Source organism: Nocardioides houyundeii (assembly GCF_002865585.1).
Taxonomy (GTDB): Bacteria; Actinomycetota; Actinomycetes; order Propionibacteriales; family Nocardioidaceae; genus Nocardioides; species Nocardioides houyundeii.
Genome location: NZ_CP025581.1, coordinates 3,108,217 through 3,332,968 on the forward strand (window position 1 = coordinate 3,108,217; position 224,752 = coordinate 3,332,968).

General features: G+C 71.8%; 227 protein-coding genes, 4 tRNA genes and 3 pseudogenes (2 of these 234 running past the window's edge). 87 read left to right on the top strand and 147 right to left on the bottom strand.

Features of this window, described 5'->3' with window-relative positions; all coding sequences use genetic code 11:
* Nucleotides 1-39, bottom strand: partial view of a MarR family winged helix-turn-helix transcriptional regulator gene (locus C0R66_RS14895; protein WP_101525369.1) — the 5' portion only. The gene continues 456 nt to the left of window position 1, outside the view; the window shows 39 of its 495 coding nt (coding positions 1-39); its start codon is at nt 37-39; its stop codon lies off the left edge, out of view.
* On the bottom strand, nt 36-1,589 hold the full coding sequence (locus C0R66_RS14900) for an MDR family MFS transporter (protein WP_101525370.1): 1,554 nt from the start codon (nt 1,587-1,589) through the stop codon (nt 36-38). The genes C0R66_RS14895 and C0R66_RS14900 overlap by 4 nt, the downstream gene beginning before the upstream one ends.
* A gap of 227 nt (nt 1,590-1,816) precedes the next feature.
* Here C0R66_RS14900 and C0R66_RS14905 point away from each other — a divergent pair, with 227 nt between their 5' ends.
* Nucleotides 1,817-2,455: a response regulator gene (locus C0R66_RS14905; RefSeq protein ID WP_101525371.1), complete on the top strand. Its 639-nt coding sequence runs from the start codon at nt 1,817-1,819 to the stop codon at nt 2,453-2,455.
* Here the strand turns inward: C0R66_RS14905 and C0R66_RS14910 are convergent.
* The 10 genes from C0R66_RS14910 to C0R66_RS14955 all read right to left on the bottom strand — a co-directional run bounded on the left by C0R66_RS14910 (nt 2,452) and on the right by C0R66_RS14955 (nt 13,527).
* The gene (locus C0R66_RS14910; RefSeq protein WP_240311564.1) at nt 2,452-4,812 is read right to left on the bottom strand and encodes a methyl-accepting chemotaxis protein; all 2,361 of its coding nucleotides are present in this window, start codon (nt 4,810-4,812) and stop codon (nt 2,452-2,454) included. The two genes, C0R66_RS14905 and C0R66_RS14910, sit on opposite strands and share 4 nt — an antisense overlap.
* 92 nt (nt 4,813-4,904) lie before the next feature.
* Complete coding sequence (locus C0R66_RS19085; protein ID WP_199286701.1) at nt 4,905-7,244, bottom strand: methyl-accepting chemotaxis protein; 2,340 nt, start codon at nt 7,242-7,244, stop codon at nt 4,905-4,907.
* Nucleotides 7,241-7,711 (bottom strand): chemotaxis protein CheW, encoded by a 471-nt coding sequence (locus C0R66_RS14920; protein ID WP_101525372.1) that lies wholly within the window; start codon nt 7,709-7,711, stop codon nt 7,241-7,243. The genes C0R66_RS19085 and C0R66_RS14920 overlap by 4 nt, the downstream gene beginning before the upstream one ends.
* Nucleotides 7,711-9,891: a chemotaxis protein CheW gene (locus C0R66_RS14925; protein ID WP_241901465.1), complete on the bottom strand. Its 2,181-nt coding sequence runs from the start codon at nt 9,889-9,891 to the stop codon at nt 7,711-7,713. The genes C0R66_RS14920 and C0R66_RS14925 overlap by 1 nt, the downstream gene beginning before the upstream one ends.
* Before the next feature lie 130 nt (nt 9,892-10,021).
* Nucleotides 10,022-10,258 (bottom strand): carbon storage regulator CsrA, encoded by a 237-nt coding sequence (gene csrA, locus C0R66_RS14930; RefSeq protein ID WP_101525373.1) that lies wholly within the window; start codon nt 10,256-10,258, stop codon nt 10,022-10,024.
* A 40-nt stretch (nt 10,259-10,298) separates the two neighbouring features.
* The gene (gene fliW, locus C0R66_RS14935) at nt 10,299-10,760 is read right to left on the bottom strand and encodes a flagellar assembly protein FliW (protein WP_241901466.1); all 462 of its coding nucleotides are present in this window, start codon (nt 10,758-10,760) and stop codon (nt 10,299-10,301) included.
* 11 nt (nt 10,761-10,771) lie between these two features.
* Nucleotides 10,772-11,179 (bottom strand): hypothetical protein, encoded by a 408-nt coding sequence (locus C0R66_RS14940; protein WP_101525374.1) that lies wholly within the window; start codon nt 11,177-11,179, stop codon nt 10,772-10,774.
* The gene (locus C0R66_RS14945; protein WP_158648063.1) at nt 11,176-11,643 is read right to left on the bottom strand and encodes a flagellin N-terminal helical domain-containing protein; all 468 of its coding nucleotides are present in this window, start codon (nt 11,641-11,643) and stop codon (nt 11,176-11,178) included. Before C0R66_RS14945 ends, C0R66_RS14940 begins: the two co-directional genes overlap by 4 nt.
* Nucleotides 11,644-11,654: 11 nt before the next feature.
* Nucleotides 11,655-13,034 (bottom strand): flagellar hook-associated protein FlgK, encoded by a 1,380-nt coding sequence (flgK, locus tag C0R66_RS14950; RefSeq protein WP_101525376.1) that lies wholly within the window; start codon nt 13,032-13,034, stop codon nt 11,655-11,657.
* A gap of 16 nt (nt 13,035-13,050) precedes the next feature.
* Nucleotides 13,051-13,527: a flagellar protein FlgN gene (locus C0R66_RS14955; protein ID WP_101525377.1), complete on the bottom strand. Its 477-nt coding sequence runs from the start codon at nt 13,525-13,527 to the stop codon at nt 13,051-13,053.
* Nucleotides 13,528-13,821: 294 nt separating this feature from the next.
* Here C0R66_RS14955 and C0R66_RS14960 point away from each other — a divergent pair, with 294 nt between their 5' ends.
* The 5 genes from C0R66_RS14960 to C0R66_RS14980 all read left to right on the top strand — a co-directional run bounded on the left by C0R66_RS14960 (nt 13,822) and on the right by C0R66_RS14980 (nt 17,673).
* Nucleotides 13,822-14,613 (top strand): sigma-70 family RNA polymerase sigma factor, encoded by a 792-nt coding sequence (locus tag C0R66_RS14960; protein WP_101525378.1) that lies wholly within the window; start codon nt 13,822-13,824, stop codon nt 14,611-14,613.
* Nucleotides 14,614-14,760: 147 nt separating this feature from the next.
* The gene (locus C0R66_RS14965; RefSeq protein WP_101525379.1) at nt 14,761-15,558 is read left to right on the top strand and encodes a flagellin N-terminal helical domain-containing protein; all 798 of its coding nucleotides are present in this window, start codon (nt 14,761-14,763) and stop codon (nt 15,556-15,558) included.
* 98 nt (nt 15,559-15,656) lie between these two features.
* A complete protein-coding gene (gene fliD / locus C0R66_RS14970; protein WP_101525380.1) occupies nt 15,657-16,973 on the top strand; it encodes a flagellar filament capping protein FliD in 1,317 nt (438 codons plus the stop codon).
* An 11-nt stretch (nt 16,974-16,984) separates the two neighbouring features.
* On the top strand, nt 16,985-17,365 hold the full coding sequence (gene fliS, locus C0R66_RS14975; RefSeq protein WP_101526285.1) for a flagellar export chaperone FliS: 381 nt from the start codon (nt 16,985-16,987) through the stop codon (nt 17,363-17,365).
* The gene (locus C0R66_RS14980; protein ID WP_101525381.1) at nt 17,365-17,673 is read left to right on the top strand and encodes a hypothetical protein; all 309 of its coding nucleotides are present in this window, start codon (nt 17,365-17,367) and stop codon (nt 17,671-17,673) included. The genes fliS and C0R66_RS14980 overlap by 1 nt, the downstream gene beginning before the upstream one ends.
* Before the next feature lie 27 nt (nt 17,674-17,700).
* Here C0R66_RS14980 and C0R66_RS14985 read toward each other — a convergent pair whose 3' ends face one another.
* Nucleotides 17,701-18,762: a protein-glutamate methylesterase/protein-glutamine glutaminase gene (locus C0R66_RS14985; RefSeq protein WP_241901468.1), complete on the bottom strand. Its 1,062-nt coding sequence runs from the start codon at nt 18,760-18,762 to the stop codon at nt 17,701-17,703.
* Nucleotides 18,763-18,854: 92 nt separating this feature from the next.
* Here C0R66_RS14985 and C0R66_RS14990 point away from each other — a divergent pair, with 92 nt between their 5' ends.
* The 30 genes from C0R66_RS14990 (at nt 18,855) to C0R66_RS15135 (ending at nt 41,663) form a co-directional block, all read left to right on the top strand.
* Nucleotides 18,855-19,736, top strand: coding sequence for a CheR family methyltransferase (locus C0R66_RS14990; RefSeq protein ID WP_101525383.1), 882 nt, complete (start codon nt 18,855-18,857; stop codon nt 19,734-19,736).
* 1 nt (nt 19,737) lies between these two features.
* Nucleotides 19,738-20,121, top strand: a complete 384-nt coding sequence (locus tag C0R66_RS14995; RefSeq protein ID WP_101525384.1) for a response regulator — start codon at nt 19,738-19,740, stop codon at nt 20,119-20,121.
* 8 nt (nt 20,122-20,129) lie between these two features.
* Nucleotides 20,130-20,624 carry a chemotaxis protein CheX gene (locus tag C0R66_RS15000; RefSeq protein WP_158648064.1) on the top strand — a complete coding sequence of 165 codons (495 nt, stop codon included), beginning with the start codon at nt 20,130-20,132 and terminating at the stop codon, nt 20,622-20,624.
* Nucleotides 20,621-20,992, top strand: a complete 372-nt coding sequence (locus C0R66_RS15005) for a response regulator (protein ID WP_101525386.1) — start codon at nt 20,621-20,623, stop codon at nt 20,990-20,992. Before C0R66_RS15000 ends, C0R66_RS15005 begins: the two co-directional genes overlap by 4 nt.
* Complete coding sequence (locus C0R66_RS15010) at nt 20,989-21,474, top strand: hypothetical protein (RefSeq protein WP_101525387.1); 486 nt, start codon at nt 20,989-20,991, stop codon at nt 21,472-21,474. Before C0R66_RS15005 ends, C0R66_RS15010 begins: the two co-directional genes overlap by 4 nt.
* 206 nt (nt 21,475-21,680) lie before the next feature.
* Nucleotides 21,681-22,046, top strand: a complete 366-nt coding sequence (locus C0R66_RS15015) for a flagellar basal body rod protein FlgB (RefSeq protein WP_101525388.1) — start codon at nt 21,681-21,683, stop codon at nt 22,044-22,046.
* Nucleotides 22,046-22,438 (top strand): flagellar basal body rod protein FlgC, encoded by a 393-nt coding sequence (locus tag C0R66_RS15020; RefSeq protein WP_101526286.1) that lies wholly within the window; start codon nt 22,046-22,048, stop codon nt 22,436-22,438. The genes C0R66_RS15015 and C0R66_RS15020 overlap by 1 nt, the downstream gene beginning before the upstream one ends.
* A complete protein-coding gene (gene fliE / locus C0R66_RS15025; protein ID WP_101525389.1) occupies nt 22,438-22,764 on the top strand; it encodes a flagellar hook-basal body complex protein FliE in 327 nt (108 codons plus the stop codon). The genes C0R66_RS15020 and fliE overlap by 1 nt, the downstream gene beginning before the upstream one ends.
* Nucleotides 22,764-24,350 carry a flagellar basal-body MS-ring/collar protein FliF gene (gene fliF, locus C0R66_RS15030; protein ID WP_101525390.1) on the top strand — a complete coding sequence of 529 codons (1,587 nt, stop codon included), beginning with the start codon at nt 22,764-22,766 and terminating at the stop codon, nt 24,348-24,350. The genes fliE and fliF overlap by 1 nt, the downstream gene beginning before the upstream one ends.
* Nucleotides 24,347-25,363 (top strand): flagellar motor switch protein FliG, encoded by a 1,017-nt coding sequence (fliG, locus tag C0R66_RS15035; protein WP_101525391.1) that lies wholly within the window; start codon nt 24,347-24,349, stop codon nt 25,361-25,363. Before fliF ends, fliG begins: the two co-directional genes overlap by 4 nt.
* Nucleotides 25,347-26,048, top strand: a complete 702-nt coding sequence (locus C0R66_RS15040; protein WP_158648065.1) for a FliH/SctL family protein — start codon at nt 25,347-25,349, stop codon at nt 26,046-26,048. The genes fliG and C0R66_RS15040 overlap by 17 nt, the downstream gene beginning before the upstream one ends.
* Nucleotides 26,045-27,349, top strand: coding sequence for a FliI/YscN family ATPase (locus C0R66_RS15045; RefSeq protein ID WP_101525393.1), 1,305 nt, complete (start codon nt 26,045-26,047; stop codon nt 27,347-27,349). The genes C0R66_RS15040 and C0R66_RS15045 overlap by 4 nt, the downstream gene beginning before the upstream one ends.
* The gene (locus tag C0R66_RS15050) at nt 27,346-27,822 is read left to right on the top strand and encodes a flagellar FliJ family protein (RefSeq protein ID WP_101525394.1); all 477 of its coding nucleotides are present in this window, start codon (nt 27,346-27,348) and stop codon (nt 27,820-27,822) included. Before C0R66_RS15045 ends, C0R66_RS15050 begins: the two co-directional genes overlap by 4 nt.
* Complete coding sequence (locus tag C0R66_RS15055; protein WP_101525395.1) at nt 27,819-28,847, top strand: transglycosylase SLT domain-containing protein; 1,029 nt, start codon at nt 27,819-27,821, stop codon at nt 28,845-28,847. The genes C0R66_RS15050 and C0R66_RS15055 overlap by 4 nt, the downstream gene beginning before the upstream one ends.
* Nucleotides 28,844-29,986 (top strand): flagellar hook-length control protein FliK, encoded by a 1,143-nt coding sequence (locus tag C0R66_RS15060; RefSeq protein WP_101525396.1) that lies wholly within the window; start codon nt 28,844-28,846, stop codon nt 29,984-29,986. The genes C0R66_RS15055 and C0R66_RS15060 overlap by 4 nt, the downstream gene beginning before the upstream one ends.
* 10 nt (nt 29,987-29,996) lie before the next feature.
* Nucleotides 29,997-30,488, top strand: coding sequence for a flagellar hook assembly protein FlgD (locus tag C0R66_RS15065; RefSeq protein ID WP_101525397.1), 492 nt, complete (start codon nt 29,997-29,999; stop codon nt 30,486-30,488).
* A gap of 10 nt (nt 30,489-30,498) precedes the next feature.
* Nucleotides 30,499-31,353, top strand: coding sequence for a flagellar hook-basal body complex protein (locus C0R66_RS15070; RefSeq protein ID WP_101525398.1), 855 nt, complete (start codon nt 30,499-30,501; stop codon nt 31,351-31,353).
* Between the two features lie 150 nt (nt 31,354-31,503).
* Nucleotides 31,504-31,815 (top strand): flagellar FlbD family protein, encoded by a 312-nt coding sequence (locus C0R66_RS15075; protein ID WP_101525399.1) that lies wholly within the window; start codon nt 31,504-31,506, stop codon nt 31,813-31,815.
* Complete coding sequence (locus C0R66_RS15080) at nt 31,815-32,579, top strand: flagellar motor protein (RefSeq protein ID WP_101525400.1); 765 nt, start codon at nt 31,815-31,817, stop codon at nt 32,577-32,579. The genes C0R66_RS15075 and C0R66_RS15080 overlap by 1 nt, the downstream gene beginning before the upstream one ends.
* 1 nt (nt 32,580) lies before the next feature.
* Entirely contained in the window at nt 32,581-33,465 is an 885-nt protein-coding gene (locus C0R66_RS15085; RefSeq protein WP_101525401.1) for an OmpA/MotB family protein, read from the top strand.
* Nucleotides 33,462-33,920, top strand: a complete 459-nt coding sequence (locus C0R66_RS15090) for a flagellar basal body-associated FliL family protein (protein ID WP_101525402.1) — start codon at nt 33,462-33,464, stop codon at nt 33,918-33,920. The genes C0R66_RS15085 and C0R66_RS15090 overlap by 4 nt, the downstream gene beginning before the upstream one ends.
* A 62-nt stretch (nt 33,921-33,982) precedes the next feature.
* Nucleotides 33,983-34,948, top strand: coding sequence for a flagellar motor switch protein FliM (locus tag C0R66_RS15095; RefSeq protein ID WP_101525403.1), 966 nt, complete (start codon nt 33,983-33,985; stop codon nt 34,946-34,948).
* Nucleotides 34,945-35,766: a flagellar motor switch protein FliN gene (fliN, locus tag C0R66_RS15100; RefSeq protein WP_101525404.1), complete on the top strand. Its 822-nt coding sequence runs from the start codon at nt 34,945-34,947 to the stop codon at nt 35,764-35,766. The genes C0R66_RS15095 and fliN overlap by 4 nt, the downstream gene beginning before the upstream one ends.
* Nucleotides 35,767-35,770: 4 nt before the next feature.
* Nucleotides 35,771-36,223 (top strand): flagellar biosynthetic protein FliO, encoded by a 453-nt coding sequence (locus tag C0R66_RS15105; RefSeq protein ID WP_101525405.1) that lies wholly within the window; start codon nt 35,771-35,773, stop codon nt 36,221-36,223.
* Nucleotides 36,220-37,086, top strand: coding sequence for a flagellar type III secretion system pore protein FliP (gene fliP, locus C0R66_RS15110; protein ID WP_101525406.1), 867 nt, complete (start codon nt 36,220-36,222; stop codon nt 37,084-37,086). Before C0R66_RS15105 ends, fliP begins: the two co-directional genes overlap by 4 nt.
* Nucleotides 37,083-37,352 carry a flagellar biosynthetic protein FliQ gene (locus C0R66_RS15115; RefSeq protein ID WP_101525407.1) on the top strand — a complete coding sequence of 90 codons (270 nt, stop codon included), beginning with the start codon at nt 37,083-37,085 and terminating at the stop codon, nt 37,350-37,352. Before fliP ends, C0R66_RS15115 begins: the two co-directional genes overlap by 4 nt.
* Nucleotides 37,353-37,368: 16 nt before the next feature.
* Complete coding sequence (locus C0R66_RS15120) at nt 37,369-38,133, top strand: flagellar biosynthetic protein FliR (RefSeq protein WP_101525408.1); 765 nt, start codon at nt 37,369-37,371, stop codon at nt 38,131-38,133.
* A gap of 7 nt (nt 38,134-38,140) precedes the next feature.
* Nucleotides 38,141-39,289, top strand: a complete 1,149-nt coding sequence (locus tag C0R66_RS15125) for an EscU/YscU/HrcU family type III secretion system export apparatus switch protein (RefSeq protein WP_101525409.1) — start codon at nt 38,141-38,143, stop codon at nt 39,287-39,289.
* Between the two features lie 77 nt (nt 39,290-39,366).
* Nucleotides 39,367-41,421, top strand: a complete 2,055-nt coding sequence (gene flhA, locus C0R66_RS15130) for a flagellar biosynthesis protein FlhA (RefSeq protein WP_101525410.1) — start codon at nt 39,367-39,369, stop codon at nt 41,419-41,421.
* Nucleotides 41,418-41,663: a hypothetical protein gene (locus tag C0R66_RS15135; RefSeq protein WP_158648066.1), complete on the top strand. Its 246-nt coding sequence runs from the start codon at nt 41,418-41,420 to the stop codon at nt 41,661-41,663. The genes flhA and C0R66_RS15135 overlap by 4 nt, the downstream gene beginning before the upstream one ends.
* Nucleotides 41,664-41,942: 279 nt before the next feature.
* Here the strand turns inward: C0R66_RS15135 and pdxH are convergent, their stop codons facing one another.
* Nucleotides 41,943-42,608, bottom strand: a complete 666-nt coding sequence (gene pdxH, locus C0R66_RS15140) for a pyridoxamine 5'-phosphate oxidase (protein WP_101525412.1) — start codon at nt 42,606-42,608, stop codon at nt 41,943-41,945.
* Between the two features lie 127 nt (nt 42,609-42,735).
* Here pdxH and C0R66_RS15145 point away from each other — a divergent pair, with 127 nt between their 5' ends.
* From C0R66_RS15145 to C0R66_RS15160, 4 genes are all read left to right on the top strand, one after another.
* Nucleotides 42,736-43,839: a citrate synthase 2 gene (locus C0R66_RS15145; RefSeq protein WP_101525413.1), complete on the top strand. Its 1,104-nt coding sequence runs from the start codon at nt 42,736-42,738 to the stop codon at nt 43,837-43,839.
* A complete protein-coding gene (locus tag C0R66_RS15150) occupies nt 43,827-44,423 on the top strand; it encodes a class I SAM-dependent methyltransferase (protein ID WP_199286702.1) in 597 nt (198 codons plus the stop codon). Before C0R66_RS15145 ends, C0R66_RS15150 begins: the two co-directional genes overlap by 13 nt.
* A 72-nt stretch (nt 44,424-44,495) precedes the next feature.
* Nucleotides 44,496-44,933, top strand: coding sequence for a DUF5709 domain-containing protein (locus tag C0R66_RS15155; protein WP_101525414.1), 438 nt, complete (start codon nt 44,496-44,498; stop codon nt 44,931-44,933).
* Between the two features lie 46 nt (nt 44,934-44,979).
* Nucleotides 44,980-45,552: a DUF1707 SHOCT-like domain-containing protein gene (locus C0R66_RS15160; protein ID WP_101525415.1), complete on the top strand. Its 573-nt coding sequence runs from the start codon at nt 44,980-44,982 to the stop codon at nt 45,550-45,552.
* On the opposite strand, the gene C0R66_RS15165 is transcribed toward C0R66_RS15160, so the two are convergent.
* From C0R66_RS15165 to C0R66_RS15185, 5 genes are all read right to left on the bottom strand, one after another.
* On the bottom strand, nt 45,503-46,135 hold the full coding sequence (locus C0R66_RS15165) for a VldE C-terminal domain-containing protein (RefSeq protein WP_101525416.1): 633 nt from the start codon (nt 46,133-46,135) through the stop codon (nt 45,503-45,505). The two genes, C0R66_RS15160 and C0R66_RS15165, sit on opposite strands and share 50 nt — an antisense overlap.
* An 87-nt stretch (nt 46,136-46,222) precedes the next feature.
* Nucleotides 46,223-47,215, bottom strand: coding sequence for an ABC transporter substrate-binding protein (locus C0R66_RS15170; protein WP_101525417.1), 993 nt, complete (start codon nt 47,213-47,215; stop codon nt 46,223-46,225).
* Nucleotides 47,216-47,313: 98 nt separating this feature from the next.
* On the bottom strand, nt 47,314-48,048 hold the full coding sequence (locus tag C0R66_RS15175) for an ABC transporter ATP-binding protein (protein WP_101525418.1): 735 nt from the start codon (nt 48,046-48,048) through the stop codon (nt 47,314-47,316).
* Nucleotides 48,045-48,947, bottom strand: coding sequence for an ABC transporter permease (locus C0R66_RS15180; protein ID WP_241901470.1), 903 nt, complete (start codon nt 48,945-48,947; stop codon nt 48,045-48,047). Before C0R66_RS15180 ends, C0R66_RS15175 begins: the two co-directional genes overlap by 4 nt.
* A 68-nt stretch (nt 48,948-49,015) precedes the next feature.
* The gene (locus C0R66_RS15185; protein ID WP_241901471.1) at nt 49,016-49,531 is read right to left on the bottom strand and encodes a GNAT family N-acetyltransferase; all 516 of its coding nucleotides are present in this window, start codon (nt 49,529-49,531) and stop codon (nt 49,016-49,018) included.
* A 109-nt stretch (nt 49,532-49,640) separates the two neighbouring features.
* On the opposite strand from C0R66_RS15185, the gene serC reads away from it, so the two are divergent.
* Nucleotides 49,641-50,771, top strand: coding sequence for a phosphoserine transaminase (gene serC / locus C0R66_RS15190; protein WP_101525420.1), 1,131 nt, complete (start codon nt 49,641-49,643; stop codon nt 50,769-50,771).
* 16 nt (nt 50,772-50,787) lie between these two features.
* Here serC and C0R66_RS15195 read toward each other — a convergent pair whose 3' ends face one another.
* From C0R66_RS15195 to C0R66_RS19625, 6 genes are all read right to left on the bottom strand, one after another.
* A complete protein-coding gene (locus C0R66_RS15195; RefSeq protein ID WP_101525421.1) occupies nt 50,788-51,288 on the bottom strand; it encodes an O-acetyl-ADP-ribose deacetylase in 501 nt (166 codons plus the stop codon).
* Between the two features lie 7 nt (nt 51,289-51,295).
* Entirely contained in the window at nt 51,296-52,303 is a 1,008-nt protein-coding gene (locus C0R66_RS15200) for a DNA topoisomerase IB (RefSeq protein ID WP_101526289.1), read from the bottom strand.
* Nucleotides 52,304-53,123: 820 nt separating this feature from the next.
* Entirely contained in the window at nt 53,124-54,620 is a 1,497-nt protein-coding gene (locus C0R66_RS15210) for a class I SAM-dependent methyltransferase (protein ID WP_241901472.1), read from the bottom strand.
* Nucleotides 54,621-54,727: 107 nt separating this feature from the next.
* Nucleotides 54,728-57,547, bottom strand: coding sequence for an FAD-binding and (Fe-S)-binding domain-containing protein (locus C0R66_RS15215; protein WP_101525423.1), 2,820 nt, complete (start codon nt 57,545-57,547; stop codon nt 54,728-54,730).
* Between the two features lie 84 nt (nt 57,548-57,631).
* Entirely contained in the window at nt 57,632-58,894 is a 1,263-nt protein-coding gene (locus C0R66_RS15220; protein WP_101525424.1) for a hydroxyacid-oxoacid transhydrogenase, read from the bottom strand.
* A 23-nt stretch (nt 58,895-58,917) separates the two neighbouring features.
* Nucleotides 58,918-59,250, bottom strand: a complete 333-nt coding sequence (locus C0R66_RS19625) for an NUDIX domain-containing protein (RefSeq protein ID WP_241901473.1) — start codon at nt 59,248-59,250, stop codon at nt 58,918-58,920.
* Here C0R66_RS19625 and C0R66_RS19630 point away from each other — a divergent pair.
* Complete coding sequence (locus C0R66_RS19630) at nt 59,242-59,550, top strand: hypothetical protein (RefSeq protein ID WP_241901474.1); 309 nt, start codon at nt 59,242-59,244, stop codon at nt 59,548-59,550. The genes C0R66_RS19625 and C0R66_RS19630 overlap by 9 nt on opposite strands.
* Here the strand turns inward: C0R66_RS19630 and C0R66_RS19635 are convergent.
* Nucleotides 59,514-59,864: pseudogene (locus C0R66_RS19635) on the bottom strand (NUDIX hydrolase); the annotation flags it as partial. The gene C0R66_RS19630 and the pseudogene C0R66_RS19635 sit on opposite strands and share 37 nt — an antisense overlap.
* Before the next feature lie 55 nt (nt 59,865-59,919).
* Here C0R66_RS19635 and C0R66_RS15230 point away from each other — a divergent pair.
* Entirely contained in the window at nt 59,920-60,978 is a 1,059-nt protein-coding gene (locus C0R66_RS15230) for an acyltransferase family protein (RefSeq protein ID WP_101525425.1), read from the top strand.
* On the opposite strand, the gene C0R66_RS15235 is transcribed toward C0R66_RS15230, so the two are convergent.
* Both C0R66_RS15235 and C0R66_RS15240 read right to left on the bottom strand, forming a co-directional pair.
* Nucleotides 60,896-61,735 carry a lysophospholipid acyltransferase family protein gene (locus C0R66_RS15235; protein ID WP_101525426.1) on the bottom strand — a complete coding sequence of 280 codons (840 nt, stop codon included), beginning with the start codon at nt 61,733-61,735 and terminating at the stop codon, nt 60,896-60,898. The genes C0R66_RS15230 and C0R66_RS15235 overlap by 83 nt on opposite strands.
* 40 nt (nt 61,736-61,775) lie before the next feature.
* A complete protein-coding gene (locus C0R66_RS15240; protein ID WP_199286703.1) occupies nt 61,776-63,023 on the bottom strand; it encodes a geranylgeranyl reductase family protein in 1,248 nt (415 codons plus the stop codon).
* Nucleotides 63,024-63,149: 126 nt separating this feature from the next.
* On the opposite strand from C0R66_RS15240, the gene ggt reads away from it, so the two are divergent.
* A complete protein-coding gene (gene ggt / locus C0R66_RS15245) occupies nt 63,150-65,012 on the top strand; it encodes a gamma-glutamyltransferase (protein WP_101525427.1) in 1,863 nt (620 codons plus the stop codon).
* A 12-nt stretch (nt 65,013-65,024) separates the two neighbouring features.
* On the opposite strand, the gene C0R66_RS15250 is transcribed toward ggt, so the two are convergent.
* The 6 genes from C0R66_RS15250 to rplJ form a co-directional block, all read right to left on the bottom strand.
* Entirely contained in the window at nt 65,025-65,900 is an 876-nt protein-coding gene (locus tag C0R66_RS15250) for a DUF429 domain-containing protein (protein ID WP_158648067.1), read from the bottom strand.
* Nucleotides 65,901-66,004: 104 nt separating this feature from the next.
* Nucleotides 66,005-69,883, bottom strand: coding sequence for a DNA-directed RNA polymerase subunit beta' (locus tag C0R66_RS15255; RefSeq protein ID WP_101525429.1), 3,879 nt, complete (start codon nt 69,881-69,883; stop codon nt 66,005-66,007).
* Between the two features lie 88 nt (nt 69,884-69,971).
* Nucleotides 69,972-71,018, bottom strand: a complete 1,047-nt coding sequence (locus C0R66_RS20335) for a DNA-directed RNA polymerase subunit beta (protein ID WP_422385597.1) — start codon at nt 71,016-71,018, stop codon at nt 69,972-69,974.
* A gap of 50 nt (nt 71,019-71,068) precedes the next feature.
* A complete protein-coding gene (rpoB, locus tag C0R66_RS15260; RefSeq protein WP_422385598.1) occupies nt 71,069-73,513 on the bottom strand; it encodes a DNA-directed RNA polymerase subunit beta in 2,445 nt (814 codons plus the stop codon).
* A 302-nt stretch (nt 73,514-73,815) separates the two neighbouring features.
* Nucleotides 73,816-74,205 (bottom strand): 50S ribosomal protein L7/L12, encoded by a 390-nt coding sequence (gene rplL, locus C0R66_RS15265; RefSeq protein WP_101525430.1) that lies wholly within the window; start codon nt 74,203-74,205, stop codon nt 73,816-73,818.
* Nucleotides 74,206-74,286: 81 nt separating this feature from the next.
* The gene (gene rplJ, locus C0R66_RS15270) at nt 74,287-74,931 is read right to left on the bottom strand and encodes a 50S ribosomal protein L10 (RefSeq protein WP_101525431.1); all 645 of its coding nucleotides are present in this window, start codon (nt 74,929-74,931) and stop codon (nt 74,287-74,289) included.
* A gap of 301 nt (nt 74,932-75,232) precedes the next feature.
* Between rplJ and C0R66_RS15275 the strand changes: the two genes are divergently transcribed.
* Nucleotides 75,233-76,228, top strand: coding sequence for a DnaB-like helicase C-terminal domain-containing protein (locus tag C0R66_RS15275; RefSeq protein WP_101525432.1), 996 nt, complete (start codon nt 75,233-75,235; stop codon nt 76,226-76,228).
* A gap of 66 nt (nt 76,229-76,294) precedes the next feature.
* On the opposite strand, the gene rplA is transcribed toward C0R66_RS15275, so the two are convergent.
* The 5 genes from rplA to C0R66_RS15300 form a co-directional block, all read right to left on the bottom strand.
* Complete coding sequence (gene rplA / locus C0R66_RS15280; RefSeq protein WP_101525433.1) at nt 76,295-77,014, bottom strand: 50S ribosomal protein L1; 720 nt, start codon at nt 77,012-77,014, stop codon at nt 76,295-76,297.
* An 88-nt stretch (nt 77,015-77,102) separates the two neighbouring features.
* Nucleotides 77,103-77,531 carry a 50S ribosomal protein L11 gene (gene rplK, locus C0R66_RS15285; protein ID WP_101525434.1) on the bottom strand — a complete coding sequence of 143 codons (429 nt, stop codon included), beginning with the start codon at nt 77,529-77,531 and terminating at the stop codon, nt 77,103-77,105.
* A 110-nt stretch (nt 77,532-77,641) separates the two neighbouring features.
* On the bottom strand, nt 77,642-78,475 hold the full coding sequence (gene nusG / locus C0R66_RS15290; RefSeq protein WP_101525435.1) for a transcription termination/antitermination protein NusG: 834 nt from the start codon (nt 78,473-78,475) through the stop codon (nt 77,642-77,644).
* 50 nt (nt 78,476-78,525) lie between these two features.
* Nucleotides 78,526-78,777: a preprotein translocase subunit SecE gene (gene secE, locus C0R66_RS15295; protein WP_104105598.1), complete on the bottom strand. Its 252-nt coding sequence runs from the start codon at nt 78,775-78,777 to the stop codon at nt 78,526-78,528.
* A 74-nt stretch (nt 78,778-78,851) separates the two neighbouring features.
* Nucleotides 78,852-78,924 (bottom strand) — tRNA-Trp (locus C0R66_RS15300).
* 136 nt (nt 78,925-79,060) lie between these two features.
* Between C0R66_RS15300 and C0R66_RS15305 the strand changes: the two genes are divergently transcribed.
* Together C0R66_RS15305 and C0R66_RS15310 are read left to right on the top strand one after the other, a co-directional pair.
* Nucleotides 79,061-80,296, top strand: a complete 1,236-nt coding sequence (locus tag C0R66_RS15305) for a pyridoxal phosphate-dependent aminotransferase (RefSeq protein WP_101525437.1) — start codon at nt 79,061-79,063, stop codon at nt 80,294-80,296.
* The gene (locus C0R66_RS15310; protein ID WP_101526291.1) at nt 80,293-81,363 is read left to right on the top strand and encodes an adenosine deaminase; all 1,071 of its coding nucleotides are present in this window, start codon (nt 80,293-80,295) and stop codon (nt 81,361-81,363) included. The genes C0R66_RS15305 and C0R66_RS15310 overlap by 4 nt, the downstream gene beginning before the upstream one ends.
* Here C0R66_RS15310 and C0R66_RS15315 read toward each other — a convergent pair.
* From C0R66_RS15315 to C0R66_RS15365, 11 genes are all read right to left on the bottom strand, one after another.
* Nucleotides 81,360-82,427 carry a UDP-N-acetylmuramate dehydrogenase gene (locus C0R66_RS15315; RefSeq protein ID WP_101525438.1) on the bottom strand — a complete coding sequence of 356 codons (1,068 nt, stop codon included), beginning with the start codon at nt 82,425-82,427 and terminating at the stop codon, nt 81,360-81,362. The two genes, C0R66_RS15310 and C0R66_RS15315, sit on opposite strands and share 4 nt — an antisense overlap.
* Nucleotides 82,424-82,843 (bottom strand): MaoC/PaaZ C-terminal domain-containing protein, encoded by a 420-nt coding sequence (locus tag C0R66_RS15320; RefSeq protein WP_101525439.1) that lies wholly within the window; start codon nt 82,841-82,843, stop codon nt 82,424-82,426. The genes C0R66_RS15315 and C0R66_RS15320 overlap by 4 nt, the downstream gene beginning before the upstream one ends.
* On the bottom strand, nt 82,840-83,259 hold the full coding sequence (locus tag C0R66_RS15325; RefSeq protein WP_101525440.1) for an FAS1-like dehydratase domain-containing protein: 420 nt from the start codon (nt 83,257-83,259) through the stop codon (nt 82,840-82,842). Before C0R66_RS15325 ends, C0R66_RS15320 begins: the two co-directional genes overlap by 4 nt.
* A gap of 93 nt (nt 83,260-83,352) precedes the next feature.
* A complete protein-coding gene (rpmG, locus tag C0R66_RS15330; RefSeq protein WP_056682466.1) occupies nt 83,353-83,523 on the bottom strand; it encodes a 50S ribosomal protein L33 in 171 nt (56 codons plus the stop codon).
* Between the two features lie 98 nt (nt 83,524-83,621).
* Nucleotides 83,622-83,695, bottom strand: a tRNA-Met gene (locus C0R66_RS15335).
* Nucleotides 83,696-83,737: 42 nt separating this feature from the next.
* Nucleotides 83,738-83,810: transfer RNA gene (locus C0R66_RS15340), tRNA-Thr, on the bottom strand.
* Nucleotides 83,811-83,884: 74 nt separating this feature from the next.
* Nucleotides 83,885-85,285 carry an amidase gene (locus C0R66_RS15345; RefSeq protein WP_101525441.1) on the bottom strand — a complete coding sequence of 467 codons (1,401 nt, stop codon included), beginning with the start codon at nt 85,283-85,285 and terminating at the stop codon, nt 83,885-83,887.
* 45 nt (nt 85,286-85,330) lie between these two features.
* Nucleotides 85,331-86,026 (bottom strand): LrgB family protein, encoded by a 696-nt coding sequence (locus tag C0R66_RS15350; RefSeq protein ID WP_101525442.1) that lies wholly within the window; start codon nt 86,024-86,026, stop codon nt 85,331-85,333.
* On the bottom strand, nt 86,023-86,412 hold the full coding sequence (locus tag C0R66_RS15355; RefSeq protein ID WP_101526292.1) for a CidA/LrgA family protein: 390 nt from the start codon (nt 86,410-86,412) through the stop codon (nt 86,023-86,025). The genes C0R66_RS15350 and C0R66_RS15355 overlap by 4 nt, the downstream gene beginning before the upstream one ends.
* Entirely contained in the window at nt 86,412-86,972 is a 561-nt protein-coding gene (locus C0R66_RS15360; protein ID WP_101525443.1) for a DNA-3-methyladenine glycosylase I, read from the bottom strand. Before C0R66_RS15360 ends, C0R66_RS15355 begins: the two co-directional genes overlap by 1 nt.
* 50 nt (nt 86,973-87,022) lie before the next feature.
* Nucleotides 87,023-88,018 carry a pirin family protein gene (locus tag C0R66_RS15365; protein ID WP_240311584.1) on the bottom strand — a complete coding sequence of 332 codons (996 nt, stop codon included), beginning with the start codon at nt 88,016-88,018 and terminating at the stop codon, nt 87,023-87,025.
* Between the two features lie 127 nt (nt 88,019-88,145).
* Between C0R66_RS15365 and nemA the strand changes: the two genes are divergently transcribed.
* Complete coding sequence (gene nemA / locus C0R66_RS15370) at nt 88,146-89,246, top strand: N-ethylmaleimide reductase (RefSeq protein ID WP_101525445.1); 1,101 nt, start codon at nt 88,146-88,148, stop codon at nt 89,244-89,246.
* Here nemA and C0R66_RS15375 read toward each other — a convergent pair.
* Nucleotides 89,231-90,457: a multidrug effflux MFS transporter gene (locus C0R66_RS15375; RefSeq protein WP_199286704.1), complete on the bottom strand. Its 1,227-nt coding sequence runs from the start codon at nt 90,455-90,457 to the stop codon at nt 89,231-89,233. The genes nemA and C0R66_RS15375 overlap by 16 nt on opposite strands.
* On the bottom strand, nt 90,454-91,458 hold the full coding sequence (locus tag C0R66_RS15380) for a 5'-3' exonuclease (RefSeq protein WP_101525446.1): 1,005 nt from the start codon (nt 91,456-91,458) through the stop codon (nt 90,454-90,456). Before C0R66_RS15380 ends, C0R66_RS15375 begins: the two co-directional genes overlap by 4 nt.
* A 30-nt stretch (nt 91,459-91,488) precedes the next feature.
* On the opposite strand from C0R66_RS15380, the gene C0R66_RS15385 reads away from it, so the two are divergent.
* On the top strand, nt 91,489-92,115 hold the full coding sequence (locus tag C0R66_RS15385) for a methyltransferase (protein ID WP_101526294.1): 627 nt from the start codon (nt 91,489-91,491) through the stop codon (nt 92,113-92,115).
* On the opposite strand, the gene C0R66_RS15390 is transcribed toward C0R66_RS15385, so the two are convergent.
* Nucleotides 92,102-93,301 carry a homogentisate 1,2-dioxygenase gene (locus tag C0R66_RS15390; protein ID WP_101525447.1) on the bottom strand — a complete coding sequence of 400 codons (1,200 nt, stop codon included), beginning with the start codon at nt 93,299-93,301 and terminating at the stop codon, nt 92,102-92,104. The genes C0R66_RS15385 and C0R66_RS15390 overlap by 14 nt on opposite strands.
* A 71-nt stretch (nt 93,302-93,372) precedes the next feature.
* Between C0R66_RS15390 and C0R66_RS19640 the strand changes: the two genes are divergently transcribed.
* From C0R66_RS19640 to C0R66_RS15410, 4 genes are read left to right on the top strand one after another with little or no spacing between them, the layout of a single operon-like run.
* Nucleotides 93,373-93,810 carry a hypothetical protein gene (locus tag C0R66_RS19640; RefSeq protein ID WP_158648068.1) on the top strand — a complete coding sequence of 146 codons (438 nt, stop codon included), beginning with the start codon at nt 93,373-93,375 and terminating at the stop codon, nt 93,808-93,810.
* The gene (locus C0R66_RS19645; RefSeq protein WP_101525449.1) at nt 93,726-94,235 is read left to right on the top strand and encodes a hypothetical protein; all 510 of its coding nucleotides are present in this window, start codon (nt 93,726-93,728) and stop codon (nt 94,233-94,235) included. The genes C0R66_RS19640 and C0R66_RS19645 overlap by 85 nt, the downstream gene beginning before the upstream one ends.
* The gene (fahA, locus tag C0R66_RS15405) at nt 94,232-95,485 is read left to right on the top strand and encodes a fumarylacetoacetase (protein ID WP_101525450.1); all 1,254 of its coding nucleotides are present in this window, start codon (nt 94,232-94,234) and stop codon (nt 95,483-95,485) included. The genes C0R66_RS19645 and fahA overlap by 4 nt, the downstream gene beginning before the upstream one ends.
* Before the next feature lie 40 nt (nt 95,486-95,525).
* On the top strand, nt 95,526-97,373 hold the full coding sequence (locus C0R66_RS15410) for a class I SAM-dependent methyltransferase (protein ID WP_101525451.1): 1,848 nt from the start codon (nt 95,526-95,528) through the stop codon (nt 97,371-97,373).
* A 24-nt stretch (nt 97,374-97,397) separates the two neighbouring features.
* Here C0R66_RS15410 and C0R66_RS15415 read toward each other — a convergent pair whose 3' ends face one another.
* From C0R66_RS15415 to C0R66_RS15435, 5 genes are all read right to left on the bottom strand, one after another.
* A complete protein-coding gene (locus C0R66_RS15415; protein ID WP_101525452.1) occupies nt 97,398-98,003 on the bottom strand; it encodes a response regulator transcription factor in 606 nt (201 codons plus the stop codon).
* Entirely contained in the window at nt 98,000-99,208 is a 1,209-nt protein-coding gene (locus tag C0R66_RS15420; RefSeq protein WP_158648069.1) for a sensor histidine kinase, read from the bottom strand. Before C0R66_RS15420 ends, C0R66_RS15415 begins: the two co-directional genes overlap by 4 nt.
* Nucleotides 99,209-99,237: 29 nt before the next feature.
* Nucleotides 99,238-100,038 (bottom strand): ABC transporter permease, encoded by an 801-nt coding sequence (locus C0R66_RS15425; RefSeq protein WP_101525454.1) that lies wholly within the window; start codon nt 100,036-100,038, stop codon nt 99,238-99,240.
* The gene (locus tag C0R66_RS15430; RefSeq protein ID WP_101525455.1) at nt 100,035-101,021 is read right to left on the bottom strand and encodes an ABC transporter ATP-binding protein; all 987 of its coding nucleotides are present in this window, start codon (nt 101,019-101,021) and stop codon (nt 100,035-100,037) included. The genes C0R66_RS15425 and C0R66_RS15430 overlap by 4 nt, the downstream gene beginning before the upstream one ends.
* A gap of 77 nt (nt 101,022-101,098) precedes the next feature.
* Entirely contained in the window at nt 101,099-102,439 is a 1,341-nt protein-coding gene (locus tag C0R66_RS15435) for an MFS transporter (protein ID WP_240311585.1), read from the bottom strand.
* Nucleotides 102,440-102,502: 63 nt separating this feature from the next.
* On the opposite strand from C0R66_RS15435, the gene lhgO reads away from it, so the two are divergent.
* Complete coding sequence (gene lhgO / locus C0R66_RS15440; protein ID WP_101525456.1) at nt 102,503-103,741, top strand: L-2-hydroxyglutarate oxidase; 1,239 nt, start codon at nt 102,503-102,505, stop codon at nt 103,739-103,741.
* Nucleotides 103,742-103,814: 73 nt separating this feature from the next.
* Here the strand turns inward: lhgO and C0R66_RS15445 are convergent.
* A tRNA-Tyr gene (locus C0R66_RS15445) sits at nt 103,815-103,897 on the bottom strand.
* 114 nt (nt 103,898-104,011) lie between these two features.
* On the opposite strand from C0R66_RS15445, the gene C0R66_RS15450 reads away from it, so the two are divergent.
* Nucleotides 104,012-104,503, top strand: coding sequence for a YajQ family cyclic di-GMP-binding protein (locus C0R66_RS15450; protein WP_101525457.1), 492 nt, complete (start codon nt 104,012-104,014; stop codon nt 104,501-104,503).
* 85 nt (nt 104,504-104,588) lie between these two features.
* Here C0R66_RS15450 and C0R66_RS15455 read toward each other — a convergent pair whose 3' ends face one another.
* Genes C0R66_RS15455 through C0R66_RS15470 form a run of 4 tightly spaced genes read right to left on the bottom strand, consistent with a single transcriptional unit; the run spans nt 104,589 to nt 108,290 of the window.
* Nucleotides 104,589-105,563 carry a sulfate/molybdate ABC transporter ATP-binding protein gene (locus C0R66_RS15455; protein WP_101525458.1) on the bottom strand — a complete coding sequence of 325 codons (975 nt, stop codon included), beginning with the start codon at nt 105,561-105,563 and terminating at the stop codon, nt 104,589-104,591.
* 43 nt (nt 105,564-105,606) lie between these two features.
* Nucleotides 105,607-106,401, bottom strand: coding sequence for a sulfate ABC transporter permease (locus tag C0R66_RS15460; protein WP_101525459.1), 795 nt, complete (start codon nt 106,399-106,401; stop codon nt 105,607-105,609).
* Nucleotides 106,394-107,239, bottom strand: a complete 846-nt coding sequence (gene cysT, locus C0R66_RS15465) for a sulfate ABC transporter permease subunit CysT (RefSeq protein WP_101525460.1) — start codon at nt 107,237-107,239, stop codon at nt 106,394-106,396. Before cysT ends, C0R66_RS15460 begins: the two co-directional genes overlap by 8 nt.
* Nucleotides 107,240-107,249: 10 nt before the next feature.
* Nucleotides 107,250-108,290: a sulfate ABC transporter substrate-binding protein gene (locus C0R66_RS15470; protein ID WP_101525461.1), complete on the bottom strand. Its 1,041-nt coding sequence runs from the start codon at nt 108,288-108,290 to the stop codon at nt 107,250-107,252.
* A gap of 255 nt (nt 108,291-108,545) precedes the next feature.
* On the opposite strand from C0R66_RS15470, the gene C0R66_RS15475 reads away from it, so the two are divergent.
* Nucleotides 108,546-110,480, top strand: a complete 1,935-nt coding sequence (locus C0R66_RS15475; RefSeq protein ID WP_241901475.1) for a 2-oxoacid:acceptor oxidoreductase subunit alpha — start codon at nt 108,546-108,548, stop codon at nt 110,478-110,480.
* The gene (locus C0R66_RS15480; RefSeq protein WP_101525463.1) at nt 110,477-111,607 is read left to right on the top strand and encodes a 2-oxoacid:ferredoxin oxidoreductase subunit beta; all 1,131 of its coding nucleotides are present in this window, start codon (nt 110,477-110,479) and stop codon (nt 111,605-111,607) included. The genes C0R66_RS15475 and C0R66_RS15480 overlap by 4 nt, the downstream gene beginning before the upstream one ends.
* 7 nt (nt 111,608-111,614) lie before the next feature.
* On the opposite strand, the gene C0R66_RS15485 is transcribed toward C0R66_RS15480, so the two are convergent.
* On the bottom strand, nt 111,615-112,001 hold the full coding sequence (locus C0R66_RS15485; protein ID WP_101525464.1) for a hypothetical protein: 387 nt from the start codon (nt 111,999-112,001) through the stop codon (nt 111,615-111,617).
* Between the two features lie 116 nt (nt 112,002-112,117).
* Between C0R66_RS15485 and rarD the strand changes: the two genes are divergently transcribed.
* On the top strand, nt 112,118-113,026 hold the full coding sequence (gene rarD, locus C0R66_RS15490) for an EamA family transporter RarD (RefSeq protein WP_199286706.1): 909 nt from the start codon (nt 112,118-112,120) through the stop codon (nt 113,024-113,026).
* A gap of 18 nt (nt 113,027-113,044) precedes the next feature.
* Here rarD and C0R66_RS15495 read toward each other — a convergent pair whose 3' ends face one another.
* The 16 genes from C0R66_RS15495 to C0R66_RS15570 all read right to left on the bottom strand — a co-directional run bounded on the left by C0R66_RS15495 (nt 113,045) and on the right by C0R66_RS15570 (nt 130,774).
* On the bottom strand, nt 113,045-114,052 hold the full coding sequence (locus tag C0R66_RS15495; protein WP_199286707.1) for a polyprenyl synthetase family protein: 1,008 nt from the start codon (nt 114,050-114,052) through the stop codon (nt 113,045-113,047).
* Entirely contained in the window at nt 114,049-115,674 is a 1,626-nt protein-coding gene (gene nuoN, locus C0R66_RS15500; protein WP_101525466.1) for an NADH-quinone oxidoreductase subunit NuoN, read from the bottom strand. Before nuoN ends, C0R66_RS15495 begins: the two co-directional genes overlap by 4 nt.
* A complete protein-coding gene (locus C0R66_RS15505; protein ID WP_101525467.1) occupies nt 115,671-117,215 on the bottom strand; it encodes an NADH-quinone oxidoreductase subunit M in 1,545 nt (514 codons plus the stop codon). Before C0R66_RS15505 ends, nuoN begins: the two co-directional genes overlap by 4 nt.
* The gene (nuoL, locus tag C0R66_RS15510; protein WP_101525468.1) at nt 117,212-119,167 is read right to left on the bottom strand and encodes an NADH-quinone oxidoreductase subunit L; all 1,956 of its coding nucleotides are present in this window, start codon (nt 119,165-119,167) and stop codon (nt 117,212-117,214) included. Before nuoL ends, C0R66_RS15505 begins: the two co-directional genes overlap by 4 nt.
* Before the next feature lie 13 nt (nt 119,168-119,180).
* The gene (gene nuoK, locus C0R66_RS15515; protein ID WP_101525469.1) at nt 119,181-119,480 is read right to left on the bottom strand and encodes an NADH-quinone oxidoreductase subunit NuoK; all 300 of its coding nucleotides are present in this window, start codon (nt 119,478-119,480) and stop codon (nt 119,181-119,183) included.
* Nucleotides 119,477-120,295 (bottom strand): NADH-quinone oxidoreductase subunit J, encoded by an 819-nt coding sequence (locus C0R66_RS15520; RefSeq protein ID WP_101525470.1) that lies wholly within the window; start codon nt 120,293-120,295, stop codon nt 119,477-119,479. Before C0R66_RS15520 ends, nuoK begins: the two co-directional genes overlap by 4 nt.
* Nucleotides 120,292-120,867, bottom strand: a complete 576-nt coding sequence (gene nuoI / locus C0R66_RS15525; RefSeq protein ID WP_101525471.1) for an NADH-quinone oxidoreductase subunit NuoI — start codon at nt 120,865-120,867, stop codon at nt 120,292-120,294. The genes C0R66_RS15520 and nuoI overlap by 4 nt, the downstream gene beginning before the upstream one ends.
* Complete coding sequence (gene nuoH / locus C0R66_RS15530) at nt 120,867-122,261, bottom strand: NADH-quinone oxidoreductase subunit NuoH (protein ID WP_101525472.1); 1,395 nt, start codon at nt 122,259-122,261, stop codon at nt 120,867-120,869. The genes nuoI and nuoH overlap by 1 nt, the downstream gene beginning before the upstream one ends.
* On the bottom strand, nt 122,258-124,774 hold the full coding sequence (locus tag C0R66_RS15535) for an NADH-quinone oxidoreductase subunit G (protein WP_101525473.1): 2,517 nt from the start codon (nt 124,772-124,774) through the stop codon (nt 122,258-122,260). The genes nuoH and C0R66_RS15535 overlap by 4 nt, the downstream gene beginning before the upstream one ends.
* Nucleotides 124,771-126,081 (bottom strand): NADH-quinone oxidoreductase subunit NuoF, encoded by a 1,311-nt coding sequence (nuoF, locus tag C0R66_RS15540; RefSeq protein WP_479684918.1) that lies wholly within the window; start codon nt 126,079-126,081, stop codon nt 124,771-124,773. Before nuoF ends, C0R66_RS15535 begins: the two co-directional genes overlap by 4 nt.
* Complete coding sequence (nuoE, locus tag C0R66_RS15545; RefSeq protein ID WP_101525474.1) at nt 126,078-126,791, bottom strand: NADH-quinone oxidoreductase subunit NuoE; 714 nt, start codon at nt 126,789-126,791, stop codon at nt 126,078-126,080. The genes nuoF and nuoE overlap by 4 nt, the downstream gene beginning before the upstream one ends.
* The gene (locus C0R66_RS15550; RefSeq protein WP_101525475.1) at nt 126,788-128,152 is read right to left on the bottom strand and encodes an NADH-quinone oxidoreductase subunit D; all 1,365 of its coding nucleotides are present in this window, start codon (nt 128,150-128,152) and stop codon (nt 126,788-126,790) included. The genes nuoE and C0R66_RS15550 overlap by 4 nt, the downstream gene beginning before the upstream one ends.
* A complete protein-coding gene (locus tag C0R66_RS15555; protein ID WP_101525476.1) occupies nt 128,152-128,970 on the bottom strand; it encodes an NADH-quinone oxidoreductase subunit C in 819 nt (272 codons plus the stop codon). Before C0R66_RS15555 ends, C0R66_RS15550 begins: the two co-directional genes overlap by 1 nt.
* On the bottom strand, nt 128,967-129,521 hold the full coding sequence (locus C0R66_RS15560; protein ID WP_101525477.1) for a NuoB/complex I 20 kDa subunit family protein: 555 nt from the start codon (nt 129,519-129,521) through the stop codon (nt 128,967-128,969). The genes C0R66_RS15555 and C0R66_RS15560 overlap by 4 nt, the downstream gene beginning before the upstream one ends.
* A 4-nt stretch (nt 129,522-129,525) precedes the next feature.
* Nucleotides 129,526-129,909, bottom strand: a complete 384-nt coding sequence (locus C0R66_RS15565; RefSeq protein ID WP_476703559.1) for an NADH-quinone oxidoreductase subunit A — start codon at nt 129,907-129,909, stop codon at nt 129,526-129,528.
* A gap of 175 nt (nt 129,910-130,084) precedes the next feature.
* Entirely contained in the window at nt 130,085-130,774 is a 690-nt protein-coding gene (locus C0R66_RS15570) for a demethylmenaquinone methyltransferase (protein ID WP_101525479.1), read from the bottom strand.
* A 124-nt stretch (nt 130,775-130,898) separates the two neighbouring features.
* Between C0R66_RS15570 and C0R66_RS15575 the strand changes: the two genes are divergently transcribed.
* On the top strand, nt 130,899-132,230 hold the full coding sequence (locus C0R66_RS15575) for an isochorismate synthase (protein ID WP_101525480.1): 1,332 nt from the start codon (nt 130,899-130,901) through the stop codon (nt 132,228-132,230).
* An 18-nt stretch (nt 132,231-132,248) separates the two neighbouring features.
* On the opposite strand, the gene C0R66_RS15580 is transcribed toward C0R66_RS15575, so the two are convergent.
* Entirely contained in the window at nt 132,249-132,887 is a 639-nt protein-coding gene (locus C0R66_RS15580; protein ID WP_101525481.1) for an MBL fold metallo-hydrolase, read from the bottom strand.
* A gap of 136 nt (nt 132,888-133,023) precedes the next feature.
* On the opposite strand from C0R66_RS15580, the gene C0R66_RS15585 reads away from it, so the two are divergent.
* Nucleotides 133,024-134,241 (top strand): glycoside hydrolase family 16 protein, encoded by a 1,218-nt coding sequence (locus C0R66_RS15585; RefSeq protein ID WP_101525482.1) that lies wholly within the window; start codon nt 133,024-133,026, stop codon nt 134,239-134,241.
* A 79-nt stretch (nt 134,242-134,320) separates the two neighbouring features.
* Here C0R66_RS15585 and menD read toward each other — a convergent pair whose 3' ends face one another.
* From menD to C0R66_RS15605, 4 genes are read right to left on the bottom strand one after another with little or no spacing between them, the layout of a single operon-like run.
* Nucleotides 134,321-135,943 carry a 2-succinyl-5-enolpyruvyl-6-hydroxy-3-cyclohexene-1-carboxylic-acid synthase gene (gene menD, locus C0R66_RS15590; protein WP_101525483.1) on the bottom strand — a complete coding sequence of 541 codons (1,623 nt, stop codon included), beginning with the start codon at nt 135,941-135,943 and terminating at the stop codon, nt 134,321-134,323.
* Nucleotides 135,940-136,926, bottom strand: a complete 987-nt coding sequence (locus tag C0R66_RS15595; RefSeq protein ID WP_277869131.1) for an o-succinylbenzoate synthase — start codon at nt 136,924-136,926, stop codon at nt 135,940-135,942. Before C0R66_RS15595 ends, menD begins: the two co-directional genes overlap by 4 nt.
* A complete protein-coding gene (locus C0R66_RS15600; protein WP_241901476.1) occupies nt 136,923-137,945 on the bottom strand; it encodes an AMP-binding protein in 1,023 nt (340 codons plus the stop codon). Before C0R66_RS15600 ends, C0R66_RS15595 begins: the two co-directional genes overlap by 4 nt.
* A 22-nt stretch (nt 137,946-137,967) precedes the next feature.
* Complete coding sequence (locus C0R66_RS15605) at nt 137,968-139,515, bottom strand: M28 family metallopeptidase (protein ID WP_199286708.1); 1,548 nt, start codon at nt 139,513-139,515, stop codon at nt 137,968-137,970.
* A gap of 234 nt (nt 139,516-139,749) precedes the next feature.
* Between C0R66_RS15605 and C0R66_RS15610 the strand changes: the two genes are divergently transcribed.
* Nucleotides 139,750-141,144, top strand: coding sequence for an HNH endonuclease signature motif containing protein (locus C0R66_RS15610; protein WP_101525484.1), 1,395 nt, complete (start codon nt 139,750-139,752; stop codon nt 141,142-141,144).
* Between the two features lie 107 nt (nt 141,145-141,251).
* Nucleotides 141,252-142,367, top strand: a pseudogene (locus C0R66_RS15615) (MFS transporter); the annotation flags it as partial.
* A 180-nt stretch (nt 142,368-142,547) separates the two neighbouring features.
* Here the strand turns inward: C0R66_RS15615 and C0R66_RS15620 are convergent.
* Nucleotides 142,548-143,261 carry an AAA family ATPase gene (locus C0R66_RS15620; protein ID WP_101526301.1) on the bottom strand — a complete coding sequence of 238 codons (714 nt, stop codon included), beginning with the start codon at nt 143,259-143,261 and terminating at the stop codon, nt 142,548-142,550.
* 97 nt (nt 143,262-143,358) lie between these two features.
* On the opposite strand from C0R66_RS15620, the gene C0R66_RS15625 reads away from it, so the two are divergent.
* Entirely contained in the window at nt 143,359-144,189 is an 831-nt protein-coding gene (locus C0R66_RS15625) for an acyl-CoA thioesterase domain-containing protein (RefSeq protein ID WP_101525485.1), read from the top strand.
* Entirely contained in the window at nt 144,186-145,070 is an 885-nt protein-coding gene (locus C0R66_RS15630; RefSeq protein WP_101525486.1) for a 1,4-dihydroxy-2-naphthoate polyprenyltransferase, read from the top strand. The genes C0R66_RS15625 and C0R66_RS15630 overlap by 4 nt, the downstream gene beginning before the upstream one ends.
* A gap of 13 nt (nt 145,071-145,083) precedes the next feature.
* On the opposite strand, the gene C0R66_RS15635 is transcribed toward C0R66_RS15630, so the two are convergent.
* Genes C0R66_RS15635 through C0R66_RS15645 form a run of 3 tightly spaced genes read right to left on the bottom strand, consistent with a single transcriptional unit; the run spans nt 145,084 to nt 147,014 of the window.
* Nucleotides 145,084-145,383: an antibiotic biosynthesis monooxygenase family protein gene (locus C0R66_RS15635; protein ID WP_101525487.1), complete on the bottom strand. Its 300-nt coding sequence runs from the start codon at nt 145,381-145,383 to the stop codon at nt 145,084-145,086.
* 41 nt (nt 145,384-145,424) lie between these two features.
* Nucleotides 145,425-146,696, bottom strand: a complete 1,272-nt coding sequence (locus tag C0R66_RS15640) for a GNAT family N-acetyltransferase (RefSeq protein ID WP_158648071.1) — start codon at nt 146,694-146,696, stop codon at nt 145,425-145,427.
* 57 nt (nt 146,697-146,753) lie between these two features.
* On the bottom strand, nt 146,754-147,014 hold the full coding sequence (locus tag C0R66_RS15645) for a DUF4229 domain-containing protein (RefSeq protein WP_101525489.1): 261 nt from the start codon (nt 147,012-147,014) through the stop codon (nt 146,754-146,756).
* Between the two features lie 62 nt (nt 147,015-147,076).
* Between C0R66_RS15645 and C0R66_RS15650 the strand changes: the two genes are divergently transcribed.
* A complete protein-coding gene (locus tag C0R66_RS15650; RefSeq protein WP_101525490.1) occupies nt 147,077-147,280 on the top strand; it encodes a hypothetical protein in 204 nt (67 codons plus the stop codon).
* Here C0R66_RS15650 and ccsB read toward each other — a convergent pair.
* The 6 genes from ccsB to hemL are packed head-to-tail and all read right to left on the bottom strand — an operon-like array spanning nt 147,253 to nt 153,162.
* Complete coding sequence (gene ccsB / locus C0R66_RS15655; protein WP_101525491.1) at nt 147,253-148,233, bottom strand: c-type cytochrome biogenesis protein CcsB; 981 nt, start codon at nt 148,231-148,233, stop codon at nt 147,253-147,255. The genes C0R66_RS15650 and ccsB overlap by 28 nt on opposite strands.
* Complete coding sequence (gene resB / locus C0R66_RS15660) at nt 148,230-149,813, bottom strand: cytochrome c biogenesis protein ResB (protein WP_101526302.1); 1,584 nt, start codon at nt 149,811-149,813, stop codon at nt 148,230-148,232. The genes ccsB and resB overlap by 4 nt, the downstream gene beginning before the upstream one ends.
* The gene (locus tag C0R66_RS15665) at nt 149,813-150,574 is read right to left on the bottom strand and encodes a cytochrome c biogenesis CcdA family protein (RefSeq protein ID WP_101525492.1); all 762 of its coding nucleotides are present in this window, start codon (nt 150,572-150,574) and stop codon (nt 149,813-149,815) included. The genes resB and C0R66_RS15665 overlap by 1 nt, the downstream gene beginning before the upstream one ends.
* A complete protein-coding gene (locus C0R66_RS15670) occupies nt 150,567-151,154 on the bottom strand; it encodes a TlpA disulfide reductase family protein (RefSeq protein ID WP_241901477.1) in 588 nt (195 codons plus the stop codon). The genes C0R66_RS15665 and C0R66_RS15670 overlap by 8 nt, the downstream gene beginning before the upstream one ends.
* A gap of 2 nt (nt 151,155-151,156) precedes the next feature.
* A complete protein-coding gene (locus C0R66_RS15675) occupies nt 151,157-151,843 on the bottom strand; it encodes a histidine phosphatase family protein (RefSeq protein ID WP_101525493.1) in 687 nt (228 codons plus the stop codon).
* The gene (hemL, locus tag C0R66_RS15680; RefSeq protein WP_101525494.1) at nt 151,843-153,162 is read right to left on the bottom strand and encodes a glutamate-1-semialdehyde 2,1-aminomutase; all 1,320 of its coding nucleotides are present in this window, start codon (nt 153,160-153,162) and stop codon (nt 151,843-151,845) included. Before hemL ends, C0R66_RS15675 begins: the two co-directional genes overlap by 1 nt.
* Before the next feature lie 105 nt (nt 153,163-153,267).
* Here hemL and C0R66_RS15685 point away from each other — a divergent pair, with 105 nt between their 5' ends.
* Together C0R66_RS15685 and C0R66_RS15690 are read left to right on the top strand one after the other, a co-directional pair.
* A complete protein-coding gene (locus C0R66_RS15685; RefSeq protein ID WP_101525495.1) occupies nt 153,268-153,942 on the top strand; it encodes a lytic murein transglycosylase in 675 nt (224 codons plus the stop codon).
* 23 nt (nt 153,943-153,965) lie between these two features.
* Entirely contained in the window at nt 153,966-154,790 is an 825-nt protein-coding gene (locus tag C0R66_RS15690) for a hypothetical protein (RefSeq protein ID WP_101525496.1), read from the top strand.
* A 5-nt stretch (nt 154,791-154,795) separates the two neighbouring features.
* Here C0R66_RS15690 and hemB read toward each other — a convergent pair whose 3' ends face one another.
* From hemB to C0R66_RS15725, 7 genes are all read right to left on the bottom strand, one after another.
* A complete protein-coding gene (gene hemB / locus C0R66_RS15695; RefSeq protein ID WP_422385599.1) occupies nt 154,796-155,818 on the bottom strand; it encodes a porphobilinogen synthase in 1,023 nt (340 codons plus the stop codon).
* Nucleotides 155,818-157,482 (bottom strand): bifunctional uroporphyrinogen-III C-methyltransferase/uroporphyrinogen-III synthase, encoded by a 1,665-nt coding sequence (locus C0R66_RS15700; RefSeq protein ID WP_101525497.1) that lies wholly within the window; start codon nt 157,480-157,482, stop codon nt 155,818-155,820. Before C0R66_RS15700 ends, hemB begins: the two co-directional genes overlap by 1 nt.
* Complete coding sequence (gene hemC / locus C0R66_RS15705) at nt 157,479-158,438, bottom strand: hydroxymethylbilane synthase (protein ID WP_101525498.1); 960 nt, start codon at nt 158,436-158,438, stop codon at nt 157,479-157,481. The genes C0R66_RS15700 and hemC overlap by 4 nt, the downstream gene beginning before the upstream one ends.
* Nucleotides 158,435-159,769, bottom strand: coding sequence for a glutamyl-tRNA reductase (locus C0R66_RS15710; RefSeq protein WP_101525499.1), 1,335 nt, complete (start codon nt 159,767-159,769; stop codon nt 158,435-158,437). The genes hemC and C0R66_RS15710 overlap by 4 nt, the downstream gene beginning before the upstream one ends.
* Nucleotides 159,766-160,509, bottom strand: a complete 744-nt coding sequence (locus tag C0R66_RS15715; protein WP_101525500.1) for a redox-sensing transcriptional repressor Rex — start codon at nt 160,507-160,509, stop codon at nt 159,766-159,768. The genes C0R66_RS15710 and C0R66_RS15715 overlap by 4 nt, the downstream gene beginning before the upstream one ends.
* A gap of 162 nt (nt 160,510-160,671) precedes the next feature.
* Entirely contained in the window at nt 160,672-160,923 is a 252-nt protein-coding gene (locus tag C0R66_RS15720; protein WP_114424472.1) for a glutaredoxin family protein, read from the bottom strand.
* Between the two features lie 2 nt (nt 160,924-160,925).
* Entirely contained in the window at nt 160,926-162,539 is a 1,614-nt protein-coding gene (locus C0R66_RS15725; RefSeq protein ID WP_101525502.1) for a class I adenylate-forming enzyme family protein, read from the bottom strand.
* A 53-nt stretch (nt 162,540-162,592) separates the two neighbouring features.
* Between C0R66_RS15725 and C0R66_RS15730 the strand changes: the two genes are divergently transcribed.
* The 3 genes from C0R66_RS15730 to C0R66_RS15740 all read left to right on the top strand — a co-directional run bounded on the left by C0R66_RS15730 (nt 162,593) and on the right by C0R66_RS15740 (nt 165,933).
* Nucleotides 162,593-163,489, top strand: coding sequence for an HAD family hydrolase (locus tag C0R66_RS15730; protein WP_199286709.1), 897 nt, complete (start codon nt 162,593-162,595; stop codon nt 163,487-163,489).
* Between the two features lie 85 nt (nt 163,490-163,574).
* Entirely contained in the window at nt 163,575-164,375 is an 801-nt protein-coding gene (locus tag C0R66_RS15735; protein WP_101525504.1) for a sigma-70 family RNA polymerase sigma factor, read from the top strand.
* 106 nt (nt 164,376-164,481) lie between these two features.
* A complete protein-coding gene (locus C0R66_RS15740; RefSeq protein ID WP_101525505.1) occupies nt 164,482-165,933 on the top strand; it encodes a DUF5667 domain-containing protein in 1,452 nt (483 codons plus the stop codon).
* Nucleotides 165,934-165,984: 51 nt separating this feature from the next.
* Here C0R66_RS15740 and C0R66_RS15745 read toward each other — a convergent pair whose 3' ends face one another.
* The 5 genes from C0R66_RS15745 to C0R66_RS15765 form a co-directional block, all read right to left on the bottom strand.
* A complete protein-coding gene (locus C0R66_RS15745) occupies nt 165,985-167,163 on the bottom strand; it encodes a 1-acyl-sn-glycerol-3-phosphate acyltransferase (protein WP_101525506.1) in 1,179 nt (392 codons plus the stop codon).
* Nucleotides 167,160-168,149: an NAD-dependent epimerase/dehydratase family protein gene (locus C0R66_RS15750; RefSeq protein ID WP_101525507.1), complete on the bottom strand. Its 990-nt coding sequence runs from the start codon at nt 168,147-168,149 to the stop codon at nt 167,160-167,162. Before C0R66_RS15750 ends, C0R66_RS15745 begins: the two co-directional genes overlap by 4 nt.
* Nucleotides 168,150-168,160: 11 nt before the next feature.
* Nucleotides 168,161-168,262 carry a 30S ribosomal protein bS22 gene (locus C0R66_RS15755; RefSeq protein WP_008356322.1) on the bottom strand — a complete coding sequence of 34 codons (102 nt, stop codon included), beginning with the start codon at nt 168,260-168,262 and terminating at the stop codon, nt 168,161-168,163.
* A gap of 132 nt (nt 168,263-168,394) precedes the next feature.
* Nucleotides 168,395-168,595, bottom strand: coding sequence for a helix-turn-helix domain-containing protein (locus C0R66_RS15760; protein ID WP_101525508.1), 201 nt, complete (start codon nt 168,593-168,595; stop codon nt 168,395-168,397).
* A gap of 182 nt (nt 168,596-168,777) precedes the next feature.
* The gene (locus C0R66_RS15765) at nt 168,778-169,965 is read right to left on the bottom strand and encodes an acetoin utilization protein AcuC (RefSeq protein ID WP_101525509.1); all 1,188 of its coding nucleotides are present in this window, start codon (nt 169,963-169,965) and stop codon (nt 168,778-168,780) included.
* Nucleotides 169,966-170,032: 67 nt separating this feature from the next.
* Here C0R66_RS15765 and C0R66_RS20195 point away from each other — a divergent pair, with 67 nt between their 5' ends.
* Both C0R66_RS20195 and C0R66_RS20200 read left to right on the top strand, forming a co-directional pair.
* Nucleotides 170,033-170,338 (top strand): YflT domain-containing protein, encoded by a 306-nt coding sequence (locus C0R66_RS20195; protein ID WP_338418198.1) that lies wholly within the window; start codon nt 170,033-170,035, stop codon nt 170,336-170,338.
* On the top strand, nt 170,335-170,547 hold the full coding sequence (locus C0R66_RS20200; protein ID WP_338418199.1) for a hypothetical protein: 213 nt from the start codon (nt 170,335-170,337) through the stop codon (nt 170,545-170,547). The genes C0R66_RS20195 and C0R66_RS20200 overlap by 4 nt, the downstream gene beginning before the upstream one ends.
* Before the next feature lie 21 nt (nt 170,548-170,568).
* On the opposite strand, the gene proC is transcribed toward C0R66_RS20200, so the two are convergent.
* Genes proC through C0R66_RS15800 form a run of 6 tightly spaced genes read right to left on the bottom strand, consistent with a single transcriptional unit; the run spans nt 170,569 to nt 175,591 of the window.
* Nucleotides 170,569-171,387, bottom strand: a complete 819-nt coding sequence (gene proC, locus C0R66_RS15775) for a pyrroline-5-carboxylate reductase (RefSeq protein WP_101526305.1) — start codon at nt 171,385-171,387, stop codon at nt 170,569-170,571.
* A gap of 28 nt (nt 171,388-171,415) precedes the next feature.
* A complete protein-coding gene (locus C0R66_RS15780; protein ID WP_240311840.1) occupies nt 171,416-172,351 on the bottom strand; it encodes a proline dehydrogenase family protein in 936 nt (311 codons plus the stop codon).
* Nucleotides 172,352-172,361: 10 nt separating this feature from the next.
* The gene (locus C0R66_RS15785; protein WP_101525510.1) at nt 172,362-173,099 is read right to left on the bottom strand and encodes an ABC transporter permease; all 738 of its coding nucleotides are present in this window, start codon (nt 173,097-173,099) and stop codon (nt 172,362-172,364) included.
* Nucleotides 173,096-173,803: an ABC transporter ATP-binding protein gene (locus tag C0R66_RS15790; protein ID WP_101525511.1), complete on the bottom strand. Its 708-nt coding sequence runs from the start codon at nt 173,801-173,803 to the stop codon at nt 173,096-173,098. Before C0R66_RS15790 ends, C0R66_RS15785 begins: the two co-directional genes overlap by 4 nt.
* Nucleotides 173,804-173,818: 15 nt before the next feature.
* Nucleotides 173,819-174,628, bottom strand: a complete 810-nt coding sequence (locus C0R66_RS15795) for a sugar phosphate isomerase/epimerase family protein (RefSeq protein WP_101526307.1) — start codon at nt 174,626-174,628, stop codon at nt 173,819-173,821.
* A gap of 27 nt (nt 174,629-174,655) precedes the next feature.
* The gene (locus C0R66_RS15800; protein ID WP_101526308.1) at nt 174,656-175,591 is read right to left on the bottom strand and encodes a Ppx/GppA family phosphatase; all 936 of its coding nucleotides are present in this window, start codon (nt 175,589-175,591) and stop codon (nt 174,656-174,658) included.
* A 57-nt stretch (nt 175,592-175,648) separates the two neighbouring features.
* On the opposite strand from C0R66_RS15800, the gene C0R66_RS15805 reads away from it, so the two are divergent.
* From C0R66_RS15805 to C0R66_RS15815, 3 genes are all read left to right on the top strand, one after another.
* Nucleotides 175,649-176,434, top strand: a complete 786-nt coding sequence (locus C0R66_RS15805; protein WP_101525512.1) for a DUF3109 family protein — start codon at nt 175,649-175,651, stop codon at nt 176,432-176,434.
* Between the two features lie 93 nt (nt 176,435-176,527).
* A complete protein-coding gene (locus C0R66_RS15810; RefSeq protein WP_101525513.1) occupies nt 176,528-177,163 on the top strand; it encodes a VOC family protein in 636 nt (211 codons plus the stop codon).
* A gap of 20 nt (nt 177,164-177,183) precedes the next feature.
* On the top strand, nt 177,184-177,870 hold the full coding sequence (locus tag C0R66_RS15815) for a class I SAM-dependent methyltransferase (RefSeq protein WP_199286974.1): 687 nt from the start codon (nt 177,184-177,186) through the stop codon (nt 177,868-177,870).
* Nucleotides 177,871-177,965: 95 nt separating this feature from the next.
* On the opposite strand, the gene C0R66_RS15820 is transcribed toward C0R66_RS15815, so the two are convergent.
* A complete protein-coding gene (locus C0R66_RS15820; RefSeq protein ID WP_240311839.1) occupies nt 177,966-179,027 on the bottom strand; it encodes a LacI family DNA-binding transcriptional regulator in 1,062 nt (353 codons plus the stop codon).
* Nucleotides 179,028-179,184: 157 nt separating this feature from the next.
* On the opposite strand from C0R66_RS15820, the gene radA reads away from it, so the two are divergent.
* Nucleotides 179,185-180,603 (top strand): DNA repair protein RadA, encoded by a 1,419-nt coding sequence (radA, locus tag C0R66_RS15825; RefSeq protein WP_101525514.1) that lies wholly within the window; start codon nt 179,185-179,187, stop codon nt 180,601-180,603.
* A 59-nt stretch (nt 180,604-180,662) separates the two neighbouring features.
* Complete coding sequence (disA, locus tag C0R66_RS15830) at nt 180,663-181,748, top strand: DNA integrity scanning diadenylate cyclase DisA (RefSeq protein WP_101525515.1); 1,086 nt, start codon at nt 180,663-180,665, stop codon at nt 181,746-181,748.
* Between the two features lie 20 nt (nt 181,749-181,768).
* Here the strand turns inward: disA and C0R66_RS15835 are convergent, their stop codons facing one another.
* A complete protein-coding gene (locus C0R66_RS15835; RefSeq protein WP_101525516.1) occupies nt 181,769-182,638 on the bottom strand; it encodes a hypothetical protein in 870 nt (289 codons plus the stop codon).
* A gap of 70 nt (nt 182,639-182,708) precedes the next feature.
* Here C0R66_RS15835 and C0R66_RS15840 point away from each other — a divergent pair, with 70 nt between their 5' ends.
* Nucleotides 182,709-183,575 carry an A/G-specific adenine glycosylase gene (locus tag C0R66_RS15840; protein ID WP_199286710.1) on the top strand — a complete coding sequence of 289 codons (867 nt, stop codon included), beginning with the start codon at nt 182,709-182,711 and terminating at the stop codon, nt 183,573-183,575.
* A 106-nt stretch (nt 183,576-183,681) separates the two neighbouring features.
* Here C0R66_RS15840 and C0R66_RS15845 read toward each other — a convergent pair whose 3' ends face one another.
* The 10 genes from C0R66_RS15845 to C0R66_RS15890 all read right to left on the bottom strand — a co-directional run bounded on the left by C0R66_RS15845 (nt 183,682) and on the right by C0R66_RS15890 (nt 194,696).
* Nucleotides 183,682-186,255, bottom strand: coding sequence for an ATP-dependent Clp protease ATP-binding subunit (locus C0R66_RS15845; protein WP_101525518.1), 2,574 nt, complete (start codon nt 186,253-186,255; stop codon nt 183,682-183,684).
* Between the two features lie 205 nt (nt 186,256-186,460).
* On the bottom strand, nt 186,461-187,180 hold the full coding sequence (locus C0R66_RS15850; RefSeq protein ID WP_158648073.1) for a hypothetical protein: 720 nt from the start codon (nt 187,178-187,180) through the stop codon (nt 186,461-186,463).
* Between the two features lie 249 nt (nt 187,181-187,429).
* Complete coding sequence (locus tag C0R66_RS15855; protein ID WP_101525520.1) at nt 187,430-187,762, bottom strand: histone-like nucleoid-structuring protein Lsr2; 333 nt, start codon at nt 187,760-187,762, stop codon at nt 187,430-187,432.
* Between the two features lie 133 nt (nt 187,763-187,895).
* Complete coding sequence (locus C0R66_RS15860; protein ID WP_101525521.1) at nt 187,896-188,675, bottom strand: type III pantothenate kinase; 780 nt, start codon at nt 188,673-188,675, stop codon at nt 187,896-187,898.
* Entirely contained in the window at nt 188,672-189,589 is a 918-nt protein-coding gene (gene nadC / locus C0R66_RS15865) for a carboxylating nicotinate-nucleotide diphosphorylase (RefSeq protein ID WP_101525522.1), read from the bottom strand. The genes C0R66_RS15860 and nadC overlap by 4 nt, the downstream gene beginning before the upstream one ends.
* The gene (locus C0R66_RS15870; protein ID WP_101525523.1) at nt 189,586-191,316 is read right to left on the bottom strand and encodes an L-aspartate oxidase; all 1,731 of its coding nucleotides are present in this window, start codon (nt 191,314-191,316) and stop codon (nt 189,586-189,588) included. The genes nadC and C0R66_RS15870 overlap by 4 nt, the downstream gene beginning before the upstream one ends.
* A 2-nt stretch (nt 191,317-191,318) precedes the next feature.
* The gene (gene panD / locus C0R66_RS15875) at nt 191,319-191,735 is read right to left on the bottom strand and encodes an aspartate 1-decarboxylase (RefSeq protein WP_101525524.1); all 417 of its coding nucleotides are present in this window, start codon (nt 191,733-191,735) and stop codon (nt 191,319-191,321) included.
* The gene (panC, locus tag C0R66_RS15880) at nt 191,735-192,658 is read right to left on the bottom strand and encodes a pantoate--beta-alanine ligase (protein ID WP_101525525.1); all 924 of its coding nucleotides are present in this window, start codon (nt 192,656-192,658) and stop codon (nt 191,735-191,737) included. The genes panD and panC overlap by 1 nt, the downstream gene beginning before the upstream one ends.
* Entirely contained in the window at nt 192,655-193,581 is a 927-nt protein-coding gene (locus C0R66_RS15885; protein ID WP_101525526.1) for a Rossmann-like and DUF2520 domain-containing protein, read from the bottom strand. Before C0R66_RS15885 ends, panC begins: the two co-directional genes overlap by 4 nt.
* Before the next feature lie 179 nt (nt 193,582-193,760).
* Entirely contained in the window at nt 193,761-194,696 is a 936-nt protein-coding gene (locus tag C0R66_RS15890; protein ID WP_101525527.1) for a glycosyltransferase, read from the bottom strand.
* A gap of 374 nt (nt 194,697-195,070) precedes the next feature.
* Here C0R66_RS15890 and C0R66_RS18755 point away from each other — a divergent pair, with 374 nt between their 5' ends.
* From C0R66_RS18755 to C0R66_RS15905, 3 genes are all read left to right on the top strand, one after another.
* Complete coding sequence (locus C0R66_RS18755) at nt 195,071-195,319, top strand: hypothetical protein (RefSeq protein ID WP_158648074.1); 249 nt, start codon at nt 195,071-195,073, stop codon at nt 195,317-195,319.
* A 528-nt stretch (nt 195,320-195,847) separates the two neighbouring features.
* Nucleotides 195,848-197,038, top strand: a complete 1,191-nt coding sequence (locus tag C0R66_RS15900) for a glycosyltransferase family 2 protein (RefSeq protein WP_241901478.1) — start codon at nt 195,848-195,850, stop codon at nt 197,036-197,038.
* Nucleotides 197,035-198,000, top strand: a complete 966-nt coding sequence (locus tag C0R66_RS15905) for a phosphatase PAP2 family protein (RefSeq protein ID WP_101525529.1) — start codon at nt 197,035-197,037, stop codon at nt 197,998-198,000. Before C0R66_RS15900 ends, C0R66_RS15905 begins: the two co-directional genes overlap by 4 nt.
* A gap of 6 nt (nt 198,001-198,006) precedes the next feature.
* Here the strand turns inward: C0R66_RS15905 and C0R66_RS15910 are convergent, their stop codons facing one another.
* From C0R66_RS15910 to C0R66_RS15920, 3 genes are all read right to left on the bottom strand, one after another.
* Nucleotides 198,007-198,945: an ABC transporter substrate-binding protein gene (locus tag C0R66_RS15910; protein WP_101525530.1), complete on the bottom strand. Its 939-nt coding sequence runs from the start codon at nt 198,943-198,945 to the stop codon at nt 198,007-198,009.
* A gap of 64 nt (nt 198,946-199,009) precedes the next feature.
* A complete protein-coding gene (locus tag C0R66_RS15915) occupies nt 199,010-199,714 on the bottom strand; it encodes an ABC transporter permease (protein ID WP_101525531.1) in 705 nt (234 codons plus the stop codon).
* Nucleotides 199,711-200,412: an ABC transporter permease gene (locus C0R66_RS15920; RefSeq protein ID WP_101525532.1), complete on the bottom strand. Its 702-nt coding sequence runs from the start codon at nt 200,410-200,412 to the stop codon at nt 199,711-199,713. The genes C0R66_RS15915 and C0R66_RS15920 overlap by 4 nt, the downstream gene beginning before the upstream one ends.
* Before the next feature lie 3 nt (nt 200,413-200,415).
* Here C0R66_RS15920 and C0R66_RS15925 point away from each other — a divergent pair, with 3 nt between their 5' ends.
* Nucleotides 200,416-201,435 carry an ABC transporter ATP-binding protein gene (locus C0R66_RS15925; RefSeq protein ID WP_422385600.1) on the top strand — a complete coding sequence of 340 codons (1,020 nt, stop codon included), beginning with the start codon at nt 200,416-200,418 and terminating at the stop codon, nt 201,433-201,435.
* Nucleotides 201,436-201,463: 28 nt separating this feature from the next.
* On the opposite strand, the gene C0R66_RS15930 is transcribed toward C0R66_RS15925, so the two are convergent.
* From C0R66_RS15930 to dacB, 12 genes and pseudogenes are all read right to left on the bottom strand, one after another.
* Complete coding sequence (locus C0R66_RS15930; RefSeq protein ID WP_199286711.1) at nt 201,464-202,546, bottom strand: GNAT family N-acetyltransferase; 1,083 nt, start codon at nt 202,544-202,546, stop codon at nt 201,464-201,466.
* A gap of 112 nt (nt 202,547-202,658) precedes the next feature.
* A complete protein-coding gene (locus tag C0R66_RS15935) occupies nt 202,659-203,258 on the bottom strand; it encodes a hypothetical protein (RefSeq protein ID WP_101525534.1) in 600 nt (199 codons plus the stop codon).
* 10 nt (nt 203,259-203,268) lie between these two features.
* Nucleotides 203,269-203,778 carry a DUF3180 domain-containing protein gene (locus C0R66_RS15940; protein WP_101525535.1) on the bottom strand — a complete coding sequence of 170 codons (510 nt, stop codon included), beginning with the start codon at nt 203,776-203,778 and terminating at the stop codon, nt 203,269-203,271.
* A 9-nt stretch (nt 203,779-203,787) separates the two neighbouring features.
* Complete coding sequence (gene folK / locus C0R66_RS15945; protein WP_101525536.1) at nt 203,788-204,357, bottom strand: 2-amino-4-hydroxy-6-hydroxymethyldihydropteridine diphosphokinase; 570 nt, start codon at nt 204,355-204,357, stop codon at nt 203,788-203,790.
* Nucleotides 204,354-204,725, bottom strand: a complete 372-nt coding sequence (gene folB, locus C0R66_RS15950; RefSeq protein ID WP_101525537.1) for a dihydroneopterin aldolase — start codon at nt 204,723-204,725, stop codon at nt 204,354-204,356. The genes folK and folB overlap by 4 nt, the downstream gene beginning before the upstream one ends.
* A complete protein-coding gene (gene folP, locus C0R66_RS15955) occupies nt 204,722-205,561 on the bottom strand; it encodes a dihydropteroate synthase (RefSeq protein ID WP_476703557.1) in 840 nt (279 codons plus the stop codon). Before folP ends, folB begins: the two co-directional genes overlap by 4 nt.
* On the bottom strand, nt 205,558-206,175 hold the full coding sequence (gene folE / locus C0R66_RS15960) for a GTP cyclohydrolase I FolE (protein WP_101525538.1): 618 nt from the start codon (nt 206,173-206,175) through the stop codon (nt 205,558-205,560). The genes folP and folE overlap by 4 nt, the downstream gene beginning before the upstream one ends.
* Nucleotides 206,172-208,201 (bottom strand): annotated as a pseudogene (gene ftsH / locus C0R66_RS15965) (ATP-dependent zinc metalloprotease FtsH). The gene folE and the pseudogene ftsH overlap by 4 nt, the downstream one beginning before the upstream one ends.
* A 104-nt stretch (nt 208,202-208,305) precedes the next feature.
* On the bottom strand, nt 208,306-208,857 hold the full coding sequence (hpt, locus tag C0R66_RS15970; protein ID WP_101525539.1) for a hypoxanthine phosphoribosyltransferase: 552 nt from the start codon (nt 208,855-208,857) through the stop codon (nt 208,306-208,308).
* Nucleotides 208,858-208,887: 30 nt separating this feature from the next.
* Complete coding sequence (gene tilS, locus C0R66_RS15975; protein ID WP_101525540.1) at nt 208,888-209,862, bottom strand: tRNA lysidine(34) synthetase TilS; 975 nt, start codon at nt 209,860-209,862, stop codon at nt 208,888-208,890.
* A gap of 6 nt (nt 209,863-209,868) precedes the next feature.
* Complete coding sequence (locus C0R66_RS15980; protein WP_241901479.1) at nt 209,869-210,927, bottom strand: zinc-dependent metalloprotease; 1,059 nt, start codon at nt 210,925-210,927, stop codon at nt 209,869-209,871.
* Between the two features lie 9 nt (nt 210,928-210,936).
* Nucleotides 210,937-212,394, bottom strand: a complete 1,458-nt coding sequence (gene dacB / locus C0R66_RS15985) for a D-alanyl-D-alanine carboxypeptidase/D-alanyl-D-alanine endopeptidase (protein WP_158648075.1) — start codon at nt 212,392-212,394, stop codon at nt 210,937-210,939.
* A 132-nt stretch (nt 212,395-212,526) separates the two neighbouring features.
* On the opposite strand from dacB, the gene C0R66_RS15990 reads away from it, so the two are divergent.
* Nucleotides 212,527-213,063 carry an inorganic diphosphatase gene (locus C0R66_RS15990; RefSeq protein WP_101526313.1) on the top strand — a complete coding sequence of 179 codons (537 nt, stop codon included), beginning with the start codon at nt 212,527-212,529 and terminating at the stop codon, nt 213,061-213,063.
* Between the two features lie 435 nt (nt 213,064-213,498).
* Entirely contained in the window at nt 213,499-213,987 is a 489-nt protein-coding gene (locus C0R66_RS15995; RefSeq protein WP_158648076.1) for a DUF2199 domain-containing protein, read from the top strand.
* Nucleotides 213,988-214,297: 310 nt separating this feature from the next.
* On the opposite strand, the gene C0R66_RS16000 is transcribed toward C0R66_RS15995, so the two are convergent.
* Together C0R66_RS16000 and C0R66_RS19650 are read right to left on the bottom strand one after the other, a co-directional pair.
* A complete protein-coding gene (locus C0R66_RS16000) occupies nt 214,298-214,489 on the bottom strand; it encodes a hypothetical protein (RefSeq protein WP_101525543.1) in 192 nt (63 codons plus the stop codon).
* 99 nt (nt 214,490-214,588) lie between these two features.
* Nucleotides 214,589-215,128, bottom strand: coding sequence for a DUF6174 domain-containing protein (locus C0R66_RS19650; RefSeq protein WP_338418200.1), 540 nt, complete (start codon nt 215,126-215,128; stop codon nt 214,589-214,591).
* A gap of 86 nt (nt 215,129-215,214) precedes the next feature.
* Here C0R66_RS19650 and C0R66_RS16010 point away from each other — a divergent pair, with 86 nt between their 5' ends.
* Nucleotides 215,215-215,451 (top strand): hypothetical protein, encoded by a 237-nt coding sequence (locus C0R66_RS16010; RefSeq protein ID WP_101526314.1) that lies wholly within the window; start codon nt 215,215-215,217, stop codon nt 215,449-215,451.
* A gap of 99 nt (nt 215,452-215,550) precedes the next feature.
* Here C0R66_RS16010 and C0R66_RS16015 read toward each other — a convergent pair whose 3' ends face one another.
* Nucleotides 215,551-216,843 (bottom strand): HNH endonuclease signature motif containing protein, encoded by a 1,293-nt coding sequence (locus C0R66_RS16015; RefSeq protein ID WP_101525545.1) that lies wholly within the window; start codon nt 216,841-216,843, stop codon nt 215,551-215,553.
* 138 nt (nt 216,844-216,981) lie between these two features.
* On the opposite strand from C0R66_RS16015, the gene C0R66_RS16020 reads away from it, so the two are divergent.
* The gene (locus C0R66_RS16020; protein ID WP_101525546.1) at nt 216,982-218,163 is read left to right on the top strand and encodes a winged helix DNA-binding domain-containing protein; all 1,182 of its coding nucleotides are present in this window, start codon (nt 216,982-216,984) and stop codon (nt 218,161-218,163) included.
* 9 nt (nt 218,164-218,172) lie between these two features.
* Here C0R66_RS16020 and C0R66_RS16025 read toward each other — a convergent pair whose 3' ends face one another.
* On the bottom strand, nt 218,173-220,185 hold the full coding sequence (locus C0R66_RS16025; RefSeq protein WP_101525547.1) for an acyl-CoA dehydrogenase family protein: 2,013 nt from the start codon (nt 220,183-220,185) through the stop codon (nt 218,173-218,175).
* A gap of 245 nt (nt 220,186-220,430) precedes the next feature.
* Between C0R66_RS16025 and C0R66_RS16030 the strand changes: the two genes are divergently transcribed.
* Complete coding sequence (locus tag C0R66_RS16030) at nt 220,431-221,315, top strand: sulfotransferase domain-containing protein (RefSeq protein ID WP_101525548.1); 885 nt, start codon at nt 220,431-220,433, stop codon at nt 221,313-221,315.
* 17 nt (nt 221,316-221,332) lie between these two features.
* Here C0R66_RS16030 and C0R66_RS16035 read toward each other — a convergent pair whose 3' ends face one another.
* The 3 genes from C0R66_RS16035 to C0R66_RS16045 form a co-directional block, all read right to left on the bottom strand.
* Complete coding sequence (locus tag C0R66_RS16035; protein ID WP_101525549.1) at nt 221,333-222,820, bottom strand: C40 family peptidase; 1,488 nt, start codon at nt 222,818-222,820, stop codon at nt 221,333-221,335.
* A 215-nt stretch (nt 222,821-223,035) separates the two neighbouring features.
* Nucleotides 223,036-224,109 carry a phosphatase PAP2 family protein gene (locus C0R66_RS16040; RefSeq protein ID WP_241901480.1) on the bottom strand — a complete coding sequence of 358 codons (1,074 nt, stop codon included), beginning with the start codon at nt 224,107-224,109 and terminating at the stop codon, nt 223,036-223,038.
* 24 nt (nt 224,110-224,133) lie between these two features.
* On the bottom strand, nt 224,134-224,752 hold the 3' portion of the coding sequence (locus tag C0R66_RS16045) for an ABC transporter ATP-binding protein (RefSeq protein WP_101525550.1). The gene runs 389 nt beyond the window's last position; only the last 619 of its 1,008 coding nucleotides appear in the window; its start codon lies beyond the right edge, outside the window; the stop codon is at nt 224,134-224,136.

Genomic DNA, 224,752 nt, shown 5'->3' on the forward strand with positions numbered 1-224,752 from the left:
AGTGACCCGGCCGGGGACCCGGCCCACCTCAGAGCTCATCGGTCCTGGAACTCCTTGGTGATGGTGAGCTCGGCCTTGACCTCCGGGGCGAGCTCGTCGTCACGCATGACCGTCTCACGCAGCGGCACCTCCTTGATGAAGAGCACGCAGGCCAGGGCCACCACCGCGAACGGCACCGCGACCAGGAACAGGTGAGCGGAGGCATCACCGTAGGCGCTCTCGAACACCGCGCGGACCGGGCCGGGCAGGGTGTCCAGGTCCGGAACGGAGTGGCTGGTCGCCTCGCCGCCCGCGACCCCGAGGTCCCGCAGGCCGGTGGAGACGTTGGCGGCCACCTGGTGGGCCAGCACCGCGCCCAGCGCGGAGACACCGGCGGAGCCACCGATGGAGCGGAAGAAGGCCACCAGGGAGGAGGCGGCACCCATGTCGGCGTGCGCGGTGTTGTTCTGCACCGCCAGCACGAGGTTCTGCATGGTGGCACCCAGGCCGACGCCCAGCACGCACATGAACAGGCCGACCACGGCGAGGTTGGTGGTCTCGTCGATCGTGGAGAGCAGCGCCAGTCCGGCGACGACGAACACCATGCCGCTGACCAGGAACTTCTTCCACCGGCCGGTGTCGCTGATGATCCGCCCCGAGACGATGCTGGAGACCAGGAGACCGCCGACCATGGCGATGGACATCAGACCGGCGTGGGTCGGGGACATGCCCCGGGCGAGCTGGAAGTACTGGCTGAGGTAGACCGTGGAGCCGAACATGGCCACACCGATCAGCACCGAGGCGGCCGTGGCCAGCGAGGTGGTGCGGTCGCGGAAGAGGCGCATCGGGATGATGGGCTCGCGGGCGACGGCGATCTCGACCCAGATGGCGACCGCGATGACCGCGAGGCCACCCACGATCAGGCCGTAGCTGGTCGCGGACGTCCAGGCGAACTGGTTCCCCGCCAGCGACACCCACACCAGCAGCAGCGAGACGCCGGCCATGATCAGGGTGGCACCGAGGTAGTCGATGTGGGTCTCGCGCCTGATGACGGGCAGGCGCAGCGTCTTCTGCAGCACGACGAAGGCCAGGACCGCGATCGGCAGACCGACGAAGAAGCACCAGCGCCAGCCCAGGGTGTCCACCAGCACGCCGCCGATGAGGGGGCCGCTGACGGTGGAGACGGCGAAGACGGAGCCGATGTAGCCGGCGTACCGACCTCGCTCACGCGGGCTCACCATTCCGGCGATGACGACCTGCACCAGCGCGGTCAGGCCGCCGACGCCGAGGCCCTGGAAGGCGCGGGCGCCGATCAGCACCTCCATCGAAGGAGCGAAGCCGGCGACCAGGGAGCCCGCGGAGAAGATCACCAGGGCCGTCTGGACGAGCACCTTCTGGCTGAACAGGTCGGCGAGCTTGCCCCAGATGGGGGTGGTGGCGGTCATCGTCAGCAAGGTGGCGACGACGACCCAGGTGTACCCGGTCTGACTGCCCTCGAGGTCGGCGACGATGCTCGGCAGAGCATTGGAGACCACGGTGCTGGACAGCATGGCGACGAACATCGCCAGCAGGAGACCGCTGAGGGCCTCGAGCACCTGGCGGTGCGTCATCGCGGGGGGTTGAACAACGGCCGCGGAGGCTGTTGGGGACTCGGTCACGTGCACTCGCTTCGGTACGTGGATGGACAGGAACAGTGGGTAGAAGGTTGCCGAGAGCAACTATATTCCCCGGCCGTGACGAACTTGCCCGGAACACGTTGTTCACATTGCGTCGAATCTCTGACCAACAACTCCGAGTGCCGGACCTGCGGCGCGATCTCCGGTAGGAATGGCCCTCCATGCTCCCCATCACCGTCTACCTCCTCGACGACCACGACATCATCAGGAGCGGCCTCCGTGCGCTCCTCGAGCGCGAGGACGACCTGTCCGTCGTCGGCGAGGCCGGCACCGTGGCCGAGGGGCTCCCGGAGATCCTCCGACTCAGGCCCGACGTCGCCGTGCTCGACACCGGCCTGCCGGACGGGTCGGGGGTCGACGTGGCCCGAGCCCTGTCCACCCAGGCTCCCGACGTGCGCGCCCTGATGCTCGGCGACCGGCACGACGACGCCATGGTCGAGGAGGCGTTCTCCGCCGGCGTCGGGGGCTTCGTGCTCAAGAAGATCCGGGGTCGGACCCTGGTCGAGGGAATCCGGTCGGTCGCGGCCGGCAACTCCCTGGTGGACCCCGACATCGCCAACAAGATGATGGACCGGCTGCGCCGGGCCTCGCAGACCCCGCTGGACGGGATGGACAGCCTCAGCGTCCAGGAGCAGCGGGTCCTCGCCCTGATCGGCGAGGGTCTGACGAACCGTCAGATCGGCGAGCAGGTGTACCTGTCGGAGAAGACGGTCAAGAACATCGTGACCTCGATCCTCGCCAAGCTCGGCGTGCAGCGGCGCACCCAGGCCGCAGTGCTCGCCTCCCGCCTGCGCCCCTAGAACTTGAAGCGGGTCACCCGCGCCTTGAGCTGGCTCGCCATCTCGGCGAGGTCGGTGGCGGACTGCAGCGTGTTGCTGGCACCGTGCCTGGTCTCCTCGGCCGCGGTCGCGACCTGCGTCACGTCGGCGGCGATCCCGGTGGCACCGGCCGCGGCGTCGGTCACGCTGCGGGCGATCTCGTTGGTGGTGGCGGTCTGCTGCTCCACCGCCGAGGCGATCGTGGTCTGGATGTCGTTGATCCGGCCGATCACGTCGGTGATCTCCCGGATCGCGGTCACCGCACCCTGGGTGTCGGACTGGATCGCGTCGATCTTCTGACCGATGTCCTCGGTGGCCCGCGCCGTCTCCTTGGCCAGCTCCTTGACCTCGTTGGCCACCACCGCGAACCCCTTGCCCGCATCCCCGGCCCGAGCCGCCTCGATGGTGGCGTTGAGCGCCAGCAGGTTGGTCTGCTGCGCGATCGAGGTGATCACCTTGATCACCTTGCCGATCTCCGCGCTCGACTCCCCCAGGCTGGCCACCGTGCCCTGCGCCGAGCTCGCCACCGCCACGGCACTGGTCGCCACGGTGGCAGCCTCCGTCGCGTTCTTGGCGATCTCCCGGATGCTCGCGGTCATCTCCTCCACCGCCGTGGCCACCGTCTGGATGCTCGAGGAGACCTGGGTGGAGGACCCCGACGCGCTCGCCGCACGCTCGGAAGTCAGCGTCGCGCCCTCGCCCATCCCCTGGGACAGGATGCTCAGCTGGTCCGCCGCCACCGCCAGGGAGTCCGCGGTGCCGCCGATGTCGGTCATCGAGCCCCGCAACGTGCCGAGCACGTCGGCCAGGCCGGAGGCGAGCTGACCGATGGCGTCCTCACCGGAGACCGTGATGTCGCGGGTCAGGTCGCCCTCGCCGATCGCCCGTACGACGTCGAGCACCAGCTCCACCTTGGCGGCCAGGTCAGCGGCGGCGGCCCGGTCGCTCTCGTCCCTCTCGATCCGGGCCACCGCCTGGGAGACCATGTCGGCGATGTTGCGCAGGGTCTCCAGCCGCTGGGTGCTCAGCTCCATGGGCTGCTCGGCGAAGAAGTCCAGCGTGGCGATCACCTCGCCGCCCACCTTGACCGGGAAGCCCACCACCGACGGCACCGACACGTCCCCGAGAGACTGGCGAACCGGCGCGGGGATGTCGGCGGCCAAGGCCTGGTGCACGTCCCCTTGGGCCCAGATCTGCCCGGGCACCCCGTTCCCCCGGGCGAAGGAGAGCCCGGAGACCACCTGGACCACCCCTTCACGCAGCGGCCCTGCGCTGGCCGCGAAGCGCAGCCGCGAGACCTCGGGGTCCACCCGCCAGGCCGTCGCGGCGGCCCAGCCGAACTCCTCCCGCACCGCGTGCAGGGTCGACTCGATCGCCTGGCCGACCGACGTGGCCGCGCCCAGTGCCGCCAGCACGTGGTTCATGGCCGCCGAGTCCGCCATCGCCCGGGCGCGCTCCTCCTCCACCCGCAGCTTCTCGGTGATGAGCTCGAAGGTGACCATCATCCCGATGTAGTCGCCGTCGGTGCCGTGGATGGCGGAGAACAGGATGTCCAGGGTCTCGGGACCGATCTGGCGCTGTGCCCGGACGGGCAGGTTCTCCGGCACCAGCTGGTCGACCTGGACCCGTCCGTGCTCGGTGTCGGTCTCCTCGAGGCCCTCGGCCATGACGTCGACGCTGAGCCCTTCGAACTGCTCGGCGGTGATGGGCATGTAGGGCTCGATGCGGCGCAGCGTCTCGAACGCCGCTGGGTTCATGTAGTTGATGACCCGCTTGCGGTCCGCGAACATCATCGCGTTGGGCGAGCTCTCCATCATCGAGTTCACCCGGTGCAGCCGGCGCTCGGCGCGCACCCGGTCGCTGACGTAGACCCAGGCCACCATCACCCCGACGAACTCGCCTTCGCGGTAGACGGCGCTGATGGTCATGTCCGCCCACTGGTCGCCGACCATGAGCTGGCCCACGAAGGGCAGCTCCTCGGCGTGGTTCTCCCAGTAGTAGTCCACCCGCTCGACGTCACCGAGGAAGGCGAACAGCGGCTTCACGTCGGAGCCGATCAGGTCGTCGACCTTGTAGGGCAGGAAGTCCTCCACCAGGCGCAGCTCCTCGACGCACACCGCGTTGGCATAGCGGATCCGGCGGTTGACGTCGGTGAGGAACACCCGTGCCGGCATCGCGTCCAGCACCTCGCGCTGCTCGGCGGTGGTGCCCTCGAACTCCGCCTGCGCAGGTGCGGGCGCCACGAGGGAGACCTGCTGGGAGACCAGGCTGTCGGGGCCGCCCGCGCCCTCCCTCGCGTCCCGGCCGTTGAGTGCCGGGGGGGTGCTGAGATCGGTCATGATTTCCTCCGCAGGGGTGGGTGGGACCGGCCGACGGCGTGGTCGGCGTCGAGCGACGGCTCGAGGGACAGCGGGACCTCAGGCATGAGCCGTCAGACCCGGAAGCGGTTGACGAGAGCCCGCAGCTGACCGGCGATGCGGGCCAGGTCGGTGGCGGACTGCATGGTGTTGGCGGACCCGTGCCGAGTGTCCTCGGCGGCACTGGCCACCTCGCTCACGTCCTCGGCGATACCGGCGGCACCGGCCGCGGCGTCGGTCACGCTGCGGGCGATCTCGTTGGTGGTGGCGGTCTGTCGCTCCACCGCCGAGGCGATCGTGGTCTGGATGTCGTTGATCCGGCCGATCACGTCGGTGATCTCCCGGATCGCGGTCACCGCACCCTGGGTGTCGGACTGGATCGCGTCGATCTTCTGACCGATGTCCTCGGTGGCCCGCGCCGTCTCCTTGGCCAGCTCCTTGACCTCGTTGGCCACCACCGCGAACCCCTTGCCCGCATCCCCGGCCCGAGCCGCCTCGATGGTGGCGTTGAGCGCCAGCAGGTTGGTCTGCTGCGCGATCGAGGTGATCACCTTGATCACCTTGCCGATCTCCGCGCTCGACTCCCCCAGGCTGGTCACCGTGCCCTGCGCCGAGCTCGCCACCGCCACGGCACTGGTCGCCACGGTGGCAGCCTCCGTCGCGTTCTTGGCGATCTCCCGGATGCTCGCGGTCATCTCCTCCACCGCCGTGGCCACCGTCTGGATGCTCGAGGAGACCTGGGTGGAGGACCCCGACGCGCTCGCCGCACGCTCGGAAGTCAGCGTCGCGCCCTCGCCCATCCCCTGGGACAGGTCCGTGAGCTGTTCCGCAGCCTCCGCGAGCACGTCGGCGGTGCCGCCGATGTCTGTCATCGAGCCCCGCAGCGTCGTGACCACGTCGGCCAGGCCGGAGGCGAGCTGACCGATGGCGTCCTCACCGGAGACCGTGATGTCGCGGGTCAGGTCGCCCTCGCCGATCGCCCGTACGACGTCGAGCACCAGCTCCACCTTGGCGGCCAGGTCAGCGGCGGCGGCCCGGTCGCTCTCGTCCCTCTCGATCCGGTCCACCGCCTGGGAGACCATGTCGCTGATGTTGCGCAGGGTCTCCAGCCGCTGGGTGCTGAAGTCCATCGCCCCTCGGGAGAAGAAGTCCATGGTGGCGATCACCTCGCCACCCACCTCGACCGGGAAGCTCACGCCCGAGGCCAGCTCGACCCCGTGCTCGGCCATGGCGCTGACGAAGACCGGGGGCAGCTCGGAGCCGTCGGCGAAGACCACGTCCCCCGAGGCCCACGTGCTGCCCGGCAGCCCTGAGCCGCGCCGGAACGTGGCGGCCGACAGCAGGTCGCGGGCCGCGGGGCCGACGTCGCCGCACGTCGCCACGAAGCGGAGCCGTTCGATCTCGGGGTCGACCCGCCAGCACGAGGCGTACTCCCAGCCGAACTCCGAGCGCACGGCCTGCAGGGTCCGGCCGATCGCGTCCTCGACCGACGTGGCCGTGCCGAGGAGCCGCAGCACGTGGTTCATCGCCGAGGTGTCGGCCATCGCCTGCTCGCGGTCTTGCTCGACCTTCAGCTTCTCGGTGACGAGCTCCCAGGTGAGGAGGTAGCCGATGTGCTCGCCGGCCTCGTTGCGCATCTCGTCGATCGAGGTGTCCAGCACCTCGGGCCCGAGGTGGACGTACGTCGAGCTGATCGCCCTGGTCCGCTCCCTGGCCTCGTCGAATGCCGCCTTGGTGGCCGCCGGGTCCGCCAGCGTCGCCCGCTGCACGTCCGGGGTCTCGTAGAGCATGTGGAAGGGGACCCCGATCAGGTCCTCGGGGGGCACCACCATGTGCTGGACCAAGCCGTGCAGGGTGTCCAGCGACGCCGGGTTGAGGTAGTTGATGATGCCGTCGGTGTTGGCGAACATCATCTTGGTCGGAGAGTTCTCCAGCATCGCGTGGACCCGCTGGAACCGGCGCTGCGCCGTCGTCATCTCCGTGGTCTTGGACCACGAGATCATCAGGCCGTTGTACTCCCCGTCCGCCATCACGGCGGTGAGGCTCAGCTTCGCCGTCTCGCCCCCCAGCTCGATGGGCATCTCGAAGGGCAGCAGCGAGGGGTCCCCCCACACCCGGTCGAACCTGCCGACGTCGCCAAGCAGCGCGAAGAGCGGCAGCACGTCGGCGCCCACCCACTCGTTCAGCGGGAGCGGCAGGAAGGCGTCGACCGGTCGCAGGTCCTCCAGCGCCTTGTCGTTGACGTAGGCGACCTTCCGGCCGGCGGTGATGAGCAGGACCGGCGCGGGGAACCCGTCCAGGACGTGCCGCACCGCGGCCGGGGTCGCCTCGTCGGGCGTCTCCGCGGCCGGGACCAGGAGCATCTCGGGCTCCCGGACTGCTTCCGAGGCGACGGGGGTGGCGAGGTCGGTCATGAGGTTCCTCCGAGAATGGGTTCTGAGACGTCGACGGCACGGTCGGCGTCGAGGACGAGCAGGATCGTGTCGGGCAGCGCCACCACGCCCTTGAGCAGCTCACGGATCTCCGGCGGCAGGTTGGCCGGTGGCGGCAGCAGGTCGAGACCTCCCGCGTCGATGACGTCGCCGATCTCGTCGACCAGCAGGCTCACCGCCTCGCCCTGGCTGCTCACCACCACGTTGAGCGGCAGCGCCGCGGCCGCGCCGGGAGAGCGGCCCAGACGCAGCCGCAGGTCGATCGCGGTGACGATCTGGCCGCGCAGGTTGATCAGGCCGCGGACGGCGTCGGGGGCAAGGGGCACCGGCGTCATCGGCTGGTGACGCAGCACCTCCTGCACCTCGTGCACGTGGACGCCGAAGAACAGCCCGTCCACCGTGAACGTGCAGTACTGCGCGACCAGGGGCATCCGCACCACCTCGCTCATCACGCCACCCCCGCTGCCGCGACGACCGCGTCGAGGTCGAGCAGGTCGGTGACCCGCTCGTCGATCACGGCCGACCCGAGGACCCCCGCGCGACGACCTACGTCGCTGCGGGTGAGCACGGTGTCCACGATGTCCACGACCCGCTCGATGACCAGGCCGACCCGGCGCTCGCCGTCCTCGTGGACGACCACCGACAGGGTCTCCTGCTCCGGCGCCCCCGGCTCCACCGGCGCCGGGGACGGCAGGCCCATCAGGCTCCACAGCCGCACCAGGGGCAGGATGCCGTCGCGGTACTGCACGGCCTCGAGCGCACCGGCGCCCTCGATCCGCGACACCGCGATCTCCTCGAGCCGGGAGACCTCGTGCAGCGCGAGGGCGGCGCGCCGTCCGGGCACCACCTCGAGCACCAGCATCGGCGTGGTCTCCTGGCGCCGGGTGACCACCTCCACCTTGGAGACCGGCACCGGCTCGATGCCCTGAGACCTGGCCAGGCCGGGGACGTCGAGGATCAGCGCCACCCGACCGTCGCCCATGATCGTGGCCCCGGCGAACATCGGCAGGGCCCGGAGCTGGCGACCCAGCGGCTTGACCACGATCTCCTGGGTGTCGAAGACCTCGTTGACGCACAGGCCCAGACGGACCTCGTCGGCCTGGACCACCACCACGGTGACCCCGTCGCGCTCGTCGCGCGGCAGCGGGTGGTCGGTGAGCCCCAGGGCGCCCGAGAGCGGCACCAGCGGCAGCAGGTCCCCCCGCAGTCGCAGCACCGGGGCACCCGCCACCACGTCGACGTCGCGCTCCAGGTCCTGGCCCTCGAGCCGGACCAGCTCGACCAGGTTGACCTGCGGGACGGCGAAGCGCTCGTCCCCCTCGCCCACCAGCAGCGCCGGGATGATCGCCAGGGTCAACGGGATCCGGACGCGGCAGGTCGTGCCCTCGCCGACCACGCTGTGCACGTCGACGGTGCCGCCGATGCGCTCGATGTTGGTGCGCACCACGTCCATGCCGACCCCGCGACCGGACACGTTGGTCACCACTGCCGCGGTGGAGAACCCCGCCTCGAAGATCAGGCCCAGCACGTCGCGCTGCTCCATCCGCGCGAGCTCGTCCCGGGTGACCACGCCACGGCGCAGGGCAGCCTCGGCGATGACGGCGGGATCGATCCCCTTGCCGTCGTCGGAGATCTCCAGCACCACCTGACCGTTCTCGTGACGCGCTCGCAGCAGCAGCCGGCCCGTCGCGGGCTTGCCGGCTGCCAGCCGCTCCGCAGGGGACTCGATGCCGTGGTCGATGGCGTTGCGCACCAGGTGGGTCAGCGGTCCCTTGAGCGCCTCGAGCAGGGACCGGTCCAGCTCGGTCTCGTGACCCTCCAGGTCGAGCTGCACCTTGCGCTCGAGCAGGTGAGCCAGGTCGCGCACGACGCGCGGCATCTTGGACCACATCTGGCCGATGGGCTGCATGCGCGTCCTCATGACGCCTTCCTGCAGCTCGCTGGCGACCTGGTCGAGACGCTGGGCGGACCGGGCCAGCTCGAGGTCCTTGCTGCCCTCTGTGCGGCGCAGGATCTGGTTGCGGGTCAGCACCAGCTCCCCGACCAGCTGCACCAGGCTGTCGAGCAGGTTCACGTCGACCCGCACGGTGGAGTCGGCGACCCCCCGGCGTACGGCCTCGTCGTCCCCGGCGTCACCGAGCAGGGTCTCCAGCGGCTTCGTCGGGGCCGAGACGGGGACCGGGGACAGCAGCACCGGCGCCGCGGCGGGCGCGGGGGCCTCCTCGACCGGGTCGGGCTCGCCGAGGACCGCACGGATCGCGGCGATCACGGCGTCCACGTCGACGGCTCCGCCCACGTCGGTGCCCGAGGCCTCGATCGCGGCCAGCAGGGTCCGCACGGCGTCCACCATCTCCAGCAGCACGCCGGTCACCTCGGCGGTCATGGTGAGCTCGCCCTCGCGCAGCCGGGAGAGCAGGTTCTCCCCGACGTGGGTGAGCGCCTCCATCCGGTGCAGGGCCAGGAAGCCGCTGGTTCCCTTGATCGTGTGGATGGTGCGGAAGATGCTGGAGAGCAGCTCGCGCGAGTCCGGCTGCTGCTCCAGGGCCACGAGGTCCAGGTCGAGCTGGTCGAGGTTCTCGTAGCTCTCCACGAGGAACTCGGCCACGATCTCCGCGTCGTCGTCCATCATCCCGGCCCCCTCCCCTGCTCCTCGTCGGCTCCTCGTCGCGCGCCACAAGGACACGTCTCTTCGAGAGGCTCATCGGCAGGCAGGGCGCCGGGTTGATGACTTCCGCCGGGTCAATCGGCGGGGGGTGGGCTCAGTCAGCCCGTTTGCGCAGGGCCTCGGCCAGGGAGGCCACGGTGTCCTCGGCGGGCGAGGCGGCGGCCTGGTTGGTGGAGGCGAGCTCGGCGAGCAGCTCGGCGCGATGCACGCTGACCGAGCGCGGGGCGTCGATCCCGACCCGCACCACGTCCCCACGGACCTCGAGGATGGTCACGGTGACGTTGTCGCCCACGACCACGCTCTCGCCCGTACGACGACTCAGCACCAACATGGCACCAACCTACGACACCGGGGGCCGCAGCGCAGGAGTCTCAGGCCACCAGCGGCGCGGCGACCGACAGGGCAGGGTCGTCGAGGACGACCTGGGAGCCGCGCAGGGTGACGGTGTTCACCAGGACCGGGCCCAGCAGGTTGGCGGTCGTCTCGGCCAGCGAGGCGCCTGCGGTGAGGACCACCAGCACCAGCACGTCCGCGACGTCGGTGATGCCCAGGTCGGCCACCACGTCGTCGCCGACCTCGGGGGCGTAGTCGGGGAAGAAGGCCACCGGTGAGGTGACCAGGAAGCGCAGGTCCGGGTCGTCCAGCGAGCGCAGGGCGCACAGCACGCCGTCCTCGTCGAGCCGGACCAGGGCGAACCGGGTGTGGTCGGGGAAGCCGGGCATGGGATGGACGAGCTCGATCATCGGGATGTCGTCTCGGACGGCACCTTCGGACGCTGCACTGTCCTGCATGGCACTCCCGGGGGCAGGTGGGTCGACGGTCGGGGCGATCATGGCAGATCCTGTCATCGGAGGAAGTCCAGCAGGCTGGGCGTCATCACGCGCGACGTGCTGGCCAGTGCCGCCTGGTAGGAGGTCTCGGCCAGCTTGAGGTCCATCAGGGCCTGGGGCAGGTCGACGTCCTCGATGCCGGTCAGCGAGCTCTTCAGGGAGAGCTCCCGGTCCGCGGCGGAGACCGCGGCGCGGTCCAGGGCCGAGGCGCGCGAGCCGATGTCGATCAGGCTGACGCCGAGGCGGTTCAGGTCGCCCTCCAGGGCACCCAGCCCGGCGCCGATCGCGGTGGCGTCTCCGGAGCGCACCGCGTCCGCCATCGTCTGCAGGTTGTCGAAGAGGTTGGCGCCGTCCGGGCCGAAGACCGCACGGGCATCCGCGTCGACGCGAACCTTGACGCCGTCGGCGACGGAGCGGGTCACCGCGCCGGGGATGCCGACGAAGCTGCCCGAGTCGTCGTACGCCGTCTTGCCGGGGGTGAGCCCCCGAACACCGGGCGGTCCAGGTGGGTGGTGTTGGCCAGGGAGAGCAGCGACTCGCGCAGCGCCTCGATCTCACTGGCCAGGGCGTCGCGGGAGCTGGGGTTCATCGCGCCGTTCTGGGCCTGGAGGCCCAGCTCGCGGGCACGTCGGGTCTGCAGCACCGCGGACTGCACGGTGTCGTCGATCCGGGCGAGCCAGGCCTGGCCGTCCTCGATGTTGCTGGTCTGCTGACCGACCTCGACCAGCGAGGCGCGCAGCCGCATCGCGGCGGTGGTGTCGGAAGGCGAGTCCGAGGGCCGGGTCAGCACCTTGCCGGAGCTGACCTGCTCCTGCAGCTTCGAGAGCCGTCCCAGGCCGGAGTACATGCCCTCCAGCGAGCGCTGGGCCATCATGTTCTGGGTCACGCGCATCATGGTCATCGACCCACCAGCCCGGTCCGGTTGATCAGTGTGTCGAGCATCGAGTCCATCGTGTTCATCACGCGTGAGGCGGCCTCGTAGGCGCGCTGGGCAGTGAGCAGGGAGACCATCTCCTCGTCCAGGTTGACACCCGAGAGCTGTTCCCGGGCCCCGTCGACCTGCCCGACGAGGGCCGACTGGTTGGTGACCAGGCGCCCGGTCGAGGCGACCTCGGTGCCCAGGCCGTTGACCAGGCGCTGGTAGGCGCTCTCGACGCCGCTGGTGCGGGTCAGGAGGTCGGCGTTGGAGCCGTCGACCGCCCCGCCGGCCACGCCGGAGGCGGCGAGCAGCGCGGGATCGGTGATGGCCACGGTGAGCGAGCCGGACGGGTTGGTCGGGTCGTAGGTGAAGACCGGCCCCCCGGCCGCCCCGGTGCTGTCGTAGCCGCCGGCGTGCAGCGTGTTGACCTGGTCGGCCAGGTCGCGCACCACGGCGTCCAGTCCGGCGGCGTACGCCGGGAGGGTGACGGTGAGCAGGTCGGCGGTGGCACCGGTGGCACCCTGCAGGCCGCCCGCCACGGCGACGTCGGTGCCATTGCTGCGGATCGCGAAGCTGACGGGGCCGCCGGTCGAGCCGGTCGCCACCACCAGGGTGCCGGCGTCCCTGCCGGTGACCAGGGGCACGCCGCCGACGGTGAGGTCCATGCCGCCGTCGGTACGCCGGGTGGCGGTGGCGCCGGTGAGCTCGGAGAGCCGCATCACGAGGGCGTCGCGCTGGTCGGCCAGGCCGTTGGTGTCGACCTTGCTGGCCGAGGCCACCGCGATCATCCGGTTGACCTCCGCGAGCTCGGCGGCACCGGTGTTGACCTCGGTGACCAGCCCCTCCAGCCGGGAGCGCGCGTCGCCGGCCTCGCGGGCGACGTTGGTGGCCTGGGTGCGGACCGACTCCACCAGGCTGGTGGCCTTGGTGAGGACGTTGGTGCGCGACAGGTCCTGGGCCGGGTTGTTCGCCAGGGCGTGCCAGCTGGCCCGGAACTCCGCGAGCCGGGCCGAGACGCCCTGGGACCCGGGTTCCGCGATGCCGGTCTCCAGCCGGTCCAGGGTGGTGCTGCGGACGCTGAGGTAGGACAGGTTCGCGTGCTCCTGGCGGGCGCGGGTGTTGAGGAACTCGTCGGTCATCCGCTGGAGACCGGCGACGGCGACGCCCTCGCCGGAGCCCTCGTAGCGCGACCACATGGCGATCTGGCCGGGGGCGGCGACGGTCTCGCTCTCCACCCGGCGGCGGCTGTAGCCGGCGGTGCCGGCGTTGGCGATGTTGGAGCTGGCGGTGTCCATGACCACGCGGTTGTAGCTCAGCGCGCTGAGCGCGGTGCTGAAGGAGGCGAAGGATCCGCTCATCGGCTCATCACCTCTCTCACAGGCTCCGGTCCACCAGGCGGTGCCGGGCGGGGCCGGTCACCGCACTGCCGTCGGCGCTGTAGCCCGCGGTGCTCTCGCCCAGGGTCATCAGGGTCTCCCGGGCCGAGCGGATGCCCGCGGTGACCAGCTCGCGGTTCGCGTCGGCCATCGCGGTGACCTCGGTGGTGATGGAGGCGAAGGCCTCCCGGTGGTCGGCGAGGATCGAGGCCCAGGGCTCGGCTGCGGTCTCGGCCAGGGCGCGCAGGCTCGGGTTGGGCGGCAGGCCGAGCTGTCCGGCGGCCTCGTCCGCGGCGACCGCGCGCAGCATCTCGGTCTGCCGGATGGTCTCCAGGACCGTCTCGACCTCCTTGGCGGCGGGCAGCAGCCAGCGGGTGCGCCCGGTGGCCATCACCAGCTGCTCGACCTCCAGCTTGAACAGCAGGGTCTCCAGCAGCTCGCGCTCGCGCCACAGGATGAGCGAGAGCTTCTCCATGACCGCATCTCTTTCCTCGTCAGTGTGCAGGACCTCGAACCACCTATCGGCCCCGATCCCGGGGCTGAAGTCTTTTCGGTTGACCGATCTGCGAACCGTCGATGACAACCGGGCCACCCCGGGCTAGTCATCTGGAGCCACCCCGGCTCGGGACCAAGGTCACCAGTTGCGGCCTGCCGGAGGGTTGCTCACTAATAGTGGGTACGGGGTGCGCTCTCCTGTACGACTCTCGATCTCGTGAACGAGCAGAGCGCCGAGGCCCGCCAGGCCACAGAAGAGCTGATCACGGCAACTATGCCGCTGGTCGGCCACATCGTCCGCGAGCTGTCCGGCCGCGTGCCGGCCCACGTCTCCCGCGACGACCTGACCTCCGCCGGCCTGGCCGCCCTGGTGCAGGCGGCGCACGCCTTCGACGCCACCCTCGGCGTGCCGTTCGCCCGCTACGCCGCCACCCGGATCCGCGGCTCACTGCTGGACGAGCTGCGCAGCGTCGACTGGGCCTCCCGCTCGGTCCGCCGCCGGGCTCGCGACCTGGAGGAGACCCGCCACCGGATGGCCGCCACCCTGGGCCGGGTGCCCAGCAACGCCGAGGTCGCCAGCGCGCTGGGCATGAGCCTGGAGGAGGTCGTCGGCAACGACGACGACATCGCCCGCGCCCAGGTCCTCTCCCTGCAGGCCTCCCCCGACGACGCCCTGGACGAGCTGCTGCCCTCCGACGGCGCCACCCCCGAGCAGCTGGTGGAGCACCAGGAGCGCCTGACGTACGTCGTCGAGGCGGTCGCCGAGCTCCCCGAGCGGCTGCGCGTGGTGGTGAGCGAGTACTTCCTCGCGGAGCGGCCGATGGCCGAGATCGCCGAGCAGCTCGGTGTCAGCGAGTCGCGGGTCTCCCAGATGCGCGCCGAGGCGCTGAGCCTGCTGCGCGACGCCCTGAACCGCGAGCTCGATCCTGACCTGGTCAAGCCGGCCGGTCGCCCCGACGGCTGTGCGGCCCGGCGCCGGGAGTCCTACTTCGCCGCTGTGGCCACCCGGCACGCGGCGTCGCTGCGCCGGCCGGCCGGTCGCCCGGCGCTGGACGCCATCGCCTGAGCCCCACGCCCCGGCAACGTCGGAAGGTAAAGCCGGAGAAAACTTCGGTGGAATCCCTCAGGCCAGTCCGACCGGGGCCGATCGAGAAGCCAACGGAGTCCACGGACGGACTCCAGCACGTGACTCCATTCCAGGAAGGAAACCATCATGAGTCTTCGCATCAACCAGAACATCGACGCAATGTCGGCCTACCGCAACCTCTCCACGACGTCCGGCCAGATGGCCAAGTCGCTCGAGAAGCTGTCGTCGGGTTTCCGGATCAACCGCGCCGGTGACGACGCGGCCGGTCTGGCCATCTCCGAGGGCCTGCGCTCGCAGGTCGGTGGCCTGAAGATGGGCGCCCGCAACGCCCAGGACGGCATCTCGCTCGTCCAGACCGCAGAAGGTGCCCTCACCGAGGTCCACTCCATGCTGCAGCGCATGAACGACCTGGCGGTGCAGCACGGCAGCGGCACCGCGACCGCCGACGCCAAGGCCAACCTGGTGGCGGAGTTCAACCAGCTCGAGACCGAGATCGGTCGTATCGCGACCAACACCAAGTTCAACAACGAAGCGGTCTTCGGGGGCGTGGCCAAGACCTTCCAGGTCGGCTTCGCCAGCGACGACACCATCGAGGTCTCGACCGCCGCACTGGCCAACTTCTCCACCGCGACGGCCATGGGCGCCATCGACATCGCCGACAGCGACACGCTCCAGGCCGCTGTCTCCGAGGTGTCCAAGCAGCGTGCCGAGCTGGGTGCCATCCAGAACCGGTTCGAGCACACCATCAACAACGTCAACGTGACCGTGGAGAACCTCTCGGCCGCCGAGAGCCGGATCCGCGACACCGACATGGCCGAGGAGATGATGAACTTCACCCGTTCCCAGATCCTGTCCCAGGCCGGCACCGCGATGCTCGCCCAGGCCAACCAGACGGGCCAGGGCGTCCTGTCCCTGCTCCGCTGATGGTCGACGGCGGTCGGCCGGTCCCTGCTCGGGACCGGTCGGCCGCCGTTTCCACATCACCGCACAGCACCACCGCGAGCGACTGAGAGGAGGAGCCTGTGGCAAGCGTCAGCGGCCTGTCGGGATTCGACGGCGCCAGCATCGTCGACCAGCTCATGCAGCTGGAGACCGTGGGCCAGACCCGCCTGCAGAGCAGGGTCAAGACCGAGCAGTCGGCCGTCACCGCCCTCCAGGCCCTCAACACCAGGCTCGCGGGGCTCGCCACGAAGGCCGGGGACACCGGCAAGGGCGACACCTGGAGCACCCTGGCCGCGACATCGTCGCTGCCCGGCGTCAGCGCCTCCGCCACCGCGAGCACCGCCGCCACGTCGTTCTCGGTGACCGTGGACAAGCTCGCGCTGACCCACCAGCTCGCCTTCACCACCCCGGCCGCGCTCACCGACCAGGTCACGGACGGCGCCACCACGGTCCGGCTCGACAAGCTCGACGGCACCGTGCAGGACCTGACGACCGACGGCACCCTGGCGGGCCTGGTCACCGCGCTGAACGACCCGGCGAACGCCACCGGGGTCCGCGCCTCCGCGGTCCGGGTCGCCGACGGCTCCTACCGCCTGCTTGTCGAGTCCAACTCGACCGGGCAGGCCTCCGACTTCGCCCTGACCAACCTCGACGGCTCGCCCCTGCTGGGCGGGGCCGCGCCGCGCGCCGGCCAGGACGCCCAGGTGACCATCGGCGGCATCCAGGCGACCTCAGCCACCAACACCTTCTCCGAGCTGCTGCCCGGCGTCAGCGTCACCCTGGCCACCTCGGCCACTCCCGGCAGCACCGCCGAGATCACCGTCGCCCGCAGCTCGAGCACCCTGACGGCCTCGGTCAAGTCGCTGGTCGACGACGTCAACGCGCTCCTCAAGGACCTGGACTCCGCGACCGCGTCGGGGGCCAGCGGCGCCAAGGGCGTGCTGGCCGGCGACTCGATGGTCCGCTCGCTGCGCACCGCGCTCGCCCAGGCCATCTACCCCGGCGACGGGTCCTCGATGGCCGACGTCGGCCTCCAGGTCGACCGCTACGGCAAGCTCGTCCTGGACGAGACGGCACTGGCCAAGGCCTACGAGGCCGACCCTGCCAAGGTGGCCGCGGCCTTCGGCTCCGGCGGCGACGGCTTCGCGGCCCGGGTGGCCCAGGTCGCCAAGAGCGCCAGCGAGCCGTACGGCGGCGCGGTCACCAGCGCCATCCAGGGCCGCAACGACGGGATCAAGCGCCTCAACGACTCCGTCGCCCAGTGGGACCTTCGCCTGGAGATGCGACGCAGCACCCTCACCCGCCAGTTCAGCGCCCTCGAGACCGCCCTGAACTCGATGAACAGCCAGTCCAGCTGGCTGTCCAGCCAGATCGACTCGCTCCCGACGTACTCCTAAGGATGACGACGATGGTCAACAACGCGCGTGACGCCTACCTCGGCGCCTCCATCAACACCGCGAGCCCGCAGCGGCTCCTGGTGATGCTGTGCGAGCGACTGGTGCTCGACGTGCAGCGCGCCCAGGCGGCTCAGGAGTCCGGTGACCACCAGGTCGCCCACACCCAGCTGCTGCACGCCCAGGACATCGTGGCCGAGCTGCGCTCCAGCCTCGACCTGGACGCCTGGAGCGGCGCTGCCGCCCTCGGCTCGCTCTACGACTGGCTCTACAACCAGCTGGTGCTGGCCAACATGCGCCGCGACGTCACCCTCACCCAGCACTGCCTGGTCCTGGCGCAGCAGCTGTGCCAGACCTGGACCGAGGCGGCCCTCTCGCACGCGGCCGCCAGCTGATGCCGAGCGCGGAGAGCGCCTGGACGAGCGAGCTGGACCGGCTGGACGCAGACCTGGACCTCGTCGAGCAGCTGCTCGCCGACGGCGCCGAGCCGGCCCCGGTGCCGGCCTGGTCCGAGCCCGACCTCGGCCCGCTGCCGCGCTCCCTGGTGGCCCGCGCGCAGGCGCTCCTGGAGCGCCAGACGGCGCTGCGCAGCGCCGTGACCGCCGCCCTGGCGAGCAACGCCGCACAGCAGCAGTTCGCCAGCCGCGTCAACCGCGCCACCGCGGCGCCCGCGGCCGCCTCCTACCTCGACCTGCGCGCCTGAGCCGTACGCCGGCTCAGCTCAGCCCGCTCAGCGGGCCAGCAGCTCGACCAGGCGCGGCGCCAGCTCGTCCAGCGCCAGGACCTCGGCCGCGAGCCCCGCGTGCACGACGGCACCGGGCATCCCCCAGACCACCGACGACGCCTGGTCCTGGGCCAGCACCCGGCCCGAGCGGAGCGCGACCGCGTGGCTGCCGGCCGCGCCGTCGTGGCCCATCCCGGTCATCACCAGGGCGAGCACGCCCGGACCGTAGACCCCGGCCGCGGAGCGGAACAGCACGTCCACCGCAGGACGGCAGAAGTTCTCGGGCGGGGTGTCGAGCAGCGCGGTGCGTGCCCCCTCTGCGCAGGCCACCAGCGAGAGGTGGCGACCACCGGGCGCGACGTAGACGTGCCCGGGGCGCAGCAGATCGCCCTCCCCGGCCTCGTGCACCTGCAGCGCGCAGACCCGGTCCAGCCGGGCGGCGAACATCGTGGTGAAGACGGGAGGCATGTGCTGGACCACCACCACCGGCACGGCGAGGTCTCCGGGCAGGGCGGGGAGCAGCTGCGTCAGCGCGTCCGGGCCGCCGGTGGACGCGCCCACCAGCAGCACCTCCGGCGTTGCCGCAGGCGTCCCGGCCGGCGCCGGGGACGTCAGCCCAGCCGGCTGCGGGCCGGCGTGCGTCGACCCGGGCGCGAACATCCGGTAGACCCCGACCAGGCCCTTGATCCGGGGCACGAGCTGGTCGTGCACCTCGCGCACGCTCTCGGCCACGCTGCCGGTGGTCGTCGGCTTCAGGACGAAGTCGGAGGCGCCCAGCGTGAGGGCCTCCAGGGTCTTGGCGGCGCCCCGCGCGGTCAGCGTGCTGAACATGATGACGGGCAGCCGTGGGTAGCGCTCGCGGAGCCGGGCCAGGGCCTGCAGCCCGTCGACGACCGGCATCTCGATGTCCAGCGTCACCACGTCCGGCTTCAGCGCCTTGACCTGCGCCAGGGCGTCGCGGCCGTCGACGGCGCGGCCCACCACCTGGATGTCCGGGTCGATCTCCAGCGCCAGCGTGACGAGACGGCGCACGGGGGCGGAGTCGTCGACGACGAGCACACGGATCACGTCCCAAGTCATCGGCCGGACCGGGCGCGAGGTGAGGAGGATCGCGGGCGGGTTTCGCTCAGGAGACCGAGACAGCGACCGATGAGGCACACGTGAGCCTCTCCCAGCAAAGCTTCGCCTACGTGGGCGAGCTCGTCCACCGCGAGACCGCCATGGTCTACGCGCTCGGCAAGGAGTACCTGGTCGAGGCCCGGCTCCTGCCACTGGCGGTCGCCGCCGGGCAGCCCGACCTCGACTCCTACGTCTCGGCGGTGCGCGAGGACGTCACCGAGCAGGGCAAGGTGGTGGACGCGCTGATGATCAACGAGACCTCCTGGTTCCGCGACAACAAGCCCTTCCGCGCCCTGGCCACCGGCATCCTCCCCGAGATCTTCGCCAGGCCCGAGGGCCCTCGCCGGCTCAACGTGTGGTCCGCCGCGTGCTCCAGCGGCCAGGAGCCCTACAGCATCGCGATGGTGCTCGACCAGCACCTGCCACGGGACTGGAGCGCCGACGTCTGGGCCACCGACGTCTCCCCCACGATGGTCGAGCGGGTCCAGGCCGGGCGCTACAGCCAGGTCGAGGTCAACCGCGGCCTGCCCGCGACCTCCCTGGTCGACTACTTCACCCGGGAGGGGTCGGAGTGGGCCGTGGCCCAACGGCTCAAGGAGATGGTGCGCCCGAGCCGGCTCAACCTCGCCGGACAGCTGCCGGCCATGCCGCGCTTCGACATCGTCTTCCTGCGCAACGTGCTGATCTACTTCGACGACGAGACCAAGCAGCGGGTCCTGGACGGCGTCCGCGACGTCATCTCGCCCAACGGCTACCTGGTGCTCGGCTCCTCCGAGACCAGCCTCGACCTGGGCGAGCGATGGGCCCGCGAGACCTGCGGCCGCATCATGCTGCACCGTCCGGCGCCGCGTCCCCGGGTGCACGTGCCCCGGCCGGGGCTCGCCGGACTCACAGACCACGACCTGACGGCGATGGGAGCCTGACGTGCACGCCCTGATCATCGACGACTCACGCGCGATGCGGATGATCCTGCGTCGCATCCTCGACGAGCTCGGCATCGGCGCCACGGAGGCGGCCCACGGTGCCGAGGCCCTGGGCCTGCTCAGCGCCGGCCTCCACCCCGACCTGTGCCTGGTCGACTGGAACATGCCGGTGATGGACGGTTGCACCTTCGTCTCCGAGGTCCGCAAGGTGCGCGAGTGGCGCGACATCACGCTGATGATGGTGACCACCGAGAGCGAGCACTCGCAGATCGTGCGGGCGCTCGCGGCGGGTGCCCACGAGTACGTGATCAAGCCGTTCACCGCGGACGCGATCCAGGACAAGCTCGAGCTTCTCGGCCTGGTCGAAGCGGGAGTGCTCTCGTGATCATGGCCATGAGCGCGGAGCAGGTGGCCGCGGCCGCGAACCCGCGGGCCGACGACGTACGCACGCTGACCCACCAGGTGTGGACCACCTACCTGGGCGAGCGGGTCCCGCTGCTGTTCGTCGAGGACAACACGTTCGTCCCCGACTGGTCCGCCAGCGTCACCATCCGTGGCGCCTGGGACGGCATGGTCTCCCTGGAGACCACACGTGCCGGCGCGCAGGGCCTCACCCGGGCACTCCTGGGCCTGGACGCCGACGCCGACGACCTGGCCGACTCCGACCTCGTCGACGCGGTCGGCGAGCTGGTCAACATGCTGGGCGGCAACGTCAAGGGCCTGGTCCCCGGCCCCAGCCGGCTCTCCCTGCCCCTGGTGGCCGCCGGGCGCTTCGCGCACGGCTCGCAGCAGGCTCGCGTGGTGCGTCTGTGCTCCTCCTGGGCCGGCGAGCCGCTCGACGTCACGGTGCACGCCGGGCGCGCGAAGGCAACGAGGGAGCACCGGTGAAGATCCTGGTCGCCGACGACAGCCGGGTGATGCGGCAGATCATCATCCGCACCCTGCGCCAGGCCGGCTACGCCGGTCACGAGGTCGTGGAGGCGGAGAACGGGCGCCAGGCGGTCGACCTGGTCTCCAAGGAGCGCCCCGACCTGGTCCTCTCGGACTGGAACATGCCGGAGATGAGCGGGATCGACGCGCTGGCCGTGATCCGCGCGTCGGGCTCGACGGTGCCCTTCGGCTTCGTCACCTCCGAGGGGTCCGACGACATGCGCGCCCGGGCTGCGTCCGCAGGGGCCCAGTTCCTCATCGCCAAGCCGTTCACCCCCGAGGTCTTCGCCCAGATGATCTCGGCGGTGCTGCCGCACACGGCATGAGCATCCACCTCCCCCTGTCCAAGGAGATCCGGGACCTGTTCGCCGATCTGCTGGACCGCCGGATCGAGATCGGTCCGGCGTCCCCGCTCGCCCCCACCGAGCTGCGGCCCGCCACGTTCGGGGTCTACGTCGACGACTCGCTCCAGGTCGCCGCGCTGGTCGGCCTCGACCTTGACCTCTCGGCGTACGCCGGCGCGGCCATCGGCCTGGTGCCGCGCAGCGTCGCGGTGAACTCCATCCACTGGAACACGCTCACCCCGTTGCTGGAGGAGAACCTGCGCGAGGTGCTGAACATCGCGGTGACGCTGTTCAACGTGCCCGGCGCCGACCACCTCCGGCTGTACGACGTGCACGCCGCGGGTGCCGCCGTGCCCCAGGACGTGCTGGCCCGGGCGCTCACCCTGGGACGACGCACCGACGTGTGCATCGACGTGGCCGGCTACGGCTCCGGAGTGCTCTCGGTGGTCCTCACCCCCCTGTGACCCCCCTGTGACCCGCGGTGACTAGTCACTCGCGACCACCCCGGCCTAGTCACTGTGGGTGTGGGAAACGTCTGATGGTCCTGTCTTCACCACCGATATGGCAGATCCCCTCAATTGATGACGCGTGGGGCCGAAGATTTCCCTGAGCACGGAATGCTCACCCCCGCCGAAGGACCGGCAACCCCCCTCTCGAAAGAGGCCTCGCCGTGTCCTTCGCCGTATCCGACGCCGTCTCGGGCGCGCTCACTGCCGCGCTCGACGGCGTCGCGCTGCGCCAGCGGGTCATCTCCGACAACATCGCCAACGTCGACACTCCCGGCTTCCGCGCCACCACCGTGGACTTCGAGTCCTCGCTGAGCACCGCGATCGCCGACGGCGACTTCGCCGAGGGACGCGCCACCGTCACCGCCAGCGCGACGACCTCCAACGCCCCGGCCGGGCTCAACGACAACAACGTGGACCTGGCCAAGGAGTCGCTGGACGCGATGCAGTCGCAGTTCCAGTACCAGCTGCTCACCCGTGCGGTCTCCGACCGCTACGCCCTGCTCCGCACCGTGGCGACGGGCCAGTGATGGGCGCCTTCGACATGCTCCGCATCGCCGGCAGCAGCCTGGGCATGCACCAGACCTGGCTGGACTCGCTGTCGCACAACATCGCCAACGCCAACACCGTCACCGGGACCGACGAGGACGCCTTCCAGGCCGAGCTGGTGGTCGCCCGGGCTCGCCCGGGCGGCGGCGTGGACGCCGCCGGCATCGAGCTCGGTGACGCCGAGGGCCGGATGACCTACAGCCCGGACCACCCGCTGGCCGACGAGAACGGCTACGTGCGGATGCCCGAGATCGACATGAGCAGCCAGATGAGCCAGATGGTGATGGCCCAGCGCGGCTTCCAGGCCTCGGTCCAGGTCACCAAGACGGCCCAGGACACCTACAACGCGGCCCTCCAGATCGGACGTGGCTGATGAGCATCGGCGGCATCGAGGCGCTCGGCTTCACCCCCTACGTCGCGCCCACCGTCTCCCCCGCGACCACCAGCCCCTCCGGCGCCCAGGGCCCGCAGGGACCCGGAGCCGGCTTCGGGGAGATGGTGATCGACGGCCTCGAGCGGATGGAGGCGGTCCAGGACCGCTCCGACAAGCTCGCCGTCCAGGCCGCCACCGGTGACCTGGCCAGCATGCACGAGTACACGATCGCCGCCACCGAGGCCTCGGTCACCACCCAGCTGACCGTCGCGGTGCGCAACAAGGCGCTCGAGGCGTTCAACGAGATCATGCGGATGCAGGTGTGATGAAGGAGAACCTCAGCCGAGGCCTCGCGCGTGCGCAGAGCAGCTTCTCGGCATTCACCACCGGACAGAAGCTGGTCGCCGTCGTCGGCACCCTCGCCCTGGTGCTGGGCGGCTTCATGGTCTTCCGGTGGGCGGCCACGCCCAGCTACAGCCCGCTGTTCTCCAACCTGGCGGCCGAGGACGCCTCGGCCGTCATCGACGAGCTGCAGGCCTCCGGCATCCCCTACGAGATCAGCAACAACGGCACCACCGTGATGGTGCCCAAGGAGCAGGTCCACGAGACCCGGATCGCACTGAGCGGCGAGGGCCTGCCCGCCAGCAGCGACGGCGGCTACTCGCTGCTCGACGACCAGAGCCTCTCGACCTCGCAGTTCCAGGAGCAGACCTCGTTCAAGCGCGCGATGGAGGGCGAGCTCGCCACCACCATCGAGGCCATCGACGGTGTCCGCACCGCGGTGGTGCACCTGGCCCTGCCCGCCAAGCAGGTCTTCGCCCGCGAGCAGGACCCGCCGACCGCCTCCGTCCTGGTCTCCACCCAGCAGGGCGTCACCTTCGCCCCCGACCAGGTGCAGGCAGTGGTCCACCTGGTCGCCTCCAGCATCGACGGCCTGGCGCCGGAGAAGGTCACCGTGGCCGACTCCGCCGGCCGGGTGCTCTCCGCCGACAGCGCGACGGGCGGTGCCGGCGCCAGCAGCCGCACCCAGCAGGTCAAGGAGTACGAGGACGACCTGAGCGCGGAGATCCAGCGCACCCTGGACCGCGTGCTGGGGCCGGGCAACTCCACGGTCGCCGTCACCGCCAACCTCGACTTCGACCAGGCCGTGCGCAAGACCACGACGTACGAGTCGGACCCGGAGCGCGCCCCGCTGTCCAGCAGCCGGCAGAGCGAGACCTACGACGGCGCCGGCGCCGCCGAGACCGCGGGCGGCACCGTCGGCCCCGAGGGCGGGGCGGACGCCGGCGGCGACGAGAGCTCCTCCTACGTCAAGGAGTCCACCACCGAGGACAACGCGATCGACACCGTGGTGGAGACCCGGGAGTCGGCCCCCGGCAGCGTCCGGTCGGTGCACGTGGGGGCCGTGATGGACTCCAACGCCCCGGTCAAGGTCAGCCCCGCCGACATGCGCGACCTGATCGCCGCCGCCATCGGCGAGAACCCCGAGCGCGGCGACACCATCGAGGTCACCGACATGCCGTTCGACCGCACGGCCGAGCAGGTCGCCGTGGACGAGCTCGAGGCAGCCGCCAAGGCCGACGCCAAGGCGGCCCGCAACGAGATGCTGCGCAACGCCGGCCTCGGCTGCCTCATCGCGCTGATGCTGCTGCTGGCCTGGCTCAAGGGACGCAAGCGCGCCAAGGCCCGCGCCCAGGCCACGACGTACGTCGTGGAGCAGCTGCGCCTGGACGCCGCCACCCGGGTCCAGCAGCAGCTGCCGACCGACCCCAGCCCCGCCATGATGGCGCTGGAGGCAGCTGAGAACAGTGAGTCCGACGACCTGCGCGAGGAGCTCGCGGCCCTGGTCGAGAAGCAGCCCGAGGACGTCGCCGCACTGCTCCGCGGCTGGCTCGTGGAGCGTCCCTCGTGACCGCCGCCGTCGCCCAGAAGGGCCTGCGCAAGACCGCAGTCATGCTGATCCAGCTCGGCCGGGAGCGCGCCGGCCAGGTGCTGGCCCACTTCAGTCCCGAGGAGGTGGAGGCGGTCTCCGCCGAGATCGCCCGCCTCACCTGGGTCAGCGCCGAGGAGAGCGAGCTCGTCCTGGGCGAGTTCCGCGACCTGCTGGTCGCCCGCACCCACATCTCCCGCGGTGGCATCGACCTGGCCCGCGAGCTGCTCGAGGGCAGCCTCGGGGTGGAGCGTGCCAGCGAGGTCATGGAGCGCCTCAACGCCATGGCCGTGCAGATGCCCTTCCAGTTCCTGCACCGCGCCGACCCGGCGCAGCTGCGCTCCTTCATCGCCGACGAGCACCCGCAGGTGATCGCCCTGGTGCTGGCGCACATGACCGCCGACAAGGCGTCCCTGGTGCTCTCCGGCCTGCCGCCGGAGCAGCAGGCCCAGGTGGCCCACCGGATCGCGGTGATGGACCGCACGTCCCCCGAGATCGTCAAGGCGGTCGAGTCGACCCTGGAGCGCAAGCTCTCCTCGATGCTGCAGCCCGCCGAGATGTCGCGCGTGGGCGGCCTGGACCCGCTGGTCAACATCATCAACCGCTCCGACCGGTCCACCGAGCGCCAGATCGTGGAGGGCCTGGAGGCCCTCGACAACTCGCTGGCCGAGGAGGTCCGCAGCCGGATGTTCATGTTCGAGGACATCGTCGGGCTCGACGACCGCTCGGTGCAGCAGGTGCTGCGCGAGGTCGACGGCTCCGACCTGGCGCTCGCGCTCAAGGGCATCGAGGACGGGCCGGTGCGCAGCAAGATCACCGGCAACCTCTCCGAGCGTGCCGCGGAGAACCTGCTCGAGGAGGTCGAGCTGCTCGGGCCGGTCCGCCTCACCCAGGTCGAGGAGGCCCGCCAGGGCATCATCCGCACCATCCGCAAGCTGGAGGAGCAGGGCCAGATCCTGGTGCGCCGAGGGAGCGATGATGAGTTCGTCGACTGACGCGCTCGAGGTGACCACCGCGTTCACCCCGCACGAGACGCCCACGATCACCGTGGTCCGCCAGCCCGAGCTGCGCCGCGGCGAGTGGACCCGGCTCGGCCCCGGCAGCCTGCTCGGCGACGAGGCGGCGGAGCAGACCCTGGCCGACGTCGCCGACCAGGCGCACGCCGCCGCGAGCGCCCAGGGATACTCCGTGGGCTGGGCCCAGGGACTGCGCCGTGCCGCCGAGGCCACCGCGGCCGCGGCCGCGGCGCAGGCCGAGGCCGGCGAGCTGGACCGGGCGCGCCACGAGGCCGAGCACGCCGCCGCGGTGCAGGCCCTGACCAACGCCGCCGACGAGCTGCACTCCGCCCTCGCGGCGGTCACCGCCCGGGTGGAGGTCCAGGCGACCGAGCTCGCCTGGGCGCTCACGCAGGAGCTGGTGGGCCGCGAGGTCCGGACCGTCTCCGGCGCCGACGTGGTACGCCGGGTGCTCGCCCTGACCCCCGAGGGCCCGATCGCCCTGGTCCACCTGCACCCCGACCACGTGGGCGACCCCGCGGTCGCCGACCTGGTGACCCGCGGCGTCCGGGTGGTGGGCGACCCCGCCCTGGGTCGTGCCGACGCCGTCGTCGAGGTCGAGGACCACGCGCTGGACCTGCGGGTCGAGAGCGCCCTGGCCCGGGTCCGGCAGGTGCTGGCATGAGTGCGCTGACCGCCGCCGTGCACGAGAGCGCCCTCGGCGCCACGACCCCGCTGCGGATGGGCCGGGTCACCGAGATCCTGGGCCTGCACCTGCTCGTCACCGGGCTGAAGGCGGCGGTGGGCGACCTGGTCGAGATCGACGCCGCCTCCCCCGTCCTGGCCGAGGTGGGAGCCAGCAGTGCCGACGGCCTGGTCTGCCTGCCCCTGGGACCGACCACCGGGCTCACCGCCGGGGCGCTGGTCCGGCACACCGGTGGGCCGCTACGGATCCACGTGGGCGAGGAGCTGCGCGGCCGGGTGCTCGACGGACTGGGGCGACCCATCGACGGCGGCCCCTCCCTGGACCACCTGCCCCTGGTCAGCGTCGACCACGCCACTCCCGGTCCGCTCAGCCGTCCCCGCATCGACACCCAGGTCGGGCTGGGCGTGCGCGCCCTGGACTCGCTGACCCCCTGCGGCCGCGGCCAGCGCATCGGCATCATGGCCGGCTCCGGGGTGGGCAAGTCGAGCCTGCTCTCGATGATCGCCCGCGGCACCGACGCCGAGGTGTGCGTCCTGGCCCTGGTCGGCGAGCGGGGCCGTGAGGTCCGCGAGTTCATCGAGGCCGACCTGGGTCCCGAGGGCCTGGCCCGGTCGGTGGTCGTGGTGGCCACCTCCGACGCCCCGCCGGTGGAGCGGCTGCGCGCCGCGTTCGTGGCCACCCGGATCGCTGAGTCCTTCCGCGACGCCGGCCGCGACGTGGTGCTGATGATGGACAGCCTGACCCGGGTCGCCATGGCCCAGCGCGAGATCGGCCTCTCCGCCGGCGAGCCGCCGGCCACGCGCGGCTACCCGCCGAGCGTGTTCGCGCTGCTGCCCCGGCTGCTGGAGCGGGCCGGCACCTCCCCGGCCGGCAGCATCACCGGCCTCTACACCGTGCTCGTGGAGGGCGACGACATGCAGGACCCGATCGGGGACACCGCACGGTCCATCCTCGACGGGCACGTGGTGCTCTCGCGGCGCCTGGCCACCTCCGGGCACTTCCCCAGCATCGACGTGCTGGAGTCGATCTCGCGACTCACCACGGCGGTCACGACCCCCGCCCAGCGCGGTGCCGCCACCCGGCTGCGCCGGATGCTGGCCGCGCACCGCGACGTCCGGGAGCTGGTCGAGATCGGCGCCTACGTGCGTGGCGCGGACGCCGACGCCGACGCGGCCCTGAGCCTGATGCCCCGGATCAACGCCTTCCTGCGCCAGGACATGGACGACGTCACCGACACCGACCACACCTGGCAGCAGCTGCACGAGCTGGTGGGCGGATGAGCCGCGGCGAGCACGACCGCGGGATGCGGGCCGTCGAGCGGGTGCGCAGCGTCCGGGAGCGCGACAGCCGCCTCGGCCTGCAGCAGGCCGCGGCCGAGCAGGCCCGGCACCAGGCACGGCTGGACGACCTCGAGCGTCGCCTGGCCGAGAGCAGCCAGTGGAGCGAGGGCGACACCTGGACCTACCTGGCCCTGCGCGGCTCGCTGCTGGCACTCGGCGAGACGATCGCCGACGCCGGGGCGACCCTGGAGGCCTCGAGCCGGATCACTGCGGCCGCGCGCTCCCACTGGACCCAGGACAAGACCCGCCTCTCGGCCGTGGAGTCGCTGCTGGAGCGCCGTGTCCTGGCACGGCAGGCAGCACGCCGACGCGCCGAGGCACGCGAGCTCGACGACATCGCCGCGCAGCTGTGGAGCCGCGGCCGCGGTGCTGCCGCCGCCGGGGCCACCAGCGAAGAGGCGGTGGCCGGATGAGCGTCGCCGACGTGACCGCCCGGATCGCTCAGATCCAGGGACAGCTGGGCCTGCTGTCGCCCAGCCGGACCTCGACCTCCACCTCCACGGCGTTCGCCGACATGCTGGGCACCGCCACCACCAGCGCGGACTCCGTCACCACCGCGCCGACGGTCGGCTACGCCAGCCCCACCACGGGCGGCGCCGCGGACGGGTCGGCGGTGGTCGAGGAGGCCAAGAAGTACCTCGGCCTGCCCTACGTCTGGGGTGGCACCGACCCCACCAAGGGCCTGGACTGCTCGGGCCTGGTGCAGGTCGTCTACAAGAACCTGGGCTACGACCTGCCCCGGGTCTCCTTCCAGCAGGCCGCCTCCGGCCGGCCGGTGGCCAGCATGGCCGAGGCCCAGCCCGGCGACCTGATCGCCTGGGACAACTCCAGCCGCAACAACGGCGTCGACCACATCGCGATCTACATCGGCGGCGGCAAGATGATCGAGGCGCCGCGCACCGGCCTCGACGTCCGGATCGTCGACGTGCCCTCCACCCCCGACGTGATCCGCCGGATCCTGCCGGACAGCGCCGCGAGCAGCGCGTCGTTCAGCACCGCGGCGCCCGGGTCCACCGGGGTCCCGGTCACCTTCAGCGGACCCGCCCCGGCCGGCGACAGCGCCCCGTACGCCGCGCTGTTCGACGCGGCAGCCGCACGGTACGGCGTGCCCGCGCAGCTGCTCTCCGCCGTCGCCAAGCAGGAGTCGGGCTACGACCCGGCCGCGGTGAGCCCGGCCGGGGCCCAGGGCCTGATGCAGCTGATGCCCGGCACCGCCCAGGGCCTGGGGGTCACCGACTCCTTCGACCCCGGCCAGGCCGTCGACGGCGCCGCCCGGCTGCTCAGCGACCTGCTGGGCCGCTTCGGCCGCACCGACCTGGCGCTGGCCGCCTACAACGCCGGTCCCGGAGCGGTGATGCGCTACGACGGCGTCCCGCCGTACGCCGAGACCCAGAACTACGTCAGCTCCGTGATGTCGATGCTCGGGGGTGCCCGGTGACCGCCCTGACGCAGGCCCTGCCGGCGGCCACCGCGATGCTGGGCCAGACCACCCCGACCGGTGCCCCGGTGCCGGCGGAGAACGGGGGCGCCTTCCTGGCGCTGCTGGTGGCGGCCCTGCCGGTCGCCGAGCCGGTCGCCGAGCCCGCCGGTCAGCCGGTGGTCGAGCCCACCGCCGGCGAGATCCCCGGCGAGGTCCCCGGGGAAGTCCCCGAGGAGGTCGTCGACCAGGTCGTCGAGGAGGTCCCGCCGGAGGGGGACCAGGTCGGGCAGGTCCCGGCGCAGCTGGTGGCCCAGCTCGCGGCTCAGCTCTCGGGCCGGTTCGCGCTGCTGCTGCCGGCCGCGGGCGGGTCCGTTGCCGGCCCCGGCCCTGTCACCGAGGCTGCCGCCGAGGCTGTCACCGACGCCGCCGGTGCTGGCCCGCTGGCGGCCGCGAGGGAGGCGGGCTCGGCCCTGCCCGCCCCGACCGACTCCGCCTACCCGCTCCCCACCTCAGTCCCCACCTCGCTCCCGCAAGCGGCGGCTCCGGCAGATCCCGGCGGGGCGGCCGGCCGCGACCGGTCCGGCGACCAGGCGACCCCCGGGGTGGACCTGACGGGCATGACGCCGGTCGCCACCGTGGTCCCGACCCCCGGGCCGACCGCGACCGGGACGCAGCCCACCGCGGCGGCCGCTGCGGTGGCCGGCCAGGTCTTCACCGAGGTCACCCAGCTGGTGAGCCGCGGCGACGGCACCCACCGGATCACCCTGACCCTGAGCCCGGAGGCGCTCGGCGACGTCCGGGTGATCCTGACGGTGCGCAACGGCGAGGTCCACGTGACCTTCGCCGCCGGCGACCAGGCCCGGCAGGCGCTGATCGAGAGCACGCCCGAGCTGGTGCGGCTGCTCGAGCTGGTCGGCGCCACCGAGACCAAGGTGGCCGTCCGGGACCACGGACCGCAGACCGCTCCCGGGACCGACCCGCGCTTCGGCGCCGGTCCCGGCACTTCCGACGGACGTCGGGAGCCACAGACCCACCACGCACGGACGCGTGAGGGACAGAACGCCACGGACGGCACCACTCGCGGGACCAGGGCTCACGCCCTCCCGCACGAGCCGGCCACCCGGACCCGCAGCGCGGGTCTCGACGTGACCGTGTGAGGAGGTAACCGTGTCGATCCAGGCCACCGAGTCTGTGTCGCCGAGCCTGTTCGGGGCACCGACGGCAGCGCCGTCGCAGTCCGCGACGGCTGACAAGGACATGTTCCTGAACCTGCTGGTCGCGCAGATGCGCTACCAGGACCCGCTCAACCCCACCGACTCCGGACAGTTCCTGGCCCAGTCGGCGCAGTTCACGGCCCTGGAGAAGATGCAGGCCGTGGCTGACCAGACCGCGATGCTGGTCGCCAGCCAGATGGCCTTCGGGGCCACCGGGCTGGTCGGCCGCGACGTCACCTGGACCGATGCCACCACCGGCGCCACCAGCAGCGGCCTGGTCCAGGGCGTCACCTTCAGCACCGAGGGCCCGCTCCTCGACGTCGGCGGACAGCAGGTGCCGCTGGCCCTGGTGGCCACCGTCGGCACCACTGGCTCATCGACCAGCAGCCCGACCAGCAGCCCGACCAGCGCCACCGTCCCCCCCGCCGTCCCCGACTTCCAGTGAGGTAACCACCATGCTTCGTTCACTCTTCTCCGGCATCTCCGGACTCCGCGCCAACCAGACCATGCTCGACGTGACCGGCAACAACATCGCCAACGCCAACACGACCGGGTTCAAGGGCTCCACCACCGTCTTCTCCGACACCTTGAGCCAGGTGATGACCGGCGCCGGCGCCGCCAACGCCAACCGCGGCGGGACCAACCCGTTCCAGGTGGGCCTGGGCGTGCAGGTCGCGACGACCGCGACCAACCTGACCCAGGGCTCGGAGCAGGCGACCGGCCGGGCCACCGACCTGATGCTGTCCGGCGACGGGATGTTCGTGATCCGCAAGGGCAACGAGCAGCTCTACACCCGCGCCGGCGCCTTCACCTTCGACGTCTCCGGCAGCCTGGTCTCCCCCGACGGCAGCCGGGTGCAGGGCTACGCCCTGGACGCCACCGGCAACCGCACCGGGGGCCTGGTCGACGTCTCCCTGAGCACCGCCGGTGCGGTCCCGCCCGTGCCCGGCGGCGTCGAGCTGACGTCGTACGACATCGGCACCGACGGCAAGGTCCGCGGGCTGTTCTCCGACGGCATCCAGCGCGACCTGGCCCAGGTCGCGATCGCCGACTTCACCAACCCGATGGGCCTGGAGAAGGTCGGCGGCACCGCCTTCCGCGCCTCGGCCAACTCCGGCGACGCCCAGCTCGGCACCGCCGGCGAGGGACGTCGCGGCGCCGTCAAGGGCGGCGCCCTGGAGATGTCGAACGTGGACCTGGCCGCCGAGTTCACCAACCTGATCCTGGCCCAGCGCGGCTTCCAGGCCAGCTCGCGGGTGATCACCACCTCCGACCAGGTGCTGGAGGAGCTGGTGAACATCAAGCGCTGAGGCGTGGCGGGGTCCGTCCGCACCGGCTCCACCAGCCGGTGCGGACGGATTGCCGCAAGATCCCTCAGGTCGCGCACCGCGCGGCCGATCAGCACGGTGTCGGGCCACGGATGGCCCGGCTTTTGTCGAAGCACAAGGATGGTGCGACGCATGATCATGCTCACCCGACTCTCGGGATCGAGGTTCGTCCTCAACTCCGACCTCATCGAGCGCGTCGACGCCACCCCCGACACCGTCATCTCGCTGACCGACGGCACCAAGTACGTCGTCTCCGAGAGCCTCACCCAGGTCATCGCCGCCGTGCGCACCTTCCGCAGCGAGATCGTCGCCCTCTCGGCGTACGTCCCGCCGGACCCCGAGCACCTCTTCTTCGCCCACCTGAACCAGGACTCGCCCCACCTGGCACCAGTCGCGCCGCTGCACCGCGAGGCTGCCGGCCGCCGCGACCACCAGGAGTCCTGATGGATCCGGCAACCCTGATCGGCCTGGTCCTGGCCTTCGTCATCATCATCGTCTCCAACGTGATGGAGGGCGGGAACCCCGCCTCGATGCTGCTGCTCCCGCCGATGCTGCTGGTCTTCGGCGCCACCTTGGCCATCACCTTCGCCGGTGGCACGGTGGCCGACGGCAAGCACGCGGTGAAGGCCTTCAAGCGGGCCCTCACCGCCAAGGCCCCCAACTCCGCCGACCTGGTGCCGACCGTGGTCTCGCTGGCCGAGCGCGCCCGGCGCGACGGGCTGCTGGCGCTGGAGGACTCGCTGCGCGAGATCGACGACCCGTTCCTGGTCAAGGGGATGACCCTGGCCATCGACGGCACCGACCCCGACGAGGTCCGCGAGATCCTGGAGGCGGAGGTCTACGCCAAGCGGTCCCAGGACAAGCACGCGGCCAAGTTCTTCGGCGACGCCGGCGCGTACGCCCCGACCATCGGCATCGTGGGCACCGTGATGGGCCTGGTGCACGTGCTGGAGAACCTCGCCGAGCCGGAGAAGCTCGGGCACCTCATCGCCGCGGCCTTCCTCGCCACCCTGTGGGGCGTGATGTCGGCCAACGCCATCTGGCTGCCGATCAGCAGCCGCCTCAAGCGGCTCAGCGAGCTCGAGGCCAACCGCATGGAGGTGGCGATCGAGGGGGTCGCGGCCATCCAGGCCGGGTCCAACCCGCGGGTGGTCGCCCAGAAGCTGATCTCGCTGCTCCCCGCCGGCCAGCACGCCGAGGCGGCTTGAGATGGCCGCGCGCAAGCGTCGTGAGCCCGAGGAGGAGCACGAGAACCACGAGCGCTGGCTGGTGACCTACGCCGACATGGTCACCCTGCTGATGGTGCTGTTCATCGTGATGTTCTCCATGAGCGCGGTGGACGAGAAGAAGTTCAGCGCCCTCAAGGAGGGCCTGGCCGCCGGCTTCGGCGTCTCCGCCGCGGTGATGGACGGCTCGGAGTCCCTGCTGGACAACCCCGGCAGCGCCGCGGTCCAGACGCTCACCCCCGACCAGTACCGCGAGCTCTCTCCCAAGGAGCAGACCGCGGTCACCGAGGCCGTGGCCGAGCAGGAGCGCCTGCGCTCCCAGCGGGCGTACGCCGACGCGGAGGCCGAGGCGAACCGGCTCGAGGAGCTGCGGCGCGAGCTGCACCGGGCGCTGTCGGCCAAGGGACTCCAGGACGACGTGGTGGCCACCATCGACGACCGCGGGCTGGTGGTCAGCCTGGTCTCGCGCCACGTCGTGTTCGAGGCCAACCTGGCCGACCTCACCGCCCGCGGGCGACTGGTCGTCGACACCCTGGCCAAGGTCTTGAAGCCGATCCCGGACCCCCTGCAGGTGGACGGCCACACCAACCAGGTGCCGGTGAAGCCGAAGTACTTCGACACCGACTGGGACCTCTCCGCCGCCCGCTCCATCACCGTGCTGCGCCACCTCAACGAGGACCAGGGCATCGCCAGCACCCGGCTGACCGCGACGGCCTTCGGGCACGAGAAGCCCCTGGTCCCCGTGGACGAGCCGGGCTCGCAGCGGATCAACAAGCGCGTCGACATCGTGGTGCTCTCCTCCCTCCCTGCCGAGACGCGGGAGCTGCTCGAGGAGGCCGCCCAGGACCAACAAGGAGGCAGGACATGACCGTGACGGCAATGACGCCCCCCGGCGCCGCGACCCGGCCGCCCGAGGACGAGGAGAGCGCCGGCAAGGGCGGCGGAAAGAAGAAGAAGCTGCTGATCATCGCGGTGGTGCTGCTGGTGCTGGGCGGAGCGGGCTGGTTCTTCTTCCTCAAGCCGTCCGGTCCCACCGAGCCGGTCGCGGGCGAGGTGATGACGCTGGAGCCGATGCAGCTCAACCTGGCCGCGGGCCACTACCTGCGGCTGGGGATGGCGCTCCAGCTCGTCGAGGGGGCCCACGAGCTGGACGGCAGCAAGGCCCTGGACGCCGCGATCACCATCTTCAGCGGTCACCCGGTCTCCGAGGTGGTCAAGCCCGAGCAGCGCGAGGAGCTGCGCGCCGAGCTGATGGCCGAGCTCGAGCACAGCTATCACGGGGACGTGATGGAGGTGTACTTCACCGAGTTCGTCACCCAGTAGCCGCGGGCGTGCGACGTCGCGTGCGCAAAACCACTCAGGAAGTGGTCTAGCGCGCCGATGACATGCTCGTGACCCCTCCCGCGCCCTCCTCCGCGTCCCGCCACGGGACGTCGGGCACCCGGGCGCGCCGTCGCAACCGCGAGGTCGAGCCGGTCGTCTACGACTTCCGCCGACCCATCCAGCTCTCCCGCGAGCACTCCAGGATCCTGCAGCTGGGCTTCGACAGCTTCGCCCGTCAGGCCACCGGGGTCTTCACCTCCTGGCTGCGCACCGTCTGCTCGGTGCAGCTGCTCTCGATCAACCAGGTCAGCTACGACGACTACATCGACTCCCTGCACGCGCCGACCTACCTGATGAAGCTCTCGGCAGAGCCGATGACCGGCCTCGCCATGCTGGAGGTGCCGCTGGCGGCCACCATGAGCTGCATCGACCACATGCTCGGCGGGCCGGGGTCGGACAAGCAGCCGATCCGCCCCCTCACCGAGATCGAGGGCAACGTGCTCTCGGGCCTGATCGAGCGGCTGCTCAGCGAGATGCGCTACGGGTTGGCCGCGATCGCCGACTTCGAGCTGGCCCCCCAGGGCATCGAGTACAGCCCCCAGTTCGCCCAGATCGCCGGTGCCGCCGACGTAATGGTGGTGGTCAACTTCGACCTCCGCATCGGCGACGGAGCGCACCACCTCAGCGTCTGCCTGCCGTTCAACGGGCTGCTCCCCCACCTGGCCAAGGCGGCTGCACCGGCACCGGTCTCCGACCGCGAGCTGGCCAAGCGCGAGCAGGCGGCGGAGGTGCTGCGCCGGCAGTTCGCGCAGGTGCCCGTCGAGGTCAACGTGCGGCTACGAGCCACCCGCCTGCACCCCGACGCACTGGGGGCCCTGCGCATCGGGGACGTGGTGCGCCTGGCGCACCCCGCCTCAGCCCCGCTCGACGTCTGCGTCGACGACACGACGTTCGCCCATGCCACCGCGGGGGCCAAGGGCCCCCGTCTCGCCGCCCTGATCGTGGGCGCACCCAAGGAGACCCGATGAACCCGCAGCCCGACACCGTGCTCGCCGTGGCGGCCGCGACCGCCGCCGCCGCGGTGCTCCCCGCCGCCAGCCCGCTGAGCGCCGTGGGCGCGCAGCCCGGCAACGAGCACGTGACGGCCGCCTTCGCCGGCGCCGCCATCGCCCCCCTGGAGGGTCCCGACGGCGCCGTGCACCACCGGGTCGCGGTCCTGGTGGGCGAGGACCTGGTCCGCGCGCTGGCCGAGAGCCCGCTGGGCGGGCTGGACCTGGCCGCGGCCACCCAGCCGGCCATCGACGCGGCCGCCCAGGTGCTGGGCATGATCGCCGGCGCCGCCCACCAGGTCGAGCTCGACCTGGTGGTCGCCGACCTGGGCGGGAGCTTCACCGCCGTACCGCTGGTGGGCCAGGGGATCGACGCCGCGGTGCTGATGAGCGACTCGCTGCTCGTCGCCGCCGTCGAGGACCCGGTGAGCGCCGCCGCGCACTTCGCCGCCGCCCCCGTGGCCGCGCCCGCTCCGGCCGCTCCCGCGGCCCCGGCGCAGGCACCGGACGTCCGGCCGGCGGGCTTCCCCGTCCAGACCAGCGCCGTGCCCAACCGCGGCATCGAGATGCTCGCCGGCGTCGACATGGAGGTGACCGTGGAGCTCGGCCGCACCCGGATGCCGGTCCGCGACCTGCTCGCCCTGGCACCAGGGGTGGTGCTGGAGCTGGACCGCGCCGCCGACGGCCCCGCCGACCTGCTGGTCAACGGGCGCCTCATCGCCCGCGGGGAGGTGGTGGTGGTCGACGAGGACTTCGGCCTGCGGATCACCGAGATCCTCGACGACACGGGCGCCTGAGCCCGTGCTCGAGCTGACGCTGCGCCTGGTCTGCTCCCTCGCCGTGGTGGTGGGGCTGCTGCTGGTGCTGGCCAAGATCGGCCAGCGCCGGTTCCGGGGCAACACCAACGCACTGGTGCAGGTCGTGCACCGCCAGGCGCTGAGCCGCACCTCGTCCGTCGCCGTGGTCACCGTCGGCAGCCGGGTGCTGGTGCTGGGCACCACAGAGCAGCAGATCCGGGTGCTCGCCGAGCTGGATCCCGAAGAGCTCCTCGACCACGAGGCGCTGACGCTGACCGAGGAGCCGCCCGGCGTCTCCGACTCCACGTCCGTCCCGACTCCTGCGGCTGCACCGGTCGTGACGCCTACGGCCGTGCCGGAGCCGCTCGGCCCGGTCGCGGGCTCGGTGCTCTCCCCCGCCACCTGGCGCCAGGCCCTGGCCGCGATCTCCTCGGTCACCGCGAGGCGCCCGTCATGACCCTGGCGCCACCTCGGCTGCGCACCTGGTGCACGGCCCTGGTCGTCGTGCTCCTGGCGCTCCTGGCCACCCTGTGCCTGGGCACCGCCGCCGAGGCCGCCCCCCTCCAGACCGCGTCGTACGACGTCTCCGCGGCGGGCCGGCTGCCGACCGCCCCGGAGGGCCCCAGCGGGCCCGAGGGGCCGAACAGCTCCTCGGTGACCATCGAGCTCGACGGCCTCACCGACAAGCCCAGCACTCCGGTGCTGGTGCTGATCGCGATGACGCTGCTCTCGCTGCTGCCCGCGATCCTGCTGACCTGCACCAGCTTCACCAAGATCCTGGTGGTGCTCGGCCTGACCCGCAACGCGCTGGGTCTGCAGCAGACCCCGAACAACCAGGTGCTCGCCGGCCTCGCCCTGTTCCTGAGCCTGTTCATCATGGGCCCGGTGCTGAGCCAGATGAACGACGTGGGGCTGCAGCCCTACCTCGACGGCGACAAGACCACCATGGTCGCCATGGAGGACGGCATCGAGCCGCTGCGCGAGTTCATGCTCGACCAGTCCGGCGACGAGGAGCTGATGCTGCTCACCAACGTCGCGGGTCGCGACCTGCCCGACGACCGGGCGGACGTGGGGCTGACCACCCTGGTGCCGGCCTTCGTGCTCAGCGAGCTCAAGCAGGCGTTCATCATCGGCTTCATCATCTTCATCCCCTTCCTGGTCATCGACATCGTGGTCAGCGGGGCCCTGATGGCCCTGGGCATGATGATGATGCCGCCGGTGATGGTCTCCCTGCCCTTCAAGCTGCTGCTCTTCGTCCTCGTCGACGGCTGGGGGCTGGTCGTCACCTCGCTGGTCTCCAGCTACGGAGGGGTCACATGACCGACACCGTCGTCATCGAGATCGCGCTGCGCACCATGCTGGTGGCGCTCAAGCTCTCCGCGCCCATCCTGCTGACCTCGCTGGTCATCGGCTTCACCATCTCGCTGTTCCAGTCGATGACCCAGATCCAGGAGTTCACCCTCGCCTTCGTGCCCAAGCTGGTCGGCGTCGGGGTGGCGCTGCTGATCAGCGGCAACTGGATGCTGCACACCCTGGTGACCTTCACCCTGGACCTCTTCGAGGCGCTGCCCTCGATGCTGGCCTGAGCCCGGGCGGACTCGGGTGACCCTCACGATCGCCGGTCAGGAGCTGATCGCCTACCTGCTCGCCTCGGTGCGCATCGTGGCCTGGCTGGCGATCGTGCCGCCCTTCTCCACCCGCTCGGTGCCCACGATGGCCAAGGTCGTGCTCTCCCTGGGGCTGGCGTTCGCGGTGGCGCCCGAGCTGGCCGGCGACATCCCGGTGGGTACCTACGAGCTGCTCGTGGTGGCGCTGACCCAGGTGGTGGTCGGGGCCGGCATGGGGTTCGTGACCTTCCTGCTCTTCCAGGCGATCACCGCCGCCGGCTCGCTGGTCGACGTGTTCGGCGGCTTCGCGCTGGCCCAGGGCTTCGACCCGCTCGGCATGAACATGAACACGGTCTTCGGCAAGTTCCACCAGCAGCTCGCCACCATGCTGCTCTTCGCCAGCGGCGCGCACCTGCTGATCCTGGGCGGCCTGCTCAGCACCTTCGAGCTGCTGCCCCTGGGTGAGCGTCCCGACGTGGCCGGGGCGCCCGGGGTGCTGACCACCGCGTTCACGATGTTCTTCGTGACCGCGGTGCAGATCGCGCTGCCGATGATCGCGGTGCTCTTCATCGCCGACCTCGGCCTGGCCCTGCTCACCAAGGTGGCCCCGCAGCTCAACGCCATCAACGTGATGTTCCCGGCCAAGATCGGCCTGACCCTGCTGCTGCTGGGCCTGTCGTTCCCGGTGCTGCCCGAGGCCATGGACCGACTGGTCGAGCTGGCCGCCGAGGCGATGGCCACGATCGCGGGCGGGGGGTGAGCCCGGCATGAGCGGGGAGAAGACCGAGAAGCCCACAGCGCGCAAGAACAAGGAGAACCGCAAGGAGGGCCAGGTCCCCCGCACCCAGGAGCTGGGCGGCTGGGCCTCGATGCTGCTGGTCGGCATGGCGCTTCCGATGCTGCTGGGTCGCGAGCTGACCGCGTTGCAGGAGCTGATGGTGACCTGCCTGAACGCCTCGGGCGAGCCCGACCCCGAGGTCGCCCTGCAGCTCATGGGGCAGGGGCTCACCCACGTGGCCAAGGCACTGCTGCTGCTCAGCTCGGGGGTGCTCGTGGTGGGCGTGGCCGCCGCGCTGGCCCAGGGCGGGTTCTACCTGGCGACCAAGGCCGTGAAGCCCAAGTTCTCCAAGCTCAACCCGATCTCCGGCGCCAAGCGGGTCTTCGGGCCCCAGGCGCTGTGGGAGGGGGCCAAGATGCTCCTGAAGAGCTCGTTGGTCGGGATCCTGGCCTACGCCGTGGTGAAGTCGATGATGCCGATGCTCGGGGGCCTGGTCCCGATCCCGGTGGTGCTCGAGGTCGTCGCCGACGAGGCGCTCGGACTGATCCGCAACGTGGCGATCGCCGGCCTGGTGATGGCCGCCGCGGACTACATGTTCCAGCGACGCAAGATGGGCAAGCAGACCCGGATGACCAAGGAGGAGGTCAAGCAGGAGTACAAGAACACCGAGGGCGACCCGCTGCTCAAGAGCGCGATCCGCTCCCGCCAGCTGGCCACCTCCCGCAACCGGATGATGGCCGACGTGGCGACCGCCGACGTGGTGCTGGTCAACCCCACCCACGTGGCGGTGGCACTGCGCTACGAGTCCGAGCGCGGCGGGGCACCGCTGGTGGTCGCGCGGGGCGCCGGCGCGGTGGCCACCCGGATCCGGGAGGAGGCGGCGGCCCACCGGGTGCCGCTGGTGCGCGACGTACCGCTGGCCCGGGCGCTGCACGGGGCCACCAAGGTGGGCCAGGAGATCCCCCCGGAGCTCTTCGGCGCGGTGGCGCAGGTCCTCGCGTTCGTGATCAGCCGACGCACCAGGGGCCACCACGGCGGCGAGCACCGCAGCCCCCGGGCCGAGCAGGTGCTGCCCGACGTGCTGCCGGTGGGACGTCGCCGCCGGAATCCCTCAGACCCGCCTCCCCCCGGCCGATAGGGACCTCGGACGCCAGGACGGTGTCGCCGGTGCCACGGAGGGCGCGCACAGATTGGTGACCCTCGAAAGGCACTGCCTTGCCCCTGAAGCGACTGACACAGCTGGGTGTCCCGGTCGGCATCGTGCTGATCGTGGTGATGCTCGTCGTGCCGTTGCCGGCGATGGTCCTCGACGTGCTGATCGCCCTGAACATCGTGGGCGCGCTGCTGGTGCTGATGACGGCGATGTTCGTCTCCCGGCCCCTGGACTTCGCCGCGTTCCCGGCGGTGATCCTGGTGATGACCCTGTTCCGGCTGGCGCTCAACGTGAGCGCCACCAGGCTGGTGCTCCTGGACGGCTACGCCGGCAAGGTGATCGAGACGTTCGGCCACTTCGTCGTCGGTGGCTCCCTGATCGTCGGCCTGATCATCTTCGCGATCCTGCTGGTCATCCAGTTCGTGGTCATCACCAACGGTGCCGGCCGGGTCGCGGAGGTCGGCGCCCGGTTCACCCTGGACGCGATGCCCGGCAAGCAGATGGCGATCGACGCCGACCTCAACTCGGGCCTGATCAGCGAGGACGAGGCCCGGCGGCGGCGGGCCGAGGTGCACGCCGAGGCCGACTTCTACGGCGCGATGGACGGTGCCTCCAAGTTCGTCAAGGGCGACGCGGTCGCGGCCATCATCATCACGCTGGTCAACCTCATCGGCGGCTTCGCGGTCGGCGTCGCGCAGCTGGGGCTGCCGTTCGGCGAGGCCGTGCAGACCTACAGCCTGCTCACCATCGGCGACGGCCTGGTCTCCCAGATCCCCGCCCTCCTGCTTTCGGTCGCCACCGGCCTCATCGTCACGCGCAACACCGGCGAGGACGACATGGGCTCGGACATCCTGCGCCAGATCGGCGCCAACCAGATGCCGCTGCGCATCGCCGGCTTCGCCGGGTTCGCGCTCTGCCTGATCCCCGGTCTGCCCAAGATCCCGTTCATCTTCGCCGGCGGGCTGATGCTGCTGGCCTCCACCCGGGTGCCGCAGGCGACCGAGGCGTCGACCGAGACCGCCCTGGTGGACGAGGGCCCCTCCCGCGACGACCCCGAGCGGCTGGCCGCGGAGATCCAGGTCGACCCGCTCGGCCTGGAGCTGTCGGCCGACATCATCGACCTGGTCGACCCCAGCGTGGGAGGCGACCTGCTGGAGCGGGTCAAGGCGCTGCGCCGCAAGGTCGCCTCCGACATCGGGATCGTGGTGCCCCCGGTCCGCACCCGCGACAACCTCGAGCTGCCCGGCCGCACCTACGCGATCACCCTGTTCGGCATCGAGGTGGCGCGCGGCGAGGCCCCGTCGGGGCACGTCATGGCGATCGGCGACTACCTCGGCAACCTGCCGGGCCAGGCGACCGTCGAACCGGTCTTCGGGCTGGAGGCGAAGTGGATCCCCACCGAGCTGCGCAACCAGGCCGAGCTCACCGGCGCCACCGTGGTGGACCGGGCCTCGGTCATCACCACCCACCTCGCCGAGGTCGTCACCCAGCACGCCGCCCGGCTGCTGGGGCGCGAGGACGTGCGGCTGCTCACCGACGTCATCAAGCGCACCCACCCCGTGGTCATCGAGGAGCTGACCCCCACCCAGCTCAGCCTGGGCGAGGTGCAGCGGGTGCTGCAGTCGCTGCTCGACGAGAAGATCTCCGTGCGGGACCTGGTGCGCATCTTCGAGGCACTCTCCCTGCGGGCCTCGGTGTCCAAGGACCTCGACGGTCTCGTGGAGGCGGCCCGCCAGTCCCTGGGCCCGGCCATCGTCGCGCCCTACCTGCAGAGCGGGAACGCGCACGTGATCAGCCTCGACCCCCAGCTCGAGCACCGGATGCTGGAGTCGATGCGCGCCACCGAGTCCGGGCCGGTCCTGGCGATGGACCCCGATCTGGGGCAGCACGTGCTGGTGCAGCTCAACGCGCTGTGCCACGAGGCGGAGAACCGCGACCAGCGCCCGGTGCTGGTGTGCGCGCCGCAGATCCGCGCCGCTCTGCGCCGCCTGGTGCGCCCCACCCTGGACCGGCTGCCGGTGCTGTCCTACCCAGAGCTCACCGGCAGCGGCCAGGTCCGGTCGGTGGGCACCGTCTCCGGTGAGCTGAGCCTCGCCCCGACAGGAGTGATCCGATGAGCATGAGCCCCCTGCACGGCGGCGTCCTGGGCGGCGCCGCCGTCGTCGCCTCCCCGGCGCTGTGGCTGTCCCTGGTGGACGGCACCCTGCCGCTGAGCGACGCCCTGACCCGCTACCTGCTGTCGGTGGTGATCTGCTGGGTGGCGCTCAACGTGGTGGCGGCGATGGTCCTCGTCGAGCCCAGCCCCAAGCCCGCGCGCCAGGAGGCGCACCCCGACCAGGAGACCCCGGCCGGCGCTTGAGGTGTCCCCGGGGATCGTCCGCACATGCAGCGACCCGCAGGCCTGCGCCGAGAGTGTCGGGGCGTCCCGGACGGATGAGCTCCGGGGACCTGCGGGTCGGGTGACTGCTGTGGATTCGCCAGCGCGTCTCAGCGCGGGCTGGTCGCTGCTAGCGGGCAGCCACCTCACACATCCGTAAAGACTTCATCTTTCGGACCACCTCCTTTCCGTGTGCCACAACCGTAGGTCGCGACCGGCCCGCAGCCAAGGGCTTTTTCGCACAACTGGCAGCCGGGTGGTTCAGGGCGCCAGGCGGCGGCGCTCCCACGAGCCCGGGTCGGTCTCGGAGCGCCGGTACTCCAGGCGGTCGTGCAGCCGGTCGCGCCGCCCCTGCCAGAACTCCACCGTCAGGGGCCGTACCCGGTACCCGCCCCACATCGGGGGAACCGGGACCTGGACGCCGGTGAACCTGGCCTCGACCTCGGCGTAGGCCGCCTCCAGCTCCTCGCGCGAGGCGACGGGGTCAGACTGGTGCGAGGCCCAGGCACCGAGCTGGGCGCCCCGGGGACGGGTGGCGAAGTAGGCGGTCACCTCGTCCGGGGGCAGCGACCACGCCTCCCCCGTGACCCGGACCTGCCGCTCCAGCGGGTGCCAGGGGAAGAGCAGCGCGCAGTGCGGGGCGCCGGCCAGCTCGATGCCCTTGCGCGAGCCCCGGTTGGTGAAGAAGACGAACCCGCGCTCGTCGAAGCCCTTGAGCAGCACCATCCGGGAGGACGGCCGGCCCTGGGCGGAGACTGTCGAGAGCACCATCGCGTTGGGCTCGTGCAGGCCGGCGGCGACGGTCTCGTCGAACCAGCCACGAAATACCTCGAAGGGGTCGTCGGGCGCCGCCTGGTCCTCGGTGAGGCCCCGGTCGGCGTACTCGCGTCGCAACGCGGCCACCTGCTGGGCGGAATCGGGATCCATGCAGGGACCCTAGACCCTCCGGGCCCGGAGTTCGCGGGGCGCTGGATGCACTGTCACCCCCAGGGGTGCACAATGCCAGAGGTGCATCTGTGATGTGCCTTCGTCCCCGACAAAGGAGTCGCATCACATGACCGAGGTTCACCACGGGCTCGAGGGAGTCATCGCGTTCGAGAGCGAGATCGCGGAGCCGGACAAGGAAGGTTCCGCACTTCGGTACCGCGGTGTGGACATCGAGGAGATCGTCGGGCGCATCCCGTTCGAGAACGTCTGGGGCCTGCTGATCGACGGCGTCTACACCCCCGGTCTCCCCGCGGCGGAGCCCTACAACCTGCCGGTGCACACCGGTGACGTGCGCGTCGACGTGCAGGCCGCGGTCGCGATGCTCGCCCCGGCGTTCGGCTTCGGCCAGACCTACGACATCACCGACGAGCAGGCCCGCGAGGACCTGGCCCGCGTCGCCGTCATGGTGCTCTCCTACGCCGCCCAGTCGGCCCGCGGCCTGCACCAGCCCGTGGTGCCGCAGAAGCTCGTGGACCAGGGCAAGACCCTGGCCGAGAAGTTCCTGATCCGCTGGAAGGGCGAGGCCGACCCGGCCCACGTCAAGGCCATCGACGCCTACTGGTCCTCGGCCGCCGAGCACGGCATGAACGCCTCCACGTTCACGGCCCGGGTGATCACCTCCACCGGCGCCGACGTGGCCGCGGCGTTCTCCGGCGCCATCGGCGCGATGAGCGGCCCGCTGCACGGCGGCGCGCCCTCCCGGGTGCTGGGCATGATCGAGGACGTCGAGAAGACCGGCGACGCCGAGGCCTACGTCAAGAAGCTGCTGGACGACGGCGAGCGCCTGATGGGCTTCGGTCACCGGGTGTACCGGGCCGAGGACCCCCGTGCCCGGGTGCTGCGTCGCACCGCCCGTGAGCTGTCGGCGCCTCGCTACGAGGTCGCCGAGGCGCTGGAGCAGGCCGCGCTCAAGGAGCTGCGCGAGCGCCGCCCCGACCGGGTGCTGGAGACCAACGTGGAGTTCTGGGCCGCGATCGTGCTCGACTTCGCCGAGGTGCCCGCCAACATGTTCACCTCCATGTTCACCTGTGCCCGCACCGGTGGCTGGTCGGCGCACATCCTGGAGCAGAAGCGCACCGGTCGCCTGATCCGCCCCTCGGCCATCTACACCGGTCCGGCCGCGCGCTCGGCCTCGGAGATCGAGGGCTGGAAGTCGGAGTGGGCGGACTGACCGACGCCGCGGCGGTCGACCTCTGGGACACCGAGGCCAGAACGTTCGACGACGGTCCCGACCACGGGCTGCGAGACCCCTCGTGCCGCAACGCCTGGGCCGAGCTGCTGCTGGCAGTGATGCCGGCGGCCCCGGCCCGGGTGGCGGACCTCGGCTGCGGCACCGGCACCCTGTCGGTGCTGCTGGCCGAGGAGGGGTACGTCGTCGACGGCGTCGACTTCTCTCCCGAGATGCTGCGCCGGGGCATCGCCAAGGCCGGCGGCCGGGTGCGGTTCACCATCGGTGACGCAGCCGACCCGCCGCTGGCCGACGCCGGGTACGACGTGGTGCTCTGCCGCCACGTGCTGTGGACGCTGCCCGACCCCGCGGCCGCCCTGGCCCGCTGGACCCGCCTGCTCGCCCCGGGCGGTCGGCTGCTGCTCGTCGAGGGCGACTGGGGCACCGGGGCCGGGCTCACCTCGGCCACGGTGGTGTCCCTGCTCAGCCAGGTGGGCCGGACCGGTGCGGTGCGCTACCTCCCCGAGCCGGTGTTGTGGGGCCGGACCGTCGAGGACGAGCGGTTCCTGGTGGTCTCCCGTTCCTGAGTGCCGCATCGGCGTGCCTCGAATCGGGTACTGGATGAGGGATAGATCCCCATCCCAAGGAGCGTTCCACCGATGAGCGAGACCCCCGACAGCGAGAGCTACCACGACTACAGCGTGGACGACGAGGACCAGCCCCAGGGCGAGGGCGACAGCCTGGTCGACGACCGCGGCCTCACCGAGCCGCTCGACGAGGGCTACTCGCCGCCCGAGAAGTGGTCGGCCGCGCAGGGGTTCGGCAACACCCCCCTGGAGGAGGCCACGGGCGAGACGCTCGACCAGCGGCTGGGCCAGGAGATCCCCGAGCCCGACCCCTACGAGGCGGCGGCCGAGGCCGAGGCCGAGGAGCAGCTCGACGACGGCGAGGTCGGCGCCGAGCGCGCCGGGCGCCTGGTCGACCCCGATGAGGGCGTCGGCGAGGACACCGAGAAGGAGCTGGTCGGCGAGGACGTGGGCATCGACGGTGCCGGCGCCAGTGCCGAGGAGGCTGCCGTCCACGTCGTGGAGGAGTAGGGGGGCGGCTCGCCCCTGCCTAGACTTGTGCGCATGAGGGGGACTCGTGACGACCGGTGACCCGTGGGCCGGGCTGTCGCACGATCCCCGGCTGCCGGAGCGCGCCCACCTCCGGTCGGCCCAGCGCGACCGTGACGCCGTTGCGCAGGTGCTCGCGGAGAGCTTCGCAGACGGGCGCCTGGACCGCGATGAGTTCGACGCGCGCGCGGAGACGCTCGCCGGTTCGCGCACCCTGGGCGAGCTGCCACCCCTGGTGGCGGACCTGGTTCCCCCTCCGCCGCTGCACCAGCCGACCCTCTACCAGTCCGGTCTTCCGCTCGAGCAGGTCGAGGCGATCCGGGCCAGGGCCCTCCAGCGCTACGAGCGCCGGCGCCGTGACTCGTTGTGGACCCTGATCAGCGTCAGCCTCATCTGCTTCACCGTGTGGGGAGTGGGCTCGCTCGGCGACGGTCCGGGCTTCCCCTGGCCGCTCATCGTGCTGGCTGCGTTGGCCGCGCACCACGTCCGGGTGGTGCTCGAACGCCGACGCAGCATCGAGGAGGAGACCCGGCGATTGGAGCGCAAGGCGCTCAAGGCCCAGCAGCGGAGGGCCCGGCGGCAGCTCCCTCCGGGCGCCTGAACGCGGGCTGCTCGACGTACCAGCTGGTCAGCCCGCGTGCGGCCCGCCGGGTCAGGGAGATGTGCATGTGGTCCCGGTGCCGCAGCGTGACGGAGCAGCCCTTGCGCCGCGGGCAGGACGAGCTGCGGTACGGGCGTTCGGCAAAGCCGTGGTAGGAGAACCAGATGCGGTCGTTCCAGATGACGTACATGATGCCCATCCGCCGGGCCAGGGCGTGCGGGTTGCCGGCCGCGTCGGGGGCGAACACCTCGTCGAGGAACAGCCGGCCGTCCCGCTCGTCCTGGCCTGAGCGCGCATCCAGCATCCAGTCGAAGGCGCGGGCCTCCTTGTGCTCGGACGTGCCCGGCCCGGCGCAGCTCCGGGCGATCGGTCCCCGCCGGCCGCCACGAGCCGCCAGCGCCTGTGCCAGCTGGCGCACGCCCGGCCCGGCGTGGCGCCGGCACCGGGTCTGCGGCTGGTAGTCGGCGTACCCCTCGATGGCGCTGGTGAAGACCGGCGCCTCGCTGGCGTCAGCGGGGACCGCGCCTCCGGGCGCCAGCAGCGCGATGAGCAGGACGGGAGCGGCGAGCAGGCTGCGGAGCACCCCCGCGACGCTACGTCGTGCCGACCGCAGACGTCCGCCGTACCGAGGAACTCGGCGCGACGGACGTCTGGAGAGCGTGGGTGTGGGCTACTTGACGATGCCGGGCTCCACGATCGAGGAGAAGTCGATCGTCGTGGGCAGCTCTCCGGCCTCGGTGAAGAGGTCGGCGAGGTGCTGCGAGGCCTCGATGATCTCGTCGGTCACCGGACCGACGTCGGACTTCTTGTTCTCGGTCACCACGGTGGTGGTGCTCTCCGGCAGGCCGGACTCCTCGGCCCAGGCCTTGCCCCACGCCTCGTGGTTGTCCACCGCCCAGGCGAAGCCCTGGCGGACCCGGTCGACGAAGTCGACGATCATCTCCCGGGTGTCGGTCTCCTCGAGCGACTTGCTCGAGGCGATCTCGAACTGCAGGCCGTTGTCGTCCGGAGCGCCACCGGCGATCTCCACGGCGTCGGCCTCCTGGATGGCCTGGGTCACGAACGGGTCCCACACCACCCAGGCGTCCACGGCACCGGAGGTGAAGGCGGCCAGCCCGTCGGCCGGGGCGAGGTAGTTGACCTCGATGTCGTCGAGCCCGAGGCCGGCCCGGTTGAGCGCCTTGATCAACATGCCGTGCGAGGAGGTGCCGCGGCCGACGGCGACCTTCTTGCCCTTCAGGTCCTCCACACTCTTGATGTCGGAGCCCTCGGGCACCAGGACGGAGTCGGAGTGCGAGTCGCGCTCCACGACCGCGGCCACGATCTTGAAGTCCGCGTCGGCCGCGGCGCCGAAGATCGGCGGGGTGCTGCCGACCCACGCCACGTCGATCTGGTCCGCGGAGGCTGCCTCCACGATCGGCGGGCCGGCGGTGAACTCGGACCACTCGATCTCGTAGGGGAGATCCTCCAGGAGCTCGGCCTGCTTGAGGATCGCGCGGATGCCGTCCTTCTGGACGCCGACGCGCAGGACGGGCTTGCCGCTGTCGGAGGTGGCCGCGTCCCCGTCACCGCCGCAGGCCGCGAGCGTGGTCGCGAGGGCGAGGGCGCCGAGCAGCGCGAGGCTGCGTCGGACCCGTCCGGGTCGGGTGCTGGTGCTGGTCATCGCGTTGCTCCTGGATGGTGTGTGGACAGGGGTTCAGGCAGGTCGGCGCACGCCTGCGCGGTGCGGGCGGGCCGGGTCGAACAGGGCGGCGTACCGCGTCAGTGCGCGGCGGCGAGCTCGGTGGCGCTGTCGCCAGTGACACCGAGCAGCGACAGGAGCGCGACGCGGCGCGAGACCACCTCGGCGTCCTCGCGGCGGCGGGGCCGCGGCAGGTCCAGGCGCTCGTCGTGCACCAGGTGCCCCTCGGCGATGACCAGGACCCGGTCCGCGAGCAGCAAGGCCTCCTCGACGTCGTGGGTGACCAGCAGTACCGCCGGGCCGTGGCTCTGCCACAGGTCCTGCACCAGCTGCTGGGCCGAGATCCGGGTGAGGGCGTCCAGCGCGCTGAACGGCTCGTCGAGGAGCAGCAGGTCGGGCTCCCGGACCAGGGCCCGGGCCAGGGCGACCCGCTGCCGCTGGCCGCCGGAGAGCTCGCGGGGCCAGGCGTCCTCGCGGCCGGCGAGACCGACCTCGGCCAGCATGGCCCGACCGTGCCCCTCGGGGTCCTCGCCGCGGTGGCCGAGGATCACGTTCTCCAGGGCGTGGCGCCAGGGCAGCAGCCGCGGGTCCTGGAAGACGACCGCGGGCTCGCGACCGGTACGCACCTCGCCCGTGGCCCCGTCGTCCAGGCCGGCCAGCACCCGCAGCAGGGTGGACTTGCCCGAGCCCGAGTGCCCCAGCAGCGCCACGAACTCGCCGGGCCGGATCTCCAGGTCGATGCCCGCGAGCACCTCGTTGCCGCCGAAGCTGCGGCGTACGTCGCGCAGCCGGACGACCGGCTCCTGCCCGCTCATGCCGTCACCCCCTCGTCGCGCCAGCGCAGAGCTCGACGCTCCAGCACCCGCACCAGGGCGTCGGTGATCAGGCCGAGGACGGCGTAGGCGAGCAGGCCGACGACGATGACGTCGGTCTGCAGGAAGTCGCGCGCATTGTTGATCAGGTAGCCCAGTCCGGCCCCGGCGTTGATCTGCTCGGCCACGATGAGGGCGAGCCAGGCGACCCCGAGCGACTGGCGCAGGCCCACCAGGGCACCTGGCAGCACAGCCGGGAGCATGACGTGACGCACCCGCTCGAGCGTGGAGAGCCGCAGCGACGTGGCCAGCTCCAGCAGCTCCGGGTCCACGCTGCGCAGCGCTGCGACCAGGTTGAGGTAGAGCGGGATGACGACACCGAGCGCCACCAGGTAGATCTTGGGCTCCTCCTTGATCCCGAACCAGACGATGAACAGCGGCACCAGGCCGAAGAGCGGGATGGTCCGCACCATCTGCATCAGCGGGTCGACCAGCGCGTCGCCGATGCGGCTCAGGCCGGTGATGACTCCCAGCACCACGGCCGCCACGGCGCCGATCAGGAAGCCCAGGGAGGCACGCTGCAGGGAGACCAGCACGGCCTCGGTGAGCTTGCCGCTCTCGGTCAGCTCCCAGGCGGTGACGGCCAGGTCAGCAGGCGAGGCCAGCGTCTTGGGGTCCAGCAGCCCGGTCGAGGAGGCGACCTGCCACAGCACCACCAGCGCGAGGGGGCTCACCCAGCGCAGGGCCGCGGCCCGCAGCCGCGCCGATCGGGCACCGCCGGCGCGGCCGGGCGCGGCAGCCCTGGCGAGCACGGTGGACTTCGGGTCCGATCCCAGCCCCACCCCCGCGGCCGGGGTGGTGCGCGCACCTGCGCGCTCCAGGGACATCGAGGTTTGACTCATGCCCGAGATATTAGACTAATTTACTGGACTTACTCTCCTGGTGTCCCGCGTGTCGGACCCAACAGTCCTCACAGGGTCTTGCCGAAGCAGCGAGACAGCTCACCACCTGCGTAGTAGCCGTAGCCCGCGATCGGCGCGTAGCCGGCCGACTCGTACAAGGCGATCGCTTCGGGCTGCCGGGTCCCGGTCTCCAGGATCATCGTCGCCACGCCGGCCTCCCGGGCGCTCTCCTCCAGCCGGGACAGCATCAGCCGGGCCAGGCCGCGCTGGCGGTGCTCCGCCGCGACGTACATCCGCTTGATCTCCGCGCAGGGTCCCGGCTCCATCCCCACCGGCACGGCGTGCCAGCGCCAGGCCCCGGTGGCCACCGGCTCGGGACCGAGGTAGCCCACGAAGAACGCGCCGCGCCCCTCCGCGAACTCGCCCGCGTCGATGGGCGCCTCGTCGGGACCTCCGTAGCGCACCACGTACTCGGCCTGGACCTGGGCGACCAGGCGCACCGCGTCCGGATGGTCGAACGCGCGACGCTCGATGTGCGGCGTGCAACCGGCAGTTCCGGCGGCGCGTTCAGGGGTGCTCGTCACGTGACCTCATTTCGTCGTACCCGCCTGGACGGTGCCAGAATAGGCGGCGGCCCGAGGGCCGCTGACAGCGTCGTCAGGCCTCCCGCTCGACAACCGAAAGGAAGCCCTGGTGACCGTCACCACCGACGCCCTCCAGATCCCCGCCGACCTCCTCCCCGCAGACGGTCGCTTCGGCGCCGGGCCCTCCAAGATCCAGCCCAGCCACGTCGCCGCCCTGGCCGCCACCGGCACCTCGCTGCTGGGCACCTCGCACCGCCAGGCCCCGGTCCGCGACACCGTCGCGCGGGTGCGCGAGGGACTGGCCGCGCTCTTCGACCTGCCTGCGGGCTACGAGGTGGTGCTCGGCAACGGCGGGGCGACCGCGTTCTGGGACATCGCCGCCTTCGGCCTGGTGCGCAACAAGAGCCAGCACCTGTCCTTCGGGGAGTTCTCCGCCAAGTTCGCCTCCTCCACCAAGGCCGCCCCCTGGCTCGCCGACCCCTCGGTGATCACCGCCGAGCCGGGATCGCGGCCCGAGGCCGTCGCCGAGGACGGCGTGGACGCCTACGCCTGGGCGCACAACGAGACCTCCACCGCCGTGATGGCGCCCGTGGCCCGCCCCGCCGGCATCGACGAGGACGCCCTGGTGCTGATCGACGCCACCTCCGGCGCCGGCGGCCTCCCGGTCGACCTGGCCGAGGTCGACACCTACTACTTCGCCCCGCAGAAGTGCTTCGCCTCCGACGGCGGCCTGTGGCTCGCGATCATGTCGCCCCGGGCGCTGGACCGCGCCGCGGAGATCGCCGGCAGCGCCCGCTACATCCCGCCGTTCTTCGACCTGCCCACCGCGATCGACAACTCGACCAAGAACCAGACCTACAACACCCCGTCGGTCGCCACCCTGTTCCTGATGGCCGAGCAGCTGGACTGGATGAACGCCCAGGGCGGCCTGGCCGGCATGGTGGCGCGGACCACCGCCTCCTCAGACGTGCTCTACGGCTGGGCCGAGAAGACCTCCTACACCACGCCGTACGTCGCGAACCCCGACCACCGGTCCCTGGTGATCGGCACCATCGACTTCGAGGACTCCATCGACGCCGCGCGGATCGCCGCGGTGCTGCGGGCCAACGGCGTCGTGGACACCGAGCCCTACCGCAAGCTGGGCCGCAACCAGCTGCGGATCGCGATGTACCCGGCGATCGACCCCGCCGACGTCGAGCGGCTGACCGGCTGCATCGACTACGTGGTCGAGCGCCTCTGAGGCTCCAGGTCCGGGCCTAGCTCGCGCCGAGCCGGGCCCGGACCGCGTCGTACGTGCGTCGGCCGAAGGCGACCAGGCGGGCCTCCTCGACCCGCGTCGGGGTGGCCCGGAGCGTCTCGAGCGCCGCGTCGATCGCGTCGCCCAGCGGCCAGCCGTAGACGCCCGCGCTGACCAGCGGGAACGCGACGCTGCGCGCCCCGAGCTCGTCGGCGACCCCCAGTGCCCGGCGGTAGCAGGAGGTGAGCAGGGCGCGGTCGGTCTCTCCCCGGGTGTAGTTGGGTCCCACGACGTGGATCACCCAGCGTGCCGGCAGCCTGCCCGCGGTGGTCCAGCCCGCGTCGCCGGTGGCCAGGCCGCGCGGGAAGCGGCGTACGCAGTCGGCCAGCACCTCGGGCCCGCCGGCGGCGTGGATCGCGCCGTCCACCCCTCCCCCGCCCCGCATCGCCCGGTTGGCGGCGTTGACCACCGCGTCCACCTGCTGGGTGGTGATGTCGCCCTGCACCACGGTCAGCTCCATGACTCCCCTACTCCTCGGCGAGCAGCTCGAGCACCGCCCGCTCCAGCGCGTCCTGACGTTCGTCAGGGGTCGGAAAAGTGCGGCTGGCGGCCGCCTCGATGGTGCGGCCCTCCTCGTAGGCGTCCACGACCCGGGGGTCCACGTAGGAGGCCTTCGCCAGGGTCGGGGTGTTGCCCAGGAACTCCGAGACCTCGCGCATCGTCGCCGCGACGGCCCGCTTGCGGGACGCCTTGGTGTGACCCGGCTCCGGCGTCTGGGCCAGCGCTGCCGCAGCGATCACCGTGGCGTGCCAGGTCCGGAAGTCCTTCGCGGTGGCCTCGACCCCGGTGGTCTCGCGGATGTAGGAGTTGACCGTCGCGGAGTCCAGGGTGCGCCAGGTCCGGCCGTCCTTCCACGCCAGCAGCCGGGGCTCGCCCGGGGCGCGACGGCGCCGCATCACCTCCAGCGCCTCCACCACCGCCGGATCGTCGATCTCGATGCAGTGCTCGACGCCGGACTTGCCCACGAAGCAGAAGACCAGCCGGTCCCGCTTGCGGCTCACGTGGCGCCGCTCCAGGGTGGTGAGGCCGAAGCTCCCGTTCTGGTCGGCGTACACGTCGTTGCCGATCCGGAAGTAGCCGAGGTCGAGCAGCCTGGTGGCCACGGCGCAGGCCCGGCTCAGCTCCATGCCCTCCGTGCCGAGGTCGGTGAGCACCTTCTCCCGGGCTCTCGACATCGCCTGTCCGAAGTCGAGCACCCGGTCGAACTTCGCCGCGTCGCGGCGGGCCCGCCACTGCGGGTGGTAGAGGTACTGGCGGCGTCCGGCGTCGTCGGTGCCCACCGCCTGCAGGTGGCCGTGGGGGTACGGCGTCACCCAGACGTCGCGCCAGGCCGGCGGGATGACCAGGTCCCGCACCCGCTGCGCGTCGTCCTCGGACAGCCGCTCGCCGTGCTGGTCGAGGTAGACGAAGCCCTTCCCGGCGCGCCGGCGGGTCCAGCCAGGCTGGTCGGGAGCGGTGCGGCGCAGTCGAGGCATGGACACATCTTCACATCGCCGCGCAACAGTCCCGGGCCGAACCGGCGCGGGATCAGCGTGGGATCAGCGTGGGCGGAGCGCCCGGACCAGCAGCCCCGCGATCAGCACCGCGATGCCGGCGTTGAGCAGCCAGGCCCAGCCCGGCCGCAGGTCCTGCTCCGGGTCCTGGTCCGGGTCCTGCTCCGGCGTGCCGTCCTCCGGGCCGGGCGAGACGGAGGTCGACGGGGCGGCGGACGGGGCGGCGGACGGGGCGGCGCGCGTCATCGCCGCGGTCACCGAGTCCGGCAGCGCCACCCGCAGCACGTCGGTGAACTGGCCCTCGGTCCCCACCAGCACCTCGCCGTCCGCGGTGACGGTGACCGCCTCGCCCTGCTGCTGCCGGGGAAGCGGGAGCTCGTCCACCAGCTCCAGGTCGGGGAACGTGTAGACGAAGGCGGAGGTGTAGTTGCGCAGGATCAGGTGCTCGCCGTCGGGGAAGAAGGCGCCGTCGGTGACCATGCCGGCCACCTGGCCCAGCGCCGTCAGCTCGTTGGGCGCGTCGGGATCCAGCTCTCGCGGGGCGGCGTACACCTGGCCGCCGAAGACGACCTTGCTGACCACCAGCAGCCGGCCCGTGACCGGGTGCGCCAGCAGGGCCTCGGCGTCCCGCGGACCGTCGGGATAGGCCAGCTCGAACCGCGCCGGGGTCGCCGCCCGCTCCCCCTCCCCCACCGGCACCCGCAGCACCTCGACGGAGGAGCGACGGCCCCGGTTGTCCCCGATGTCGCCCACCCACACCTCGCCCGGGCCCGCGGGGGCGACCGCCTCCACGTCGGTCGGGTCACCGGTCCAGGTGGTGACTCCGACGGTGTCCCCGGTCGCGACGTCGACGGTGAAGACCCGTCCGGTGTCGCCGCTGTCGTTGACGGTGGCCACCCGGTCCCCGGGCAGCGTCGCCAGCCCGGAGGACTCCACGATCTCGGGGTCGGTGTAGGCGAAGACCGCCTCCCCGTGCTCCGGGTCGTCGCCGAGGGCGCTGCCGAGGGAGAACGGGACGGCCAGGGCCACCGCGGCCAGCCACCCGCCGGCCTCGGAGAGCGCGACCACGACGTCCCGCCTCAGTCCAGCAGCTCGGCCAGGCGGGGCCGGATCCCCCAGGTGGAGACGAGGTCGTCGTACTCCTTGCGCACGCCGCCGCCCTTGACCACCGCTCCGGTGCGCACCGCGCGGAGCAGGGTGTTGCGGGGGTGTGCTCGCTCTCCACGAACTCCACCACGTCGACCCGGTAGCCGTGCAGCCGCAGGATCGAGGCGCGCAGCGCGTCGGTGAGGGTGTCGGCGAACCGCTCCCGCAGGATCCCGTGGCGGGTCAGCATCGCGTACGGCGCCGGGGTCGGGGTCCGGCGCAGCTGGGCGGCCACGTCGTGGTGGCAGCAGGGAGCGGCGAGCACCAGCGACGCCTGCCACTGCACGGCGCGGGCCAGCGCCTCGTCGGTCGCGGTGTCGCAGGCGTGCAGGGCCAGCACCACGTCGGGCGGCTCGGGCAGGCTGGCCTCGGCGATGCTGCCCACCACGAACGAGGCGTCGATGCCCAGCTCGCTCGCCACCCGGGAGTTGTGCTCGGCCGACTGCTGCTTCACGTCCACCCCCGTCACGTGCACGGGCAGACCACGCACGTGGGTCAGGTAGCGCTGGGCCGCGAACGTCAGGTAGGCGTTGCCGCACCCCAGGTCCACCACCCGCAGCGGGTCGTCCTGGCTTGCCTTGCGCAGGTGCCCCTTGCTCCGCGCCTCGGTGATGGAGGCGTCCAGCAGCCGGAGGAACTCCTCCACCTGGCGGTACTTCGCCTGCCGGGACGGCTTGACCCGCCCCTCGGCGGTGGAGATGCCCAGACTGATCAGCACCGGGTCGTCCTCGGCGAGCATCCGGGACTTGTCCCGGTCGTGCCCGCGCTCCACCTCGACCTCCTCGGCCCGCGCGGTGGTGTGCACCATCGCCTCGAGCTTCTTCGTCACCCGGACCTGGTGCTGCTCGGTGGTGGTCTCCACGTGCCAGTGGGCGAACGGCTCGTCGAGCAGGTCGTCCACGGCCTCGCGGGCGGGACTGGGCTGGCCCGGCTCGCCGAGGGCGTAGTTGGAGGTGTGCGCCTGCGTCTCGTCGTACGCCGTGACCTGGAGGTGGCGACCCGCCTTGAGGTCGACGTAGCGCAGCTCGACGCGCTTCCAGCGGGGGTGCTGCCCCTTCTGGCGGCCTGAGGCGACGGCCCGGACCAGCACGTCGGGGTCCAGGATCAGGGTGCGCATCCGCATCAGCGCGCGGAGCAGCGGTTCGGCAGCCATCAGCGGACCCTCACTTGACCAGGGCTGCGACGAGCACGATCAGGATCAGGCCCCCGAGCGCCAGCGGGATCACGAGGCGGCGGTGACGGGGGTTCATGACACCGATGCTAGTCCGCGGTGACCCGCCGCCCCACATCCGCCGAGGCGCCCGCGAGGAGCTCGGCAAGGTGCACGGCCTTGACGTCTGCGAGGTCGTCGAGCTGGTGCCGGCACGAGAGGCCGTCGGCCAGCACCACCGCGCCCGGGTTGGCCCGGACCGCGGGCAGCAGCTGGAGCTCGGCGACGGCGACCGAGACCTCGTAGTGGCCCTGCTCCATCCCGAAGTTGCCGGCCAGTCCGCAGCAGCCGCCGACCCGGGTGACGTGGGCACCGGCCTTCGCCAGGAGCCGGGCGTCGGCCTCCCAGCCCAGCACCGACGCGTGGTGGCAGTGCGGCTGGGCCACGATCTCCACCCCGCTCAGGTCGGGCGGGGTCCAGTCCAGCTGGTCCAGCAGCTCGGCGAGGGTCTTGATCCCCGCGGCCACGGTCTCGGCGCGCGGGTCGTCGGTCAGCTGCACCGCGTCCGAGCGCAGCGTCGCCAGGCAGGACGGCTCCAGGCCGATCACCGGCGTCCCGGAGGCGACGTACGGCTCCAGCACGGCGACCGTCTTCTCGATGGTGGAGCGCGCGTGCTCCAGCTGGCCGGTGGAGATCCAGGTGAGTCCGCAGCACGCGTCGGAGGGGATCAGCTCCGCCCGCAGCCCGGCGCCGGCCAGCAGGTCGATGGCCGCCTTGGCCGAGGAGGGCCGGAAGTGGTCGGTGAAGGTGTCGGCCCAGATCCACACGTCCGGGGCGCTGGCTGCCTCCTGCTTGCGTGAGCGCCCCAGCAGCGACTGGGCGCTGCGGGGGGCCACCGAGGGCAGGGAGCGCCGGGCGTCCATCCCGGCCACCTTGTTGGCCAGCCGGGTCACGGGGCCGGTGCCCATCGCCTTGTCGAGCCAGCCACGGCCGAAGGAGCCGGGCGCCAGCCGGACCAGCGCAGGCAGCCAGCCCAGCGTGTAGTGGGTGCGGGGCCGCCGGCGCCCCTGGTAGGTCTGGTGCAGCGCCTCGGACTTGTAGGTGGCCATGTCCACGCCGGTGGGGCAGTCCCGGGCGCAGCCCTTGCAGGACAGGCAGAGATCCAGCGCGTCGTGCACCGCGGGGTCGGCCAGCCCGTGCACCAGGGTGCCGTCCAGCGCCTCCTGCAGGGTCCGGGCGCGGCCGCGGGTGGAGTCCTTCTCGTCCCGGGTGGCCTGCCAGGACGGGCACATCACGCCGGCGGCGGAGCCGGCACCGGGCACGGTCACGCACTTGCCGACGCCGGTGCAGCGGTGCACCGCGGTGCCCATCGAGGTGTCCTCGACGAACCGCAGCAGGGTCGGCACGGGCGCCACGGGCCGGCCGGGACGCAGGTCGGCGTCCAGCGGCGCGGGGTCGACCAGCACCCCGGGGTTGAGCACCTCGTCGGGGTCGCAGATCGCCTTGGCCGCGCCGAAGAGTCGCATCGACTCCTCGTCGTACATCCGCGACAGCAGCTCGGAGCGGGCCCGCCCGTCCCCGTGCTCGCCGGAGAGCGAGCCGCCGTGGGCGACGACCCGGTCGGTGGCGGCCTCGAGGAACTCGCGGAAGACCTTGCGGCCGGTCTCCCCCTCGTGGAAGGGGAAGTCGATGCGCACGTGCACGCAGCCGTCGCCGAAGTGGCCGTAGGGCACGCCCTGGAGGTCGAACTCGGTGAGCAGCTCGTCGAAGTCGCGCAGCCAGGCGCCCAGCCTGGCCGGGGGCACTGCGGCGTCCTCCCACCCCGAGTACGCCGGCCGGCTCAGGCTGCGGGCCGCCAGCCCGGCACCGTCCTCGCGGATCCGCCACAGAGCGGTCGCGGCGGAGGGGTCGGCCACCTCGAGCCGCTCCAGCTCGCCGGCGTCGGACAGCCGGCCCTCGCCGGTGACCTCCACGAAGAGCCACCCGGCCCCGCGGGGCAGGTCGGGCACCGAGGAGCCGGCGGCGCGGACCAGGTCGACGATCCGGGCGTCGAGGCCCTCGCAGGCGACCAGGCCCAGGCCCTGGGCGGGCGCGGAGTCCAGGATGCCGGGGACGGCGTCGGCGGCCTCGGCCATCGAGGGGTAGCCGAGCACGAAGAGCCGACGCGGCTCCTCGGCGACCAGTCGCACCGTCGCGCCGAGGACCAGCGCCAGCGTGCCCTCGGAGCCGACCAGGAAGCGGCCGACGTCGCGGCGCTCGGGCAGCAGGTGCTCCATCGAGTAGCCGCTGACCTGGCGGGTGAACTGGCCGAAGCTGGTGCGCACGTGACCCAGGGAGCCGTCGACCAGGGTGGCGAGCTCGGCGGCCACCCGGTCCTGGGCGGGGGTGCCGCTGCGCAGCGAGGCGGTGCTGCCGTCCCCGTAGGCGACGTCGAGACCCACCACGTTGTCGCTGGTGCGCCCGTAGCCCAGGGCCCGGGAGCCGCAGGCGTTGTTGCCGATCATCCCGCCGATGGTGCAGCGGGTGTGCGTGGAGGGGTCGGGGCCGAAGCGCAGCGCGTGCGGCGCGGCGACCTGCTGCAGCGCGGCGTGCACCACGCCCGGGTCGACGCGGGCGGTGCGGGCCTCGGCGTCGATCTCGTGGACCCGGTTGAGGTGACGGGAGGTGTCGACCACGATCCCGGGGCCCACGGCGTTGCCGGCGATCGAGGTGCCGGCGCCACGCATGGTGAGGCCGACGCCGGTCTCCCGGGCCACGCCCAGGGCGGCCACGATCTCGTCGGGGTGCCGGGGCCGGACCACGACCTGGGGCACCACCCGGTAGAGGGAGGCGTCGGAGGAGTAGACGGCGCGGGTGACGTCGGCGTCGGAGACGTCGGTGAGCCCCGCGCGGGCCAGGGCGGCGAGCAGCCCGCCGGTCGACTCAGGCATCGGCACTCCGCACGGTCAGCACAGCGACATTGTGCCAGCCGTCCGCGACCGCCCCGGACCCGACGGCCGTCGCGGACGCCGGCCTCACCACAGCTCGAGGGACTCCCGGAACACCTGGGCCAGGTCCGCCTCGCCGACCGCCTTGGGCGCGGTCGCCAGCAGCCGCTGCTGGGCCAGCGCACCGGCCACCAGCTCCTCGACGTCGGCGGCGCCGTAGCCCACCGCGGCCAGCCCGTTGGGGAGGCCGATGTCGTGCATCAGGGTCCGCAGCACCGACGGCAGCGCGTCGGGCCCCTCGGTCCTGCCGGTCGGGTCCAGCATCCGCGCGGCGGCCAGGTGGCGGTCCGGGTCGGCGTCGAAGGTGAAGGCGAAGGCGGCCGGCGCGGTCAGCGCCACCGCCATCCCGTGCGGCACGATCGGCTCCTGGCCCGGGTAGCCCTCGGGGTGGAAGTCGCGCACCCGCCCGGCGATCGGGTAGGCACAGGCGTGCGGGATGTGCACCCCGGCGTTGCCGAAGCCCAGGCCGGCGAACGTCGCCGCGAGCGCCATCTGCTCCCGGGCGTGCGGGTCCCCGCCGTCGCGCACGGCGTCGCGGAACGAGCCGGCGAGCAGCGTGAGCGCCTTGCTGGCCCACATGTCCGCCACCGGGTTGGCCCCGCAGTAGGGCACCCGCTGCTCGGGCGCCTTGGCCTCGAAGTCGGCGTACCAGCGGGCGGTCCAGCTCTCCAGGGCGTGGCACAGGATGTCCATCCCGGCGGCCGCGGTGACCGCGGCGGGCTGGGTCATCGTCAGGTCCGGGTCCACCACGGCCAGCCGGGGGCGCAGCGCGGGGTGGCTGATCCCGGTCTTGACCTGCAGCGCCAGCACGTCGAGGACGCAGATGGTCGTGGACTCCGACCCGGTGCCGGTGGTGGTGGGCACGGCCACCAGCGGCAGCAGCGGCTGCTCGGGGGCGCGCGCCTTGCCGATGGGAGCGTTGAGGTAGTCCATCAGCTCGCCGGGGTTGGTGGTGAGCAGGTTGACCGCCTTGGCGGTGTCGATGCTGGAGCCGCCGCCCACCGCGATGATCGCGTCGAAGGGTCCGGCGTCCCGGGCGGCGGCGATGGCGTGCTCCAGCGAGGCGTCGGTGGGCTCCACGTGCACCTGGTCGTAGGTGGTGACGTCGAACCCCGCGGCGCCCAGCCGCTCCGCGATCCGGGCCGGGTGGCCGGTGGCGGCCACGCCGGCGTCGGTGACCAGCAGCACCCGCCGCGCGCCGAGCTGACCCAGGTCGTGGGCGAGCTCGGTGGAGGCTCCCCTGCCGAACTTCAACGCGGGCGCCGCGTAGGTGAAGACCTGCTCGGTCAAGACGCTTCCCTTCGGTGGTGGACTCAGTCGGGCTGGCTCGCGGCCCGGGCCGCGAGCACAGCGTGCCGCACCACGTCCAGAACCTCCACCGTCCCGGCCTTGATCTGTGCGAGCGGCACAAAGGCCACGGCGTCGGTGGTGCCGTCCGTCTCCGCGACCCGGGGCTCGGCGCCGGGGGCCACCTCGGCCCGGAAGAGCAGGTGCACCCCGTGGAAGTCCTCGAAGCGCCCGCGCGGGGCGGTCCCGGAGAAGTGCACGTCGTGCACCGTGAGCAGCGGCCCGACGGTGCACTGGACCCCGCACTCCTCGGCGACCTCGCGCACCAGCGCCGAGACCGGTGCCTCACCGTGGTCCACCCCGCCCCGGGCAGGGTCCAGGTCCCGGCGTGGAAGCCGCGCGGAGAGATCCTGGTCAGGAGCACCTCGTCCTCGGCACGCAGCGCGTCGGCCGCGGAGCCGCGGGTGATCAGCGCGTACGCCGCGAGCCGCTGCAGCCGTACCGGCCGGAGGTCCCGCAGCGCCTCGGTGACCATCGGGACCACGGGCAGCGCACCGGACTCCACGTCGGCGACGGGGTGCCAGGCCGCCTCGACGGTCGACCCGTCGACCTCCTGCACCTCCGGGGCCGGCGAGTCAGGAGGCACCCAGCCCTCGTAGACGATCCGGATGGCGTGCGCGTCCACCACGCGCCCCTCCCGGCGCACGCCGGGCATGTGGGCGGAGTAGACGTGCGCGGTCTCGCTCACGGTGGCCGCCAGCCCGGTCTCCTCCATCACCTCGCGCACCACGGCCAGCCGTGGCTCCTCGCCGTGGTCCAGCCCGCCGCCGGGCAGCGTCCAGAGCTCGTGCGGGGAGACCCGCTCGGCCAGCCGGCTCAGCAGGATCTCCTCCACCGCGCCGTCGAGCCGGCGCCTGATCACGGCGTACGCCGCCACCCGCTGGTGCAGGGGCAGGGGTCCTCGCGGCGTCATGCCCCCAACCTAGGCGATAGGGCCGAGCCGCGCGGATGATCGATATGGTGGCTGGATGCCTGGACGTCGGGACCCGTGGTTGGACAACGCGAAGGCGATCCTGGTCATCCTCGTCGTGGTCGGGCACGCCATCGTGCTGCTGCCCTACGGCGATCCCAAGTCCCGGGTCTACGACTTCCTCTACTACTTCCACATCCCCGCCTTCGTGCTCGTCTCGGGCTACCTCTCGCGCACGTTCGCGTGGACTCCGCGCCACCTCACCGCCCTGGTCACCACCCTGGTGGTGCCCTACGTGGTCTTCGAGTGGCTGATGGCCGCCTTCCGGGTCTACGTCGTCGGCCAGCCCAGCAGCATGGAGGTGCTGCAGCCGTTGTGGCTCAACCCGCACTGGCCGATGTGGTACCTGGTGGCGCTGGCGCTGTGGCGCCTGGCGACGCCGCTGCTGGTCCGGCACTGGCTGATGGTGCCGGCGGCGGTGGCCGTCAGCCTGGCCGCCGGGGAGGTGGACCTGGAGCTCCTCGACCTCAACCGGGTCCTGGGCCTGCTGCCGTTCTTCGTCATCGGCCTCCACCTCCCCCGCCGCGCCCTGGAGCTGCTGCAGGCCCGCTGGACCGGGCTCGCGGGCCTCGCCGTGCTGGCCGGCATCTGGTGGCTGGCGGCGCGCACCGACGACCACTGGAGCACCCAGTGGCTCTACTACCGCTCCTCCTACGACACGCTCGGGGCGTCGTGGGGCGAGGGCGCCGAGATCCGCGCCCAGCTCATCCTCGTCGGTCTCGCCGGCACCGCGGCGGTACTGACGCTGGTGCCCCGGCGCCGCTCCCTGCTGACCGCGGTGGGCACCTACACGATGGGCGTCTACCTGCTCCACGGCTTCGCGATCCGGTACGCCGGGGCTCAGGACGTCAGCCACTGGCTGCCCGGCAACGGCTGGACCTCGGTGGCGATCACGGTCGCCGCCGCGGTCGCCCTGGCCCTGTTCCTCGGCTGGCCGCCGGTGGCGCGGCGGCTGCTGTGGCTGGTCGACCCGGTCAACCAGCTGCTGTCGCTGCGCGGGCGAGCTCGCCGGGGACCGGCAGCCCCGGAGGACCGCTCGGCCCCCAGCTCGGGCTGAGCGCGGAGCGCGGCAGCTGGTCCAGGACCAGCGCCTCCCCGCGGTCGGGGGCGTGCCCGCCCAGGTGGGCGGGGTGCCACGGCGCGTGCTCACCGGCTCGGGGCTGGTGGTGGGGCAGCTCCTGGAGACCCTCCAGGAGCTCGGTCAGGCGCAGGCCCAGCTCGGTGGTACCGGCGACCAGGTCGGCGGCGGCGCCCAATGTGATCGGCTCGCCGAAGCAGACGTCGATCCGCCGTCCCCGGGTCAGGTCGGGGCCGGGCTCGACTCCCTCGACCGGGCGCCCCACAGAGTAGATCCGCTGGGAGCCCCACAGCGCGGTCGGCACGATCACCGCGCCCGTCTCGCGGGCCAGCGCCACGGTCCCCCGCATCAGCGAGCGCACCGTGAAGGAGTAGGAGATGCCGGCCTCGGGGAAGATCCCCACCGCCTCGCCCTCGCGCAGCAGCCGGCGTGCCCTCAGGTACGCCGCCGCCGGGGCGTCGCGGTCGACCGGGATGTGGCCCATCCGGTCCATCGGGTAGGCCAGGCCCGGGGTCTGCCAGACGTCGTGCCGGGACAGGAAGCGGGGGAAGCGGCCTCGCTCCCGCGCCGCCAGGCAGATGGGCAGCGAGTCGAGGTAGGAGACGTGGGTCGCGGCCAGGATCACCGGTCCCGTGGCCGGGACGTGCTCGAGGCCGCGCGTCTCGAGGGTCACGTCGAGGGCCCGGAGCGCGAGCCGCCCGAGCCCGAGCGCAGTGCGGTACCACCCCTCGTCCACAGGCGTCAGGGTAGTGCCGAAGCGCCGTCGGGTCCGGCGGTCAGGAGAACGGGGGGCGGGCGTCCCGGGCTAGCGAGCGCCGTCCCGCCCAGCGCCACAGCCGGGCGGAGCGGTCCCGGTCCTCCTCGGTGACCAGGTTGCCCATCCAGCGCAGCGCCAGGGTCATCAGCCAGTCCGAGCGCATGCCGGCCGGGCCGAGTGCGGCGACCACCTTGGGCACCGTGGCGATCCCGGCCAGCCGCCGGGCGATCGAGAAGGACTCGCCGTAGTGCTCGCGCAGCAGGGCGGGCCAGGCCTCGTGCAGGTCGTGGCCGCCCGCGATGGTGTCGACCACCAGGCGGCCGGTCTCCAGCCCGTAGTCGATGCCCTCGCCGTTGAGCGGGTTGACGCAGGCCGCGGCGTCACCGATCAGCGCCCAGTTGCGGCCGGCCACGTTGCTCACCGCCCCACCCATCGGGAGCAGCGCCGAGGCCTGGTCCCGCAGCTCGCCGGAGAGCTCGAACTCCTCGCGGCGCTGCTCACCGTAGAAGCGCATCAGGGGCTTGACCGCGATGTCGGCGGGGCGCTTGGCGGTCGCCAGGGTGCCCACTCCCAGGTTCACGGTGCCGTTGCCCAGGGGGAAGATCCAGCCGTAGCCGGAGAGCACCTGGCCCTGCTCGTCGCGCAGCTCCAGGTGCGAGGAGATCCAGGGATCCTCGGAGCGGCCCGAGGCGACGTAGGAGCGCCCCGCGACGCCGTACACGGTGTCGCGGTGCCACTCACGGCCCAGCATCTTGCCCAGGGGCGAGCGCACGCCGTCGGCGACCACGAGCCAGCGGCAGCGCACCTCGACGCGCTCGCCGCCGCGCTCCAGGACCACCGACGTCACCTTGTCCCCGTGGCGCACCACGTCGACCGCACGGGCGCCGTCGACGGCGGTCGCGCCGGACTTGATGGCGACGCTGCGCAGGTGGTCGTCCAGCTCGGTGCGCGCCACCGCGGAACCCCAGGAGGGCAGGGAGCCTCCCGGCACCTCCCACGGCAGGTGGAGGGTCTGGCCGAACCCGTGCGCGCGCAGCCCCTGGCTCACGGTGTGGGTGCGCAGCCAGTCCTCCAGACCCAGGCGCTGCAGCTCGCCGATGGCGCGGGGGGTGAGCCCGTCGCCACAGGTCTTGTCGCGCGGGAAGACCGCGGCGTCCACGAGCAGGGTCTCGAAGCCGGAGCGAGCCGCCCAGGAGGCGGCCGCGGAACCGGCGGGACCGGCACCGACGACGAGCACGTCGGTCTGGTCGGGGATCGGGTCGGGCACGGTCGGAATCCTCTCAGGAGCGTGGTTGCGGCCCAAACCCAGCACCTTCAGCGCACGGGGGCTCGACAGCAGCCGGAGTGAGGCGGCAGGTTGGGGGCTCGCGAATCGTCGAACTCGGAGGTCACGATGAAGCACCGGCCCAGCACCCGGCGCACCGCCGCCGCCACGCTCTCCCTCGGACTGTGCACCGCCGTGTGCACCGTGCTGGCCGCGCCGGCCCCGGCAGCCCCGGCCCCGGCCCCGGCGGCCCAGGGTTCCCGCACCGACACCAAGGTGCCCACCGCGGTGGGGCGCGGCGGCGCGGTCAGCACCGTCGACCCGGAGGCGACCCGCGCCGGGCTGCAGGTGCTCAAGGACGGCGGCAACGCGGTGGACGCGGCGGTGGCCGCAGCCGCGACCCTGGGCGTGACCGAGCCCTACAGCGCCGGCATCGGCGGGGGCGGCTACTTCGTGCTCTACGACGCGAAGTCCGGCAAGGTGCGCACCATCGACGGCCGCGAGACGGCGCCGGCCAAGATGCGCCGCGACGCCTTCATCGACCCCGCCACCGGCAAGCCGTGGAACTTCGCCCCGGAGCTGGTCACCAGCGGGGTGCGCGTCGGCGTGCCGGGCACGCTGGCCACCTGGGACAAGGCGCTGCGCAAGTGGGGCAGGTGGTCCCTGGGCGAGGCGCTGGCACCGGCCACCAAGGTCGCGCAGCGCGGCTTCATCGTGGACGAGACCTTCCACAACCAGACGACCGAGAACGCGGTCCGCTTCGGCGCGACCAAGGCCAGCAAGCGGCTGTGGCTGCCCGGCGGCTCGGCGCCCCGGGTCGGCTCGGTCTTCCGCAACCCCGACCTGGCCGCGACGTACCGCCAGATCGCCCGGGACGGCGTCTCGGCGTTCTACCAGGGGAAGATGGCCGGCGAGATCGTCCGCGCCGTCCGCGACCCCGACAAGACCCGGAGCACCGAGCTGCCGGTGCCGGCAGGCCGGATGACCCGCAAGGACCTCAAGGGCTACCAGGTGGCGCTGCAGCGGCCCACCCGAGTCGACTACCGCGGGTACGACGTCTACGGCATGGCCCCGTCCTCCTCCGGTGGCTCCACCGTCGGTGAGGCGCTCAACATCCTCGAGCGCTACGACCTGAGGTCGATGTCGGTGACCGACGCGCTGCACCACTACCTCGAGGCCAGCGCCCTGGCCTTCGCCGACCGCGGCAAGTACGTCGGCGACCCGGCGTACGTCGACGTCCCGCTCTCCGACCTGCTCAGCGACACGTTCGCCGCCGAGCGGGCCTGCGCGATCAAGCCCGGCGTGGCGCTGCCCAAGCCCACGGCTGCCGGCAACACGGCCAGCTACGACGGCAGCTGCAGCACGCCGGCGGCGCGCGGCGAGGCCGACGCGAACACCGAGAACCTCTCCACCACCAACCTGACGGTGGTCGACCGCTGGGGCAACGTCGTGGAGTACACCCTCACGATCGAGCAGACCGGCGGCTCCGGGATCACGGTGCCGGGACGCGGCTTCCTGCTCAACAACGAGCTGACCGACTTCTCAGTCGTCTACGACGCGAGCGACCCCAACCGGATCCAGCCGGGCAAGCGGCCGCGCTCGTCGATGTCGCCCACGATCGTGCTCAAGGACGGCCGTCCGTTCCTGGCACTCGGCTCCCCCGGTGGCTCCACGATCATCACCACGGTGCTGCAGACGCTGGTCAACCGGATCGACCTGGGCATGAGCATCGAGCAGGCGATCGCCGCGCCCCGGGTCTCGCCGCGCAACGGCGCCGAGACGGTCGCCGAGCCGGCGTTCGTCACCGCCTACGGAGCCGCGCTCAGCGGCTACGGCCACAAGCTGGTCGCGGCGGCCCCGCCGTCGTACCCGCAGAGCGAGATCGGCGCTGCCACCGCCATCGAGCTCTCCGGCACCAGGCGGCTGACCGCGGTCTCCGAGCCGACCCGTCGCGGCGGCGGGGCGGCCGGGGTGGTGACGCCGCGGCGCTGAGCCGCAGGCGGCTCAGACTCGGATCGCTGCCGGGATCCCGTCGCTGAAGACCTCGGGCTCCGGCGGCAGCGACTCCGAGAGGCCCAGCGCGTGCCTGGCTGCGCTCCAGGCCGCGGCGCAGGCGTCCAGCAGGTCGTCGACGGCATATCCCGGCCCCGCCGCCACCCGGGGCAGGGGGAAGCCCACGCTGCTCAGCGCCGCGCACCGGGCCTGCTCGCCCTCGGGCGTCCGCTTCCCGGCCAGCAGCGGCGCCCCCGTCATCCGGGCGAAGCAGAGCTCGGGGTGCACCTCGATCACCGGCACCCGGCGCGCCGCGGGGGCGCGCCGGGCGGCGCGGAGGTAGCCGTCGACGTCGAGCACCCGCTCCCGCAGCGCGTAGGACTGGGCGCCGGCGCCCAGCTCTCCGGAGGTGGCGGCCAGGTTCGCCTCCCGGGCCTCGGCGTAGCTCCCCGCCTGGTACGCCGCCCGGGTCAGGGTGGTGAACACCGAGCTGGCCTTGCCGGGCAGGGCGCCCCGGGCCAGCACGTCGGCCTGGCGTCGCCCGGAGTCGGGCAGCCCGATCGGGATGTCGACCGCGACCACGGCCACCTCGGCGGCCTCACGGGCCATCTCGACCAGCCCGGCCAGGGTCGGGGAGACCAGCACCCGGCACCTGCCCTGCGCCACCAGGGCCCCCACCCAGCCGCCCTTGCCGGCATCCACCCCGAGCACCGGTGGGGCGTCGACGAACCACGACGCCACCCGGGTCACCGCGCCCTGCTGCTCGAGCGCCTGCACCGCGCGCAGCGCGTCGCCCACGTCCAGTCCGTGCTGCTCCCCCAACGACGCCAGCCGCGAGACGAGGTCGGCGAGCTCGCGGGCGAGCGGAGGGGTGATGGCGGGCTCCATGCCGGTCATGGTGTCACGCCGCGCCAGCCGGCAAATGGCACGAGGGCCGGACCCCGCGTGATGCGGGATCCGGCCCTCGCCGGTGACTCTGGGGTGACCCGAGGTCAGTTCTGGTAGGAACCGAAGTCGAAGTCGTCCAGCGCGACGGCCTGGCCGGTGCCCTGGCCGAAGTCGTAGTCGTAGGAGTCGTAGCCGGTGACGGAGTACGCCGCGGCGCGGGCCTCCTCGGTCGGCTCCACCCGGATGTTGCGGTAGCGCTCCAGACCGGTGCCGGCCGGGATCAGCTTTCCGATGATCACGTTCTCCTTCAGACCCAGCAGCGAGTCCGAGCGACCGTGGATGGCCGCGTCGGTGAGCACCCGGGTGGTCTCCTGGAAGGAGGCCGCCGAGAGCCACGACTCGGTCGCCAGCGAGGCCTTGGTGATGCCCATGAGCTCGGCACGACCCGAGGCCGGCACGCCGCCCTCGGAGACCACGCGACGGTTCTCCTCCTCGAAGCGGGACCGGTCGACCAGGTCCGACGGCAGCAGGTTGGTCTCACCGGACTCGATGACCGTCACGCGACGGAGCATCTGGCGCACGATGATCTCGATGTGCTTGTCGTGGATCGACACGCCCTGGCTGCGGTACACCTGCTGGACCTCGTCGACGAGGTGCTGCTGCGCCTTGCGGATACCGAGGATGCGCAGCACCTCCTTCGGGTCCGGCGTACCGACGGTCAGCTGCTGGCCGACCTCGATGTGTTGGCCGTCGGCCACCGAGAGGCGGGACCTCTTGGAGACCGGGTACTCGACCGGCTCGGAGCCGTCGTCGGGGGTGACGATGACCTTGCGGGCCTTGTCGGTCTCCTCGATCTCCACTCGGCCGGCGGCCTCGGAGATCGGCGAGAGACCCTTGGGCTGACGCGCCTCGAAGAGCTCCACCACGCGGGGCAGACCCTGGGTGATGTCGTCCGCGGAGGCCACACCACCGGTGTGGAAGGTACGCATGGTCAGCTGCGTGCCGGGCTCACCGATGGACTGGGCGGCGATGATGCCGACCGCCTCACCGATGTCGACCAGCAGGCCGGTGGCCAGCGAGCGGCCGTAGCACTTGGCGCAGGTCCCGGTCTTGGCGTCGCAGGTCAGCACGGAGCGGACCTTGACGGTCTCGATCCCGGCAGCCACGAGCTCGCCGATCTTGACGTCACCCAGGTCCTCACCGGCGACGGCGAGGATCTCCCCGGTCTCGGGGTGGGCGATCTCGGTCGCCGCCGAGCGGGCGTACGCCGCGGTCTCGGCGTTCTCGTGCTTGACGACCGTGCCGTCCTCGCGACGCTCACCGATCTGCTTGGGCAGACCACGCTCGGTGCCGCAGTCCTCCTCGCGGATGATGACGTCCTGCGACACGTCGACCAGACGACGGGTCAGGTAGCCCGAGTCGGCCGTGCGCAGTGCGGTGTCGGCCAGACCCTTGCGGGCACCGTGGGTGGAGATGAAGTACTCCAGCACCGACAGGCCCTCGCGGAAGTTGGCCTTGATCGGGCGCGGGATGATCTCGCCCTTCGGGTTGGCCACCAGACCACGCATGGCGGCGACCTGACGGATCTGCATCATGTTTCCCGATGCGCCCGAGTCGACCATCATGTAGATGGGGTTGCGACGGTCGAAGTTCGCCTCCATCGCCTTGGCGACCTCGTTGGAGGCCTGCGTCCAGATCTCGATGAGCTCCTGGCGGCGCTCCTCGTCGGTGACCAGTCCACGCTCGAACTGCTTCTGCACCTTCTCCGCCTGGGCCTCGTAGCCCGACAGGATGGCCTTCTTGTCGTCCGGCGTGGTGACGTCGTCGATGGAGACCGTGACACCCGAGCGGGTCGCCCAGTGGAAGCCGGCGTCCTTCAGGGCGTCCAGGGACGCAGCGACCTCGACCTTGGTGTAGCGCTCGGCCAGGTCGTTGACGATCGCGCCCAGGGCCTTCTTGCCCACTTCGTAGTTCACGAAGGGGTAGTCGGCCGGCAGGGTGTCGTTGAACAGCGTGCGACCCAGCGTGGTGTCCAGGGTCAGCGAGCGCCCGGTCTCCCAGTCGCCGGCCGCCTCGTGGTCCAGCGGCGGGACGACGTCGGAGAGACGGATCTTGACCTTGCTCTGCAGGGTGATCTCGCCCCGGTCCAGGGCCATGATGGCCTCGGCCGGCGAGGAGAACGCCCGGCCCTCGCCGAGCTCGCCATCACGGTCGGTGGTGAGGAAGAACAGCCCGATGATCATGTCCTGGGTAGGCATGGTGACCGGTCGGCCGTCGGACGGCTTGAGGATGTTGTTGGTCGAGAGCATCAGGATCCGCGCCTCGGCCTGGGCCTCGGCCGACAGCGGCAGGTGCACCGCCATCTGGTCACCGTCGAAGTCGGCGTTGAACGCCGTGCAGACGAGCGGGTGGATCTGGATGGCCTTGCCCTCGATCAGCTGGGGCTCGAAGGCCTGGATGCCGAGTCGGTGCAGGGTGGGCGCACGGTTGAGCAGCACGGGGTGCTCGGTGATGACCTCTTCGAGGACGTCCCACACGACCGGCCGCGCCCGCTCCACCATCCGCTTGGCGGACTTGATGTTCTGGGCGTGGGACAGGTCGACCAGGCGCTTCATCACGAACGGCTTGAAGAGCTCCAGCGCCATCTGCTTGGGCAGACCGCACTGGTGCAGCTTCAGCTGCGGACCCGACACGATGACCGAACGGCCCGAGTAGTCCACGCGCTTGCCGAGCAGGTTCTGGCGGAAGCGACCCTGCTTGCCCTTGAGCATGTCCGAGAGCGACTTCAGCGGCCGGTTGCCCGGGCCGGTGACGGGGCGACCACGACGGCCGTTGTCGAACAGCGAGTCGACGGCCTCCTGGAGCATCCGCTTCTCGTTGTTGACGATGATCTCGGGGGCGCCGAGGTCGAGCAGCCGCTTGAGGCGGTTGTTCCGGTTGATCACCCGGCGGTACAGGTCGTTGAGGTCGGAGGTCGCGAAGCGGCCACCGTCCAGCTGCACCATCGGACGCAGGTCCGGGGGGATGACGGGAACGGCGTCCAGCACCATGCCGATGGGCTGGTTGCCGGTCTTGCGGAAGGCGTCGACGACCTTGAGGCGCTTGAGCGCACGGACCTTGCGCTGGCCCTTGCCGTTGGCGATGGTGTCGCGGAGCGACTCCACCTCACCCTCGATGTCGAAGTCCTGGAGGCGCTTCTGGATCGCCGTGGCGCCCATGTAGCCCTCGAAGTACTTGCCGAACCAGTTCTTCATCTCGCGGTAGAGGATCTCGTCGCCGAGCAGGTCCTGCACCTTGAGCGACTTAAACGTGCTCCAGATCTCCTCGAGACGAGCGAGCTCGTTCTCCGAGCGCTTGCGGATGGCGGCCATCTCGCGCTCGGCGCCGTCCTTGACCTTGCGGCGCTGGTCGGCCTTGGCACCCTCGGCCTCCAGGGCCTCCAGGTCCTCCTCGAACTTCTTGGCACGCTCCTCGATCATCGAGTCGCGGCGCTTCTCCAGCCGCTCGCGCTCCAGACCGATCTTGTTCTCCAGGGTGGACATGTCCTTGTGACGGGCGTCCTCGTCCACCGAGGTGATCATGTAGGCAGCGAAGTAGATGACCTTCTCCAGGTCCTTCGGCGCCAGGTCGAGCAGGTAGCCCAGTCGCGACGGGACACCCTTGAAGTACCAGATGTGGGTGACCGGAGCGGCGAGCTCGATGTGGCCCATGCGCTCACGACGCACCTTGGAGCGGGTCACCTCGACGCCGCAGCGCTCGCAGATGATGCCCTTGAAGCGGACACGCTTGTACTTGCCGCAGTAGCACTCCCAGTCCCGGGTGGGACCGAAGATCTTCTCGCAGAAGAGGCCGTCACGCTCGGGCTTGAGCGTGCGGTAGTTGATGGTCTCCGGCTTCTTGACCTCACCGTGGCTCCACGTGCGGATGTCATCCGCGGTGGCCAGGCCGATCCGAAGCTGGTCGAAGAAGTTCACGTCGAGCACGTTGGCTTCAATCCTTCGTTAGGTTCGCTGTTGTTCAAGGGGGACTGAGGGTGGCGGTGCGCGGCAGGGCCGCGCACCGCCTCACTGCTCAGACTTCTTCGACGGAGCTGGGCTCGCGCCGGGAAAGGTCGATGCCAAGCTCTTCGGCCGCGCGGAAGACGTCTTCCTCGGCGTCCTTCATCTCGATGGTGGAGCCGTCCTGGGACAGCACCTCCACGTTGAGGCAGAGCGACTGCATCTCCTTGATGAGCACCTTGAACGACTCGGGGATCCCGGAGTCGGGGATGTTCTCGCCCTTCACGATGGCTTCGTAGACCTTGACGCGGCCGGGCACGTCGTCGGACTTGATCGTCAACAGCTCCTGCAGGGCGTAGGCGGCGCCGTACGCCTCCATGGCCCAGACCTCCATCTCACCGAAGCGCTGGCCACCGAACTGGGCCTTACCGCCGAGCGGCTGCTGGGTGATCATCGAGTAGGGGCCGGTGCTGCGCGCGTGGATCTTGTCGTCCACGAGGTGGTGCAGCTTGAGGATGTACATGTAGCCGACCGAGACCGGCTCCGGGAACGGCTCGCCGGAACGGCCGTCGAACAGGTTGGCCTTTCCGGTCGCGTCGATCATCCGCACACCGTCGCGCGTGGGGTACGTGGCACCGAGCAGGCCGGTGATCTCGTCCTCGCGCGCGCCGTCGAAGACCGGCGTGGCGACCTTGCGGCCGGGCGCGCTCTTCTCGGCGTGGATCGACATGAGCCGGTCCTTCCACTCCGCCGAGCCACGGTCGTCGTGCAGGTCCAGGTCCCAGCCCTGCTTGGCGAGCCAGCCCAGGTGGAGCTCCAGGATCTGGCCGATGTTCATCCGTCGCGGCACACCCAGGGGGTTCAGCACGACGTCGACCGGCGTGCCGTCCTCCATGAAGGGCATGTCCTCGACCGGGAGGATCTTGGCGATGACGCCCTTGTTGCCGTGGCGACCGGCGAGCTTGTCACCCACCGAGATCTTGCGCTTCTGGGCGACGTAGACGCGCACCAGCTGGTTGACGCCCGGGGGCAGCTCGTCGCCGTCCTCGCGGTCGAACACGCGGACGCCGATGACCGTGCCGGACTCACCGTGCGGCACCTTCATCGAGGTGTCGCGCACCTCGCGCGCCTTCTCACCGAAGATCGCACGGAGCAGGCGCTCCTCCGGGGTCAGCTCGGTCTCGCCCTTGGGGTGACCTTGCCGACCAGGATGTCCCCGGTCGTGACCTCGGCGCCGATGCGGATGATCCCGCGCTCGTCGAGGTCGGCCAGACCCTCCTCGGAGATGTTCGGGATGTCCCGGGTGATCTCCTCCGGGCCGAGCTTGGTGTCGCGGGCGTCGACCTCGTGCTCCTCGATGTGGATCGAGGTGAGGACGTCCTCCTGCACCAGGCGCTGGCTGAGGATGATGGCGTCCTCGTAGTTGTGACCCTGCCACGGCATGAAGGCCACCAGCAGGTTCGTGCCCAGCGCCATCTCGGCGTTGTCGGTGCACGGACCGTCGGCGATCGGCGAGCCGACCTCGAGCCGGTCACCCTCGCTGACCAGCGGACGCTGGTTGATGCAGGTGCCCTGGTTGGAGCGCTTGAACTTCGCCAGCCGGTAGGTCTGGTAGGTGCCGTCGTCGTTCATGGTCTCGATCGAGTCGGCGGAGACCGACTTGACCACACCGGCGTTCTCGGCCACGACCACGTCGCCGGCGTCGACCGCGGCGCGGTACTCCATGCCGGTGCCGACCAGGGGGCTGTCGCTGGTGATCAGCGGCACCGCCTGGCGCTGCATGTTGGCACCCATCAGGGCCCGGTTAGCGTCGTCGTGCTCCAGGAACGGGATCAGCGCGGTGGCGACCGACACCATCTGGCGCGGGGAGACGTCCATGTAGTCCACGTCGCCGGCGAGGATCTCGGAGACCTCACCGCGCTTCTGGCGGACCAGGACGCGCTCCTCGACGAACTTGTCGTTCTCGTCCAGCGGCGCGTTCGCCTGGGCGATGACGTAGCGGTCCTCGTCGTCGGCGGTCAGGTAGTGGATCTCGGTGGTCACCGAGCCGTCCACCACCTTGCGGTACGGCGTCTCGACGAAGCCGAAGGGGTTGATCCGACCGTAGGAGGCCAGCGAGCCGATCAGGCCGATGTTCGGGCCTTCAGGGGTCTCGATGGGGCACATGCGGCCGTAGTGCGACGGGTGCACGTCGCGGACCTCCATGCCGGCGCGGTCACGGGAGAGACCACCGGGGCCCAGCGCGGAGAGGCGACGCTTGTGCGTCAGTCCCGCGATCGGGTTGGTCTGGTCCATGAACTGCGAGAGCTGCGAGGTGCCGAAGAACTCCTTCAGCGCCGCGACCACGGGACGGATGTTGATCAGGGACTGCGGCGTGATGGCCTCGACGTCCTGGGTCGTCATCCGCTCGCGGACCACTCGCTCCATGCGCGCCAGGCCGGTGCGGAGCTGGTTCTGGATCAGCTCGCCCACGGTGCGCATGCGGCGGTTGCCGAAGTGGTCGATGTCGTCGGCCTGGACCTTGATCGGCTTGTCGTCCGAGCCGATCACCACGTTGCCCTCGGCGTCGGTCAGGTCGACCGGGTCGGCGGGGGCACCGCTGGCGTGCAGCTGCACGATGTAGCGGATCGCGGCCACGATGTCCTGGATGGTCAGGTTCTGGTGGTCGAAGGCCTCGGTCAGGCCGAGCTTCTTGTTGATCTTGTAGCGACCGACCTTGGCCAGGTCGTAGCGCTTGGGGTTGAAGTAGTAGTTCTTCAACAGCGTCAGCGCGGCCTCGCGCGTGGGCGGCTCGCCCGGGCGGAGCTTGCGGTAGATGTCGAGGAGGGCGTCGTCCGGACCCTGGGTGTTGTCCTTCTCCTCGGTCAGCTGGATCGACTCGTACTGACGCAGGTCGGCCATCACGGCCTCGTAGTCGTACGGCTCGCCCTCGTAGCCCTCTTCGTTGGCCAGCGCCTGCAGGGCCTTGAGGAGGACGGTCACGTTCTGCTTGCGCTTGCGGTCAAGGCGTACGCCGACCAGGTCGCGCTTGTCGATCTCGAACTCCAGCCAGGCGCCGCGCGAGGGGATGACCTTCGCGGTGTAGATGTCCTTGTCGGACGTCTTGTCGGCGGCGCGCTCGAAGTAGGCGCCCGGCGAGCGGACCAGCTGGGAGACCACGACACGCTCGGTGCCGTTGATGATGAAGGTGCCCTTGCGGGTCATCATCGGGAACTCGCCCATGAAGACCGTCTGGGCCTTGATCTCGCCGGTCGTGTTGTTCATGAACTCGGCCGAGACGTAGAGGGGGCGCGAGAAGGTGAAGTCCTTCTCCTTGCACTCCTCCTCGGTGTACTTGGGGTCGACGAAGACCGGGTTCTCGAAGGACAGCGACATCGTGTCGTTGAAGTCCTCGATCGGGGAGATCTCCTCGAAGATCTCCTGCAGGCCCGACTTCTCGGAGACGTCCTCGCCGGCTGCCTTGCGGGCGGCGACGACCTCGTCCCACTTCTCGTCGCCGATCAGCCAGTGGAAGCTGTCGGTCTGGAGGGCCAGGAGAGGGGGAACCTCGAGAGGCTCCTTGATCTTTGCAAAAGAGGTGCGACGGGAGTTAACAGCGGAGCTGCGCGCGGCCAAGGTGCGTCCTTCGAATCATCGCTGAAGGTGAAGAGGCGCCGCCCACCACTACAACACCCTTCCGGGCAGGGTGTGAGCATTTGAGAGCAGACGCAAAGAAGGAGCCTAGCGCAAATCTAGGCGCGCGACAAACCGTCACGAGCGGCCTGCTCCGATGGAGGGGCCGTGCTGCCGACGATGATGACCCGCCGGCGAGCGAAGGTCAAGCGCATCGGCGTTTCGCCGTGCAAAGACCGAAGGCGGCCACCCCGGTGGGGTGACCGCCTTCGGCGTGTGCCTGTGCAGGCTCGACTAGCGAGAGGTCACTTGAGGGTGACGGTCGCGCCGGCGCCCTCGAGGGCTTCCTTGGCCTTCTCGGCCGCAGCCTTGTCGACCTTCTCGAGGATCGCCTTGGGGGCGCTCTCCACGAGCTCCTTGGCCTCCTTGAGACCGAGGGAGGTCAGGGCGCGCACCTCCTTGATGACGTTGATCTTCTTCTCGCCAGCGGCCTCGAGGACGACGTCGAACTCGTCCTGCTCGGCGGCGGCCTCGCCACCAGCGGCACCACCGGCAGCCGGGGCGGCGGCCACGGCGACGGGGGCGGCGGCGGTGACGCCGAAGGTGTCCTCGAACTGCTTCACGAACTCGGAGAGCTCGATGAGGGTCATCTCCTTGAACGCGTCAAGGAGCTCGTCGGTGCTGAGCTTCGCCATGGTGGCGGTTCCTTCCATTCGGTGGTCGGTCCGGGGTTGCGGAGCCGACCTGGGGTTTCAGGTGGTGACCGACGACTGGGGTCAGGCGTCGGTGGACTCGGTGGTCTCCTCGGCGACCTCCGCGGTGGCGGGGGCCTCCTCGGACGACTCCGGGGTCTCCTCAGCAGCGGACTCAGCCGGCGTACCGGCACCACCTGCGAGGATCGAGGGGTCCTGCTCGGCCTTCGCCTGCAGGGCGCCGGCGAGCCGGGCAGCCTGCGCGAGCGGGGCGTTGAGCAGGTAGACGGCCTGGCTGAGGGAGGCGAGCATCGCGCCCGCCATCTTGCCCAGGAGCACCTCACGCGACTCGAGGTCGGCGAGCTTGCCGATCTCCACCGCGTCCAGGGGCTTGCCGTCCAGAACTCCACCCTTGATGACAAGGGCGGGGTTTGCCTTGGCAAAGTCACGCAGACCCTTCGCCGCCTCGACCACGTCGCCGTTGATGAAGGCGATGGCGGTCGGGCCGGTGAGGAGGTCGTCGAAGCCTTCGATTCCCACCTCGGTGGCGGCAATCTTGGCCAGCGTGTTCTTGACCACGGCGTAGTTGGCGTTCTCGCCGAGGGAGCGCCGCAGGTCCTGCAGCTGCTTCACGGTGAGACCGCGGTACTCGGTCAGCACAGCGCCGGCGGAACCGTTGAACGACTCAACGATCTCCGCGACGGCTGCAACCTTCTCTGGCCGCGCCATGGGTCTCCTTCCGGACTACGCTCGAAGACTGTCGGCTCGGCCCGGGAAATGACGAACGCCCCGGGCACAGGCCCAGGGCGTGGTCCGGATCTCTCCGGCTGCTCTGAAGCACCTGCGCTGGTCGTCCGTCTCGCGGAACCTTCGATCGGCCTCCACGGATGGAGAGTCGATCACCGGCGGTCTCTGGTTACGAGAAGCAACTGTAGGCACCCGGGGCGCGATCACCAAATCCGCTCCCGGACCGCTGGCGACCCCGGCGGATTCCGCCCCGCGCCCGGGAGCATTGTGCTCCAATTCGGGGATGGACCCGCTGCTGACCCCACTCCACCAGGTGCTCGACCGGGTGGACAGCCGACTGCTGGCGCCCGAGAGCGACGTACGCATCTGGTCCACCGGGTTCCCCCTCCTGGACGACGCCCTGGGCGGCGGCCTGCGGGCCGGCGCGCTCAACCTGCTGGCCGGCTCCCAGGGCGAGGGCAAGACGACGTTCGCGCTCCAGATCGCCCGCAGCGTCGCGGGCAGCGGGCGGCCGGTGCTCTTCTTCTCCTTCGAGCTCGAGGCTGAGGCCCTGCTGCAGAAGGTGATCGCCGCGGAGGCGGCCGATCTCGGCGTCGAGAGCCCGATCTCGGTCTACCAGGTCCGGGCCGCCTTCGAGGGGACCGACGAGATGACCGGCGGGCTGCTGGAGCGGCTGGGCCGCTACCCCGGCGGCGCCGACGCGCTGGAGAGGGTCGCCGGCTACGCGCCGAGCATGCTGATCCACCGCTCCACCACGACCCACACCAACCTCGACGTGATCGCCGCGTCGGTCAAGGACGTGCTCAGCGAGGTCGGCGAGCCCCCGCTGGTCGTCGTCGACTACCTGCAGAAGGTGCGGCCCGGGCAGCAGCTCGACGAGGAGGCCGCCGTCACCCAGGTCACCGAGCGCCTCAAGGACATCGCGATCGAGTTCGAGTGCCCGGTGCTCGCCATCTCCGCCAGCGACCGAGCGGGCCTGGAGCCGGGCATGCGGATGCGGGCCCGCAACATGAAGGGGTCCACCGCCCTGGCGTACGAGGCGGACGTGGTGCTGATCCTGGCCAACAAGGCCGACATCGTGGCGCGCCACCACCTGATGTACTCGGCCAACAACGGCGAGCACTTCAAGACGTGGTCGGTGCTGACGGTGGAGAAGAACCGGTCCGGGCGCACCGGGGCCGAGGTCGAGTTCCGCAAGGACTTCGCCTCGGGCCGCTTCCTCTCCGACGGCCACGTGGTCAGCGAGAAGCTGGTCGACGAGCGCGTCTTCACCGAGTAGCCCCCGGACGACGAAGGCCGGCCACCCTCGTGGGGTGGCCGGCCTTCCGCGTGCTGCAGGTGGTGCTCAGCCCTGGGCGTCGTCCTCGACCGCAACGTTCTTGGTGCGGTTGGGGTCGACCTGGATGCCGGGGCCCATCGTGGTGGAGACGGTGACCTTGCGGATGTAGCGGCCCTTGGAGCTGGCCGGCTTGAGCCGCAGCACCTCCTCCAGCGCCGCCGCGTAGTTCTCCGCCAGCTGGGTCTGGGAGAACGAGGCCTTGCCGATGATGAAGTGCAGGTTGGCGTGACGGTCCACGCGGAACTCGATCTTGCCGCCCTTGATCTCGGTGACGGCCTTGGCCACGTCGGGGGTCACGGTGCCGGTCTTCGGGTTCGGCATCAGGCTGCGCGGGCCGAGGACGCGGCCGAGGCGACCGACCTTGCCCATCATGTCGGGCGTCGCGACGACGGCGTCGAAGTCGAGCCAGCCGCCGTTGACCTTCTCGATGAGCTCGTCGCCACCGACGAAGTCGGCGCCGGCCTCACGGGCGGCCTCCGCCTTGTCGGCCACGGCGAACACCAGGACCCGGGCGGTCTTGCCGGTGCCGTGGGGCAGGTTGACCGTGCCGCGGACCATCTGGTCGGCCTTGCGGGGGTCGACACCGAGTCGCATGACGACGTCGAGGGTCTCGTCGAACTTCTTCTTGCTGTTGTCCTTGGCGATGGTGATCGCCTTCAGGGGAGCGTAGAGCTCGTCCTTGTCGAACTTCTCTGCCGCTGCACGGTAGGTCTTGCTGCGCTGCATGTCTGGTACTCGATTCTAATCCAGTGTGGTCGATGAGCCAGCGCGGCTCTGCCACGGGGTGTCGATCAGGGGGCCTCGGGCGAGGTGATCAGGGAGTGGTGATGCCCATGGAGCGGGCGGTGCCCTCGACGATCTTCATGGCCGCCTCGAGGTCGTTGGCGTTGAGGTCGGGCAGCTTGGTCGTCGCGATCTCGCGCACCTGGTCCTTGGTCAGCTTGCCGACCTTCTCCTTGTGCGGGACACCCGAACCCTTCTTCAGGCCGGCAGCCTTCTTGATGAGCTCCGCGGCAGGCGGGGTCTTGGTGATGAACGTGAACGAGCGGTCCTCGTAGATGGTGATCTCGACGGGGACGACGTTGCCACGCATCGACTCGGTCTGCGCGTTGTAGGCCTTGCAGAACTCCATGATGTTCACACCGTGGGGACCCAGGGCGGTACCGACCGGCGGAGCCGGGGTGGCCGCGCCGGCCTGCAGCTGCACCTTGACCAGTGCGGCGATCTTCTTCTTGGGAGGCATGTCTTATTCGATCCTTTGTGGTTCGTACGTCGTGGTCTTGTCGAGCTGGACGGAAGTGCTCCCGCCGCGCTCTGCCACCTGGGTGTTGCGGTGCTGCTGGTGCTCGAGCCTCAGACCTTCTGGATCTGGCTGAAGCTGAGCTCGACCGGGGTCTCCCGGCCGAAGATCTCGACGAGGGCCTTGACCCTCTGGGACTCGGCGTTGATCTCGGTGATCGTGGCGTGCAGGGTGGCGAACGGACCGTCCACCACCATGACCGAGTCGTCGACGTCGAAGTCGGCGACCTCCACCGGCTTCTTGCTGGCGGACGTGCCACCGGCCGGGCGACCGCCCGCGGCGGCCTCGGCCTCGGCCTCGGCGACGGCCACGGCGCTGGGGGCCAGCATGGCCTCGACCTCGCTCATGGACAGCGGCACCGGGTTGTGGCTGTGGCCGACGAAGCCGGTCACCGACGGCGTGTGGCGCACCGCGGACCAGGACTCGTCGGTGAGGTCCATGCGGACCAGGACGTAGCCCGGCAGCACCGTGCGGGTGACCATCTTGCGCTGGCCGTTCTTGATCTCGGCCACCTCTTCGGTGGGGACCACGATCTCGTGGATGTACTCACCCATGTCGAGGGCCTGGATGCGGTTCTCCAGGTTGGCCTTGACGCGCTTCTCCATGCCGGAGTAGGTGTGCACCACGAACCAGTCGCCGGGCTTGGCCCACAGCTCGCGCCGGAACTGCTCCAGGGGGTCGTTCTCGTCGACCTCGTCGGCCTCGGCCTCCCCGTCCTCGTCCGAGGCCTCGCCGTCCTCGTCCGAGGCCTGAGCGTCGTCGCCGGCCTCGGAAGCCGTCTCGACGGTCTCGTCGCTCGCCGTCTCGTCGGTGGCGTCACCCTCGGTGGGGTCGATCGTCTCGAGCTCGGCCTCGTCGGCCTCGATCGAGTCGTTGTGCTCAGACACGCGCTGCTCCGATTAGTTGGTGTTGCTTGAGGATGTCGGTGAAGGACCGGTCAGAGCTGGTCGCCGCCGGTGAAGACCGCGAAGACGAGCTTTCCGAAAGCGAGGTCCAGGACCGAGACCAGCGTCATCATCACCACGACGAACACCATCACCACGATGAAGTAGGTGATCAGCTGCTGCTGCGTCGGCCACACGACCTTGCGGAGCTCGGCGATGACCTGGCGGAGGAACTCCACCGGGCTGGTACGCCGGGTGGTGTCCTTGCCACCGCGCGGCTCCTGGGCCGCCTTGGTGTCCGACACGTTGACCCCTCCATCGCGTTGCTGACCATTGTGCACGGGTGTCGTGCATAGGTGTGACTTGTTCGTCGGTCTTGCAGGGCACGAGGGACTTGAACCCCCAACCTTCGGTTTTGGAGACCGATGCTCTGCCAGTTGAGCTAGTGCCCTCCGGTACGCCCCCCACCTTGCCATGCCACCAAGGCCGAGCCTTTTGGGCGGGCAGGGCAGAGCATGTGGGTGAACCACCAGTCGAGGAGTGTACGCCGCCGCGGGAGCCTGAGTCCAAACGCCTACGATGTGCCGCATGAGCAAGTCTGCCTCCCAGCCCCAGTCCACCGGCACCCCGCGCGAGCGCCGGGTGTCCCGACGCGTCGGCGCCATCGCCGAGTCCGCCACGCTGAAGGTGGACTCCAAGGCCAAGGCGCTGAAGGCCGAGGGCCGCCCGGTCATCGGGTTCGGTGCCGGCGAGCCGGACTTCCCGACCCCGGACTACATCGTCGAGGCCGCCGTGCAGGCCTGCCGCGATCCCAAGAACCACCGTTACACCCCCGCCGGCGGGCTGCCGGAGCTCAAGCAGGCCATCGTGGACAAGACCCTGCGCGACAGCGGCTACCAGGTCGAGCCCGCCCAGGTGCTGGTGACCAACGGCGGGAAGCAGGCCATCTACCAGGCGTTCGCGGCGATGCTCGACCCGGGCGACGAGGTGATCGTCCCGGCGCCGTACTGGACGACGTACCCGGAGGCGATCGCGCTGGCCGGCGGCGTCCCGGTGCCGGTGCTGGCCGACGAGACCCAGGACTACAAGGTCACCGTCGACCAGCTCGAGGCGGCGCGCACCGAGCGCACCAAGGTGCTGCTGTTCGTCTCGCCCTCCAACCCGACCGGCGCGGTCTACACCTCCGAGGAGATCCGCGCCATCGGCGCCTGGGTGGAGTCCCACGACCTGTGGGTGCTGACCGACGAGATCTACGAGCACCTGGTCTACGACGGCGTCGACACCGGCTCGATGCCGGTGCTGTGCCCCGAGCTGGCCGACAACTGCGTCGTGGTCAACGGCGTCGCCAAGACGTACGCGATGACCGGCTGGCGCGTGGGCTGGGTGATCGGCCCGAAGGACATCATCAAGGCCGCCGGCAACCTGCAGTCGCACGCCACCTCCAACGTCGCCAACGTCTCCCAGCGTGCGGCCATCGCCGCGGTGGAGGGCGACCTGGCCGCGGTGGAGGAGATGAAGACGGCCTTCGACCGGCGGCGCAAGAAGATCGTGGAGATGCTCAACAAGATCGACGGCGTGCTGTGCCCCACGCCCCAGGGCGCCTTCTACGCCTACCCCTCGGTCAAGGGACTGCTCGGCCGCGAGTACGACGGCACGGTGATCGACTCCTCCGCCGAGCTCGCCGAGTACATCCTGGACAAGGCGGAGGTGGCGGTGGTGCCGGGCGAGGCGTTCGGCTCGCCCGGCTACCTGCGCCTGTCCTACGCGCTGGGCGACGACGACCTGGTCGAGGGCGTCTCTCGGATGCAGAGGCTCTTCTCCTGAACCTCGGACCCCAGACCCCACCAGCCCGCGGGGCCGCAGCAGCGGCACCGCGGGACCTGCTGACGCTGCCCAAGGCCCACCTGCACCTGCACTTCACCGGGTCGATGCGGCACGGCACCCTGCTGGAGCTGGCGGAGCGGGACGGCATCGCGCTGCCGGACTCGCTGGTCTCCGGCTGGCCCCCGGAGCTCTCGGCGGCCGACGAGAAGGGCTGGTTCCGCTTCCAGCGGCTCTACGACGTGGCGCGGTCGGTGCTGCGCACCGAGGGCGACGTCCGGCGGCTGGTGCGCGAGGCCGCCGAGGACGACGTACGTGACGGCGGCCGCTGGCTGGAGATCCAGGTGGACCCCAGCGGGTACGCCGCACGCTTCGGCGGGATCACCGCCTTCACCGAGCTGGTGCTCGACGCGGTCGCCGAGGCCTCGCGCGAGACCGGGCTGGGGATGGCGCTGGTGATCGCGGCCAACCGCACCCGGCACCCGATGGACGCCCGCACCCTGGCCCGCCTCGCCGCGGCGTACGCCGGTCGCGGCGTGGTGGGCTTCGGGCTCTCCAACGACGAGCGCCGGGGACGCACCGACGAGTTCGCGCCGGCGTTCCGGATCGCCCGCCGGGCCGGGCTGACGCTGGTGCCGCACGGCGGCGAGCTGCGCGGCCCCGGTCACGTCACGACCTGCCTCGACGAGCTGCACGCCGACCGCCTGGGCCACGGCATCCGGGCGGTGGAGGACCCCCGCGTGCTGGAGCGCGTCGTGGCCAGCGGCGTGGCCCTGGAGGTCTGCCCGGTCTCCAACGTGGCCCTGGGGGTCTACTCCGACCTCACCTCGGTGCCGCTCCCCCAGCTGCTCGAGGCGGGGGCGACGGTCGCGCTCGGTGCGGACGACCCGCTGCTGTTCGGCTCCCAGCTCGCCGGCCAGTACGCCACCATGCGGGCCGCCCACGACCTCAGCGACACCCAGCTCGCCCGGCTGGCCCGGATGTCGATCGAGGCCTCCCAGGCACCCGCGGACCTGAAGGCCTCGGTGGCCGGGGAGATCGACGCCTGGCTGGCCTCGGGTGCCGACTAGAGCGAGGCGCCGACCAGCACCGGCTCGTTGACCAGCCGGACCCCGTAGGCCCGCTCGACACCGTCGCGCACCTCCCTGGCCAGCACCAGCAGGTCGGCGGTGCTGGCCTGCCCGCGGTTGGTCAGGGCCAGCGTGTGCTTGGTGGACAGGCTCACCCGGCCGCCGGTGGCGGCGGGGCTGTGCCCCTTGCTGAAGCCGGCGTGCTCGATCAGCCAGGCGGCACTGGTCTTGACCCGTCCGTCGGGCTGGGGCCAGCGGGGGGCGTCCTCGGGCAGCCCCGCGGCCTCGGCCGGGTCGAGCAGCGGGTTGGTGAAGAACGAGCCCGCGCTCCAGGTGTCGTGGTCGCCCGCGTCGAGCACCATGCCCTTGCCCCGGCGCAGGGCCAGCACCGTCCGGCGTACGTCGGCCAGCGGGGCGCGGTCCCCCACCTGGACCTCGAGCCCCCGGGCGAGCTCGGCGTACCCGACCGGAGCCGACAGGGTCGCCAGTGGCAGCTGGAAGGTCACCTCGAGGACGAGGTAGCGCTCGGGCTCGGCCTTGAACCGGCTGTGCCGGTAGGAGAACCCGCAGTCGGCGGCGGCGAAGGTCCGCTGGCGCCCCTCGACCCGGTCCCAGGTGCGGACCGAGGCGATGGTCTGGGCCACCTCGGCACCGTAGGCACCGACGTTCTGCACCGGGGTGGCACCCACGGACCCCGGGATGCCCGAGAGCGCCTCCAGGCCGCTCCAGCCCGAGGCCACCGCGCGCGCCACCAGCGCGTCCCAGTCCTCCCCGGCCGCCACCCGCACCATCCCTCCCCCGCAGGCCGTCGCGTCGTCCTCGACGTCGGAGACCACACCGGTGGTCGCCACGTGCACCACCCGCCCGTCGAAGCCCTCGTCGGCCACCACCAGGTTGGAGCCGCCGGCCACCAGGAGCACCGGGACCCCGCGCTGGTCGGCCTCGGCCACCGCCGCCACCAGGGCGGCCTCGTCGGTCGCCTCGACGAACTCGGCCGCCGGGCCGCCCAGGCGCAGCGTGGTGTGGTCGCGCAGCAGCACCGGCGCACTCCTCGGGGTGGTCACGGCTGCGGTGCTCGCAGCACCGCTCGGGGCATGCCCAGCACCTTCTGGCCCGCAGAGCTGACCACCAGGGCGAGCGTGAGCCGGGCGGCGTCCCCGTCGACCTCGACCTGCTTGACGGTGCCCGCCACCTCGACCTCGGCACCGCCCTCGGCCGGCACCACCACCGGCTGGGTGAACTTGCACCCCAGCTCCAGCACCTCGGCACCGGGCACCCACTCGGCGACCGCCCGGGCGACCAGCGCCATGGTGAACATCCCATGCGCGATCACCCCGGGCAGACCCACGCTCAGCGCGACCTGCTCGTCGGAGTGGATGGGGTTGTGGTCGCCGCTGGCCTCCGCGTAGCGCAGCAGGTCCGCGCGGGTGACGGTGAAGGTGCGCGGGGCCAGGGCCGAGCCCTGCTCCAGCGCGCTCATCGGCCGGCCTCCGGCCCGCCATGGACCCCGCGGTGCACCAGGGTGGCCGAGGTGGTGCACACCAGGTCGCCGGCCGAGTCGGTGACGTCGCTGGCGGTGCCGATGATGTCGTTGCCACCGATCCGGCGCAGGCTCCGCACCGTCAGGGCGGCGCTCAGCACGTCGCCCGGGACGACGGGGCGCTGGTAGGCGAACCGCTGCTCGCCGTGCACGATCCGGTGCAGCTCGAGGCCCTCCGCGGCCAGGAAGCCCTGCATCGCGTCGAAGGCGAGCACGATCGGGAAGGTGGCGGGGGCGGGGCCGCCGTCGTAGCGGGCACCCGTGGTGGCGGCGAAGGCGGCCACGGCCTCGGCGGTCACGGCGTACGGCTCGGTGGGCGGGAAGCTGCGTCCCACCAGGGACTCGTCGAGAGGCATGTCAGCCAAAATAGCGACCGACCCGCCCGAGTTCTCGGACGGGTCGGTGACGACGCTCGGCGGGCGGTAGCCCGCGGTGAGGATCGAAGGAGCTCAGCGGGTCTCGCGGTGCGCGGTGTGCGTGCGGCAGCGCGGGCAGAACTTCTTCATCTCCATGCGGTCGGGGTCGTTGCGACGGTTCTTCTTGGTGATGTAGTTGCGCTCCTTGCAGTCCACGCACGCAAGCGTGATCTTGGGGCGAACGTCAGAGCTCTTGCTGGCCACGGGAAGTCCTTCGTCGAATGCTTACGTGCAGTGCGGTACCGGGTAACTCCGGCTGGGGTGCTGCCTGATCATCGTGCCTGTTGCTGATTCACATCTCGTAGCGAGGGCGGGACTCGAACCCGCGACACCACGATTATGAGTCGTGTGCTCTAACCACCTGAGCTACCCCGCCACCGGGTGAGCACGCACCCACAAGAGTACGGACTCGTCCCAGAGCCCCTTTACGGAATCGAACCGTAGACCTTCTCCTTACCATGGAGACGCTCTGCCGACTGAGCTAAAGGGGCAACAGCGGAAGACAATACACACGCCCCCGGGCAGGCGTGAAATCGGCTCCCCAAAGGCCTGCGAACTTGCCTTCTCAGTCCTGGATCCGAGGCCACGGATGGGCCTCCTCCAGGGCGTAGGACAGGCCCAGCAGGAGCGCCTCCTGACCCCGTCCGGCACCCAGCTGCATGCCCTGGGGCAGGCCTTGCGAGGTGGTTGCCAGGGGGAGGCTGACGGCCGGCTCGCCGGTGGCGTTCTGCAGCGGCGTGAAGGCCACCCAGTCCATCATCCGGTCGATGATCTCCTCGTAGTCCCGGGTCGGGTCCAGGTGCCCCACCAGGGGCGTCGCGGTGGCCAGCGTCGGCGTCAGGGTGACGTCGTACTTGGCGTAGTGGCGGCGCGAGACCAGCTCGGAGCCGGCCATCACCGCGGTGGCCAGCGGCAGCTTGTGCAGGTTGCGCTCACAGTGCCTGGCCAGCCCCAGGGTGAGGTTGTCGAGCTTGCTGGGGTCCCAGCTCTCGCCGTGGGTCCGCTTGCCGGTGCGGACCAGGAAGAGCGAGAGCATCGACCAGTAGAGCAGGAAGTGGTCGGCGAAGGAGTCCGGCACGGGCGGGTCGATGTGCTCGACCCGGTGCCCCATCGCCTCGAGCCGGGCGGCGGTCTTCAGCGTCAGCTCGCGCACCTCCGGGGTCGAGCTGCGGCCCACCCCCTCGGTGACCACCGCGATGCGCAGCGGGCGGCGCAGCGGCTCGGTCACGTCGCCCACCGGCGCCAGCCGGGGGTTGCGGTAGATCCGCTCGGACTCGCGCAGGAAGGCCGCGGTGTCGCGCACGGTGCGGCTCAGCACGCCGTCGGCGACGATCCGCACCGGCATGCTGCGGCTGAGCTTGTCCTGCGGGACCCGGTCCCGGGTGGGCTTGAGCCCGACCAGGCCGTTGACGGCCGCCGGGATCCGGATCGAGCCACCGCCGTCGTTGGCGTGCGCCAGCGGCACCGCGCCGGCGGCGACCAGGGCCGCCGAGCCCGCGGAGGAGGCGCCGGCGTAGTGGTCGTGGTGCCAGGGGCTGCGCACCGGACCCATCCGGGGGTGGTCGACGGCGCCGGAGAAGCCGAACTCGGAGAGCCGCGACTTGCCGATCGGGATGACGCCGGTGGCCAGGAACATCCGCGCGAAGTCGCCGTCGGCCTGCGCCGGGGGCGAGACGAAGGCGTCCGTGCCCTGCTGGGTCGGCACGCCGGCGAGGTCGGCGTTGTCCTTGACCACCGTGGGGATGCCCGAGAAGAACCCGCCGCGGGGGTCGCGGGCCCGCGCCCGGGCCTGGTCGAAGAGCTCGACGGCCAGGGTGCCCAGGGTCTGGTCCACCACGCTGGTCCGCGCGATCGCGGCCTCGACGAGCTCGGTCACCGAGACCTCTCCCGAGCGCAGCATCGCGACCAGCGCTACCGCGTCGTGGTCCAGCAGGGCGTCGTCGGCAAAGGCATGCAGTCGGCTCATGCCCGCTCACGTTACCCCTCAGTAGCCGTGCGGAAACCCCGATGTCTAGCCGAGCACCAGCAGCACCAGCGGCAGGACCAGGCTGGTGGCCAGGGCGGACAGGCCCATGGACAGTCCGGAGAACGCGCCCTCGACCTCGTCGTCGGCCAGCGCCCGGGAGGTGCCGATGCCGTGGGACGAGGCCCCGATGGCGAGGCCGCGGGCACGCGGGTCGCGGACCCGGGCGAGGGTGAGCACCAGCGGCCCGGCCACGGCGCCGAGGATGCCGGCGATGATGGTGACCACCGCGGTCAGCGCCGGGAGGCCGCCGAAGTGCGTCGAGAGGGCGATCGAGACCGGGGTGGTGGCCGCCTTGGGTGCCATCGTCAGGGCCAGCTCCTCCCCGCCGCCGAGCGCGGTCACCAGCAGGTACGCCGAGGCGATGGAGACCGCCGCGCCCAGTGGGACGGCCACCAGCATCGGGACGGCGACGCCACGCAGCCGACGTACCTGGCGGTGCAGCGGCACCGCGAGCGCCACGGTGGCGGGGCCCAGCCAGAAGTTGATCAGCCCGCTCCCCCCGGCGTACGCCGCGTAGTCGATGTCCAGCAGCGAGATCGCCGCGGCCGTCACCACGATCGCCACCAGCACCGGCTGGACGGCCGGGTGGCCGCCGGTGCGGTCCCGCAGCGCCTGGCCCACGCGGTAGCCGACCAGGGTCAGCAGCACCATGAACAGCGGGGACTCCACGACCTGCCTCATCGCGGTCCGCCGTCGGTGCGCCGGGCCAGCAGCGAGACGCACCAGCCCACGGTGAGCAGCCCCGCCAGCCAGGAGCCCACCAGGGAGACCGCGATCGGCACGGCGTCGGTGCGCAGCGCCGCCGCGTAGACCACGACACCGACCCCGGCGGGCACGAAGAAGAGCTGGAGGTGGCGCAGCAGCCCGTCGGCCGCGCGGTGCACTCCCTCGGTCCACTCCCGCCCGGCACCGGCCTGCGCCGTTCCCGAGCGCCGCGACTGCCCGACCAGCAGCGCGAAGAGCAGCATCATCCCCACCACCGGGCCCGGGACCGGCAGGTGGGCACCCGCGACCAGCGCCTCGCCGGCCAGCTGGCAGGCGAGCAGGACGGTCAGTCCCCGGACCATCAGGCGCCGCGCCGGTGGCACCCGGGCAGGTGCGGGTCGAAGAGGCCGATCGCCTCCATCAGTGCGTACATCGTGGTGGGACCGACGAAGACGAACCCGTGCCGCTTCAGCGCCTTCGACAGCGCCACCGACTCGGGCGAGGTGGTGGCGGCCTGGGGCTCCACCGGACCGACCGGGGCGTGCTGGCGGAGCAGCCGCTCCAGCCCGCCGTCGGCGCGCAGCGCCACGCATGCGGCGGCGTTGGTGATCGCGGCCTCGATCTTGCGCCGGTTGCGCACGATGCCCGCGTCGCCCATCAGGCGCGCCACGTCGGCGTCGTCGTACGCCGCGACGACGTCGGCGTCGAAGCCGGCGAACGCCGCCCGGAACGCGGGCCGCTTGTTGAGGATGGTCAGCCAGGAGAGCCCGGACTGGAACGCCTCCAGGGTGATCCGCTCCAGGTGGGCGGCCTCGCCGTGCACCGGCCGGCCCCACTCGGTGTCGTGGTAGGCGAGGAGGACCGGGCTGCCGGCGGCCCATCCGCAGCGCGCCAGTCCGTCGGCACCCCTCACCAGCTCCATCGGGCCATCATCCCAGCGCCCGTCCCCGGGTCGTGACGCGCCCGCGCCGCTCAGCGGCGGGTCTTGAGCCGGCCGTTGGGCAGCGTGGGGGCAGGCAGCGGCGGCAGGTGCTGGTCGGCGACCACGCCGAAGCGCCCGGGGGCCACCTGGGTGCTGTCCGGGACCAGCCGGCCCTCGCGCAGCACCTGGCCCTGCCAGTCCTCGCGGAACCCGACGATCTCCTCGTGGGTACGGCCCACGAAGTTCCACCACATCATGATCTCCTCCCCGAACGGCGGACCGCCGATCAGGATGAGCCGAGCCTCGTCGTGGCAGTGCAGCCGCAGCGTGCGCTGCCCGGGGCCCAGGTAGACCAGCTCGCCGGGCTTCACCTCCTGGTCACCGACGCTGACGTGGCCCACGTCCAGCAGCACGCCGTGCTCGAAGGTCGGGTCGAGGTCCAGCTCGACGTGTGCCCCGTCGGCCACCATCACCTCCGCGCCCAGCAGCGCGGTGTGGGTCCGCACCGGGGAGCGGTCGCCGGCCAGGGTGCCGAGGAAGGCGCGGCTCTCCCAGCCGGGTCCGCGCACCGGCCGGGGCACGTAGTGCTCGAACGTGGGCTCCACCTCGCGCGCCCCCTCGGGCAGGGCGAGCCACAGCTGCACGCCGTGCAGCACCTCGGCGCCGGGGACCGAGACCTCGGAGTGGCTCACACCCCGGCCCGCGGTCATCAGGTTGAACTCCCCCGGCCGCACCACGGCGTGGGCGCCGGTGGAGTCGCGGTGCTCGATCTCGCCGGAGAACAGCCAGCTCACCGTCGCCAGGCCGGTGTGCGGGTGCGGCGGCACCCGCATCCCGCCGGTCACCGAGACCTCGTCCGGACCGTAGTGGTCCAGGAAGCACCAGGCGCCGATCAGCGAGCGGTGCCGCTGCGGGAGGGTACGGCGCACGGTCATCGCCCGGGGTCCGCCCAGTGGCACCTCGCGGGGCGGCAGCACCTCCACCTCGACCTCGGTGTCGCCGTGCTGGATCGACTGCTCGCGCGGACGCGGGTCCGGGTTGGTCAACGGGTCCCCCTCCTCCCAGGTGGCATCCCATCCTCGCGCGCCGGTCAAGGGGGCGGAAGGGGTCACCACGGTGCGGACGTGTGCAGCGACACGGAATAGCGGCACCGGGACCCGAGGTTGGGCACCCATGACCGACCTCGACCCCACCCGTCTGCTCGTCCCGCTCGACCTGGGCGCGGTGAAGGCCTCCAACCGGGTCTTCATGGCCCCCCTCACCCGGATGCGCGCGGCCCAGCCCGGGGCGCTCGCGTCCGACCTGAGCGTGGAGTACTACCGCCAACGCGCCTCCGCCGGGCTGCTGATCAGCGAGGGCACCCAGATCTCGGCCGAGGGCCAGGGGTACGCCGACACCCCGGGCATCAGCACGCCGGAGCAGGTCCGCGCCTGGCGGCGGGTGACCGACGCGGTGCACGCCGAGGGCGGCCTGATCGCGGCCCAGCTGTGGCACACCGGCCGGGTCAACCACGAGTCGCTGCACGACGGAGAGCTGCCGGTCTCGGCCTCCGCGCTGCCGGTCCGGGTGCGCACCAGCCTCAAGGACGCCGACGGCGCCGTGATCCGAGCGAACGCTCCCACTCCCCGCGCCCTGGAGACCGAGGAGATCCCCCGGCTCGTCGAGGACTACCGACGGGCGACCGCGGCTGCCCGCGAGGCCGGCTTCGACCTGGTGGAGGTCCACGCCGCCCACGGCTACCTGCTGCACCAGTTCCTCGCCGCCACCTGCAACGTCCGCACCGACGCCTACGGCGGCTCGCTGGAGAACCGGGCCCGGCTGGTGCTGGAGGTCGTGGACGCCTGCATCTCCGAGTGGGGCAGCGACCGGGTCGCGATCCGGCTCTCCCCCCAGGGCAGCTTCAACGGTCTCGCGGACGACGACGGTCCCGAGGAGACCCTGCACGTGATCAGCCGGCTCGCCGAGCGCGACCTGGCCTACCTGCACATCTCCGAGCCGGACTGGGCCGGCGGCCCGGCGCTCCCCGAGGAGTACCGGCGCCGGCTCCGGGTGGCGTACCCGGGCACGCTGGTGGCGGCGGGATCCTACGACGCCCAGAAGGCGGTCCGCCTGATCGAGGCGGGCCTGATCGACGCGGCCGCGTTCGGCCGCTCCTTCATCGCCAACCCGGACCTGCCGGTCCGCCTCGCCACCCGGGCACCGCTCAACGAGCCGGTGCCGGCCACCTTCTACGGCGGCGGCGCGGAGGGCTACATCGACTACCCGGTGCTCTGAGCGGCGCGGGCGACCGCGCAGTGCCAGCTCCACAGGGCCAGGCCCAGCACGATCATCACCAGCGCCGTCAGCGCCATGCCCAGCGTCGTCACCCCCACCACGGGGGTGATCAGCGCGGCGGTGGTGGCGTTGACCATCAAGGTGATGAAGGTCCCGGCGGAGACCACGGCGCCGCGGCGCTCGGGGAACAGGTCCATCATCATCAGCTGCAGCGTCGGGTAGGACATCCCGTTGCCCAGCGCCAGCACGCTGGGGCCGACGACGGCCCACGGCAGGTCGGCCTGCACCGGTGAGCTCGAGATGGCCACCCCCACCGCTGCGCCGACCAGGGAGACCGCGAAACCCAGGCTGACCAGTCGGCGTCCGCTGATCCGGCCGGCCGCGCGTCCCGAGATCCAGGAGCCGCACACCATCGCCCCGATCATCGGGACGAAGAACATCCAGAAGTCGAGCTCGCCGCGCCCCAGCAGGTCGACCACGAAGATCGACGCCCCGCCGATGTAGAGGAACTGACCGGCGAAGGCGAACGTCGCGGCCCAGGCGACCCGGTGGAAGCCGGGGAGCCGGGCCACGTCGGCCAGGCCGGCGACCACCGAGCCCAGGCGCAGCGGCACCCGTCGCTCCGGCGGGTGGCTCTCGGGCAGCGCCACGGCGGTGGCCACGATCAGGAGCACCCCGAGCACCGCCATGAAGACGAAGACGCCCGGCCAGGGGCCGAGCTGGAGCACCCACCCGCCCACGATGGGCGCCACCGCCGGTGCCAGCCCGAAGATCATCGCGACGCGGCTCATCAGCACCTGCGCCTGGTCGCCGTGGAAGAGGTCGCGGATGACGGTCCGGCTCACCACGGTCGCGCCGCCCGCGCTCAGGCCCTGGAGCACCCGGAAGGCCAGCAGCACCGTCAGGTCGGGCGAGAAGGCCGCGCCGATCGAGGCCACCACGTAGACGGCGATGGAGCCGAGGATCACCGGCTTGCGGCCGACCGCGTCCGAGAGCGGCCCGTGGAAGATGCTCATCACCGCGAACGGCGCCAGGTACGCCGTCACCACGAGCTGCATCTGCGAGGAGCCGACCCCGAACTCGTCCGCCATCTGCGCGAACGCCGGGAACGGGGTGTCGATGCTGAACGGCCCGATCATCGAGAGCATGGCCAGCACGATCGGGATGGCGACCAGCGCCCGGCTGCTGCGGAGGTCCAGGGTCGGATTCACCGAGCGAGTATGCGCTCCGACAGCACGCGCACCGCCAAGGAGGTGGTGGCCCCGACGTTGAGGTGACCCACCACCCGCGAGACCCGGTCGGCGTCGAGCGGGAGCAGCCCGGGGGTGCCGGGGACGTCCGGGGTGAGGCCGAGATCCAGGTCGTCGCGGCCGGCCATCATGGCCAGGTTGAACTCGTACCGCTCCCGGGCGCCGGGGGCGGCGAGCCGCCGCACCACCGCGGCGCCCACCCGTCGTACCCCGGTCTCGGTGCTCCAGGAGTCGAGCGCCGCCGCCACGTGGCGGCCCTCGCAGTGGTCGATGTCGGCCCAGACCGCCGCCATCGACCCCATCTGGGCCAGCAGCACCGGGGCGGTCTTGGCACCGATGCCGGCCACGCCGGGCAGGTTGTCGCTGGCGTCCCCGCGCAGCGCCGCGAACTCCAGGTACTGCCGCGCCGCCACGCCGTAGAGCGTGTGCAGGCGGTCGGGGTTGAGCAGCGGGGCGTTGCCCATCCCGCCGTCGATCAGCCGGAGCACCTTGGTGTGGTCGCTGATGTGGGCGAAGGAGTCCCGGTCGGAGGTGACGATGACGCAGTTCCAGCCGTTCCGGCCCGCCCAGGTGGCCGCCGAGGCACTGACGTCGTCGGCCTCCAGGCCCGCCGGGGTGAGGGTGGCGAGGCCGAGCGCGTCCAGCAGGGCGCCGGCCCGGTCCAGCTGGTCGACCAGGGCGGCGTCCTTCACCGCGCGCCCGGCCTTGTAGGCGGGATACGCCTCGGCGCGCACCGAGGCGGTCCGGTCGTCCAGCCCGAAGATCACCGCGTCGGGGTCGAACCGCTCGATCGCCTCCAGGATCTGGCGCAGCATGCCGTGCAGGGCCCACGCCGGCCGCCCGCTGCGGTCGCGCAGGTCGCTCTCGGCCCGGGCGTGGTGGTTGCGGTGGAGCAGCGACGGCGCGTCGACGGCGAGCAGCAGCCGGGGCTCGCCGAGTGCTCGCGGGAACGGGGACGTCACCCGACGATCATGGAGCACCGGAGGTTCGGCATGATCGACCGCATGGAGTCTGTGATGGAGTCGGTGGTCGGCGGCCTCGACATACGGTGGGACCGTCAGGTGCTGGAGCCGCGTCCCTGGACGGTCGAGCAGGCCGAGTGGCTGGCCGAGCTGAGCGCCACGGCCCCGGCCGGCGCGGCGCTGGAGCTGTGCAGCGGGGTGGGCCACCTGGGCCTGGTGCTGCACCGGCTCACCGCTCGGCGGCTGGTGATGGTGGACGCCAACCCCCGGGCCTGCGAGCTGGCCGCGGAGAACGCGCGGGCGGCCGGGACCGAGCAGGTGGAGATCCGGAACTCGGTGATGACTCGAGCCCTGGAGTCCCAGGAGAGGTTCGCCCTGGTGCTGGCCGACCCGCCCTGGGTGCCGCGCGCGGAGATCACCCGCTTCCCCGACGACCCCACCATCGCGATCGACGGCGGCCCCACCGGCCTGGACCTGGCGGTGCAGTGCCTGGACCTGATCGAGCAGCACCTGCTCGACGGCGGGCACGCGGTGCTGCAGCTGGGCACCGCAGAGCAGGTCGAGGAGCTGATGGCCGAGCGCGCGCCCACCCGGGTGGAGCTGGTCGAGGTACGCCGCCGCGAGCGCGGCGTGCTGGCCCACCTCAGGACCTGCTGAGCCCCGGACCCCGTCCCGCCCAGCTCCACGCGTACGCCGGGTCCTCGGCGGCGAGGCCCGCCTCGCCCAGCTCCAGGGGGGCGAAGGTGTCGACCATCACCGCCAGCTCCTCGAACCGCTCCACCCCGAGCGAGGCCTCGATGGCGCTCGGCTGGGGCCCGTGGGCGTGGCCTCCGGGATGGAGGCTGATCGAGCCCACGTCGATGCCCGAGCCCTTGCGTGCCTCGTAGTCGCCGGCGACGTAGAACATCACCTCGTCGGAGTCGACGTTGGAGTGGTAGTAGGGCACCGGGATCGCCAGCGGGTGGTAGTCGACCTTGCGGGGCACGAAGTTGCAGACCACGAAGTTGCGCCCCTCGAAGACCTGGTGCACCGGCGGCGGCTGGTGCACCCGGCCGGTGATCGGCTCGAACTCCGCGACGTTGAAGGTGTGGGGGTACAGGCAGCCGTCCCAGCCGACCACGTCGAAGGGGTGCCCGGCGTAGGTCAGCCGGGTGCCGACGATCCCGGCCGAGGTGCGGTGCTTGACGAGCACCTCGACGTCCTGGCCCTCGGCCAGCAGCGGCTCGCGCGGGCCGTGCAGGTCCCGCTCGCAGTAGGGCGCGTGCTCCAGCAGCTGGCCGTAGCGCGAGAGGTAGCGCTTGGGCGGGCCGAGGTGGGACGCGCCCTCGATGGCGTAGAGCCGGGACGGCTCGGACGGCACCCAGCGGTGGTCGCAGGCCCGCGGGACCAGCACGTAGTCCCCGCTGCGGTAGGGCACCGCGCCGAACACCGTCTCCACGGTGCCGCTGCCGGCCTCGACGAAGACGCACTCGTCCCCCACCGCGTTGCGGTAGAGCGGCGAGGGGGCGGTGCCGGTCACGACGTAGGAGATCCGCACGTCGGTGTTGCCCAGCACCAGCCGGCGTCCGGTGACGGGGTCGGCGCCTGCGCCATCGGGGAACAGGCTGTGCAGCCGCAGGTGCCGGGGCTTGAGGGGGTGGTTGGGGGTCAGCCGCTGGGCGGGGAGCTCCCAGACCGCGCTGTCCACGATCGCGGAGGGGACCCCGCGGTGGTAGAGCAGGGAGGAGTCGGAGGAGAACCCCTCCTCCCCCATCAGCTCCTCGCGCAGCAGGCCGCCGCCGGCGTCGCGGTGCTGGGTGTGCCGCTTGGGCGGGACGTGCCCGACGAGTGCGTAGTGGACCATGACGGCCTCCTCATACGGTTCGATAGTCGAACTTCTTCGTCCGAATATCACCGTCTGGCTACCATAAGCGGGTGCCACGGAATCCATCAAGCACCGACTTGCCCAGGGTCTGGCCCAGCGTCTGGACGGCCCTGGTCGACGACGCGGCCGTCTTCCCGCCCGGCGACCTGCCGCTGGCCGAGGCGCTGGCCGCCCACCGGGAGCACCGCGCCAGCCCGTACGGCGACCTGCTCGGGACCTTCGTGCTGCGCGACACCGACCTGCCCGGGGTCCGCGGGTTCGAGCACCCGGTCTCGGTCGTGGTCACCGGCGGCGCCGGTCAGATCGCCGGACCGCTGGGGCTGGCGGCGCGCCTGGGGGTGAGCCTCGGGGCGTCGAGCTCGCCCTGCGCGACCTCGACGACCTCCCCCAGAACGCCCGCCGGGTGGTCGCCGCGGTCGACGCGGCCCGCGCCGAAGGGCTGCTGGACGAGGACACCCCGGTCCACGTCGAGGTGCCCGGCGACCTGACCGCAGGCTGGCTGCGCGCCGCCGACGAGCTGGCGGCAGTCGAGCTGCACCTGAAGTTCCGCACCGGCGGCACCGAGACCCACCAGTTCCCCAGCGAGGACCAGCTCGCGTCCCGGATCGACGCCGCGCTGGACCGGGAGACCCCGTTCAAGGCCACCGCCGGCCTGCACCACGCGGTGCGGCACACCGGCGCCGACGGGGCCGAGCACCACGGCTTCCTCAACGTCCTGCTGGCCACCCGCCACGCCTTCGACGGTGCCGGTCACGAGGACGTCGTGGCCACCCTCGCCGACCGCGACCCCGCCTCGGTCGTCGCGGCCGCCGCGGCGGCGGACCTGACCGGCGCCCGGCGCTGGTTCACCTCCTTCGGGTCCTGCTCGTTCCGCGACCCGCTGGCGGACCTGCAGCAGCTGGGGCTGCTGTGAGCGAGCAGGGTCTCGCGGACTCCGGGTTCGGCCCGGACCACCTGCCCTACGGCGTCTTCTCCGCCACCCCCGACGGTCCGCGACGGATCGGCGTCCGGCTGCACGAGGAGGTCCTCGACCTGGCGGGCCTGACCCAGTCCATCGGGGACACCCGGGTCGCCGACCTGTGGCGCTCGGCCACCCTCAACCCGTTCCTGGCCCTGGGTCGGCATGCCTGGGACGACGCCCGGTCGTGGCTCACCGGACTGCTGGCCGACGAGCGGGCCGGCGACCTCGTGGAGCGCCACTCCCGGCCGCTGGAGGAGGTGGTGCTGCACCTGCCGTTCGCGGTCACCGACTACGTCGACTTCTACGCCTCCGAGCACCACGCCGCCAACGTGGGCCGCATCCTGCGCCCCGACACCGCGCCGCTGCTGCCCAACTACAAGCACCTGCCGGTCGCCTACCACGGCCGCGCGGGCACCGTCGTGGTCAGCGGCACCGAGATCGTCCGACCGCTCGGGCAGCGTGCCCCGGAGCCGTCCAGCGGCCCGGCCCAGCCGGTCTTCGGGCCGACCGAGCGGCTCGACCTCGAGGCCGAGCTCGGCTTCGTCGTGGGCCTCGGCACGGCCCCGGGCGAGCGGATCGCGACCGCGGACCTGGCCGAGCACGTCTTCGGCGTGGTGGGCCTCAACGACTGGAGCGCCCGCGACATCCAGGCATGGGAGTACGTCCCGCTGGGCCCGTTCCTGGGCAAGAGCTTCGCCACCTCCGTCTCCGCCTGGGTGACGCCGCTGGCCGCCCTGGACGCGGCCTGGACCGACCTGCCCGGCCAGGACCCGACACCACTGCCCTACCTGACACCGGGCGCCACCCGGGGGCTGGCGATCGAGGTGGAGGTGGTGGTCAACGGGCACGTCGTCAGCCGCCCGTCGTACGCCGACATGTACTGGTCGCCGGCCCAGATGCTGGCCCACCTGACCGTCAACGGCGCCTCGGTCTCCCCGGGCGACCTCTTCGCCTCGGGCACCGTGTCTGGACCCGAGGCCGGGCAGCGCGGCTCGCTGCTGGAGCTGACCTGGGGCTGGCGGGAGCCGGTCGCGCTCGGCGCCGAGCAGCGCACCGCGCTGCTGGACGGCGACGAGGTGGTGCTGCGCTACTCCGCCCCCGGCACCGGCGGCGGGCGCATCAGCCTGGGCGAGGTGGCCGGTCGGGTGGCCCCCGCCAGAGCGTGGACGGACGGCCCCCCAGCAGGGGCCGGGCGCCGCTAGGGTCGGCCTCTCGCGCCCGATTGCCCAGGTCAGGACCCACATGAGTGCAACGCTGCCCCGCCGGACCGTCCGGCTGCTCACCGCCGTCACCGCGCTCGGGGTGGCCGCCAACACCCGTCGGCTGCGGGGTCGCGCCCAGCACCTGGCCCGCCTGGACGCGGAGCCGGCTCCCAGCGCCCCGGCCAGCGCGCCCGGCTGGGTCGCGGTCACCGCCACCGGGGTGACGCTGGACGCGCGCACCCTGGACCAGGCCGCCGCGTGGGCGGTCCGGGAGGGGCTGGAGGCCGTCGACCTGGTGCCCGCGGACCTGCCGGTGGAGCGGGCGCTGGACCTGCTGCGCCAGGTCGACACCGTGGCGTTCCGGGCCGACCCGCTGACCGAGGGCCGGACCGCGGGCCATGCCCTGGTGGTCCGGGCCGACCTGGCCGCGCGGGCCGAGCTGCCGACGGGCCCGGTCTCCCCCGCGGAGCTGATCGAGGTGGCCCGGCAGGCCAAGCGCTTCGCCCCCCGGGGCTGCGACTTCGCGGTCGCGCCGTACGAGCGCGCCGTGAGCCAGCGCCCCGGCGAGCAGCTCGCCGTGCAGCGCACCGTGTTCGACCGCTACGGCACCGTCAACCTCACCGCCATCGGTGGCGAGCTGGCGATCCTGGGACTCGGCGTGCTGCGCACGCCGGCCCTGGGACTGCCGGCGCTCGCCCTGCACCACGCCGCTCCGGCAGCCGTGCTGGCCGGGAACCCCGCCGGCCTGGCGCCGCGCGACCTCGCGGTCCGGACCGCGCTCCGCCTGCCCGGGGAGGCGCTGCGGCTGCTGCGGCTGCTGCGTGCCGAGGCACCCCAGCCGGAGTCGATCCGGGCAGCCGACGCGCTGCGCGAGGGCTACGCCAAGGAGCTGGCCGAGGGCACCGAGCGCTTCTTCGAGCCGCGGGTGGAGGCCTGTCGCTGGTGCGGGTCGCCCGACCTCTCCTGCCGGGTCGCCACCCCCGACCTGATCCAGCACAAGCCGGGCACCTTCGGTCTCGACGAGTGCGCCTCCTGCGGGCACGTCTTCCAGAACCCGCGGCTGAGCATCGAGGGACTGGACTTCTACTACCGGGACTTCTACGACGGCTTCGCCGGGGAGGAGATGGAGAAGGTCTTCGCCTCCGAGGCCGGCGAGTACGACGGCCGCGCCACCATGGTGGCGGCCCACGACCCCGCCCCGGCACGCTGGCTGGACGTGGGCAGCGGCCACGCCCACTTCTGCCTGGTGGCCCGCGACTACTTCCCCGAGACCTCCTTCGAGGGCATCGACCTGAGCGCGGGCATCGAGGACGCCGCCCGGCGCGGCTGGGTGGACCGCGCCTACCGGGGGATGTTCCCGGACGTGGCGCCCGAGCTGGCCGACCAGTTCGACGTGGTCAGCATGCTGCACTACCTGGAGCACACCCGCGAGCCCCGCGAGGAGCTCGACGCCGCGGCCACCGCGCTGGTCCCCGGCGGCCTGCTGATGGTGGAGGTACCGGACCCGGAGTGCCCGTCGAGCCGCACCCTGGGTCGCTACTGGATGCCGTGGCTCCAGCCCCAGCACCAGCACTTCCTCTCCATGGCGCGGCTGGAGGAGGCGCTGGTCGAGCGCGGCTTCACCGTGCTGGAGCGCTACCGGGCTCCCTCGATGCGGGCCCCCGACACCCTGGCCGCGGCCTGGCTGGCAGCAGGGCAGGTGGTGCCCCGGCCCTGGATGCCGTGGCTGCCCCGCCCCACCCCCGCACGGCGGGCCGCTCGGGTGGCGGCGCTGGCCGCCGCCGTGCCGGCGGCCGTGGCCGCCGCTGCCGCGGGCCAGGTGGCCTCGGCGCGGGCCGGCGAGGAGCCGGGCAACGCGTTCCGGGTGCTGGCGCGGTACGACGGCTAGCTCCAGCCCATCAGATCCAGCCCATCAGATCCAGCCCATGCGACGGGCGGTCGCCACCGCCTCGTGCCGGTTGCCCGTCCCGAGCTTGGCGCTCGCGCTGGAGAGGTAGTTGCGCACCGTCCCGGCGGAGAGATGGACGCGCCGGGCGATCTCCTCCACCGGCGCCCCGTCCCCCGCGGCCTCCAGCACGTCGGCCTCACGCGGGGTCAGCGGGGAGTCGCCCGCCGCGATCGCCTCCGCGGCGAGCTCGGGGTCCACGTGCCGGCCGCCGGCGTGCACCAGCCGCACCGCCTGGGCCAGCGTCGCGGCCGAGGCGGTCTTGGGCAGGAACCCGCGCACCCCCTCGGCCAGGGCTCGCTTCAGGTAGCCGGGACGACCGTGGCTGGTGACGATCATGCAGCCACAGCCGGGCAGGTCCCGGCCGATCGCGGCGGCCACCTCGATGCCGTCCAGGTCCGGCATCTGCAGGTCCAGCACCGCCACGTCGGGACGGGTCGCCAGCGCCGCCGCGAGCGCCTCCGCCCCGGTGGCGGCCTGGGCGACGACCTCGAGGTCGTCCTCCAGGTCGAGCATCTGGGCCAGCGCGCTGCGGATCAGGTTCTCGTCGTCGGCGAGCAGCACCCGGATCACCGCTCCTCCTGCCCGGGGCCACCGTCCACGCCGAGGTCGAGGGTCACCACGAACTCTCCGCCCGACGCGCCGCTGCCGCTCCGGGCCGACACGTGCTCGTGGTCCAGGCGGGCGCCCAGCGGGGCCAGGTCCCCGGCCAGGGTGGCCAGGCCGCTGCCGTCGCCGTCCGGGTCCGGGGCACGGCCCACCCCGTCGTTGCGCACCGTGACCCGGCGGCCGTCGTACCCGATGGCGACCCGGGTTGCCTCGGAGTGCCGCAGCACGTTGGTCACCGTCTCGCGCACCACCCGCGCCACGGGGGCGTGCCAGGCGGCCGGCAGGCCGTCCAGGTCCGCGGTGGCCGCGATCCCCGCCGAGGCGAGCAGCGAGACCGCGCCGTCCAGCTCCTGGTGCAGGTCCAGCGGGCGGTAGCCGCGCGCCAGCCCGCGGGCCTCACGCAGCGCCTCGTGGGCGGTGGAGCGCACCTCGCGCACCAGGTCGGGCGCCCGCTCGTCGCCGCGCTCGGCCAGCGTGGCGGCCAGCTCGGCCTGCACCGCGATGGTCGACAGGTGCCGCCCGAGCACGTCGTGGACGTCGCGGGAGAACCGCAGCCGCTCCTCGGCCACGGCGAGCGCCGCCTGGGTGGCCCGCGCCCGGTCGAGCTCGGTGACCACGCCGAGGAGCCAGAGCGAGCTGTGCACGGTGAAGGCGAAGAAGGCCGCGATCGCCGCCCCGTAGAGCGCCATCCCGAGGTGGCCGTCGCTCAGCCCCAGGATCGCCGCACCCGCGGCCACCACCACCGCCAGCACCCTGGGGTCCCGCAGCCCGCCCGCACCCCAGGCGATGGCCCCGACCAGGACGAACGCCGGTCCGAACCGCTCGTCCGCAGGGAGCGTGGCGACCCACGCCGCGACCAGCGCAGCGAGACCGGCCAGCGCCGCCAGCCGACGTACCGGCAGCGGCCCGCGCTCGGGGTAGAGGTCGCAGGCCGCGCGCAGCAGCGAGGTGCCGAGACCGCCCAGCAGCATCCCGCCCACGATCATCAGCAGGATCGACCCCGGACGGTCGAACGCGGGAAGGGAGCTGAGCACGCCGAGCACGAGCAGGAACCAGAAGAGCACGAACAGCGACCCGCGGGTGTAGAGCTCCACCCGCTGCACGTCGTTACGCGCGGTCCAGGCCCGGACCCAGGAGTGCCGCGATCGGACCGGGGCGCTGGTGTCCACGCTGTCGATCCTCTCAGGTGCGTTCACCCTCAGCTCCGGGGCTCCCAGCGCAGCGACCGGACCGCCAGCAGCACCGCCACCGCGGTCCAGGCCACCAGCACCCCCAGCGACGGCGCCGCGTGGCTCCAGGTCTCCAGGAACGACAGCTCGCCGGCGGTGCCGTCCAGGCCGTCCTGGGCGTCCTGGGCGAACCAGGCGATCCGGGTCAGGTCCAGCACCGCGGCGCCGGGCAGCAGGTCGAACCAGCGCTGCCAGGACTCCGGGAGCGCGGCCCCCATCAGGCCGGCCAGGGCCAGCAGCAGCACCGGCCCGCTGGTCAGCTGCGCCGACTCGGCCGTCTTGGTCCAGGCCGCGGTCCACACCGCGAACGCGGCGAAGGTGACGATGGAGAGCAGCACCGCCACTAGGAGCAGGATCGGGTTCAGCGGGAGGTCCAGCCCCGAGGCCCAGGCGATGGGGACGGTGAGCACCGCCACCGCCAGGGTGATCGCGGCGCCCGGCAGCGCCATGGACGCCACCAGCTCCAGGTCCCGGATCTCCCCGGTCCGCAGCCGCTTGAGCACCATCTCGTCGCGGCGGCTGACGAACATCGAGAGCACGTTGTAGTAGCCCGGGAAGAGCAGCGCCATGAAGAGCGCGGTGCCGATGGTCGCCGCACCGCTGGTGGGGTCCGGGTCGTCGCCGCCGGAGGCGAACAGCAGGCCCAGCGGCACCAGCGGCATCACGAAGGCGTAGAGCATGGTGGTGCGGTTGCGCACCATCAGCAGCCAGTTGAAGCGAGCCAGGCCCAGCGTCCGGTTGAGGCTGGTGCCCAGGGTGACGTCGCTCATCGGGTTCCTCCAGCAAGGTCGGGGGCGATCGGGTCGTCGGAGTCGGCGGCCAGCTCCAGGAAGACCGACTCCAGGGTGGCCGTCCGCGCCTGCAGCCGCTCCAGCCGTACGTCGTGCTCCCGGGCGCCCACCAGCAGGTCGGTGAGGGCGCGCTGCAGGTCGACGACCCGCAGCACGGTCAGCTCGCCGTCGCGGCCGACCTCGGCGCCGGCAGGTGGCGTCCACCCGCCCGGCGGCGTGACGAAGGAGATCTGGGACGGGTGACCGGACACGATCTCGGCCACGCTGCCGTCCCGCACGATCTCGCCGGCCCGCATGATCGAGACCTGGTCGGCCAGGCTCTCGGCCTCCTCCAGGTAGTGCGTGGTCAGGAGCACGGTGGCGCCTGAGTCCCGCAGCCCGCGCACCAGCGACCAGACGGCCCGGCGGCTCTCGGGGTCCAGCCCCGTGGTCGGCTCGTCGAGCATCACCAGGTCGGGACGGCCGGCCAGCGTGCAGGCCAGGTCGACCCGGCGGTGCTCGCCGCCGGAGAGCGCCCGCATCCGGGTGTCCGCGTGCCGCGTCAGGTCGAGCATCTCCAGCGACTCAGCCACCGGGCGGGCGTCGGTGACGCAGGCCGACCACATGCGCACGGTCTCGGCCACGGTCAGGTCGCCCACGAACCCGCTGCGCTGCAGCAGCACCCCGGTGCGACGGCGTACCGCGTGGCGGTCCGCGACCGGGTCCAGGCCCAGGACGCGGACCTCGCCGCCGTCCGCCTCGGCCATTCCCTCGAGCACGTCCAGGGCCGAGGTCTTCCCCGCGCCGTTGACGCCCAGCAGGGCGTGGATCGTGCCGGGTCGCACGGACAGGTCGATGCCGCGCACCGCCTCGAACGCGTCCTCGCCGCTGCCGTAGGTACGTCGTAGCCCGCGCACCTCGATCGCCAGGTCCCCCGGCTCGGGCGCGGACCGGGGTCGGTCTTGGATGGTCGTCTGCTTCATGACGCCCAGTCTTGTCCGCGCCGACTGTGCCCAGTAGTGCGATCTGTCATCACCTGGCCCGGCACGCCAGGTGCGGGCTACACGCCCTGGTCCTCCAGGCCCGGGTGCGTCCAGGGGCGGCCGGCCCGCAGCTCCTCGAGGGCACGGGGGTGCGCCCGTCCCAGGTGCCGCAGCGCCCGGCGGCGGAAGCGCACGATCTGCAGCACCCCGAAGGCCCAGAACAGGTACTGCACCGACATCGCGATCCGGAAGTCGTCCAGGTCGTAGGCCGAGACCCCGCCGGGCTCCACGACGTCGAGCACCACCCCGATCAGCGCCATGGTCAGCAGCGAGGCCACGAACCCGCCGACGTTGACGATGCCGTTGGCCCGGCCCAGCGCCCCCACCGGGTGGAAGGTGCGGGCCAGGTCGAAGGCCACCATGGAGGCCGGTCCCCCGCTGGCCGTGGCGAACGCCATCACCACCACCAGCCAGGTCGGCGAGGGCCCGTCGGCGGCCAGCACCGCGGTCCAGGCCAGCGCCATCACCGCGACCACGCCGATGACGACCCACGAGCGGTAGTACGGCCAGCGGGCGATGGCCGCGCCGAGCACGAGCCCGCTGACCACCACCCAGCCGGTCATCGCCATCAGCAGGGTCCCGGCGGCCACCTCGGACCAGCCCTGGCCGGCGACCAGGAACGGGAAGCCCCACAGCAGCGCGAAGACGGTGCCGGAGAACTGCGCGGTGAAGTGGGACCACATCCCGAGCCGGGTGCCGGGGTTGCCCCAGACCAGGCGCACCGACTGCGCCAGGGCGCCGAGCTTGACCCGCACCACTCCGGTGCTGGCGTACGGCGAGTCCTTGACCAGGCACGCCACGGCGACCAGCAGCACCACCCCCAAGGTGGAGGCACCGGCGAAGGTGCGGGTCCAGCCGGCGTGGTCCAGCAGCAGGGTCAGCGGAGCCGCCGCGGCGACTGCTCCCAGCTGCCCGCCCCAACCGGTGACCTGGGTGACCATCGGCGCCTGGCGCACCAGGAACCAGACCGCCACCAGCCGGATCACGCTGACGAACACCATCGCGTCCCCGGCGCCCAGGATGCCGCGTGCCAGCACCGCCACCCCGAAGGAGGTGGCGAAGGCGAAGACCAGCTGGCCCAGGGTCATCAGCGCCAGCCCCCACAGCAGCAGGGCGCGGGACCCGAAACGGTCCAGGAGCACCCCCACCGGCACCTGCATGGCGGCGTACACGACGAGCTGGAGGACGGTGAAGAAGGCGAGCTGGGTGGCGGAGATGCCGAACCGCTCCGAGGCCAGCAGCCCGGCCACCCCGAGCGAGCTGCGGTGGAAGACCGCCAGCACGTAGACGGCCATCGCGACCAGCCAGATGGACCACGCGCGGCGACGGCCGATGTCGTGGACCTGCTCGCGTTGCACCCCGGCAGTCTGCCCCACGGGCGCCTCGGGTCGGGCAGGGCGTCCCTGCGGATAATGACGCCCATGACATCGCCCCTGACCCCGCCCGCGACAAACAAGCTCGACGTGGCCGTGGTCGGCGCCGGGATCGTGGGCCTGGCGGTGGCCCGGGAGGTGCTCCGACGCCGGCCCGGCGCCTCGGTGGCGGTGATCGAGCGCGAGAGCGGCGTCGCGGCACACCAGACCGGGCACAACTCCGGCGTGGTGCACGGGGGCATCTACTACGAGCCCGGCTCGCTCAAGGCGCGGCTCTGCGTCGAGGGCGCGGCCCTGATGTATGCCTACGCCGAGGAGCACGGCATCCCGCACGAGCGGTGCGGCAAGCTGATCGTGGCCGTCGAGGACGCCGAGCTGCCGCGGCTGGACGCCCTGGAGCAGCGCGGCCTGGCCAACGCCGTACCGGGCCTGCGCCGGGTGGGGCCTGAGGAGATCGCCGAGATCGAGCCGAACGCCACCGGGCTCTCCGCGCTGCACGCCCCCAACACCGGGATCATCGACTACACGGTGGTGTGCCGGACCATCCAGGCCGAGCTCGAGCAGGCGGGCGTCGCCTTCCACTTCGACACCGAGGTCCTCGGGGTCACCGAGGGCGTGGACTGCACGCTGGAGCTGCGGCACGGCGGCGAGCCCACGAGCCTGCGCGCCACCGAGGTGATCACCTGCGCCGGCCTGTGGTCGGACCGGCTGGCCCGGCGCTCCGGCGCCGACCCGGATCCCCGGATCGTGCCCTTCCGGGGCGCCTACCTACGGCTGCGCGACGCCGGTGAGCCGGTGGTCCGCGGCATGGTCTACCCGGTGCCGGACCCGACGCTGCCCTTCCTCGGCGTCCACGTCACCAAGCACGTCGACGGCCACGTGATGCTGGGGCCGACCGCGATGATGGTGCCCTCGCGCGACGGCTACCTGTTCCGCACCATGCGGCCCCGCGACATCGCCGAGACTCTCGCCTGGCCGGGCTCGTGGAAGGTGGCCCGCAAGTACTGGCGCACGGGCCTGACCGAGATCCGGATGGCCACCAGCAAGGCGGCCTACGTGCGCGCCGCCGCGGCGTACGTCCCGTCCCTGACCACCGCCGACCTGGACGGCAGCTTCTCCGCCGGGGTGCGGGCCCAGGCCGTGGGGCGCGACGGCACCCTGGTCGACGACTTCACCATCTCCTCGGTGGGAGCGGTCTCGCACGTGCGCAACGCCCCCTCCCCGGCGGCCACGTCCTCGTTCGCGCTGGCGCGCGAGCTGGTGGACCGGATCGAGGCGCGGCGCTGACGGGTCGCCGGGGGAAATGCAGCAGACCCCCACACGATCCGTGTGGGGGTCTGGTGCCTGGTACGTAGACCAGTGGCAGGTGAAGGATTCGAACCTTCGAAGGCGTAAGCCGACGGATTTACAGTCCGCTCCCATTGGCCGCTCGGGCAACCTGCCTCGTTCTCATTCGCCCCCGGGCCGTTTGGCCCTGGGACGACAAGGCGAAAGAATAGCCCAAGCAACATGCCGCAGGACAAATCACCCCACCAGCCACGTCAGCAGGAGATCCCCATGGCCGACTCGTCGTTCGACATCGTGAGCAAGCTCGACCGCCAGGAGGTCGACAACGCGCTCGGACAGACGGCGCGCGAGATCTCCACCCGCTTCGACTTCAAGGGCACCGGAGCGACCATCGAGTGGCAGGGCGACCAGGCCATCGAGATCACCGCCTCGGCCGACGACCGCGCCACCGCGGTGCTCGACGTGTTCAAGGACAAGCTGATCAAGCGCCAGCAGTCGCTGAAGATCCTCGACGCCTCCGAGCCCCGCCCCTCGGGCCAGCAGTCGAAGATCTCGATCACCCTCAAGGAGGGCATCACCTCCGAGGACGCCAAGAAGATCTCCAAGCTGATCCGCGACGAGGGCCCCAAGGGCGTCAAGGCCCAGATCCAGGGCGACGAGCTGCGGGTCTCCAGCAAGAAGCGTGACGACCTGCAGGCCGTCCAGGCGCTGGTGAAGTCCCAGGACCTGGAGTTCGCGGTGCAGTTCACCAACTACCGCTGACCCGGCGGGGCGGCGGAAATGGCGGCGGGACCGCCCCAGGCGCGCAGGTGCGCACCTGAGGCGGTCCCGTGGGCCGCGGACCCGCTCAGACGGCGTGCATCGTCCTCATGGTGGTCGCACCCGAGGCCACGGCGAGCCAGACGGTCTTGCCCTCCTCGAGCCCCAGCGAGCGGGCGTTCGTGCGGGTGAGCGTGATCGTCACCTCCTCGCCGTCCTCGGTGAGCACCGTGAGACGCACCTCGAAGCCGATGCGGATCATCCGGGAGATCTCGCCCTGGGCGGCACCGGCCAGCAGCGGCGTGGTGGTGACCTCGATGTCGTGCGGCCGGACCAGCTCGCCGTTGAGGCGGGTCACGTCGCCCAGGAAGGACATCACGAAGTCGTTCGCCGGCTCGTCGTAGAGCTGGTCGGGGCTGCCGATCTGCTCCACCCGACCCTGGTTGATCACCACGATCTCGTCGGCGACCTCGAGGGCCTCCTCCTGGTCGTGGGTCACGAACACGGTCGTCACGTGCACCTCGTCGTGCAGCCGACGCAGCCAGTCGCGCAGCTCCTTGCGCACCTTGGCGTCCAGGGCGCCGAAGGGCTCGTCCAGCAGCAGCACGTTGGGCTCGATGGCCAGCGCGCGGGCCAGTGCCATCCGCTGGCGCTGGCCACCGGAGAGCTGGGCCGGGAGCCGGTTGGCGAACTGGTCGAGGTGGACCAGCTTGAGCATCTCGTCGACGCGGCGGGCCACCTCCTCCTTGGGCTTCTTGCGGATCTCCAGCCCGAAGGCGACGTTCTTGGCCACGCTCATGTGCTTGAACGCCGCGTAGTGCTGGAACACGAAGCCCACGTTGCGCTTCTGCGGCGGCAGCCTGGTGGCTTCCACGCCCTCGATGCTGATGGTGCCCGAGTCGGCGGTCTCCAGCCCGGCGATGATCCGCAGCAGCGTCGACTTGCCGCCACCGCTGGGCCCGAGCAGCGCGGTGAGCTGACCGGTGGGGATCGAGACACTCACGTCCTCGAGGGCCACGAAGTCCCCGAAGCGCTTGTTGACTCCTGTTACTTCGATGCTCACGTGCGGGCCTTCCTCGTCGAGATGCGGTGGGACGGAGACGGCGTCATCGCGCGTGCTCCTTGGGCCGGATGATCGCCACGATCACGATGCAGGCTACGGACACCATGGCCAGCAGGAACGCCATCGCGTAGGCGCCCTGCTGGTCGAAGTTCAGGTACTTCTCCTCGACCACCAGGGTCGCGGTGCGGGTCTGGCCGAGCACGTTGCCCGAGACGACCTTCACGGCACCGAACTCCCCCAGCGAGCGGGCGAGGCTGAGGACGACGCCGTAGACGACGGCCCACTTGATGGCCGGGAGGGTGATCCGCCAGAAGGTCTGGCCCGCGCTGGCGCCCAGGCTGGTGGCAGCCTGCTCCTGCTCGATGCCGATCTCCTCCAGCACCGGCACCACCTCGCGGATCACCAGCGGCAGCGCCACGAAGGCGGTGGCCAGGATGATGCCCGGGGTGGCGAAGATGATCTGGAAGCCCCAGCTCTCCAGCGTGGGGCCGAGCCAGCCGTTGCGGCCGCCGTACACCAGCACCAGGGAAAGGCCGACCACGACCGGGGAGACCGAGAGCGGGAGGTCGACCAGGGCGCTGAGCGCCCGCTTGCCGGGGAACTGGTAGCGCACCAGGAGCAGTGACATGCCGACCCCGAAGACGGTGTTGATGACCACCGCGATCACCGCGCACAGCACGGTGAGCTTGAGGGCGGCGACCACGTCGACGTCCTCCGTCAGGGCGGTGATGGCGCCGAAGCCGCCGTCGAAGGTGTTGGTCGCCACCAGGGCGACCGGCCACGCCACCAGCAGGAACAGGTAGGCGATGACGATGAAGCGGAGCAGGTACTTAACCACGGCGTCCCATCCTTCGCTGGATGACGTCGAGCGCCACGATGACGGCCAGGGAGATGACCAGCAGCACCGTCGCGGTGGCGGCCGCGCCGGCCAGGTTGTTGTTCTCGATGCTGCCCAGGATCCGCACCGAGGTCACCTCGGTCTGGAAGGGCAGGTTGCCCGAGAGCAGCACGAGCGAGCCGTACTCGCTGACGCCGCGGGCGAACGAGAGCGCAGCACCCGCCGCGATCGCCGGGGTCAGGCTGGGCAGGATCACCCGGCGGAACGTCGTGAACTTGCTGGCGCCCAGCGAGGCTGCGGCCTCCTCGACGTCGCGGTCCAGCTCGGCGAGCACCGGCTGCACCATGCGCACCACGAAGGGCAGCGTGACGAAGAGGAAGGCCAGGAAGACGCTGGACTGCTTGTTGGCCACGTCGACGCCCAAGGGGCTGTCCTGGCCGTAGAGCGAGAGCAGCACCAGACCCGCCACGATGGTGGGCAGGGCGAACGGGATGTCGATCAGCACCTCCAGCACGCCCTTGCCGAAGAAGCGGTCCCGGACCAGGACCCAGGCGATCAGGGTGCCGACGAAGACGTTGACGACCGTGACCAGGAGCGCCTGGGTCACGGTGAGCCGGATGGCCGAGGCCGTCTGCTCGTTGGTCACCGCGGCCCAGAAGCCGTCCCACCCGCCGGCGGCCGCCGTACCAACGACGGCGCAGAGCGGGATGAGCACGAGCAGGCTGAACCACAGCATCGCGATGCCCAGGCCGAGGCCCGAGGATCGCGTCAGATTCGACCGCGGGGCCGACCGGCGCTTGCGCGCCGGCCGGCCCTGGGTGACTTGGATAGTCGTCACGAGCTGATCGTCACTCCGTGGCCTTGCCGGAGGCGGCGATGGCCTTGGTGATCAGACCGGTCTCCTCGTCGAAGAACTTGCCCGACACCTCGCCCCAGCCGCCGAAGTCCTCGTCCACGGTGAGCAGGTCCGGCACGGCCGGGAACGGGTCGGACGGGTCCTTGGCACCCTCGACGGTGCCGCCGAAGTCGACGTCGTCGCGGATCGGGCGGAAGCCGGTCAGGGCGAACTGACGCTGCCCCTCGTCGCTGAGGACGAAGTCCAGCCAGTCGGTGGCGATCGGGTCGGCGTCCTTCAGCACGGCGCCCGGGTTCTCGATGAGCAGCGTGGTCTCGGGGATGATGTACTCGAAGCCCTCGTCGTTCTGGGCGGCCAGGATGGCCTCGTTCTCGTAGGCCATCAGCACGTCGCCGGTGCCGCCGAGGAAGGCGGTGGTGGCGTCACGCCCGCTGCCGGGCAGCGAGACGACGTTGCCGAAGAACTCGTCGACGTACGTCTGGGCGTCCTTCTCGGTGCCACCGGCAGCGATGGACTGACCCCACGCGGCGAGCGCGTTCCAGCGGGCCGCGCCCGAGGATGCGGGGTTGGGCGTGACGATCTCGACGCCCGGCTTGACCAGGTCGTCCCAGGTCTGGATGTTCTTGGGGTTGCCGTCTCGGACGCCGAAGACGACGACCGAGTGGGACACGATCCCCTTGTTCTCGCCGGCGTCCCAGTCGTCGGCGACCAGGTCGGCGTCGACGAGACGGGTCACGTCGCTGGGGACGGAGAAGTGGACGTAGTCGGCCTCGAGGCCGGACTCCACCGCACGGCTCTGGTCGCCGGAGGCGCCGTAGGACGTCTGGAACTTCGCGTCCTTGCCGGCGTCGGTCTTGACGAACTCGGCAGCGATGGCCTTGTTGGCCGCCTCGGGAACCGCGAACCCGACGATGTTGATGGTGCTGTCGTCCGCCGCGCTGTCGGCGTCGCCGCCGCATCCGGCCAGCGCCGCCACGCTGGCGATCGCGAGAGCCGCGATGGCGCCCACTCGTGTCCTGCTCGTGCTCTTCATCGTTGCTCCCTGCTTGAAGCCGCCCCTCGACGACTAACCGGCCAATGTTCACAAGATTACATGACTTTAGAGACATAGGTTGAATCTGAGACGGGTACTCCGGCGTGTCGCAGGTCACCCGGCTCGGTTTCCCCTGTTTTGGACGATTCAAGACGAGGTCGGTGTTCGCACACTGCAGGGTTAATGTGGACGACGCCCCGTCACCGAAGCAGTCACCCACCCGCGTCCATGCGAGTAGTGAAGGAAAGACACGCTGTGCCCAAGCAGGTCAAGCAGCTCGATCGCGTCATCATCCGTTTCGCTGGCGACTCCGGGGACGGCATGCAGCTCACCGGAGACCGGTTCACCCAGGAGTCCGCGGCATTCGGCAACGACCTCGCGACCCTGCCCAACTTCCCCGCCGAGATCCGCGCACCCCAGGGGACCCTCCCCGGCGTGTCGTCGTTCCAGGTGCACTTCGCCGACCACGACATCCTGACCCCGGGCGACGCCCCCGACGTGCTCGTCGCGATGAACCCCGCGGCCCTGCGTGCCAACCTGGGCGACCTCCCCAAGGGCGCGACCATCATCGTCGACACCCACGACTTCACCGCCCGCAACCTGACCAAGGCCGGCTACGCGACGTCTCCGCTGGAGGACGAGTCGCTGGCCGAGTACGCCGTGCACTCCCTCGACCTCACCGGCATGACGGTCGCGGCGGTCAAGGAGTTCGGGCTCTCCCGCAAGGACGCGGCCCGGGCCAAGAACATGTTCGCCCTGGGCCTGCTGTCGTGGATGTACGGACGGCCCACCGAGTCCACGGTCGAGTTCCTGTCCCGGCGGTTCGCCAAGGTGCCCGACATCCGCGACGCCAACATCACCGCGTTCAAGTCCGGCTACTACTTCGGCGAGACCACCGAGTCGTTCGTGGTCTCCTACGAGATCAAGCCCGCGCCGATGGCGCCCGGCACCTACCGCAACATCACCGGCAACCTGGCGCTGGCCTACGGGCTGGTGGCCGGCGGCGTGCAGTCCGGGCTCCCGGTGTTCCTGGGCTCCTACCCCATCACCCCGGCCTCCGACATCCTGCACGAGCTCAGCAAGCACAAGGCGTTCGGCGTGACCACGCTGCAGGCCGAGGACGAGATCGCCGGCGTCGGTGCCGCCATCGGCGCCTCCTTCGTCGGTCACCTCGGTGTGACCACCACCTCCGGCCCCGGCATCGCCTTGAAGTCCGAGGCCATCGGCCTCGCCGTGATGACCGAGCTGCCCCTGGTCGTCGTCGACGTCCAGCGCGGCGGCCCCTCCACCGGGCTGCCCACCAAGACCGAGCAGGCCGACCTGCTCCAGGCCATGTTCGGGCGCAACGGCGAGTCGCCGGTGCCGGTGGTCGCACCCCAGTCGCCCGGCGACTGCTTCGACGCCGCGGTCGAGGCGATCCGGATCGCGGTCACCTACCGGACCCCGGTGATGCTGCTCTCCGACGGCATGCTCGCCAACGGCTCCGAGCCGTGGCGCGTCCCGGAGGTCTCCGAGCTGCCGGTCATCGACCCCGACTTCGCCACCGAGCCCAACCACACCACGCAGGACAAGAACGGTCAGGACACGACCGAGTTCTGGCCCTACGTCCGTGACGAGGCCACGCTGGCGCGGCCCTGGGCGATCCCGGGCACCCCGGGCCTGGAGCACCGCATCGGTGGCCTGGAGAAGGGCGACGGGCACGGCAACATCTCCTACGACCCCGCCAACCACGACTACATGGTCCGCACCCGTGCCGCCAAGGTCGCGCGGATCGCGGACTCCCTGCCGCCGCTGGAGGTCGATGACCCCTCCGGCCAGGCCAAGGTCCTGGTGCTGGGCTGGGGCTCGACCTACGGCCCCATCGGCGCCGCCGTACGCCGGGTGCGCAAGGCCGGCTACCACGTCGCCCAGACCCACCTGCGCCACCTCAACCCGATGCCCAACGACCTGGGCGAGATCCTGGCCCGCTACGACCGGGTCCTGGTCCCGGAGATGAACCTGGGCCAGCTCTCCATGCTGCTGCGCTCGAAGTACCTGGTCGACACGGTCGGGTACAACCAGGTCAACGGCATGCCCATCAAGGCCGCCGAGCTGGCCGACGCCATCGGACAGCTGGTCTCAGCCGCCGAGGGCGTGCCCGTGAACCTCTCCCCCGACCTCACCGCCCCCGCGGAAGGAGCCACCCGATGACCGCCACCCAGGGCGACAGCTCACCCCTCACCACCACGGACCTGCCCTTCCCCGGACTGGCCGGAGTGCCCGCCCTCGACGCCGACGTCAAGCAGACCGGCAAGGACTTCACCTCCGACCAGGAGGTCCGCTGGTGCCCCGGCTGCGGCGACTACGCCGTCCTCAAGGCCGTCCAGTCCTTCCTGCCCGACCTCGGCCTGCGCCGCGAGAACATCGTCTTCGTCTCCGGCATCGGCTGCTCCTCGAGGTTCCCCTACTACCTCGACACCTACGGCATGCACTCCATCCACGGACGTGCCCCCTCCATCGCCACCGGCATCGCCACCGCCCGCGAAGACCTCTCCGTCTGGGTCGTCACCGGCGACGGCGACGCCCTCTCCATCGGCGGCAACCACCTCATCCACGCCCTGCGCCGCAACGTCAACATGACCATCCTGCTGTTCAACAACCGCATCTACGGCCTCACCAAGGGCCAGTACTCCCCCACCTCCGAAGCCGGCAAGGTCACCAAGTCCACCCCCATGGGCTCAGTCGACCACCCCTTCAACCCCGTCTCCCTGGCCCTGGGCGCCGAAGCCACCTTCGTAGCCCGCACCATCGATTCGGACCGCAAGCACCTCACCTCCGTGCTCGCCGCCGCCGCCGCGCACCGCGGCACCTCCCTGGTCGAGATCTACCAGAACTGCCCCATCTTCAACGACGGCGCCTTCGACGCCATCAAGAACCCCGACACCAAGCAGGACGCCATCATCCCGCTCGTCCACGGCGAGCAGATCCGCTTCGGCACCCACGACGAGAACGGCCTCGGCACCAAGGTGCTGATCCGCGACGAGCTCACCGGAGGCGTCCGGGCAGCGCTGGCCAGCGACGTACCGGACGAGGCGGTGCTGGTCCACGACGCCCACAGCCCCGACCCCACGATGGCGTTCGCCATCTCCCGGCTCACCGACTCCGGCTACCTCAACCAGTCGCCCATCGGCATCTTCCGCTCCGTCGAGCGCCCGACCTACGACGACCAGGCACGCGCCCAGCTCACCACCGCGCGGGGCACCGACTCCGACCAGCCCGCGCCGGCGGACCGGCTCGCCGCGCTGATCGGCGGCGGCGACACCTGGACCGTGGTCTGACCCGGGGCTACTTGAAGAACGTGGCGATCTTGCGGCTGTAGGAGCGGGCGTAGCCACCCTGGGCGTTGACCCGGGTGCGCCAGAGCCACTTGCCCTTGTTGGGGGTGAAGATCTTGGTGCGGAACTTGCCCGCATCGTTGGTCTTCAGCTTCTTGACGGTCTTCCACTTGCACTTGCCACAGCTCTTCTTCTGCAGCAGCACCTTGCCCTTGGGCAGGGCCTCGACGGTGCCCTTGTAGCGGAACGAGCGGTAGTCCAGCTTCTTCTCGGCGTTGACCTCGACGATCCGCTTGGGGTTGTCGGTGTCCCGGGCGTGGGCCGTGGCCGGGCCCAGCAGCGAGGTGCCGAGCAGGGCGGCGACGATCAGGGCGGTCAAGGCGCGGAAGGCCCGCATGGTTCCCCCAGGAGATGAGTGCGTGGTGGCGGCGGACCACAGCGACGGTCGCGCCCGAGCGATCGACAGTGTAGGCGACGTACCGGCCCCGCTCGGGCGAACCTAGGCTGACCCGCGTGACTGACACCCGCCGCGGCCTGATGTACGGGATCGCCGCCTACCTGATCTGGGGCGCCTTCCCCCTGTACTGGCCTCTCCTGGAGCCCGCGGGCGCCCTGGAGATCCTCGCCCATCGCATCCTGTGGTCCGCGGTCGTGATGGCCGTGGTGGTGCTGGCGCTGGGCCGACGAAGCCAGGTCCGGGCGCTGGTGGCCGACCGGCGCCGCCTGGCCCTGCTGACGCTGGCGGCGTTCGTGATCACGTTCAACTGGGGCGGCTACATCTGGGCGGTCAACCACGGCCGGGTGGTGGAGGCCTCCCTGGGCTACTTCATCAACCCCCTGGTGACGGTGCTGATGGGGGTGCTCATCCTGGGCGAGCGGCTGCGGCGCACCCAGTGGCTGGCGATGGCGGTGGCCAGCGCGGCCGTGGTGGTGCTGACCCTCGACTACGGCCGGCTGCCGTGGATCGCGCTGCTCCTGGCCTTCAGCTTCGGCACCTACGGCCTGGCCAAGAAGACCGCGAACGCCGGGGCGCTGGAGTCCCTGGCCGTGGAGACGGCGATCCTGGCCCCCCTGGCGGTCGGCTACGTCGGCTGGCTGGTGCTGACCGGCGCCTCGCAGTTCGGGGGCCAGGGGCCCTGGCACGCGCTGCTCTTCACCAGCACCGGGGTGGTGACCGCGATCCCCCTGGTGCTCTTCGGGGCCGCAGCCACCCGGGTCCCGATGGTGGGGCTGGGTCTCCTGCAGTACCTGGCCCCGATCCTGCAGTTCGCCCTCGGCGTGCTGTGGTTCCACGAGGAGATGCCCCCGGGCAGGTGGCTCGGCTTCAGCCTGGTCTGGGTGGCGCTGGTGGTCTTCACCGTCGACCTGGTCGCCCACCGCCGGCGGCAGCTCGCGCTGGTCGCCGAGGCCGGGCTCGCCTGAGTCGGCCCCGGGCCCGGCTCAGGCCGAGCGGACCGCCACCACGTCGGCGAACGCCTCGAGGGCGGCGCGCACGGGGCCCTGGGGCAGCACGCCCAGCATGGCCTTGGCGTCGGCCGCCTGCCCCTTGACGTAGTCGCGGGCCTGCTCCATCGCCGGGTGCTTGCGCAGCAGCCCGAGGGTCTCCGCGTGCAGGGCGTCGTCGCTCAGGTCGCTGGACAGCAGCTCGATGAGACGGGCGTCGGCGGGGTCGGTGGAGGCCTGCGCCATCAGCACCGGCAGGGTCGGCACGCCCTCGCGCAGGTCCGTGCCGGGCGTCTTGCCCGACTCCGCGGAGTCGGAGGCCACGTCCAGGATGTCGTCGGAGAGCTGGAACGCCGACCCCACGAGCTCGCCGTACGCGGTGAGGGCGGAGACGACCTCGTCCGAGGCGCCGCCGAACATGGCGCCGTACCGGGCGGAGGTGGCGATCAGGGAACCGGTCTTGCCCGCCACGACCTGCAGGTAGTGCTCGAGCGGGTCCTCCCCCGGAGCCGGCTTGACCGTCTCCAGCATCTGTCCCTCGACCAGCTGGGTGAAGGTCTGGGCCTGGATGCGGACCGCGTCGGCGCCGAGGTCGGCGGTCAGCAGCGACGACTTGGAGAACAGGAAGTCCCCGGTCAGGATCGCCACGTGGTTGTCCCACCGGGCGTTGGCCGAGTCCGCACCGCGGCGCAGGGCGGCCTCGTCCATCACGTCGTCGTGGTAGAGCGAGGCCAGGTGGGTCAGCTCCACCACGCAGGCCGCCGTGACCACCTTGTCGTCGGCGGCGTCAGGGCCGGTCTCGGCCGCCAGCAGCACCAGCAGCGGACGGAACCGCTTGCCGCCGGCCGTCATCAGGTGCCCGGCTGCCTCGGTGATGAAGTCCGCGCTGCCCCGCACGTGGTGCGCGAGGGCGTTCTCGACGTCGTCGAGCCGTTGCCTCAGTCGCTCGGCCAGGGCCTGGTCGACGACTGGGAGAGCCAGTCCGGAGGTTGCATCAGTGGTCACCTGATGAATTCTCCCGCACTCCCCACGAGGTCGAGCAGGGGCCCCGGCACGACGCCCAGCACGAGCGTCGCGGCCGCGCCGACGGCGATCGCAGCCGCGGTCAGCACCGACGGCGTGGTGACCGACGGACCCTCGGCGAGCGGGGTGCGGAAGTACATCAGCACGATCACCCGCACGTAGAGGTACGCCGCCACCGCGCTGGTCAGCACCGCCGCGATCACCACCGGCCAGGCGCCGGCGGCCAGGGCCACGGAGAAGACCGCCCACTTGCCGATGAAGCCCGAGGTCAGCGGGATGCCCGCCATCGCCAGCAGGAAGAAGGCGAAGACGGCCGCCACGAACGGCGCCTCCTTGGCCAGGCCGGTCCACCGGACCAGCTGCGTCGTCTCGCCACCGGAGTCGCGGACCAGGCTGACCACGGCGAACGCACCGAGGGTCATCAGGCCGTAGGTCGCCAGGTAGAACAGGACGGCCTGCAGCGAGGTGATCTCGCCGGTGGCGAGGTCGCCGGTGCTCTGCACCCCGAGCACCCCGGTGAGGATGAATCCGGTGTGCGCCACCGAGGAGTAGGCCAGCAGCCGCTTGACGTCGCTCTGGGTGAGCGCCATCAGGGTGCCCACCACCATGGTGAGGATGGCGATGACCCACAGCATCGGCTGCCAGGACCACCGGTCGGCACCCAGCGCCACGTAGAACAGGCGCAGGATCGCACCGAAGGCCGAGACCTTGGTGGCGGCGGCCATGAAGGCGGTCAGCGGGGTGGGCGAGCCCTGGTAGACGTCGGGCGTCCATGCCTGGAACGGGGCGGCACCGACCTTGAAGAGCAGCCCGACCGCGAGCAGGCCGATCCCGATGAGCAGCAGCGCCTGGTTGCCCGTGTCGTTGGTGACGGCCTCGTTGATCCGGCCGAACTGCATCGAGCCGGCGTACCCGTAGAGCAGCGCGGCGCCGTAGAGGAAGAACGCCGAGGAGAAGGCACCGAGGAGGAAGTACTTCAGGGCCGCCTCCTGGCTCAGCAGCCGGCGGCGGCGCGCCAGCCCGGTGAGCAGGTAGAGCGGGAGCGAGAGGATCTCCAGCGCCACGAACATGGTGAGCAGGTCGTTGGCGGCCGGGAACAGCATCATGCCGAACACCGCGAAGCCGAGCAGCGGGTAGATCTCGGTGTGCTCCAGGCCCTTGGTGGAGGCCTGGCGCTCGGCGTCGGTGCCGGGCATCGCCGCGGCCTGACCGGCGAACGCGGAGACCCCGCCGTCCAGCCGGCGCTCGGCGAAGAGCATGGCGCCCAGCACGGCCAGCACCAGGATCAGGCCCCACAGGAACAGGGTGGGCCCGTCGATGGCGATGGTGTCCATCGCCGCCAGCACGCCGTACGCCGCGCCGTCACCGTGGGCGAGCCCCTCCTCGGCGGCGTCGTCGGCGCCGTACTGGATGGCGTTGAGCACCACCAGCACCAGGGCGACGACCAGCCCGGTGAGGGTCAGGGCGGTCTGCACCAGGAAGCGGCGCCCCCTGGGCAGGAAGGCCTCCACCACCACGCCGAGGCACGCCATCAGGAAGACGATCAGCAGCGGAGCGAGCTGGAAGTACTCCAGGTCGGGCTTGACGAACACGTTCTCGGTCACTGGTCGGCTCCCTCGTGGTTACCAGCGTCGTGGGTGTCCGCGACGGCCGGAGGGTCATCGGTCACCCCGACGTGCGTCAGGGTCTCCTCGACGTTGGGGTTGATCACGTCGAGCACCGGCATCGGGGCGAACCCCAGCACCACCAGGGCCAGCAGCAGAGGTGCGAGCACGCCGACCTCGCGGACGTTGAGGTCGGTGAAGTGCGCGACCTCGGGGCGGACCGGCCCGGTCATGGTGCGCTGGTAGGTCCACAGGATGTAGATGGCGGCGAGCACGATCGCGGTTACCGCGATCGCACCGGCCCACCAGGCGTAGCCGAAGGCCGCGATGATGACGAGCATCTCGGAGACGAACGGCGCCAGCCCCGGCAGGCCGAGGGCGGCCAGGCCGGCGATCAGGAAGGTGCCGGCCAGGACCGGGGCCACCTTCTCCACACCGCCCATCTGGCTGATCAGCGAGGAGCCTCGGCGGCGGATCAGGAACCCGGCGACCAGGAACAGCGCAGCCGTGGCGATGCCGTGGTTGACCATGTAGAGGATCGCGCCCGCGCCGCCGGTGCTGGAGAAGACGAAGATGCCCAGCACGATGAAGCCGAAGTGGGACAGCGACGTCAGACCGATCATCCGCAGGATGTCGTCCTGTCCGATCGCCACCAGGGCGCCGTAGACGATGGAGACCAGCGCCAGCACCACGACCACCGGGGTCGCCCACTGCGACGCCTCGGGCAGCAGCCCCAGGCAGAAGCGCAGCATCCCGAAGGTGCCGATCTTGTCCAGCACGCAGACCAGCAGCACCGAGGTGCCGGTGGTGGCCTTCTCCGTGGTGTCGGCCAGCCAGGTGTGCACCGGGAACATCGGCGCCTTGATCGCGAAGGCGATGAAGAAGCCGGCGAAGAGCCAGCGCTGCGTCGTCGGGTCGATGTCCAGGGCGGCCAGGTCGCCGATCAGGTACGACGGCGAGCCCGCGTCGGCGGAGACGACGTACAGGCCGATCACCGAGGCGAGCATGATCAGCCCGCCCGCGAGCTGGTAGATCAGGAACTTGGTCGCGGCCCGGCTCCGGCCCTCACGACCGAAGCCGCCGATCAGGAAGTACGCCGGGATCAGCGTCGCCTCGAAGACCACGTAGAACAGGAAGACGTCGGTCGCGGTGAAGACCGCGAGCGAGAGGCCCTCCAGCGCCAGCGTCCAGGCGAAGAAGGCGCGGGTCGAGCCTTCGTCGGAGTCGGTCCAGGAGGCGACCATCACGATCGGGACCAGCACCGCGGTGAGCAGCACCATCAGCACGCCGAGACCGTCGACGCCCAGGGCGTAGTGGGCGCCGAAGGCGGCGATCCACTCGTGCTCCTCGGTGAACTGGAAGCCACCGTCGGCGGTGAAGCCGATGGCGACGCCGACGGCGACCGCCAGGGTCAGCACCGAGAACCCGATGCCGACCTGCTTTGCCAGGGGCTGACCGGGCCCGCTGGGCAGGAACGCGGTGACGCACGCCCCGACCAGTGAAATCAGGATCAGGATCGTCAACCAGGGAAGTTCGCTCATGCGAGGTTCACCGCCAGCAGGGCCAGGACGACGAGCAGCACGCCGCCGACAACGGAAAGAGCGTAGGAGCGGACGAACCCGTTCTGGATCCTGCGCAACGCCAGGGAGATGCCGCCGGTGGCGGCCGCGCCACCCTCGACGAGCCCGTCGACGCCGAGGCGGTCCGCGGTCGTGAGACCGCTGACGAGCCGCGAGCCGGGAGCCACCACGAGGGTGTCGTTGATGGTGTCCCCGTAGAGGTCGGCGCGAGCCGCACGGGTGGCGAGGGAGACGTCCTGGGGCGCCACGCGGGGGATCGTGCGCTGGCCCACCAGGAACCAGGCCGCAGCGACGCCGAGGGCGACCACCGCGACCACGATCAGCGTGATCACCAGGGCCGGCAGGGGCGGCTCGTGGTGGGCGGCGGTCCCGATCACCGGAGCCAGCCAGTCCACGATCCAGTCCCCGAGCAGCATCACGCCGCCGAGCACCGAGAGCGCGGCCAGCACGACCAGCGGCACGGTCATCACCTTGGGCGACTCGTGCGGGTGCACCCCGTCGGCCCAGCGCTTCTCGCCCATGAAGGTCATCAGCATCAGCCGCGTCATGTAGAACCCGGTGATGCCGGCGCCCAGCAGGGCGCACAGCCCGACCAGCAGGTTGTCGGCCAGCGCGGTCTCGATGATCTTGTCCTTGGACCAGAACCCGGAGAAGCCCGGGAAGCCGATGATCGCCAGGTAGCCCATCGCGAACGTCAGGAAGGTGACCGGCATCATCGTGCGCAGCCCGCCGTAGTGACGCATGTTCACGTCGTCGTCCATCCCGTGCATCACCGACCCGGCGCCGAGGAACATGTTGGCCTTGAAGAAGCCGTGCGTGAGCAGGTGGAAGATCGCGAACGCGTAGCCGGCGGTGCCGAGCCCGGCGGCCAGCATCATGTAGCCGATCTGGCTCATCGTGGAGCCGGCGAGCGCCTTCTTGATGTCGTCCTTGGCGCAGCCGAGCACCGCACCCCACAGCAGCGTCACCGTGGCCACGATCACCGTCACCGTCTGGGCGGCCGGGGCCAGCTCGAAGATGAAGTTGGAGCGGACCACCAGGTAGACGCCCGCGGTGACCATCGTTGCGGCGTGGATCAGCGCGGAGACCGGGGTCGGACCCTCCATCGCGTCCAGCAGCCAGGCCTGGAGCGGGACCTGGGCGGACTTGCCGCAGGCACCCAGCAGCAGCAGCAGGCCGATCGCGTTCAAGGTGCCCTGGCCGGCCTCGGAGGAGGCGGCGCTGACCACGGAGTAGTCGGTGCTGCCGAAGGTCGCGAACATCAGGGCGATGGCGAGCGAGAGCCCGATGTCACCGACCCGGTTGATCACGAAGGCCTTCTTGGCCGCGGCGGCCGCCGACGGCTTGTGCTGCCAGAAGCCGATCAGCAGGTACGACGCCAGGCCGACGCCCTCCCAGCCGAGGAAGAGGCCCAGGAAGTTGGCGCTGAGGATCAGCATCAGCATCGCGGCGACGAAGAGGTTGAGGTACCCGAAGAACCGGCGGCGCCGGACGTCGTGCTCCATGTAGCCGATCGAGTAGACGTGGATCAGCGTGCCCACGCCCGTGATCAGCAGCAGGAAGAGCGCCGAGAGCGGGTCGTAGAGCAGGTCCATGCCCACGTCGAGGCCGCCGGCGGAGAACCAGGTGTAGAGCTCCTGGCCGACCTGGCGCTCGCTCTCCTCACGACCGAGCAGGCTGAGGAAGAGCACCAGGCTGAGCACGAAGGAGCCCGCCACGGTCGCGGTGCCGAGGTAGTGGCCCCACCGGTCGATGGCGCCCTTGGTGAGGGCTCCACCCAGCAGCAGCACCAGGGCGCCGGCCAGGGGAAGGGCGATGACCAGCCAGAGCAGCGAGAAGACGCCGTCGGCGGCACCGGGGTCGACCACCGGGATGGAGGTGGCCCCGGACAGGGGAATAAGAGCTAGTGGCATGTGTCAGACCCCGTCAGTACTTCAGCAGGCTTGCGTCGTCGACCGAGGCCGAGCGACGGGTCCGGAAGATGGTCATGATGATGGCCAGCCCGACCACGACCTCGGCCGCGGCCACCACCATCACGAAGAAGGCGGCGATCTGGCCGTCGAGGTTGCCGTGCTGCTTGGCGAAGGTCACCAGCGCCAGGTTGCAGGCGTTGAGCATCAGCTCCACGCACATGAACACCACCAGTGCGTTGCGGCGGATGAGGACACCCACGGCACCGATGGTGAAGATGATCGCCGAGAGGACGATGTAGGGGGTGAGGCTCACTGCTGGTCCTCCTCGGGGTGGGCAGGGGCGCCGGACTTGCCGGAGACCTCCGGGGACTGCCCGGGGTCGGTGCCCAGCTGACGGGTGATGTCCTCGATGTCCTCGGCCAGGGCCGGGGCCGAGCGCACGGTGCCGCGGGCGGCGAGCACCCGCGAGATCGAGGCCTCCGAGGGAGTCCCGTCAGGCAGCAGGGCCGGGGTGTCGACGGCGTTGTGCCGCGCGAAGACGCCCGGGGCCGGCAGCGGGCCGGGGTGCTTGCCCGTCTCGGCGTAGTCCTGCAGCCGCTGCGCGGCCAGGTCGGCCTGGCGCGCCTTGGGGGCCGAGCGCTCGCGGTGGGCCAGCACCATCGCTCCCACGGCGGCGGTGATCAGCAGTGCGCTGGTCGCCTCGAACGCGAAGACGTAGTTGCTGAACAGGATGTTGGCCAGGCCCTGGATGTTGCCCCCGGCATTGGCCTCCTCGAGGCCGACCGCGGTGCCGAGCGAGATCTGCCCCAGCCCGATCACCAGGACGGCGGCGAGCAGCAGACCGGCGACGGCGGCGGCGACGCGCTGTCCCCGGATGGTCTCCACGACCGAGTCCGAGGAGTCCACTCCCACCAGCATGACCACGAAGAGGAACAGCATCAGGATCGCGCCGGTGTAGACGATGATCTGCACCGCGAACAGGAACGGGGCCTCGAGGACCGCGTAGAGGATCGCCAGGCTGATCATCACCACGGCCAGCAGCAGCGCGGCGTGCACGGCCTTGCGGACGAAGAGGATGCCCAGGGCGGCCAGCACCATGACCGGCGCCAGGATCCAGAACGCCGTCATCGGTCGACCCCCTCGGGAGCCGGGGCGGAGAAGTGGCCACGGTAGTAGTCACCCTCGTCGCGGCCGGGCAGCATCTCGTGCGGCGGCTGCTCCATGCCGGGCAGCAGCGGGGCCAGCAGGTCGCTCTTCTCGTAGATCAGCGACTCCCGCGTGGTGTCGGCGAGCTCGTACTCGTTCGTCATGGTCAGCGCCCGCGTCGGGCACGCCTCGATGCACAGCCCGCACAGGATGCAGCGCAGGTAGTTGATCTGGTAGACGCGGCCGTAGCGCTCACCGGGGCTGAACCGCTCGTCCTCGCTGTTGGAGGCGCCCTCGACGTAGATGGCGTCCGCCGGGCACGCCCAGGCGCACAGCTCGCAGCCGATGCACTTCTCCAGGCCGTCGGGGTAGCGGTTGAGCTGGTGCCGGCCGTGGAAGCGCGGAGCCGTCGGCAGCTTCTCGAAGGGGTACTGCTCGGTGACGACCTTGCGGAACATCGTCCGGAACGTCACCCCGAAACCCGCGACCGGGTCCCAGACGCTCTCCCGCAGGCTCTTGCCGCCCTCGGACGAGGTTGGCTTTCCGGTGGCCATCAGTTCTCCTCACCAGCAACGTGGGTCGTGTCGGTCGAGCTCTCGGTGGAACCGCTGACGGTGCCGGCACGAGAGCCCGCGAAGCTCAGCGGGGCGGCGGCGCCGCGCACGGCCCCGCCGACGGGCATCGGGGGCACCGGGAAGCCGCCGGCGAACGCGTCGACCGGTGCGGGCTCGACCTCGTCCTCGTCAGTGGCGTCCCCGGAGTCCTCGAACAGGAACATCGCACCGAGCAGCACCACCAGCGCCCCGAGGGCGACCAGGATGTGCCAGGTCTCGATGTCGTCGGCGAGCACCCGCATCGACGCCACGGCGACGATCCACAGCAGCGAGAACGGGATCAGGTACTTCCACCCGAACGCCATGAACTGGTCGTAGCGCAGGCGGGGCAGCGTGCCGCGCAGCCAGATGAACAAGAAGATGAACAGCAGCATCTTGCCGAAGAACCAGAGCACCGGCCAGTAGCCGTGGTCGGCGCCCTCCCAGACGTGCTCCAGGCCCCAGGGTGCGGCCCAGCCGCCGAGGAAGAGCGTCGTCGCCAGGGCGGAGACGGTGGCCATGTTGATGTACTCGGCGAGGAAGAACATCGCGAACTTCATCGCGGAGTACTCCGTGTGGAACCCGCCGACCAGCTCGCCCTCGGCCTCGGGCAGGTCGAACGGCGCCCGGTTGGTCTCCCCGATCATCGCGATCACGTAGATCACGAACGACGGCGCCAGGATGACGGCGTACCAGGACGGGACCGGGATGACGTCGAGCCAGTACTCCTGCTCCACCGGGTTCTGCGCCGCGACGATGCCGGAGGTGGACATGGTGCCCGAGTAGAGGAAGACCGAGACCAGGGCCAGGCCCATGGCGACCTCGTAGGAGATCATCTGCGCGCTCGAGCGCAGACCGCCCAGCAGCGAGTACGTCGATCCCGAGGACCAGCCGCCCAGCACGATGCCGTAGATGCCGATCGAGGCGATGGCCATCACGAACAGCACCGCCACCGGCATGTCGGTGAGCTGGAGCGGGGTGTGGGTGTCGGTGAACGGCACCTTGACCACCGGCCCGAAGGGGATCACCGCGAACGTCACGAACGCCGCCGTGGCGGCGATGACGGGGGCGATCACGAACACGACCTTGTCGGCCGCCTTCGGGATGATGTCCTCCTTGAACATCAGCTTCGCACCGTCCGCCAACGACTGCAGCAGCCCGAAGGGACCGTTGACGTTGGGTCCGATGCGGTGCTGCATCCGGGCGACCACGCGACGCTCGAACCAGATCAGGAACAGCGTGAGCAGCACCAGGACCAGGAAGAGCACCACGGTCTTGCCGATGATCAGCCAGATGGAGTCCTGGCCGAAGGCCGACAGGTCCTCGACCTGCCGCAGGATGACGAGCGGGTTCACTGGGTGGCTCCCTTCACCAGGACAGTGCTGCCGGGAGATGCGAGGTCGGCGAGCACGCCGCGGCCGAAGGACCGCGCGGGCAGCCAGACGACCTGCTCGGGCAGGTCAGCGGGGACGACGGGCAGCGTGACGCTCCCCCGGTCGCCGGTCACCGTGACCTGGACCTCGGCCTGGCCCTCGACCTCGGGGTCGAGGACTCCGCAGATCCGCTCGAAGTCCGGGCGGGACAGGCGGGCGACGGGGCGTCGCCCGGTGGCGCGGTAGTGCAGCTCGCCGTCCTGCATGGAGCCCAGGTCGACCAGCTGCTTCCAGGTGGCCAGGCGCATCGCGCCGGCCTCGCCGATCGGCGCCGGGGTCGCGGCGGGGGTCTCCAGCGGGGGCCGGGCACCGTCCCACGGACCCAGCGCCGCCATCTCCTGGCGGACCTCGGTGACCGTGCGGAACCCCAGCGGGGCGCCCAGCTCCTCGGCGATCCCGGCCAGGACCCGCAGGTCGGGCAGGGAGGCGGGGTTGGCCAGGACCGTCTCGAAGGAGCGGGTGCGCCCGTCCCAGGTGACGAAGGTGCCGGCCTTGTCGGTGACCGGGGCCACCGGCAGGACCACGTCGGCGGCCCGGGTCACGTCGGTCTCGCGCAGCTCCAGGGAGACCACGAAGGACGCGGCAGCGAGCGCCTGGCGGAAGAGCGCCGGGTCGCTGGTGTCGTCGGGGTCGACCCCGCCGACCAGCAGTCCGCCCACCGCGCCGGAGGCGACGGCGGAGACGATGGCGTCGCCGTCGCGGCCGGGCGTCTCCGGCAGCGCCGGAACCCCCCACGCGGTGGCGGTGTCGACCCGGGCCTGCGCCTCGGCGACGGGACGGCCGCCGGGCAGCAGGTTGGGCAGGCACCCGGCCTCGACCGCGCCGCGGTCACCGGCGCGACGCGGCACCCAGGCGAGCCGGGCGCCGGTGGTGCCGGACAGCGCGGCCGCCGCGGTGAGGGCACCGGGGCTGGTGGCCAGCCGCTCCCCGACCAGGATGATGCCGCCGCCGTCGAGGGCGACCTCGCCGTCCCCGGCGAGCTCGGCCATCGCGACGGCCTCGTCGCCTGGTGCGGTGGCGACCAGGCGGCCCTGCAGCTTCTCCAGGCCACGGGAGGCGAACGGGGCGATCGAGACCACCCGGGTCCCGTGCTGGGTGACGGCCTTGCGCAGCCGCAGGAAGAGCGTGCCTGCCTCGTCCTCGGGCTCGAAGCCCACCAGTACGACGACCGAGGCGCGCTCCAGGTCGGCGTACGTGACGCCGGCCGGGGACTCGTGGTGGCCCAGCACCACGTGGGAGGCCAGGAAGGAGGCCTCCTCCGCGGAGTGCGGACGGGCCCGGAAGTCGATGTCGTTGGTGCCCAGGGCGACCCGGGCGAACTTGGCGTAGGCGTAGGCGTCCTCGGCCGTCACCCGACCGCCGGTCAGCACCGCGGAGGAGCCGGCGGCGGCCAGTCCTCGGGCGGCGACGGCGAAGGCCTCGGTCCAGGAGGCGGGCCGGAGCTCGCCGGTCCCCCCGTCCTCGACCCGGTCACGCACCTGCGGGTAGGTGATCCGGTCGTCCTGCCGGGAGTAGTGGAACGCGAAGCGGTCCTTGTCGGTGATCCACTCCTCGTTGACCTCGGCGTCGTTGCCCGAGAGGCGGCGCATCACCTTGCCGCGACGGTGGTCCACCCGGATCGCGGCACCACAGGCGTCGTGCTCGGCGATCGAGGGCGTGGAGACCAGGTCGAAGGGCCGCGAGCGGAAGCGGTAGTCAGCGCTGGTCAGGGCACCGACGGGGCAGATCTGGATGGTGTTGCCGGAGAAGTAGCTCTCGAACGGCTCGCGCTCGTAGATGCCGACCTGCTGGAGCGCGCCGCGCTCGATCAGGGCGATGAACGGGTCGCCGGCGATCTCCTGGGAGAACCGGGTGCAGCGGGCGCACAGCACGCACCGCTCCCGGTCCAGGAGCACCTGGGCGGAGATGTTGATCGGCTTGGGGAAGGTGCGCTTGATCCCGCCCTGCGCCGAGAAGCGGGACTCGCCACGGCCGTTCGACATGGCCTGGTTCTGCAGGGGGCACTCGCCGCCCTTGTCGCAGACCGGGCAGTCCAGCGGGTGGTTGATCAGCAGCATCTCCATCACGCCCTGCTGCGCCTTGTCGACGGCCGGCGAGGTCAGCTGCGTCTTGACCTCCATGCCCTCGGTGGCGACCAGGGTGCAGGAGGCCTGCGGCTTCATCCGTCCCGGCGGACCCTGCATCTGGCGCAGGGAGCCGTCCGGCCCGGGCATGGCGACCTCGACCAGGCACTGGCGGCAGGCGCCGGCGGGCGCGAGCAGCGGGTGGTCGCAGAAGCGCGGGATCTGGATCCCGATCTGCTCCGCGGCACGGATCACCAGGGTGCCCTTGGGCACGCTGGTGGAGATTCCGTCGATGGTCAGGTTGACCAGGTCGGGCTTGGCGACCTGGTCGGTCCTGCCCTGGTCGGTCCTGGCGTTCGAGACCTGGGTCATGCGCGCGCTCCTGCGGTTGCGAAGAGGGTCGAGGCCGCGGGGTCGAACGGGCAGCCGCCGGTGGTGAGGTGGGCGACGTACTCGTCCCGGAAGTACTTGATGGAGGACTCGATGGGGCCCACCGCGCCGTCAGCCAGGGCGCAGAACGAGCGGCCCAGGATGTTGTCGCACTGGTCGAGCAGCTGGTCGAGGTCGGCCTCGGTGCCCTGGCCCTTCTCCAGCCGGGCCAGCACCTGCACCAGCCACCAGGTGCCCTCGCGGCACGGGGTGCACTTGCCGCAGGACTCGTGCTTGTAGAACTCGGTCCAGCGCAGGGTCGCGCGGACCACGCAGGTGGTCTCGTCGAAGAGCTGCAGCGCCCGGGTGCCGAGCATGGAGCCCGCCGCGCCGACGCCCTCGAAGTCCAGCGGGACGTCGAGGTGCTCGTCGGTGAGCAGCCCCGTGGAGGAGCCGCCCGGGGTCCAGAACTTGAGGCGGTTGCCGTGCCGCATGCCGCCGGCCAGGTCCACCAGCTCGCGCAGCGTGATGCCCAGCGGCGCTTCGTACTGTCCGGGGGAGTTGACGTGGCCCGAGAGGCTGAAGATGCCGAAGCCCTTGGAGCGCTCGGTGCCCATGGAGGAGAACCACTCCGGTCCCCGGTCGATGATGCTGGGGACCGAGGCGATGGACTCCACGTTGTTGATCACCGTGGGGCTGGCGTAGAGCCCGGCCACGGCCGGGAACGGCGGACGCAGCCGAGGCTGTCCGCGCCGCCCCTCGAGGGAGTCCAGCAGGGCCGTCTCCTCGCCGCAGATGTAGGCGCCGGCGCCGGCGTGCACGACCAGGTCGAGGTCGTAGCCGGTGCCGTGGATGTTCTTGCCCAGGTGTCCGGCCAGGTAGGCCTCCTGGACCGCGCGCTGCAGGCGGCGGATCACGTGCAGCACCTCGCCGCGCACGTAGATGAACGCGGTGTTGGCGCGGATCGCGTACGAGGAGATGATCACGCCCTCGACCAGGGTGTGCGGGCTGGCCATCATCAGCGGGATGTCCTTGCAGGTGCCCGGCTCCGACTCGTCGGCGTTGACCACGAGGTACTTCGGGTTCGGGTTGTCCTGCGGGATGAAGCCCCACTTCATGCCGGTGGGGAAGCCGGCGCCGCCGCGTCCGCGCAGCCCGGAGTCCTTGACCGCGGTGATCACGTCGTCCTGGGACATGCCCAGGGCCTTGTGCAGTGCGGCGTACCCGCCCTGGGACTCGTAGGCCTCCAGGGTCCAGGACCGCTCGTCACCCCAGTTGTCGGTGAGGACGGGGGTCAGCATGTCGGTCACTTCGCGGTCCCCTGATCTCCGGCGCCGAGCGCCGGTCCTGACGGTGTTGCGGGGGCGGTCCAGCCGCGCTCGCGGGCGATCTCACGGCCCACCAGCGACGCGGGACCGGCGGACGGGCCCTGGTCGGCCAGGCCGTCGTTGAACCCGGCCAGGACCCGCTCGGCCTCGCGCCAGGTGCAGAGCTTGGGGCCTCGGGTGGAGTGCACCTCGCGCCCGGCCCGCAGGTCGTCGACCAGCTGCGTCGCCGACTCGGGGGTCTGGTTGTCCATGAACTCCCAGTTCACGGTCATCACCGGTGCGTAGTCGCAGGCGGCGTTGCACTCGATGTGCTCCAGCGTCACCGTCGCCTCGTCGCCCTCGCGACGCGGCGCGGTCTCGTCGTTGCCCACGTCGAGGTGGTCCTTGAGCCGCTCGAGGATGAGGTCGCCCCCCATCACCGCGCAGAGCGTGTTGGTGCACACCCCGACGTGGTAGTCGCCCACCGGGCGGCGCTTGTACATCGTGTAGAAGGTGGCGACCCCGCTGACCTCAGCGGCAGTGATGCCCAGCACCTCGGCGCAGGCCTCGATGCCCTCGGGAGTCACCCGCCCCTGGGCCGACTGCACCAGGTGCAGCATCGGGAGCAGACCCGAGCGCGGCTGCGGGTAGCGGGCGGCGATCTCTCGCAGCTCCGCCATCGTCGCGGCGTCCAGGGTGTCCAGCTCGCTCATCGGTCCACGCCTCCCATCACGGGGTCGATCGAGGCGATGGCCACGATCACGTCGGCGACCATGCCGCCCTCGCTCATCACACTGGTGGCTTGCAGGTTGGTGAACGACGGGTCCCGGAAGTGCGCCCGGAACGGCTTCGTGCCACCGTCGGAGACCACGTGCGCCCCGAGCTCGCCGCGGGGCGACTCGATGGGCACGTAGGCCTGGCCGGCCGGGACCCGGAAGCCCTCGGTGACCAGCTTGAAGTGGTGGATCAGAGCCTCCATCGACTCGTCCATGATGTGCCGGATGTGGTCCAGGCTGTTGCCCATCCCGTCACTGCCCACGGCGAGCTGGCTGGGCCAGGCGATCTTCTTGTCGGCCACCATCACCGGAGCGCCGTCGAGCCGGCTCAGCCGGTCCGCGCACTGCTCCACGAGCCGGAGCGACTCGTGCATCTCGTTGAGCCGGACCCGGAAGCGGCCGTAGGCGTCGGCGGTGTCCCAGGTCTGGACGTCGAAGTCGTAGGTCTCGTAGCCGCAGTACGGCTGGGTCTTGCGCAGGTCCCACGCGTAGCCGGTGGCGCGCAGCGGCGGGCCGGTCAGGCCCAGGGCCAGGCAGCCGGTCAGGTCGAGGTGCCCGATGCCCTCGAGCCGGCCCCGGAAGATCGGGTTGGCGTTGCACAGGTCGGCGTACTCGGTGAGCCGCTTCCTCATCAGCGCGACGAAGGCGCGGATGTCGTCCAGCGCCCCCACCGGGAGGTCCTGGGCGACGCCGCCGGGGCGGATGAACGCGTGGTTCATCCGCAGGCCGGTGATGGTCTCGAACAGGTCCAGCACGAGCTCGCGCTCGCGGAAGCCGATGGTCATCACCGTGAGGGCACCCAGCTCCATGCCGCCCGTCGCGATCGCCACCAGGTGGGAGGAGATGCGGTTGAGCTCCATCAGCAGGACGCGCATCACCGAGGCCTTCTCGGGGATCTGGTCCTCGATGTCGAGGAGCCGCTCCACCCCCAGCACGTAGGTGGCCTCGTTGTAGAACGGGGAGAGGTAGTCCATCCGGGTGCAGAAGGTCACGCCCTGCACCCAGCTGCGGTACTCCATGTTCTTCTCGATGCCGGTGTGCAGGTAGCCGATCCCGCAGCGGGCCTCGGTGACCGTCTCGCCCTCGAGCTCCAGGATCAGCCGGAGCACGCCGTGGGTCGAGGGGTGCTGCGGTCCCATGTTGACGACCACGCGCTCCTCGACGCCCTCGCTGAGGCCCTCGGTGATGGAGTCCCAGTCCTGCCCGGTGACGGTGAACACGCGTCCCTGGCTGGTCTCGGAGCCGGAGGCGTAGAAGTCCTCGTCCGAGCCCGGGGTGTTTGAGGTAGTCGATGCCATTAGTTGTACGACCTCCGCTGGTCCGGCGGCGGGATGCTGCCGCCCTTGTATTCCACGGGGATGCCGCCCAAGGGGTAGTCCTTGCGCTGCGGGTGGCCCGGCCAGTCGTCGGGCATCAGGATCCGGGTGAGCGCGGGGTGGCCCTCGAAGAGGATCCCGAACATGTCGTAGGTCTCGCGCTCGTGCCAGTCGGCCGTCGGGTAGACCGAGACCACCGAGGGCAGCCGTGGGTCGCTGTCGGGGACCGCGACCTCCAGCCGGATCCGGCGGTTGTGGGTCATGGAGAGCAGGTGGTGGACCACGTGCAGCTCGCGTCCGGTGTCCCCGGGGTAGTGCACCCCCGAGACGGAGGCGCAGAACTCGAACCGGAGCTGCTCGTCGTCGCGCAGCATCTGCGCCACGAACAGCAGGTCGGCGGCCCGGACGTGGAAGGTGATCTCGTTGCGGTGCACCACCACGGCCTGGATGGCGTCCTCGAGGTCGGTGGCCCGCAGCCGCGCCTGCAGCGCGTCGGCCACCTCGTCGAACCACCCGCCGTACGGGCGCTGGGTGGCGCCGGGGAAGACCACCGGGGTCACCAGCCCGCCGAAGCCGCTGGTGTCGCCGGAGCCGGCGGCGCCGAACATGCCGTGCCGGGCGCCGACCGCACGGTCCACGACGGCGTCGGGGGCGATCAGCTCGCCGCCCTCGCCGGGGGCGCGGACCCGGTCCTCGCGCGCCTCGGTCTCCGGGGTGTCCCGGGTGACGCGCTCGTTCTCGGGGGTGCCGAACTCCTTCTTGGGGTCGGCTCCCTCGTCACGGCGATCGGTCGGACTCATCGCAGCAGGCCCTTCATGTGCGAGGTGGGCAGGGCACGCAGCGCGAGGTTCTCCTGCTCCTCGATCTCCGCGGTCCGGTTGGCGCCCATCTTGGTCGCCTGCACCTTGTCGTGGAGCTTGAGGATGGCGTCCATCAGCATCTCCGGCCGCGGCGGGCAGCCGGGCAGGTACATGTCGACCGGCACCACGTGGTCGACGCCCTGGACGATCGCGTAGTTGTTGAACATCCCGCCGGAGCTGGCGCAGACGCCCATCGCCAGCACCCACTTGGGCTCGGGCATCTGGTCGTAGATCTGGCGCAGCACCGGAGCCATCTTCTGGCTCACCCGGCCCGCGACGATCATCAGGTCGGCCTGTCGGGGGCTGGCCCGGAAGACCTCCATGCCGAACCGACCGAGGTCGTACTTCGGTCCGCCGCTGGTCATCATCTCGATGGCACAGCACGCGAGGCCGAAGGTGGCCGGCCAGAAGGACGCCTTGCGCATGTAGCCCGCAACGCCCTCGACCGTGGTCAGCAGCACTCCGCTGGGGAGCTTGTCCTCAACACCCATTTGTCTAGTCCCAGTCCAATCCGCCACGCCGCCAGACGTAGGCGTAGGCAACGAACACGGTCGCGATGAACAGCACCATCTCGACCAGCCCGAAGACCTCCATGGCGTCGAAGTGGACGGCCCAGGGGTACAGGAAGATGATCTCGATGTCGAAGACGATGAAGAGCATGGCGGTGATGTAGTACTTCACCGGGAAGCGTCCTCCACCGACCGGCTGCGGAGTGGGCTCGATGCCGCACTCGTAGGAGTCGACCTTGGCCCGGTTGTAGCGCTTCGGGCCCAGGACCGCGCTGGTGGCCACCGAGACGACGGCGAATCCGGCCGCGAGGATCGCCAGCACCAGCACCGGTGTGTAGAGCTCCATCAAGTTCCCCTTCCTAGCCGTCACCCACTCGCGACGACCGGTCGACATGTGACCTTGTGAAACTCTTCACGAGTGGTGCGGCCCACAGTCTAGGCATGAAGTCCGACACAGTCACCAACCGGGGCTCCACCCCGGCGCGACGCCCCTGACCTGCTGATTTAGCGGCTCTCGGCGTTGCGATATTCGCTGGCTGCGAGGGCTACGCGGAAGCGCGGTGCAGCGCCACGATCCCGCCGCTGAGGTTGCGCCACTGCGACTCCTGCCAGCCCGCCCGGGCGACCAGGTCCGCGAGTCCCGCCTGGTCCGGCCAGGCGCGGATCGACTCGGCCAGGTAGACGTAGGCGTCGGGGCTGGAGGAGACGGCCCGGCTGATCGCGGGCAGCGCCTTCATCAGGTACTCCAGGTAGACGGTGCGGAACGGCTTCCAGGTCGGGTGGCTGAACTCGCAGACCACCAGGGTGCCGCCGGGACGGGTCACCCGGCGCATCTCGGCGAGGCCCGCGAGGGGGTCGACGATGTTGCGCAGGCCGAAGGAGATGGTGACCGCGTCGAAGGTGTCGTCCGCGAAGGGCAGCCGGGTGCCGTCACCAGCGGTGAACGGCAGGTGCGGCCGCGCCTTCTTGCCGACCTGGAGCATGCCCAAGGAGAAGTCGCACGGCACCACCGTCGCGCCCGCCTCGTGGAACGGGACGCTGGAGGTGCCGGTCCCCGCGGCGAGGTCGAGGACCAGGTCGCCGGGCGAGGGTGCGACGGCGTCGAAGACCTCCTGGCGCCAGCGTCGGTCCTGTCCCAGGGAGAGGACGTCGTTGGTGACGTCGTAGCGACGCGCCACCGCGTCGAACATCCGTCGTACGTCGGTCGGCTGCTTGTCGAGTTCTGCACGGGCCACGGGCTGAGCCTACGGTGACGTGGCGCACGCACCTGCACGGGTTCGCCGGTGCGCACCCGACCGGCGTCGCGCCAGTGCCCCGGTCCCGGGCGGCGCGGCATGACCCGCCGGTAGTCTTGGCCGGGTGAGCAACCGCGCGGCCGTCCCTGTCTCCGGTGACCCGCTGGTCGTACGGACCGTCGCGGTCGACCCCGGCGAGGTCGCCGAAGACCTGCTGGGCGGCGTGCCCGACGACCGTCCCGTCACCTGGCTCCGCAAGGGAGACGGGCTCGTCGGCTGGGGCGTCGCCGCCGAGGTCCGCACCAGCGGCGCCACCCGGTTCAGCGACGCCGACAAGTGGTGGACCGAGCAGACCGTGCGGGCCACCGTGCACGACGAGGTCGGCGAGCCCGGCACCGGTCTGGTCGCCTTCGGCTCGTTCGCCTTCTCCGACGAGCCCGGGGACTCGGTGCTGGTGGTGCCCCGGGTGATCATCGGCCGGCGCGGCCCGACGACGTGGCGCACGACGATCAGTCTGGCCTCGGACCTCGCGAGCGAAACTGACGGTTCTGCGGTGTTGCAACGGGGTGGAAGTGCGGGTTTCACCGGGTCCCCGGTGAAACCGCCCGCCGCACCCGACGAGGTGCACTTCGCCGACGGCGCCCTCAACGGCGACCAGTGGATGTCGGTGGTGGCCGACGCGGTGGCGCGGATCAGCCGGGGGGACCTGGACAAGGTGGTGCTGGCGCGGGACCTGCTGGCCACCACCACCAGCGAGCTCGACGTGCGCTGGCCGCTGTCCCGGCTCGTCGCGCAGTACCCCATGTGCTGGAGCTTCCACGTCGACGGGATGTTCGGGGCCACGCCGGAGATGCTGGTGCGCCGCGAGCGGGGCCTGGTCACCTCCCGGGTGCTGGCCGGCACCATCCGCCGTACCGGCGACGACGAGCGCGACCTGGCGCTGGCCGCGACGCTGGCGCGCAGCTCCAAGGACCTGGAGGAGCACGAGTACGCCGTCCGCTCGGTCGCCGACGCCCTCGAGCCGCACTGCTCCTCGATGAACGTGCCCGACGCGCCGTTCGTGCTGCACCTGCCCAACGTCATGCACCTGGCCACCGACGTGAACGGCGTGGTGCACGACGCGGAGACGGTCTCCTCGCTGCAGCTGGCCGCTGCGCTGCACCCCTCCGCCGCGGTGGGCGGCACCCCCACACCGGTGGCGACCGCGCTGATCGACCAGATCGAGGGCATGGACCGCGGCCGGTACGCCGGACCGGTGGGCTGGATCGACGCTCGCGGGGACGGCGAGTGGGGCATCGCGCTGCGCTCGGCCTCGGTCGAGGAGAGCGGCCCGGACGGCAGCACCGTGCGGCTGTTCGCCGGCTGCGGGATCGTGGCCGACTCGGTCCCCGAGGCCGAGCTCGCGGAGTCGCAGGCCAAGTTCGTCCCGGTGCGGGACGCGCTCGCCCGGTCCTGACCAGCGGCCCGGCGGGCCTCAGTCCAGGTCCTCCCCGGCACCCAGCCGGGTCCAGCCCAGCCCGCGGGGCCCGTTGAGCCGCTGCATGTGGCCGTCGACGATGCCCAGACCGGTCTCGGAGTAGACGGCGTCGTGGATCGCCAGGTTGCGCGGGGCCCCCACCGCCCGGACGAAGTCGATGGCCTCCCCCACCTTCAGCCACGGCGCCGAGGCGGGCGCGCACATCAGGTCGACCTCGACGCCGGGCGGGGTGAGAGCGTCCCCGGGGTGGTACAGCGTGGTCGTTCCGTCGTCGAGCAGGTAGCCGCTGTTGTCGAAGGTCGGCAGCTCCTGGTGGATCACCGCGTGCCGCTCCCCCACCACCGTGACCCGCAGCCCGAGGTCGAGCTCCTCGCCGGGGACGACCACCCGCAGCCGGTCGGCCAGCTCCGGCGCGTCGGCCCGGATCCGCTCGGCGACCGCGGGAATGGTGACGATCTGCGCGGCGCAGGCTCGCAGGTGGTCGGGGTGGTAGTGGTCGACGTGCTCGTGGGTGATCAGCACGACGTCGGCGCCGGAGACCGCCTCGACGCCGGTGAAGGAGCCCGGGTCCACGACCAGGGTGCTCCCCTGGTGCTGGACCCGGACACAGGCATGACCGAACTTCGTGACCCTCATGGGACCAGCCTAGAACCGTGGGGGCCGGCGAGGTCGAGTCCGCCTTTCCGCGCCTCAGCGGTTACCGTGGCCCCGGTCGTCGCCGTACTTGGGGGGCGGCCCTGACCACTACACCAACGCCCGAACAGGATTCTGCATGTCTGGACGCCGTTTGATCGCCATGAGCGCCGCAGCCCTGCTGCTGCCGGCCTCGGCCCTCATCATGACCACCCAGGTCAGCTCCGCCACGGAGCTCGCCGCAACCGACAACGTCGCCGCCGCCAGCCCCGCCCTGGCCCGCAAGGCCAAGACGCGCATCAGCATCGAGGTGCTGCCGCAGGTCGCGCAGTTCGGCAAGCGCGTCGCCAGCCCCGACTCCGCCAAGACCCCGGTCTCGGTGCAGGTCAAGCCCCGCAAGGTCACCAAGGTGACGCTGCAGGTCAAGTCCGGCTCCTCGTGGAAGAAGGCCGGCAAGGGCAAGACCGACAAGAAGGGCAAGCTGACCTTCCTGGCCGGCGCCACCCGGGGCGGCAAGCCCGCCGAGTACCGCGTCAAGGCGGGCAACGGGACCTCCAAGTCGGCCAGCACGGCGGCGTGGCTGACCCCGTCGTTCTCCGACGGCTTCGACGGCACCACTCTCGGCGAGTCGTGGAGCAACCGCATCCCGGACTACAACGCCGAGGGCAACCGACTCTGCTCGCGTGGCGGCCCGGAGGCCGTGAACGTCTCGCGCGGCACCGTCCGCCTGAGCGTCATCAAGGACCCCGCGCGCACCGACAAGTGCGTCGCCAAGCGCGGCGGCAAGGTGTCGGGCAAGTTCGACTACCGCCTCAACGGCCACATCTCCACCGAGGGCAAGTACAGCTTCAAGTACGGCATCACCGCCGCGCGCATCAAGTTCCCCAAGGCCCGCGGTCAGCACGGGTCGTTCTGGCTCCAGCCGCAGGTCCACGTCCCCGGGTCCACCAACCCGAAGGAGAGCGGCGCGGAGATCGACGTCATCGAGTACTTCGGCAAGGGCTCCGGCCCCAAGGACTCCATGGGCCTGACCAGCTTCACCTACCACTGGGCCAAGGGCGGCCAGCGCGTGAAGACCGGCAACTGGCTCAAGGGCACCAAGAAGTACCTGGCCAAGAAGAACGACGACTGGTTCAAGAACTACCACGTGTTCTCGGTCGAGTGGACACCCAAGTCCTACATCTTCCGCATCGACGGCGTGGAGACCTGGCGCAGCAACAAGGGTGTCTCCGGGCAGCCGCAGTACCCGATCCTGTCGCTGCTGAGCTCGGACTACGAGCTCAGCCAGCTGGGCGGCGAGAAGAAGCTGCCCCAGCACATGTACGTCGACTGGGTCCGGGTGTGGGAGAAGAAGTGACCCACCCCCGCTGACCCTGTCTGGTCAGCAGCCGCATCCGACGCGTCGCACCCCACTGGGGTGCGGCGCGTCGTTGCTCTCAGGCCGGTCGCAGTGCCCGGATCCGGGCGTCCAGGTCACGCCGGTCGTCGCGCCGGACCACCACCTCGACCACCTCGATCCCCCCGGCCGGCTGGGCCAGGGCGTGCTCCAGCTCGGGCAGCGAGGAGACCGCCCAGTGCGGGGTGCGGGTGGCGGCGCACAGGGCGGCCAGGTCCACCCCGTGCGGGGTCGCGAAGAGCCGGTCGAAGCGGTCGGCGTACTCCGGGGCACCCTGCTCCAGCACCGCGAAGATCGATCCCCCGTCGTCGTTGACCACCACCACCGTCAGGTCGGGGCGGGCCTCGGCCGGTCCCAGGACCAGGCCTCCGGCCTCGTGCAGGAAGGTCACGTCGCCCATCAGGGCCAGGTTGCGGGAGCCGTGGGGTCGCCCCAGCGCGGCCCCGATGGCGCTGCTCAGGACGCCGTCGATGCCGGCCAGGCCGCGGTTGGCGATCACCTTGCGGCGGTCGCCGACCCGGTAGCGGGGCACCATCAGGTCCAGGTCGCGGATCGGGTTGGAGGCGCCGACGAAGAGCAGCCCGGCGGCCGGCAGCGCCCGGGCCACCGCACCCGCCGCCTCGTACGGCGTCAGGCCGTCCTCCGCGGCGAGCAGCCGGTCGAGCTGCCGAGCCACGTCGGCGTCCGCGGCGTGCCACTGCGCCAGCCAGGACTCGTCCAGCGGCCCCGCGCCCACCTGCGCCGAGGGGACGGTGCGGTCGACCGGGAAGGGACGTGCGAAGCCGCTGGCGCCCCCGTCCAGGTCCCAGACCTCGACGTCGCGGCGCGCCAGCAGCTGGCTGACCGGACGGGACAGCGTCGAGTGGCCGCTGACCACGACCCGCTCGATGCGCTCGCCGAGGTCGGTGCCCAGCAGCAGGCGGTAGCAGCGCAGCGCGTTGGCGCCGGTGCGGGAGCCCGAGGTGGGCTCGGCCAGCAGCGGCCAGCCGCCGGCCTCGGCCAGCACCCGGGCCGGCGGGCCCGCGTCGTCCCCGGCCACCACCACGGTCCGGGGTCCGCGCGGGATGGTCACCGGGGCTCCGGAGCGACGCCGGGCCGGGCCGGCTCCCCCGTCCGGGAGGCCAGCGATCTCCGGGGTCCACCGGTCGGTCGGCGTGAGGGGATCGTCGAGCTGCACGTTGAGGTGCACCGGTCCCGGCGCCCACGGCGCGCCCCGGTCCAGCGCCTCGGCCAGCGCCACCTCGGCCCCGGCACCGGCGGCCAGGTCGACGACGTGGGCGCCGGGGAGCAGACCGACCTGCTCGGTGGTCTGGTTGGCGCTGGTGCCGCGCAGCCTGGCGGGACGGTCCGCGGCCACCACCACCAGCCGCACGCCGGCATGCCGGGCCTCCAGGACCGCCGGGCCGAGGTTGGCCACCGCCGTGCCGGAGGTGCAGACCACCGCCGCGGGCCGCCCGGAGGACTTCGCCATCCCCAGGGCGAGGAACCCGGCGGTGCGCTCGTCCAGGCGGGTGTGCAGCCGCAGCAGCCCGGCCCGGTCGGCGTCGTACAGGGCGAAGGAGAGGGGTGCGTTGCGCGAGCCCGGGGAGAGGACGACCTCGCGCACCCCGGCGGCGACCAGCGCGGTCACCACCTGCCGGGCGAGGTGGGAGGAGTCGGTCACGAGCGCCGATCCTGCCCCACGGTCGATCCCGGTCCCCCACCGAGGGCGAGCACCTGGGCCAGCCGCTCCTGCCAGTGGGCGACCCGGTCCGGCGCCGCCGCGAGCCGAGTCAGCGCGGCCTCGCTGACCTCGGGCGTGTGCACCGGCAGGTGGCCGGCGACGGGCAGCAACGAATCGTCCACGACGTCGTCGGTCAGCAGCTGGACGGTGGCCAGGCCACAGGCGTGGGACAGCTCGGGCAGCGCGGCCGCCAGGGCCACCCCGGCGGCGATGCCCACACTGCTCTCCAGCGCCGAGGAGACCACCACCGGCAGCCCGATGTCCTCCGCGATGCGAAGGCAGGCCCGGACCCCGCCGAGCGGCTGCACCTTGAGCACGGCGATGTCGGCCGCCTCCAGGTCGCGCACCCGGTAGGGGTCCTCGGCGCGCCGGATGGACTCGTCTGCTGCGATCGGCACCGAGACCCGGCGACGTACGGCGGCGAGCTCCTCGACGTCCGCGCACGGCTGCTCGGCGTACTCCAGGCCGCCGGCGGCGCGGTCCAGCAGCGGGATCGCGGTCACCGCCTGGTCCACGTCCCAGGCGCCGTTGGCGTCGATCCGGACCTTGCCTCCCGGCCCCAGGGCGGCTCGCACCGCCTCGAGCCGGGCCTGGTCCTGGGCCAGCTCCTGCCCGGGCTCGGCGACCTTGACCTTGGCGGTGGTGCAGCCACCGGCGAGCACGATCGCGTGCGCCCGCTCCGGGTCCACCGCGGGGACCGTCACGTTGACCGGGACCCGGGTGCGCACCGGGTCCGGCCAGTCGCCCGCGGCGGCCTCCAGGGCAGCGCGCAGCCACGGCTCGGCGACCGCGGCGGGGTACTCCAGGAACGGGCTCCACTCGCCCCAGCCGCGGGGACCGCGCACCAGCGCGCCCTCGCGCACGGTGATCCCCCGGAACCGGGTGCGCATCGGGATCGAGAAGACCCGCAGCTCCGGACTCACGAGGCGTCCTCGACGCAGCGGCGCAGGGCCTGCCGGTCCACCTTGCCGTTGTCGAGCAGCGGCAGCTCCGCGAGCCGCACCACCTGCCGCGGCGCCCAGGACCGCGGGTGCACCGCTGCCACCCACTCGCGCAGCTCGTCGGGGTCGACGGCGCCGCTGACGAAGGCCACCACCCGGGTCCCCCACTCCGGGTCGGGGAACCCGAGCACCTCGGCAGCCTCGACGTCCTCGTGCTCGGTCAGCCGCCGGGCCACCGCCGGCAGCGGCACGTTGACGCCACCGCTGACCACCACGTCGTCGAGCCGCCCCAGCACCTGCAGCCGGCCGTCCTCGTCGATCCGGCCGGCGTCGGCGGTGAGGTACCAGCCGTCGACCAGGGTCTGGGCCGTCAGCTCGGGATCGTCCAGGTAGCCGTTGAAGAGGGTCGGACCGGCGATCCGGATGCGTCCCTGGGCGCCGAGCGCGACGGCCACGCCGTCCAGGGGCAGGCCGTCGTACACGCAGCCGCCGGCGGTCTCCGAGGCACCGTAGGTGGCGACCAGGCGGATGCCCTCGTCCTCGGCCCGGCGGCGCAGCGCCGGGTCGATCGGCCCGCCGCCCAGCAGCACCGCGCGGAGTCCCCGCAGGGCCGCGACGTCCTCGGGCGACTGGAGCATCCGGTGCAGCTGGGTCGGCACCAGCGAGGTGTACGACGTCTCCTCGCCCGCGGCCTGCCAGCCGTCGAGCACCGGCTCGTGGCCGGCCACCAGGGAGCGCACGATCACCTGCACCCCCGCGACGTAGGACGACGGCAGCCGCAGCGCCCAGCGACCCTGGCCGGGACCGCCCGCGTCGCCGAGGCGGTGGGCGGTGGCGTGCACGGAGGCCAGCACCGCCTCCCTGCTCAGCAGCACCCGCTTGGGCCGTCCCGTCGAGCCGGAGGTCTCGATGACCAGACGCTCCGGCTCGACGGCACCGAGCCAGTCGTGCAGCTGCCCGATGGCGGTCGTGGGGTCGGACGACGGGCGGAGGAAGCTCACCCCCGCACGTTACCGCCCGCCCTCAGCGCCGCCCGTTCACCTCATAGGTGCTCCGGGCGTAGGTGATGACGGCGTGGGCGATGGCGTCGGAGTTGGCGTCCAGCGCCGCCCGGCTCACGTTGTCCAGGTCGTCGCACGCCTGGTGGTAGCACTCGTCGTACGCCACCCCGGCGGTCCCGCCGAACAACGCGGCCTCCGCCGCGGTCTTGACCCCCTCCGCCCCGGTGAACAGCCCACCGGCAGGGATGTCCTGGGCGATGAAGGGGCCGTAGTCGCTGCGTCCGCTGAACTCCGAGGGCACGGACGGGAGCCCGACGCTGGCGAAGTAGTCGGTGAAGACCTCCTCGATCTGCGCCGACCCCTCCGGCGGCTCCGCCTCGAAGTCGGAGGCGTCACCGTCGTAGACGCCCAGCACGTAGTTGGGCGAGGCGATCATGTCGAAGTTGAGGTAGAGCGCGATCTCGGCCAACCGGTCCGGGTCGTTGGCGACCAGGTCGTCGACGTAGTGCTCGGAGCCGAGCAGGCTGAACTCCTCGGCCCCCCACCAGGCGAAGCGGACGGTGTTGCGCGTCTTGGCCTTCGCCATCTTGAGCGCGACCTCCAGCAGGGCCGCGCTGCCGCTGCCGTTGTCGTTGATGCCGGGCCCGTCCACGACGCTGTCGAGGTGCGCGCCGGCCATCACCGCGTTGTCGTCGCGACCGTGCCTGGTCTCCGCGGTCACGTTCCAGGTCTGCCGGGTCTCCGAGGCGGTGTCCGCCGCGAGGCGCACCGTGACCGCCCCGGCCTGGGCCAGCGCCTGGCCCAGGGCGAACGAGGCGCCGACGGCGGGGATGCCTGCCGGCTCGCCCAAGGTGCCGGCGAAGGGGTCGGTGGCACCGGGCACCCCGCTGTTCATCACGATCGCGCCCACCGCGCCGGCGGCCTCGGCATTGGCGACCTTGACCCCGAAGGTGCAGCTCCCCCGGCGCACGAGCGCGATGTTGCCGGCGGTGAAGCCCGCGAAGTCGCTGGCCTCGCAGCCGCTGGTGGAGCCCGCGAGGTCGCCGAGGTTGAGGTCGACGGCCTGGACCGGCGCCGTGACGTCGCCGTTCCCGGAGTAGGTCATCAGCGAGTAGTCGGTGTCCTCGACGTACGTCGTCGGGGTGGGCGAGACCTGCTGCAGCACCGAGGGGCCGAGCTGCTCGAAGTAGGGGAAGGCGAACTGCTGGACCTCGGGGCGGTAGCCGGCGCTGCGCAGCTTGCCGACCACGTAGCGCACCGAGGCCCGGTAGCCCGGCGTGCCGGAGGACCGGGTGCCGTCGTTGTCCTCGGCGATCGCCTGGAAGGCCCTCAGGTGGTTCATCACGCCGCGCACGGTGACGGCGCGCCGCAGGCTCTCGGAGGTGACCTTGGGTCCGTGCTGATGACCCTTGGGGTGGCTCTTGGGGTGGCTCTTGTGGTGGCTCTTGTGGTGTCCGTGCGGGTGTTCCTTCGCACCCGGTCCACGCGCCGGGTCCTCGGCTAGGGCGGGTGCGGTGAGTGCGGTGCTCGCCAGGAGCAGGGCACCCACAGCGATGGCTGGTGTGCGCATCGAGCGCGCGGCAGGGGTAGGACGGTTCACTTCGATGACCCTTTCCGAGAGGGCGGCCGCGGGCCTTCCGGCCGTATCGCATCCTGGCGCTGCGGTCGCGGAGGTGACAAGAGCGGAGCGTCCGCAGTTCGCACCCCAGCGTCCGTTTACCCCAAACGAGGGGCGTGGCCGCCGTAGTCCACAGGGCCAGGCAACCCCTTGCGGATCGAACAGGTGTTCGAACACAATGGAAGCATGACAGCACTGCAGGAGACCGGGACGAGCACCGAGATGATCGATCGCGTCCGCCGGCTGCGCGACGTCTCGTGCCGCGCCGAGATGGAGACCTTCGTGCTGGCCGCCGAGTGGGCCGACGCCCACCCCGACCAAGGCACGGGCGCTCCGCGACCGTGCGCCGCGGGGTGCGAGAGCGACGATCCGTCTCGCGGCGACTACGGCGGCGGGTGTGCTGGTCCCTGCCCCGAGGACCCGCACGGCCTCGGCAACGGACTCATCCCCGGCTGGTCGTGGTCGGCGGCCGCACCCCTGGGCGCGGCCCTGGGGCGTACGACGCTCGCGGCCGACCTGCTGATCCGCGACGCACTCATCGTCCGCCACCGGATGCCCATGCTGTGGCAGCGCGTGCTGAGCTGCCAGGTCGAGGCCTGGCGGGCTCGTCGGATCGCCAAGGCCTTGGTCGGTCGCCCCCGCGACGTCTCCGACTGGCTGGACGCCAACCTCGCGCCGGTCGCCCACCGCATCGGGGTCACCGTGCTCGACCGGCTCATCGACGAGGCGATGCTGCGCCTGCACCCCGAGGAGCGGGAGCAGGAGCAGCTCGAGGCGCTGGACGCCCGCTACGCCCGCCTGCACGAGGGGTCGATCAACGACTCCGCGATCGCCGAGATGTCCCTGCGCGCCGACTGGAAGGACCTGCACGACTTCGACCGGACGCTCTCCGACGTCGCCGCGGCGCTGGCGACCCTCGACGCCGCGGCAGGTCGTCCCGCCGACTCGCTGGACGTCCGCCGAGCACGAGCGGTGGGGGTGGTGGCCGACCCCGCCCAGGCCCTGGCGCTGCTCCACGGCGCCCGTGCTCCCAAGCCGCGCAAGCAGGTCCGGCTGGTCCTGCACCTCACGCCCGACCACCTGGCCGGGCGCGACCCGGTGGGCCGCAACGGCACCCTCGGGCGGGCCGAGCTGGAGCAGACGATCCGCGAGTGGTGCGGCCGGAGCGACAGCCACCTGCAGGTGCTGCCGGTGATCGACCTGGCCGACCACACCGAGACCGACCGCTACGAGATCCCGCTGCGCACCAAGGACCGGGTGGACCTGCTCACCGGGACGTGCGTCTTCCCCTGGTGCACCCGCCCGTCCCGTCACTGCGACCACGACCACGTGGTGCCGCACGGTGCCGGTGGTCCGACCTGCGACTGCAACCTCGCCCCGTTGTGCCGACGGCACCACCGGCTCAAGACCCACGCCGGGTGGCGCTACACCACCCTCGACACCGGCACCTGGCTCTGGTCCGACCCCTACGGGCAGCAGTTCCTCCGCGACCACGCCGGGACCCTCGACGTGACGCAGCGACCCGGCTCAGCCGGACCCGGTCGCTCAGCCCCAGTTCAGTCGATGAGGTGCCGCAGGTAGGCATGCGGCGACCCGAGGAACCGGCTGCAGTGCAGCACCACGACCGCGGGTGCGTGGCCAGGGTCACGTCCGAAAATGGCGCGACACCGACAACCACCCAGGACAAGATGTTGCCGGTGTCGTCACCCCCCTCCCGCGCCCGGCAGCTCGTCCACTCCGTCCGGCCACCCTCCCGCCTCGCCGGCCGGCTAGCGGTGCAGAACCTGCTCTACGCCCTCGGCGACGGCATCTTCATGACCGGGTCCCTGGTCTTCTTCACCGAGGTCGTCGGCCTCAGCTTCACCCAGGTGGGCCTGGGGCTCACCCTGGCCGGGATCGCCAGCTTCCTGGCCGCCCTGCCGATGGGCAAGCTGGTTGACCGGTTCGGCCCGAAGCGGATGTGGGCACTGAGCGCCGCAGGTCAGGCAGCGACCTTCGCGGTCTGGCCGTTCATCGAGAACTTCGCGGGCTACCTGGCGATGGCGATCACCATGGAGGTGATCGGGGCGCTCGGCGGCGCCGCGCACGGCGCCTACACGATCGACGTCCTGCCGTCGCAGGAGCGGGTGCTGTCCCGCGCCTACATGTACTCCGCGCTCAACCTCGGCTTCACCCTGGGCGCGCTGGTGGGCGGCGTCGCGCTGGCCGCGGAGTCCAACCAGCTGATCCGGATCATCCCCTGGTTCACCGCCGTCGTCTTCTCCGTCAACTGCGCGTTCGTGCTGCGACTGCCCAACGCCTCCCACGACGACCGCACGCCCGAGGAGCGGAAGACCAAGGTCCCCGGGCCTGGTCCGCTGCGGAACCCGGGCTGGCTGGGCGTGACGTTCTTCGGGGGCGTGCTGTGGACCAACCAGGTCCTGCTCCACCTGGTCATCCCGGCCTGGCTGCTCGCCCAGACCGACGCGCCCCGGGTCCTGGTGGCCCTGCTGCTGGGCACCAACACGGTGATGTGCATCTTCTTGCCGATGGCGGCGGCGCGGGGCATCCGGGACGCCACCACCGGACTGCGCGGCATCCGGGTCTCCACCGCCTTCTTCATCCTCTCCTGCGCCATCACGGTGGCCACCCACGAGACCGTGGGCTGGCTTACCGTGGTGCTGCTGCTGCTGGGACACATGGCGCTGACCGGGGCCGAGCTCTTCCTGTCCGCCGCGAGCTGGTCCTTCGAGGCGGACCTGATGGACCCGCGGCGGCGCGGCGAGTACCAGGGCGTCTCGGAGCTCACCGGCACCCTGGGACGGGTCTGGGCGCCGGCGCTCTACATGTTCCTGGCGATGCAGTGGGGCGTCGCCGGATGGCTGCTGATCGCGCTGATCATCGTCGCGGCGTCGGTGGGCATCCACCCCAGCGTCCGGATGGCCGAGCGGTTCCTCGTGCAGCATGGGCCGCCTCCGGAGGCAGCCGTCGGGGCAGCGCGAGCGCTACAGGTGGCGCAGGTAGCGCTCGGGAGCGGCCAGGAACGCGCGCCAGTGGCGGACCAGGTCGAGGTCGGCCCACTCGGCCTCGCGCAGACCCCAGTGCCCGACCTCCAGGATCCGCGCACCGGGCATCGCGGCGAGGACGGGTGAGTGGGTGGCGCAGAGCACCTGGCCGCCCGCGGCGACGACCCGCTGCAGCACCGCGACCAGCCCCAGGGTGGAGGTGAAGGAGAGGGCAGCCTCGGGCTCGTCGAGGCAGAAGAAGCCCTTGGCGTTGAACCGGGTCTCCAGCACCGCGAGGAACGACTCGCCGTGGCTCATCTCGTGGAACCGCACGTCGTCGCCACCGAGGCTCTCCAGGTACGAGTACCAGCCGTGCATCGTCTCGGCGCGCAGGAAGAAGCCCCACCGGCTCGCGGAGAGACCCCGGCGCACCACGAGGGCGTCACCCAGCGGCGACTCGCTCGCCCGGGTGGAGTGCCGGCTGGCGGTGGAGCCGCCCTCCGGAGAGAGACCGTAGGCCTGGGCGATCCCCTCGACGAGGGTGGACTTGCCGGACCCGTTCTCCCCGACCAGGAAGGTCACGCCGGGCGCCAGGTCCAGACCCTCGCGCGCCAGCTGGGCGACGGCCGGGAGATCGAACGGCCAGCCGCTGGGGGTCGGGGCCCCGGAGTCGGCCAGCTCCACACGACGTACCGGAGGCTGGGCGAGGTCCACGGCCGACACCGTACCGGCGGCGAGGACCAGCGACCCCCGGCACCGGCGCGGCCACGCCGGGTGTGGGCGGAACGGTCCAGCCTGCTTCAATCCTCTGGTGGATCTGGCCTTCTTCCGCCTCGACGGCGACCGACTCGTCCCCCTGGACCTAGCGCGCAGCATGTGGCGCGACGACCAGATGCACGGCCTGGCGGTGAGCGGCGCGCTCGCCCGCGCCATCGAGCAGCAGGCCACCGCCCTGGGTCGCGAGGACCTGGTGCCCTCGCGCTACACCGTGGACCTGTTCCGGTCGGCCTCCATGGACCCGTGCGAGCTCACCACCACCGTGGTGCGCCAAGGACCGCGGCTGTGCCTGATCGACGCGACGCTGCTGCAGGACGGCCAGCCCGTGGCTCGGGCCAGCGCGGTGCTGCTGCGGCGCTCGGAGGACCCCAGCGGCACGGTGTGGTCCCCCGACGACGTCCCCGAGCCGCCCTCGACCGAGATCGCGCCGGACACCGACGACCCGCACATCCCGTTCTTCCACAGCGAGGCCGGCTGGTCCCAGGACTTCAGCAAGCACCAGAACGCCTCCCGCAAGCAGACCTGGCAGACCGCCATCCCCATCGTGCTCGGCGAGAAGCCGAGCGGCTTCGTGGCCGCCGCGAGCATCGCCGACGCCACCAGCCTGGTGACCAACTGGGGCACCGAGGGCGTGCAGTACATCAACAGCGACATCACCCTCTCCATGTCCCGTCCCCCTGCGGGCGTCAAGGTCGGGCTGGTGGCCACCGACCACCACGCCTGTGACGGCATCGCCGTGGGCTCGGCCACCGTCTACGACCGCGAGGGCGCGTTCGGCGTCGCCACCGTCACCGCGCTGGCCAACAGCCGCCGCACCGTGGACCTCTCCGACGGCATGACCTACCAGCGAGAGCCCCGCGCATGAGCGCCCCCGCCGCCACCCGGTCGGACTGGGTCGCCGGCGCCCGGCCACGCACCTTCCCCGCCGCGATCGCGCCGGTCCTCGCCGGCACCGGCGTCGCGGCGTACGTCGACTCGCTGGTGTGGTGGAAGGCCCTGCTGGCCCTGCTGGTCAGCCTGGCCCTCCAGGTGGGCGTGAACTACGCCAACGACTACTCCGACGGCATCCGCGGCACCGACGAGGACCGGGTCGGTCCGATGCGCCTGGTGGGATCGGGCCGGGCCACGCCAGCCGCGGTGAAGCGGGCGGCCTTCGCCGCCTTCGGCGTCGCGGGCCTGGCCGGGCTGGTGCTGGCAGCGACCACCGCGCCGTGGCTGGTGGCCGTCGGCGCGGTCTGCATCCTGGCGGCCTGGTTCTACACCGGGGGCAAGTCCCCCTACGGCTACCTGGGGCTCGGCGAGGTCATGGTCTTCGTGTTCTTCGGGCTGGTGGCGGTGGTCGGCACCACCTACGTGCAGACCGAGACCTTCGAGTGGGCGGCGCTCTACGCCGGCGTCGGGGTCGGCGCGCTCGCCTGCGCCATCCTGGTGACCAATAATCTGCGCGACATCCCCAGCGACACCGTCGCGGGCAAGAACACCCTGGCGGTGCGGCTCGGAGAGGAGCGCACCCGCTACTTCTACGTGCTGCTGGTCGCGTTGGCCGCCGCCGCGGTGGTCGCGGTGGCCGCCGCCACCCACTGGTGGGTGCTGCCGGCGCTGGCGTTCGTGGTGCCGATGACGCCCGCGGTGCGCACCGTGCTCAGCGGCGCCCGCGGCCCGGCGCTGATCCCGGTGCTGGCCCAGACCGGCACCGGGCAGCTGTGGTGGGCCGGGCTCGTGGTGGTCTTCCTGCTGGTCCCCTGAGGGCCCGGGCGGGTCAACCCACCTCGAGCACCGGGGCGAAGTGCTCCACCACCGGGAACGGCTCGTAGAAGTGGTGCAGCAGCCGCCGCCACTCCTGGTAGCCCGGCGAGCCCCGGAACCCCTCGGTGTGGTCCTCCAGGGTCTCCCACTCCACCAGCAGCAGGTAGCCGCTGGGCCGCTCCACGCACCGCGACAGGCTCAGCCGCCGGAAACCGGGGGCCGCCGAGATGATGGCCGTGGCGGAGGCGAAGGCCTCCTCGAACTCCTGCTCGCGGCCCGGTACGACGGGCAGCAGCGCCTGCTCGGTGATCATGGCCCCAGGCTAGAGGCACGATGCTCTGGCTGGTCGTCGGCTCAGAACGAGGTCCGCGAGTACGGCGCCGGCCCGCCGTCGGCCAGCGCCGCCCAGGCCCGCACCGCCTCGGGACTGCCCGAGACCCGTCCCGCGTCCGCCAGCGTGCTGACCCGGGTGCCGCCGAGGTAGAGCGCGCCCAGGGTGCCCACGTCGAGCCGTACCTCGCCGGCGGCGGGGTCCGCCGACGCCTGCGCGACCTGGGCCTTCCCGTCGCGCACGCTCACCCGCCAGGCGCCGTGGGCGTGTCCCAGGGAGTCGGTGATCCCGAGGAGGACCGACCCGTCGCCGAACCAGGGCCGCCCCTCCAGGGCGACCGGCACGTCGAGCACCCGCAGCCAGATGTGGTCCTCGACCCCCGCCACCGAGCGGCACTGCGGGTCGGCCAGGGCCCAGGTGATCGGGGCGTCCACCTGGGTCTTCGCCTTGACCAGCTCGCAGAGGTCGAGGTCCCCCAGGAACGTCCACAGCGCCAGCTCGGCCTGGGGGGTCAGCCCCACCAGGTCCTGGACCGTGGCCGTGTAGGGGCGGTCCCAGCCGGAGTGCCGGTAGAGCACGTAGCCGTCCGGCTGCTCGTCGGCGTCGAGGTGGACCGCGGCGCGCAGCTTCTCGTCGGGCGCCTGCTCCTCGGGGTCCCACTCCCCCCGCGACAGGGCGTCGTAGCCGGAGTGCCGGCTCACCGAGCCGCGCTGCTGGGCGTGCCAGGCGTCGAAGAGGTGGCGCTGGGTGGGCCACAGGTCGGCCGGCTCCACCAGCTCGAACCGGCCGTAGGGCCGATAGCCGGGCACCGCGAAGCGCGCCGAGACGTCCATCTCCACCTTGGCGCGCCAGGTCGCGGGCCCGAAGCCGAACCGGCCGTAGATCGAGCCCTCCGAGACCGTCAGCGCCGCCAGCGGCCGCCCCGCCGCCACCGCGTCGTCCAGGTCGGCGGTCATCATCCGGCGCAGCAGGCCCTTGCGCCGGTGGGCGGGGCTCACCGTGACCTCGCTGATCTGGTGCAGCGGCAGCGTCCCGGCTCCCGTGTTGAGCTCGCCCGCCCAGTGCGCGAAGGTCGCCACCGGCATCGGGCCCGCGCCGTACGCCGTGGCCGGGAGCCAGGCCCCCCGCAGGACCGCCCCGTCCGACCGGACGTTGCGCAGCCAGCGTTCCCGGGTCTCGTCCTTGGGCCGCGCCTGGTGGAAGCCGCGGTTCACCGCGCTGAACCAGCCGGCCAGCCGGGCCTGGTTGTCGGCGGAGTCGTCGTGCGGGTCGAGGATCGCGAAGTCGAGGTTCACACCCGCCACGCTATGCGGCGCCTGCGCCCCGCGACGTCGCGGGGGACTCCGGCGGGGTCAGTCCTCGTCCTGGCGCGCCTTGTGCGCCTCGAACGCCGCGGAGGCGCGATCGGCCCGCTGCTGGATCTTCAGGGCCAGCGCCGCCCGCGGTCCACGGAGGGCGAACCACGACACCACGCCGGAGAGCAGCAGGGCCACCACGAGCACGCCGAGCACCGGGATGGTGTCGGCGAACATGGCCCAGACGGCACCCACCAGCGCCACGGAGGCAACCAGGAGCAGCAGGCGCAGGACGTTGTAGACGAGGAACTCCTTCACGCCTCAACTCTAGGCTCACCGGGGGTCCAGCACCGCTCCCACCCCCGGCCTACTCTGGAGGGGTGCTGAAGATCCTGATCATCGTGCTCCTGATCGCTGTCGCGATCTACGTGGTGGCACGCCTCGTCCAGGGGCGCGGCGGGTCCGCACCGCGCCGCCGCCCGGAGCCGCCGCGGCCGGTGGGCCCCGACGACGACCCGAACTTCCTCCGGGACCTGGAGCGCAAGCGCCGCAAGCCTCAGAAGGACGAGCCCGACCCCAGCTGAGGATCGACCGCGCGCTCCAGCGGGCTCACCACCGCCGAGGCCCCCTCGGCGTAGGAGTGCTGCGAGGTGGTGGAGAAGAAGTTGATCCCCACGAAGTTGAACCACAGGGTGGCCAGCCCGACCAGCGCCACGATCGACGCGTTGCGCCCGCGCCAGCCGGCCGTCGTACGGGCGTGCAGGTAGGCGGCGTAGACCACCCAGGTGATGAAGGCCCACACCTCCTTGGGGTCCCAGTTCCAGTACGACGACCACGCCTGGTGGGCCCAGATCGGCCCGGTGATCAGCACCGCGAAGGTCCACACCGGGAAGGCGAAGGCGTGCATCCGGTAGGAGACGCGCTCCAGGGTGGTGCTGGAGGGAAGGCGGGCGACGTACCCGGTGGCCAGGTCGTCGTCGCCGGACGTGGCGGCCTCGCGGCGCGCCTTGACCAGGTAGAGGATCGACCCGATCCCCCCCAGCGTGAACGCTCCGGTGGCGATCACCGCGGAGACCACGTGGATCACCAGCCACGGCGACTCCAGGGCCTCGGTCAGCGGGGCCACGGGGCTGTAGAGCCACACCACGGCCATCATCAGCACGGTCAGCACGAAGCCGACCACCAGCGGCGCCATCCAGTGCAGCGCGAAGCGCCGGTAGGCCAGGAGGTAGAGGAGGGCGACGAAGAAGGACCCGGCCATCGTGAACTCGTACATGTTGCCCCAGGGCACCCGGTTGGGGTCCGCGGCCATGCCGCGCGCCAGCAGGGCCACGAAGTGCACCGCGGTGGCCAGGATCGTCAGCAGCAGCCCGAGCCGGCCGAACATCGGGATCACCCCGGTGCGCGGCTGCTGCCGCACCGGCACCTTGCGCAGCGCCGTCCACTCCACCAGGTGGGCCAGCAGCGCCAGGAAGTAGACCACTCCCGCCGCGGCCACGGCCTGGTTGCTGAGGGTTTCCCACTGTGCGTCGTTCACGCGTGCTCCTTCGTTGCGGCACTCGTCGTCGAGTCCGGGTCGTGCCCATCGCCGGTCATCTCTGCTCGGATCACGGCCAGCTCCGCGGCCACGTCGCCGCCGCTGGAGCGGTCGAGGCCACCGATCTCCACGACCGTACGCCCGTCCTCGCCGCGCCTGGTGCGCACCCACACCCGCCGGGGGCGGATGTAGAGCGACCCGATCAGGCCCAGCAGGGCCAGGCTGACCCCGCCCAGGGCGATGAGCTTGCCGGGGGTGCGGCTGATCTGGATCTTGTTCCAGCGCTCCAGGCGGTCGAAGGTGACCGAGCCGCGACCCTCGGGCAGGTCCATCGTCTGGCCCGGCCGCAGGTCGAGGCGGAACATCGAGCCGTCGGCCTTGGTGACCTGCTCGGCCTTGCTCTTGTCCAGCACGTAGACCGACTGCGAGCGCCCGTCGTCGACCCCCAGGTCGCCGGCGTAGACGACCATCGAGATCAGCGGGTCCGCGGCGTCACCGAAGGCCGAGTAGGGCCCGTCGTCGAACGCGAAGGTCGGGTAGAGCTCCCCCTCCAGGGCCAGGGACTCGGGCTTGGCGTCGGCAGCCTTGACCACCCCGAAGGAGCGGAACGAGCCGTCGGTCGGCAGGAAGATGGTGGGCCCGGAGTAGGCGACGTCGCCGTTGCCGTCGCGGACGGTGATGACCGGGGCGTAGCCGTGGCCGATCAGGAAGACGTCGGTGCCGCCGATGGTGAGCGGATGGTTGACCCGCAGGTCGTACTCCTTCGGCTCCTCCCCCGGCGACTCGGTGTAGGACAGGTGCGAGACGAACTTGCGGGCCTGCCCGGCCGCCGGGCCCTTGGTCAGCCAGGTGACGTCGAAGTCCTCGATGTCGAAGGCGAAGGGCTCCATCCACTCGGGCTGGAAGAGGCTGCCCGGCACGAAGTCGTCGTACTGGGTGAGGTTGTTGGAGAAGCCGTTGCCCACGACCACGATGGCGCCGCCCTTGTAGCCCAGCAGGCTGCCCATGGCGAAGCCCACCAGGACCACCAGGATCGAGACGTGGAAGACCAGGTTGCCGGCCTCGCGCAGGTAGCCCCGCTCGGAGGCGACCGAGTCCTCGCCCGGCTCCACGCGGTAGCGGCGGCCCTTGAGCACGCTCGTGGCGCGCTCCAGCACCGTGCGCTCGTCCTCGTCGGTGGTGTACGTCGTGTGGTCCGGGAGCCGGAGCAGGTTGCGCGGGGCGCCCGGCGGCCGCGCCCGCAGCGCGCGCCAGTAGACGAAGGTGCGCGGGATGATGCAGCCGACCAGGGAGACCATCAGCAGCAGGTAGATCGCGGCGAACCAGGGAGAGTCGTAGACCGAGAACAGCCCGAGCTTCTCGTAGATCGGGGTCAGCGTCGGGTGGGCGTCCTGCCAGCGGGAGGTCTTGAGCGAGTCGACGTCCTCCTGCGGGATCACCGACCCCGGCACCGCGACCAGGGCGAGCAGGAGCAGCAGGACCAGCGCGGTGCGCATCGAGGTCAGCTGCCGCCAGCCCCAGCGCAGCAGCTCGCGCAGGCTCAGCTCGTTGCTGGTACGGCGCTCGCGGTCGCGGGCCATCACACACTCACCTCGAAGTCGCTGATCAGGTGGATCTGGAGCCAGGTCACCATGTCGTTCCACCAGCCGGTGACCAGCAGCACGCCCACCACCACCAGCATCAGGCCGCCGATCCGCATCACCCAGGTCTGGTGCCGGCGGACCACGCCGAACGCCCGGAGCATCCGCCCGTAGGCCAGCCCGGCCACGATGAAGGGCAGGCCCAGGCCGAGGGAGTAGACGGCCGAGAGCAGCGCGCCGCGCCCGGCGGTGCCCTCGGCGTAGGCGAGGTTGAGGATCACGCCCAGGGTGGGGCCGATGCAGGGGGTCCATCCCAGGCCGAACAACAGGCCGAGGAACGGGGCCGCGGCGAGGCCGACGGCAGGCACCCGGTGCACCCGCAGGTCACGCTGCAGCCAGGGGACGAGGCCGGCGAACGCCAGCCCGAGCACGATCGTCAGGGCGCCCAGGACGACCGTGATCTCGCGCTCCCAGGTGACCAGCCAGTCCCCCAGCGCGCCCGACAGGGTGCCGAGGGCCACGAAGACCACCGAGAAGCCGAGCACGAAGAGGACCGAGCCGAGCAGCATCCGGCCGCGCTGCCGGTCGCCCTCACCGTCGGCCAGGTCGGCGCCGGAGAGCCCGGTGGCGTAGGAGAGGTAGCCCGGGAGTAGCGGGATCACGCACGGGGAGAAGAACGAGACCAGGCCCGCGACCAGCGCGACCGGGACCGCCAGGGCCAGGGAGCCCGACGCGGCGGTCTCGCCGAACCAGTCACCCATTGCTGCCGCCGCCCTCCGCAGCCACGTCCTCGACCACGTCCGTGAGCGTCAGCTTGGAAGGCAGCACCCCGATGATCGAGGCGGCCACCCGGCCCTCGGCGTCCAGCACCACCGTCGAGGGGGTCGCCCTGGGCGGGATGGTCTTGCTGAACGGCAGCAGCGCCCTGCCGTCGGGCGAGTAGAACGACGGGTAGGTGATGCCCCAGGTGCGGACGAAGCCCTTGGCCTGGGCGGTGGAGGAGTCGCGGATGTTGATCCCGACGAAGTGGGCGGTCTCCTCGGTCTCGGCGGCGGCCGCGACCAGGTCCGGCATCTCGGTGCGGCACTGGTTGCACCAGGAGCCCCAGACGTTGAGCACGGTCACCCGGCCCCGGAAGTCGGCCAGGTCCAGGGGTCGGCCGTCGAGGTCCTCGCCGGTGAGCTCGACGGGCTCACCGCGCTCCTCGGGCGGGATCGTGGTGACCTGCCCGTCGGCGGTGATGTAGCCCTTGTCGCCGGTCCCGGACAGGCTCGAGCAGCCCGCCAGGAGCAGCAGGCAGGCCAGCAGGGGGACGAGGGCGACTCGCGAGGTTCGCAACACGGTCAGGGGCGCTTCTCCGCAGGTGCGCCACCGGCCGAGAACGGCGCGTTCTTGTCCTTGACCGGGATCAGGTCACCGGCGGGCTCGGAGAAGCTGACCCGGGTCAGCTCGTCGCCGTCGAAGTGCAGCGTGGTGAGCGAGCAGAGCGTGCACTGGCGCTTGCGCGGGTCGTGCACGAACGACTTGTGCTCCACGTGCAGCCGGGTGGTCCAGATCGGCAGCTGGTGGGAGACGATCACCGCCTCGTGACCGCGGGCGGCGTCGCGGGCGTCGTACACCGCGGCCATCATCCGGGCCGCCATGTGCTCGTAGGGCTCGCCCCACGAGGGCTTGAACGGGTTGTACAGGTGCCGCCACAGCCCGGGCCGCTTGAGCAGCGTCTTGGCGCCCTCGCCGAAGCTGATGCCCTCGAACAGGTTCGTGGACTCGATGACCCGCTCGTCGACGACCATCTCCAGGCCGCGGGCCTGGGCCAGGGGGGCGCCGGTCTCCCGGGCCCGCTCCAGCGGGGAGGTGCGGATGTGGACGATGTCGCGGTCGCCCACCACGTCCGCGACGCGCTGCGCCATCTGCTGTCCCAGCTCGGAGAGGTGGAACCCGTCGCGGCGGCCGTAGAGGATGCCCTCGGGGTTGTACACCTCGCCGTGGCGGAGCAGGTGGACCAGGGTGCGCTGCGTGTCCGGAGCCATCAGCTTCCTTCCGAGACGGCCGCCGCGGCGCGGGCCGCGGCAGGCAGGGCGTCCAGCACCGTGGTCACGGCGCGGTCGTCGTGGGCCGCGGAGACGAACCAGCACTCGTAGGCCGACGGCGGCAGATAGACGCCCGCCTCCAGCATGGAGTGGAAGAACGCCGCGTAGGCCGCGGTGTCCTGCGCGGAGGCGCCGACGAAGTCGCGGACCTCTCCAGCGGCGAAGAAGACCGAGAACATCGTGCCGGCCGACTGCACCTGGTGCGGCACCCCGGCCGCGGCGAGCGCGTCGCTCGTCGCGGTCTTGATCGTCTCGCCGACCTTGCTCAGGTGGGCGTAGACCTCGTCGTCGGCCAGGCGCAGCGTGGCCAGCCCGGCGGTGGTGGCGATCGGGTTCCCCGAGAGCGTGCCGGCCTGGTAGACCGGGCCCTCGGGAGCGAGGCGAGACATCACGTCGGCACGGCCACCGAAGGCCGCAGCGGGGAAGCCGCCTCCCATCACCTTGCCGAAGGTCATCAGGTCGGGCGTCCAGCCCTCCACGGCGCCGTCCAGCCCCCAGCCGCCCTGACGGGTGGCCCGGAACCCGGTCATCACCTCGTCGGAGATGAACAGCGCCCCGGCCTCGCGGCAGGTGGTCGCCAGGAACTCGTTGAAGCCCGGCTCCGGGGGCACGATGCCCATGTTGCCCGGCGTGGCCTCGGTGATCACCGCGGCGATCGCCGGCCCGTGCTCGGCGAAGGCGGCGGTGACCGCGGCGCGGTCGTTGTAGGGCAGCACCAGGGTCAGGTCGGTGGAGGAGCGCGGCACCCCGGGGGTGCCGGGCAGGGCGAAGGTGGCGACCCCGGAGCCGGCCTCGGCCAGCAGCGAGTCGACGTGGCCGTGGTAGCAGCCGGCGAACTTCACGATCACCTCACGGCCGGTGAAGCCGCGGGCCAGCCGGATCGCCGACATGGTGGCCTCGGTGCCGCTGGAGACCAGGCGCACCGCGTCCACCGGGGTGCGCGCCACGATCTCCTCGGCGAGCTCCACCTCGGGCTCGGTCGGGGTGCCGTACGACGTGCCGCGGGCGACCGCGGCCTGGACCGCGGCCTGCACCTCGGGGTGCGCGTGGCCCAGCAGCATGGGGCCCCAGGAGCCGACCAGGTCGACGTACTCGTCGCCGTCGACGTCGGTCAGCCAGGCACCCGCGGCGGAGCGCATGAAGCGCGGCGTGCCGCCCACGGCGTTGAAGGCGCGGACCGGCGAGTTGACCCCACCGGGGATCACCTTGCGCGCCCGAGCGAACAGGTCCGCCGAAGCGGTCGGGGATCGGTGAGTCACTGCCTCATTGTCGCGCAAGGGACCAAAGTCCCCCGAATCCAGGCCCTTCACGGGCAGCGGTGCAGGAGCGCAGAATCACAGGAGGAGACCAACTCGGGAGGCACCATGCCACCAGTCCGTCCGGTAACCACCCTGCAGAGCCCGACGCTGCTGCCCCTGGTGCTGCTCGTCCTCTTCAGCGTGCTGGGCGCCGGCTGGACGGCGTTCCTGGTCGGCGGCGCCCAGGGCCCTCGCACTGCGGGGACGCCGGAGGCGCTCCTGGTCCCGCGGGAGCCGGTCAAGGGCCCGGCGAGCGTCTCCAAGGCCCGGAAGCCGGCAGCGCCCGGCCCTCGCGGGGTGGTCCGTCCCGCGATCGGCGTCACCAGCACCGGGATCCCCTCCGAGGCGCTGGCCGCCTATCAACGGGCCGCGGCGGTGCTCGACGTCGCCGACCCCGCGTGCCACCTGCCCTGGACCCTGCTCGCCGCGATCGGCCGCGTGGAGTCCGACCACGGGCGCTACGGCGGGGGCGCCCTGGACGCCGGCGGTCGGGCCGTGCCCGCGATCTACGGCGTCCCGTTGGACGGCAGCCGGAGCACGGCACGCATCGCCGACACCGACGGCGGCACGATCGACACCGACACCACCTTCGACCGCGCCGTCGGCCCCATGCAGTTCATCCCCACGACCTGGTCGATGGTGGGAGTGGACGGCGACGGCGACGGCCGCCGCGACCCCAGGACCTTGACGACGCAGCCCTGGCTGCGGGGGTCCACCTCTGCGCCGGTGATGAGTCGCTGACCGACGACTCCGGCCGACGGGCGGTGCTGTACCGCTACAACCCCAGCGACGAGTACGTCGACGTGGTGCTCGCGGTGATGGCGGCCTACGTCGAGCAGCAGTTCCTGCCCCCGGCCTCCGGGGACGACCCGCGGGGCACGCTGCTGGCCGACGGTCCGCTGAGCACCGGGACCGCCCCGCGCCCCGGCCGCAGGCCGGACGCCCAGCTGGGGCTCGCGGCGGACGCCGACCGGCGCCCCGGGCGCCAGGCCACCGCGCAGCTGGTCCTCGAGCTGTCTCCCCAGTCCACCGGGCCCACCCCCAGACCGACGTGGACCCCGAGCGGCGAGCCCAGCCTGACGCCCAGCCTGACGCCCACCCCGAAGCCGACCCGGACGCCGACGCAGACGCCGACACCGACAGTGACGCCGCCTGTGGCCGCCTCGGGAGAGCCCGCGGGCCAGGCCGCAGGCGAGCCCGGCCAGGCGACCGGCGCTCCCACGGGGACACCCTCCCCCACCGGCACCCCCAGCCCCACCGGCACCGGCACTGGCACCAGCACCGCGCCGACGCCCAGCGACAGCCCGACCACCAGCGCGCCGCCGACTGCGGAGACACCCACGCTGCCGCCGCTCCCCGCCACGCTGGCCGACACGCTGGCCGGGACGCTCCTCACCGACGCCGAGGTCCGCACCCTGTGCGGTGCCGAGGACGCCGGCGCCGAGGAGGCTGAGCTGCTGCTCGCCTGCGCACAGGCTCTCGACCTGTGCCTGGCCGAGGGCATCGGGGCCGCGGAGACCCAGCGGCTCGTCGCCTGCGTGACGGACCGGCTGGGCCTTCCGGCGTCAGGGGCACCCGACGCCGGTTGACCGCCTCAGCGGCGCAGCAGCCGGGCGGCCTCGGAGGCCCAGTAGGTGAGGATCACGTCGGCGCCCGCTCGGCGGATCGAGGTGAGCGTCTCCAGGATGGCCGCCTCGCGGTCGATCCAGCCGTTGGCGGCCGCAGCCTCCACCATCGCGTACTCGCCGGAGATGTTGTACGCCGCCACCGGGACGTCGACCGCGTCGCGCACCCGACGCAGCACGTCGAGGTAGGCCAGCGCGGGCTTCACCATCACCAGGTCGGCCCCCTGGGCCACGTCGAGCAGCGCCTCGCGGACGCCCTCCAGCGCGTTGGCGGGGTCCTGCTGGTAGGTACGCCGGTCGCCGACGAGGCTGGAGTCCACGGCCTCGCGGAACGGACCGTAGAACGCCGAGGCGTACTTCGCGCTGTAGGCCAGGATCGAGACGTCGGTGTGCTGCACGGCGTCCAGCGCCGCGCGGATCACCCCGACCTGTCCGTCCATCATCCCGCTGGGTCCGACCATGTCGACGCCGGCGTCGGCCTGCGCCAGCGCCATCTCGGCGTAGGCGCCGAGCGTCTTGTCGTTGTCGATCCGGCCGTCCGGGGTCAGCAGCCCGCAGTGGCCGTGGTCGGTGAACTCGTCCAGGCACAGGTCGCTCATCACCGTCAGCCCGTCGCCCACCTCGGCGACGACGTCGTTGATCGCCAGGTTGAGGATCCCCGAGGGGTCGATCGCCCCGGAGCCGACGGCGTCCTTGACCTCGGGGATGCCGAAGAGCATGACCCCGCCGAGCCCGAGCTCCGCGGCCTCGGCGGCGGCTGCCACGAGCGAGGAGCGGGTGTGCTGGAACACGCCCGGCATCGAGGAGATGGGACGCGGCTCGCTGATGCCCTCCCGCACGAAGAGCGGCAGCACCAGCTGGCGCGGCTCCACCGCGACCTCGGCGACCATCCGGCGCAGCGCCGGGGTGGTGCGCAGCCGCCGGGGGCGCACCACCGGTCCGGTCACCGGCTCGAACGTGTGGGGCGAGCCCTCGGGCGGTGTGTCGACCACTACTTCGAGCCCACCTTGCGGCGACCCGACGCCTTGCGGTCCGACGGCTTGGTGATCGGCTGGCCGGCCTCCACCATCGCCAGGCGGCGGGCGGTCCCGAAGTCGGCCAGGGCGTCGACCAGCTCGTCGACGTCCGGGTTCGGGGAGATCACGTCGACCCGCAGGCCGTGCTCCTCGGCCGTCTTCGCCGTCGCCGGCCCGATGACCGCGATCACGGTCGAGGGGTGCGGTTTGCCGGCGATGCCGACCAGGTTGCGCACGGTCGAGGATGAGGTGAACACCACGGCGTCGAACTTGCCGGTCTTGATGGCGTCGCGGGTCGGCGCCGGCGGCGGGGTGGCGCGCACCGTGCGGTACGCCGTCACGTCGTCGCACTCCCAGCCGAGGTCGACCAGGCCGGCGACCAGGGTCTCGGTGGCGATGTCGGCGCGCGGCAGGAAGACCCGGTTGATCGGGTCCAGCAGCTCGTCGTACGGCGGCCACTCGGCCAGCAGCCCGGCAGCCGACTGCTCGCCGGTTGGCACCAGGTCGGCACGCAGTCCCCACGCCGCGATGGCGTCGGCGGTCTTGTCGCCGACCGCGGCGATCTTCAGGCCCGAGAAGGCGCGGGCGTCCAGGCCGTACTCCTCGAACTTCTCGCGCACCGCCTTGACCGCGTTGACCGAGGTGAAGGCGATCCACTCGTAGCGGCCCTCCACCAGGCCCCGGACGGCCTTGTCCATCTGCAACGGGTTGCGCGGCGGCTCGACCGAGATGGTCGGCACCTCCTCGGGCACCCCGCCGAAGGCACGCAGCCGGCGCGAGACCGAGCCGGCCTGCTCCTTGGTGCGCGGCACCAGCACCCGCCAGCCGAAGAGCGGCTTGGTCTCGAACCACGACAGCGTCTCGCGCAGGTTGACCACGTCGCCCACGACGATGATCGCCGGCGGCGCGACCCGCATGGTGCGCACGTCGACGGCGACGTGCTCGAGGGTGGAGATGGTGGTGGCCTGCTCGGTGGTGGTCCCGACGCGGGTGACCGCGACCGGGGTCTGGGCCGAGCGCCCGGCAGCCATCAGCGCCTTGGCGGTCTCACCGATGGAGCCCACGCCGGAGAGCAGCACCAGGGTGCGGTCGTCGGCGTACTGGCTCCAGTCGACGGCGCCGCCGCAGGTCACCACGGCGACCTCGCGGTGCGTCTTGTCGGTCAGCGGGATCCCGGCGTACGCCGGCACCGCCTGCACCGCGGAGACACCGGGCACGATGTCGAAGCCGATGCCTGCCTTGACGCACGCCTGGGCCTCCTCGGGGCCGGAGGCGTAGAGGAACGGGTCGCCGGTCATCAGTCGGACCACCCGCGCCTTCTTGCCGTGGCGCACCACGACGCGGCCGCGGGAGGCGTGGGTCAGCGGCTGGCCGTCCTCGCCGAACCCGCCGTCCACGAACTCCGGGCCGACGGGGATCGCGGGAGCCGCCTCGCCCTCCTTGGGCTCGACGGGGACCGGCAGGCCGAGCACCGTGCGGACCAGCGCCTCGTGCTCGGGGGCCTCGGTGATGACCACCTCCGCCTCCTTGAGCAGCTCCACGGCACGAAGCGTGAGCAGGCCGGGGTCGCCGGGCCCACTGCCGACGAAGGAGACCCAGCCGGTGGGGATCGTCTTGGTGGGGGTGTTGCCTCGAGTCATGAGTGCTGCTTCCTCACTGGTGCTTCGATCAGGATCGGTGCTTCCATCAGGTCTGCGGCGCCTTCGGCGAGCATCTCGCTCCCCAGGCGGGCGCCCACGCCTCCTGCGTCTTCAGGGGGTCCGGTGCTGCTCATCCGCACGGCCACCGCCCCGTCATGGGACAGTGCGACGGCGCGGATCCAGAGCTCGTCCGCGTCGTCGCCCTCGACGACCTCGGCGAGCGCGCCGAGCGGCGCGCTGCAGCCGGCCTCGAGGGTCGCCAGCACGGCGCGCTCGGCGGTCACCGCGGCCCTGGTGCGGGGGTCGTCGAGCTGGCCGAGTGCGGCGAGCAGGTCGGTGTCGTCCGCGCGGCACTCGATGGCCAGGGCGCCCTGCCCGGGAGCGGGCAGCATCTGCAGCGGGTCGAGCACCTCGGTGGCCTCGTCCAGCCTGCCCAGTCGCGCCAGGCCGGCTCGGGCCAGCACCACGGCGTCGACCTCCCCGGAGGTCACCTTGGCGATCCGGGTGCCCACGTTGCCACGGATCCCCACGATCTCCACGCCCAGGCCCAGGGCGGCCAGCTGTGCGGCGCGCCGGGGCGATCCGGTGCCGATGACGCTGCCCGTGGGGAGCTCCCCCAGGGTCAGTCCGTCGCGGGCGACCACCACGTCACGCGGGTCCTCACGCACCGGTACGGCGACCAGGGCGATGCCCTCGGCCGGCGTGGTGGGGAGGTCCTTGAGCGAGTGCACGGCCATGTCCACCCGGCCGTCCAGCAGGGCGTCGCGCAGCGCGCTGACGAAGACGCCGGTGCCGCCCATCTGGGCCAGCGGCGACCGGTTGACGTCGCCCTCGGTGGTGACCTCGACCAGCTCGACCTCACGGCCCAGCCGGGACCGGACCATCTCGGCGACCATCCCGGACTGGGTGGTGGCCAGGGCGGAGGCGCGGGTCCCCAGACGCACGGTGCGGCTCACGACACCTCACCCCCAGCCGGCTCGGTGGAGAGGTCGGAGGCGGGCACGCCGACCCGGGTGACGGCGTCGACGGACTCGGGGTCGAGGGCGAAGAGCTCGGCCAGGGCGGTGGCGTAGGAGACCGCGCCGGTCTCGTTGGCCAGCTCCTTGACCCGCACGGTCGGCTGGTGCAGCAGCTTCTCCGCGACCCGGTGCACGGTGCGCCGCACCTCGGCACGGATCCCCGGGTCGAGGTCGGGCAGCCGGGAGCCGAGGCGCTCCATCTCCGACTCCACGACGCCGGTCGCCATGGTGCGCAGGGCGACCACGGTGGGGGTGACACTGGCCGCGTGACGAGCCGAGACGAACGCGCTGATCTCCTGGGTGACGATCCGCCGGACGTCCGCGACGTCGCGGATCGCGTCGGAGTCGTCGAGCATCTCGGCCAGCTGGGCCAGCCCGGTGAGCTCGACGCCCGGGAGCGCGACGACGTCGGGGTCGACGTCGTGCGGCAGCGCCAGGTCGATGATGGTGAGCCGGTCGGTGCGGGCCCCGCGGGCCGCCGCCAGCATCGGGGCGGTGACCAGGATGCCGGTGGCTCCGGTGCAGGTGATGAGCACGTCGGCGTCCGCCAGGGCGAGGTCCAGCGAGGCCAGCGGCACGGCCTCGGCGCCGTGCTCGGCGGCCAGCCGCTCGGCGTTCTCCAGGGATCGGTTGGCCACGACCACCCGTCCCGCCCCCATCCGGGTGACCGTGGCGGTGGCCAGGCCAGCCATGGAACCGGCTCCGACGACGACCACCGAGGCGCCCGCGACGCCCCCGTGGGGCTCGGTGGTGCGGTGCAGCGCCGCGGTGACCAGCGAGGGCGCGGCCGAGTCGATGCCGGTCTCGGCGTGCGAGCGTTTGCCGACCCGCAGGGCCTGCTGGAAGAGCACGTTGAGAGCGGGGCCGACGGTGCCCATCTCCTGCCCCAGCCTCAGGGCCTCCCGGGCCTGACCGAGGATCTGGCCCTCGCCCACGACCATCGAGTCCAGCCCCGCGGCGACGTGGAACAGGTGCGAGACCGCGCCGTCGTCGTAGTGCACGTACAGGTGCGGCACCAGGGCGTCGGTGGACGCTCCGGCACGGTCCACCAGCAGCCGCGAGACGTCCTCGATGCTGCCGTGGAACCGGTCCACGTCGGCGTAGACCTCCAGGCGGTTGCAGGTGGAGATGACCGTCGCCTCGACGACGTGGTCGCAGCCCGCCACGTCGGCGATGAGCTTGGCCACGCCGTCGGAGTCGAGCGCGAGGCGCTCGAGCAGGGCCACCGGGGCCGACTTGTGGGAGATCCCCACGACGAGGACGCTCATGAGGAACTCCCTTCCGCTACCAGCTCGCCGGGCAGCTCGCCGGGTAGCCCGTCAGCCACCCCGGCAGGCAGCTCTGCGCCGACTGGCGGCTGCGACTTGCGCTGTTCATGGTAGGCGAGGATCTGCAGCTCGATCGAGAGGTCGACCTTGCGCACGTCCACCCCCTCGGGCACCGAGAGCACGCTCGGCGCGAAGTTCAGGATGCTGGTGACGCCGGCTGCGACCATCCGGTCGGCGACGTCCTGGGCGGCGTGGGCCGGCGTCGCGATGACCCCGATCGCGACGCCGTTGTCGCGCACGATCCGCTCCAGGTCGTCGAAGGGACGGACCACGACACCGGCGACGGTCTCGGAGTGCCGCTGTGGGTCGGCGTCCAGCAGCGCCACGACTCGGAAGCCGCGACTGCGGAAGCCGGAGTAGTTGGCGAGGGCATGGCCCAGGTTGCCGATGCCGACGATGACGACCGGCCAGTCCTGGGTCACGCCGATCTCGCGGGCGATCTGGTAGCGCAAGTAGTCCACGTCGTAGCCCACGCCGCGGGTGCCGTAGCTGCCCAGGTGGGAGAGGTCCTTGCGCAGCTTGGCGCTGTTCACGCCCGCCGCGGCTGCTAGCTGCTCGCTGGAGCAGGTGGCCGTTCCGGACTCCGAGAGACTCGTGAGGGCTCGGAGGTAGATCGGAAGTCGGGCCACCGTGGCCTCGGGAATGTCCCGGGCGCTCTCGGCAGACGTCCGTGCGCTCACTGGCTCTTCTTTCCAGCCCACAGATCGGCCCCGGTTGATCGAGGCCTCCCAATCGGTCGGCAAATGCCACCTTAGGAGTTTGTGAACGCGAGAACAAAATCCCTCGCAGCGTCTTGCTACCACAGGTGAGATTCGACACCCCGCCGGGGTGCACCTCTGGGCTCAGCGCGCCAGCGCCGCCCGGAGCCTCGCCTCGTCCACCCGCCAGAAGTCGTGCTGGCGACCGTCCACGAAGGTCACCGGGACCTCCTCGTCGAACCGGGCCGCCAGGGCGGGGTCCTCGTCGACGTCGACCTCCACCCAGGTGTCGCCGGTCTCGGCACAGACCCGCGCGATGACCTGCCGGGCCTCCTCGCACAGGTGGCAGCCGGCGCGGCCGTACAGCGTGACCCGGGCGGCTGACTCGCTGGCCACCACTACTCCAGCAGCCCGAGGGCGCGGCGCCGCTCGATGCCGCGCAGCCGGCCCTTCTGGATCTTGCCGGTGGCCGTCTGCGGCAGGGTCTGCACCACCTCGATGCGGGCCGGCTGCTTGAACCGGGCCAGCTTGCGCGCCACCTGGGCGCGGACCGCGTCCTGCACCTCGCCCGGGGCTGCGTCGCCGGCCGCCACGACGTAGGCGACGACCGCCTCGCCGGTCTCCTCGTCGGAGGCTCCGATGACGGCCACCTCGGCGACCTCGGCCACGTCGCGGATCACGTCCTCCACCTCGGAGGGATAGACGTTGAACCCCGAGACGATCACCAGCTCCCGGACCCGGTCGACCAGGAACAGGTCGCCGCGGGGGTCGAGGTAGCCCACGTCCCCGGTGGACCACCAGCCCTCCGCGTCCGGACCGCCCGAGCCGTCAGGCCAGTAGCCGCTGAAGAGGTTGGCGCCGCGGATCTGGATCTCGCCCGGGTCGTCGCCCTCCAGGTGACCGGTGTGCTCGTCGACCAGCCGCAGCTCGATGCCGGGCAGCGCCGCCCCCACCGACCCGCTCTGCGGGTGGGTGCTGCACAGGGTGCTGGTCACCACCGGCGACGCCTCGGTCAGGCCGTACCCCTGGTGCACCGGCACCCCGGAGACCTCGGAGAACTTGTCCATCACCTCGGCCGACAGCGGCGCGGATCCCGACAGCACCAGGCGGACCGGTCCCAACCGGTCGCGCAGGTGCTCCATGGGCAGCCAGTAGCCGAAGACCGGCGGCGCCACCGGCACCACCGAGATCGCCTCGTCGTCGATCAGGTCCAGCACCGGCTCGGGCTCGAAGCGGTCCACCAGCACCAGCTTGGCGCGGTGCCTCAGGACCCCGCCGAGCACCGCGTTGAGGCCGTAGACGTGGAAGAGCGGGAGCACACCGAGGACCACGTCGTCGCCGTGCATCATCGACGGCTCGACCGCCGCGACCTGCTCGATGTTGGCCAGCAGCGCTCGGTGCGACAGCATCGCGGCGCGGGGCCGGCCGCTGGCGCCGCTGGTGTAGAGCAAGGTCGCCAGCTTCTCCGGGTCCTGCAGCGGCGGCACCGTCCGCGCGGGCCAGGAGACGAGGTCGGCGTACGTCGTCTCGCGCTCGCCGGCGTGCTCGCCGATCACCACCACCTGCGGGTCACGGGCCCGCTCGAGCAGCTGGTCCTCCAGCTCGCTGCCGGCCACGGGGGTGCCAGCGAGGGCGGCCCGCAGCTGCTGCACCGCCTCCCGCACGGCGCCGCTGGTGGCGGCGTCGCAGACGATCAGCCGGGACCCGGAGTCGGCGATCATCCGGAGCAGCTCGTAGGCGGTGGACCCCGGGTTCACCGGCACCGCCACCACCTGCGCGCGGAGCACCCCCAGGTAGGTGGTCACGAACTCCAGCCGGTTGCCCAGCACGATCATCACCCGGTGCCCGGCCACCAGGCCCAGCTCCCCGAGACCGGCGGCCGCGCGCCCCACCTCGTCGTCGAGCTGGGACCAGGTCAGGCTGCGGCCACCGACCTCGACCAGCGCGAGTCGGTCGGGGGACTCGGCGGCGGCGTCGGCCACGAGGGCAGCGACGTCTGTCTGGCGCGGCATGGGACCGATACTTCCACAACCGCCGGTCGGCGCGCCCTACTACTGTGAGACGCGTGACGTCTCCGGAGAAGCACCGCCGTCAGCCGGCCCGCCCCGCCGACCTGCGCCGCCGGTCCGCCCTGGCCGGGGAGGCCGCCGCCGCCTCCGCCGAGGTGGAGACGGCGCTGAGCACGCCGGCCGACCCCACCAGCGCCGCCTTCTTCGACGTCGACAACACCGTGATGCAGGGCGCCAGCATCTTCCACCTGGCGCGCGGGCTGTACCGACGCCAGTTCTTCACCACCCGGGACATCGCCGACGCGGTGTACAAGCAGGCCTACTTCCGGATCCGGGGCGTGGAGGATCCCGAGCACATCGCTCAGACCCGCAGCTCGGCCCTGAGCTTCATCGCCGGGCACACCGTGGCCGAGCTCGAGGAGCTGGGCGAGGAGATCTTCGACGAGGCGATGGCGCACCGGATCTGGCCCGGCACCCGCGCCCTGGCCCAGATGCACCTGGACCAGGGCCAGCGGGTCTGGCTGGTGACCGCCGCCCCCATCGAGATCGCCTCGATCATCGCCCGGCGCCTGGGCCTGACCGGCGCGATGGGCACCGTCGCCGAGCACGTCGACGGCGTCTACACCGGCCAGCTGGTGGGCGACCTGCTGCACGGACCCGCCAAGGCCGAGGCGATCAAGTCCCTCGCGGCCCGGGAGGGACTCGACCTCTCGCACTGCTCGGCGTACTCCGACTCCTACAACGACCTGCCCATGCTCGGCCTGGTCGGCGACCCGGTCGCCATCAACCCGGACCCCCAGCTGCGCAGCCACGCCCGGCAGCACGGCTGGCGGGTCCGCGACTACCGCACCGGGCGCAAGGCCGCCCGCATCGGCGTGCTCTCGGGGGCCGTCGCCGGCGCCCTCGCCGGCGGGGTCGCGGCCGGGGTCTCGGCCCGCCGGCGTCACCACTGAGCCGCTCCCGCACCGACACCCTTCCCAAGGCGTCCCGCTCGTCGTAGCCTGAGGCGCGTTGCATCTCTGGGGAGGGGATGGCCGGGTGTCCCGAGACAACAGGTACGACGTGGCGAGTGGCCTCCATGCGCTGCGCCTGGCCGTGCTCGCGTGCCGGCCTCCGGTGCCCCACGTGGCAGCCGCTGGCGTGGGCGGTCCCTGGCCGCTGCTCTCCGAGGCCCTCGTCCCCACCGGTGACAGCAGTCCCGTCGGCCCCGCAGGCCCTGGTGGCGCTGGTGGCCCCGGGTACGGCGACTCCTCGCTCGCCACCTCCTCCGCAGAGTCCGAGGCGGAGCGGACCAGGCTGATCGCCCTGGTCGAGCTGGCCCGTGGCGGCGACAAGGAGGCGTTCGGCCTGCTCTTCGACCACTACCACCTACGCGTGTACCGCTTCCTGCACAGCCGCACCTCCTCCACCTCGCTGGCCGAGGACCTCACCTCGGAGACCTTCTTCCGGGCCCTGCGGTCGATGAACGACTTCCGGTGGCAGGGACGCGACTTCGGTGCCTGGCTGATGACCATCGCGCGCAACCTGACCACCGACCACTACCGCGCCGGCCGGACCCGCCTCGAGGTGGCGACCGAGGACATGGGGGTCCACGACGACGCGACCGAGGGGCCGGAGCGCGAGGTGCTCGACCGGCTCACCAACGTGGCGCTCCTGGGCGCCCTTCGCGACCTCCCCGACGAGCAGCGGGACTGCCTGGTGATGCGCTTCCTCCAGGGGATGAGCATCGCCGAGACCGCGGACGTGCTCGAGCGGTCCGCCGGCGCCGTGAAGCAGCTGCAGCTGCGGGCGATCCGCAACCTCGCCAAGGCACTCCCCCCGGAGGCGCGGCAATGTTGAGGCGACGGACGTGCATAACCCCGGCCTCGGCCCAGCCGTTGTTCCCGGTGACGACCCTTCCCGACTCGGGTCTGGACGACCCTTCGGACCACCTAGGACTAGAGCGATGAGAGCGGTATTCAGGGCGGGCAGGGCCGCCGAGCGGTTCCAGTCGCTCGTGGAGTCCGGCCACGCCCAGGCCCCTGCCCAGAGCCCTGCCCAGCCCCCTGCCCAGACCGAGTCCTCCGGCTCCCACGCCGACCAGGACCGGCTGCTGGCGGTCGTCGGACAGCTGCGCGCCGTCCAGCTCCCCGATCCTCGCGCCGAGTTCGTCACCAGCCTCCGCGAGCGACTGATGGCCGAGGCCGACACCGTCCTGCTGCCGGCCCCGGCGCCGACCGCCGAGCAGCGCCCGACCCTGACCGTGGTGACACGGCCCCGTACCACCCGGGACCGCCGGGTGGCGGCGATCCTCACGGTCGCCGCGGCACTCAGCGCCACCGGCAGCCTCGCTCTCTCCGCGCAGGCCGCCCTGCCGGGCGACTCGCTCTACCCGGTCAAGCGGGTCATGGAGTCCGCGCAGGCCGGGCTGGTCCTGGGCGAGCAGGACAAGGGCGAGCTGCTGCTGGCCAAGGCGGAGCTGCGACTCGACGAGGTGGAGGACCTGCTGGCCCGCGACAGCTGGGAGAGCCGTCAGGCCACCGCGAGCGCGCTGCAGTCGTTCTCCGACCAGTCCGACGAAGCCGCCACCCTGCTGCTGGAGAACTACGCCTCCACCCAGCGCGAGGACGCGGTGGAGGCCCTGCTCGAGTTCACCGGTCGGAGCATGGCTCGCCTCGAGGCGCTCTCGGAGCTGGTGCCCGGCGAGGCTGCCGACGAGCTCGCGACCGCCGCCGACCAGCTGCTGCGCATCGATGCGCTCGCCCGGCAGGCCTGCCCCGGGTGTGCCGGCGAGGGGATCACCGAGTTCCCGGTCTTCCTCGCCGCCAGCGGACCCATGACCAGCAGCCTGTACGAGCCCGACGGGGTCACCTTCGCGGCTCCCGCACCCGCCCCGCTGGTCCGCGGCAACGGTGCAGCCGGCCGGTCCGAGGGGAACGTCCGCCTCGACGCCGCCAGGAGCGGGCCCGCCACCAGCGTCCCGAGCGCGACCGCCCAGCCCAGCAGCAGCGGTGCGCCCACGAGCTCCGGCCAGCCGACCACCGGCCCCAACCCGACCTCCCAGCCCACCGCGACCGGCTCCCCGTCACGGCCGGCCGCGCCCACCGAGAGCAGCTCCAGCGCCCCCAGCAAGACCCAGGCCCCAGGCCCGACCGTGCCGGCCACCCCGACACCCACGACCCTCGTCGACGACGTCACCACGATCCTGGTCGGCGACCCACCGACGAGCTCCGGAGCCCCGGAGTCGAGCGGCGGCCTGGTCGGCACCATCGGCGAGGTCCTGGAGACCGCCGCCACCGGGCTGCTCGGCGAGAAGGTGGGCGGCAGCCTGGGCGCCGCGGTGGACCAGCTGGGAGAGGCGGTCGGGACGATCCTCGGCAGCCTGGGGTCCAGCCCGTCCGGCAGCCAGCGGCCGTGACCAGGGCCTGGTCAGGGCCTGACAGGCCCTGAGCCGACCAGCGCCCGCGGGTCAGCCGAAGACGGAGCTGCGCTCGCGCAGCAGTTTGAACAGGGTCTGCTGGATGGTCTCGCGGACCTGGTCGGTCACCTCGAACACCAGCATCGGGTCCTCGGCCTCGAGCTCGCCGAAGGTGTCGGTGCGGATCGGCTCGCCGAACTCCATCAGCCACTTCGACGGCAGCGGAACCAGCCCGAGGGGGCCGAGCAGCGGGAAGAACGGCGTGATCGGGAGATAGGGCAGGTTGAGCAGCCGGGCCAGGGTCGTCAGGTTGCCGACGATCGGATAGATCTCCTCGGCACCCACCACCGACAGCGGCACGATGGGCACGCCCGTGCGCAGTGCCGCGGAGACGAACCCCCCGCGGCCGAAGCGCTGCAGCTTGTAGCGCTCGGAGAAGGGCTTGCCGATCCCCTTGAACCCCTCGGGCCACACTCCGACCAGCTCGCCGCCGTTGAGCATCCGCTCCGCGTCGGCCTGACAGGCCAGGGTGGCCCCCATCCGACGAGCCAGACCGGCGACGACGGGCAGTCGAAAGACCAGGTCGGCGCCCAGCGGACGGAGGTTGCGGCCGGCGTGGTCGTGCACGGCGACCATGGTCATCAGGCCGTCCACCGGGATGGTGCCGGAGTGGTTGGACACCACCAGCGCCCCGCCCTCGGCGGGAATGTTCTCGATCCCACGGACCTCGATCCGGAACCACTTCTCGGCCAGCGGCCGGACCATCGCCAGGAAGAGCCGCTCGGTGAGCTCGCGGTCGAAGCCGAAGTCGTCGACCAGGTACTCGCCCTCGAGGCGTCGGCGCAGGAAGGCCAGGAGCTCGGCCAGGCGACGCTCCCAGTCCGGCCCGAACACCTCTCGGGCGCCGGACTCGATGGCCGCCAGCCAGTCCGCCGCCGGGATGCCGTCCAGCGGTTCGCGGTCCTTGGTGGTGGCGCCGGCTCGGGGGGTGCCGGGAGTGGGCCCAGCAGTCGGCCCGTCAGTGGGCCCGTCAGTGGGCCCAGCAGTGGGCCCGTCAGCCGGCCCGGCGGTGGATGCCTCGGCCGGTTCGGCGGCGGCCCGCGGTGCCCTCGGTGCCCTCGGCTTGGCGCCCTTGGCCAGGCTGCGCGCGGCCGCGGAGGGCTTGTCGCGCCCCGTCCCCCGGCCGGGCCGTCCGCCCGTGCCGATGGGGATGATCTCCGCGTCGCTCACGCCATCCCTCCTACGGGTGCCGGACCTGGGCTGGTCCCCAACCCGAGGCTGCGTCCGAAGTCGGCGAAGGCCTCGCCGGTCGTGTACGTCGGGTAGAACCCCAGCATGTCGCGCATCCGGGTGGTGTCAACACCACGTCCGTAGGTGAGCAGGGAGAGCTGCTCGGGGGAGAACTCGGCTCGCAGCCGCGACCGGAGCACCGAGCCGACCGGGGCCACGGCGAACCCCGGCACCGGCAGCGGCAGCTTGCCGAGCCGTCGGATGGCCTGGGAGAGCATCAGCACACCGTCTCCGGCGATGTTGAAAGTGCCCTCGACGTCGTTGACGACCGAGTGGCGCAGGACGGCGTTCAGGTCCTGCTCGTGCAGGAACTGCAGCCGCGGGTCGTAGCCGAGCACCATCGGGATGGTGGGCAGCCGGAAGAACGCCGACATCGGCGACACCACGTGGGGGCCCATGACGTTGGCGCACCGCAGGGTGGTCACCCGGACGTCGGGCCGACGACGCGCGAAGCCGCGCACGTAGCCCTCGATCTCGTGCACGTCGCGGGAGTAGCCGGCCCGGGGGAGCTTCTTGGGGCCCATGTCCTCGGTGAACATCGCCGGGTCCCGGCTGCTCGCGCCGTAGACCGTGGTGGAGGACTTGACCACCAGGTGCTTCACGCTCGCCGCGCGCTGGCAGGCCGCCAGCAGCTGCATCGAGCCGATGACGTTGATCTCCTTCATCGCGTTGCGTCCACCGGAGCCGCCGGGGGTCGCGATCACGCTCATGTGGACGACGGTGTCGACGTCCTCGCGAGCGATGACCTTGGCGATGACCGGGTTGCGGATGTCGGCACGCACGAAGGAGACGTTGCCGAGGTCGCCGCGGGGCGGCACCACGTCAACGCCGATGACGCGATCGATGGAGGGGTCGGCGGCGGCAAACCGCGCGAAGCGGCGGCCGATGTCCCGGGAGATCCCGGTGACCAGCACGACCCGCCCCACGATCTAAGGCCCTACTTGCCGAGCTTGCGGCGCTGGACGCGCGTCTTCTTGAGAAGCTTGCGGTGCTTCTTCTTGGCCATGCGCTTGCGCCGCTTCTTGATGACAGAACCCACAGGGAAACCTTTCAACGTGCAACAGGTCGGTCGGACAGGCTGCCTGACCGACCGGGCAAGCCTACTGGCCCGAGCCAGGAGGAGGAGAATCGGGTGCCGCCACGTGGGCAGCACCGGCACTCCGGCTTGCGATCAGCCGGCGTTGAAGAAGCTCTTGCGCAGGTACTCGTCGACGTCGTCCTCGGTGACCCGGAAGGAACGTCCCACGCGAACGGCGGGCAGCTCCCCACTGTGGACCAGGCGATAGACCGTCATCTTGGAGACCCGCATCATCGCGGCGACTTCTGCGATGGTCAGGAACTTGACGTCCGACCTGTCCGCGGAGTTGGCCATGGCTGCACCATCCTTGCTGGCCTCACGGGCACCGGCTTCCCCACCGGTGCGCACAGGACGTGCGGCGCATGTGGTGAGAATAGGGGTTCGAGTGACCGGTGGGGAAGGGAATGACTAGTGAAACTTGTTCCTTGCGGCGTGTCGCGTTGATTTCCAACTTTTTGTCACCGGATGCGTAGTCCTCAAGCGTACGGATCGAGGCCGTGCAGAGGGAAGACCTCCATCCTGGTCGCGTGGATCGCACGGTCCAGCCAGGTCTGCGGGTCGTAGCCCTCGCGCCAGTCACGGTAGGCCGGCGTACGGCCGTCGGTCATCCGGAACGGCGCCCCGTCCCCGAGCAGCTCGATGACGTGGTCGCGCCACTCCAGGGGCGTCTCGACGTGCGGGTCGATCGGGGAGCCGCCGACGATGGCCAGCAGGTGGGTCCAGGCACGCGGCACCACCCCCGGCACCGCGTAGCCGCCCCCGCCGGTGACCACCCAGCGGCCCTGCGTCAGCTCGTGCGCCAGGTCGTGCAGCGCCAGGTACGCCGCCCGCTGGCCGTCGACGGTGAGCATCAGGTGGGTCAGCGGGTCCTCCATGTGGGAGTCGCACCCGTGCTGGGTGACCAGGAACTCCGGATCGAACTCCCGCAGCAGCGGCGGCACCACGGCGTGGAAGGCGCGTAGCCAGCCCGCGTCCGCAGTACCCGGGGGCAGTGCCACGTTGACCGCCGATCCCTCGGCCGCCTTGCCGCCGGAGTCTCCGGGGAACCCCGTGCCCGGGAAGAGCATCTGCCCCGTCTCGTGCAGCGAGATGGTGAGCACCCGCGGGTCGTTGTAGAAGATCTTCTCCACGCCGTCGCCGTGGTGCGCGTCGACGTCGACGTAGGCGATGCGCTGCGCACCCTGGTCGAGCATCCACTGGATGCCGACCGCCACGTCGTTGTAGATGCAGAAGCCGCTGGCCCGGTCCGGCATCGCGTGGTGCAGGCCGCCGACCACGCTGGCGCTGTGCAGCGACTCCCCGGTCCAGACCTGGCGGAACGCCTCGACGCTGGCGCCGACCACGTGGGCGGAGGCGTGGTGCATGTCGCGGAACACCGGGTTGTCGTCGGTCCCGAGGCCGTGGACGAGATCCACGCCTCCCGACATGCGCCCGGCCCGGGTGACCGCCTCGATCAGCGACTCCGAGTGGACCGTGGCGATCAGGTCGAGGCTGGCGACCGGCGCGGGCACCACCCGGAGGCCGCGGTCCAGGACACCGAGCTGCTCGGCCAGCCTCATCGTCAGGTCCACCCGCAACGGGGACATCGGGTGGTCGGCACCGAAGTCGTACTCCGTCAGGGTCTTGTCGAACACGACCGTGGCAGGTCCCTGGCACTCCCTCATGGGGCGCACGCTACTCCCGCCCGGCGCTGCCCTGTGCCGCAGCCGCGCCAGCGGGCAGACTGGGAACATGTCCGATCCCACGAGCCCCCGTTCCATCCAGATCTCCGGCCTGGCCCTGGCGTTCCCCCAGTCGCTGGCCGTCTACGGCACCTACGAGGAGGCCCAGCGGGCCGTGGACCACCTCGCCGACGCCCAGTTCCCGGTCGAGAACTGCATGATCGTCGGCACCGACCTCAAGCAGGTGGAGCGGATCACCGGGCGTCTGACCTGGGGCCGGGTGGCGCTGGCGGGGCCGCCTCGGGCTTGTGGCTGGGCCTGCTGGTCGGCCTGCTGCTCGGCCTGTTCGTCGAGGAGGGCGGCTGGTGGGCGATGATGGCCTCGGCCGCGCTCTTCGGCGCGGCGTTCGGCATCGTGTGGGGCCTGGCCGGCTACGCCGCGACCCGGGGCCGACGCGACTTCTCCTCGGTCCGGACGGTGGTCGCCACCCGCCACGAGGTGCTCGTGGAGCACAAGCACCGGGCCGCGGCCCAGGAGATCCTGGCCCGCACCCCGGGCCTGCTGCCCGACCCGTTCGCCGGCTGAGCGCGGCGGAGCCGGACCGCCTCAGTCCTGCGCGGCCAGCTCGCGCGAGCGGTCGCGGGCGGCCTCCATCGCCGCCAGGAACGCGGCCCGCACCTTGTGGATCTCCAGCTCGCGCAGGGCGGCGGCGGTGGTGCCCGCCGGGGAGGTGACCTGCTCGCGGAGCACCGCCGGGTGGGTGCCGGTCTCGCGCAGCATCACCGCGGAGCCGAGCACGGTCTGCACCACGAGCTCGCTCGCGGTCGCCCGGGGCAGTCCCAGGTGCACTCCCGCCTCGATCATCGACTCCACGACGTAGAAGACGTACGCCGGACCGGAGCCGGAGATCGCGGTGACCGCGTCCATCTGCTTCTCCGGGACGCGCAGCACCTTGCCGCAGGAGCCCATCAGCGCCTCGGCCTCGGCCAGGTCCGCGTCGCCGCAGTGGGATCCCGGCGAGATCGCCGCCATCCCCTCGTCCACCAGCGCGGGGGTGTTGGGCATCACCCGGACCACCGCGACGTCGGCGGGCACCCGGGCCTCGATGTAGGCGGTGGTGATCCCGGCGGCCAGCGAGACCAGCAGCTGGCCCGGGCGCAGCACCGGCGCGATCTCGGCCAGCAGCTCGCCCATGTCCTGAGGCTTGACCACCAGCGCCAGGGTGTCCGCCGCCTTGGCGGCCGCCACGTTGCCCAGCACGGTCACGCCGTACCGCTCCTCGAGCTCCGCGGCCCGCTCGGCCCGCTTCTCACCGACCAGCAGGGTGTCCACCCGGCGACCGGCGCGGACCAGTCCCGAGAGCAGGGTCTCCCCCATCACTCCGGCGCCGATGATCGCGGTCTGGTGCGTGCTGGGGAGGCTCATGACCGCCATTGTGCCCCCAACCGCTCGGCTACTTCCCGGAGATCAGCGACCTGAGGAACAGCGAGACGTTGCCGGGCCGCTCCGCGAGGCGGCGCATCAGGTAGCCGTACCACTGGGCGCCGTAGGGCACGTAGACGCGCACCGTCTCGCCGGCCTCCGCCAGCCGTCGCTGCTCGCCGGTGCGGACGCCGTAGAGCATCTGGAACTCGTAGGTCCCCTGGGTGCGGCCGTACCGGCTGGCCAGCGAGCCGCCGATCTGCACCATCCGCGGGTCGTGGGTGGCGATCATCGGGTAGCCCTGTCCCGCGAGCAGGATCTTCAGGCAGCGCACGTAGGCCTTGTCGATCTCGTGCCGGCTCTGGTGGGCGACCTGCTCGGGCTCCAGGTAGGCGCCCTTGCACAGCCGCACCCGGGAGCCCTCGTGCGCCAGCGCCCGGCAGTCCGACTCGGTGCGGTGCAGCGCCGCCTGGAGCACCGCGCCGGTCTCGGGGAAGTCCTTGCGCAGCTCGTGCAGGATCTCCAGGGTCGCGTCGGTGGTGGTGTGGTCCTCCATGTCGAGGGTCACCGTGGTGCCGGCGTTGCGGGCCGCACGGCAGATGGTGCGCGCGTGCTCGAGCGCCACCTGCTGGCCATCGCGCGGCAACGCCTGTCCCACGGCGCTCAGCTTGACGCTCACCTCGGCCTGGCGCGCCAGGCCGAGGCCGGAGAGCTGGCCCAGCAGGTCGACGTACGCCGCCACGCACGCGTCGGCCTGGGCCACGTCGCGGGTGTCCTCGCCGAGGAAGTCCAGGGTCACCGAGAGCCCGCTCCCGACCAGGGCGGCCGCGGCCTGGACCGCGTCCTGGGTGGTCTCGCCGGGCACGTAGCCCGCCACCACCGACGCGGTCGCCGGCCACGCGGTGACGGCCTTCTTGATCTGCTCGGAGCGGGAGAGCACCAAGATGGGCTGACGCAGCAAGGACATGGGCGCCACGTTACGGGGTACGTCGACGCAGCGTGGCGGCTCCGAGGCCCAACACGCCCAGGGCGAACGCGACGACCACCGCCACGTTGCGCCAGACCTCGCCGGTCTCCTCGGTGGCCACGAGCTGCTGCATCGCGTCCACGGCGTAGGACAGGGGAAGCACGTTGCTGATGGCCTCCAGCACCGCGGGCATCTGCTCGCGCGGCACCAGCAGGCCGCAGAGCAGGATCTGGGGCACCACCACCGCGGGCATGAACTGGACCGCCTGGAACTCCGTCTGGGCGAACGCGCTCACGCACAGGCCCAGCGCGGTGCCGAGGATCGCGTCGACGACCGCCACCAGCGCCAGCAGCCAGATCGGTCCCTGCACCTCGAGACCCAGCACGCCCACGCTCAGGCCCACCGCAAGCACCGACTGCAGCGCGGCCAGCAGCCCGAACGCCAACGCGTAGCCGAGCAGGAAGTCCAGCCGCCCCATCGGCATCGCCAGCAGTCGCTCCAGGGTGCCGCTCGAGCGCTCCCGCAGCGTCGTCACGCTGGTCACCAGGAACATCACGAAGAAGGGGAAGATCGCGAGCAGAGCCGGCCCGATCTGGTCGAATACGTCGCCCCGCACGTCGTCGTAGACCCACCACAGCACGGTCATCAACAAGCCCGGCAGGAGCAGCAGCATCGCTGCGGTCCGGCGGTCGCGACGCACCTGGACGAGCACCCGGGAGGCGACCGCGAGGGTGATCCGGGGGCTCATCGCGGCTGCTCCACCAGGTGCAGGAAGGCCCGCTCCATGTCCGGGGCGCCGGTGCGGCGCAGAATCTCGGCCGGCGAGGCGTCAGCGATGATGCGCCCCTCGCGCATCAGCAGCAGCCGGTCGCAGCGCGTCGCCTCGTCCATCACGTGGCTGGAGACCATGAGCGTCGCACCGTCCGAGGCGATGGAGTGGAACAGGTCCCAGAGCCGCTCGCGGAGCACCGGGTCCAGGCCGACGGTCGGCTCGTCGAGCACCAGCAGGTCCGGGCGGCCCAGCAGCGCCGTCGCCAGGCTCACCCGCGAGCGCTGGCCCCCGCTGAGCCGGCCGACCACCTGCTCGAGCTGTTCGGAGAGGTCCACCTGGGCGACCACCCGTGCCACGTCCTCCTCGCCTCGCCCCAGGACCGCGGCGAAGAAGCGCAGGTTCTCGCGCACGTCGAGGTCGTCGTAGACGCTGGCGGCCTGGGTGACGTAGCCGGTCCGGCTGCGCAGCCCCGGCGTCCCCACCTCCTCCCCCAGCACCCGGACGCTGCCGGCGGCCATGCGCTGCACCCCGACCAGGGAGCGCATCAGGGTCGTCTTGCCCGAGCCGGAGGGGCCCAGGAGGCCGGTGATGCCGGTGCCGATCGACAGGTCGAGCCCGTCCAGGACCGTCCGACCGCCCCGCACCACGGTGAGCCCGGAGACCTCCACGGTGGGGTGCACGGGTTCACCTCTCGGCTAACGGGCCTTGATGCTCAGGTGCTCGCGGGCGAACGACAGCGACTCCACGAGGTCCGCGAGCCGGTCCTCTCGAGTGTCGCAGCGCCGGGTGTTGATCTCAAGCACCACGTGGCCGCGGAACGCGGAGCCGGCCAGGTGCTCCAGGAACGCACCGGCGCCCATCGCGCCCCGGCCGGGCACCAGGTGCTCGTCCTTGGCGCTGCCGCTGCCGTCGGTCAGGTGCACGTGCCGCAGCCGGTCCCCCATCCTGTCCGCCATCTCGATCACGTCGGAGCGAGCGATCGCGGCGTGCGAGAGGTCGATGGTGGTGTTGGCGTAGCTGCCCAGGGAGGGGTCCCAGTGGGGCAGGTACATCTCCATCCCCTTCGGGGCGCGGCGCCGGGACGAGGCCCGCCAGGGATACATGTTCTCCACCGCGAAGGCGATGCCGGTGGAGGCCTCCAGGGCCGCGATGCCGTCCTCGAACCCCGCGGCGTACTCCCGCTGCCAGCGGAACGGCGGGTGCACCACCACCACGTCGGCGCCGAGCGCCTGGGCCATCGCGGCCGAGCGCTCCAGCTTGCCCCAGGGCTCGGTGCCCCAGACCCGCTGGGTCCACAGCAGGCACGGTGCGTGCACCGAGCAGACCGGCATCTGGTGGTGCTCGGAGAGCTGACGCAGCGCGGCGGTCTGCTGGGACAGGGCGTCCATCCCCACCATCACCTCGACGGCGTCGTACCCCACGCTCGCGGCGTACGCGAAGCCGTGTGCGGTGGACTCGGGATAGACCGAGGCCGTGGACAGGCCGATCTGGGTGTGTGAGGTCATCTCGTCCTCCATGGTCCCTCGCCGTGCCTAGCCCAGTACCGACATCTGGTCGAACCGCTCCAGGATGACGCCCTCGCGCAGCGCCCAGGGACAGATCTCGAGCTCGGCGAGACCGAAGATGTCCATCACCGCCTCGGCGACCAGGGCTCCCGGCACGATCTGGTGGCTGCGGCTCGGGGAGACCCCCGGCAGCCCGGTGAGCTCCTCGGGCGACATGGCGGTGAGCTTGGGCAGCCAGCCCGTCAGGTCCTCCGCGCGCAGCACCCGCGGCACCAGGTGCCCCTCGGCCGAGGGCGCCGCTCCGCAGATCCGGGCCAGGGACCGGAACGTCTTGGACGTGGCGGCCGCCCGGTGCGGTACGCCACCGCGGCGCAGGGTGCCGGCGTCGCGGGCGATCTCGGTGCGGATCCGACGTCGCAGTGCGCGCAGCTCGTCGTCGTCCGGCGCCTGGGCCGGGAACCAGTCCCGGGCCAGCCGGGCCGCCCCCAGCGGGAGCGACCAGGCCACGTCCGGTGCCTCGTCGGCGCCGGCCGCGATCTCCAGGGAGCCGCCGCCGATGTCGAACACGGCCAGCCGGCCGGCGGACCAGCCGAACCAGCGGCGTACGGCCAGGAACGTCAGCCGTGCCTCGTCCTCCCCCGACAGGACCTCGATGGTGGTGCCGGTGCGCTCCGCGACGTGGTGCAGCACGTCCTCGGAGTTCGTGGCGTCGCGGACCGCGGAGGTGGCGAAGGCGAGCATCTCCTCGCAGCCCTTCTCCTCGGCCACCACCATGGCCTGCGCGGTGAACTCGGTCAGCGCGTCCACCCCGGCCTGCCCGACGGCGCCGGCGGCGTCGAGGTGCTCGGCCAGTCGCAGCGGCTCCTTGTAGGAGAACGCCGGAAGCGGTGCCGCGCCTGCGTGGGCGTCGACCACGAGCAGGTGACCCGTGTTGGAGCCGATGTCGAGGACTCCGAGGCGCATGGCCCCCAACGTACCGGGCACGGAGCGCCCTGCCGGGCACTCACTAGAATTGTCCACGTGCCCGAAGTCGACCTGGTCTTTCCCCGAGCGTTCGTCGAGTTCGCCGACCCGGGTGATGAGGACCAGGTCTTCCGCTGCGACCTGACGTGGCTCACCTCCTCCTACATGTGCATCTTCGGACAGGGCTGCGCGGGCATCTACGCCGACTCCCCCGACACCGGCTGCTGCACCTTGGGCGCCCACTTCTCCGACGCCGACGACGAGCAGCGGGTGGCCGGCTTCGTCGCCCAGCTCACCCCCGAGCAGTGGCAGTTCCACCCCGGCCGCGAGGTCAGCGCCGAGGACTGGGTCGAGCTCGACGCCGACGGGGAGCGCAAGACCCTGACCATCGAGGTGGACGGCCAGTCCGCGTGCGTGTTCCACAACCGGGTCGACTTCCGGCCGCCGGGCGCCGCTGCCGGCCAGGGCGGCGCGGGCTGCGCGCTGCACGGGCTGGCCCTGCAGACCGGACGCAACCCGCTGGAGACCAAGCCCGACGTCTGCTGGCAGCTGCCGATCCGGCGCACCTACCGCACCGTCGAGCAGCAGGACGGCACCTCGTACACCGAGGTCTCCATCGGGGAGTACGACCGTCGCGGCTGGGGGCCGGGTGGCCACGACCTGGACTGGTACTGCTCGGGCAACACCGAGGCCCACGTGGCCCCGGAGCCGCTCTTCGTCACCAACGCACCCGAGCTCACCGAGCTGATGGGCGAAGCCGGGTACGCCGAGCTGGTGCGGCACTGCGAGGCCCACCTGCGCTCGCGCTCGCAGCTCGCGATCCACCCCGCCGACCCGCACTGAACGCCCTTATCACGAGCCCCGCGAGAACCTCGACGTCAAGAGACCCGACCCCCGCTGCAAGCCGCCACGAGGGGGGTGGCAAGAATGCTTGACATGCGCTTGGACCACATCTCCTACGCCGCCGGTCCCGATGGACTGGCAAGCACGGCCGCGCGCATCGGGGGACTGCTCGGACGCGAGTTCACCGATGGCGGCGTGCACCCGCGGTTCGGCACCCGCAACATGATCCTGCCCCTGGCAGACGACACCTACGTCGAGGTGGTCGAGGTGCTCGACCACCCGGCCTCGGACAAGGCACCGTTCGGCCAGGCCGTGCGTGCCCGCTCGGCACTGGGCGGCGGCTGGCTCGGGTGGTGCGTGGCGGTCGACGACCTGGCGAGCATCGAGCAGCGACTCGGTCGCGAGGCGGTCCTGGGCAACCGGCACCGCCCCGACGGCACCGAGCTGCGCTGGCGGCAGATCGGCATCAACGGGCTGATCACCGACCCGCAGCTGCCGTTCTTCATCAAGTGGGAGTCGCCCGCGGAGCTGCACCCCAGCCGCGGCGGCGACGGCAAGATCTCGATGTCCACCGTCGAGCTCGCCGGCGACCCGCAGCGGGTGAGCGAATGGCTGGGGGCCTCGCTGGAGACCCCCGACAAGCTGTACGTCGAGTGGGTGGCGCCGCACGGCACGCCCGGCCTGCAAGCGGTGCAGTTCCAGACCCCCAACGGGCTGGTCCGGATCTGATCCCGGCGCCGCCCGGGGCGGTGCCGAGCCCCAACATCTGGCAGCACCCGGAGACCTACGAGCTGGAGAACCGCGCTCTGGACCCCGACGAGCTCCTGGAGTCGGCGATGGCGGCGGTCGCGCCCTGGCGCGGCCGGACGTTCCTCGACGTGGGCTGCGGGACGGGCTTCCACCTGCCGCGCTGGGCCGAGGAGGCCGAGCGGGTGATCGGGGTGGAGCCGATGCCGGCCCTGGCCGCCCTGGCCGGTCGGCGTACCCGACGGCTGGCGGGCGTGGAGGTGCGCCAGGGCACCGCGCAGGCGCTGCCGCTGCCCGAGGCCAGCGTCGACGTGGCCCAGGCCCGACTGGCCTACTTCTTCGGTCCCGGGTGCGAGCCCGGGCTCGACGAGCTGTCCCGCGTGGTACGCCGCGGGGGCACGGCGTTCGTGATCGACAACGACCCCACCCGATCCACCTTCGGGCACTGGTTCCGCCGGGGCTATCCCCGCGTCGACCCGGTCGCGGTGGAGCGCTTCTGGTCCACCCGCGGCTGGCAGCGGGTGCCGGTCGAGACCCGGCTGGCCTTCGACTCCCCTGCCGACCTCGAGGCCGTGGTGCGCATCGAGCTGGACCGGCAGACCGCCGATGCCGTGCTCGCCGAGCACTGGGCCGGCGGCGGTGGCACCGAGGTCGACTACGCGCTCAACCTGTGGTGGCGCCGCTTCTAGCCATCGCCGGGCCGGTCGCCGGGCCGGTCGCCGGGCCGGTCGCCGGGCCGGTCGCCGGGCCGGTCGCCGGGCCGGTCGCCGGGCCGGTCGCCGTGTCAGGCTCCGGTGCTCGAACCGCGGACGCTCAGGGTGGGGGTCAGCAGCACTCCGGGCATCGCCAGCGGCGGCGTGGCCAGCAGCCCCTGCAGGGCCCGGACCACCTCCACCGCCACCTGCTCCAGCGGCTGCCGCACCGAGGTCAGTCCCGGCGGCACCACCTGGGCGACCTGGGAGTCGTCGAAGCCGACCACGGCCAGGTCACGCCCGGCCACCATGCCCCGGTCGAACAACGTCTGGAGCACGCCCAGGGCGAGGGTGTCCGAGGCGCAGACGAAGGCGGTGGGGTGCGCTTCGTCGATCAGCACCGCGGCGGCCTCCCGCCCACTGGCCACCGTGTCCTCGACCCGGGAGGCGAGACCGGAGGTGGGCAGCCCGCGGGCGTGCATCGCCCGGGACCAGCCCGAGCGCCGGTCCTCGCCGATGAAGGAGTCCTTGCGCCAGCCGATCCACGCGACCCGGGTGTGCCCCTGGTCGAGCAGGTGGTCGCAGGCCAGCGCCGCGCCGGCGGCACCGTCGACGTCGACCCACGCGTGGCTGGCGTGCGGGTCCTCCCAGGGCCGGCCGAAGGCGACGAACGGGGCGCGTTGCTGGGTGAGCCACGCGGCCTGCGGGGCTCCGAGGTAGGTGTCGGTGACGATGAAGGCGTCCACCGCGGTGGAGCGCAGCAAGTGGTCGTAGGCCGACAGCGGCTCGGTGTCGTCGTCGGCGAAGAGCAGCACGTGGTACCCCACCTGGGCGGTCGCGGCGACCAGGGAGTGCACGAACCGGTCCATCAGCGCGTTGGCCGTGCCCTCCTGGGCGGGGGTGAACCGCAGGCCCACCAGGTGCGAGGCCCTGGTGCGCAGGCTGCGCGCCGCCCGGTTGGGCGAGTAGCCCAGCTCCGCGATGGCCTGCTGCACCCGGACCAGGGTGTCGGTGCGCAGCAGAGCGGGGTTGTTGACCGCGTTGGAGACCGTCTGCCGCGAGACGCCGGCACGCTCGGCGACGTCGGCCAGCGTCGGCGGATTCACCGGCAGGCTGGGGAAGGTCAGCGGCCCCTGGGCACCACGGTCCGACACGTCACTCCTCTGGATCGTTCCAAGCCACGTCAGCATAGGCGCTGGCCGCTCGGGCGGACCCGCTCGCGACCCCCGGCCACGTTTTGCGCACTCTGCTCGGCCGGGCGCCACGGGACTGTCGAGAGGGCTGTCGGTGGGGTGGCCTACGTTTGCGGCCATGAGCAAACAGGCCCGTTCCCGTCCCGCCTACCGCTGCTCCGAGTGCGGGTGGGAGACGGCCAAGTGGGTCGGCCGGTGCGGGGAGTGCCAGGCCTGGGGCTCGGTGGCCGAGGCCGCCGCCCCCACCATGCGCACCGCCTCGGCCCCGGTGACCACGCCGGCGGTGCCGATCGGCCAGGTCTCGGTGGCGGAGTCGGCGTTCCGCTCCAGCGGGGTCCCCGAGCTGGACCGGGTGCTGGGCGGTGGCCTGGTGCCCGGGGCAGCGATCCTGCTGGCCGGCGAGCCCGGGGTCGGCAAGAGCACCCTGCTGCTCGAGGTGGCCGCCCAGACCGCGCGCTACAAGCACCGCACGCTCTACATCACCGGTGAGGAGTCCGCCTCCCAGGTGCGGCTGCGGGCCGACCGGACCAGCGCCGTGCACGACGAGCTCTACCTGGCCGCGGAGACCGACCTCGGCGCGGTGCTGACCCACATCGAGCAGGTGCGCCCGACCCTGGTGGTGGTCGACTCCATCCAGACCATCGGGGCCTCCGGCATCGAGGGCGTCCCCGGCGGCGTCACCCAGGTCAAGGAGGTCGCGGCCGCGCTGATCCGGGTGGCCAAGACGCGGAACATCACGATGGTGCTGATCGGTCACGTCACCAAGGACGGCTCGATCGCCGGTCCCCGGGTGCTCGAGCACGTGGTGGACGTCGTCCTGCACTTCGAGGGTGACCGCAACTCCCGCTTCCGGATGGTGCGGGCGATGAAGAACCGGTTCGGCCCGGTCGACGAGGTCGGCTGCTTCGACCTGTCCGCCGAGGGCATCAAGGCGGTCTCGGACCCCACCGGCCTGTTCGTGGAGCACCACAGCAAGCAGGTGCCCGGCACCTGCGTCGCGGTGACCATGGAGGGCCGGCGCCCGCTGCTGGCAGAGGTCCAGGCGCTGGTCACCCCCACGGCGGCGGAACGGCCCAGGCGCACCGTCTCGGGCGTGGACTCCTCCCGGGTCTCGATGGTGCTGGCCGTGCTCCAGCAGCACTGCGGCATCCGGCTGCACAACCACGACGTCTTCGTCTCAACCGTGGGCGGCGCCCGGCTCACCGAGCCCGCCAGCGACCTGGCCATCGCCGTCGCGGTGGCGGGCGCCACCTTCGGCATCCCGGCCCCGCTCGGGGTGGTGGCGATGGGCGAGATCGGCCTGGCCGGCGAGCTGCGGCGGGTCCGCGACCTGCCTCAGCGGCTCGCGGAGGCAGCCCGCCTGGGGTTCAAGGTCGCGGTGGTGCCGAGCGAGCGGACCAAGCCCTCGGGCCCCCGGTCGCCGGAGTCCTGGACCATCGACGGCATGCAGGTCCTCGACGTGGGCGACGTCGCCTCAGCACTGGCGCTGCTGCGCCTCACGAACAGCAGGCACGGCTCACTGCGTCCCCTAGACTGACGCACGACACCCCCTGTGACGGGGGTGTTGTCATGGGGAATCGCTGATGGAGGAACGTCATGGTGGGCATCGAGCGCAGTGACGAGAGCCTGCGTCTGCGCGCAACCCTGGCCTCCATCGCCCCGGGGACGATCCTGCGCGACGGCCTGGAGCGCATCCTGCGGGGCCGCACCGGGGCACTGATCGTGGTCGGCCACGACAAGCTGGTGGACTCCATCTCCAGCGGCGGCTTCACCCTGGACGTCCCGTTCACCGCCACCGGGCTCCGTGAGCTGGCGAAGATGGACGGCGCCATCATCATCGACAACCACATCTCGCGCATCCACCGCGCCGCGGTGCACCTGATGCCCGACGCCACCATCCACTCCGACGAGACCGGCACCCGGCACCGCACCGCCGACCGGGTGGCACGCCAGACCCGCTTCCCGGTGATCTCGGTGTCGCAGTCGATGCAGATCATCGCCGTGTACGTCGGCGAGACCCGCTACGTGCTGGAGGACTCGGGCCAGATCCTCTCCCGCGCCAACCAGGCGCTGGCGACGCTGGAGCGCTACAAGCTGCGCCTGGACGAGGTCTCCTCCACGCTGTCGGCGCTGGAGATCGAGGACCTCGTCACCGTCCGGGACGTCGCGGTGGTGGCCCAGCGGCTGGAGATGGTCACCCGCATCGCCCGCGAGATCGAGGACTACGTCCTGGAGCTCGGCACCGACGGCCGGCTGCTCTCGCTGCAGCTGGAGGAGCTGGTCACCGGGGTCGACGCCGACCGCGAGCTGGTCATCCGCGACTACCTGCCGCCGGGCAAGAACGCCAAGACCCCGGCCGAGCTGCTCACCGAGCTCGAGCTGCTCTCCCCCACCGAGCTGGTGGACCCCGCCTCGGTCGCCAAGGCGCTCGGGATGACCGCCGGCGACCACCTCGACGGGGCGGTCGCTCCTCGTGGCTACCGGCTGCTCGCCAAGGTGCCGCGCCTGCCCAGCCCGGTGGTCGACCGGCTGGTGGAGCACTTCGGCGGGCTCCAGCAGCTGCTCTCCGCGGGGATCGACGACCTGCAGGCCGTCGACGGCGTCGGCGAGCTGCGGGCCCGCAGCGTCCGTGAGGGGCTCTCCCGGCTCGCGGAGTCGAGCATCCTGGAGCGCTACGTCTGACCCCGGTCGCCGGGGGCGCCTCAGCTGGGGTCGTTCGGCTCCACGGCGCCCGAGGGCTGGACCGACGGCGTGCTCTGCGTCTTGTTCTTGTTCTTCTTCTTGCTCTTCTTGACCTTCTCGGGCTCGGGCGCCACGGTGCGGGTCTCCACCACCGGGAGCGGCACCCGCAGCTCGAACTGCACGTCCGTCGGCTCACCGGCGTACGCGGCTGCGACCACGTGGTAGAACCCCACGCGCGCCCAGTCGTTCTGCGCCGAGCAGTCCTCGCTGGAGCGGCGGCCGTTCCACCTCATCGGCACCACGGTGTCGCTGGCCTGGTAGATGACCACGTCCTGCGCAGGCAGCACCTGGGGGCAGTGCCTGCTCTGCCAGATGTCGTCGCTGCCGGAGGTGATCTTGACCGTGACGGTGTCGCCGGAGACCTGCCAGGTGCAGGCGGGCGTGGTCTTGGTGCGCAGGTTCAGCCCAATCTCCACCTGGCCACCGCCGCGCACCTCGCCCAGCACCGGGGTGACCACCACGTCCTCGTTGGCGCAGGGACCGGTGGGCTCGGGCAGCGGAGGCGGCGTCGGGCTGGGGGCGGGCGTCTCCACCACGGGCTGCTGGTCCTGCCCGCCGGTCGTCGCGGGCGCCGGCGACTCGGCACCCTCCGCGGGTGACTCGGCGGTCGACTCGGCGGCGTCGGCTCCGGCCTCTGCCCCTGGCTGGTCCTTGGGCTCCCCGGAGACGGTGGTGGCGGACACCCCGGTCTCGGGCTCCTGATCGCTGCTGCCGCCCAGGAGCCGCGCGGCGCCGAAGATCAGCAGGAAGACCACCGCCAGCAGCGTCAGGCGGCGGAACCAGTAGACCCTTGCGGGCAACGGGCCCTTGGGAGCGGTCAGCGCGGTCATGGCCGCCACCGTAGCCAGCGCTGGGCCGGGAGTGCGGGTGCCACACCGGGGGTGGCTAGCATCGGCCTCGATGAGTGCCCTGCACGGACCGATCCTCGACTGGTACGACGACCATGCCCGCGACCTGCCGTGGCGCACCGGCGAGGCGTCGCCGTGGTCGGTGATGGTCTCGGAGTTCATGCTGCAGCAGACCCCGGTGGCGCGGGTGCTGCCGGTGCACCAGGCCTGGCTGGAGCGCTGGCCGACCCCGGCGCTGCTGGCCCAGGAGCCGGTCGGGGAGGCGCTGCGCATGTGGGGACGGCTGGGCTATCCCCGGCGGGCCCTGCGGCTGCACGCCAGCGCGGTCGCCATCTGCGAGCGCCACGGTGGGGAGGTTCCCCTCGACCGCGCCCAGCTGCTGGCACTGCCGGGCGTCGGGGACTACACGTCCGCGGCCATCGCCGCGTTCGCCTTCGGCCAGCGCCACGAGGTGCTGGACACCAACGTGCGTCGGGTCTTCGCGCGCGCGCTCGTCGGCGAGGAGCTCGCTGGCGCGTCGGTGACCCGGGGCGAGCGACTCGCAGCCCAGGAGCTGCTGCCCCAGGACCCCGCCACGGCGGCCACCTGGTCGGTGGCGGTGATGGAGCTCGGAGCGCTGGTCTGCCGGGCGACCAAGCCGGACTGCGGCTCCTGCCCGGTCGCCGACCTCTGTGCGTGGCGGGCGGCCGGCCACCCGGCGTACGACGGGCCGCCGCGGCGCGGTCAGGCCTGGGCCGGCACCGACCGGCAGTGCCGGGGCCGGATCATGGCGGTGCTGCGTGACAGCCCCGGGCCGGTGAGCGCGGTCGGCATCGAGGCCGCCTGGCACGACGCCGGGCAGCGGGAGCGCTGCCTGGCGGCCCTGGTCGTCGACGGCCTGGTGGTGCCGGCGGGAGACCTGGGATACCGCCTGCCCTGACGACGTGGACACATGACGGCGGGGACACATGACGGCGGGGACACATGACGGCGGCGCCCCGACCTGGAGAGGTCGGAGCGCCGTCGTGGTGAGGTGAGGTGAGCCTCTAGTCCTCGGACTTGGTGATGTCCACCGGGCCCGCGGAGTCGTCCGGTCCCTCCGAAGGAGGTCCGGCCACGTCGACCGTCTCGAGCGGCGGCATGTCGGGCAGCTTGCTGACCTTCTGACCCTCGAAGGTGAAGGTCGCGGTCGGACCCTCGCCCTCGACGTCGACCAGGATGATCTGGCCGGGGCCGATCTCCCCGAAGAGCATCTTCTCGGCCAGGGTGTCCTCGATCTCGCGCTGCACGGTGCGGCGCAGCGGCCGGGCACCGAGCACCGGGTCGAAGCCCCGGGTCGCGAGCAGCTGCTTGGCGGCCGGGGTCAGCTCGAGCTGCATGTCCCGGTCCTTGAGCCGCTTCTCCACCGCGTCGATCATGTTGTCGACCATGGAGACGATCTGCTCCTGCGAGAGCGGCGGGAAGACGATGATCTCGTCCACGCGGTTGAGGAACTCGGGGCGGAAGTGCTGCTTCAGCTCCTCCGACACCTTGCTCTTCATCCGGTCGTAGGAGCCCGCCGCGTCACCGGTCTGGGCGAAGCCCAGGTTGACGGACTTGGCGATGTCCCTGGTGCCGAGGTTGGTGGTCATGATGATGACGGTGTTCTTGAAGTCGACCACCCGGCCCTGGGAGTCGGTCAGGCGACCTTCCTCCAGGATCTGCAGCAGGCTGTTGAAGATGTCCGGGTGGGCCTTCTCGACCTCGTCGAACAGCACCACCGAGAACGGCTTGCGCCGCACCTTCTCGGTGAGCTGGCCACCCTCTTCGTAGCCGACGTAGCCGGGAGGCGATCCGAAGAGCCGCGAGACGGTGTGCTTCTCGCTGAACTCGCTCATGTCGAGCTGGATGAGCGAGTCCTCGTCGCCGAACAGGAAGTCGGCCAGCGTCTTGGACAGCCAGGTCTTGCCGACGCCGGAGGGGCCGGCGAAGATGAACGACCCACCGGGACGCTTGGGGTCCTTGAGCCCGGCACGGGTACGTCGGATCGCGCGGGAGAGAGCCTTGACGGCCTCCTCCTGTCCGATGACCCGCTTGTGGAGCTCCTCCTCCATGTTGAGCAGGCGGGTGGACTCCGCCTCGGAGAGCTTGACGATCGGGATCCCGGTCGCGACCGCCAGCACCTCGGCGATCAGCTCCTCGTCGACCTCGGCGATCTCGTCCATGTCACCGGCGCGCCACTGCTTCTCGCGCTCGGCCTTCTTGGCGATGAGCTGCTTCTCCTCGTCGCGCAGGCTGGCCGCGGCCTCGAAGTCCTGGCCGTCGATGGCGCCCTCCTTGCGCTGACGCACCTCGGCGATCTGCTCGTCGAAGGCACGCAGGTCCGGCGGCGCGGTCATCCGGCGGATCCGGAGCCTGGAGCCGGCCTCGTCGATCAGGTCGATGGCCTTGTCCGGGAGGAACCGGTCGGAGATGTAGCGGTCGGCCAGGGTGGCCGCGGAGACCAGCGCCTCGTCGGTGATGGTCACCCGGTGGTGCGCCTCGTAGCGGTCGCGCAGGCCCTTGAGCATCTCGATCGTGTGGGCGATCGACGGCTCGGCGACCTGGATCGGCTGGAAGCGGCGCTCCAGGGCGGCGTCCTTCTCGAGGTACTTGCGGTATTCGTCGAGAGTGGTGGCGCCGATGGTCTGCAGCTCGCCCCGGGCCAGCATCGGCTTGAGGATGCTGGCGGCGTCGATGGCGCCCTCGGCGGCACCCGCACCCACCAGGGTGTGGATCTCGTCGATGAACAGCACGATGTCGCCGCGCGTGCGGATCTCCTTGAGCACCTTCTTCAGGCGCTCCTCGAAGTCACCGCGGTAGCGGCTGCCGGCCACCAGGGCACCCAGGTCGAGGGTGTAGATCTGCTTGTCCTTGAGCGTCTCGGGCACGTTGCCGCGGACGATGTCCTGGGCCAGGCCCTCCACGATCGTGGTCTTGCCCACGCCGGGCTCCCCGATCAGCACGGGGTTGTTCTTCGTGCGGCGCGACAGGATCTGCATCACGCGCTCGATCTCCTGCGCACGGCCGATGACCGGGTCGAGCTTGCCCTCGCGGGCGGCCTGGGTCAGGTTGCGGCCGAACTGGTCCAGGACCAGCGAGGAGGACGGGGCCTCGCCGCCGGCGGTGCCGGTGCCGGTGGCAGCACCGGCCGACTCCTTGCCCTGGAAGCCGGAGAGGAGCTGGATGACCTGCTGGCGGACCCGGTTGAGGTCCGCGCCGAGCTTCTGCAGCACCTGGGCCGCGACGCCCTCGCCCTCGCGGATCAGGCCGAGCAGGATGTGCTCGGTGCCGATGTAGGAGTGACCGAGCTGCAGCGCCTCGCGCAGGGAGAGCTCGAGCACCTTCTTGGCGCGCGGGGTGAACGGGATGTGGCCCGAGGGTGCCTGCTGGCCCTGGCCGATGATCTCCTCGACCTGGGCGCGCACGGCCTCCAGCGAGATGTCGAGGGACTCCAGAGCTTTGGCGGCCACGCCCTCGCCCTCGTGGATGAGGCCGAGCAGGATGTGCTCGGTACCGATGTAGTTGTGCGAGAGCATGCGGGCCTCTTCTTGGGCCAGCACGACAACTCGTCGGGCTCGGTCGGTGAACCGCTCGAACATGTGCGCCTCGATTCTTAGCTGTGCACAGGTGTTTCGTCGTTGCCGAACGCGAGACGCCCCGCCGCCGTGAGGCGCCGCGGACGCAAAGGTGCGGACGTGTGTTCCAACTCTGTCCACAGCCTACGTGTTCCCACCGACCACACCAGAGCGGTCCGCTCACAGCGAACAGGGGCGGAGCGACCCCGTGCGCCGCTCAGCGCCACGCTCAGGGGCTGCGCTCAGCCGAGGGTGCGAGCCCGGCGTCCAGCGCCGCCCACACCTGCTCCGGCGCGTCCGGGTCCCACTTGCGCCCGAAGAACGCGCCGCTGGCGCGCGCCCGGCGTACGTCGTCGAGGGTGGCCAGGGTGCGCGGACTGCCGTGCCGGGTGCCGGCGAAGTCGTAGTACCGCCCGGCGGTGTCGACCAGCGCGAACGAGCCGTCGTTGACCAGCACCGTCTGCAGGAACGCCTCGTCCACCACCAGGCTGCGCCGGGCCCAGGCCATCACCGACTCGTCCTCTGCCGCGGCGAGCACCCGCTCCACGGCCCGCCAGGAGAGGTTGGTGAAGAAGCTGCCGCCCCACGGCTCCCAGCCCGCCGGCAGCCCGCTGCCGGTACGCCGACCCACCCGCAGCCGGTCGTAGGAGACGTTGACGCGCCACCACGGCTGCAGCCGGTTGACCAGCTGCAGCGGGCGCAGCCGGGCCTTGGCCCGAGGGCCCAGCGGCCGCAGGGAGCGCCAGGAGTAGAGGTAGCGCGAGCGGCCCTCGCGCAGCGGCCAGTGGCTGCCGGCCCGCAGCACCGGGAAGTGCTCGGCGAACCCGTCACCGGACTCGGCCAGCGCCCGGTGCAGCTCGGGCAGCGGCCGCAGCGGGTAGTCCTGGCCCGAGATGGTCACCACGTGGGTCACCCCGCGCCCCCGAGCCAGCGCGCCGCGTCGAGCCACCGCAGCACCAGGCCGGCGTCGCCCCGGCCCCCGGCCCGGGCACCACACCCACCCGCTCGTGCGCGTGCAGCCAGTCGGCGAGCTCGCAGCCGTCGCGGTCGTGGTTGAGCACCACGACCCCCGCGGGGTCCTCACGTAGCAGCGTGGCGACGAGCCGGGAGAGCTGGTGCGGGTGGGCGTGGCTCTGGACCAGGTAGCCGACGCGCAGTGGCTCCCAGGTCAGTGGCTCCGAGGTCAGTGGCTCCGAGGTCAGTGCGCAGCCTCGTAGGCCTCGCGGATCTCGGCGGGCACCCGGCCGCGCTCGGAGAGCTCGTGACCCTGCTCCCGGGCCCAGGCCCGGATGTCCTTGGCGCTGACGCCCCCGGAGGCGGCGGCCGAGCCGCGTCGTGCGTTCTTGCGTCCCCCGCCACCGCTCTTGCGGGCGTGGCCGACATATCCACTCAGCGCCTCGCGCAGAGCGGCGGCATTCTCGTCGTTCAGGTCAATCTCGTAATTGGTGCCGTCCAGCGCGAACGAGACGGTCTCGGTCGCCTCGCTGCCGTCGATGTCGTCCACGAGGACGATGTTGACCTTTTGCGCCATGTTGAATTCCTTTTCGATGCAGAACACTTGATCAGATGTCTCGATAGTGCCACATCCACCGTTGACGACGAAAGTCGGTGATTGCGCAAATCGGCGCCTCGCAGATAAACATCGACGAATTGCGATGCGCCAATCAGCAATTGCGCTCGAAGACCATTCTCAAGCCCTGCAGCGTGAGCCACGGCGCGTGGTCGGTGAAGCAGGAGCACTCGTCGAGCACGAGCGTAGCCAGGTGCCCGGTGGCCAGCACGCACACGTCGGAGGCGTCCTCCCCCAGCTCCTCGATCATCCGTGCCACGAGCCCCTCGACCTGCGCGGCGACACCGAAGAGCATTCCCGACTGCAATGCCTCGACCGTGTTCTTGGCGATCACCGAGCGCGGCCTCTTGAGCTCCACCTCCCGCAGCTGGGCGCCGCGCCGTCCCAGCGCTTGGAGCGATATCTCGATTCCCGGCGCGATCGCGCCCCCGACGTACGCCCCGGCTGCCGAGACCACGTCGAACGTGGTAGCGGTCCCGAAATCGACCACAATGGCCGGGCCGCCGAAGATCCGGGATGCGGCCAGCGAATTGAGGATGCGGTCGGCCCCCACCTCGCGCGGATTGTCCATCAGCACCGGCATTCCGGTGCGCACCCCCGGCTCGACCACCACCGAGGCGAGATCGCCGAAATGCCGCGCCAGCATTTCTCGCCATTCCGCGAGCACCGACGGCACCGTCGCGCAGACCGCCACCCCGCCGAGGCTGTGCCCGTCCTCGGCCTCGGCGAGCAGCCCACGCACCAGCACCGCCCACTCGTCGGCGGTGCGCCGGTCGTCGGTGGAGACCCGCCAGTGCGCCACCACGTCCTCGCCGCGCAGCAGACCGAGCACGGTGTAGCTGTTGCCGATGTCGGCAGCGAGGAGGGTGCTCACAGCAGGTCCATCCCGAGGTCGAAGACCTGGACCGAGTGCGTCAGCGCCCCGACGGAGATGAAGTCGACCCCGGTCAGGGCCACCTCCCGCGCGCGCTCGATCGTCAGCCCGCCGGAGGCCTCCAGCGCGGCGCGGCCCTCGGCGATGCGCACGGCCTCGGCCATCGTCTCCGAGTCCATGTTGTCCAGCAGGATCCGGTCGCACCCGGCGTCGAGCAGCTCCCGCAGCTGGTCCAGGTCGGTGACCTCCACCTCCACCGGCAGTCCGGGGAACCTGGCGCGCACCGCCTCCAGGGCGGGAAGCACGCCACCGGCGGCCACGACGTGGTTGTCCTTGACCATCGCCATGTCGCTGAGGCTGAACCGGTGGTTGACCCCGCCACCGCAGCGCACGGCGTACTTCTGCAGGGCGCGCCAGCCGGGCAGGGTCTTGCGGGTGTCCAGCACCCGGGCCCGGGTGCCCTCGAGCGCCGCGACCCACTGCGAGGTCGCGGTGGCGACGCCGGAGAGGTGACTGGCGAAGTTGAGGGCGGTCCGCTCGGCGGTGAGCAGTCCTCGGGTGGGCCCGGAGACCGAGAGCACCCGGTCGCCGGCGACCACGGCCGCACCGTCGGGGACCCGGTCGGAGACGGTCACCGAGTCACCCATGACGACCTCGAAGACGGCCGCGGCGATGCCGAGGCCCGCGACGACGCCGGGCTCCCGGGCGTTGAAGTGCGCCACGCCCTGCTGCTCAGCCGCGATGGTGGCCTCGCTGGTGGGGTCACCGGCGGGCAGGTCCTCGGCCAGGGCGGCCAGGATGGCCCGGGTCACGGCGTCCGGGTCCAGGCCCGCCGCCCGCAGCTCGGCGGTGACCGCTTCGGAGACCGGGTGGTACGACGCCGGAGCGGGACGGACGGTCGGGTCGAGGCTCATGCGGTGGCTCCAGTCTGCGCGGTGGCGTCGGAGGGTTCTGAGGGGTCCGTGGAGCGGGAGGGCTGGTGCGTCACGCTCACCACGCCGTCCGCGAGCCGGGCGTCGATGTGGCCCGCCACGCGGGGGTCTCGCTGGGCGAAGTCCTCGCGCCAGTGCGAGCCGCGGGTCTCGGTGCGCAGCAGCGCCGCCTGGGCCAGCGCCACCGAGAGGGTGAGCAGGTTGGTGGTCTCCCAGGCGTCCACGCCCGGCGTCACCGACCCGAGGTCCGCCCCCTCGTCGGGACCGGGTGCCAGCCCGTGCAGCTGGGTCAGCGCCTCGGTGAGGCCGTCGTGGTGGCGCAGCACCCCGACGTCCCGGGTCATCAGCTCCTGGAGGGCGCGGCGCCGGGCCCCGGAGACCAGCCAGGCGCCCGGCTGGTCCGGCTCCTGAACTCGTACGGCGGAGTCGTGCCAGCTGCGCAGCTCACCGGGCAGCACGTCGGCGATGCGCCGCGAGAAGACCAGGCCCTCCAGCAGCGAGTTCGACGCCAGCCGGTTGGCGCCGTGCACCCCCGAGCAGGCCACCTCGCCGGTGGCGTAGAGCCCGGGCACGCTGGAGCGGCCGTGCAGGTCGGTGGCGACTCCGCCGGAGGCGTAGTGCTGGGCCGGGGCGACGGGGATGAGCTCGGTCACCGGGTCGACCCCGTGGGAGCGGCAGACCCCGAGGATGGTGGGGAAGCGCCGCTCCCAGAACTCCTCCCCCAGGTGCCGGGCGTCGAGCCACATGTGCGGGCGTCCGGTGGCCAGCATCCGGCGGGTGATGGCCTTGGCCACCACGTCGCGCGGGGCCAGGTCGCCGAGCGGGTGCAGGCCCGTCATCAGCCGGTTGCCCTCGAAGTCCACCAGGAAGGCTCCCTCGCCGCGCACCGCCTCGGAGATGAGCGGCTGCTGGCCCGAGGAGTCCGGGCCGAGGTACATCACGGTGGGGTGGAACTGGACGAACTCGGTGTCGCGCAGCACCGCGCCGGCGCGCAGCGCCAGGGCCATGCCGTCCCCGGTGGCCACCGCGGGGTTGGTGGAGGAGGAGAAGACCTGGCCGAGGCCGCCACTGGCCAGCACCACCGCGCGGGCGTGCACGGCCCCGACGCCGTCGCGCTGGCCCTCGCCGAGCACGTGCAGGGTCAGCCCCGCGACGCCGCCGTCCTCGGCGAGCAGCAGGTCGACCGCGAGAGCGTGCTGGATGACCTCGATCTGCGGGGCCCGCTCGACCGCGGCGATCAGCGCCCGCTGGATCTCGGCGCCGGTGGCGTCGCCACCGGCGTGCGCGATCCGGTCGCGGTGGTGCCCGCCCTCACGGGTCAGGCTCAGCTCCCCGTCGGGGTGGTGGTCGAACTCCGTGCCCAGCCCGATCAGCTCGCGCACGGCCTCGGGCCCCTCGTTGACCAGCACCCGTACGGCGTCCACGTCGCACGCCCCGGCACCGGCGACCAGGGTGTCGCGCTCGTGCTGGTCGGGGGTGTCGCCGGGCCCGAGCGCGGCGGCGATGCCGCCCTGGGCCCACTGGGTGGACCCGGCGTTGAGCACGTCCTTGGTGACCACCAGCACCTTGAGCAGCGGGTCGGCCGCGTCGATGCGCAGCGCGGCGGTCAGTCCGGCGATCCCGGAGCCGACCACCACCACGTCGGCGCGGGTGGTCCAGCCGGGCCGGGGCGCGGCGAGCCGCGACGGGACCCGGCCCGGCGTCGTCACGATCAGCGGCCGATGAGGTCGCCGCGCTTGAGCGTCGGGTCCCCGAACGTCTCGGCGGGGTCGAACCCGGTGCCCATGATCTTGTTGTCGAGGTCGACGAAGACCACGCTCGGCTCGTAGGTCTTGGCCTCGGCGGTCTCCATCTGGCCGTAGGCGATCAGGATCACCGTGTCTCCGGGGTGCACCAGGCGGGCGGCGGCACCGTTGATGCCGATCACGCCCGAGCCACGCTCGCCGGCGATGGTGTAGGTCTCCAGGCGGGCGCCGTTGGTGACGTCCACGATGTGCACCAGCTCACCGGCCAGCAGGTCGGCGGCGTCGAGCAGGTCCTCGTCGACGGTCACCGAACCGACGTAGTGCAGGTCTGCCTGGGTCACGGTGGCCCGATGGATCTTGCTCTTCATCATCGTGCGCAACATCAACGGACTCCTTCTTGTGCTTCAGGGGCGCGAGAGGCCCCCAGGGTGATGGGCAGGTTGTCGATCAGCCGCGTGCTGCCCAGACGCGCGGCGATGAGGATGCGGGCCTCGGTGCCCTCGGGCACCTCGGCGGGCAGGGGCGAGAGGTCGGCCGCCCGGATCTCCAGGTAGTCCAGGTCGATGCCCTTGGTCCGGCGCAGCTCGGCGCGGGCCGACTCCAGGGCCACGTCCTGGCCCCACTGGGCCGACTCCTGCGCGGCCCGGAGCACCAGGTTCAGGGAGGCGGCCTCGAAGCGCTGCTCGCTGTCCAGGTAGCGGTTGCGGCTGCTCAGGGCCAGGCCGTCGGGCTCGCGCACCGTCTCGGCGCCGATCACCTCCACGCCCATGCACAGGTCGGTCGCCATGGCACGGACCAGCACCAGCTGCTGGTAGTCCTTCTGGCCGAACACCGCCACGTCGGGCCGGACCAGGCCGAAGAACTTCGCCACCACCGTGAGCACCCCGCGGAAGTGCGTCGGCCGGACCCGTCCCTCGAGCTGGGTGGCCAGCGGACCGGGGTCCACCGTGGTGGTCTCGGACGTCTCGCCTGCAGCGACCCCGCCGGGGTAGACCTCCTCCGGGCTCGGGGCGAAGACGACGTCGACCCCCTCCGCGGCGCACAGGTCGAGGTCGGCCTCCAGGGTGCGGGGATAGCGGTCCAGGTCCTCGCCCGGGGCGAACTGCAGCGGGTTGACGAAGATGCTGACCACGACCCGGCCGGACTCGCCCACCTGCGCCCGCGCCTCGCGGACCAGGCTGGCGTGCCCCTCGTGCAGGGCACCCATGGTGGGCACGTAGCCCACCCGGCTGCCCTGGGCGCGCGCCGGGGCGAGCAGGGCGACGAGCTCCTCGCGGCTGCGGGCCAGGCTGGGGCGATCGCTCATCGAGCGGTCCTGCTCGCGGAGCTGCGGGAGCTGCGGGGGCTGCGCACCGGGCGCGGCACCCCGTCGAGCAGCCGGCGGATCCGCTCCGCACGGATGGGCAGCAGCCGGGAGTCGGTGACCACGCGGTCCAGGGTGGAGCGGGCCATCGCGACGTAGGAGGCCAGCGTCTGCGGGGCAGCGGCCTCGATCTCGGCCAGGTGGGCGGCCACCGTCTGCACGTCGCCGCGCGCGATGGGGCCGGTCAGCGCCGCGTCGCCCTCGGCCAGGGCGTTGTCCAGGGCGGCGGTCATCAGCGGGCGCAGCGTGCCCGCCGGGTCGTCCGCGCCGGCGGCCCGCAGCATCTCCATCGCCTCGGCGACCAGGGTCACCAGGTGGTTGGCTCCGTGCGCCAGACCGGCGTGGTAGAGCGTGCGGCGGTCCTCGGGCACCCACATCGGGCGGCCGCCGAGGTCGGCGACCAGGGACTCGGTGAGCTCGCGCTCCGCCTCGCCGGCGGTGACCCCGAAGACGCAGCCCGTGAGCCTGGGCAGGTCCACCGCGGTGCCGGTGAAGGTCATCGCGGGGTGCAGGGCGATCGGCCGGGCACCGACGGCGACCGCCTGGTCGAGCACGGCGAGCCCGTGCCGGCCCGAGGTGTGCGCGACGTACTGACCCTCGTGCAGCGCGCCGGAGGCGGCCAGCATCGAGACCACGTTGCCGAGCATGTCGTCCGGCACGGTCAGCAGCAGCAGGTCGCAGTCGCGGGCGACCACGCTCGGCTTCTCCACCGGTACGCCGGGCAGCAGTGCCGCGATCCGGCTGCGGGAGGCGTCGGACTCACCGGCAGCGGCGACGATGTCGTGACCGGCGGCGCGCAGGGCGGCAGAGAGGACGGCACCGACGCGACCCGCGCCGACCACGCCCACCCGGAGGGTGGTGTTCATCAGGAGCCTCTCGTTTCGGTCCCTCCGCCCACCCTCAGCGACGAACGCTGCGGGCCGGTGTGGGTACCAGACGATGTGCCATGAAGGGGTTTTCGTATGTGTTACGCAGAGGTTACGTCGCGACCCCGGATCGCGAAACCTCCCGAGCCGTGACCTGGACCACACGCACCGGCGGTTTGTCAGCCGTGGGCGTGGGCGGGGTCGTCGACCACGAAGGGCCGCGGCACGCGGGGCAGCCACTCCTTGGTGACGTAGTCCACGACGTGCATCCCCGCCGGCGCCTCCAGGGTCACCACGCCCTCGGGGACGGTGCCCTCGTTGAGGGCGTTGAAGACGGTCCACTCCCGGCGCTTGCGCCGGTTGCGCAGGCTGGTGGCGAAGGACTGCGGGTCGGTCCAGTGGGCGAACTCGTCCCCGTCGAGGTACTTCAGCTCCACGCAGAGGCCTTGGGGCAGGGCGAACATCTCGAACCGCTCCGGCGTGGTGCGGATCTCCCACTCCGGTGCCTTGGCGTAGACGAAGTCCGGCCCCATCGGGAAGCCCCACTCCTCGATGTTGCGCAGCCCGAGGTCCAGGTGGGCGCGGGAGTCGGACTCCAGGTAGAGGCCGTGCCGGGGGACGCGGACCACCGCGTCGGTGTTGCCCACCTGCCAGGACAGGTCTGCCAGCGAGACCTCGCCCTCGGTGGTCAGCACCATGTCGCCGTCCCACTTCCAGCTGTAGCGGGTCTCGACGTGGGAGAAGCACCAGTTGTAGAAGTACGCCAGGGAGTGCACCGACCGCTCGTGCTGGGCCAGGTGCTCCGCGCCGGCCCGGGCCACGTCGAAGGGGTAGTGCTTGAGGGTGAACCGGTCCGCGTGGCCGCTCTCGGCCGCGACCCGCAGCGCCTCGGCTCCGGTGCCGTCGTCGGAGTTGTTGTCCACCAGCAGCACGTGGTCCACCGCACGCAGCAGGGGCGGCAGCACGAACCGCAGGCTGGGCGCCTCGTTGCGCACCCGCAGCACCGCGGTGGCGCCCCGGCGCAGCCCTCCGGGGCGGCGCCACGGCCAGACCACGTCGAAGTCGGAGTGACCCTCGAGGTTCTTCAGGCCGTCGCCGGAGCCGATCGGGATCACTGCTGGTCCCGGGTCCGACCCAGCGCCTTGCGCACGCCCTTGCGCACCGACGGGGGATCTTGGCGCGCACCTCGTGCGGCACCAGGTCGGATATCGAGCGCTCGTGCGCACGGTCCTGCGCCGCTGCGGCCGACTCCCGGGCCTGGGCGATCCGGGCCGCCACGACCGAGGACTTGCTGATCGCCTCGGACTCCTCGTAGAGCGAGGTGTAGGCCTCACGGAGCTGGTCGAAGGTCTGGTGCGCCGCCGGGGTGTCGCCACCCTCGTCGGCCAGCAGGTTGAGCTGCTCCCAGGTCTCGGCGGTCAGCTCGTGCAGCCGCGGCGGCAGCGCCAGGTCGTCCAGGCTGCCGGTGACCCGGCGCAGGCTCGGGTCGATGAAGCGGTGCACCTCGCGGATCTGGTCGCTGCGGGTGTGGATGACCGACTGCACGTCCAGCGCGTGGCCCAGCGCCATGGTGGTCTTGACCCAGTCGTCGAGCAGGTCGGCGTACCGGACGAAGACCCGGCCGCCACCGGCGTGCGGGTCGACCCCGGCGATGCTGTCGCGGGTGGCCCGCTCGGTGTGCAGCAGCATGTTGAGCCAGCTGGCCGCGAGGTGCGCCGAGCCGAGCTTGTTCTGGTAGTACTTCTGCTTGCTCCCGACCACCTCGGCCGGCGGGCGCAGCATGGTGGCGAAGACCGGGGTGGCGCCGGTGCGGATCGCCGCGACGCGCCACAGGCCGAGGAACCAGCTGAGCCTGGGGTCCTTGACCACCAGCTCGGGGTGCTCGGTGAAGTGGCCCTCCAGCCAGTCCGCGACCCGGATCCGCGCCGGTTCGCGGGTGGCGATCCGGCCGGTCTCGAACCACGCGGAGGGACGGCTGTCGCTGACCTGCACGCCGGCCTCGGCGAGCAGGCGGTCGTGCAGCTCCACCGCCCACTGCGGCTCGCCGAACCCCTTGGGGTTGGAGGCGTCGGCGGCGACCTCGGGCTTGGGCACGTGCATGCCCAGCAGGCTGAGGATCCCGGACAGGGTGCTGGTGCCGCTGCGGCCTGCGCCCGCGACGAACAGCACCTTCCGCGGCACTCCTTCAGGGTCGATCTCGTCGGGTGCTCTGTCGGTGCCGGTCACGGGGCGGAGCCTACAAGACCGGACCCGTACCATCTGAGCCGTGACCTGGCCCTTCTCCCGACGCAGTCGCGGAGCGGGCCGGACGCCCAGCACTGCCCGCGTGGGCGTCGTGATCCCGGCGTACGCCGTGGCGCAGTGGCTCCCCGCCTGCCTGGACAGCCTGCTGGCCCAGACCCACACCGCCTGGCAGGCGGTGGTCGTGGACGACGGCTCGCCGGACCGGTCCGGCGAGGTGGCCCGGGCGTACGCCGCCCGGGACCCGCGGATCCGGGTGCTGCGCACCGAGAACGCCGGCCTCGGGGCGGCCCGCAACACCGGCACCGACGCCGTCGAGGGCGACTACCTGGCCTACCTGGACTCCGACGACGTGCTGCCGGTCACCGCGCTGGCCGACCTCGTCGGCCGGCTCGAGGAGAGCGGGTCGGACTTCGCGTGCGGCTCGGTGCTGCGCTGGGAGGCCGAGCCCCCGGCCGGTCGCGGGCTGCACGAGCCGGGGTGGATGCACCGGCTCCACCAGCCGGCCCGGACCGGGATCCGGATCGAGGACCACCCGGAGATCCTGGGGGACGTGTTCGCCTGGAACAAGCTCTACCGGCGCTCCTTCTGGGACGGGCAGCACCTGTCGTGGCCCCAGGGCCTGCGCTACGAGGACCAGCCGACCACCACCAGGGCCTACCTGGCCGGTCGCTTCGACGTGCTCTCCACCCCGGTCTACCACTGGCGCATCCGCGCCGACGGCAGCTCGATCACCCAGCAGCGCAGCTCGATGGAAGATCTGCAGGACCGCCTGGTCACCAAGCGCCTGGCGCTGAACTCGGTGCGCACCCACGGCGACCCCGAGGTCACCCGGGTCTTCCTGGACCGGGTGCTGCCCGGCGACCTGTGGCGCTACTTCGAGGTGCTTCCCGGAGCCGAGGCGGAGTGGACCGCGCGGCTGCGCCGCGGCGTGGCGGAGCTGTGGGGCGACCGCTCGCTGGTGCACTCCGCGCTGCCGCCGGTGCACCGGCTCTGCGGCTGGCTGCTGGAGCAGGGTCGGGTCGCCGAGGCCTCCGCGCTGATGGCCTACCTCGCCACCCTGGGTGGAGCACCGGTCCCCCGCACCGCCGACGGCTCCGCCCTGGCGGTGCCCCCACACGTGCTGGACACAGCGACGGTGGCACCCGAGGCGCTGACGCTGCGGCCCGGCGAGCGGCGCCCCTCATCTACGATTTCTCACCAGGAGGACCGATGACCGAGGCGAGCACCCAGCCGGCGCCGGTGACCTCGCGCCAAGCGCGGGTCGTGGCGCTGCTGGTCTACGCCGTGGCGCTGGCCCTCTACATCGAGCTCGTGGAGGTGCCGAAGTCGGTCTACCAGGCCTTCGCCTGGATCTGGCTGGCGCTCATCGCCTGGGACGTCCAGGCGCCGCTCCGCTCCCACCTCACCTTCCTCCGGGACTGGTCGATCCCGCTGCTGGTGCTCACCTTCTACCTCTACAGCCGCGGGCTGGCCGACGAGATCGGCCTCACCCAGGTGCACGTGACCCAGCCGATCGAGGCCGACCGCGCCCTCTTCGGCGGCACCCTGCCCACCGAGTACCTGCAGGCCCACCTGTGCGGCGTACCGTGCGTGCGGCAGATGCCGCGGGCCTGGTACGAGGTGGTGCTGACGACCGTCTACTACTCGCACTTCTTCGTCGCCCCGGTGGCCGCCGCGGTGCTGTGGAAGCGCCACCGGCCCGCCTGGATCCGGTTCATGCGCCGCTACCTGGCCCTGAACATCCTCGCGCTGGTCATCTACCTGCTCTACCCGATGTCCCCGCCGTGGCTGGCCTCCCGCAACGGCTACCTGACCTCCGACATCGCCCGGATCACCGGACGCGGCTGGTACGACCTGGGCCCGGGCAACTTCCAGGACAGCTTCTCCGCGGTCGGCAACCCGGTGGCCGCGATGCCCTCGCTGCACGCCGGGATCGCGCTGCTCGTGGTGCTCTACGCGTGGTGGCGGACCCGGGGCGCCTGGCGGGTGCTGCTGCTGGCCTACCCGCTGACCATGGCCCTGGCCCTGGTGTACTTCGCCGAGCACTACGTCGTCGACATCCTGGCCGGCTGGCTCGCCGCAGCCGTGGTGATGTGGGCCTGCGCGTGGTGGGAGCGGTCCCGGACCGTCCCACCACGCACTGAGGAGCCCGTGCGCGAGGCCGCGATCAGCTGAGCTGCCTCAGCCGACCAGGCCGCTGTCGCTGAGGAACTGCTGTGCCACGTCCTCGGGCTTGGCGCGGTTGGCGGACACCTCGTTGATCAGCGGCGCCAACGTGTCGTTGTCGAGCTTCGCCATCAGCTCCCGCAGCCGGTCCCCCACCTCGGGGTTGGCCTCGAGGAACTCGGTGGAGACGGCCGGCACCAGGTTCTGCGCGGGCTGGATCCCCTTGTCGTCCTCCAGCAGCACCAGGCCCTGCTCCTCCAGGGTGCCGTCCAGGGTGCCGGTCTGGCCCAGCTGGGCCTCGCCGTCCAGGACGGCCCGGTAGGTCTCGGCGCTGCCGAAGCCCAGCGGGAGCAGCTTGGTGACGTCGATGTCGTAGACCTCGCGGAGCCCCTTCTCGCAGTCCTCGCGTCCCTCGCAGTCCGGCGCCGCGGCCAGCACCACCTGCTTGCCCGCGAGGTCGGACAGCGCCTGGACGTCGTTGGCCTCGGCGTACTCCTCGGTCACGAAGTAGGCGTTCTGCGAGGTGGCCTCGGACGGCTCCAGCAGGGTGATCCCGGCATCGTCGAGCAGCGCGCTGGCGGCCTCGATGGACTCGGAGGGCTCGTTGGTGGTGATCGGCTCGGCGTCCGGCCCGTTCGCGGCGGTGTTGAGGTAGTCGGAGATGCCGGCCACGTACTCCGGCACGATGTCGACCGAGCCGGGGAACTCCCGCATGTAGACCGACCGGCTGCCCACCAGCTTGGGCTGCACGTCGTAGCCGGCGTCGGAGAGCACCCCGGCGTACATGGCGGTCACCAGGGCCGCCTCGGGGAAGTCCTGGCTGGACAGCGTCACCGAGCCCTTGGCGTCCTTGCTGGAGTCGTCGTCGTCGGCGAGGTCGTCGCCGGCGCAGGCGCCCGCCAGTGCCATGCAGGCGAGTGCGGTGGCGGTCGCCGCGAGTCGTCGTAGGTGCATCGTTCTTCCCCCTGTGGGTGTGGTTGTGGCTGTGGGTGCGGTGGTGGTTGTGGGTGCGGTGCGGTCAGGTCGTCGCCGGGGCGGGATGGGTACGTCGGTAGGCGGTGCGCTGCGCCTGCGCGGCCCCGACCTCGAGCACCAGGGCGACCACCGCCACGACGACAGCGCCGGCGATGCCCTGGCCGTAGTCGTTGCGGTAGAAGCCGTCGGTGATCACCCGCCCCAGCCCCGGTCCCGCGACCAGGGCCGCGATCGTGGCGGTGGCCCACACCTGGACCAGCGCCAGCCGTACCCCGGCGGTGACCAGGGGCAGCGCCAGCGGGAGCTCGGCGCGCCGGAACTGCTGCAGGGGGGTCATCCCCATCCCCCGGGCCGCCTCCTTGATCTCCGCCGGCACCTCGGTGACCGCGACGTAGCCGTTGGTGATGATGGGGGGCAGCGCGAAGAGGGTGAGCGCGATGAGGGTCGCCAGCCCGGCGCGGCCGTAGGGGCCCAGGGTGGCGGTGCCGGGCCAGTCCGCGGCCACCAGGATCGCGAGCAGCGCGAACGTGGGCACCGCGCGGCCGACCCCGGAGATGTTGATGATCGCGAAGCCGCCGCGGCCCCGGTGTCCCAGCCAGAGCGCCAGCGGCAGACCCAGCACCACCGCCAGCACCATCGCGGTGCCTGTCAGCAGCAGCTGCTGCCAGAGCAGGTCGAGCATGCCGCCGGAGCCCAGCCAGCTCTCGGAGCGGGTGAGGTAGTCGAGGGTCTCGCCGAACAGGCTCATGCGCGCGTCCAGGGGGTCAGGGCCCGCTGCGCCAGCACCAGCAGGGCGTCGAGCAGCACCGCCAGGACCACGCAGAGCACCGCGGCGGTCAGGATCTGGGCCCGGAAGGACTGCGCCACCCCGGTGACCAGCAGGTTGCCCAGGCCGCCGTAGGAGACCAGGGCGCCCACCGTGGTCAGCGCCACCGTCGAGACGGTCGCCACCCGCAGCCCCGCCATCACCACCGGCAGCGCCAGCGGCAGCTCCACGCGCAGCAGGCGCCTGGACCGGGAGTAGCCCAGCCCGGTCGCGGACTCCCGGACCGCCTCGGGCACAGCGCGGAGCCCGTCGAGCAGGGCCCGCACCAGGATCGTCAGCGCGTACAGGGCCAGGCCGATCACCACGGTGGCGGCGGAGAGGCCGGTGAAGGGCAGCAGCAACGAGAAGAGCGCCAGGGAGGGCACGGTGTAGATGCCGGTGGAGACGGCCAGCACCCCCGCCTCCAGCCGGGGCAGCCGCCGCGCCAGCAGCGCCAGCGGTACGGCGATCAGCAGGCCGACCAGCACCGCGGCCACGGTGATGCCCAGGTGCTGCACGGTGGCGTCCAGGAGCTCCGAGCGGCGGTCTGCCAGGTAGGCCGGGCAGAACCAGTCGTTGCGCGCCAGGCTGTAGCACGACGGCTCGTCCACCGCCGACGGCACGGCGCCCAGTATGGTCACCGCATGGACGCTACCGCCTCCGACCAGCCGCCAGCCACGACCGGCTCGGGTGAGGAGCCGATGATCCGGCTCACCGGAGTCGGCAAGACCTACGACGACGGCACGGTCGCGGTGCACGAGCTGGACCTCGACGTCGCCCGCGGCGAGCTGGTCTGCCTGGTGGGACCCTCGGGCTGCGGCAAGTCCACGACGCTGAAGATGATCAACCGGCTCATCGAGCCCTCCACGGGTCAGATCGTGGTCGACGGCCAGGACGTCACCCAGGTCGATCCCAACGCCCTGCGCCGCGGCATCGGCTACGTCATCCAGCAGGTGGGCCTCTTCCCGCACCAGCGGGTCGAGGCCAACGTGATGACCGTCCCCCTGCTCTACGGCGAGTCCCGGGCGACCGCCCGCGCCCGGGCGCACGAGCTGCTGGCCCTGGTCGGGCTGGAGCCCGAGCTCTACGCGCAGCGCTACCCCCACCAGCTCTCCGGCGGACAGCAGCAACGGGTGGGCGTGGCCCGGGCGCTGGCCGCGGACCCCCCGGTGCTCCTGATGGACGAGCCGTTCGGCGCCGTGGACCCGGTGGTGCGCACCCGGCTGCAGGACGAGTTCGGCCGGCTCCAGCGCGAGCTCGGCAAGACGGTGGTCCTGGTGACCCACGACATCGACGAGGCCGTCCGGATGGGCGACCGGGTGGCGATCTTCGCCGACGGCGGCCGGCTGGCCCAGTACGGCACCCCGCAGGAGGTGCTGGCCCGGCCCGCCGACGAGTTCGTCGAGGACTTCGTCGGCGCCACCCGCGGGCTGCGCCGGCTGGCGGTGACCCGGATCGACGAGGCGCACCTGGAGCCGCTCGAGGGGGTCACCGCGGGTCAGCTGGGCGCCGCGATCGACCTCGACTCCACCCTCGAGGAGGCGCTGGCGCTGATGATGCGCGACGACAAGTCGATGATCGGCGTACGCCGGGGGGCGCGGTTCCTGGGCGTGCTCACCCCCGCGGGCGTGCACCGCCAGCTGCGGGCCTCCCTGATGCCCTGATGCCCGGACGCCCCGGACGGCGGGTGGGTCAGCGGACCGGCACGTCCTTGTGCCAGGACTCGGTGACGTACTTGGTGGCCCAGCCCATGGCGACGTAGAGCCCCTCCGCCCCGGTCGGGGAGTCGGCGTCGACCTCCAGCCCCACGCGGTCCCGGCCGCGGTTCGCGGCGTCGGCGATGATCGTGTGCAGCAGGCCCTTGGCCACCCCGCGTCCCCGGGCGGACTCCAGCACCCCCAGGTAGGAGACGTAGGAGCCGTCGGTGCCACGAGCGGACTCGCTCACGGTGCCGACCAGGGCGCCGCACGCCTGCGGCTGCTCGCCGTCCAGGAGCTCCGCGAGCCACCAGTGGTCCCAGCGGTGCCCCGGGTCCTCACGAAGCCGGTGCACGAACTCCTCGAAGGTCTCCTCGGAGGAGTTGAAGTGGTCGGTGAAGGCGCCCTCGAGCACGTCGTGGACCGCGCGCAGGTCGGCCTCGTCCGGCATGCCGTCGCCCTGACGGGTCACCGAGCGGAACCGGACGCCGTTCTCCTCCCACAGCTCGGGCGAGGGCACCAGCTCCGACTCCTCGGGAGCCACCGGCCGGCTCATCTGCCACCAGGTGCGGACCTTCTCGAAGCCCCGTCCCTCCAGCCACTGGTGCTGACGCTCGTCGTCGGCGAAGGCGCCGGTGTCGATCTGCTGCACCGTGAGCTCGCGGGCGGCACCGACCGCCTGCGCCTGCGCCTCCGCCCAGGTGAACAGCACCTGCGAGCAGGCCCGCGCCGGCGCCTCGTCCAGGGTGCGGTCCACGATGTGCACGTAGAGCATCCGGCCCACGGAGCGGTCGTGCACCGAGCCCCAGGCGCGGATGTCGCCGGTGTGGTCGCGGACCACCAGGTTCTCCCGCATGGCCAGGCCGTGCTCGGAGACCTCGACCAGCACGTCGTCCTCAGAGGCACCCGCCCAGCCACGCCCGGCGCGCTCGTGGTTGCGCAGCAGGGAGGTCAGGCGCAGCACGTCGCGCTCGTCAGTGGCGTCGGGGGGCTCGGCGACCCAGCCCTCAGGGAGCCCGGGATCCTCGGGAAGGACTGTCGCCGGGTCGCTCTCGAACCTGTTGTCCTCGGGAATCACAACGACCATTCTCCCTCACGCCCGCCGCGACGCAGACAGTCCCCGGCGGTTCGGACGCCACGCGTGGTGGGAGGTCCGAGCCGTCCGGGGACTGCTCCAGAAGATGGGGAGGTCAGGCGCGCTTGTACGTCGAGGTCGCGGCGGCGCGCTGCCAGGCTTCCAGCTCGGCCCGCAGGGTGTCGATCTCGGCCTCCAGCTCGGCGACGCGCACGATCGCCTCGGCGGCGCGGGTGTCGCTCTGCTCCAGCAGCTCGCCGAGCCGGTTGCCCTCGACCTCGGCGACGTCGGCGCGACGGGCCTCGGCGCTCATCTTGAGCGTCGCGGTGGCCGCGCGCTCGAGCGCCTTGCCCAGCTCGCTCTCCAGCTGGCCGATGGTCTCCTCGCGCTCGGTGATGCGCGCCTTCATCGAGTCGGCGAACGCCACGTTCTCCGCCGTACGACGGGCGGTGATGTCGCGGTAGGCCTGCGCCTGGCGGGCCCGGTCCTCGGCGGCCTCGTGCCGGGACTCCAGCAGCTCGGAGTGGGTGATCCGGGTGGAGGCAGCACCGAGCACGACAGCAGCCAGCGCGGAGAGCAGGACCAGGGTTGACTGGCCAGTGGCGATCGACCCGAGTACCAGGGCGGCCGCGATCAGGAGCAGCGCCGAGGCGACCACCAGGCGCGTGCTGCGCTGGCGTCGGCGGGCACTGGTACGAGCAGACGGGGAAGTCATGACCCTCAGGTTAGGGGTGAGGGTCGGACTTCGGGACGCGACACGCGCGCTCGAGCAACTTGCCGGTAATAAGTATGCCCGCGGCGCCTGCCGCAGCGACCAGGGAACGGACCATTCGGGTCTGCGCCAGCTCGGCCGAGGAGCCGAGCCAGGAGACCGCGTAGCCGACGTAGCAGCCGGCGACCAGCGCCCCGACCAGCATGCAGGCCCGGGCCAGCACCAGCCGGTTGACCGCCCGGCGCGCCTCGAGGTGCTCGCGACGCACGTGCACCGCCCGCCAGGTGACCAGGGCCAGACCGCCGAGGATGGCGGTCACGAAGAAGAGGACCGCTCCCTGGGTCCAGCCCACCACCGGTGCGGTACCGCTCATCTGCTCCGCGATCGGGTGCCAGGCCCAGCCGCCGGCCAGACCGAGCACGATGGCCGCGACGACCGGACCGGGGCCCAGCGGAGCCAGCCGCCCGGGGGGCGTCGACTCCGGCTCGGGCGCCTCGGGCGGCGGCTCGGAAGAGTCCCTCACCGGCGTGCCCTACTGCAGCTCGAGGCTGAGGTCCTCGCGCCTGGTGACGCCGGACAGGTCCAGCTTGTCCAGCAGCTGGGCCACGGGACCGTGGTCCAGCAGCACGGCGTCGGGCTCGAGGTCGTGCCAGGGCTTGAGGACGAAGCCGCGCTCGTGGGCACGGGGGTGCGGCAGCACCAGCAGGTCGTCGTCGGCGCGGCGGTCGCCGACCTGGATCAGGTCGACGTCGAGGGTCCGGGGGGCGTTGCGCACGTCGCCGCGCTCGCGGCCGAAGGCGGACTCGATGGCCAGCGCCCGCTCCATCAGGCGGTGCGCGGGCAGCGTGGTGTCGAGCAGCACGATCACGTTCAGGTAGGGCTTGGCCTCGGCGGGCGAGTCGACCGGGGCGGTCTCGTAGACGCCGGAGACGCTGGTCAGCCACACCTCGGGGGTGTCCGCCATGGCGTCGAGCGCGCCCTGCAGCGCGGTCAGGCGCTCTCCGAGGTTCGAGCCCAGGGCGACGACCACCCGACGGATGGGGTGCATCTCGCCGGTCAGGGAGTCGGCGTCGACGATGTGGGGATTGGGGGTCTCGGTCACGAGTCGGTCCTCTTGTTCCTGGTGATGGTCAGCGCCACGTCCCGAAACGTGGCGTCGATGGGTGCATCCGGCTTGTGGACGGTCACCCGCGCCCATTCAACACGGTCGTCGCCGAGGGCGACATTCGCGAGCCGGTCAGCGAGCCTCTCGATCAGGTCGACCGGATCGGTCTCCACCGCGGTCTTGACCTTGGCCACGAGACTTCCGTAGTCCACGGTGTCCCGCAAGTCGTCCGAGGCAGCCGCCGGAGCGGTGTCCAGGCCGAGCGTGAGGTCGATGATGAACACCTGGCCCTCGCGCCGTTCGAAGTCGAAGACGCCGTGGTGGCCGAAGGCCTCGATCCCTGCGATGGTCAGCTCGTCACTCATCCCTGCTCCTGAGTCAGTCTCTGCCACACGGCCAGCGCGTCTGCGGTGGCACGCACGTCGTGCACGCGGAGCGCCCAGACGCCCCGCTCGGCCAGCAGCACCGCGAGCGCCACCCCGGCGTGCTCCCGCTGGTCCACCGCGCGTACGCCGTCCGGCCCGGCGAGGAGCTGCCCGAGGAACGCCTTGCGGCTGGCACCGACCAGGACGGGCCGTCCCAGGGCCTGGAGCTGCGCGAGGCCGGCGAGCAGCTCCCAGTTCTGCTCCGTGGTCTTGGCGAAGCCGAGGCCGGGATCCAGGACCACCCTCGACTCCGGCACCCCGGCCTCGACCAGGGCCTCCAGGCGAGCCTCGAGCTCGCGGCAGACGCCGGCCACGACGCCGTCGCGGTAGCTGGTGAACTGCGTCATGTGGTGGGCGTGGGCGCGCCAGTGCATCGCCACGTAGGTGGCCCGCGAGCCGGCGATCACCTCGAGCATCCCGGGGTCGGCCAGGCCGCCGCTCACGTCGTTGACGATGGTGGCGCCGGCGTCCAGCGCGGCGGCGGCCACCTCGGCGCGCATGGTGTCCACCGAGACCACCGCCCCGGCGGCGGCGAGGTCGGCGATGACGGGCACCACCCGGTCGAGCTCCTCGGCCACCAGCGGCCTGGTGGCCCCCGGCCGGGTCGACTCGCCCCCGATGTCCAGGATGTCGGCGCCGTGCTCGAGCAGCTCACGACCGTGCGCCACGGCCGAGGCGTGGTCGTCCCAGCGGCCACCGTCGGAGAAGGAGTCCGGGGTCACGTTGACCACGCCCATGACCAGCGGTCGACCGCCCCGGTCCGAAGAGAGGGTCACCGGGTCCCGGACCGGATGAGGGCCATCGCCTCCGAGCGGGTCGCCGCGTTGTGCATGATGCCGCGGACCGCGGAGGTGATGGTGCGGGCTCCGGCCTTGCGCACCCCGCGCATGGTCATGCACAGGTGCTCCGCCTCGATCACCACGATCACCCCGCGGGCCTCCAGGAGCTCCACCATGGCGTCGGCGACCTGGGTGGTGAGCCGCTCCTGGACCTGGGGTCGCTTGGCGAAGACGTCGACGAGGCGGGCCAGCTTGGACAGGCCGGTGATCTTGCCCGACTCCGCCGGGATGTACCCGACGTGGGCCACCCCGGTGAAGGGCACCAGGTGGTGCTCGCACATGGACCACAGCTCGATGTCGCGGACCAGCACCATCTCGTCGTGCCCGATGTCGAAGGTGGTGGTCAGCACGTCCTCGGGGGTCTGGCGCAGTCCCTGGGTGAGCTCGGCGTAGGCACGGGCCACCCGAGCCGGGGTCTCCCGCAGGCCCTCGCGGTCGACGTCCTCGCCGATGGCGGCCAGCAGCTCGCGCACCGCTGCCTCGGCTCGTGCGTGGTCGAACTCCGGGACGTCGGCCGCATCGCGTGCCGCGAGCCCGATGCGGTCGGTCACGTGGACGGGGTGGGAGGTTGGGGGGTGCTGCCGCCGGGCTCCACGCCACCGTGGATGTCGCCACCGCTGCTGGGCGGGGTGAGGATCACGCCGCCCTCGCCCTCGGGCATGGTCACACCGTTGGCACCGGCGCGGGCGCGGTCGCGGATCTCCTGCGGGACCTCCACGGGCGGGATGTCCGAGGGGGTGCGCTGCGGCGAGCCGGTCCAGGCCGGACGGGTGGGCCGGCGACGCAGCGGCTCGAAGACCCGCGCGATCTCGGCCTTGTCCAGCGTCTCCTTGTCCATCAGCTCCAGCACCAGGGCGTCGAGGACGTCCCGGTTCTCCTCCAGGATGTCGAAGGCCTCCTGGTGGGCGTTGGCCAGCAGCTTCTTGGTCTCGTCGTCGACCGCCGCCGCGACGTCCTCGGAGTAGTTGCGCTGGTGTCCCATGTCGCGACCCAGGAAGGGCTCGCCCTGGGTGTCGCCGAGCTTGATGGCACCCAGGCGCTCGGTCATGCCGTACTGGGTGACCATGGCCCGGGCCAGGCTGGTGGCCTTCTCGATGTCGTTGCCCGCCCCGGTGGTGGGGTCGTGGAAGACCATCTCCTCCGCGGCGCGGCCGCCCAGCATGTAGGCGAGCTTGTCGAGCATCTCGCTGCGCGTGGTGGAGTACTTGTCCTCGTCGGGCAGCACCATCGTGTAGCCCAAAGCCCGCCCGCGCGGCAGGATCGTCACCTTGTGCACGGGGTCGGTGCCCGGCAGCGCCGCCGCCACCAGGGCGTGGCCGCCCTCGTGGTAGGCGGTGATGAGCTTCTCCTTCTCGCCCATCAGCCTGGTGCGTCGCTGCGGACCCGCGATCACGCGGTCGATCGCCTCGTCGAGGGTCTCGTTGGTGATCATCTTCTGGTTGGTGCGGGCGGTCAGCAGGGCCGCCTCGTTGAGCACGTTGGCCAGGTCGGCACCGGTGAAGCCGGGGTACGGCGGGCCACGCTGATCAGGTCGATGTCGGGTGACATCGGCTTGCCGCGCGAGTGCACCTTGAGGATCATGTGGCGGCCGTTGAGGTCCGGGGCGTCGACCTGGATCTGCCGGTCGAAGCGGCCCGGGCGCAGCAGCGCGGGGTCGAGCACGTCGGGACGGTTGGTCGCCGCGATCAGGATGACCCCGCCGCGGACGTCGAACCCGTCCATCTCCACCAGCAGCTGGTTGAGCGTCTGCTCCCGCTCGTCGTGGCCGCCGCCCATGCCGGCACCGCGGTGCCGTCCGACGGCGTCGATCTCGTCGATGAAGACGATCGCGGGGGCGTTCTCCTTGGCCTGCTCGAACAGGTCGCGCACGCGGGAGGCGCCGACACCGACGAACATCTCCACGAAGTCGGAGCCGGAGATGGAGTAGAACGGCACGCCGGCCTCACCGGCCACCGCGCGGGCCAGCAGCGTCTTTCCGGTGCCGGGCGGGCCGTAGAGCAGCACACCCTTGGGGATCTTGGCGCCCACGGCCTGGAACTTGGCGGGCTCCTGGAGGAACTCCTTGATCTCGCCGAGCTCCTCGATGGCCTCCTCGCAGCCCGCGACGTCACCGAAGGTCGACTTGGGCATGTCCTTGGAGATGAGCTTGGCCTTGCTCTTGCCGAACTGCATGACTCCGCGGCCGCCGCCGCCCTGGGCCTGGTTCATCAGGAAGATGAACAGCAGCACGATCAGCGCGAAGGGCAGCAGGGTGATCAGGATGGAGCCGAGCACGCTGGGCTGGGGGACCTCGGTGGTGTACTCCTTGATGTTCCCCTCGTCCACCTGCTTCTGGACCGCCTCCTCGATGCCGTCCTGGGTCCCGTCGAGCCAGTAGGCCACCACCTTGTCCGACCCCTTGCGGGCGCCGTCGTCCAGTGTCGCGCGGATCTCCTGGTCACCGTCGACGAAGGTGACCTCGTCGACCTTGCCGTCGGCGATGTAGGCGTTCATCTCCGAGGTGGTGATCTCGTCGTACCCGTCGTTGGGCGCGAGGAACTGAATGGCCAGCAGAACGCCGAGTGCGGCGATGACCATCCACAGCCAAGGACCCTTGAAAATACGCTTCACGGACTTCTTTCCAGATGGGGGCGAGCGGAGTACTTCGAACTGAAACGGTACCTGTCCGACCCCAGCGTGCTCTAGGAGTAGACGTGCGGGGCCAGGGTGCCGATGTCGCGCAGGTTGCGGTACCGCTCCTTGTAGTCCAGGCCGTAGCCGACCACGAACTCGTTGGGGATGTCCCACCCGACGTACTTCGGCTCCACCGGCATGGCGAGCGCCTCCGGCTTGCGCAGCAGGGTCGCGATCTCGATGGAGGCGGGGTTGCGGGTGCTGAGGCTGTTGACCAGCCAGCTGAGGGTGAGGCCGGTGTCGATGATCTCGTCCACGATCAGCACGTGCCGGCCGCTGATGTCGGTGTCGAGGTCCTTGAGGATCCGCACCACGCCACTGGACTTGGTGCCGGCGCCGTAGGAGCTGATCGCCATCCAGTCCATCTCGACGTGGATCGGCAGCGCGCGGGCGAGGTCGGCCATCACCATCACCGCACCGCGGAGCACACCGACCATCAGGACGTCGCGGCCCTCGTAGTCGGCGGCGATCTGCTGGGCCATCTCGCGGAGCCGATCCTGGATGTCGGCCTCGGTGAAGAGGACGTTGACCAGATCGTTCTCGACGTGGGTCGATTCCATGCGGCGGACAATACCTTGCAGCGCTGCTGCTCAGTCCGTCCGCTCGAAGACCACCGCGTCCTGGCGACGCAAGCCCCGCACGTGGCCGGGAAGGTCGATCCACTTCTGCCCGTGCCAGCCGGTGACCAGGGCGTCCAGGGCCAGCACGTGGCCGGAGAAGAGCTCCGCGTCCAGCGCCCCGGCGCGCAGCGCGGCCAGTCGCAGCACCCGACGGCGTACGGCGGCCGGCTGGGCGGCCAGCACGGCCACCGCGAGGGCGTCCGGGTCGGCGAGCGCGCTCGCGGCGATCTCGTCCAGGGCCTCCATGTCGGTGCGCAGCGAGTCCGCGGTGCGGGCCAGCGTCTCGGCGACCCCGGGGCCGAGCTCGCGCTCCAGCACCGGCAGCACGTCGTGGCGCACCCGCGCCCGCAGGAACCGCGGGTCGGTGTTGTGCGGGTCGCGCCAGAACTCCAGGCCCTGGGCCGCGCACGCCGCCTCCGTGTCCGAGCGACGCAGGTCCAGCAGCGGGCGCAGGTAGCGGCCGAACCCCCGGCGCATGCCGGCGATGGAGCGTCCACCGCTGCCCCGGGCCAGTCCCATCAGCACGGTCTCGGCCTGGTCGTCGAGGGTGTGGCCGAGCAGGACCGCCGCGGCGGCGAACCGCTCGGCGACCTGGTCCAGCACGGCGTACCGGGCCTCGCGGGCCGCCGCCTCCGGGCCGCTGCCCTCGCCATCGACGCGCACCCGGATCCCGACGGTCTCGGCCACCCCGAGCTCGGCCATCTGCTCGACCACGCGGGCGGCCTGGGCCTGCGACCCCTCCTGCAGCCCGTGGTCCACGGTGACCCCCACGACCTGCCAGGGCCGGTCCCGGGCCTCGAAGACCGTGGCGGCGAGCAGGGCCAGCGAGTCCGCCCCGCCGCTGCAGGCCACCAGCACGGGGGCACCGACGTCCACGGCGGGCGCGTCGGCCAGGGCACGGCGTACCGCCAGGCGCACCGCGGCGACCGCGGGATGGGGACCCATCGCCGGTCAGCCGTGGACGCGGGAGATCCAGGCCTGCGGCTGGTGGATCTCGTCCTTGGTCGGCAGGTTCGCCGGCTCGGCCCAGACGGCGTTGAAGTCGGCCATGCCGACCTTGTCGACCACCTGGCGGACGAACGCGGCGCCGTCGCGGTACTGCGCCATCTTGGCGTCCAGCCCCAGCAGTCGACGGAGCAGCCGGTCCAGGGTCCCGACGCCGCCGCGGCGCACGTTGAACTTCTTCCTGATCGCCGACACCGACGGGATCACGCTGGGACCCACCCCGTCCATCACCACGTCGGCGTGGCCCTCCAGCAGCGACATCACGCCGGTGACCTGGTCCAGGACGGCGCGCTGCTCCGGCGTGCCGAGCACACCCATCAGCCCCGCGCCACCCTCGCGGGCGCCGCGCACCAGCTCCGAGGCGCGGCGCACCAGGTCGGTGAGGACCACGTCGGGCTCCACCGTGCCGGTGATCTGCGACATCAGGGAGAACAGGTGCTCGCGCATCCAGGGCACGGCGGTGAACTGCACCCGGTGCGTCTCCTCGTGCAGGCAGACCCAGAGCCGGAAGTCGTGGGGGTCGGCGCCGATCTCGCGCTCCACGGCGACCACGTTGGGAGCCACCAGCAGCAGCCGTCCGGAGGGGGCGAAGAACGGGTCGAACTGCCCCAGCACCTTGCCGCCGAGGAAGCCGAGCAGCAGCCCGACCTCGGCGCCGGTGACCCGGGACCCCACGGCGTGGCCGAACCCGCCGGGTGCGCTCTTGCCGGTCATCAGCTTGCCGGCGAGCGGCTCGATGATGGTGGCGAAGCCGTCGGCGTTGGCCTGCACCCACCCGGCGCGGTCGACGACCAGCACCGGCGCCGTGGCGGAGCCGGCCTCGAGCCCGGTGAAGTCGCGGACCAGCCCGGTGGAGCGGGTGGCGCCGGCGCGCAGCTCGGCCACCACGGCGTCCGCCTGCCCGGCCCCGATCTCGGGGCCGTCGCCCGCCACCCGGGAGCCGACCCGGACCGCGAGGTCCCAGTCGATCATCGGGGTGCCGCCCTGCGGTGCGTCCTGGCTCATGCAGCGACCCTAGCCAACGGCCCGGCACCGGCACCCGGCCAACGAGGCGGCCGCCCGGTCCAGGGCCTCGCGCGCGTCCAGGGTGGACTCGGCCGCCACCTGGTCGGCGGCCAGCACGAACGCCATCGGCGTGCCGTCGAGGTCGGTGGCCAGCCCGGCCAGGGCGTGCACGCCGGTCAGAGTGCCGGTCTTGGCCCGCACCCGCCCCGGTCCCGCCGGGTCGCCGTCGACGAAGCGCCAGGTCAGCGAGCCGGAGAAGCCGGCCACCGGCAGTCCCTCGACCACCGCCCGCAGCTCGGGGTGGTCCGGCGAGGCGGCCAGCCGGATCGCGGCGAGGAGCGTCTCGGGGCGCACCCGGTTCTCGCGCGAGAGCCCGGACCCGTCGTACACCTGGTCGGCGGAGACGTCGACCCCGAGCGCGGCCAGCGTGGACAGCACGCCGGCGGTCCCCGCGGCGGACGACCCCTCCCCCGTGGTGGCCAGCCCGACGTGGCGCGTCACCACCTCGGCCGCCTCGTTGTCGCTCACCTCGATCAGCCGCTGCACCACCTGGTCCAGCGGTGCCGAGGTGACCTCGGCCAGCTCGGGCGCGGCAGCGGAGGCCGTCACCTGACTGGGCGCCCCGGCCACCCGTACCCCGGCGTCGGCCAGCGCGGAGGCGAACCGCTCGGCGGCGACGCGGGCCGGGTCGCCCACCCGTCCGTCGCCCTCCTCGTCACGGCCGCCGTCGACCCACAGCGAGGTGATCGGCGCGACGATCTCGTCCGGCACGTAGTCCGGCTGCCAGTGCGGGTTGTCCGCCGGCCCCGAGAACAGGGAGGTGTCGTAGCTCAGGCGCACCTTGCGCCGCGGGCGGTCGCCGGCCAGCAGCGCCTCGGCGGTCTCCCGGGCCAGGGTCACCACGTCCGCCTGGTCGGGCTGGCCCCCGTCGGCCACCGGCTCGCTGGCCAGGTAGGGATCTCCTCCGCCCACCAGCACGATGTCGCGGGGTCGCTCGCCCTGGACCACCCGGGTGGAGAACGTGGCCTCGGGACCGAGCGCCTCCAGGGCCGCCACCGCGGTGAGCAGCTTGGTGGTGGAGGCCGGCACCACGGTCCCACTCCCCCGGGAGTACGCCGGGGCGCTGCCCGCAAGGTCGGCCACCAGCGCGACGACGTGCCCGCCCAGGTCGTCCTGGCGCAACGGCCCGCGCAGGGCGCGCCGGACCGCACCCTGGTCCAGCGGGGCGACCAGGGCGGGTGCGACCGTCTTGACCGGGGCCGGCTCGGGCAGGGCCAGACCCGCTGGCGGCTCGGCTGCCGGGCTGGACGGGGCGTCCCACCCGAGATGGCGGGGACCCCAGTCGCCCCTGTCCGCGGCGACGCCCGCCGAGAGCAACGCCAGGACCAGCAGCACCGGGAGCCAGTGCGCGACCCGACCCGGGCCGCGATAGCGGGCTCGAGTGTGTCCTACGTCACGTCTTGGCACCTGTGAGTTCCTCCCGAGTGTGTGTACGCGGCCATTGTGCGCGACACTGACCCCCATCAGTGCCTTCGGCCTGCTTTCTCGTGGCGGACGCTGACCCCCATACACGCGATGATGACGAGGTGAAGTGACGTGCTGGAGTTCGACGTGCTGGTCGAGATCCCCAAGGGCGAGCGCAACAAGTACGAGGTCGACCACGAGTCGGGGCGCCTCCGTCTCGACCGGATGCTCTTCACGTCGACGGCCTACCCGGCCGACTACGGCTACATCGAGAACACCCTCGGCCAGGACGGCGACCCGCTGGACGCCCTGGTCATCCTCGGCAACCCGACGTTCCCCGGCTGCCTGATCGCCTGCCGCGCCATCGGCATGTTCCGGATGACCGACGAGGCCGGCGGCGACGACAAGGTCCTCTGCGTGCCGGCCCACGACCCGCGGATGCAGCACCTGCAGGACATCGGTGACGTCTCCAAGTTCGACCGCCTGGAGATCCAGCACTTCTTCGAGGTCTACAAGGACCTCGAGCCCGGCAAGTCCGTCGAAGGTGCCGACTGGGTCGGTCGCGAGGAGGCGATCGCCGAGGTGCACGCCTCGTTCGAGCGCTTCAAGACCGAGGGACACGGGAACGACGTGGCCAACCTCGCCGACGACAGCCTGGGCGAGCACGCCTGACGCACGCCCACCAGCACGCGACGCGGACGCCCTGACTCGTACGAGTCAGGGCGTTCGTGGCTTCACCGTGTTCGCGCTCGCCCGTCGGCCAGTCAGCCGAGCACAGTCGCCGCTGAGCCGCCAGCATCGCCTCGAGCTGCGCGAAGTCGTTCGAGAACACCACCACCTCCGCGACCGGCTGACTCCAGGTGGCCTCCGGTATCACCACCACCCTGCGCCACCTGTCGCGTGCTCCGGCTCCCCCGGCGCGCACTCCCAGCCGCGGCCTGACCCGCGCGGAGTGCGGCGCATGCGGATGCTCGTGGGGCTGGACGCTGAGCGCGGTCACTGCTCTGCAGGCCCCAGCATCAGCACGATCTCGGATCTCGGTTACTTGGTGAGCTCAAATTCGGCATAACCGGGTGGCTCGTGCAGCGGCATGTGACGATGCGGCGCATGCCGACCTGCCAAATGTGCGGACGCTCTGCCGAGAGCCACGACCGCCATGTGCGTTTCCGCTTGCCTGACCCGGTTCTACGACTTCCCGAGCAAGAGCGCACCGCCGGCATCTGGATGTCCGAGCCAGACCCCGAACGCGCGGTGATGATGGAGGTGCCGGCACTAGGCGCTTATGTTCGAGCGCTTCTCCCGGTTCGACTCACGGGAGGCCACACCGTCACCTTCGGCCTCTGGGTAGAGGTTCATCCCGATGACCTCAACGGGGCATTGGATGTCTGGTGGGCACCGGAGTACCGCGACTTGCACCTGCACGGTCATCTGGCGAACGCACTCCCGACCTGGGGGGTCTTCGGAGTGCCTGTCTCGTTGGCAGTGACAGACCCGGACGCCACGCCGTATTGCGTGGACAGCGAGGACGAGGAGCTGCGCTCAGTCATTGCGAATGAGTGGGATCACGAGATCGTCTTGGCCGCTCTGCCCGATTGAGGGTCATCGGCACCGGCAGATCCGTGCGTCCCTCGCGGGGGTAAGACTCAACCAATCAAGCTGCTCGAACGGGGGCCGCGATCCGACGCGCGGGTGGCTATCTCGCATCTCCAGGCGATCTTCTAGCGGTTCGCCCGCGAGTTGTCCGTTAACGGGATCCGGTCTCAAGCCGCCCCGGGGATTGCACCCGGACCAGCAGATTCCGCTGCAGGACCAGACGTGGAACGAGTAGGACAGGGGCTCCTTCGACTCCCACAGCGGCTGCTTGTTCCATTGACCCAGGACCGGTCAGCGGCAGGGCGTTCGTTCGTCAGTCGCGCGAGAGGGAGATGCCGAGCGCTGTGCCAGCGGCAATGATGCATACCGATCCGATGCCTGCCAGCGCGTAGAAGGCGCCGAGCACGAGTTCTGGGTCAGCGCTATTCGCCTCGCCGCCTCGCACAAAGCCCGCGATGAACAACGTGAGCGCACCCAAGAGGGCCAGGCAGAGAAAGCGTCGCATAGCGCGAACCTTCCCACGACGCCTGTCGTGACCACCCCATCCAAGGGCGCGCGTGTCACGGGCGGGTCCGTCCTTTGACGGGATCCCGGTCGCAGGCCGTTACGGGGATTGCACCCGCAACGAATAGACCTCGATGCCCGACCCGCAGTCGGGCGTGCCATACGGGCACTTCAGCTCGATCGAGGCCGGGAACCCCCAGACGGGGTCGTACTCGATCTCGTACGAGTCGACCCAGTCCTCCGATCGGCCGCGCTCCGCCCGGGCGAAGATGTCTTCCATGGTGGGCACCTTCTCGAGATCGGCCGATCCCTGTCCGCACTGTTCGTCTCCCAGGTGGTTCACACCGGTGACCACCCCGTCCGTCACCGCGATCCGCACCGGACAGGACCAGCACATGCCGCTGCAGGAGGAGACGTGGAACGAGTAGGACCGGGGCTCCTTCGACTCCCACAGGGCCAGCGCCTCATCGTGCGCGCGGCCGGCCGACCAGTCGGGCCAGGCAACCCACAAGACGGCCGTGGCGACGCCGACGGCTGTGGTGGCAACGAGTGCGGTGGTGGTTCTGCGGCTTCGATTCACGTGCGTGGGACGGCAGCAAGCTGTGCTGGGTTCCAGACGGACTCGAGGCAGCGGGACCACCCGCCGGATAGGGGTACCCGACAGCGCGTACGTGAGGACGCACTCAACGCGGCATGTCCGGAGGTTGCCTCCGGCAGGATGACTGCATGACTGAGAACGGTGACGTGACCATCACCCTGACCTCCGATGAAGCGCTCGTGCTTTTCGAACTACTGCACCGCTGGGAGGATGCCGAACAGGTGACTGCGCCTCAGCACAAGAGCGAACAGGTGGCCCTGTGGAGCCTGTCCGCATTGTTGGAGCGGGAACTGCGAGAGCCCTTCGATCCCCGATACAACCACCTCGTAGCAGCGGCGAGGGAGCGACTGACACCGCCCGAGTAAGTCCGCTCATCGGCAGGTCCGGTAGACACAGCCGGTCCAGTCTCGTCCGCAAATGGGACACACCCACTTAGCCATCCGGCCGGCAGTAGCCAACGTCCGCTATCTGCGCCGGCTATAGCGGACGTTGCCATTGGGCAGGCGTTGGTGCAGGTAGCGGTCGTCGTGGATGCGGTGGTGGTGGAAGGAGCAGAGCAGGAGCGCATTGTCGAGGTCACTGGCGCCTTCCCGGGACCAGGGGACCAGGTGGTGCGCCTCGCACCAGGTGGCCGGGATCGTGCACCCGTCGGCGCGGCACTGCTGGTCCCTGAGCGCCAAGGCCCTGCGCTGGGCAGGGGAGAAGAGCCGGGCGGTGCGGCCCAGGTCGAGCGGCTCGGACTTCGTGCCGAGGACTGCCGGGACGAGGTCGGCGGTGCACGCCAAGCGCCGGGCCTGCGCGGCGCTGATGGTCTCCCCGCCGGCCAGGGTGCCCACGCCCAGACCTTTCAGCAGGTCGGACAGGTCGATGGTGATGACCAGCTGGGTGGCGGTGCCGCCGTGCAGCGGCAGTCGCGAGGGGTCGAGTCCTTCCAGGAGGGAGCAGAACGCCTGTCCGAGCCGCAGGTCGTAGGGCACCGACTCCCCGGTGGCGTCGCCCGCCGTCCCGCGAGGGTTGGTGAAGGCCTCCAGAGTGGTGACCAGACGGGTGGCGACGTGGGCGGGGACGCGTGCCTTCACCAGCGTGGTGCCGTCGCCCAGGTCGCGGGTGCTCAGGGACGTGACCCGACGGGCATGCCGGTCCTGGTCGGCCAGTCTCCGGCCCTCGGCATCCTCGTCGAGGTGCGGGGCGATGACGTGCAGGATCCGAGCGCCGAGCCGGGCCAGCTCACGAGGCCCGAATACGGCGGCCTGCTCGAGCAGGTGGGCCTGTGCCAAGGCGAGGACCTCGGCACGTCTGTCCGCGGTCACCGGCGGCGCCACCCGAGCGTCGGCAGCCAGGTCGCCCATCGTGCGGTCGAGGTCGCCGAGCGCCCGTGCGATCACGTGCCCCTGGTCGGTGTTCACCGCGCCGGTCTGCAGCGCGGCGCCCAGGTCGTGCCACCGCTCGTCGCAGTCCCGCGCGAGGCGCTGCAACCGGCGGTGATGGGCTCGGTCCCGCCGAGTGCGGTGGGTCATCCAGGACGCCACGTCACGGTGCCCCTCGGCGGCCGCCACCTCGCCGGAGGCCGCGATGACCCGGGTCTGCAGCGCCGTCACCCGCGACGTCAACCGGTCCAGGAGCAGCAACGCCTCGCGCTGGGCGGCCACGCCCATGAACATCGGGTCGAGCGCGGCCACCTCGTCCAGGGCCCGGTCGATGACCGCCGCGCACCCCAGGATGGGGTGGGACTCTTCGGGGGTCACGGACCAGCTCATGACCAGAATCTACGCTCGACCTCCGACAGTTCTGACCAATATTCGAGCAGACGTTCGGACGCAAGAAGGGGACCTTCCCTAGCAGCTGCCGCGCCCTAGGATGCGCCGCGCTCAGTGGTCTGCGACAGGATGATGCCCATGCGCCACGTGACCGACAGCGAACGTCGGCGTCGGCTCGCCCGCCGCCACGCGCTGGCACCTGGCCATCGCGTCGAGAGCGCTGAGGCAGCGACGCGAGCCATGACGGTCCTGCATGCCACGGAGTCGCCGAGCGTCTACCTCTCCCTCTGGGCCCGCGTCGACGGGCTCAGGGTCGAGGACGTCGACCGTGCGCTGTACCAGGACCGCACCCTGGTCAAGCAGGTCGCGATGCGTCGCACCCTGTTCGTCTTCCCCCGGGACCTGCTGCCCGCAGCCTGGGGAAGCGCATCGGCGCGGGTGGCCGCCGCCCATCGGGTCCGTCTCGCCAAGGACGCCCAGCTCGGCGGGCTCACCGAGGACGGTGCCGCCTGGGTCGAGGCCGCCGAGAGGGCCGCGCTCGCCCAGCTCGCGGACGGTGTCGAGCGCTCCGCGCAACGGCTCCGCGAGGAGGTGCCGGCGCTCGCCGGCCGGATCGAGATGTCGCCGGGCAAGTCGTACGGCGGCAACAACCCGATCGCACCGAGACTGCTCACCCAGCTCGGGGTGGAGGCGAAGATCGTCCGGGGCCACAACGGCGGCCACTGGCGCACCAACCGGCCACAGTGGACCACGATGGCAGCCTGGCTCGGCGAGGTGCCCGCACCGGCCACGGAGCGAGAGGGGTACGCCGAGCTGGTTCGGCGCTGGCTCGCGACGTTCGGTCCCGGCACTGAGGCCGATCTGGTGTGGTGGCTGGGCTCGACGAAGTCGGCTCTGCGCGCCGCCCTCGCCGACGTGGCCGCGGTCGAGGTCGGGCTGGACGGCGGTGGCACCGGCTGGGTGCTGCCCGACGACCTCGAACCGGAGCCAGACGTCGAGCCCTGGGGTGCGCTGCTGCCGGTGCTCGACCCGACGGTGATGGGCTGGAAGGAACGGAGCTTCTACCTCGGCACGCACGGACCGCTGTTGTTCGACACCAACGGCAACGCGGGGACGACCGTCTGGCTGGACGGCCGGATCGTGGGCTGCTGGGTGCAGGACCCGGACGGCGTCGTGGTGATCAACCTGCTTGAGGACGTCGGCGCCGACACCCGCACCGCGCTGGATCGGGAGGCGGAACGGCTCACCACCTGGCTCGAGGGCCACCGGGTGAGCACTGTCTATCCGTCCAGCGCAATGAAGGAGACGTTGGTTTCCTGACCGCGAGAGTCAGCCGTCGACGCCCGCAGCCTCGTGCGCCAGCAGCTCCTCCGAGCGCAGCACCACCCGCGGGATCGCGAACGCGTCCACCAGGTCGACCGCGATCGGCCGGACCTTGCGGCACAGTGCGTTGACCTCCTTGGTGATCGCCTTGGAGCGGGAGATGCTGAGCCGACCGTGCTCCATGAACCACGCCCGGTCGGCCTCGATGGTGGTCAGCGCGAAGAGGTCGCAGAGCAGGTTGAGCGCGACCTTGTTGTCCCCGTCCGGCAGCGCCGCCGTCTTGTCGACGAAGGCCTCCAGCACCAGTCGCTCCACGTGCGCGCGCGCCGCGGCGATGACGTGGTCCTGGACCTCGGAGAAGACGTTGCCCGGGTTGCCGCCGCCCGCCACGCCGGCCCGGATCCGGCGGGCCACCCCGCCCAGCATGTGCTCCTCGCGGAAGCGCAGCATCGCCAGCTGGTAGTTCGGGTCGAGCAGGCCGGCCTCCTGGTCCCACTCGTCCCCGCCGGGCAGGACGTCCTTGATCCGCTCCAGCAGCTTGTGCACCGCGGTCTTCTCCAGCACGGTCTCCACCGCGAGCCCGGCGACGAAGCGCACCATGCCGAACTGGTCCATCTCCTCGAACTCGCCGGAGTAGTCGGTGAGCAGGCCCTTGGCCACCAGCTGCAGCAGCACGTGGTTGTCGCCCTCGAAGGTGGTGAAGACGTCCGTGTCGGCCTTGAGCGCCTGGAAGCGGTTGGTGGAGAGATAGCCGGCGCCGCCGCAGGCCTCGCGGCACTCCTGGATGGTGCGGGTCGCGTGCCAGGTGCCGAGCGCCTTGGTGCCGGCGGCCGCGGACTCCAGCTTGCGCCGGGCCTCCTCGTTGTCGGTGATGCCGGAGAAGACGTCGTGCAGCTGTCCGGCCACCACCTCCTGGGCGAAGTGCATCGCGTAGGTGCGGGCCAGCAGCGGCAGCAGCCGGCGCTGGTGCATGCCGTAGTCCAGGAGCAGCTGCTCGGTCCCCGGGTCGGCAGCCTCGAACTGGCGACGCTGGTCGCCGTACCGGATGGCGATGGCCATCGCGACCTTGGCCGCGTTGATGGCGGCGCCGCCGACCGAGACCCGGCCCTGGACCAGGGTGCCGAGCATGGTGAAGAACCGCCGGTTGGCGCTCTCGATGGGGCTGGAGTACACCCCTTCGGGGCTGACGTCGGCGAACCGGTTGAGCAGGTTGGTGCGCGGGATGCGCACGCGATCGAACCAGAAGCGGCCGTTGTCGACGCCATTGAGGCCCATCTTGGGCCCGCAGTCCTCGATGCGCACGCCGGGCGCCGGCCGGCCGTCGACGCGGACCGGTACGACGAACGCGTGCACCCCGTGGGAGGTCCCGGCCACCTCGAGCTGGGCGAAGACCACCGCGAGCTCGGCGTGCCTGGCCGCGTTGCCGATGTAGTCCTTGCGCGCGGACTCGGTGGGGGTGTCGATGACGAACTCGTCGGTCTCGGGGTCGAAGCGTGCGGTCGTCTTCAGCGCCTGCACGTTGGACCCGTGGCCGGTCTCGGTCATCGCGAACGAGCCCATCAGCTCACCGGAGACGATGCCTGCCATCCACGCGTCGTGGTGCGCCTCGGTGCCGAGCTGGAGGATCGCGCCGCCGAAGAGACCGAACTGCACGCCCACCTTGACCAGCACCGACAGGTCGCCCAGGCCGAGCGTCTCGAACGCCGCGATGGAGGCACCGATGTCGCCGCCGCCGCCGTACTGCTTCGGCAGGCCCATGCCGGTCTGGCCGGTGGCGGCCATCTCGACCACCACCTCCTTGACCCGCTCACGGAAGGCGTCGCTGCTCAGCGTCTCGGCATCGCTGAGGATGTCGGCGTAGTCGACCAGGTTGTCGCGCACCAGGTTGCGCACCTCGGCGTACTTCCCGTCCAGGATGCGTGTCAGGCCCTCGACCTCGACCACCGGTTGGCGGTACCCCTTGTCCTGGAGGTCCTTGTCTGCGCTGTTGGTGGCCTCTGCGGCAGTCTCGGTCGACATGGGCAGAACCGTACCTGCGGCGCGATGAGGGGGTCGGCACATGGGCAGGCTGGTCTACGCGGCACTGACGTCGCTCGACGGCTACGCGGCGGACGAGGAGGTGCGTCGGTTGCAGGCGGAGTCACCAGGAGACCTCGCCGCTGCCGTCCGGGCTGCGTACCGACTTGAGGTTGCGCGAGGCCCGCAGGCTCGATTCGGGGGTGGTGCACTCCGGGTACGACGTGGTCCTGTCGTAGCCTCACTGCGTGAGCGCGACCGGAGCCGACCAGGAGACCCCGTTCGGACGGCTCGCCTACAACTTCTCCATCGTCGGGACCCAGAAGTCCGGCACCTCCACCCTGTCGGGCACCATCTCCCAGCACCCGCTGGTGTGCCGCCCGCCGCGCAAGGAGGCGCACTTCTTCAACGACGAGGAGTACGACTGGGCGCACCCGGACTACGAGCGCGACTACACCGCGCCCAAGCGGGCCCGGATCCACCGCATGGTGGGTGACTCGACGCCGGTCTACCTGATGTGGCCCCGGGCGCTGGAGCGGATGGCGGCGTACAAGCCGGACATGCCGCTGATCGCGGTCTTCCGCGACCCGATCGAGCGGCTCTTCTCCCACTGGACGATGCTCCGCAGCCGCAACGACGCCTGGCCCGACTGGTCGGACTTCATCACCGAGTTCCGGCCCAGCACCCTGCCCCTGGAGCTGCCCCCCGGCGAGCGGGCGATGCGCTACAAGCACATGTCCGGGGTGGCTCGCGGCTACTACGGCGCCCAGCTCGAGCACGGGTTCACCGTCTTCGACCGCGACCAGTGGCTGCTCCTGGAGTTCCGCGAGCTGCTGCGCGACTACGACGTGGTGGTGGACCGGGTCACCGACCACCTGGGGCTGCCGCGGTTCGCCGAGCGGCCACCGCTGCGCAACCGGTACGCCGGGGCGGACCGGGTCACCGGCACGCCGCCCACCCCGGAGGAGATCGCCGACCTGGCCACGCTGTACGCCGCCGACCTGTCGCTGTTCGACCGGCTCTCGGGCCTGGAGACGGCACACTGGCCGACGAGCCGGATCCTCGCCGGCACCCTGGACCCGGGCGAGTTGGCCGAGAAGCTCTCGGCCCGGGTGGTCCCCCGCCCGTCCTGAGGCCCTGTCCTCCGGCCTCAGGGCCGGGCGAAGAAGTTCGGCGCCTGCCAGTAGTACATCGACTCCCGGACCACCGGCCGCCCGGTGCGCGGGGCGTGGATGATCATCCCGCTGCCGGCGTAGAGGGCGACGTGGTAGATCGAGGACGGGCTGGACGAGGAGCCCCAGAACACCAGGTCCCCGGGGACCAGGTCCGCGGCCCGGATCGGCGTCGAGGCGGTGTACTGCCCGACCGAGTAGTGCGGCAGCGAGACGCCGCCGGCCTGCCAGGCGCCAGCCGTGAGGCCTGAGCAGTCCCAGGCGTCGGGACCTGCGGCGGCCCACTGGTAGGGATCGCCGATCTGCCGGGCCGCGAAGGCCACCGCGGCGGCAGCGCCGGTCTCCGGGGCCGGAGGGGTCGCGGGGGTGGGTGCCGGGGTGGGCGCGGGAGTGGGCGTCGCACTGGGCGTCCGGGTCGGCGCCACCGTCGGGATCCGCGTCGGGGCCGGCGTGGGGGTTGGTGTGGACCGCGGGCTCGGCGTGGGGGTCGGCGTGGATGTCGGCGTGGACCGCGGGGTCGGCGACGGGGCGACCGTCGGCGTGGACCGAGGGGTGGGCGACTGGGTCGCCTTCTGGGTCGCCTTCTGGGTCGCCTTGGCCTGCTTCGCGGCAGCCTCCTGGGCCGCTGCCTGCTCCGCCGCCAGCTGCTGGGCAGCCTCCTGAGCCGCCTGCTGGGCGGCCTCCTGAGCGGCCTGGCGCCGGCTCTCCTCCGCCGCCGCGGCCGCGGCCGCCGCCCGCTCCTCGAGCCGGGTCTGGCGCTGCCGGGCCAGGGAGACGCTGATGCCCTGCAGCTCGGCGAGCTCGCCGATCAGGCCGGCGCGCTGGACGGCGACCGCATCGGCCTCGGCCTGGGCGGCGTCGGCGGCCGCCACCGCGGTGCTCATGGCGGTCGCTGCCTCCTCCTCCAGCCGAGCGGCGCGGTCCTCGGCCTCGGTGGCCGAGGTGACGGCACTGTCGGCCAGGGTGGAGGCGACCTGGAACGCCTGGTAGCGGGTCTCCAGGGCATCGACCGCGTTGTCGACGGTGGCCGAGCGCTCCAGGTAGGTCCCGATGCCGTCCGAGTCCACCATCGCGACCATGCCGGACACCTCGGGCGCCGACTCGTAGGAGCGGACCAGCGTCTGGCTGTAGGCCTCCTGCTGGAGCGCGACGTCGGCCGACGCGGAGTCGGCGACGGTCCGGGCCTGCTCGGCACCTGCGCGCGCCTGCTCGAGCTCCCAGCTGGCGCGGTTGTAGGTCTCGGCCGCCTGCGCGGCGGCGATGGTGGCCCCCTGCCTGCGCTGGTCGGCGAGGACCAGGTCGGCGCGTACGGCGGCGAGGTCCCGGGCCTTGTCGTCCGCGGCCTGCTCGGCCGCGGCGACGTCGTCGGCGCTGGGGATCGGGTCGTCGGCGCCCTGGGCGCCTCCGGAGGCGGCGATCAGGAGCAGGATGCTGATGGTTCCGGCGAGAGCACTGCGGGTGCGCACGGGTGTTCCCCTTGCTGGTGAGCCTGCGCCGGAGAGAGAGCTCTCTCCCACGGCGATGTCTCGGGCGGCTTCCCCACCGTCCGAGACACAACAGGCACGTTAGTTCCCATTCGCCCCACGGGGAACATCTTTCCCAACAAAGTTATGCAACTGTCGGCGTGTCGTCTTGACTACTACACCGATGTAATTCGCTGGCGCCGACGTGCGCCCGCGCCTCACTCCCGGTCGGAGGAGTCCGCCCGCGACGCGTCCGCCGTCGGGATCTCGGCGGTCGCCGAGGTCGGATAGGAGCGCAGGCGGTGTTTGCTGAACTTCTGCCCCGACGCCAGACCGCCGACGTAGAAGGAGACCAGGGCGATCGCCACACCGGCGATGTCGTCGGCGACGTAGTGCCATCCGAAGTACAGGGTCGCGATCACGGTGAGGCCGAAGTTGACCCAGAAGACGATCTTCACGATCTGGTTGCGCACCGTGTACTGCACCATCAGCGCCACCAGCAGGGTCACCCCGGTGTGCAGGCTGGCGAACCCCGCCACGGACTGCACCGCACCCTCGACCCCGTCGTGGATGACCCCCTTGCGGGCATAGAACAGCGACTCCATCAGCGCGCTGGTCCCGCTCTCGGGGAGGTCGGCGTACAGCCACGGGTAGCGGAACCCCGGGCCCAGGGTGGGCAGCGCGTAGTACGAGGCGGTGCCGAGGGTCCAGATCAGCACCTGCGAGGTGACGAACCAGTAGCCGAAGGTGATGTTGCGGGACCAGACCAGGAAGACCGCCACCCCGATCGGCACCAGCGGCAGGAACCAGAGGTAGATGTAGGAGAGCACGTGCGCGCTGACCCCGGTGCCGAACATCGCGTGCAGCACGTTCGCGGGCTCGTGGCCCATGAACAGGGCACGGTCCAGCACGTGCAGCTCGCGGTCGTACTTCTTGTCGCCGGTGATGAACGGCAGGAACGACTTGAGGTTCCGGTAGCTGACGTAGGTGACGTAGAAGCAGACGATCCCCAGCACGTTGAGCGTCAGCCGGTCCCGGTTCCAGTGCGTGTGCCAGCGCTTCTTCATGGCGGCCCAGCCCTGGACGGGGTGGCCCTTGGCCTCCCAGAAGTACCGCGGCAGCATGTCGGCCAGCAGCGCCGCGAACAGCAGCAGCGGCAGCCGGAGCCAGGACGGGCCCAGGAACCCCTCAGGGTCGACCAGGGGCCGATCCAGCGAGATCGACGCGGCCAGGGCGAGGACCCCCATCACGACGGTCACCCCGATGAGCAGGACGTAGGCGCGGCGATACACCCCGGCAGTCTAGGGACCCGACGCTCACGCGTCCGAATCCGGTATCCGGGCGATACGGGACGGCTCCACCACCAGAGGCACCTGCTCTCCCACCGCCACCCGGGCATCGAGGCGGGCCACCGCGTGCAGCCGCCCGACCCCCGGTACGTCGACCTGGAGCCGCAGCAGCTCCGGCGTGCTGAGCACCGCGGTCACCGTGCCGGTCAGCCGGCCGGCGGGATCCACCACCAGGGCCGAGCGCCGCAGCGCCAGCAGCCCGCCCGGCTCCAGGCCCGCCGCGACCGCCATCCGGCGCGCGGCCTCGTCGCGCAGCACCCCGGCGTAGCCGAGGAACTCCGCGGTGACCGCGTCCACCGGCTCCGCCCACACCCCGGAGATGGGTCCCTGCTGCACGACCCGCCCCGAGAACATCACCGCGATGCGGTCGGCGACGATGAACGCCTCGTCGTGGTCGTGGGTGACCATCAGCGCCGTGGTCCCGGACTCGCGCAGGATCCTGGCCAGGTCGGCGGCCAGCGACTCCCGCAGCGCGGCGTCCAGCGCGGAGAGCGGCTCGTCGAGCAGGAGCAGCCGGGGCTGGACCGCGAGCGCCCGGGCCAGCGCCACGCGCTGCCGCTCGCCGCCGGACAGGGTGGCCGGCATC

Excerpts from the sequence above, each read along its gene's own strand:
- C0R66_RS14900 (WP_101525370.1), bottom strand. The coding sequence starts at position 1,589 with ATGACGCACCGCCAGGTGCTCGAGGCCCTCAGCGGTCTCCTGCTGGCG.
- C0R66_RS14905 (WP_101525371.1), top strand. The coding sequence starts at position 1,817 with ATGCTCCCCATCACCGTCTACCTCCTCGACGACCACGACATCATCAGG.
- C0R66_RS14910 (WP_240311564.1), bottom strand. The coding sequence starts at position 4,812 with ATGACCGATCTCAGCACCCCCCCGGCACTCAACGGCCGGGACGCGAGG.
- C0R66_RS19085 (WP_199286701.1), bottom strand. The coding sequence starts at position 7,244 with ATGACCGACCTCGCCACCCCCGTCGCCTCGGAAGCAGTCCGGGAGCCC.
- C0R66_RS14920 (WP_101525372.1), bottom strand. The coding sequence starts at position 7,711 with ATGAGCGAGGTGGTGCGGATGCCCCTGGTCGCGCAGTACTGCACGTTC.
- C0R66_RS14925 (WP_241901465.1), bottom strand. The coding sequence starts at position 9,891 with ATGATGGACGACGACGCGGAGATCGTGGCCGAGTTCCTCGTGGAGAGC.
- csrA (WP_101525373.1), bottom strand. The coding sequence starts at position 10,258 with ATGTTGGTGCTGAGTCGTCGTACGGGCGAGAGCGTGGTCGTGGGCGAC.
- fliW (WP_241901466.1), bottom strand. The coding sequence starts at position 10,760 with ATGATCGCCCCGACCGTCGACCCACCTGCCCCCGGGAGTGCCATGCAG.
- flgK (WP_101525376.1), bottom strand. The coding sequence starts at position 13,034 with ATGAGCGGATCCTTCGCCTCCTTCAGCACCGCGCTCAGCGCGCTGAGC.
- C0R66_RS14955 (WP_101525377.1), bottom strand. The coding sequence starts at position 13,527 with ATGGAGAAGCTCTCGCTCATCCTGTGGCGCGAGCGCGAGCTGCTGGAG.
- C0R66_RS14960 (WP_101525378.1), top strand. The coding sequence starts at position 13,822 with ATGCCGCTGGTCGGCCACATCGTCCGCGAGCTGTCCGGCCGCGTGCCG.
- C0R66_RS14965 (WP_101525379.1), top strand. The coding sequence starts at position 14,761 with ATGAGTCTTCGCATCAACCAGAACATCGACGCAATGTCGGCCTACCGC.
- fliS (WP_101526285.1), top strand. The coding sequence starts at position 16,985 with ATGGTCAACAACGCGCGTGACGCCTACCTCGGCGCCTCCATCAACACC.
- C0R66_RS14980 (WP_101525381.1), top strand. The coding sequence starts at position 17,365 with ATGCCGAGCGCGGAGAGCGCCTGGACGAGCGAGCTGGACCGGCTGGAC.
- C0R66_RS15000 (WP_158648064.1), top strand. The coding sequence starts at position 20,130 with ATGAGCGCGGAGCAGGTGGCCGCGGCCGCGAACCCGCGGGCCGACGAC.
- C0R66_RS15010 (WP_101525387.1), top strand. The coding sequence starts at position 20,989 with ATGAGCATCCACCTCCCCCTGTCCAAGGAGATCCGGGACCTGTTCGCC.
- C0R66_RS15020 (WP_101526286.1), top strand. The coding sequence starts at position 22,046 with ATGGGCGCCTTCGACATGCTCCGCATCGCCGGCAGCAGCCTGGGCATG.
- fliE (WP_101525389.1), top strand. The coding sequence starts at position 22,438 with ATGAGCATCGGCGGCATCGAGGCGCTCGGCTTCACCCCCTACGTCGCG.
- fliF (WP_101525390.1), top strand. The coding sequence starts at position 22,764 with ATGAAGGAGAACCTCAGCCGAGGCCTCGCGCGTGCGCAGAGCAGCTTC.
- C0R66_RS15040 (WP_158648065.1), top strand. The coding sequence starts at position 25,347 with ATGAGTTCGTCGACTGACGCGCTCGAGGTGACCACCGCGTTCACCCCG.
- C0R66_RS15045 (WP_101525393.1), top strand. The coding sequence starts at position 26,045 with ATGAGTGCGCTGACCGCCGCCGTGCACGAGAGCGCCCTCGGCGCCACG.
- C0R66_RS15050 (WP_101525394.1), top strand. The coding sequence starts at position 27,346 with ATGAGCCGCGGCGAGCACGACCGCGGGATGCGGGCCGTCGAGCGGGTG.
- C0R66_RS15055 (WP_101525395.1), top strand. The coding sequence starts at position 27,819 with ATGAGCGTCGCCGACGTGACCGCCCGGATCGCTCAGATCCAGGGACAG.
- C0R66_RS15070 (WP_101525398.1), top strand. The coding sequence starts at position 30,499 with ATGCTTCGTTCACTCTTCTCCGGCATCTCCGGACTCCGCGCCAACCAG.
- C0R66_RS15075 (WP_101525399.1), top strand. The coding sequence starts at position 31,504 with ATGATCATGCTCACCCGACTCTCGGGATCGAGGTTCGTCCTCAACTCC.
- C0R66_RS15080 (WP_101525400.1), top strand. The coding sequence starts at position 31,815 with ATGGATCCGGCAACCCTGATCGGCCTGGTCCTGGCCTTCGTCATCATC.
- C0R66_RS15085 (WP_101525401.1), top strand. The coding sequence starts at position 32,581 with ATGGCCGCGCGCAAGCGTCGTGAGCCCGAGGAGGAGCACGAGAACCAC.
- C0R66_RS15090 (WP_101525402.1), top strand. The coding sequence starts at position 33,462 with ATGACCGTGACGGCAATGACGCCCCCCGGCGCCGCGACCCGGCCGCCC.
- C0R66_RS15095 (WP_101525403.1), top strand. The coding sequence starts at position 33,983 with ATGCTCGTGACCCCTCCCGCGCCCTCCTCCGCGTCCCGCCACGGGACG.
- fliN (WP_101525404.1), top strand. The coding sequence starts at position 34,945 with ATGAACCCGCAGCCCGACACCGTGCTCGCCGTGGCGGCCGCGACCGCC.
- fliP (WP_101525406.1), top strand. The coding sequence starts at position 36,220 with ATGACCCTGGCGCCACCTCGGCTGCGCACCTGGTGCACGGCCCTGGTC.
- C0R66_RS15115 (WP_101525407.1), top strand. The coding sequence starts at position 37,083 with ATGACCGACACCGTCGTCATCGAGATCGCGCTGCGCACCATGCTGGTG.
- C0R66_RS15125 (WP_101525409.1), top strand. The coding sequence starts at position 38,141 with ATGAGCGGGGAGAAGACCGAGAAGCCCACAGCGCGCAAGAACAAGGAG.
- C0R66_RS15135 (WP_158648066.1), top strand. The coding sequence starts at position 41,418 with ATGAGCATGAGCCCCCTGCACGGCGGCGTCCTGGGCGGCGCCGCCGTC.
- pdxH (WP_101525412.1), bottom strand. The coding sequence starts at position 42,608 with ATGGATCCCGATTCCGCCCAGCAGGTGGCCGCGTTGCGACGCGAGTAC.
- C0R66_RS15145 (WP_101525413.1), top strand. The coding sequence starts at position 42,736 with ATGACCGAGGTTCACCACGGGCTCGAGGGAGTCATCGCGTTCGAGAGC.
- C0R66_RS15155 (WP_101525414.1), top strand. The coding sequence starts at position 44,496 with ATGAGCGAGACCCCCGACAGCGAGAGCTACCACGACTACAGCGTGGAC.
- C0R66_RS15170 (WP_101525417.1), bottom strand. The coding sequence starts at position 47,215 with ATGACCAGCACCAGCACCCGACCCGGACGGGTCCGACGCAGCCTCGCG.
- C0R66_RS15175 (WP_101525418.1), bottom strand. The coding sequence starts at position 48,048 with ATGAGCGGGCAGGAGCCGGTCGTCCGGCTGCGCGACGTACGCCGCAGC.
- C0R66_RS15180 (WP_241901470.1), bottom strand. The coding sequence starts at position 48,947 with ATGAGTCAAACCTCGATGTCCCTGGAGCGCGCAGGTGCGCGCACCACC.
- C0R66_RS15195 (WP_101525421.1), bottom strand. The coding sequence starts at position 51,288 with ATGGAGCTGACCGTGGTGCAGGGCGACATCACCACCCAGCAGGTGGAC.
- C0R66_RS15200 (WP_101526289.1), bottom strand. The coding sequence starts at position 52,303 with ATGCCTCGACTGCGCCGCACCGCTCCCGACCAGCCTGGCTGGACCCGC.
- C0R66_RS15210 (WP_241901472.1), bottom strand. The coding sequence starts at position 54,620 with ATGGCTGCCGAACCGCTGCTCCGCGCGCTGATGCGGATGCGCACCCTG.
- C0R66_RS15215 (WP_101525423.1), bottom strand. The coding sequence starts at position 57,547 with ATGCCTGAGTCGACCGGCGGGCTGCTCGCCGCCCTGGCCCGCGCGGGG.
- C0R66_RS15230 (WP_101525425.1), top strand. The coding sequence starts at position 59,920 with ATGCCTGGACGTCGGGACCCGTGGTTGGACAACGCGAAGGCGATCCTG.
- ggt (WP_101525427.1), top strand. The coding sequence starts at position 63,150 with ATGAAGCACCGGCCCAGCACCCGGCGCACCGCCGCCGCCACGCTCTCC.
- C0R66_RS15250 (WP_158648067.1), bottom strand. The coding sequence starts at position 65,900 with ATGGAGCCCGCCATCACCCCTCCGCTCGCCCGCGAGCTCGCCGACCTC.
- rplL (WP_101525430.1), bottom strand. The coding sequence starts at position 74,205 with ATGGCGAAGCTCAGCACCGACGAGCTCCTTGACGCGTTCAAGGAGATG.
- rplJ (WP_101525431.1), bottom strand. The coding sequence starts at position 74,931 with ATGGCGCGGCCAGAGAAGGTTGCAGCCGTCGCGGAGATCGTTGAGTCG.
- C0R66_RS15275 (WP_101525432.1), top strand. The coding sequence starts at position 75,233 with ATGGACCCGCTGCTGACCCCACTCCACCAGGTGCTCGACCGGGTGGAC.
- rplA (WP_101525433.1), bottom strand. The coding sequence starts at position 77,014 with ATGCAGCGCAGCAAGACCTACCGTGCAGCGGCAGAGAAGTTCGACAAG.
- rplK (WP_101525434.1), bottom strand. The coding sequence starts at position 77,531 with ATGCCTCCCAAGAAGAAGATCGCCGCACTGGTCAAGGTGCAGCTGCAG.
- C0R66_RS15305 (WP_101525437.1), top strand. The coding sequence starts at position 79,061 with ATGAGCAAGTCTGCCTCCCAGCCCCAGTCCACCGGCACCCCGCGCGAG.
- C0R66_RS15320 (WP_101525439.1), bottom strand. The coding sequence starts at position 82,843 with ATGAGCGCGCTGGAGCAGGGCTCGGCCCTGGCCCCGCGCACCTTCACC.
- C0R66_RS15325 (WP_101525440.1), bottom strand. The coding sequence starts at position 83,259 with ATGCCTCTCGACGAGTCCCTGGTGGGACGCAGCTTCCCGCCCACCGAG.
- C0R66_RS15345 (WP_101525441.1), bottom strand. The coding sequence starts at position 85,285 with ATGAGCCGACTGCATGCCTTTGCCGACGACGCCCTGCTGGACCACGAC.
- C0R66_RS15350 (WP_101525442.1), bottom strand. The coding sequence starts at position 86,026 with ATGAGGCAGGTCGTGGAGTCCCCGCTGTTCATGGTGCTGCTGACCCTG.
- C0R66_RS15355 (WP_101526292.1), bottom strand. The coding sequence starts at position 86,412 with ATGGTCCGGGGACTGACCGTCCTGCTCGCCTGCCAGCTGGCCGGCGAG.
- C0R66_RS15360 (WP_101525443.1), bottom strand. The coding sequence starts at position 86,972 with ATGGAGCTGGTGAGGGGTGCCGACGGACTGGCGCGCTGCGGATGGGCC.
- nemA (WP_101525445.1), top strand. The coding sequence starts at position 88,146 with ATGACCGACCTCGACCCCACCCGTCTGCTCGTCCCGCTCGACCTGGGC.
- C0R66_RS15385 (WP_101526294.1), top strand. The coding sequence starts at position 91,489 with ATGATCGACCGCATGGAGTCTGTGATGGAGTCGGTGGTCGGCGGCCTC.
- C0R66_RS15390 (WP_101525447.1), bottom strand. The coding sequence starts at position 93,301 with ATGGTCCACTACGCACTCGTCGGGCACGTCCCGCCCAAGCGGCACACC.
- C0R66_RS15410 (WP_101525451.1), top strand. The coding sequence starts at position 95,526 with ATGAGTGCAACGCTGCCCCGCCGGACCGTCCGGCTGCTCACCGCCGTC.
- C0R66_RS15425 (WP_101525454.1), bottom strand. The coding sequence starts at position 100,038 with ATGAGCGACGTCACCCTGGGCACCAGCCTCAACCGGACGCTGGGCCTG.
- C0R66_RS15430 (WP_101525455.1), bottom strand. The coding sequence starts at position 101,021 with ATGAAGCAGACGACCATCCAAGACCGACCCCGGTCCGCGCCCGAGCCG.
- lhgO (WP_101525456.1), top strand. The coding sequence starts at position 102,503 with ATGACATCGCCCCTGACCCCGCCCGCGACAAACAAGCTCGACGTGGCC.
- C0R66_RS15450 (WP_101525457.1), top strand. The coding sequence starts at position 104,012 with ATGGCCGACTCGTCGTTCGACATCGTGAGCAAGCTCGACCGCCAGGAG.
- C0R66_RS15470 (WP_101525461.1), bottom strand. The coding sequence starts at position 108,290 with ATGAAGAGCACGAGCAGGACACGAGTGGGCGCCATCGCGGCTCTCGCG.
- C0R66_RS15480 (WP_101525463.1), top strand. The coding sequence starts at position 110,477 with ATGACCGCCACCCAGGGCGACAGCTCACCCCTCACCACCACGGACCTG.
- C0R66_RS15485 (WP_101525464.1), bottom strand. The coding sequence starts at position 112,001 with ATGCGGGCCTTCCGCGCCTTGACCGCCCTGATCGTCGCCGCCCTGCTC.
- C0R66_RS15505 (WP_101525467.1), bottom strand. The coding sequence starts at position 117,215 with ATGAGCGAACTTCCCTGGTTGACGATCCTGATCCTGATTTCACTGGTC.
- nuoL (WP_101525468.1), bottom strand. The coding sequence starts at position 119,167 with ATGCCACTAGCTCTTATTCCCCTGTCCGGGGCCACCTCCATCCCGGTG.
- C0R66_RS15520 (WP_101525470.1), bottom strand. The coding sequence starts at position 120,295 with ATGACGGCGTTCTGGATCCTGGCGCCGGTCATGGTGCTGGCCGCCCTG.
- nuoI (WP_101525471.1), bottom strand. The coding sequence starts at position 120,867 with ATGGCCACCGGAAAGCCAACCTCGTCCGAGGGCGGCAAGAGCCTGCGG.
- C0R66_RS15535 (WP_101525473.1), bottom strand. The coding sequence starts at position 124,774 with ATGACCCAGGTCTCGAACGCCAGGACCGACCAGGGCAGGACCGACCAG.
- nuoE (WP_101525474.1), bottom strand. The coding sequence starts at position 126,791 with ATGAGCGAGCTGGACACCCTGGACGCCGCGACGATGGCGGAGCTGCGA.
- C0R66_RS15550 (WP_101525475.1), bottom strand. The coding sequence starts at position 128,152 with ATGGCATCGACTACCTCAAACACCCCGGGCTCGGACGAGGACTTCTAC.
- C0R66_RS15555 (WP_101525476.1), bottom strand. The coding sequence starts at position 128,970 with ATGAGTCCGACCGATCGCCGTGACGAGGGAGCCGACCCCAAGAAGGAG.
- C0R66_RS15560 (WP_101525477.1), bottom strand. The coding sequence starts at position 129,521 with ATGGGTGTTGAGGACAAGCTCCCCAGCGGAGTGCTGCTGACCACGGTC.
- C0R66_RS15580 (WP_101525481.1), bottom strand. The coding sequence starts at position 132,887 with ATGAGGGTCACGAAGTTCGGTCATGCCTGTGTCCGGGTCCAGCACCAG.
- C0R66_RS15585 (WP_101525482.1), top strand. The coding sequence starts at position 133,024 with ATGTCTGGACGCCGTTTGATCGCCATGAGCGCCGCAGCCCTGCTGCTG.
- C0R66_RS15605 (WP_199286708.1), bottom strand. The coding sequence starts at position 139,515 with ATGCGCACACCAGCCATCGCTGTGGGTGCCCTGCTCCTGGCGAGCACC.
- C0R66_RS15610 (WP_101525484.1), top strand. The coding sequence starts at position 139,750 with ATGACAGCACTGCAGGAGACCGGGACGAGCACCGAGATGATCGATCGC.
- C0R66_RS15630 (WP_101525486.1), top strand. The coding sequence starts at position 144,186 with ATGAGCGCCCCCGCCGCCACCCGGTCGGACTGGGTCGCCGGCGCCCGG.
- C0R66_RS15635 (WP_101525487.1), bottom strand. The coding sequence starts at position 145,383 with ATGATCACCGAGCAGGCGCTGCTGCCCGTCGTACCGGGCCGCGAGCAG.
- resB (WP_101526302.1), bottom strand. The coding sequence starts at position 149,813 with ATGGCCCGCGACCGCGAGCGCCGTACCAGCAACGAGCTGAGCCTGCGC.
- C0R66_RS15665 (WP_101525492.1), bottom strand. The coding sequence starts at position 150,574 with ATGGGTGACTGGTTCGGCGAGACCGCCGCGTCGGGCTCCCTGGCCCTG.
- C0R66_RS15675 (WP_101525493.1), bottom strand. The coding sequence starts at position 151,843 with ATGGCTCCGGACACGCAGCGCACCCTGGTCCACCTGCTCCGCCACGGC.
- C0R66_RS15685 (WP_101525495.1), top strand. The coding sequence starts at position 153,268 with ATGCCACCAGTCCGTCCGGTAACCACCCTGCAGAGCCCGACGCTGCTG.
- C0R66_RS15700 (WP_101525497.1), bottom strand. The coding sequence starts at position 157,482 with ATGACTCGAGGCAACACCCCCACCAAGACGATCCCCACCGGCTGGGTC.
- C0R66_RS15710 (WP_101525499.1), bottom strand. The coding sequence starts at position 159,769 with ATGAGCGTCCTCGTCGTGGGGATCTCCCACAAGTCGGCCCCGGTGGCC.
- C0R66_RS15725 (WP_101525502.1), bottom strand. The coding sequence starts at position 162,539 with ATGCCGCGCCAGACAGACGTCGCTGCCCTCGTGGCCGACGCCGCCGCC.
- C0R66_RS15740 (WP_101525505.1), top strand. The coding sequence starts at position 164,482 with ATGAGAGCGGTATTCAGGGCGGGCAGGGCCGCCGAGCGGTTCCAGTCG.
- C0R66_RS15760 (WP_101525508.1), bottom strand. The coding sequence starts at position 168,595 with ATGGCCAACTCCGCGGACAGGTCGGACGTCAAGTTCCTGACCATCGCA.
- C0R66_RS15765 (WP_101525509.1), bottom strand. The coding sequence starts at position 169,965 with ATGAGGGAGTGCCAGGGACCTGCCACGGTCGTGTTCGACAAGACCCTG.
- C0R66_RS20195 (WP_338418198.1), top strand. The coding sequence starts at position 170,033 with ATGTCCGATCCCACGAGCCCCCGTTCCATCCAGATCTCCGGCCTGGCC.
- C0R66_RS20200 (WP_338418199.1), top strand. The coding sequence starts at position 170,335 with ATGATGGCCTCGGCCGCGCTCTTCGGCGCGGCGTTCGGCATCGTGTGG.
- proC (WP_101526305.1), bottom strand. The coding sequence starts at position 171,387 with ATGAGCCTCCCCAGCACGCACCAGACCGCGATCATCGGCGCCGGAGTG.
- C0R66_RS15780 (WP_240311840.1), bottom strand. The coding sequence starts at position 172,351 with ATGTCCTTGCTGCGTCAGCCCATCTTGGTGCTCTCCCGCTCCGAGCAG.
- C0R66_RS15785 (WP_101525510.1), bottom strand. The coding sequence starts at position 173,099 with ATGAGCCCCCGGATCACCCTCGCGGTCGCCTCCCGGGTGCTCGTCCAG.
- C0R66_RS15795 (WP_101526307.1), bottom strand. The coding sequence starts at position 174,628 with ATGACCTCACACACCCAGATCGGCCTGTCCACGGCCTCGGTCTATCCC.
- C0R66_RS15800 (WP_101526308.1), bottom strand. The coding sequence starts at position 175,591 with ATGCGCCTCGGAGTCCTCGACATCGGCTCCAACACGGGTCACCTGCTC.
- C0R66_RS15810 (WP_101525513.1), top strand. The coding sequence starts at position 176,528 with ATGCGCTTGGACCACATCTCCTACGCCGCCGGTCCCGATGGACTGGCA.
- radA (WP_101525514.1), top strand. The coding sequence starts at position 179,185 with ATGAGCAAACAGGCCCGTTCCCGTCCCGCCTACCGCTGCTCCGAGTGC.
- disA (WP_101525515.1), top strand. The coding sequence starts at position 180,663 with ATGGTGGGCATCGAGCGCAGTGACGAGAGCCTGCGTCTGCGCGCAACC.
- C0R66_RS15835 (WP_101525516.1), bottom strand. The coding sequence starts at position 182,638 with ATGACCGCGCTGACCGCTCCCAAGGGCCCGTTGCCCGCAAGGGTCTAC.
- C0R66_RS15840 (WP_199286710.1), top strand. The coding sequence starts at position 182,709 with ATGAGTGCCCTGCACGGACCGATCCTCGACTGGTACGACGACCATGCC.
- C0R66_RS15845 (WP_101525518.1), bottom strand. The coding sequence starts at position 186,255 with ATGTTCGAGCGGTTCACCGACCGAGCCCGACGAGTTGTCGTGCTGGCC.
- C0R66_RS15855 (WP_101525520.1), bottom strand. The coding sequence starts at position 187,762 with ATGGCGCAAAAGGTCAACATCGTCCTCGTGGACGACATCGACGGCAGC.
- nadC (WP_101525522.1), bottom strand. The coding sequence starts at position 189,589 with ATGAGCCTCGACCCGACCGTCCGTCCCGCTCCGGCGTCGTACCACCCG.
- panD (WP_101525524.1), bottom strand. The coding sequence starts at position 191,735 with ATGTTGCGCACGATGATGAAGAGCAAGATCCATCGGGCCACCGTGACC.
- panC (WP_101525525.1), bottom strand. The coding sequence starts at position 192,658 with ATGAGCGATCGCCCCAGCCTGGCCCGCAGCCGCGAGGAGCTCGTCGCC.
- C0R66_RS15885 (WP_101525526.1), bottom strand. The coding sequence starts at position 193,581 with ATGAACACCACCCTCCGGGTGGGCGTGGTCGGCGCGGGTCGCGTCGGT.
- C0R66_RS18755 (WP_158648074.1), top strand. The coding sequence starts at position 195,071 with ATGAAGCGGTGCACCTCGCGGATCTGGTCGCTGCGGGTGTGGATGACC.
- C0R66_RS15905 (WP_101525529.1), top strand. The coding sequence starts at position 197,035 with ATGACCGAGGCGAGCACCCAGCCGGCGCCGGTGACCTCGCGCCAAGCG.
- C0R66_RS15910 (WP_101525530.1), bottom strand. The coding sequence starts at position 198,945 with ATGCACCTACGACGACTCGCGGCGACCGCCACCGCACTCGCCTGCATG.
- C0R66_RS15915 (WP_101525531.1), bottom strand. The coding sequence starts at position 199,714 with ATGAGCCTGTTCGGCGAGACCCTCGACTACCTCACCCGCTCCGAGAGC.
- C0R66_RS15925 (WP_422385600.1), top strand. The coding sequence starts at position 200,416 with ATGGACGCTACCGCCTCCGACCAGCCGCCAGCCACGACCGGCTCGGGT.
- C0R66_RS15935 (WP_101525534.1), bottom strand. The coding sequence starts at position 203,258 with ATGACTTCCCCGTCTGCTCGTACCAGTGCCCGCCGACGCCAGCGCAGC.
- folB (WP_101525537.1), bottom strand. The coding sequence starts at position 204,725 with ATGAGTGACGAGCTGACCATCGCAGGGATCGAGGCCTTCGGCCACCAC.
- hpt (WP_101525539.1), bottom strand. The coding sequence starts at position 208,857 with ATGGAATCGACCCACGTCGAGAACGATCTGGTCAACGTCCTCTTCACC.
- tilS (WP_101525540.1), bottom strand. The coding sequence starts at position 209,862 with ATGGGTCCCCATCCCGCGGTCGCCGCGGTGCGCCTGGCGGTACGCCGT.
- C0R66_RS15980 (WP_241901479.1), bottom strand. The coding sequence starts at position 210,927 with ATGAGCCAGGACGCACCGCAGGGCGGCACCCCGATGATCGACTGGGAC.
- C0R66_RS15995 (WP_158648076.1), top strand. The coding sequence starts at position 213,499 with ATGCCGACCTGCCAAATGTGCGGACGCTCTGCCGAGAGCCACGACCGC.
- C0R66_RS16000 (WP_101525543.1), bottom strand. The coding sequence starts at position 214,489 with ATGCGACGCTTTCTCTGCCTGGCCCTCTTGGGTGCGCTCACGTTGTTC.
- C0R66_RS16010 (WP_101526314.1), top strand. The coding sequence starts at position 215,215 with ATGACTGAGAACGGTGACGTGACCATCACCCTGACCTCCGATGAAGCG.
- C0R66_RS16015 (WP_101525545.1), bottom strand. The coding sequence starts at position 216,843 with ATGAGCTGGTCCGTGACCCCCGAAGAGTCCCACCCCATCCTGGGGTGC.
- C0R66_RS16020 (WP_101525546.1), top strand. The coding sequence starts at position 216,982 with ATGCGCCACGTGACCGACAGCGAACGTCGGCGTCGGCTCGCCCGCCGC.
- C0R66_RS16025 (WP_101525547.1), bottom strand. The coding sequence starts at position 220,185 with ATGTCGACCGAGACTGCCGCAGAGGCCACCAACAGCGCAGACAAGGAC.